This is a genomic window from Marinomonas spartinae (genome assembly GCF_016461715.1).
GTDB classification, from domain to species: domain Bacteria; phylum Pseudomonadota; class Gammaproteobacteria; order Pseudomonadales; family Marinomonadaceae; genus Marinomonas; species Marinomonas spartinae_A.
In genome coordinates this window covers 57,672-286,703 of the sequence record NZ_JAEMUI010000004.1, presented here as the reverse complement: position 1 = coordinate 286,703, position 229,032 = coordinate 57,672, and the positions used below count along the sequence as shown (strand labels likewise).

Sequence of the window (229,032 nt, the reverse complement as noted above, 5' to 3'; positions counted from 1 at the left end):
TAAGCTATGAAGAGAAAACGGTTGATTTTTATTCTGACTATTTGTTATATTCAAAATATTTAATTTTTCCTGCTTTGTTTTTAGCATCATATAGATGTTTACTAAACTCTCTTGAAGATACTCGAATATTTTATTGGGCTGCTGCAGTAGCAGTTTCTTTAAACATTGTTCTTAATATTATATTGGTTCATGGTGTTAGTATAATACCTGCAATGGGTGTTAAAGGTGCAGGTCTTGCTACATTTATTGTTAATGTAATTGGTTTTTTGATTGTTCATCTATATCTTAAAGTAAAATATGACTTAAAATTTAAACATATTAATCCCTTTTTAGCTAATATTGTGGTAGTTTTTAATATTTTAAGAAAGGGTGGTCCTGCAGGTATTCAACAAATATTAGAAGGAGGTCTTTTTACATGTGTTATGATAATGATGGGATATTTCTCTTCTAATTGGTTGGCTGCTACTTCGGTTATATTTTCAATCTTAGAGATCACATTTGTAATCAGTCTAGGTATAAGTGAAGTTGCTTCTGCAAAGCTCTCTCAATGGATATCGAGTGGAAGATTATTAGAATCAAAACTGCTTGTGAATTCCACTTTTTCACTTGTTATAATTGTCATGTTCTTGTTATCTGTTGTTTTTTATTTCTATCCTTCTATTGTAGTTTCTGTTTTTATTTCATCTAAAGAAAACGAAAATGCGTTCTCTGTAACTATGTGGATGTTATCAATTGTAGCTTTTTTTATGATATTTGATGGATTACAAGTATCTGGGATATATATCCTTAGAGGAATGCATGAGACAATTAAGTCTCTTGTTATTAGTATATTTTGTTATTGGATCGTTGGGTTGGGTAGTGGTTTGTTGTTCGCATTTATATTTGATTTAGGCCCAAAAGGAATTTTTTTCGGTTTTTGTTTAGGGTTATTAACAAGCGGTTTGTCTCTAGTTTATATGTCTTATAAATTCTTAAGAATTACTTATAGGGTTTGAAGTAGTTGGGTGTATATTTCGGAGTAATCCTGATTCCGATATAGTTCGGATACTCATTCTGTTCTTATTCGGATACCTAATTTGCTCTAAGCCTGAGGTATCCCGACCAATTTAAGCCATAAAACCATCTTCCTTGAGTAAGCGTTCATTTCACGCCGTTATTCATCCCCATCCGTACACACTCTTCGTGTTGTGTAATGGTTTTGGCGGCGTCAACGCAGCGATTATCTTGAAGCGTTACTAATCTATAGAGCAATCTATAGCGCAATTTATCGAGTAAATTCAAATAAAAAAGGCGACTCAATTTGTATGAGTCGCCTTTTTAATATCGGTGTTCTTCCTGTGTATTGGTTTTAGCCATCCATTAGTTGGCTAGGTAACCAAGTAACCAATTCTGGGAACATCATCACAATGACCAGTACCAAAAATTTGATCATGACAAACGGTGTGATGGATTTATAGATATCCAACATGGTGATACCTGGTGGTGCAATGCCCTTTAGGTAGAACAAGGCGAAGCCGTAAGGTGGTGTTTGTACCGCGATTTCAATGTTCAGGATCATTAAGATACCAAACCAAATCGGATCGTAGCCAAGCGATACAGCAATCGGTGTGAAGATGGGCGCGCACATCAAGACGATGATAAATTCATCGATGATGAAGCCTAGCAGCAACATGATGACCTGAAACATCATGATAACGACAATCGGCGGCCAGCCTAAGTCTTGTGTGAATCCTGCGACCATGCTTTGAACGCCCATTAATAGATGGAAGTTACTGAATACTGAGGCGCCAAAGATGATCCACATGGCGACGCTAACGAGCATCGCGGCTTGCATACCGGCTTTTTGCACCATACGTGGTTTAAAGCGTTTAAATAGAATCGCTAAGATGATAGCGCCGACAACACCGATGGCGCCGGATTCTGTTGGCGTCGCGATCCCTAGGATGATACTGCCCAATACGGCGACGATCAGCAGCAATGACAACAAGCCATCGCGAACGGTTAGAAGTTTCTCTTTTGGCGTCGGCGGGTTTTCTGGAACCACATCCAATGGGGCTCTGCTAGGATTCATCTTACAAGAAATCACCACGTAAGCGATCAATAGCACTATGGTGATCAGAGCCGGGATCAAGGCACCAATAAACATGCGTCCTACTGAGTTTTGTGTTGATGAGGCAAACATGATCATTGGTATGCTAGGAGGAATCAAAATTCCCAAGCCACCGCCAGCCATGATGACGCCAAGGGCTAGGCGTTTGTCATAACCTCGATCAAGCATGGGTTTTAGCGCAATACTGCCCGACGTCATGATGCCCGCGCCTATGATACCTACCATGGCTCCAATCATGGAACAGACGACGATCACACTGATGGCTAACGAACCACGAACACGGCCAATCAACATTTGGCTGGCGTTAAACATAGCATCGCCAATGCCGGAGCGCGTTAGTAGCTGCCCCATGTAGATGTACAACGGAATCGCAAGCAGGATAAAACTGAAGTGAGTGTCTTCTAGTGTCGTTGGAATGACGTTAAAGAGCGCATCGCCCCAAGTTACATAGCCAATTGCCATGGCGATACCACCAAGCGCTAGGCCAACAGGGGCGCCTAGAGCGAATGCGGCAATAACACATACAAATAAAACGCCGGTTAATACTTCGATACTCATCATCATTGGGCGTTTTCCTCTGTGTCTCGGATGTTATCTGGTAGAAATTGCTTGCCCGTAAACAGGTGGTAACACTCTTCTATCCAGTCGCTTGAAAGTTGAAGGGCGAGCAATCCACTTGCGACTGACATCATCAACCAGTAATGGTGCATATGCGGTGCCCATTCACTTTGACGACGGTAGTTAAATTCCAGCGCTTCTTCGAATTTACCAAAGCTCATTTTTAGAACTAATAAAACAAAGAAGAGGGCTAGAATGAATGAAATCATATTGAACAAACTGCGCATACGAGGTGATACTTTGTTGTACAAAATATCAACATTGATATGAGCACGTTGTTGTTGGACATAAGCGCCGCCAAGTGCAGCAATGTAGCCAAAAATAAACAGTGCGGTATCGTGAGCCCAAACGGTCGGATGGTTTAGGATGTAGCGGCAAAAGACTTCAAATGCGACAACAAATGCTAAAATTGGCATCAAATAGGATACAGATTTCCCGATGAAAGCCACCAATGCGTGGACTCCTAGGCAGTAGCGCCTGATCGCAGTCATTATCATGGTTTTATACCTGTTAGGATGTTTATACCTGTTAGGGTAGAGCGAAAAAAGCGAAGGCAACCTTGGCGGATTCATTAAGAATCACTGGCTGCCCTGCTTTGGTAAAGCGAGTTAACTTATTGGTTGCTAGCTTGATCTTTACGAAGAATATCGATCAACTCTTTGCTGTACTCATCTTGAGCCGCGTATTCGTCCATCAATTTCGCACCCGCCGCTTTCCATTCTGCTTTATCTGCTGCACTTGGCTCTGGGCTCCATTTCAAGCCTTTTGCTTCCATATCCGCAACGGCTTGAGATTCCCACAAACGAGACTTAGTCATTTGCTCTTGAGCGTGAACAGCTGTCGCAGCTTTAACAATCGCTTTTAAGTCAGCTGGAAGTTTATTCCAAGCGTTTTGGTTGACGATGATTGGCAACACTTGAGCGCCCGCTAGAGGAAGTGGGTACATGTATTTTGCCACTTCAACATGGTTACCATCGCGGTGGTCAATCATGTTAGAGCCTATAGAACCATCGATAACGCCAGTAGAAAGGCTTGTGTAGATTTCAGACCAAGCCAAAGACACTGGAGAGGCACCTAGGTTACGTAGGAATTTACCGTAAGCGCCTGGCGCACGGATTTTTAAGCCTTTGAAATCAGCAATGGAGTTAATAGGTTTTTTGGTGATGATGTAAACCGCTGGCTGAATGTAAGGGTCAAGCCAAACAAGGCCTTGCGCGCCATAGGCTTTTTTCAGAATGGGCGCCCAGCCTTTTTCGTAAAACAAAGTACTTAGATCGCCCACATCATCAGTGCCACCAGGAAGACCGATTTCCACGATACCAGCGGGTAGTTCCCCAGCGTTTAGGGATTGAAATGGTGCGCCCATGGTGATTAGGCCCGTTTTTACCGCACCAAAAATACCAGAAGAGCCGACACCTTCGCCAGAGTAAAGCACTTGCACTTTAATTCGGCCGTTAGACATAACTTCAATGTTTTTCGCCAAATCTTCGTAGACCGCACCGAAAGCAGTACCACGGCTGTATAGGTTAGCAAAACGCCAGTTGTACTCAGCGGCATGAACGGCAGTTGAAGCGATTGCTCCGACGCTAAGAGCGACGGCGAGAGAGCTTGCTACTAGGTGCTGTTTTAGTTTTTTTACGGTCTTAAGCATGAAATGACTTCCTTATTATTGGATTTTGCAAAGAAATGTGACAAAAATATAACATCTCGTCCTTATTTTGATGTTTTCAAAAACCATTAAAAGGTTAAATCGTGCCTTATCCACCTAAAGTTTTGTTTTCACCAAACAAAGTAAAACTATAAAAAATACAAATAAATCAAATAAATGGCGTTTCTTTTTATGCACTATCTTGGATAAAAACCGACTCAATATGGTGCAAAATTAGTTGAAAGATCGACTTTTAATCGATATCAATATAATGACAATAAATTGACATATATGACTAATTTTATACAGTAAGATGCGGTATCAGTTTACTGCTTTCCAGCACTTGTACAGCAAAATCAAGCAAGAAGTGTAAGCGTAACAATCATCAATGCACTCTATTAGTGCTTCCCTTCCTCTGGTAACCATCTTATTGAAAGTGGCTTTGCTATATATCACAGCCTTTGTTTTCTGACTGGTCTGAGTGTGTTTTTGTTGTCTTATTTAGTACTGCTTATTATCTGTATCCATTTGTGGTGATATTTGTCTGCTATTCGTCTTCATGCTATCCCCTTTCTATCAGGGCTTCTGGTAGACTTTGCTGTGGATTGCACTAAGAAAATAATGACTTACAAAAAGTGCGATATCGCTATCAGGGGGAGCCATGAGCACAAAGAATTATTCGTTGGGTCAGGTTGGTGACTACGAAATCAAGCAATTAAAGGTATTTAAAACCGTGGTGGATTGCGGTGGTTTTTCGGCGGCAGAAACCGCCCTTAATATTGGCCGTTCAACCATCAGTTTGCATATTTCAAATTTAGAGTCCCGTTTGAACCTAGTGCTTTGTAAGCGTGGTCGAGGCGGTTTTTCCCTAACGGAAGAAGGTGTCATTATTTACCAAATGACGGAACAATTATTGGAGTCGCTGGACGCCTTTCGTACCACAGTGAATAACCTGAATGCCAGTTTAACTGGACAGTTGCGCATTGCCTTATCGGATAAAGTGAGTTTGGATTCGCGCAGCCGCTTCCCTGAGCTGATTCGCGCTTTTTCCCAAGCGGCACCAGAAGTATTTATTACCACGAATGTGGCGTCTATGACGAATATTGAAAGGATGATTCTCAATGATGAGGCGGATGTGGGCTTTATTCCCTATCACCGCAAGTTAGATGGCTTGGACTACATCCATTTATACAGCGACAACTGCTTTGTGTATGCGGAAAAAGATCATCCGCTCGTGGCTATGTCGAAGAAAAAGCAAGAACAAGAGATAGACCATTTCCCCGCTTCCCACGCAGGCTTGAAACACCATGAACAAGCCAGCGAACAAATATCCCATGTGAAATTGGCGGCTATCAGTTATTTTTATGACAGCCGTTTAGCTTTGATTCTATCAGGTCGTTATATTGGCTTTTTGCCAGAGTTGTACGCCAAGCCATATGTGGACGCTGGGCAGATTGTCGCCGTTGCGACTCAGACACGCCACTACAACCTAGGGGTCGCCGTGACGACTAAAAAAACCGCCCAGCCTAATAAACCACGCGAGTTGTTTATGAATCAAATTCGTAGTGTCTTCGATTTGGAACAGATAGATGAAGCACCTTACTGATCAGAGATCCCGTACGAATTAATAGCATGCTTATTGGGTAGCAAGTTTATCCCATAACTACCCTATCATTTAGCTTAGCATTGTAGGTTGTGTGGCATTTATCTATTTAGCAAAACTCAACGATCCATCGATGAGGAAAACACAATGACACATTGTTCTGTGGTCTGCATTGGTGAATGCATGGTGGAACTGATGGCATCGGATCAGCCTGACCAATTAAAAAAAGGCTTCGCTGGGGACACTTTCAATACAGCTTACTATTTGAAGCATATTTTAGGTACAGATGAACGTGTTAGTTATATGACCGCTGTTGGTAAGGATGTGTTGAGTCAGGAACTTGTGCAAACCTTAGAAAACGTGGGCCTTGATACACAATACATCCGTCAGATGGATGGTTGCACTGTGGGGCTTTATTTAGTCGAAAACGATGTCCACGGGGAGCGCTATTTTACCTATTGGCGTTCACAATCGGCGGCGAAAAGCCTGTTCCAAGGGCAAGAGGGTCATCGTTTGTTAGCGTCGTTAGAATCCTTCTCAACGGTTTATCTATCGGGTATTTCGTTGGCGATCTTACCACCTAATGATCGAGCGTTGTTAATCGATACGTTGAAAGAACAGGGTCGTCAGGTGATTTTTGATCCGAATTATCGCCCCGCTTTATGGGAATCAAAACGCGACGCATTAGCAAGCTTCCAAGCCCTAGCGAAAACGGGAGCGATTGTCATGACGACCCTAGAAGACGAAGAGGCACTGCAGGACCTAAATAGCGCCGATACGGTGACGGCTTTCTGGTTAGCACAGGGAGCTGGTGATGTGATTGTCAAAATGGGGGCAAAAGGTTGTTTTATTGCGTCAGAGAAAACGCTCGTGCCTGCCTTACCAGGTATTACACCGATTGATACCACTGGGGCTGGAGATTCATTCAATGGTGGCTATATCGCAGGGCTTCTTCAGGGGGCTAGCCCTAAAGAAGCGGCTCTTAAAGCGCATACTATAGCGGCGCAAGTGATCCAGCAGCGTGGCGCGATTATTCCGTCAGATCTATTCACTGACTAAACTGCATTAGGGCCAAGGCAGAGCTTGATGGGGGTGATCCGCCGAGGGTTTTTTATTTTTTCGTTCGGTTTCTAGGAGCGTCCAATCAACAAAGGCTTCAATGCGTGCTTTTTTCGGGGAGCTTTTTGCGTAGGTGGCGTAGAACTCTATTGGTTGATTAATGGCTTTAGGAAAGGCCTCTACCAATGTCCCTTCTTGTAATTCTTCTTCTACTAAAAAGCGTGGGCATAGGAACACTCCGTGCCCTGCTTTCACTGCACTGATGCCCATGTACCAAGAGTTCACTTCGGCCCAAGGAATATTACCTGTACGTATCGGACAGATTGACTGCTCAGCAAACCACACCTTCCATTGATAGGCTGGATCATCAACTTGAATCATCCAGCATTTCAATAGGTCTGATGCATGATAAAAACCAATTCGAGCTTCTAATAAGGGCGAACAGACGGGAATTACCTCTGAAGATAATAAGCGTTGTTGAACAATGTCTTCTTTGTCGTTGGTTAGCTTGTTATCAATAATGACGTCTATTTTACCGGAGTGAATGTCTTCTCGTTCATCGGATGAAAAGAGCTTTACTGTAATTTCTTGGTGCAGATCCGAGAAACGCCATAATCTGGGCATCAACCATAAGGATACGAAACTCTGTAAACCCGATACTTCCAAAATCCCTTCTAAGGGTTCGAGTTTGACACTGTCTAAGCCTTTTTGAATATGATCAAACGCTTGAGTCAGGTGGGATGACAATTGTTGCCCTTGGCGCGTTAAGCGCATTTCCCGGCCATGACGATAAAACAAAGGTACCCCTAAATAGTCTTCCAATAAGCGAATTTGTTGGCTGACGGCGGCTTGGGATACGTGGAGTTGCTGGGCTGCCTTGGTGTAACTCAAAGTTTGACTGGCAATACAGAAATAATGTGTGGCTTTGAGATGGGAAACTCGTGTGTTCATGGGTGGCGTCCATGTGGGGTGGTCGAAAACAGCAGTATATAAGATTTTCTAATGTATATCGTAAGAATACAACGTTCGTTTTTTATGCATTTCTTTTTAATAATACAAGCCTACAGACAAGGAGAGAAGGCTATGTGGACATTATTGTTATGGTTAAACCAAAAAATAATCAAATGGTATAAAGACCAAAAGAAAAAAAGACAGGATAAGGAAATCTATCGTAAAGAGCAGAATATACAGCAGTCATCTCGTCATCTACCGGATTTTGTTAAACGAGATATGGGGTTACCTCCTTATAATTCGAATCGTCACGACCTTCCCTAAGAGCTTCTCAACTCCTATTCAAGCCGCTGCAGCGAATCCAGCGACTTGATAGGGGATGATAACTGTATCCTTTTTTCAGAGCGTTTGGCTATTTGTTCCTACCTGCTATAGATTAGAGATGACGCATGGCCGACTTATCAATCAAGATAGAGAGTTCGCTTCCCACATCAAACAGTCGTTCCGCGTGACGATTGAGTAGATCGACGGTAAGTTCAACATTATTGGCGATCAGTTGATAACGGATGATGGAGCCCAGTAATTGGTGACTTTTGACGGTGGCGGCAATTTTCTCTGAAAATCGCTCATCGTATTGTCGGTTATCCTCAAAGACATAAATCGACTCAGGGCGAATCGCGAGCGAACCTTGATAGGATTCTTTAAACAGTTGTTGCGCTTGATCCGCATCCAGCACGTTATATTGTCCCATAAAGCGGGCAGTAAAGTCGGAGCTTGGTTCGATATAGAGCTTTTCCGGTGGGTCACATTGTATGATTTTACCTTCGTTCATCAAAGCAATACGGTCCGACATGGTCAAGGCTTCTTCTTGATCGTGGGTGACGAAGACCGTTGTGAGTTTTAACTCCCTTTGAATGGCACAGATTTGCTGGCGTAAATGCTTGCGAATACGTGCATCAAGTGCCGATAGGGGCTCATCTAGTAAGAGCATTTTGGGTCGTACCACCAAGCTGCGGGCTAACGCCACCCGTTGGCGCTGACCGCCTGATAAAGAATGAGGATAACGCTCGGCAAACTCTCCTAGCTCAACCAGTGCGAGGATGTCATCGACACGCTGTTTGATTTGCTTAGTATCCAGCTTTTGAATACGCAAACCGAAGGCGACATTTTCTCTTACCGTGAGGTTGGGAAACAGCGCGTAGCTTTGGAACACCATGCCAATATCTCGTTTTTGTGGAGCAAGGTGAGTGATGTCCCGTTCGCCTAATTGTATGGTTCCGTTGTCGACTTGGGTGAGTCCTGCCAAACAGCGTAATAGTGTGGATTTACCACAGCCAGAAGGGCCTAATAGCGTGAAAAACTCGCCGTCTTGAATGGTTAAATTAATATCAGAGAAGACCGTTTTTTCAGTAAAGCGTTTTGTTAAATGGGAAATGGCAACTGAATTCATGGATGACGTCCTAACGGTTAAATCGAGTGGCTAGCAGTGTCAGTATCAAGGTGATGGAGAAATATGAAATCACCAATGCAGAAGTAAAATGGCTGCTGTTTTGCTGCATGTTGTAGAGATAGACCTGTAATGTCTCAAAATTGGCGCCAGCCAGCAGGTTAGCAAAGACAAACTCACCAATTAGGAAAGAGAAGGACAGAAATAAAGACGCCATCAAGCCTTTACGAATGTTGGGTAAAATCAATTTAAAAAAAGCTTGAGTACTGCTGGCTCCTAATAGGCGTGCGGCATCCATGAGGTCATGCACGTTTAGGGCGCGTAGGTTGTTGTTCACAGCACGATAGATAAAAGGTAGCGCAATGCCCACATAACAACCGACGAGAATCCAAGGAGTACCTGTTAACAGTAATGGGTAATCAGAATAAAGCTGCAATAAGCCAACGGATGACACCACTGGGGGGATAGCAAATGGCAGCAGGGTCAAAATGTTCAGCCCAGTATCAAGCTTAGGATAGTAGTAAAACACCACAAACACGCAAGGAACAATTAACACGGCACTGAGAATCAGCGTCCCAACGGCCAGTGTCATGGAGTGATAGAGTGCCGTGAGAAAGCGTGGATCTGTCCAAAGCTGAATGTACCATTTAAAGGTAAAACCAGAGGGCAAAATGGTGGCACCCCATTGATCGCATAAGGAATAGACCAAGGTGGCGAGCAATGGAATGAGCAACAGAAAATAGATAAAACAGGTAACCGAATAGTGATAAGCCATCGCACGTTTAGTAGACATGGTAGCTCCTTTTAACGAGCCATTGATTAACACAAGTAATAAAAATTAACAGGGACATCAAGATGACCGAAATCGCAGCGGCGAGATTGGGTTGCAGAAATAAATCCCCTGCGACCAAGTTAGCAATGCGCACCGTGACCAAATTGTAGTTGCCTGAGGTCAGAGTATAAGCCGTTGCATAGGTACCTAAGCCATTGGCTAATAAAATGATGAAGGTGCCTAATAACGCCGGGCTAAGAACTGGTAGTGCAATATGTTGCCAATAATAGCGGTGAGAAGCCCCTAATAAACTGGCTGCCTCCTCCCAATCAACTTTTAAGGCATCAAACGCGGGATAGAGTAACAACATGGCAAGCGGAATCTGAAAATAGGTATAGACGACGGACAAGCCTTGAGTACCATACAGATCAAAACTGTTTATCCATCCCCATTTGCGCAGAATCAAGGTGATTGCCCCGTTAAAGCCCAAGACAATAATGAAAGCAAACGCCAGCGGCACACCCGCGAAGTTACTGGTCATATTGGTAAAGGCAATCATGATATTGCGTATTTTTCCCTGCATATGGCGGAGCGAGGCACAGCCTATGGTCGCGATGAGCAAACCCGCCACCGCAGAAAAAATCGATACCAAAAAGCTATGGGTAAAGGCCTGCCGGTAGAATGGCGAACTCACCACTTGCTGATAATTGGCCAGTGACCAATGGCCGTCATTATTGATGAAACTGTTGATAACGACCCAAACCAAAGGGGCCAGTTGAAACAGTCCCAAGATGATGAAAAAAGGAATGAACACCAAAAACGGGCGACATAATCGATTGTTCACGGGACGTCCTTAAGCATGGTTCGGCAGTTCGGCTTGTCATGAGGTAGCTTGAGAATATCGGCGACCAAGCCACACAATTGTGTCTGTTTAGGGCTGGCAAACTTATCATGGCTAAACACCTCCCCCATTACAAACAAGGGCACTTGGCGTTCTTCCGGCAGGATACCGCCATGGCTAAAATCGTTATTCATACCATGATCGGCGGTGATGACGATCTGATAGCCCTGCTCTAACCAGCTGGGTAGCCAGTTTGACAAAATGCCATCCGTCATACGCGCTTGATTACGATATTGCTTGGAATCAAAAGCAAACTTATGGCCCGCATCGTCAATGTTCATCGGGTGGATCAGGAGTAAATCTGGATCATAAGTACGGCGCAGATACTCGGCGTCCAAAAATAAGTGATCATCTGGATAATGATCTTTGTGATAAAACATCCCGTACTGGATCGGCAGCGAAGGTGCACACGTGATGCGATCTCTTACGGGATCATAAGGGGCATTATTATAGAGTTCACTGACCCAATGATAGGCTGCGGCGGCGGTGGTTTTCCCCTGTGAACGGGCCAGATCGAATAAGCTGGTCTGATTACTAAGGCGAACCACTTGATTGTGCAGCACGCCACTTTCAACCGGTGTGGCTCCTGTTAATAGGCACTCGTAGAGGGGGCGTGAAATCCCAGGCAGCTCACAGGCAATGGTATAATGAGTGGCGATATTGGCTTCGGTCAAAGCAAGTAGGTAGCCCATGTGCTCACGGGCCACCAGATCACTTAAACCGTCCAGTACAATATATATGACGCGTCTGGACATACTAACCTCAGTGTTGGTAAATCATAACTTGGCTTTGCCACTCTTGTGGTAAACGGCTAGAGACATAGCGCCATGCTTTGAAATCACGAATAGGGTGAGCATTTTTATACTCAGAGTTAGGCAACAGCTTATTCTTCGCATCCGCTGGCAGCTTGACATCGGTACGGATGGGTCGAGCATAGCCACGGGCTAGGTTAATTTGCCCAGCATCAGAGAAGATATATTCCCGTGTTAATTTTGCCGCCCATGGGTGAGGAGCGTATTTGTTAATGATAGAAACATAGCCTGAGGTCACCGAACCATCAGAAGGAATCAACACAGTAAATTTGCTGCGATCAATTTTGTCGCGGTAATTCAAGGCGTTAAAATCCCACATGACGCCCACTTCTACTTCGCCTTTTTCCAAATTGGCAAGGCTTGGTTCACTCGGTGATAGACGACCTTGTTTTGCTAATTCTGCGAAGAATTTTAAGGCGGGTTCGATGTTTCTTTCACTGCCACCATTAGCGTAGGCACAGGCTAGGATGGCGTTATTGGCTTGTGCTGCCGAACCCACATCCCCAAGAGAAACACGGTAGTGGCCTTTTAATAGATCATGCCAGCTATGGGGAATGTTTTTGACCAGTTTGTTATTAATAATGAAGGCAATCGTACCTGTGTACCCCATTGCCCAATAACCGTCGGGATCTTTCGCCCAGTTTGGAATATCGTTCCAAGTGGTGGGCTTATAAGGCAGCAGAATGTTTTTCTGCTTGGCAATTTTGGCAAAGCCAAAACCAATGTCACCAATATCGGCCGTTGCATGGTTTTTTTCAGAGGCAAAACGCGCGATTTCTTGTGCTGAGCTCATGTCAGTATCTTGATGTTGGATACCATATTTAGTTTTTAAGTCTTGCCACGTTTCTTTCCAGTTAGCCCAGCTATCGGGCATCCCCACACTGACTACCTCGCCTTCTTGCTGGGCTTTTTTTATCAATTCGGCTGGAATGGTCGATGAGGCAAAGGTTAGTTGGCTACTGAGCACAGCAATAGCGCTGGCGGCAAACATCAGCTTTTTCATAAGCGTTTTGATCTCCAAATGGCGTAAGAGTAGTAAGGAATAGACGAACAATGTAATAAAATGTAAGTGACAGAATGAAGTCACGACGGTGAAACATTGATGACAGAGCAAAAAGTCGTGACCTATAGGGACACACTTAGTCCTAGAGATTCGCAAAAATAGATGAGCTCATTCTATTTGTGCGTTATTGATGGAGCGAGCATTATGTCGAGCATAAAAAAACGCTGCTCCGATGGCTCAGAACAGCGTTTTGAAGGGTGATCTTATGGGTTGTTAAACCAGCTCTTTAAAGCAGCGTTTGAAGATTTCCATGCCTTCGTCAATGATGCTGGTTTCAATCGTTAACGCTGGTAGGAAGCGAATCACGTTACCGCGAATACCACAAGAAAGCAGTATCAAACCGTTTTCTCCTGCTTTAGCAGAGAGTTTTTTAGCAAGCTCAGGGTAAGGCTTGTTCACATCCCCATCTTGTACGAATTCTACTGCAATCATGGCACCAACATGACGAACGTCACCGATGATTTGTGGATATTCTGCTTGCAGAGCGGTTAGATGCTCTGCAAAGTGTGCTCCGATTTGTTTTGCGCGGTCACAGAGTTTTTCTTCTTCGATTGCTTCAAATACGGCAAGACCTGCGGCACAACCCACAGGAGAACCACCGTATGTACCGCCTAGGCCGCCAGGGATCGGTGCATCCATAATGTCCGCTTTACCGACAACGGCCGCTAGCGGGAAGCCACCTGCGATGCCTTTTGCGGTAGTCATAAGGTCAGCTTCGATGCCTGCTTGTTCGTGGCAGAACATGGTACCAGTACGGGCAAAGCCTGCTTGAATTTCATCAAGGATCAGCAAAATACCGTGGTCATCACACAGCTTACGTAGTGATTGTAGGAAACTGGCTGATGCTGGGTAGAAGCCCCCTTCACCTTGTACTGGCTCGATGATAATCGCCGCCACTCGAGAAGGTTCAATATCACATGTAAAGCGCATTTGAAGGTCAGCAAGTGCTTGCTCTTCAGTAATGCCCAAATACTCATTTGGGAAAGGAATATGGTAAATATCGCTTGGGAAAGGACCAAAGCCAATTTTATATGGGTTGACCTTACCTGTTAATCCCATAGTCATATTAGTACGACCATGGAAGCCACCGTTGAACGCAATGATGCCAGGACGCCCTGTATAAGCACGAGCGATTTTCACGCAGTTCTCGACCGCTTCGGCACCAGTGGTAACGAAGATGGATTTTTTCGGTGTATTACCAGGTGCCGCAGCATTGAGTTTTTCGGCCAAGGCAACAGCGGATTCGTACGGGCTGACCATCACACAAGTGTGGGTGAAGCGTTCTAGCTGGGCTTGGACCGCAGCTTTCACTTTCGGGTGATTGTGGCCTGTGTTTACAACTGCAATACCTGCGCCGAAATCAATATGGCGTTTACCTTCTACGTCCCAGATTTCTGCGTTTAAAGCTCGGTCAACATACAAAGGGGCCATGTTGCCTTGACCACGAGCAATCGCACTTTCTTTGCGTTTTTGTAAATCTGCGTTTTTCATTTTGTCTTCACCTTTAGAGCATGCTCTACGTTATGTACATAAAGCGGTAGCGTCATCGCACCGCTTGTTCTTAATTGAGATACAAGTGAGTTGAGATAAGCCTAGTTGAGTTAAGGAATCCCTTACGCCAAGCCGCCCATGCACAAGTATTTGATTTCAACGTATTCGTCGATACCGTATTGGGACCCTTCGCGGCCACTACCGGACTCTTTAACCCCACCAAATGGCGCTACTTCCGTCGAGATAATGCCTTCGTTGATGCCAACCATGCCGTATTCCAAAGCTTCAGACACACGCCAAATACGACCGATATTTTGAGAATAGAAGTAAGATGCCAAGCCAAATGGGGTATTGTTTGCCATGGCAACGGCTTCTTCTTCGGTTTTAAATTTAAACAATGGTGCCACTGGACCAAAGATCTCATTGGAGAAGATGTCCATGTCTTCGGTTACGTCAGTTAAAATGGTGGGCTCAAAGAACTGTGTACCGATCGTGCTGGCTTTTGAACCGCCAATCAGCGTTTTTGCGCCTTTTTCAATGGCGTTACTGACTAAGGCTTCCACTTTTTCAATGGCAGCTGCGTTGATCAAAGGACCAATATTCACGCCCTCGCCAAAACCATCTCCAGTTTTAAAGCTAGCAACACGTTTGGCCAGTTTGTCGGCAAACGCCTCGTACACGCCTTCTTGCACCAATATACGGTTGGCACAAACGCAGGTTTGTCCGGCGTTACGGTATTTAGAGGCAATGGCTCCTTCTACCGCTGCATCCAGATCGGCATCGTCAAAGACAATAAAAGGCGCGTTACCTCCCAATTCCATTGAAGTACGCTTCACCGTTTGAGCGCACTGAGATAACAGCAATTTGCCAACAGGGGTTGAGCCTGTGAAAGACAATTTCCGCACCGTAGGATGGCCTGTTAAGACACCACCGATGGCTTTCGCATCTTTGCCGACCACCACATTTAATACACCAGCGGGAATACCTGCTTGATGGGCCAGCTCCGCTAGCGCCAAAGCGCACAGAGGTGTTTCGTCAGAAGGCTTAATGACAATGGTACAACCAGCCGCCAACGCTGGGCCAGCTTTACGGGTGATCATGGCGATGGGGAAGTTCCAAGGCGTAATCGCCGCGACCACACCAATGCCTTGCTTAATGGTTAAAACACGTTTGTCTTTGGCATGGGTGGGAATCACATCACCATTTAAACGACGCGCTTCATCAGCAAACCAATCAATAAAAGAGGCACCATACGCCACTTCCCCTTTTGCTTCCGCTAAGGGTTTACCCTGCTCTAAGGTCATCAGTTTAGCGAGGTCATCTTGGTTGTCTAGAATCAGTTGGTTCCAGCGACGCAATAGTGTGGCGCGTTCCTTTGCAGTAAGTGCTTGCCAACCTTTCAATGCTTTATTGGCCGCTTCTACTGCAGCATTTGTTTCATCGGCACCTAGGTCGGCAACATCGATAAGATGCTGGCCATTTGAGGGATTGGTAATTGCAAAGGTATTGCCTGATTGTGCGGCAACCCACTCGCCATTGATGTAGGAATGGCTTTTAAGCAATGAAGCTTGGGTTAACTCTACTTGCATCATGAACTCCAAATTTGGTCACATGCTGGTGGTTTTACTGAGTACTAGAACTCAATCGCATGTTTCGATAGTAGGTAAAGGCAAGAAGAGAAAAAAGGGCAAGCTATCAATTCAATGTTTGATGTGTTTCAAACAATGAGCCTATTCGAGCAAGGTGACTTAACTGACTCACTTAAAGAAAGAGGAGATGAAAAACCGAGTACTCTTATCTTCTCATTTGAAATTGATTGTCATTCTCTTTGTTATTATGATGTGAGCTACCGAAAACAGCCGTTCTAAAATCGGAAGTGGCCATAAAATAAGAGTAGCAAACATGTTGTTTCGTCGTTGCCTGTCTTTCTTTACCTTGTTAAGCATTGGTTTTGCTTTGCCTGTATGGGCTGAGCGAAGCGTACAAGACGAACGGGGGACTTTTACCATTCAAGGCACACCTAAGCGTATCGTGGTATTGGAATTTTCTTTTGTTGATGCCCTCGTCAATGTAGGGCTTTCGCCTGTGGGGATTGCGGATGATAACCACCCGGATGATTTGCTACCCCGAGTCAGGAACCATCTAAAACCTTGGGTTTCTCTTGGTATGCGCTCTCAACCCAGTTTGGAAGAAATCGCTGCATTAAAGCCGGACTTGATCATTGCCGATTCTGAACGGCATGCCTCTATTTACGACAGTCTTAGTAACATTGCTCCGACTTTATTACTAAAAAGCCGTGGGGAAAGCTACCAAGAAAACTTAGAATCAGCTGAAAAAATTGGCATAGTCGTCAATAAGCGCCAGGAAATGCAGCAAAGTCTCCGCAAGCATGAAGCGCTTATGGAGACATATCGAGAAACATTTAAAAAAATGGGTACAATTGGAACGGTGCAATTTGCCATTGCTAGCTCCCGAGGCGTATGGCTGCATGGTCCAACCTCTTATGCTGGCGGCGTACTAAAAAAACTAGGTATTACCAGTGCCATCGACGATGAAACGCGTTCTCCTTACTTACCTGCAAGCCTAGAACTGTTACTAAAAATCAATCCTGAGTGGTTGTTGGTCGGTGCTTATGGGGATCACACGGTGTTAGATGACTGGCGCAGTCAACCATTATACGCTTTGCTCAAAGCGGTGAAGCATCATCATGTTATTGCTGTTTCACCACAAATATGGTCATTGAATCGAGGCATCTTCGCCGCTGAAAGCATTGCTCAGAATTTGCAAGAGATCCTCCAAAACAACCACTAAACTCGACTAACCACTATTCGCTTAGCATGGGTATTGTGCCCTTATTTGTTCGCTTTCATTTGGGAATAATAAGGGCGCAAGTTTGTTATGGTGACGGATGATTAAAAAAGTAAAAGCTTGGCTCAGGATGCATTAAGAAAGCTTGATGAGAAATGTTCCAAGCGTAAGCACCGGCTAATGTGAAAACAACGTAATCGCCGATTTTTAACTCTTGTACAAGCTGTTGCCTAGCGAGAATGTCTTTTGGCGTACAGAGCTGCCCAACAATGCTAATCCGCTCGTTCACCAGTGAGTTATTGATAGCATGCTCTGCGTGTGTGCTGTCGGTTGCCTTCTGGTGAGGGACAACAATGAATGGGTGATCATGCCCTTGTGCGGCTGGGGTTCGAAAGTGATGAGTACCGCCCCGACATATAGCGAAGTACTCGCCTAAGTTCTTTTTAATATCAATAACTTCCATTGCATAATAACCACAAGGAGCGCTAATAAAGCGGCCACACTCAAAACGCAATGGTATGCTTTCCATTCCCTCGTGAACAATTAAGTGCTGCAGTTGCTGGCAAAAGGTAGGCCAATCAAAGTCTTTTCCTGGCTCAAGGTAGTTGATTCCCATACCACCACCTAGATTGATACCCATCGCATCCAGTTGGTAGACAGCTTGCCATTGTTTCACTTTATTAAAGTAACCTTGTATCAAGGCAATGTGACGCTCTGTCTCCAATTGATGCGACATTAAATGAAAATGGAAGCCGTTTAGACGAATGCGATCTGTGCGTTTGATAAGCGTCAGGGCATCGTTTAGATCTTCCTCGTCTAAGCCGAAAGGTGTCGGTTTGCCACCCATGGCCAATTTACTCAAGGTGATGTCGCCAATATCAATGTTCATCCGAAGATAGACTGGAGCGACCAGATCTAGAGCATTTGCGAGTGCTTCAAGCCGTTTTAGCTCCGTAATGCTTTCCACATGGATGGCATCGACATTGTGTTCAAGGGCGGTTTTCAGTTCGCTATTGAGCTTGCCAGGTCCGCCAAAGATCAAAGGCTTGTGTGTATTTTGTTGTGCTAAATGCATTAACTCGCCACCTGAGGCGGCTTCGAAGCCTGCGACAAAAGGTGCGAGTGTCGTCAGTATTTCTGGCATGGGATTCGCTTTGGCAGCGTAAAACAAAGATACATTAGGCGGCAGTGTCGCCACCATTTCTTGGATGCGTGTGCTGAGTGAGCCCAAGTCATATAAATAAGCACACAGCGGATCATCTGGCTGCTGAGTTGCGAGTCGATGGATGTGGGATTCCAGGTTAGAAGAAATAGAATAGCTCGTCATGGTGCAACACTGCCTCTTGTCTCTGCTCGTTGGTGACGCCAAGGGGAAAGAATTTGGGTGTAGTCTGATTCTCTATCCGCTTTTTTCATTAAGCGTGTAGTGAAGTTGTTCTTGCTGGGGAGGCTGCCACCCGAAATTAGGGCATTGATTTCTGGTTGCTCTCCATTGATGGTTTGCCATTTTTTTAGCTGATTGAGAAGTTCTTCCCATAACAGCATCTCAAGCGCATTGTCACCATCGGCGAGATGGAAAATGGCTTCGCTGAGGTTATTGATGAGTGTGCAATAGCCAATACGGCGCCATCCAGCCTCTCGAGAGTAATAGACAGATTGCTGTGCTCGCTCAGATAATGATGACAGTTTTTCCATGGGCCAATAATTCGGTAATAATTTAGTCCCTTCGAGGTCACGAACATAGACACAGCAAGGCAAACCTTCATCAAAACCGATCAATGTGTTCTGTAAGTGAGGCTCAAACGCTACTCCGTGTTTGAAAAAGTAGTTAAATACGCCGGGTAATAAACAGGTGGTATAGCGTTCAAACCAGAGACGAGCAATGCCTTGATAAGGCTGGTTAGCTTGCTGTGCTTTCTCCTTAATACGCTTGCTGATTTGACTGTTACCCTGTTTATCGTAGGCAAATAGAGCCGCAGCAAGGGTGGGTTCAACAATGTCGATCTCATCTGAATGGAAATTCTCGCGGTATAAAATACCAAAGGATTCTTTTGCTTGGATGACGTAGTTATCTTGTTCTGGCGACGCAAGCGAGGAGAGGTCGAGAGTGGTGGCGAAAGGTTCCACCATGACTTTAAACAGCGGATTGCAAAGCTGTTCTTTATCTCGAATGGGTTTGAGTATCTGAGTCAATTGCACGGCACTGTCTAACTCATACCAAGCATTTTTACGGATGCAATTGGTTAGCCGCACATTGATGGAAAACTTGGTAAACCAAGGAAGCTTGGGATGGTAAAGGGTTCTGACGGATGAGGTGGGAAGGAGCGTTTTACCTCCCTGCCCCAATACAATAATATGTTCACTCTCAATGGCTTGTTTAACTAATGGGTTTTTTAGCAGAGTATGCGCTTCCCAAGGATGGCATGGGTACAGAAGGTAACCATCGGCGGTATTATGACCGTGTTGATACTGTGGAGGGTAACTGTTTGTATTTTGGGATGGTTGAAGTGGCTTGAGGGCCATTAGTGGGTGCTTGTCTTTGCTAATGGTGCCTTGTGTGACAAACAAGTCCTGTCGTACTTTAAACCAAAACAATGCAACCTTTGCGCCGACTTCTGGTGAACAGGCTTGCATTTGATCCATAGGGACCCCTGTTCGACTTTTGGGTGTGGGATGAAAAGCATGTCCCCACAATAACGACTGTTCTGAATCAATAAAGGCATTGCGTGGCGGCCCCATATCGACCAAGGTTTGGTTTTCATTGGGTAAATTTGCTCCAATAAAGCGTTCAGTGATGGCTAAGCTGTTTTTTAGTTGCGCCATCAGTTCCTGATTAAAGTCGATATGCAGGGCGATACTCAAAGAATGTAGCAGCCATTGTAACGTGCTTTGCGCATTAAGCCCTTTCCAGCCACTTCCCTCGCATTTCAGCCAGGGGCGGCCGACAAATTGAGCTTTACCGATAGCACTAAGATAAGCCACTTTGATGGCCATCTCGGCACGTAGTTCTGGAAAGTGAATAACCAGAACTGGGTATGCGGAAAAACGGCGAAGGGTTAATGGCAATCTTGCTTCCTTGGCTTGCCAGGTGACCTGATGATGGGGAATAGCGTATTCTCGTAAATAACAATTTAAGATTCCCGTAATGGATTGACGCTGTACCTGTTCGTGATTTAGTGCCTGAACGGCTTTTATGGATAAGCTCATCGTGTGCTTGCTCCTTTTTCAGAAGAAGGTGAAATAGTTGTGTGTGGTGAATCTGTTTGTTTTGCCTTGACAGGCTGTGGGGATGACATTTGTAAACGAGCCTGCGATAACACTAAAGCAGCCCCGCTTGCGCTGGTGGCGAGGATGAAAATACTTGTCATTGTGTCATGAGTCGCCACATACGCCGCACTTAATCCTGCCAATACCCCACCCCACTTAGCCATGGCATCAAAAGTAGAAAAGACTTTTCCGCTGGCGTTGGGATCGAAGCTTTCAGCGAGTGCTTTATGTAGGCCTTGAAAGCAAAATATCATGGCAAGGCCAAATAGCACTCTGGCGAAGACAAATACCGTCACACTTGGAACCAAATGCAGCAAGCAAGCTAAAGACAAGGTAGCAAAGCCTAGAGTAATTGTCTGTTTTGACGCTTGCTTGAGCCGATGGGCTTGCCCTGCGATCAGTAAATACACCATATGTGGCAACGCATATAGCAAGCCGATCCATATTTGACTGGTGAAACCATGAGAATGGGCAAAGACTGAAAAATAGGGAAATGTGACGACCATCGAGAAAGCAAATAAGAACTGTAATACATACAGCGGCCATAGAGACGTTGGTTGAAGAGGAAGGTTTGTCTGTTCCTTCGCACAGCGTTTGGCTGGGATTTTAGATATGGATGACAATGACTGAGGGCTGTTGGTTATCGCCTTGGCTGTGTCATTAGGCAGCATAAGTGTTATGACCAATGCTATGAGGGGTAGCACCGTCAGATAGAGATAAGCATCTAAGGGGCGAATATACACAAGTATACCGCCCAAACTGATCGGTGCCACCACAAGGGCAAGGCGGGCGGATAATTGGGTTTTGTTGAGCGTTTTAGCCAATAATGCCCGTTCTTTAATTTGTGTTGCCAGATAACCATTGGATGCGGCCATGGCCCCACCAAAGGTTCCTTGAACCATCAGCCCAACGATAAAGGTGGTAACACTGTCTGCCATGCCACAGAGTAAAAAACCACATGCCAAGCCAAGCTGTGCTCTTAATAGAGACAGGCGTCGTCCATGTCGATCGGCAAAGTGTCCCCAAAAACGAGCGGCCAATGCTGTACACAAGGTGGGGAGGATAAAGAGTACCCCTGCCCACTCGATGCCACTATGGTCGTTTAGTGTATGGCCGCTTAGTGTTGGTAACACATAAGGTAGAAACAACGGCATGCCTAGGGCGGCCATTGCCGCAATAAAGTGACAGAATAAAACGCTATAGATCAGTCGATTGACAGACATTCTGTTCCCTTTTTGTGGACCGACTGGATTTCTGTCTTAGGATGCTCTAATGACTCCGAGAGTCGATGGTATTGTTTAAGAAAGTTAGGCGCCGTTTTACCATAGAATTTATTGATATCCGTTGCCCCTGAGGTTTGCTTAGAGAGTAAGCTACCAGAGCTAAGTAGGTATTTGGCATAGAGCGTTTCGTCTTCCAATAACAATTGTCTAGCAAACTGGCTAGGGCAACCGCTCTGCTCTAACACCTTTATCCGATGGTCAACCGATTGTTGTACGATTTGATATAAATCGGCAGTTTCAGCAAGACCAGCCTGCCCCATGGCTTCAACAATGGCGGCAATGTCCAGCTGTAAGGTAATAGTGCTGTACATCTGCCCTAAAGCGAGTTCATTGTCGACGAGAATACGTTTATCTAATAACGCATCACAGGAAACAGGCACACTGCTGGCGAAGGTTTGAAAACGCTGGGGCCAGATTCTTGCTGCATCGTTATCCTTCATTACCATGGTCATGGTGCCGTTGCGATCGAAGGCTAAAATGGCATTTTGCTGATTACTCTCCAAAGCAATGCCGTATCGTAACCAGAGAGTAAGATGAATTCGATTAAGCAACGCAACATAGTCGGTGAACCAAGCCAGACTATCGGATTGATAATATTGATCCACTAAATGCTCTAAAAATAAGCGTTTATCTGGCATGGGTGAGGCCAGTGCTGCGACCGGAACGAGTGTTTTGTCTGTCACTTCCTGAGCCGGATACTGACGAACAATATAGGTAAACAGTGCGTTGTTTCCCAAGTGCCCACCATGTTTTTCTTGGCAATGGGTATAGGTTCCAGACAGATCCGTGTCGATCTTAGCTAAATGTGTTAGCAGTGTGGCAAACCAATGGCCATCGTAAAGGGTAGATGGTTTGACTAAGCGAAGGTTTTTACTGCCCAGAGTACGCATCATAAGTGGCATTTTGATATGTACGTCTGGCATGTGATCAACGCTGACCGTTCTGACGGATAGCGTGGGTGTCACGTCCAGGAAGGTCTTAGGGGCTTTGATCACGCCATCCGGTAGGTCGCCCAAGTTAGCAAAAGTCATCGGATGCACTGGAAACAATACACAATCCTCTAACCCCGTTAGACCCACATCTGTCATACTGGGCCAGCACGCTGGGGGGTCACTGGTAAGCGTTGCTATCTGGCGATCTATGGCAAGCCAATTCAATGAAAAATGTGGAGCAAACTCCGGTGCATAGGTTTGTAGATCTTGTTCGCTAAAGCCAAACTTAGCTCGGGCACTTGGATAATAAGGGTGGTCTAAATAGGAGGCGATTTGGTCAGCTAACAGGGCCTTCTCATGCCAAGAGGACAAGCTAGCAATAGGTTGCATCAGACGGTTTTGCTGTGATTCAAAGGCTTTTTGACAAAGAACACTTTGTGACGAGGCGCAGTCCAGCTCCTGTAAATAATGCTCTAACAGGGCTTTTGAGTCTTCGTTTTGACCTTGTTTTAACCATTGAATCCAATCTTGGTAGGAATGCTTGATATTGATTGCTTCATCTGTTTGCTCTAGCCAAGCGTTACCGACATAGCGCCAAACTTGCATATAGTTCGTAGATGCAACCGGTAAATATACCTTACTTTGAGCAGTACCCATGATAAGCCATGCTTGACATTCTGTACCTTCCAGGGAGGCATTTAGCAGCTGACTTGGTAACTGATTAACCAGCTGCCCTGAAGAGACCAGCGAAAATAGATTTTCTCTTAAGCAAGTATCAATGAGCCGCTGGGTGAAATACGCATTGCTGGCGTTGGGTTTCATGCCACAGCCTCCTTTTCTAAACTGACATGAACGTTACCCAATGTTTTTTCAAGGGCTGCGGACAGAGATTGACCGGATGGAGAGTAAAGGGATAAACGTGCTAGATAGTCTTTGTTGGAATGGCTTAATGTCAGCTTCTCTCCCGCCTTTTTTAAAACTTGATAGTGTATTTGAATATCGTCTTGTTGGCGTTGGAACGATTCTGGCTGTTCTGACACTATGCCATCTTGCTCGGCCACCACATAATGAATGTGGGCAGAGCCATTAATGGTGGCGTGCTCAGGAAGCGGATGCCCTTGATGCAGCTTAAGAATGGTTTCGAACCAAGAGTATGGCGCTAAGCGGTCGAGTAAGAACTCGCGACCATCGCCAATACTGCGATAATTAATTTCGACTAAAATAGGCCCCTCATTACTAATGATAAATTCACTGTGGCAGACCCCGAAGCCAATGCCAAAAGCGGCTAGCTGGGTTAAACACTGAGCTTGATAACGCTGACTAAGTGGGCCATTCCAGGTAGCAGCGGTTTCAATAAAATGAGGTGGTTGGCTTAATGACACATCAAACCCTCCAATGGGAATCAGCTGTTTACCGTCCCCCAAGGTTTCAATAGTGATTAATGGGCCTTCAATATAGCTTTCTAACAAAATGGCGGTATTAGCATGTTTCTGCCAATACTGTTTGCAATATTGATTTAGCTCCTCTTCGTTATTACAGCGTGTCACATCCATACTGGCCACGCCTTCCTTCGGCTTGGCGACCAAGGGAAAAGTAAGATCCGCAGGCAATGCACTGTCTGTGGTGAGCAGCCAACTAGCGATACTGGGTAAGCCAAGAACACTGAGGTGCTGTCGTGTGAGATGTTTGTTTTTGGCCTTTAGACAGGTTTGCCAAGATTTTGCTGGTAAATGAAAAAACTCGGCAACAATGGCTGTTGAAGTTTGTAAGTGGTCACTATTGCTAAAAACAAGTTGTGGATTGAGACCCTGATTAACAATCGTGTCAATGATGTCGAGAGGATTAAACACATCGCACTCTAAAATTAAATCGGGGGTGAAACGGTTGTCTGTGGCTGCCAATTGCAGGTGATCAAACTTGTGATCGGTAATGAGTACTGTCATGCCATTAAGAGTATTGGCTGCTGGCACAAAACCGTGGGTAGCAGCATCGTTAACGACATGGCTGATAATTATGTTCGCTTTCATTTGAGCTGATTCCTTTCTTTTTGATGAATATCTAAAACAGGGAACTGTTTACTTTGGCTCTCTCCTACCAAGGGGCATGCTACAGAATCTTTTTGTGTTGTAAATAGTATTGATAATCATTTTCATGTAAAGTTTTTGTCTTCATTTCACCGCATCTCTATTGATGTCTTCTCTTGAATAGGGGCTAAGAGGTATCAGTTTTCGGGAATATTTCTTATTTGAAAATATTAATGATATGTGTTCTCATTCGCGTTAATTTCTTGATGACTATGGATGGAAAGTATAAATGAAGATAACCCCCTGCCTTGCGACTTCACTTGCTCTGTCTATTTCCTGCGTGCCTCTTACTGCATTTGCTCAGGATGATCCTCCTGTTGAGGATAAGAAGCCGGCTTCCTCGGCTGTTATTCCTATAACGGTTCAAGCTTATAAGGGTTATGCCCAAGAATTACCCACCTCTGGCAGTAAATCTGATGCTGAATGGTTGGATGTTCCACAATCTGTATCTGTTGTGACAGACACCGAAATGAAGGATCGTGGTGCGCTGAAGTTGGTTGATGCGCTGGATGGCATTGCTGGAGTGAACAACACTCTGGGAGAAGGAAGCCGAGATCAATTCGTGATTCGAGGCTTTGATGCCATTCGTGATATATATCGCGATGGCTTACGCGATGATGGCAACTTACAGTCGTATCGCAGCTTAGCCAATGTAGAGCGAGTTGAGGTGGTAAAAGGCCCAGCAGGTGCCCTTTATGGGCGAGGTTCGGCGGGTGGCATTATCAACTTAGTCACGAAACGCGCCAATGGGAAAGACTTTACCCATCTAAATCTAGGATATGGCAGCCATGACAAAGTGGTTGGTTCGGTTGACCGTTCTACCAAGCTTACTGATACCGTGAATGCTCGTATCAATGTGGAAGTACGTCGTGCGAACAGCTTCGTTGATAACGTGGATTTGAAAGACTACTTTATCGCTCCAACGTTTCAATTCCACCCTTCCGACGACCATACCATCAATATGGATGTGGAAATTACTCATCAAAACCTGGTTCCCTATCGAGGCATTCCTTCACGCAATGGGAAGCCTGTTGATGTGCCTCGCCATACGTTTTTTGGTAGCTCGAACGACTATCAGAAATCCGATAGCGTCCGTCTTGCGATAGACGATGAGCTTCGATTTGGGTCTGATGTGGTATGGAACAACCGCGTTGCCTATAACCGTGTAACGCTAAAACAACAAGGTACCCGACAAACCACGGCGCCCGTTAGCAGTACTAACACGGTGGCACAAACGGTAAACGATTTTGGCTACGATCCGCGTACCACTATGACCTTACAATCTGAATTGAAATGGAATGTGGGCAACCAGCAATTTTTGTTTGGTGCAGATTATAATCAAATAGACATTGACTTGAATTTACGTAGTCAAAGTCTACCCGTCAAAAGTATCGATAACCCTGTCGCCCAGAGCGTGGTAAGTCCAGGCTTTCCGGCTTTTCGCGAGAATACCACCAAAACCTTTGGTGTGTATGTGCAAGATATTATCACGCTAGGGGATTGGTCGTTCACTGGGAATGTTCGTCAAGACCATATGGCTTTGGATCAGAAAGTCATGGCAACGGATGTGTCGTCAAGCAACAGCGATGACAAAACCAGTTATCGTGTGGGGGCCGTTTATCGTATAACCAATAACCTTTCCGCGTACACCACGTTAGCCAAATCCTGGCAGTTGCCTTATGGAGGGAGCTTTTTGAACCCCAAGCTGGCGGCTCTCTTCTCCTCTAAATTAAAAGAAATCGGACTAAAAGCTTACCTGCTTGATGACGCCTTGATGTTCAATGCCGCCGTTTTCCAAATTGATCAGGAGCAACCACAAACGGATGCTAATGGTTTCATCACCAGTAAAAACCGTGAACGCCATAATGGCTTAGAGTTGGAAATGCGTGGACAGTTGACCAAACAGTTGAGTGCCACCGCCAGTTACACCTATCTCGATGCCAAAGATCTCGATACGGGTAAAAAACCAAACGATGTACCGAATCACCTGATTTCTTTAGGAACCACTTATCAACTTGATGATGCTTGGCGCTTGGGGGGTAGTGTGAAATATGTTGGTGACCGCTACGCTGGCAATAATGAGGCTGTGGCATTAGGTGATTACACCACAGTGAACGCCATGGTGTCTTATCAAATGGGTAAACACCGTGTGCAATTTAATGCCTATAACCTCTTCGATGAAAAATACTATCTAGGTTCTACGGATGGGACATCCGGCATTAATTCTATTGGCTACGGAGCTCCCGTCTCTTACATGGTCTCCTATGGCTATGACTTTTGAGTATCCACCCCATTTTTGATAGTGGCTTAGCCAAACCACAGACTCGCTATAAAAAAGGCTCCTAGATCATCTGATAGTAAGGAGCTTTCCTGATAATTTTGCTGTAAGGAAAAAAGAAAATAATGAAAACTCAACAAACTCCCCCCATACTTTTTGTTACCTGTCGTTATTCTGTGTTGGCTTGCTCCATGATGTTTGGTCTATCGGCACAAGCGGCCAGTGACACTCATGAATTGAAAACACTCCCTGTAACCGCGAGTGTGATTGGCGATTCAAAAGCATCAGACGTAAAAGAATACCCTGGCAATCGTACGGTGATAACGTCAAAACAAATGACACAAGACGCGGCCACATCTATAGATAATGCCTTGCAACAGGTACCCGGTGTAAAAATTCAAGATGAAACTGGCACAGGAGTATTACCTAATGTCTCTGTGCGAGGACTAAGTGCTAGTCGTAGTGGTCAGGCACAGTTTTTGATGGACGGTGTACCGCTTACCTTGGCACCCTACGGACATACAGGCCAATCTATCTTTCCAGCGACTTTATCGACCCTAGAGCGCATTGACGTAGTGCGTGGTGGCGCCGCAGTTCAATATGGCCCAAATAACGTTGGGGGAGTGATTAACTTGGTGACGAAGCCGATTCCCGCCACTTGGGAATCGCAAATTAGTAATCGAATTACAGCTTATGATCACAGCGATCATATGCTTAATAATTTGTATTTACGTTCAGGCGGCTGGTTATCGGATAACTTTGGAATACAGATAGAGGCAAACAGTCTTAATGGTGACAGTGAGAGAGACCACTCGGATACGGATGTTAAAAATTTCCAAATAAAAACAGATTGGTTAATCAATGATACCCAAGAGTTAAAGGCGTTTGTACAAAGATACAAAGCGGATACACAGATGCCAGGCGCCCTGTCCCCCGATGCTTATCGTCAAGATCGTACACAATCGCAGCGTCCTTATGATACCTTTGCAGGCGAAGCGACTCGTTGGCATCTGAAATTTTTGCAAGACCTAGATTGGGGGAAGGCTGCGCAATTTGAAGTGTTGGCTTTTGGTCATCATGATACGCGTAATTTTGTTTGGGGCTACAATGGAACCCCAGGGGTGAAATGGTCAGATCCCAGTCTGCCATCGACTGCCGTTCGTAACTCGCCTCGAGATTTCAAAGTATATGGCATCGAACCTAAGCTATCTATATCCTTTGGTTCGCCAGATAACGTTACCCAGAATTGGATCATAGGCATGCGTTATGTCAATGAGGACATTGACTATAAATTGCGTCAAAGGAGCTTATCTACTGGTGTGGTGACAGTACCAAGAAACTGGCACATGACCACCGATGCTGTGGCGGGCTATGCCAGTAACGAAATTGGCTTAATGAATAACCGCTTGAAAATCACCCCAGGGTTGCGTTTTGAGTCGGTGCACATGATTTACAAAGACATTGGTAAATCCGAACAACAAAGCAATCAAATTAATGAATCTTTGCCAGGGTTGACGGTGGCTTATAACCTGACCAATGATTGGGTTGCTTATACCAACACCCAAAAATCCCTACGTGCGCCACAGATCTCATCCATTCGGGGGGCGGGTAACAAAGAAGGGGAAACCGCCTGGAATTACGAATTAGGAACTCGTTACACCCACGGTCAGAACACCTTTAATGTGGCGTTATACCGCATTGATTATAAAAATCAGCTGCAATGGCAGGCGAGTGAACAAACCTTTAAAAATGTTGGGAAAACCCTACACCAAGGCGTTGAGGTTTCCGGCCGTTATGCCCCATTGTCTGTACCTGATTTAAGCTTTGGTCTAGCCTATACCTACTTGGATGCAACATATCAAGAAGGGACGCACAAAGGGAATCAATTGCCCGATGCTTCTAAAAATCAATTCTCTTGGGATGCGAGCTACAACTTGGCAGGTTATCAATCCACTGTGTCCGGTTACTACTATAGCGATGCTTTTTCGGATGAGGCGAATACCACAGATGAGGATGCCAGTGGCTCGGTTGGAAAAGTGCCGTCCTATACGGTATGGAACTTAAACGTTAGCAAAGAGGTTTACCAATCCGGTAAAACCAAACTGAATATTGATGCTGCTGTGAACAATCTATTTGATCGTGATTATTACTTCCGTGGAATTGATACAAGCCCAGTAGGCCGCTACCCTTCAGTGGGGCGCTCATATAGTTTAACCGCTAGTTTAACCTTCTAACGAAGGGTTCTCCTGACGGTTCGATAAATCGTTAATAAAAAAGCGCCGCTCATCTCACGTGAGTGGCGCTTTTGCGTATAATTAAGCTGATTTTAATGACTGTTGGCTGTGAAGGAGTTGTAAATTGGCGTCGAAAAGAGCGGTAGTGCGTCAAAGTTTGCCCGATGTCATAGTGGCGGATCTGCGTCAGCGTATTTTGTCAGGGGAGCTGGCCGAAGGGGAACTGATTCGTCAAGAACTGTTGGCAGAAGAGTACGATGTGTCCCGAATGCCCGTTCGTGAAGCGCTAAAACGTCTTGATGCCGAAGGGCTGGTGGTATTTACCAATCACCGTGGTGCCACCGTGACTCAGCATTCTCTGGAGGAAATTGCGGAAATTTTTGATGTCCGAATGATGCTGGAAGTGGATCTTTTCAGCCGTGCCATTCCTTTAATGAAAGAGGAAAACGTTGCTGAATGTGAGCGTATCCTGAAAGAAATGGAAGCGTCTTACGCATCGGGCGATATCGCCGCTTGGGGGCCATTAAACGCTGCCTTTCATGGCGCTCTCTACGCTGCCGCAGGGAGAAAACTGACCAATCAGCTATTGGAACGCGCCAGCTTACAATCCAACCGTTATGTGAGCATGCACATCGATCAATTGAACCAATCCCAACATGCCCAGCAAGATCATAGTGACTTATTAAGACTGGCTCGCCAAGGCAATGTCGAAGGCGCTATTGAAAAATTACGCTCTCATATTGCAAACACCAAACAACAAGTTTTGGCATGGATTGCCGCATCCCGTCGTTAACCCTTTTCTAACCCCCTCCCAACCCCCTTGGTAAGGGGGAGGAGCCGACAATTCCCTCCCCTTATGTCTTCGAAGGGGAGGGTTAGGGAGGGGTTATTCGTTATGTTTCACCTGCTAAAACCGACTTGCTGAAAATGGCACCAGGTCGATATCTGGCGTCTTGTTATTAATAAGAGCGGTCACGAGTTCTGCTGTCCCAGCCGATTGGGTAAGCCCTAAATGTCCGTGTCCAAAGGCGTATATTACCCGCTTTGATCGGCTTGAGTGGCTGATTACTGGCAAGCTGTCTGGCATGGAGGGGCGAAAGCCCATCCACTGTTTGCCGCCTGCGGTTTTTAAACCCGGTAAGAAAGAGGCGGCTTTGTCGAGCAAGGTATCCGCACGTTTATAATTGGGTTTTAGATTTAACCCACCCAGCTCCACGGCGCCGCCAATGCGAACGCCCTCACCTATTTTGGTCACCACAAAACCATGATTGCTAAAAGTGATATGGGTTTTTAAATCGAAGGCACCCGCTGGTAAAGTGGTGTTGTACCCTCGTTCTGTATCTAGTGGCAAACTGTCACCAATAGATTGCGCTAATTTTTTAGACCACGCCCCTGCAGCGAGTACCACCTGACTTGCTTGATAATCGGCTGCTCCGCTTTTTAACGTCACGCTACTGTCGTGTACTGCAATCGCATGAACCGTTGCAATGGCGATTTTGCCGCCACGTTTTTGGAACTCATCGGCGAGGTGCTGAGTCCATAAGGCAGGGTCACACACATTCTTCCATTCTGGTGTAAAGCCTGCGTGGGTAAATCTTGGATGGATGCCCGGTTGAATCTCAGCGATGGCCTCGGGGCGGGTTAGGAACTCAAAGACCACGCCATGTTCTTTACGTGTCTGCCAACCGGATAAACTCGCGTTGAACTCCGCTTCCCCTTCATAAAGTTGCAACTGGCCTTCACGTCGAATCATGGCTTCGCCATTCACCGCTGTAATTTGTCGCTCAAGAGCGGCCTTGGAGAGGGCCATTAAATTCGCTTGGGCGAAGAGCGACGCCTGATAACGGTCTGACCAGCTCGCTCGCCAGAATTTCAACATCCAGGGGAGAATCTTCAAGGCATAAGCAGGACGTAGCGACAATGGGCCGAGAGGATCCATCAACCACAGGGGCGCTTTTTTCATAATGCCAGGGGTGGCGAGAGGCATCACATCTGCGAAGGCAAAGGCTCCTGCGTTACCGGCAGAGGTTTCGGCAGCAATGCCTTTGCTGTCTAAGACTAAGACCTGACGACCTTGAGACTGCAGCTGAAGGGCAATACTGATGCCGATAATCCCTGCGCCAATCACAATGATGTCGTGATCTGTTGAAGACATGCTTGTCTCTCTTTTAGATGCCGTGTCGTAGTGGATCTGTCGGATTGATGATCAGCTTCGCTTCCTTGGTCACAAACGCTTGTCCGGTAATACGTGGAATAATCGCTGCAGGCATCGCTTCGTTGTTGGCGGGTTGATAGCTTAAACGATAGTGGCTGCCAATCGTGCTTTCCTGAATGATTTCTTCATTAGGGGCGAGACGATCATCGTCGGCAAGACAAGCTAAACGTGCAGAGCTTCCAGTGCCACAAGGTGAGCGGTCATAGGCATTGTCTGGGCAAAGTACAAAGTTTCGACTGTGGCCGTGCTCCGTCAATGGTGGACCGTAAAGAATAATATGATCAATGATGCCACCATCGGTACCCGTTAAGGATGATGCTTGAATGGCCTCACGAATTTTGATGGCGACGTCGGTCAAATCGCGAATGTTATCCGGTGTCACGGGAATGGGACTTTGATCGACAATAAAGAACCAATTCCCCCCGTAGGATACATCGCCATAGACGGTGCCTACTCCGTCTATCTCAAGACGAATATTTTTATAGAGACGGTGGCTAGCCACGTTTTGTACTGTAATGGTGTTAGCATCAGACAGTGTCACCTCGACGACGCCCACAGGCGTTTCTATTTTGTGCGTCCCCACGCCTATTTTTCCCATATGAGCCAGCGTTGCGGCGACGCCAATGGTGCCATGACCGCACATGCCAATAACGGCCGCCGCGTCAAAATAAATCACTCCTGCCACGCATTCTGGATCAACTGGCTCGACCAGCATTACGCCAACCATGGCTTCTTGCCCATAAGGCTCGGACACTACCCCACGATAAAATGCTTGATGTTCTGTCGCCAATATTTTCGCTCGCTCGGCTAAGGAGCCAGACCCTAAATCGGGTCCGCCAGAAATGATAACGCGGGTTGGCTCACCTTCCGTATGACTGTCGATTACTTGCATGTCTCTATTACTCCCCCTTGTTTAACCCAATCCGCAAACCAGTCCTTAAAGAGTGCATATTGCTCTTCACAGTAACGACGTTGCGCGGCATTAAGTTCATCCGTTGCGTTGAAATGTAATCGATACTCTTCTTCGCCGTTCAACACAAGTAAATATTTAAAGAACAACACCAGTTCTGGTCCTTCATCGAAACTCGCTAGGACAGAAAAGGCTTCTTCTAATTCTTGGGCGCGAACGCGGGCTTCGGCGTTGCCTTGGGCGGCAAGCTTGCATAAGTTGACGAGTAATAAGACTTCTTTTGGTAACGCCGTACCAATGCCCGTAATAGCACCGACCGCACCACATTTGACGAAACCATGGTAAACCGCTGTATCGACGCCCACCATTAGCAATACTTCATCGTCTTGGGAGGTGATGTTTTCTGCGGCGTAACGCAGGGCCTCTTTACTACCAAACTCTTTAAAGCCGACCAGATTCTTATGCTCGTCTCGCAGAGCAAAAAACAAATCCGCACGGGTTTCGAAACCATAGACAGGACTGTTATAGATAATCGCGGGAATGGACGGGGCGGCTGATAGGATCGCCTTAAAATGGTGTCTCTGGGCGGCCATCACCGAACCACGAGACAACACACGAGGAATCACCATCAACCCTGCCGCACCGACTTTTTCCGCATGGGCGGCAAGCGCCACTGCCGATTTGGTATTAATGGCGCCTGTTCCCACCACCACAGGCACTCCCGCATTCACCAAGCGCTCCACGCCTTCCATACGCTCAGCATCGGTTAGTAAAGGCCAATCGCCCATGGAGCCGCAATAGACCACCGCCGACATACCTGCCGCGATCATCTCCTTGCCCTTCTTCACCAAGGCATCGTAATCCGGTGTACGGTCTGCTTTACAAGGTGTCATTAGGGCTGGCATCACACCATTAAACACGGCTTTATTCATCGCTGTTACCTACCTGATTTCGAATGCATTAGAGATATTGTTGAGACTTTTGCACGACGACTGTGCTTGCCAATACTTTGTTAAAAACAGACTCAAAATGCTCATTTATAGCGATAAACTCCGCTTTCTTGTCTGTTTTTGCCGTGTCTTGGCGTCGCTCGTGACATCGTGCAAAGGTCTCATTGTTGTATAAATGGATATTGGATACAAAATAGGCTTGGAATGAAAAATAGTCAACGGCGGTAAAGTCAGAACGGATAAAAAAATTGTAGTAACATAGTGATTGCTTAGATCTGGAGAGGTTGATTGTCTTATTTAAATCAGTTTATGCAGCAGTGGAAAGCCCATTTAAAAAGCGAGCTTGCTTACTGTGGGTTACGCTTTATCACAACGGAAGATGGGGATGAGGTGGATGTTAAAACCAATTCCTTGGCGTATTTTCGTTGCCTACGGCTGATTTCTAACATCAATGATCATTTGGACGAGTCAAGAGACTCGCTTGCTTGGATGATGTTGGAAAAACAATTAAAAGCCAAGGCCGAGATGGCTGAACGTGGTACGTCCAGCCTTGTGGCTAAGCTGCATATCGAAGCAAGCCAAATCGAGATTCGTCTTAATTTTAGCTACGACGAAGAGCAGCATATTGTCTTGGTAAGCTGATTTCTAATTTATAATCGCTTTCTCATAAGAGGTGTTTCTCTTCGTTCGCTTTGGTAATATCAGCATGATAAAGCCCTTCCTTAACGTTTTAGTAAGATCAGAAATAGAGTTTCATGTGGATAAAAAGCTGTTTTTCAGGCCTAGTATCGAACGTTAATTGGTGATGCTTTCTATATTACTTAAGCTATTTATACCCATGTATATTGTTGAGTGTCAGGAGTTTTATACTTTTCTTAAACAACATAGTTTCTTTATACGGAGTTCATAATGATTAGAATGGCCTTACCCAACAAAGGTGTTTTGTTTCAACCTTGTATCGATCTACTTGAATCGTGTGGGTACAGTGTTAAAAAGCCTACCAAGGGATTGTTTTTCTTTGACAAAAAGAACGATATAGAATTTTATTTTCTTAGAGCAAATGATATCCCTATGTATCTAAGTAAGGGAATAATAGATATTGGTATTACCGGGAAAGATTTTCATAGTGAAAAAAAGAGTAACGCTAAAGAAATAATAGATCTACCATTTGGTCATTCAAAGCTTTGTATTGCTGCTATGCAAGAGTCAAGTATAGACAAGCGTAGTGACATATCCGGTCTTAGAGTCGCTACCTCTTTTCCCAGCATAGTGAGTGATTACTTTCAAGGTGACAATATTGAGATCGTTGAGCTGGAAGGGGCTGTTGAAATATCAATTAGCCTTGGTCTGGCTGATTGTGTGGTTGATATTGTGGAAACAGGAGCAACATTAAAATCTGCTGGGTTAAAAGTGGTGTCTGATCCTATTTTTGCTTCAAATGCCGTTCTTTATTCTGCACCTAACCCACGTGATCCGCATAATATTGATATGATTGTCAGTAGAATTCGTGGCCGACTTATAGCGTTAGATTATCAATTAGTTGAATATGATGCACCGCAAGAGATATTAGATCTAGCTTGTGAGTTAACACCAGGCTTTGAGTCTCCAACCATTAGTCCGTTGAGAAATAAAAATTGGTACTCGGTTAAATCTATGGTTAAGAAAGACGAAGTACATCAAATACTCGATAAACTGAAAAAACTAGGATGCAAAGCAATACTGCTTACCAATATAGAAATGGCTAGAATTTAATTTCTTCAAACAAGTGACTTATTTTTTATAATAATGTGGATATTTAAACTGACTTAAGGCTCTAAAGTTATCTTATGGCAGTTTAAATATCATTTTAATATAGTTATTCTGGCTATTCAGATTACATTGAATGGTCACTAAGTCGTTCTTAATCGCTTATAGACTTTTATTCGAGCTCTATCTTGAAGCAAGCGAAACTTTCCTTAATTTTAGCGATGACGAAGAGCTATATATCGTCTTTAGTAGTTAGGTTTATTTGCCCTATTTTTTAAGACAAAAGGTAATATAATCAGCTTATACAGAAAAATCGAGATAATATAAGCGAGTATGATCGTGTTGTCTAACCCCGTATTATTGAAAAAGATAGATAGCAGGTAAGAGATACCGATAAAAAGCCCTATCTCGACAATAAAATCTACCATAAATAGCATGAACTTAGTGAATGACTTGCATGAGGCCGTTGGCATGATTACGGTTTGGCATAGCTCAAAAGCTAAAAGTACAGAAATTATGGTAACTGTCGTTGATCTTTGACTACTGAAGCTACTGAAAAGAAAAATCAGAAACTTTGATATGGCAATGATTAAAATCAGCTGAATCGTTAAACCTTTAAGCCACTTTCCCCATTCGGAAGACGGTTTAGATAACAACATATGCTTTCTCCTTGTCGCTGTAAGATGGGTCATCCTTCGTTCTTTTTATATCACCTTTTTAATCCATATTTTGTATCTTTACACAAACTAAACATATGTTTATCTCTTTAAGGCTCTTATATTTTGCAAATCGGTAATGGTTCTAGCTGCCATCTTTTCCACCAGACCAACGGCTTCATGCAAGCATAAAATTATTTGTCCTTCATCGCTCTCATTTTTATTGCATAGGGCAGTATGACGACCCTGTATAGAAGTACCGAAGCAAAAACCGAAATCATCAAAAGAGTATTTGAGCTAAGCGTGCTGATAAATAGGCTTAAGAGGTAAAAGATAGCGACCACTAAGACTATCTCAATGGCTAAATCGACAAGCAGTCTCGTTAATTTTTTAGCGAACGAGTTAGATGGGGACATACCCACTCCTTTTTATATGACAAAGTGCATTCATTCGATGTTAGATTCTATACATCTCCAGCGTTAATTCTATAGCCTCTCAATGGGAGTTCGTTACGATGACCGTGGCTAAGCCAAACGCTTTTTCTTATTGGGCAAATCGGTAATGGTTCCAGTACCCACCTCTGCTGCGAGGCCAACGCTTTCATGCAAGCTTGGGTGAGCATGAATGGTGAGGGCGATGTCTTCTAAGGTGGCGCCAAATTCGATAGCGAGAGTGAGTTCCCCCAGCAATTCCCCTGCGTGGGAGCCGACAATGCCCGCGCCCAGTACTCGTTCGCTTTCTGCATCGTAAATCAGCTTGGTTTTGCCCTGGGTCACGCCAGACGCGATGGCACGACCACTGGCGCTCCAAGGAAACACGGCGCTTTTTACTTTGATGCTATCTCTTTTGGCTTGGGTTTCGGTTAGGCCAATCCAAGCGACTTCTGGAAAAGTGTAGGCAATGGATGGAATCGCCATCGGCTGAAAATCGACCTGATGGCCTGCGATCACTTCTGCTGCAGTGTGTCCTTGATGGGAGGCTTTGTGGGCCAGCATAGGACCGTGTGTCACATCCCCGATGGCATAGATATTGGGTACAGATGTTTGGCATTGTTCATTAGTCATAATAAAACCTCGCGGATCAATGTCGACACCCATCTCAGGAATACCTGCGTTTCGGCCATTGGGGGTGCGGCCAACGGCGACCAACACGGCATCCACATCAAGATGTCGTTCACCGTCTTTGTCTTGTAAAGTGATGGTCAAGGCCTCTGGGTGTGCATCGATTTTAGTTACTTGGGTTTGCGTTAAGAAGGTCATGCGATCTTTATTGGCGTTTTCAAATACACGTACCAAGTCTTTATCCGCGCCTGTCATGATCTGATCACCTAATTCCGCTATGGTAATTTGGCTACCTAGGGCTTGATACACGGTTGCCATTTCCAAGCCGATAATGCCGCCACCCATGACAAGCATGTGTTTGGGAATGCGTTTTAGTTGTAAAGCACTGGTGGCATCGAGGATTCTCGGATCATCATAGGGAATAAATGGCAAGCGAATGGCACGGGAGCCAACGGCAATAATAGCCGATTCGAACTCAATTGTTTCTGTCTCTTGATCGACTTTGCTAAGCGTTAGACTGTGGTGGGAAGCAAACTGCCCTTCCCCATGAAAAACTGCCACATTGCGGCCTTTGGCCATAATGGCGAGGTTGTTTGTTAAGGCATCAACAGTGGACTGTCTATGCTGACGAATGGCATCCAAATCAATAGTCGGCTTAACGAAGCTCACACCATGGCTGGGTTCGTCGACCATACGTATCTTGCTTGCAATGTGTAATAAGGCTTTGGAAGGAATGCAGCCGACGTTTAAGCAAACACCGCCCAAGGTGTTATGTCGTTCGACCAATGCCACAGACAACCCCAGATCTGCCGCACGAAATGCGGCGGCGTAGCCACCAGGACCACTTCCCAGTACCAATACATCGTATTTCATTATTTTCTCCTTTTCCGTTGGCTAATTTTACCTATCTATCACTAGGTAGATAAAATATAGCTTGTAGTATCATTGTTCGTCAATAAAATACCTATCAGTAGGTAGATAAACATTGTGAGAAGCAACATCATGACGACGTCCAGCAAACAACCCGCGAAAGACACCAAAACCCGTATCATGGACAGCGCAGAGCGAGCCATTGTGCAAAGCGGCTATGGTGCATTTAGCTTTCGTGATATTGCCGAAGAGATTGGTATTAAAAGTGCTAGCGTGCATTATCACTACCCGACCAAAGGGGATTTAGCCGTCGCAGTCATGACGCGCTTTACTGATGAGTTCCGTGCCCTGTTGCCGGATCCTAAATTGGCGTCCATTGATCCACGAGCCATGCTCAACGGTTTTATCGATGGCTTTAAAAAGAAGATTGTCGAGCAGCACAATATGAGTCTGTGTACTATGTTGACGGCAGATAAACATCTGTTACCAGAATCCGTTGGAGAGGCGTTGGCCGAGTTTTATGAAGTGAAGCTCAGTTGGCTGACGCAAGTCTTTGTTCGTCTTAATAATCTTGCCGATGATCAAGCTCGAGTGAAAGCTGGTCAGCTGTTGGCATCCTTGCATGGTGCGTCTGTATTAGTACAAGCGACGGGCGAGGTGGATTGGTTCGAGAAGGCGTTATCCTTGTGGAGATAAAGTGCTTTTGAAGACACACAACACTTTGCGCTGACGTGTTTTTGCTGCTAGTCCTCACTAAACACACAGACTTTATTACGGCCTGTTTGTTTGGCTTTATAAAGGGCTTTGTCTGCTTCGCTGAGCAGTTCACCTATGGTGTTGCATTTATCTTGGCAAGAGGAGACGCCAAGGGAAACTGTATAGTGTATTCGTTCGCCCTTTTGGCTTTTTATCGCCATGTGTGACAATGTCGTTCGTAATTGCTCAGCAACTTGAATAGCTTGTTTATGGTGGCTGTTGGGTAGGAAAATAGCGAACTCTTCTCCACCAATTCTTCCTAAGATTGCGTTCTTAGGAATGGCTGCTTGACTTGTTTTCGCGAGTATCTGCAGAACCTGGTCGCCTGAATCGTGTCCATAGATATCGTTGATTCTTTTAAAATGGTCGACATCCATCATTAGCAAAGCGTAGCTTTCTTTTGCTTGTTTCGCTTGTTGTAATGCGCGGGTGCTTAACTCGAAAAAAGAACGTCGGTTGGCGAGGTCGGTTAAGTAATCATTGTAAGCACGGCGCTCCAATTCCTTATGAGCACTATGATTCTCAATGGCGATGCTGGCTAAGTTGCTGGCAAAATTAATCAGTTCTAAATCATGTTGACTGGGAGTGGGGTTGAGGCTGTTGTAGATTGCAAACGTGCCTAATAAATCCCCATTAGCAGATCTGATTGGGTCGGACCAGCAAGAGCGTAAGCCTGCTTTTCGTGCCAGTTCGGTAAAGTTTTCCCAGTAAGGGTGGGTTGCGGTATCAGCCACGATCACTCTTTCATTTAGGTAGGCGGCGGTACCACAAGATCCAATATTAGGGCCAATTTTGATACCGTTAATGGCTATGTTGTAATCGTCTGGTAGGTTGGGTGCAGCCCCTAAATTTAAGGTTTGATTGGTTGCATCAAATAGCAAGATACTGCATAACGCATCCGGCATTTCTTTTTCAATTTGTTTGATAATGACGGAGAGTGTTTTGTTAAGGGCGGAGCTTTTAGCGACCATTTCGAGCATGTCACTACGGGCTTGAAGGCGCTGCTCTTTGATGTAATGTTCTGAAAGATCGTAGAAATACCAAAAGCGTTCATCTCCAAAATCAGTAAAAGAAAAACTGACGTAGCGTATGGTGCCATCTTTACAGGTTATTTTATTTTCTACATCATCAATTGATTGATCCAGTTGGCTAATAAGACGTTTCGTGGGATTGGCTTTTTGAGACCAAACAGCTAAGTTAGGAAGGTCATGAAGGGTGTAACCAAATAGTATCGTAAAGGCTCGGTTCAGAAAATTAATGCGGCCAGATAAAATATTGTAGCGACCAATGGCGATGGGAGCATGCTCTAAAAGGTCTTCTATCTGAGTAAGATGAAGCTGTTGAAGCTGCTTATTGATTGATTCCATTTGTCGTTCTCTAAAGGACATATCTGGGGCGCTTACGGGGGCGGGTCAGATGTCTTATTAACTTTTATGAGCCTATTTTCTGATAAATTCTATTGCTTATAAAGTAAGCAATATTAAGGATAGCCTATTTCTTGTCTAAGTTTTGTAACCGGAAGGAAATCTGCTTTTAAAAAAATTAAAAAAAGCCGCCTATTTGCGGATAGACGGCTTGCTGTTGGTTTATTTGACCAGGTCAAATGCTAGACGACATCAAAACGAACGCCATGTCTGTGTCGTTGAGATGCTTGAGGCTTTGCTGTAAATGTCTGTTCAGAGACTTTCGCTTCTGGCTCGCGCGGTGCCATTTTTTTCGCTGTTTGTTGGTCTTTATCTTTAGGTGGTTGTGCTTTCATGATCAATCTCCTTTTGCGGCTATTTCATCGGCTACCTTTGCCATGCAGTACTCTGCCACGGCGGCGATGGTCCATGCTGGGGTACAGGCCCCGGCCGAGCCTGGAATTAATGAGCCATCAACCACGTATAGCCCTGGTATCTCTTTTCCATCCGCGTCTCTTACTCTTCCGTACTCATCACAGGCTTTACCAAGTACACAGCCTCCCAAAGGGTGGGGGGTCATGCCAAAGGCGATATCAAACAGGCAGTTTTCTAGGTAATCATCCTGTTCTGTAATCGCATTTACCTCTTTTAACTGATTAACATGATGCTGTGTTGTGGTATTGGAGTGGAAGGCCCCACGGTAGCCTTTGAATGGGATCAGAGGCTTTTTCTGGGTTTTACCGGTACCATTATCCGCACTTGTATCTCTATTCGCTGCACTCCAAAGGCGCAGGGTATTCCAAGCGGTATTGATGGAATCCGCCATACCGCCTTCATAATATAAGCCCTCACTGGTTCCATCATTATGAAGTTGGGTACTCGGGTAGTCTAGTTGATAGCTACCGTCTGCTTGTTGTGTAAACTGCCCCGGGGCGGTATCCATACAAACGCCCATCATCAGAGTATTTTGTAAGTTAACGGATTCCTCATACCAAACAGGGTACACCGCTATTCTGGAATAAGGAGAGGCATGATGAGTTTTAATAAACTCAATACCTTTGTCTACCGTGGCATTATTATCTAGGTAGCTAAAGGTAGCATCGGCAGATCCCGGTCCACCATTGGCGGGTCGGGTGAATTCTGTGGTGCTTTGTGTGACAAATAGGTCACCATTTTGTCCCCAGAATTTACCGACATCTTTATGTAAGGTGGGTAAACCCTTTTGATTAAGATTAATAGGATTGGCTTTATTGGCAGACTCCAGCAACAATCGAGGGGTATGCATGGCGCCAGCCGAGAAAATGACGTTCTTCGCTACGTAAGAGGTTTCTGTTGTCCCCGTCAATTGACTGGTTTTTTTATCGATGTGGAATTGTTTGACATAAATTCGATAGTGTTCTTTGTCTCCGTTGTAAACGACTTGAGTCACTTCTGTTAAGCATTGGATATCAAGGTAACCTAACTCCTGCGCTTGTTTGAGGTAGTTTTGATCCAAGCTTTTTTTAATGCCTTTCATACTACCATCTGCTTGCTTAGAGAAGCTGTTCATGCCGTACCACATTTCCCCAATGATGGCCGAAGGCAGCATGTCGCCTTTGATCTCGTGCTCAACAAGGTCCCAATCGAGGGATAAGGTACTTAAGTGGGCATCCATTTGTTTAAGAGGAAAAATGTTTTTATTGATTTTAGGCGGGAGCGACTTTGTTTTTTCGATTAACGCTGGGTCATCCATTTGCGTTTTCAGATTACCTGCTTGGGCGCGAAACACTCTTGTCGATGTATAGGCCTCCGAGTTGAGGATGTCCTTTGTCATCTCTGTCGGAGTCATGACGGTTTCTACGGTATCGTAAAAACGGGCCACCTTATCAAAAGTGAGCAAAGAGTCTGCAGCCTCTGGTTTTTCTGGGTCGCGAAATGCTAAGTTAAAGGCATTGGGTGAGGGTTTTTCAAAGAAGGTGTTGTATACCTGTGATGTACCGCCCAAACCTGCTCCGACCCAGACCGTCATGTTTTTGGTTTCAATGGTTTCAACTAATCCTGGAAATACCCCCACAGGGCGTTTCGATGTTGTCCCATCGTTGAAGTTGAGTGGCAAATCGTTAAGGCTTGGGTTTTCTGGTGGGGTGCCAAAGGCTTCCACTTCGCTCATCCATGTGGATCGGCCATCGGGCTGACGGTATGTACAAAAAGGGGGTTCTGAAACAGGGGTTCCGGTTAAATCTCCCCACCAGTCCTGTCCTCGTTCTATCAGTAGAATGGGCTTGTTATTATCATTGGTTTTAGAGGCGTTTTTCTTCTTATAAGCCTCACTAATGCGCAGTGCTGACACACTACCGCCAAAGCCTGAGCCGATAATCACAGTGTCATAGGTGTTGTTTGGGTTAGTCATGTTACTTTATCTCCATATTAAGTTTGTGTTTGAGTTGTCCGTGCTCTACATGATGATGGTTTGGTGCGCGGCATTGATTTTGCCTATTTCTTCTTTTAGCTCCGGTAGTATCGCTTTATCTGAAAGAACGATTTGACTCATCAAGTTGCCAAGGTGAGTACAGTCTTCGGCGGTGTAACCTAGGCGAGTGATTTCAGCGGTACCGATGCGCATAAAGCCATCCACATGAATACCGTGTTTGGCGAGCTTATCTCGATGTGCTATGCCCTGCTCTCTCTCTAGTTTGGGAAGCACTTGATGGCAATAAGTGAGGTGTTTGAAGTTTGTGCTGCTCTGCCCACGCATTTCAAAGCCATTATCGATTAGGGCATCAGAAAACGCGCGCGAGTTTTCAACGATTTGTGCCGCGTATTGCTCCCAAGGCACTTCATCTATCACGATGCCCATACTGGCAATGCGTGCCAGATGTGGGTTACAGATCATGGTGGGGCCATTTAATGGGGTAAAGTTCGAGACCACATCGATTCTATCGTTTAGCTCATCACTATTGGTAAGAATGATGCCGCCTTGAGGGCCTGGAAAGGTTTTATGCGTAGAGCCAAAGATAAGGTCTGCGCCCTCACCTAATGGGTCCTGATACTGTCCGCCAGCCGTTAGCCCCAAGCTATGGGAGCTGTCGTACGCTAAGATGCCTCCGTAGGAATGAACCACTTCGGCGACTTCTTTGACGGGCATGGGGCGTGTGTAAATTGAGGCGCCTAGAATGACCAGTTTGGGCTGTTCTTTACTGAGTAATTCCAACGTTGCGGGCACATCGAGTTGCCAGTTCTCGTCTGAAAAAGGCAAGGGTAAAGACACTCGATGGAAGACTTCATAGTTAAACGGATAGCCGCCACCAGGGAAAAAAGGTGGCACACGGCCAACTTTATCGCCAGGGTTGGTGAGTGCGAAAACCACCGCCATCAAGCTGTTACTGCCAGAAATGGGCGATAGGTTCACATGTTTGACTTTGAATAAGCGTTGGGCTTTTGCTGTGGTTTGCGACATGATTTCTTGAGAAATCGAGGTGCCAGCATAAAAGGGGGCTGCATAGCGTGAAGCAAGATCGCTGGCCAGTACCTCGGATGCGGCGTCTGATAAACGGTTCTCGCTGACAATCATATTGATTGCTTGCTTTCGAATGTCGGTGTGACCTTTTACGAGTTCAATAATGGATTGCATCTTTCCTTTCCTTCGCTAAGTATTAAGAAAATTATCCATTTTTCTTTTTTTATTTTTCTTATTGCAATGGGATAGTTTCTGATGGTTGAGAGTAAATATGTGATGTTGAACATCACCTAAGAAAGACTAGTCGTGATTGTCAAAAATGGTATTACACGGTATTACACGAAAGGAGAAACAAGGTGGGGATTAGGATAATTGGCTGCGCCTTCCTTAGGCAGCCTGTTGTTTTTGTTCGGCAATGGCTAACGTTGCAGAGGTGATCACAAAATATTTGGGAGTAAATCGTTTGCTCTTCGATTGTATTTTTAACTGTAACCGATATCGGTATTTTCCTACTAACTGTTTTTTATTCGAGATGTTTCCAGATAAGTTAGAGATTGCCTGAACGGTCTTAGTTGGCTGGTCACGGTCTGAGACGTATTCGTCCAAGTTCACAACTTGGGCGTCTTCAAAGAGAATGCGGTGAATGGATACCGAACAGTCACCGCTTTGATTCCAAGCTTGATCCGAGCCATTCATATTCAGGGGATGAACCGACCAATTAATGGTTTGTCCTAGGGTTGCAAATGAGCATAACGCCGTCGAACCCTCTCCTTCGCTGTTTGGGTTGTTATCCATCATAAAAGCGGAGCCTTGTAGCGAATTGTTTTTGAGGGTTTTTTTAAGGTTAATAAACACCATAATGTCCAGCTCTTGTGGACTTGGTGCTTGATGTTCGTGGAAGATAGACATAACGCTTGTCCAAATGGTCTAGATTCGCCAAACGTTACAATAGTTGGGGCGTTGTGGGTATTACACGGTATTACACGAAAAAATTGGTTTGCTTTGTTAGTGTTTTGAGGGCCAGTTGAATTAGGGTAATATGGTCGACTATTTGAAGACAATTACTTCGGTTATATATGAGTATTCAAGATAAGTATGTTCACAATCCCACTTTTGAGTGGCGTTTTCTACTTCCACAATATTGGCTGACATGGATTGGTTTGCTGTTCGCCGTTTCATTAGCGTTTGTGCCGTTTCGTATACGGGATAAGCTGGCATCCAAAATGGCACACCTTCTTGTCACGCGTAAAAGCAGCTCGACCATCAAGCGGGCTAGAATCAATTTAGAGCAATGCTTTCCAGAAAAATCCCTTGCAGAACGGGAAGATATTCTGAAACGCTGCTGTGAGACGGCGTTGCAGTTTTACCTTAGCTACGCTGGCTTATTAGTGCGTAGTAAGCGCCATAATCAATCTAAAGGGTCGATGATTGGGGCCGAGCATTTGTTACCCTTGTTAGATCGTGGGGAAAAAATCATCGCGTTGGTACCGCACTGCTGGGCCATTGACTATGCCGCGGTGATGATTGCGGCGAAAGGTTATCAAGTTTCTACCATGATGAAGCCGCAGAAACAAAAGATTCTCGATTGGCTGATCCATAAACAGCGTATGCAATATGGCGGTAAAATTTACCCTCGTGAAGTGGGCATTAAGCCGTTTTTGAAATCGGTGAAGGAAGGGTATTTGGGCTATTACTTACCGGATGAAGATTTAGGCCCCCAGCATTCAGTGTTTGTGCCTTTTTTCGGGGCTCAAAAAGCCACTATGAAAGGGCTTGGCAAGTTTGCCAAATTAACAAAAGCAGTGGTGGTTCCAATGTTACCAACCTATAACTCAGAAAATGGTCAGTATGAGTTGTTCATATTGCCTGCGTTGGAAAACTTTCCCACGGGGAATGAAGAGCAAGATGCTATCGCTATGAACCAAGCCATGGAAACCTTGATCGCCGAACACCCCGAACAATATATGTGGATTTTGAACCTGCTTCGCAGCCGTCCGGATGGGTCTAAGCTGTATTAATCAGTGTGAGACCTTTGCTCGTAATGTCGAGTAAAGGTCTCTATGTGTTTCTTTTCACACTCTTCTCCTCCTTCACTCTTTTTTCCTCTTCTTTCAATGGTAAACTCCATTCACAAGTTTAAGCTTATTTACTCGGCAGCCGATTGTTCGCCTGTCAGATAATTGGCTTAGTAGGTATTAGTTGTATATGGAGCTCTCAATGTCAGACGCGTTACACCCCCCAATCAGTCATGATGACATCACTGCGGTAAAAGCGTACTTATTAGCCCTTCAAGATCGTATTTGTGAGGAGTTAGAAGCGTTTGAGCCCGAGGCGCGTTTTCGTGAAGACACCTGGGATCGCCCCAAAGGGGGTGGTGGACGCTCCCGTGCGATTGCCGGTGGCACTGTGATCGAAAAAGGCGGAGTGAACTTCTCTCACGTGATGGGAGAAAACCTGCCGCCATCCGCCACAGCAGGTCGTCCGGAACTTGCTGGTGGCAGTTTTGAAGCCATGGGTGTCTCGTTGGTCATCCATCCTAATAATCCTTTTGCTCCTACCTCCCACGCCAATGTGCGTTTGTTTGTAGTAAAAAAAGACGGTATGGAACCAGTATGGTGGTTTGGCGGTGGATTTGATCTGACCCCTTATTATGGCTTTGACGAAGACTGTATCCATTGGCATCAAACCGCTTACGATGCGCTGGCTCCCTTTGGTGAGGATTTATATCCACGGCTCAAAAAATGGTGTGATGAGTATTTCTATCTGAAGCATCGCCAAGAACCGCGCGGTATCGGTGGTCTTTTCTACGATGATTTCAATGAAGGTAGCTTTGACCATTGCTTTGGCATGATGCGTGCGGTGGGTGATGCTTATTCACAGGCTTATATGCCGATCTTAAAACGCCGCAAGGACCACGATTTCAACGAGCAACAGCGCGATTTCCAGCTGCACCGGCGTGGTCGTTATGTGGAATTCAACTTGGTATTTGACCGTGGTACACATTTTGGTTTGCAAAGCGGTGTGGGGCGAACTGAATCCATCTTGATGTCACTACCACCCGAAGTGCGTTGGACTTACTGTTATGAGGTAGAGCCGAATAGCGAAGAAGCGAAGTTAACGGATTATTATCTCACTTCAAGGGATTGGCTGACGCTATCCGAATCATCTTGTGAAAAGGAGTAGACTTATTTTGGATCAATACGCCGTTGTCGGGAATCCCATTGCTCACAGCAAATCACCCAGTATTCACGCGCATTTTGCTCAGCAAACAGGCCAACAAATGGTCTATTCGACGTTACTGGGTGACGAGGTTGATTTTGAAGCGCAGGTACGTGACTTTTTTTCCAAAGGGGGAAAAGGTCTTAATGTTACGGTGCCCTTTAAAGAACGTGCTTTTGCTATGTGCGATATTCTTAGCAAACGTGCGAAGCAAGCTGGTGCAGTGAACACGTTATTAGTGGGCAAAAATGGCGATTTGTTTGGCGATAATACTGATGGTGTGGGCATGGTGCGAGACATTACCCAAAACCACGGCCAGTCGTTAAAAGACAAACGCATCTTGCTGATTGGTGCGGGTGGCGCGGTACGTGGTGTTTTAGAGCCCTTGCTAAGCGAGCAGCCAGAATCTGTCACCATCGCCAATCGTACCGTAGAAAAAGCCCAGGCTTTAGCGGAACATTTCGACTGCTTGGCATCGTCTTTTGAGGCGCTTCAAGGCGACTTTGATGTCATTATCAACGGCACATCGGCGAGTTTATCGGGTCACTTACCGCCACTAAAAGACGAGCTGATCGGCAAGCAGACTTGGTGTTACGACATGATGTACGGCAAAGAGCGAACCATTTTTTTGCAATGGGCTTATGAGCGCGGCGCGACGGGAGCCGATGGCCTTGGCATGTTAGTCGGACAAGCCGCTGAGTCTTTCTACCTGTGGCGTCAGGTACGCCCAGAAACCGCCAGCTTGGTAGACGAAATGCGTCAGCAAATGAAAGCCGCTGACTAATCGGTGACATAAGTTGGTTAATCTGCGAAGTGATTCAGCGAGATAGGCAAAAAAGGAAAGCAGTATGAAAGCGCAATGGTTTAATTCGGTCGATCAAATTGGTGAAGCAAGATGGCAAGCGGCCATTGGTGAGACCCGTTATCCTTTTGCGCAGTTTGCTTTTCATAAAGCCTTAGAGCAAAGTCAAAGCATTGGCGACGGTACGGGGTGGTATCCTGAATATCTTCTGGTGATGAACGAGGATGACTCGCCTCTTGCCATTGCCCCGACCTATTTAAAAACGCACTCCCAAGGAGAATTTGTCTTTGATTGGTCGTGGGCGGATGCCTACCAGCGTTATGGTATGCACTACTTTCCGAAACGTATTTGGGCGGTGCCGTTTTCGCCTGTGACGGGCGTTCGATTATTCTCCCATATGGACCCAAAGGGGGATGATGCTGAGTTTGCCCATCTGTACCCTGCTCTTGCGGATGTTATGACCCAAGCGAACCAAGAACGCGGCTTTTCCAGCTGGCACCTGTTGTTTACCAAACCAGAACATGCGGATTTATTTCGTCATAATGAAGATCTGCTGCAGCGTATCTCTTGCCAGTTCCATTGGTTCAATCGGGGCTATCAAGACATGGAAGATTACTTTTCGCACTTTGCCAGTCGCAAGCGTAAAGCGGCTCGTAAAGAGCGTGACAAAGTCGCTAAACAAGGGATCACACTGACGCGAACCTTGGGCAGTGAACTAACGCCAGCGGAAATCGACTTTTTCTACCTGTGCTATCAATCTACCTACGCCAAACGTGGACAGCAAGGTTATTTGACTCGCGAATTTTTCGCACAGTTAGCTGAAACCATGGGCGAGCAGATTCTCTTAGTACAAGCCTATAAAAACGACGAGCCAATCGCCGCTTCTTGGTGTTTCTTCGATGACCATTCTTTATATGGCCGCTATTGGGGCTGTGTGGAAGAAGTGGATTGCCTGCATTTTGAAGCGTGCTACTACCAAGGCATTGAGTTTTGCTTGGAAAAAGGGTTACAGCATTTTGATCCAGGCACTCAAGGGGAACACAAAATTGCCCGTGGTTTCGAGCCAGTATTCAGTTACAGCGTCCACTACATCGCCCACGAAGGCTTCCGCGAAGCCATTGGCAACTTCTGTGAGGAAGAAGCCCAAGCTGTGCGGGAATACCATCAAGATACCCATGAAATGCTGCCGTTTAAGCAAGCCACATAATTATCGGCTTCGTGTTGTAAGGGAGTTGAGAGACAGAAACATTTAAGATGACTAATCTTCATCAAGTGCTTCGAACCGATAATGGGTTAAAAACATCACCTATCTTCCCTAGCAAAACTGGCCTATTCAGTTTTGCTCTTTAGCCTTAGTTATAGTGATCCCCAGGCAAAATAAGCTAGCGATGATTGAGACTAAATAAAATATACCGCTTACTGTACTGGTAGATGCAATAGAGAATGCATAACCAACTAATAATATACCGAGACCCATACCAGCACGTTCAATAAAATAAGATATGCTGATCAAACGATCTGTCGCTAACCCTTCGGGAGAGTGCTGTAGAATGGCGTAATAAACGGTTTCCGTTGCGGCATCAAATATACCAGCAAGAAATGAAAATAATAAAATTACCCATAGACTATTAGACCAAAATACGCCAAGGAAAAGAAGAAATGTGATTGCTAAAAAACAGATGAAAATGCTTGATTCGTCTAAATAATATAGTTTTAGTTTATTTACAGCCATTGGTGTAATAACTGATGCAAAAATTTTACCTGCGCCCCATAAAGCCATAATCCATCCGACAAGAAAGGCTGGGTTTTCTAGACTGAATTCTCTTGATAGGATTGGAAAGCCTACATTATGAGTGGATGAGCCAAATGCCTCAATAAAACGTGCTATAAAGATAACGCCAACTATCATCCAGATGTTCTTCAGCATGACCATGTCAAATTTTTCTGGTTTAGAAGAGGGTCTATCAGAAGCTGATACGTTGAGCTGATTGCTATTTATTCGTAAAGCAAAAAATATAACACCTGATAACAAAAAGGTTCCACCATCTATCAGAAATATCATTTGGACAGGCAAAAAATCATATAAAATACCTGCTAAAATACCACCTATCACCACTGCAATACCATGTATCGAGGCCAAAAGGCTATTCATTTGATGACGAAAGTTAGCACCTAGAAACTGAGGAACTTGTGTATAGAGTGAAACATGGAATGTGCCTTGAAATAGGCCCATAAAAAAAGGCAGCACAACAATAAGGGCTGGATGAGCTGGTTCTGGACTAAAAGCCAGAGCAAGCATTATTATTCCATTTGCATAGTCAGATGCTGTTTGAATGATTCGATGAGACCAAAAACGAGATAAAACAGGCGTCAAAAATGCTCCCATCACGGAGCCTGACATTTTTAAGGCGAGGATAAATCCGAGTATTATTGGGTTATCATATAATGAAAGGGCATAAACACTAATCACAATTGTATTTATAAATGCACTGATATCCGAAAGCTGTTTTGCGCCAAGCCATACCCACATTTTTAAAGGTAACTGATTTAGTTGAATCATTCGGTTATCTTTCCTTATTGTAAAACGCTTATTCGAACGAGTAACAAATTACGATATGCAAGACGAGAAATGTCTATTTGCTTAACAGGTTCTGCTTGATGATATAAAACTCGATCATTTACAACTAGTATTTCAAGAAAAAGATTCTTTAGTATGGCTATCAAACATGAACAAAAGGAAAAATTTGATGGGTTGGCCGATGACTATGACAGCTATCGGCCTCGCTATCCTCGTGTTTTATTTGAGACGTTGCTGGCGTCATTGAAGCATCGTAAAGACCTAACGCTGGTTGATGTTGGTGCGGGGACTGGGATTGCTTTGGAGTCGATGATTGAGGTGTTAGGGAGAGCACATCATTACCATGCTATCGATATCTCCTCCGACATGATTGATCATGGGAAAAGAAAGTTTCCTGATGTTAACTGGCATAAAGGTAAAGCTGAAGACGTTCTTCTTGGGCTGGAGAGTATTGACCTGATCATTGCTGCGCAATCTTTTCAGTGGATGGACCGACCAAGCCTACTGTCTGCCATTGACCGTCGACTGAAGGTGGGAGGTATTTTTGGTGTTATCCAAAATAATCGGTATTTTGAAGGAAGTGACTTTCTGGATGAGTATGAATCCCTTTTGGAGCGCATGAGTCCAGGGTATTCTCGTTACTATAGGAAATTCGACTTTTTACAAGAGATGAAAGAAAGTTTTGGGTCAAAAAGCAATGTGACTTTACATACCCATGATTGGGTTATGACGATCCCATCCAATGCATTTATTGGTATGAGCCGTTCTTCTACACAAGCGCAACGAGCAATTACTGCCCATGGTGAAGCCTTTATTAATCAGCTTACTGATCTGATCACACGATATGAAAAAGAAGGGCTATTAGAAATAGCTTATCGCAGCGAGTTATTTATGTACTCAAAATAGCATGCAGTTTTTTAACCCAATTGATTATTCTTAATGATTTAGGAATTAGTTTATCAGAGCGCGGCTTAGCCCAGAGATGCATGTCAGCGATAAAGCGTAGCCAAAGATGATACCAATTCCTCCATCGCCAAGCGCAGTTTTGGTGGGCCAAGGACTTCTAGTTCCGCTCCAAAACGCAGCAGCTCAGTACAACCGTACGGTGTGTCTCCGACTGGGAACCTAGCACGATGCCAACCCGAATCATCCACAGGTTCAATCGTTGCCTGATTCACAGCATAAGAAGAGCACACGTGTTGCATGATCTTCACACCCAACGCCGTTAAGCGCACCTCGGCGATAATCGGAAATTGGAGTGTTTCCATACGACGTAAACTATCTTGCCAAAATGCGACTAAGTTGAAGTCTTTGGGGCGTTCAAAATTTTCATCTAGTAACGTCAGCAATTCAATACGGGATACGCGATATGTCCGAATATCACGGTCTACTTTCGCGATCAAATACCACTGTCCGCCCTTTAAAACGATGCCCAGAGGTTGGAGCTGACGCTTTATTTCTCCTTTCCAACTCTGATATTGCATGACAATAAGCCGTTGCTCCAACACGGCTGTCATCAACTTTGGCAAGTAGGCAACCTTTTCATCGTCAAAAAACCAGTTCGGAGCATCCAATAAAAATCGGCTTTGTAAGCGATCCGCCTCGTGTCTTAAGTCTTCCGGCAGCGCTGCTTTTAGTTTTAATTGCGCATCGGCAAGCGTCGTGTCTAGCCCCATCTTTTGAGCTGGGCCAGATAAACCTGCCAGAAATAATATTTCTGCTTCATTGGCAGAAAGCCCGTTTAAACGAGTACGGTAACCGTGTAACAGCCGATAGCCACCTTGTACTCCTTGTTCGCTGTAAACTGGAACCCCAATTGCGCTAAGTGCTTCGATATCCCGATACACAGTACGGATCGACGTTTCACAGGCGTCGGCTAAGGCGCGAGCGGTGACCTTCTCATGGGACTGTAACATCATCAGAAGTTTCAGTATTCGGCTGGCTCGCATGAGATTCTCCTTTATAGTGCCAAGCGAATTTTATTTTGCCAGTATAAAGGAAATACCTGACATAAGATGGCAGCTTTAGTCTCTAACATAGCTCATGTAGTCACCATTACTTACAACAAATTTTGAGGCAACCGACATGAGCAACATTCTTCGCAACAACGACACTATTACTCTATACCATGCCCCACAAACCCGAAGCAGTGGCGTTTGGGTTCTACTGGAAGAATTAGGCATACCCTATGAGATGGAAGTTCTGAATTTAACTGCAGGAGAAAATCAGCAACCGGAGTTTTTGGCTATAAACCCCTTGGGTAAATTCCCCACGCTTGTCCATAAGGGGACCGTTGTGACCGAACAAGTGGCTTGTTACCTATACTTGGCTGACCTGTTTCCTGAAAAAGGATTGGCTCCCGGCTTCAGTGATCCTAAACGCGGTGCCTATTTACGCTGGATGGCCTACCAAGGCAGCAGTTTTGAACCAGCCATGGTCGATCAAGCTTTTAATCGCTCTCCCGTTGATGCACTCCACTCGTCCTACGGTAGTTTTGACAAAATGTTAAAAACAGTGTTCGATCAAATAGCTAAAGGCCCTTATTTACTGGGAGAACAGCTTTACGCTGTCGACATCCTTTGGGGTATCAGCTTGAAATGGTGTCGTATGTTTGGATTGATTACTACGAGCCCAGTCGTTGACGCTTATATTGAACGCATCATCTCACGTCCAGCCTTCATTAGCGTTGAACAACAAGATCAAGCATTGAAGCTCGCCCAAGAGTCGTTGGCGGGTAAGCGGTGAGTTGTAAACCATATACACCTCTCTCTTACTAGGGGGAGGCGTTTAGGCTTGCTGTTCCCTCCCCTTTTGTTTTTCAAGGGGAGGGTTAGGGAGGGGTTGTTAATTATGTCTCGCCGCGCTTACTTGTCGAATGCGTTCAGCAGGAAATTCGAGTTTAGGCAGTAGGTAAGCTTTTAAGTCATTTGGGTAGCCGAGTTCATCTAATGCGGCTGCCATACAATTGAGCCACATGGCTTTTTCTTTATCCGTGACGATTAAGTGTGCATGGACTTGGGGTAAACTGATTGGCCCATATTTTTTCGAAAATAACTTTTCGCCGCCCATCCAACCAGATAAAAAAGACACCAATTTGTCGATGGTTAGCTCAAGATTGCTAGGGTGCATGTCAAACAAGGGGCGAAATTCAGGGGTGTTTCCCATGATGCGATAGAAGGTTTCGACTAGGGTTTGTAGCCCAGTTAAACCACCAACCGCTTGTAAGGTTCCATCGCCTTCGCCATAAACGGGTATATTAGTCGTTGTCATTGTCGTCGGTATCTTTTCCATGAAATCACTATGAGCCTTTTGCTCGACTACTGCGTTTGCCAATACTTTGTTAAAAACAGACTCAAAATGCTTATTTATCGCGATAAACTCCGCTTGCTCATCTGTTTTTGCCGCGTCTTAGCGTCGCTCGTGACATCGTGCAAAGGTCTCTCTGTGTATAAAAATGAGCAGTGATTTTAGCAAATTTTCCATTGATTTGAGAGATAATTGTGGAAAAAAGAATCGGTTATCCCTCTATGCTAAACTTGGTCTGATCGATATTTTCTCTCAACACTGTGGATAAATACAGTATCAGTTCATAAAACAAACATTTCATAGTGTGTTTCACGCCAAATTGCGCTTTTTACTGCAAAAAAGTGCGTTAATTATGTATAACTAGGACTATTTTCCACATTTGCGATTGAAAAAGTGCGATGTGTATAGTATTGCCGTTATCCACAATATAGCGATTATCCACAAGGATCCGTTCCCAGTGCTCAAAAAATCTTTTCAACAGCTGCGTCATTCCTATCAAGTTGATGCGCTTCTTCATAAAAAAATCTGGCGAATGGCTTGGCCGCCCATGGTGTCGAATATCACTACGCCACTTCTCGGTTTGGTGGATACCGCGGTGGTGGGTCATCTAGGGAGCGCAACGCCTCTTGGTGCCGTGGCGATTGGCGGTAGTATCTTTAGCTTCCTGTTTTGGGCGTTTGGATTTTTGCGCATGGGATCCACTGGATTAACAGCGCAAGCCATGGGACAAGAGGATGATCGGCGCGTTCGAGAGCTATTATTGCAATCGGTGTTGATGGGAGTGTTTATCGGCTTAATGCTGATTCTATTTCGTGGGCCGATTATTGATCTGGCGATCGATCTAATGTCGCCCAGTGCTGATGTCGCACCATGGGCTCGATTGTATTGTGAGATACGAATTTTCAGTGCGCCTGCGGTATTAGCGGGCTATGCCTTAATTGGCTGGTTTTTCGGTGTGCAATATTCCAAAGGCCCACTTTGGATGTTATTAGCGATTAACCTTGCGAACATGATATTCGATTACATCGCGGTCTATCATATGGGCATGGCCAGTGATGGGGTCGCTTGGGGCACTTTACTGGCTCAATATCTTGGCGTGACCATTGCGATTGGTCTGGCATTTTTCCGCTTAAAAGGTTTTTCTGGTCAAGTACCGCTGAAGGCGCTTGCTAAATGGCGGTCGTATATAGCCTTGATTCAAGTAAACCGATACCTATTTGTACGGACGATTTTGCTTTTGTTAGTGATGCTCTTTTTCACCGCACAAGGGGCGCGTCAGGGAGATGATATCTTGGCGGCGAATGCGGTGTTAATGACATTTTTAATGATCATATCGAATGCGTTAGATGGTTTTGCCTTTTCTGTTGAAGCATTATGTGGTGAGTCCTATGGTCGTAAAGATAAAGCTAATTTCCAAAAAGTGATGCGTCTTTCTACCTATTGGGCCCTACTTGCGGCGTTGATATTAGTCGCTATTTTTTGGATTTTTGGCAATCAAATCATTGCTTTATTAACAAGCGTTCAAAGTGTTCGGAACGATGCGGCTCTGTACCTACCCTGGCTGATTAGCTATCCTCTGTTGGGTATTTGGTCGTTTATGTTAGACGGTGTATTTATTGGTACAACCAGCGTGAAACAGATGCAAAACACCATGATTCTTTGCGTATTAGGTGTCTTCTTTCCGGTTTGGTATCTGTCTCAAGGGCTGGGAAACCATGGTTTATGGTTAAGCCAAGCCGCTTTGTTTGTTGCTCGCGCCATCACTTTGTATTGGTGTTATCGACAAAATATAAAAAACAATGTTTGGTTTGCTGCAAGATAATTAATGGGGCGGTTGGTGTTCATTTCGACGTAATGAACGCTGAATGCGCGTTTCTTCTTTTTGCCTGTTTAGTAGATGATCTTCCACAAAGACCAAATGATCGTGTGCGGCCGCCCGGGCGGCGTTGCCATCACCCGCCATGATGGCCTCATAAAGGGTTTTGTGTTGTGCCATCACCGCTTGTCTTGCTTGAGGTTGTTTGAACAAGTTCTGCAAGTTCGCCGAGACACTTCTAGCAAGCACGGCGTATAGACTGCGTAATGTATGCAGCAACACGATATTGTGGGCGGCTTCTGCAATGATCATATGAAAGTCGGCATCAAGCTTTGCTTCAAGGGCAAAGTCTTGTGCTTGGTTAGCTTCGGCTAAGGCATGGAAGCATTGGGTTAATTTGGCTCTATCGGCCTCGGTACTTCGCGTGGCGGCATAATAAGATGATAAACCTTCCAATGCGTCGCGAAACTCCAATTGATCGTATAAAAACTCATCATGGGCACAAAGCAGGTCTTGTAATGGATCCGCAAATGAGCTGCCAATGTTGTCTGCTACGTAAGTACCGCCACCATGTCGGCTGAATAAAATTCCCCGTGCGATTAGCTTTTGAATGGCTTCTCTGAGTGATGGGCGAGATACCTCAAAGCGGGCGGCCAATTCCCGTTCTGGTGGTAATTTTTGCCCTGGCGTAAAGCTGCCTTCAAGGATCATGCTTTCCAATTGCTGCATAATGATATCGGAGATTTTTGGTGGTTTTACACGGCTGAATGAGTCGGACGTCATCTTGTTATTCCTTTTTAGCTCAAGGATGGTATGGAACACATTGTTTCTATTTAACTTTTTATAGTGGTCTGACCTATTTGTTTTTTATACATTTTGAGACTTTTTCACGACTACTGCGCTTTCTCGTCTTTTTTTGCCGCATCTTGGCGTCGCTCGTGACATCGTGCAAAGGTCTCATTGATATAGCGATGTTTATTCTCTGTGTATAAGTGAAAAAGTGGTAAAACCAATCAAAAATGTCGCTAAAATTCATAAATATCGCCAATTTAACCACTTGACAAAAGCTGGCTTGATTTCTATTGTTGCTCTATATTCACGGTCAATTGGTATGACCAATTAAAAGGGTTGTCGATGTATTTGTCCAGTCGTACTCTTTTAAAATAATAAAATGCTTTAAGTTGTTTGCTTGGTTTTCAAGGAAAACGGCTTAGCAAGACCATTCACAATGGGACGTTATATGACTTCTTCACCTGCAATGACGGATAAAAAAGCCCAATACGATGCGATCCATCAATCACTGAAAAATACGATAGATGAGTCTCGATTGATTCGAGATCCGCTTCGTACCCTTGCCTACGGAACGGATGCGAGCTTCTATCGTTTGCTTCCTCAGTTAGTGGTCCGAGTGAACAACGAAGACGAAGTTCGTTTGGTACTCAAAGAGGCGAAATCGCAGAATTTGCCAGTAACGTTTCGAGCGGCGGGCACGAGTTTGTCTGGACAGGCGGTAACCGACTCCATATTGCTTCAGTTGTCCGACCAGTGGAAAGGTCATCGCATCCTCGATCAGGGTCAGCGCATTTCACTGCAACCCGGCATTATCGGCGCACGTGCTAATCAACTACTGGCACCGTTTCAACGTAAAATTGGCCCCGATCCCGCGTCTATCAATGCTTGTATGATTGGTGGTATTGCCGCGAATAACGCCAGCGGTATGTGCTGTGGTACGGCACAAAACAGCTACCAGACGATTGAAAGTGCTAGGCTGATTTTTGCGGATGGCACCTTACTGGATACCGCCGATGAAAGTAGCCGCTTAGCCTTTGGCAATCACCATGCCGATTTATTAGATACCTTGACTCAACTGTCAAATCAAGTACGTGCTAATGATGACTTGGCTAACAAAATAAGACACAAATATCGTCTAAAGAATACAACAGGATACAGTTTAAACAGCTTGGTGGATTACCAAGACCCGTTTGATATTTTGTTGCATCTGATGATTGGCTCCGAGGGTACGTTAGGGTTTATCAGCGAAGTCACTTACCAAACGGTAGTGGATCATCCAATCAAAGCGGCAGCCATGATCTTTTTTGCCGATATGGAGGCGACTTGTCGAGCGGTCACGTCCTTAAAAAGTGCCCCTGTGTCCGCCGTTGAGTTGATCGACCGAGCAGGACTTCGGGCAGTCGAAGGCAAACCTGGTATGCCGGAGAGTCTATCTTCTCTGGAGGCGCAAGCAGCGGGCTTGTTGGTGGATGTTCGAGCCGCTACAGAAGAAGAGTTAGACGATAATTTGGCTCTGGTAAAGCAGGCGCTAAATGGGCAGGCAACCCTAAACGACATTGAGTTTACCCAAGACAAAGTCATTTACGATTCTTATTGGAAGATCCGCAAAGGCTTGTTTCCTGCCGTCGGTGCGGTACGTCCTGTTGGGACAACCGTGATTATTGAAGACGTGGCTTTTCCGGTCGAAAAACTCGCCGAAGGCGTGTTAGAACTGCAAGGCGTGTTTCAAAAGCACGGTTACAGTGAAGCAATTTTGTTTGGTCATGCGTTAGAAGGCAATTTGCATTTTGTCTTTACTCAAGGGTTCGATGACCCGAATGAAGTGAGTCGCTATGCCGCCTTGATGGATGAGGTTGCCCATTTAGTGGCAGGTAAATACAAAGGATCCTTAAAAGCAGAACACGGTACAGGGCGAAATATGGCACCTTACGTGGCATTGGAATGGGGCCAAGAGGCCTACGATATCATGTGGCAAATTAAAAATGCCTTTGATCCACAAGGTTTGCTGAATCCAGATGTCATTCTCTCCCATAATGCTAATTTGCATGTGGAAAACCTGAAGCCACTGCCTAAGGCCAATGATCTGGTTGACACCTGTATCGAATGTGGTTTCTGTGAATCGGTTTGTCCGTCGAAAGCGCTAACGCTAACGCCTCGTCAGCGTATTGTGATTTGGCGGGAAATCCAACGTTTAACCACATCAGGAACCGATCCTGAGCGTTTAGCCGCTCTGAAAAAAGAGTACGACTATCAAGGTGTCGATACTTGTGCCGCTTGTGGCCTATGTTCGATGCAATGCCCTGTTGGCATTAATACTGGGGATCTGACCCGTGAGCTGCGCCACGATCGTCACCCAGATAGTAAAGTGGGTTATTGGTTGGGTGAGCATTTTGAAGGAGTGACTCAAACCGTACGGTTAGGATTATCAACGGCCAATGTGGCCCGAAAAATCGTTGGTAATAAGGGGATGGCATCCCTAACAAATATGGCGAATAAAGTGACCGGTGGCGTGGTGCCCCATTGGCGAACCACCATGCCAAAAGGAGCGGATTCCATTCGTTCATTGTTGTCAGAAAAAATGATCCAAGATGGCAATGTCCCTGATAAAGAGTTGGTGAAACCGACAGTGGTGTATTTGCCCAGCTGTGCGACAAGAATGATGGGGGCGGATCCTACCGGGCAAGACCAGCGCTCTGTTATGGACGTTATGTTATCTGTACTTAAAAAATCCGGTTATCAGGTTATTGTACCTGACGAGGTTGAAAGTAGCTGTTGTGGGTTAGCCTTTCAAAGCAAGGGGCAGTTTGCCGTCGCGGATAAAAAGGCTAAGGATTTAAATGCAATGCTATTGAGTATTAGCGACAACGGGCGTTATCCGATTGTCTGTGATACCAGCCCTTGCCTATTACGTATGACACAAACCTTGGATCCCGTATTGGAATTGTATGAGCAGGTGGGGTTTCTCAATGAATTTGTTCTTCCAAATTTAACCATTACCCAGAAAGCGCCTCGTATTGCCTTGCATGTAACATGCAGCACAACGCGCATGGGATTGGCGGATAGCTTTGTTCAACTGGCCCATCAATTGGCCGATGAGGTAGTGATTCCTCCCGAGGTAACCTGTTGCGGCTTTGCGGGTGATAAAGGGTTTTCTCATCCGGAACTGAACGCCAGCGCCCTGAAAACCTTAGCGAAAGCGGTAGAAGGCTGCGAAGTGGGCTATTCAAACAGCCGCACCTGTGAGATTGGCTTAAGCGAACACAGTGGCATTGAGTATCAATCCATCGTCTATCTCGTTGATAAAGTGTCTGAGGCCTCGTCTGGTTTGTAGGTCTTATTTTAGTTCAACAAGGTGATAGATAGTGACGATTTGTTCTTGGGGTTAATCAAAGGAATTGTGTCGAGGCCATAATGAAGATGACATAGAAAAAAAGATGAAAAAAAGCACGGTTTGTTTACACTATATTGACACATGGCGTGGATTGTTTAAAAGGGCCTTTTTAGTCATCAAGCTGTGAGGAGAACCGTGTGAACTTTGCCAAAAAAGCATTGAAGCGGATTGTTGTTTCTAGTTTAGTGATTAGTATTGCCGCAGGCTTTATTGGTTGGAGACTAACTAATGAGTCTCTTGAGAAAGAGACAGTAAACCTTGCCTTAGAAGTATCTCAAGGAACCATATCGCATTTTAATCTTAAAGAGGCATCGCCTGAACAACTCTTAGTTCTTGCAAAACAAGTAACGGATCGCTTGTTGATTGATTGGTTTGATATCGCTGAACTTTACGATAAAAATGGTAATCGGATTGCAGAGTCTAGAACACCTTCTGGCAATAAAATTGAAAAAGTTTTGCCACCGCACGAAATCCCCAATTACCAAGAGCCTTTTTACAAAAGTAATCATATAGATTATGACATTTGGGTGTTAAGCACCTTTATTCCCTTAAAAGAACAGGGTGTCATTTGGGGGTATTTGGAAGGTGTTCGCGTTGTGCCAGATTGGCAGCGAGCTGATATCCGTAACTTTGCTCTTTTGATTGCGTTAATGGCAGCAGGTGCCGCTTGGTTGTGTGCTTTGATCATCTATCCGCTGATTTTGTTTTTGAATCGTGAAAACCAGCGTTACATCGGTCGAATCAAAGACGCTAACATCGATATGATGTTTACCATGGGCAAAGCCATTGCGCTTCGAGATTCGGATACAGGGGCTCATAATTACCGTGTGGCGTGGCTTGCAACAGAACTTGCGGAAGCCTATGGCATGGAGGCGGAATCGTTCAAATCTCTGATTCTAGGCAGTTATTTACATGACGTGGGGAAAATTGCCATTTCGGACGGTATTTTGCTGAAACCAGGTAAACTGACACCTGAAGAAATGGAAGTCATGAAAACTCATGTGCTAGAAGGCGTGAAAATGGTGGATGGCATAGCGTGGCTTAGTAATGCGAAAACCGTTATCGAAGCACACCATGAAAAATGGGATGGTAATGGTTATCCTCATAAGCTTTCGGGACAAAATATCCCCATCAGCGCCCGTATATTTTCGATTGTTGATGTGTTTGATGCCCTATGTTCTAAGCGACCTTACAAAGAACCGTTCAGTTATGACAAAGCCCTCTCTATCATCAAAGAAGGCAGTGGTTCGCATTTTGATCCAGAGTTAGTAGTTTTATTTGAATGCCATGCGCGCCGTCTTTATGACACTATAATCCATGCCGACGAAGAGACATGCCGGACACTGATGTTGGAAAAAATTGATCGATATTTTTATTTTTAAATAGTTGATAGAGTCATTGCTATTTCTCATTAACAGGTTTGTCTGTCGTTGTATATCTCACTTCTCGGCTAACCGTAAGGTGGTCGATAAAAGCAAGGAAGACAGTAGCGTTAGAGATTGATGATTAGTTCATGAATATTTGGCCTCGTCCCCCCAAAATATGACAATACCGTTGCTAAACGCTTTGCTCACTGCTAAAAAAGAAAGAGTAGGTAATTGGATCAAATGACGAATTATTGCCACGGTAAGATAAAGGCAATATATTAAGGAGCTAAAAACTGTCTAGGGAACAGGGGCCATACACTTAGTAATAATCAGATCCCCAAAAACGCAATAATACGAAGTAATAAGCATGAAACTGTTTAACCCTAGATCTTTAGAATTTCTGAATGCCATTGATAGATATGGTTCTCTTAGAAAAGCGGCCAATAAACTCAATGTTGATCCTTCTGCAATAAGCCGTTCAATCACTTTATTAGAAGATCAAGTATCCACACCTGTATGGGAAAGAAACAATGCATCAAGCATCATCACTCCAGCAGGAAAGGAACTCCTAAGTTATTACAGAACCATGCAGGCAAGCGAAGCGGCAACGTTGTCGAGAATACAAGACTATCGTGAGCTAAGAACTGGAGAAATTAATATTGCTATAGGCGAAGGCTTTATAACGGATTTAATAACAAGTTCACTACAAAGTTTTTTAGAGCAATATCCTGGCATTCAGCTTAGCGTTGAAATGGCTGGCGCCAAAGAGGCGCTTCAGCTGCTAGAAGACGACCAAATAGACTTTGCTGTCACATACGCCTCGCCTAATCATATAAACCAAGTTTGTCACATAGAGACACTCCATCCGTTGGATGTCATCGCGCCTTATGGTCACCCTTTAACAACATTAAATAGGCCAATTGAGTTTCAAGAAGTTGAAAATTGCTCGATGGCGTTAATCAATCAGTCCACGGGTATGGGAAGATTGGTCGCTCTCGCTGAAGAAACAGAAAATGTGACACTCACCCCTCGACTCAGAACAAACTCCGTTGCCGTGCTAAAACACTTTGTCAGCTCGGGAGCAGGCATTAGTTTTATGCCAAGACTAACCGTTAAGAATGAAGTCGAAACGAATCTTATTACCATTATTGAGACAAGTAATGTCATTCTTTCCCATGCTAAGTCACGGGTTATTAGCAAAAAGGGGAGAGAACTCACTGTTCCTGCTCAAGAATTGATCAATCACTTGCAATTATCGGCCTCTTTTTTAAAGAACGATGCGCCAATAGTGTTGAATAAATAGCAACACTCAATGTATTGAAACCGCAACAATGCAACTCTTATCCTATAAGTGCATAACTTATAAATACATCACAAAGGAAAAAATAATGCATTTCACACTTAAAGCTATTAAGAAGTCTTTTAAGGCTTCACTCGCTGCTGGGCTTGTTCTGAGCACCAGTACTCTCTTTGCTCAAACCATTAACCTGAGCTACAACGGTGTTCCTGATGCAAATAAAAATGCAGTGCATCTATTTGCCAGTAACCTAAAAAAGCTGGTTGAGAAAAAAACCCATGGAGATCTAGAGATCAAACTTTACCCAAATAGTATGCTGGGTGAAGAAGATGCACGAATGGAACAGGTTATGAATACGCCAAGCCTAAACATTGCATCTTTTGCGGGTATTTCCCCTTTGTTCCCTGAGATTTTTGTTAGTGCCATCCCTTTCATGTTTTCAGATTTTAAACAGGCACATAAATTCTTTGATAAGGGCCAGTACTGGAAACAGGCTAAAGCAGCATTTTATAAGAAAACGAATACCCACATTATGGCCGTCGTTGAAGAAGGTGGATTTCTAGCTTTCACAAACAACAAACGCCCTATTCATAGCCCCAAAGATTTCAAAGGGTTACGTTTCAGAGCGATGGATAAAAGCCAAGTTGCATTATATAACGCGTTTGGTGCATCAGGTACTCCTATTCCATGGACTGAAGTCTATATGGCCCTCAAAACGGGTGTTGCCGATGGGCAGATGAACCCACCTATGTATATTATCCTTGGCAGCTTATATGAGGTTCAGAAATATTTAACCTTAGCTAATATTCAATACTCAGATCAGTTCTTAGTCGCAAATGATGCCCTATTGAAAAGCTTAAGTCCGCAAGACAGAAAAGCATTAGAGGAATCTATTAAAGAAGCCACGCTAGAGAACCGAGAGAAAGTGGAAGCACAAGTAAATAATCGAATTAAGTTCCTAGCAGATCATGGCATGGAAGTTTATCGGCCTACAAAAGCGGAATTGACACAATTCAAGGAAATCGGTCAGCCATCCTATTTAGCTTGGTTGAAGGAGCAAGGTATTGATCAAAAATGGATCAATATGGCATTGAAAGACGCTAAATAATTCATATTACATCCAAACGCCGAGAGGCGTTTGGAAAGGATTGCCCGATGTTTAAAAAATCCCTTTCTGTACTGTCCAAAATCCTGATTGCTCTGTCTTGTATTTCATTGGTTTTGAATATTTTATTGCTCTTTTTTGGTGTGGTTTCTAGATATTTATTCAACGACTCACCTATGTGGACAGATGAGTTATCTCGCTACCTTATTATTGGTTCCGTTATGCTATCCATTGGAACAGTTTATCTTTCCGATGGTCATATGCGAGTGTCATTAATCAAAAAATATTTACCTAAAAAAGCTCACGCCATACTCCAGTGGTATCGATGGATCATCGTCGTTGGTGTTAGTGGTTTGTTTTCCTATATAAGTTTCAAATACGCTTTGTCTTTAACAAATTTTCAGACAATGGCGCTCGGTATTAGTAAAGTTTATCCGTACTTACTTCTGCCTATTGGCTTTCTATCGCTAAGCTTATTTTCCTTGCTCCAAGGGCCATATGTCGAGGAATTTGAAAAATGCTAATTACTATGCTCCTCGTGTTTATCGCCAATATCTTATTAGGTCTTCCGCTATTTATCAGTCTGATTACCTCGGCGCTTTCGGGCTTTTTATTTGTTGATCCGTCTCTCATACCAAGAATGCTGCCGCAGCAGTTTTTTAGTGGTATCAATTCATTTTCGTTGATGGCGATTCCACTTTTTATACTCGCTGGAAACTTAATGAATGCTGCAGGGCTAACCCCAAAACTCATTGATTTAGCCAAATCACTCGTTGGTCATTTAAGAGGAGGATTAGGTTATGTGAACATCGTATCTGGCGTCTTTTTTGCGGGCGTAAACGGTTCTGCGGTAGCGGATACCTCTGCGCTGGGCTCTTTATTGGTGCCTGCAATGAAAAAAGAAGGTTATTCGCCTTCGTATGCAGCAGGCTTAACTGCTGGCAGTTCATTAATCGGTCCGATTATTCCCCCTAGCATCTTCATGATCCTATATTCATCGGTCACAAATACGTCCGTTGGCGATTTATTTTTAGCAGGTATTATCCCGGGATTAATACTCGCCCTCGCCTTTATGGTGATGAATTTTATTTATACCAGAAAAGCAAATATTCCCAAATCGTCTACAGGCATTGATTTAAAAGTTGTTTTTCGTTGCCTCATTCAAGCAGGGCCTGCGTTATTAGCCCCCATCATTATCGTCTGTGGCATCGTTTTTGGCATTGTGACACCAACTGAGTCAGGGGTTTTGATTGTCATTTATACTTTATTGATTGGTATCGTTAATCGTACCCTTGATCTGCGCAAAATTCTCAGTGCCTTAAAGGAAACCACCCAACTTAGCAGCGCTATTTTTGTCATCATTGCGGCTTCTTCAATTGTTAGCTGGCTATTGGCTTATGCCCAAGTACCAAGCCATTTTGCAAAACTGTTAACTCCTTTCGAAGACGACCCAGTGTCAGTATTACTCTTAATCAGCCTGATTACATTTGTAACGGGAATGCTGATGGAGGAGGTCTCAGCACTCATGCTGTTGACGCCCGTGTTTGCTCCTGTTGCGCTGCATGCTGGTGTGGATCCCGTACACCTTGGGATTATTATCACAATGAACATTACAATTGCCTTGATAACGCCACCAATGGGCGCCTGTGTTTATGTCGCAGCCGCAGTAAGCAAAATAGAAATTACCGATCTCTTTAAGTCAATTTGGCCATTTGTTTGTGTCGCCGTCTTGGTTTTATTAATACTGATTTTCTTTCCATCATTGACCTTAGCTATCCCTGATTTATTTAAATGAAGAACCTTATGATTTATCCAGCAATCCCAAATGCCGGTATGCCAAATTGGAAAATGCTTTCTTCCATTCCGATTGAAGAGTGTCATGAAAAAATTGTACCTAGTAGTTTATCCAGTTTGTTTAAAACCCACCCGGTCTACTACAAGATGAAAGTTGCGCACTCTTTGCCTGAATGCTTTGTTAGATCCTCTGTCATGGATCGTTTGAATAAAGCTGCTTCTACGTTACCCGATGGCATAGATTTGGTTCTGCTGGATGGATGGAGACCCTATCCCGTTCAACAATACTTATTTGAGACTTTAACGAACCTTCTACAGAAGGCAACACCAAAACAAACCGTGGAGGAAACCTTGGAAAAAGCACGTACCATAGTATCTCCTCCAACGGATAACCCCTCCAATCCCAGTCCACACTTAACGGGAGGCTCCGTTGATGTGACCCTTTGCACCAGAGATGGCAAACTTCTTGATATGGGGACAGAGTTTGATGAAGCCAGTGATGATTCATGGACTGCTGCTCTTGAGCAGAAAGAGAACTTTCTCTATTCAAATCAAAGAGATAATCGGAGGATGTTATATTATGCGATGACGAAAGCTGGATTTACAAACTTGCCTAGCGAGTGGTGGCACTATGACTTTGGAAATCAGCTATGGGCCCTGTTCACTAATAATAAAAAAGCTTTATATGGCGCAACATCGACTACTAGCATAGAACAGATGTGGAAGAGCCAATTAACACTCTAGTGGACTCACTGATTTTTAGATATCTATATAGAATGTCAGTATATTCAGTGCTATCAATGCTAGGCCTAATATATTTATAGAAGGCCAGTGGAAACATTATCCAAAGAGCGTTCTATTTCATCCATGAGTAGCGCGCTTTTTGCGTTGGGATGTTTAAACGGTCTTAATGCATAGATAGTGTCTCGTCGTTGAAAGGGGTCATGCAAGACATGCACTAAACTGCCGTTCTGGATTGACCCATGTACTACCCAGTTTGGTAGGCAGCAAAAACCAATTCCTTCGATTGCTAGCATGAGTTGACCATGGAAATCGTCACACTTTGCGGCAATGTAGTTTCTTTCTTCGAGCTTATTCCAGCAAACGGTACTGTTCTTCGAGTATTTTTTGATTAATGGCATATTTTCTAGCTCGTCGATATGAGTGAGCCGATGTTTAGAGACAAGATCCGGACTAGCACATATATGCCAAGTTTGCTCTCCGAGTTTTTTGGAATATAACGTACTATTTGGCTGATCTCCAATTCTTATGGCTAGATCAAGACGCTCAACAATAGGATCAACTAACCGTTCTGTTAGATCAAAACTAAGCTGAATATCTTGATTATTTTGTTTCACTTTTTTTAATATGGGGATAATAACGGTTTTACAAAATGTTGGTAAACAACTGATCTTGATCTCACCAGATTCTGCATTTTCTATCTGTCGGATATCTTCAATAACACTAGAAAGATGTTTTAATATCTCTTTTGACTCTCGATATAAATGATCACCTGATTCGGTTAAGCCAATAAAATGACTGGATCGAATGAATAACTTCGCACCAATCGACTCTTCCAAGCGATCGATCTGTCTTGTGACTGTCGATACATGGACGCCAAGTTGTTGTGCCGCTTTCGAGAAACTCCCCTTCTCAACGATGGTTTTGAATAAAAAAATCTGGTCAGAACTGATTGGATAATCCATTTTGCATCCTATGCAAAGTTTCTTTGCAATAATTTATCTGGAAAAATAAAGAGTACTTCATACAATAGTTTTTTACTTTAAAGTAACGTTAATCTGAAGAAATATAGTAAATATGCTAAAGGTTTTAATAAATGAATGATAGATACTCAGCAAATCAACGTATAAAAAGACTTATTATGCTGATTACTATTCTAGGACAAGCATCGATTGCCTTGTATCTGCCTGCCTTGCCTGTTATCAGTCAAAATTTAGCTATTGATGCTTTTCAGTCAAAACTTACTGTGACGAGCTTTCTGCTTGGTTTTGCTGTGTCTCCTATGTTTTTCGGCCCTATCTCCGATTATATTGGCAGAAAACCCATTTTATTAGCATCGTTGACTTTAGCATTAATCGGTTTTTTAGGTAATAGCATAAGTAAAACCATAGACGTTTTTGTATTATGTCGTGTTCTGGAAGGCTTAGGATGCGGTGGATTATTAACGAGCGGACGTTCTATTGCTAGAGATGTTTTCTCAGGAAAAGAACTAGCAAGTGCATCATCCTATTTGTCCATGGGGTTTGCTTTAGGCTTTGGTTTAAGCCCTGTTATTGGCGGTGTGTTAGTCCATCATTTGGATTGGAAAGTTATTTTTTATGTGTTAGCTGCTTTTGATCTTATGTTGATACTAGTGTGTACCTTTTATCTTCCTGAAACCAAAAGTCGGGAAGAGTCTAATAAAAGTGGTCGAATGATGAATATATTGCATGACTATCGATCTGCATTATTTAATCATTGCTTTATGTTGAATGTATTGGGTGGATTTTGTGCCTATTGTATTATAGTGTTATATAACATAGTCACCCCCTTTCTTATTCAAGGTGGCTTTGGTTTTTCATCCAGCCAGTATGGTTATCTTGCTGTATTAATAGGTGTTCCTTATTTCATAGCTGCATCCATCAATAAAACACTGGTCATGAAAACGAGTGTCTATTTTTCCTGCTTAATTGGTGGCGGGATGATTACCTTATCTGGTTTTTTAATGTTCGCCTTAACAACGGTTTATACACCCAATATTTATGTTTTAATCATTAGCTTTATGGTGGCAACATTTGGTCAAGCTTTAATCTTTAGTAACACCATCGCGATGGCTCTACAATTGTTCCCAGCAAGGTCGGCGGGTCGAATAAGTGCATTCTTTAGTAGCTTTCAGATGCTTCTTGTCAGTATCGTCTCTGTCGGTTTTGCTATGCTGTCAGATAAAAGCGTGACTTCACTGGCTATTGTCATATTTGCATTGGGTGCCGGTGCGTTAATTTGTATTTTTGCTTCTGAAAAAGCAGGTAAAGTGAGTAAAACGGTGGTTAATTGAGCCAATAGCTCAGAGCCGTTGATATTTTGTATTATGGCCTCGATGATGGATAAAAGGACGGGCATATTATCTCTGTTAAAATAGCCATAGCCCAGTGAAATAAGGACCAAAAGGATAAAAATGAAACCGACTTTGATAAATGACAAAATGGTTGCTCGGTTGCAGCACTGCGACAATGAAGTCAATAGTGATTTTAATTCGCCTGAGGAGCTGGCTGAGATGTGTAAAAAGATCGAGAGCCAAGCTGATCCAGAGCATTCCGTTACTTTAATAAGCTTGCTTTCAAGTTATCTTGAAGCAAAGGCTATGTCACATTGGTTTCATGGGGGGGATTTGGCGACCTTTAAAAACCTTTGTTATAACATACTGAAACTGAAATACATTTCTGGGCAACCGCCATGTAATAATCCTAGGGCTCACTCCGTTATTGGAGATCGCTTATTCTATTTGTTGTCTGATCATGAACCCTTAATTTCATGGTTTAGTCAATTAATGTATGACTATAAAGTCAATCATAGTGACTCCAGTTTGGCTAATAGTTCTAGTAACTTTTCGTTGCAACTTGCTTTAGCATTGCAGGGTGATATTGATTTGCTGGGAGAGCGGGCGGAATATTTTGTGGAAAACCCACCTAAGAATTGGACAAAACGCTTTTTGGTTGATAATCAGTTCTATTTAGCTTTAGCAAAAGGTGATGAGCAAGGTATGGAGGCGGCAATAAAAGAGCTGGTTACACCTAGAAGGCTTAATTATCGAAAAGATTGGGATGAGGGGGCGTTTACGCAAGGTCTAATCGGCACATCAGCAATAATATACAGCAAGCTTGCATGGCGATATGGCTATGAGATCATTGTAGACAGTCCTTATCTTCCGAAAGAGTGGATCCCTGTAAAGCCGCTAGAGAACTATGAAGATGAGTTTGATTTCATGAAAGCATTTTCTTAAAGGATTGGGATAAAAATGAAACCGACCCTGATAAATGACAAAATGATTGCTCGCCTTCAACATTGTGATAATAAAGTCAATAGTGATTTTAATACGCCTGAGGAGCTGGCTGATATGTGCGAAAAGATCGAAAGCCAAGCTGATCCAGAGCATTCCGTTACTTTAATAAGCTTGCTTTCAAGCTATCTTAGGGCGAAGGCCATGTCACATTGGTTTCATGGGGGGGATTTAGCGACCTTTAAAAACCTTTGCTATAACTTGCTAAAACTGAAATATATTTCTGGGCAACCGCCATGTAATAACGCCAGACCACGGACGGCTACTGAGGATAGCATCTTTTATCTACTGTCAGACCACGAACCTTTGATTTCATGGTTTAGTCAATTAATGTATGACTATGAAGTTGAAGTTAATCATAAAGAGTCCAGTAAGGTTAATGGTGGAGCTTACTACTCATTGCAACTTGCTTTAGCATTACGAGGGGATCTTGATTTGCTGGGCGAGCGGGCGGAATATTTTGTGGAAAACCCGCCTAAAAATTGGGCTAAGCGTTTTTTGCTGGATAACCAGTTTTATGTGGCATTAGCAAAAGGCGATAAGCAAGGGATGGAGGCAGTGATAAGAGAGTTAGTTACACCGAGAAAAATTTATCAACGCCAATCTGCTGAAGGTGCTTATACAGAAAACTTAATCAGTTCTTTAGGATTAAGATACAGCAAGCTTGCATGGCGATATGGCTATGAGATCATCGTAGACAGTCCTTATCTTCCGAAAGAGTGGATCCCTGTGCAGCCGCTAGAGAACTATGAAGATGAGTTTGATTTCATGAAGGCATTTCCTATTTAGCTGTAGTGGAATGGGCTCGTTGTCATTGGCATTTTGCATGGCGATCGCGACGGTGTATAAAAATGACGGATATACATATTGAGACTTTTGTATGACTACTGCGCTTGCCAATACTTTGTTAACAACAGACTCAAAATGCTCATTTATAGGGATAAACTCCGCTTTTTCGTCTGTTTTTGCCGCGTCTTGGCGTCGCTCGTGATATCGTGCAAAGGTCTCATATTATCACTGTTAAAGTCGCCACCGTTCCAGTGAAATAATGAACTAAGAGGATGAGACTGGCTTTGGTTCATCAAGTGTGACTTATTATGATGATAAAGGCAGAGCATTTCGTAGAGAAGATTATGGTCAACAAAGTACTCACGGCTCATTGGGCCAGCGTGCTGATGGCAGGTCTGTAGCTCATGAGCACCAGTTTGACTACAATGATCGTGGTTACCCTATTAAGCAGAATGTTTACAGACCACTTTCTGAAAATGGAACTCCTGCTGGCCCTTGGATAGGTGAATAATGAGTGAGACTATTATTGGGTATATAAATTCAATCCCAAGAAATGAATTGATAGTTTTAGAACGTGATGTGCAGCAAGTGACACCTTTCGGGTTTAAGTTTACGGATGAGTTGAAGCTGTATAATTATCCCGAAAGTCATTTCCAGAGAAGTGATATTGTTCAGTTTTTAATATCAGATTCGAATGAATCTAACACTGCAACGATATTGCTTGAGGAAGAATATTACGATCCAAATGATGAATCGGAAAGTGACTTTCGGAAAAAATTTCCTTCGATGTTGAAGGAGAGGATTTTTGAAATCACGAAGATCATTAAATACTTAGTGCAGCAAGATTGTGTGCGAGAATTAGGCTTTTCAATTAGTTTCTGTGATGAAATAGAGCAAATAAAACATGCCTCTATTGAGTCATTTGAAAATACTGTTGTTGCGGATTGTATAAATAGTTGCCCGCCAAATACACTCTACTTGATAGACAAATAAACCAACAAAGCCCGCTCTCGCGGGCTTTTTAATGTGCGGTCTGTTGTATTACCGTCTCTAGCATCTCCATCACAAATTGCTGTTTAGCTCTTGGCAGTTGCCTGACCTGCTCGATCTGCTGTTGCAGCTTTGACGCAGGCCCTGTATTTAATGGGACACACATCTTAATAAGTCAGTACTTTCCATGCTCATAGGCTGTGTGTCCTATTAATTTAATGACAGCGGGTATGTCGGCTGCCGCCTCTGAAGCAGCCGCACCAGCGGTTGCAAAATGGCTTTATGGTACATCCGATCCGAAAAAGCTAAATGCCGACCAAAAGCAAACCATCGCCTCGATATTTGGGGCCGCCTCCTTTGCAATAGGCAGCAGGACGGGCAGTACGACCAATGCCATTGCTACCAGTCAATTGGGTGAAAATGCCGTCGCGAATAACTATTTGACGCTTAAGCAAAAAGAGACGTTCAGTAGAGCGATGAGAGTTTGTAAAAGTAATGGGAAGCAAGATAATATTTAATGGGACACACATCTTAAGAAGCCAGTATTTTCCAGGCTCATAGGCTGTGTGTCCAATCAATTCCTGTCAATGAATTGAGTCTGAAACATCAGCAAAACTTGCTCCACCACTGGCAGCAAGATATTTCCCGACATCAGGAACTGAAATCTATAGCACAAGATGTTTTGAACGGATTATAACTATGACTGAGAAAAATGCGGATACTACGGTGTACCAAAACTATCTTAAAGATCTTGGTGTACTGATAAGAGAAATGGCACTGGAAGCGAAGCAACAGTTAGTAGAGAAGGATACTGACTTCTCTACTGGCTATATGGCTTGTTTCCACAGAGTGGTGTCGTTGATGCAGCAGCAGGCAGAAGCTTTTGATATATCGCTTGAGGACATTGGATTGGATGGAATAGATGCCGACGAAGATCTTGTTTGAGTTGTTGCTTTGATGTGGTGTTCCAAACAGCTTAATAGGACACACATCACCATTCGTAATCCGCCAGGTAAAGATTTAGTGCATGAGCGTGGTCGTGAAGCTGCAAAAGGTTACGGTTACGAGCATTCCAATCTTCAGGATAGAGACCTTCACCGTTTGCAGCATAAGTATGACAACTTTGGTAGGAAAAATGCCGAGAGGCCGCCGCAATAGCGGTTGCCTCCTTTGGGTCAAAAAGTATGAAGATTAATGCAAAGCAAATAGAGTCCGTTATTGCACTAGCTGGATCTGAACGTTATAAGCACTTTGTAAAAGTTGTTGCTGATTGGGAAGAGGTTTGGGGATTGTATCAGGATGGTTGGGCATTAGCTTCAACTGATGATGGCCAAACAGTTTTCCCATTATGGCCTGCTAAAGAGTATGCGCAATTGTGCTCTGATAAAGAATGGAGCGGTTACGAGCCGGAGTCTTTTTCCTTGGAAGATTTTATGGGTGAATTGCTTCCTAATCTGAAAGACGACGGCGTGCTGCCAGGCATATTTTATACTCCTTCAGATAAAGGTGTGACGCCTGCAGTTGATCAGCTTTTGGCTGACTTAAATGAAGAATTAGAAAATTATTAATTGTTAAGCCCCGGAGTTCAGGGCTTTTCTTTATCTGCTATTTATTCCCCTTAGCCGCAGCCTGTCGCTGCAATGATTGTTTGGTCTGATGCTTGAGTATCAAGCCTTCCAAAACGCCCTGAGCTAGTAGCTTGTCCTCTTCATCAAACTGACAGATTGCCTCAAATTGCAGCCTTAGCAGCTCATCCAGCCCACGTTCCCCTTCACCAAAAATCAGTTCAGCGGCGCTTACTGTTAAAGTGGTGGCCAGCTTACGGATAATATCCAGTGTTGGCTGGGTGCTGCCGTTCTCATAGCGCTGAATCTGAGTGATGTGAGAATATAAAGTATTTAATATGGGTGTCTCGCAAAACATCCTAAAGCAGGCGCCTTTAAGCTTGGTATAAGTGGTCCAAACAAGGATATTATCCAGTTAAGTAGAGAATGGTTAGTTAAGGTGCAAGACGCGCTTCCAGAGGGTGAGGCGAAAGCCGTATTGCGTAAAGCCTTAGAAAACGGGACACCGATAAAGACGATTGTTGCGGGTGTGGATAAAAAAACGGGAGATGTGCTAATTATCCCCGTTAAAATAGCCATAGCCCCGTGAAATAAGGACCAAAAGGATAAAAATGAAACCGACTTTGATAAATGACAAAATGGTTGCTCGGTTGCAGCACTGCGACAATGAAGTCAATAGTGACTTTAATACTCCAGAAAGGTTAGAAATACGATGTAAAAAGATCGAGAGCCAGGCTAATCCAGAGCATTCTGTTGATTTAATAAGCTTGCTTTCAAGTTATCTTGAAGCAAAGGCTATGTCACATTGGTTTCATGGGGGGGATTTGGCTACCTTTAAAAACCTTTGTTATAACATACTGAAGCTGAAATACATTTGTGGGCAACCGCCATGTAATAACGCCAGCCCACGTACGGCTATTGAGGATAGCATCTTTTATCTACTATCAGACCACGAACCTTTGATTTCATGGTTTAGTCAATTAATTTATGATTATGAAGTTGAAGTTAATCATAAAGAGTCCAGTAAGGTTAATGATGGAGCTTACTACTCATTGCAACTTGCTTTAGCATTACGAGGGGATCTTGATTTGCTGGGCGAGCGGGCGGAATATTTTGTGGAAAACCCGCCTAAGAATTGGGCTAAGCGTTTTTTGCTGGATAACCAGTTTTATGTGGCACTAGCAAAAGGCGATAAGCAAGGGATGGAGGCAGTGATAAGAGAGTTAGTTACACCGAGAAAAATTTATCAACGCCAATCTGCTGAAGGTGCTTATACAGAAAATTTAATCAGTTCTTTAGGATTAAGATACAGCAAGCTCGCATGGCGATATGGCTATGAGATCATCGTAGACAGTCCTTATTTTCCGAAAGAGTGGATCCCTGTGCAGCCGCTAGAGAACTATGAAGATGAGTTTGATTTTATGAAAGCATTTCCTATTTAGCTGTAGTGGAATGGGCTCGTTGTCATTGGTATTTTGAATGGCGATCGCGACGGTGTATACAAATGACGGATATGCATATTGAGACTTTTGTACGACTAATGCGCTTGCCAATACTGTGTTAACAACAGACTTAAAATGCTCATTTATAGGGATAAACTCCGCTTTTTCGTCTGTTTTTGCCGCGTCTTGGCGTCGCTTGTGACATCGTGCAAAGGTCTCATATTATCACTGTTAAAGTCGCCACCGTTCCAGTGAAATAAGGACCAAGAGGGTGAAACTGGCTTTGATTAAAAATCAATGACGCGGGCCCTACTTCCATTCCTTCGACTATCTGGTTGACATTGAAAACGGCTGACTAAGGTGTTGGGTGAAACCAAGTTTGCTTTTCAAGGAATGACATTAACTCATCTTTAAATAACGAGGCTCTGGCTGATAAGCTGCGTCGATAAGGCCACACTAAATAAATCTCCCTATCTTGCCCACGCCATTCTGGCAATACTCGAATTAGCTCTCCCTTTTTTAGGTCAGTATTGACAATACTCATTGGAATTAACGAAATACCTGCCCCTGCCTTGGTCAGGTTGAGTGTGATGTTCATATCGTTGCTGATGTGCTGATGGTCTTTATTCAGCGCATGCCTTTCCCCTGCACTATTGATTAACGGCCAATCGGAAAACATTTGCGAGGCGATACTCGGTGCATTTTTCAACTCTTCAATAGAATGAGGCAGAGGATGCGGCATGTTGGGAGAAGCGACTAAGATGGGCTCGATGTGTCCCAGCCGCTTTTGTATCAATGAGGAGTTTGGCTGTGGTCCAGAGCGCAGGGCGATGTCTGCGCGGGTACTGATTATGTCTTGCAGAGTATTGCTTAATTCTATGTCCAGTCTGATATCTGGATACAGTTGGATAAAACCTTGCCAAAATGCGTCCAGTGGTCCACTGCCCAGATTCACCGGTGCTAAAACCTTTAAATCCCCTTGTAAGCTATTCAGGGTTTGATCAAGGTTAGAAATCCGTTGGTCTAGGGCATCAACAAACTCAGCACATTCTTGGTAGTAAGCTTCTCCTGTTGGCGTGAGTGTGAGCCCTTTTGTTGAACGATGTAATAACTCGCAGCCAAGTTTTTGTTCAAGGGCACTGATACGACGGGACACAGTGGCGATGGTCATATCAAGATGCTGTGCCGCCGCCGTGAGGCTATTTTTATTAGCGGCAGTGATAAAAATCTTTAAGTCGTCTAACATTTGCATATTTGTAAAATGGATTATTAAATTTAGCTATATATTACACATATAGATGCTTGCTAGTCTTGTTTCAAAGAAAATTTAACGATAGGAGTGTTTATATGAAGCATAGAATTATTTTTGCTGTTCTTATGTCGTTTACCTTGTCACTGATTATGTCAGCGTGGATCACTTACGTGAACATCGGCATGCATCCGGATTTTGTTCGTTTTTGGATGAATGCTTGGGCGTTAGCTTGGCCGGCCGCTGGCATCATCTCCTTTATCGCAGGGCCTTTTCTGCACAGTTTGGCGTATAAAATTGCCAACAAGATATAAAAACATAGGGGAATACATCTTGGATCAATGGGGATGCTTATAAGTCAGCCAGTGCCATAAATTCCAGATAAAACATAATGGGTTGTGTTCCCCATTGCATCCCCCAAGTTCCTACGCATTTCAGATCAATGAATCCAGAGTCATTGGTGTTTTCTCCTATAGCCTGTTTTTGAATCTCCCCAGTATTCTGTTTATATATTTTTGGCGGTTGTGACAAGCCAGTGTCGGATGATGGCTTCTTCGTCTTTGGTAAAGCCTTTTAATAAATCCGCTTCGGCTAATGCCACGGCTGTTTTGCACTTGTTTAGGAGTGTCTTGCCTGAGTCAGTGATGTCAATGACTTGAATTCGACCATGTTCTTGGTGTGGACGTCGGGTCACTAGATCTGCCTTGTCTAAATTTTTCACGATCACACTCATAGTTTGCGGTGTGAGCAGTGACAATCTTGCCAGATCTGCCCCCGAGGCACCTGGGTAGGCATCAAGCATAGTGAGTACTGAAAACTGAGGTAGGGTAATGTCATATTCCGTTAGGGCTTTTTCCATACGGATTTTATGGCTCCCATGTGCCTGTCTTAGTAAATAGCCAATATGACCTTCTATGCCACGTTTGCCTTCGCCAACGTCTGGAATGCGGCTATGAGATGGTTTCTTCTTGCTCATAATGTAAGAACTCTGATATATTTTATGATGTTCGAGTTCTTATATTAATGTTTGTGAGGGAGAAAGTGAATCATGAAAGAAGCATCCGTTTACTTTGATTATGTAAGTTATGAAAAATCTGCACCCGCTGTGGTGGTGGCGTTAAAAGCCCTTGGGAAGGCAATTGATGATTCAGGTTTAGATAAAGCGCTCACAGAGGTTGTAAAAATTCGTGTCTCACAAATGAACAACTGCGCTTTCTGCCTACAGCTGCATTTTTCTTTTGGTCGTAAAGTGGGGTTGTCTCAAGAAAAGATGGAGTCCGTATCCAAATGGCGAGAGGTTGATCTCTTTTCAGATCGAGAGCGTGCAGCGTTAGATTGGTCCGAGGCGTTAACCTTGATGGTCCAACAAAAAGTGCCTAGTACATCCTATGACGAATTAGTAAAACAATTTACCGAATCAGAAATTGCTTTTTTAACAGCGGCCATCGGTAACATAAACGCTTGGAACCGCATCGCAGGCGGGTTGAAGTTCCCAGCTTAATTGTGCAGGGCCTTTTCTGCACAGCTTGGCGTATAAAATTGCCAACAAGATATAAAAAAGCACAGGGAATATATCTCTGTGCTTTTTGAGTTGTCGTGCCTTTTTCAAAAAGAGTTAGATGGCTAAATGCGTCTGGCTGCCCTCGTTAAGCGCTAAATACACGGTATTGCGGATTTCATTGGCTAACGCGGTGGGCAGGCTTTGGCTAGGATGACGAAGCACTAAGCGTAATAAGAGATTGTCTTGGTGTTCGGCTATGCCAAGCCTTGCGATGGCGACTGGTGGCAGTGCGTGATAGGGCGTTCGTGAGATAAGTCGAATGTCTTCTAACCACTCGGCTTGTTCTTCCAGTGCTAAGCGCACTTTATCACCAATGATGTCCATATCGATATGTTGATCGACAACGAGGGAGAGGTCTCGTTCTGTTATGGGTTGTCGAGAGACTGGTTGCCAAGGTGAGAGGGTTTGCATTTGTGTTTGCACTCTGGGCTCTGGGTCACGTAATAAACGAATGTCAGGGATGCCCTTACGTAGCATAAGTACTCTATCTAATCCCAACCCCATAGCAAGGCCCGTATAGTGTTCGCTAGACCAGCCATTTCGATCAAGTAAGGCGGGATCTATGTTGCCACACTCGCCTATTTCGATAAGTTCACTCTGATCGATGTTGCCTTGTTCAATGGCATCCAGCTGCACACCGTTTTTGGTATATGGATGGGGTGAGGTGGAGATTGCCGCTTTATGGTTGGGTAATAAGGTGCCCATTAATGCGGCAATACTGTCATGCAAAATCTGTTCGTCACTGGCTTGGCTTTTCGGCAGGACAATCCAGATATCCAGTTGGTGGGGCTCGGCACTGTGCCAGCGATCAATGCAATCGCGGCGATAGACAAGGCCATGACTTAATAATCCAAGTGACTCTGGACGATAATGGCGCCAGCTGCTTAACCAGGTGGGAACGGCGCTAGAGGTTTGCGTTCGTAGCATTAAATCTTTATTGACATAACGGCTATAGCGACTGTCTCTGGAGGCGCCATCGTTGGGATAGCCAAGGGCGTCATAGTTTTCGTAAACGGGCACTATGGGGTTGGCGTTTAGCCTTTGAATGTAACAAGACCACAGGGATTGGATGGCGGTTTCGGCCTCGCTGATGAGCTGTTGCATGGCATGAATGCCTTGCTTTGGGTTGGTTAGGTCGCGTAGGGAGAGTGCCTTAAGCAGTTGTTCGTGGGTGAGATATTCGTAGGTTAAATCGTTGTTAGTAGACATGGTTATGCTCCATAAATCCAAGATAAAAAGTGAAAGTCGTCTTTTTTGGATTCCTCCGAGTCGGGACTCGGAGAGAGCTTGTCTATGAAAGGTTATTTCAAGTAGAACAAAGCCGCCGGGTCCAGTGTAGGGACTCGGAGGCGGATAAATCGATGTGGACGTGCGAGTAAATAAGTCATGATTTTGATCCTAGCAGCTTGTCTTTTACAGAACAAGACACGCTTGAAGCGATTGCCTTGTTCCTAGCTGTCATAGATAAGATCTAAACCGCGTTTGGCGCTGTTGGTTCTGAGTAATCTTCTTGTTGCAGCGGATCTTGTTCTGCTTTTCCCCACTGTCTTTCCAATGGCAGTACACCTGCCCATACTGGCCAGTCGTTATCGGCAGGGTCGTCAACGGGAGGTTCGGCGCGCATTTTGACGGAAGCTTCGTCGATTTTGATTCGAACCACGCCCGTGGCTTTGATTTCTTGCTCGTTCACTGGGCGTAGCGTTTCCCAGCGGCCAGGACTGACTTTGTCTAAGAAGAGTTTGAACTGGCGAACTTTTTCTTCTTGGTCCTCAATACGTTCTGGTACACCAAATAAGGTGACGGAACGATAATTCACCGAATGGTGCATGGCAGAACGTGCCAATACCAAACCATCCAATAGACTGACGTTAATGCAAACTTTTTCAGGCTCGTCGATTGGTCCTTTGACATTGCGTGCTTTGGAATGGGCGTGCCAGTAGAAATAATCACCTTCTCGCCAATGGCTGGTGGGCGTAACGAAGGCTTGACCGTCTTTAGTTTGTCCTACATGACACATTAACGCCGCATCGATAATGTCCAGGGCTAGGTCTTTATCGTAGGAGGCGCGGTTTGGGCCGCGCTTTACTCTGCTTAATGACGTTTCTGTGAGTGACTGGCTCATGAATTCTCTCCTTGTATCTTGCTAGATGGCTAGCTATAACAAGACTTTAGAGAAATCTGGCTTTAATAAAAATAGCCAGAATGAAGATAAATAAGCAGGCCAGATTATGAAGCACGCGGTAGCCAGTTTGCGCTTCTCTTTAAGTGAAGATACGCCCTATTACCAACAATTGATTGAGCAAATCCAGCAAGGCATTGCATCTGGGCAATTATCTGTAAACGATAAATTGCCTTCGTCGCGGGCCTTGGCATTGTCCTTGGGCGTATCTCGGAGTACGACGTCCAGAGCCTATGAACAGCTCATTGCCGAAGGGATTCTCGTGAGTGAGCAAAAGCGTGGTGTATTTGTTGCGGCGACGATTAATAGCATAGCAGCACAATCGGTCAAAGCTACGTCGCCCATTGAATTAGATAAGATGACCAATGAGGAAAAGACTGTCGAACAAGCGTGGCTAGCCTTTGACTCTGGGGCGGATGTGTCTGTCTTTCCGAGTAAAGAGTGGGCCGCTAGTATGCGCCGCAGCTGGTTAAAACCGGATTGGAAGGTATTAAATGGTGATTATGAATCTGGTTTTCCGGCGCTGAAAGAGGCGATCAGGGACTACCTTTATCAAGTTCGGGGTTTGCAATGTAATTCTGAGCAAGTGTTCTTGACAGCGGGTAATCGCGATGCTTTGTTACAGCTGCAACATGTTTTCGTCAATGTTGCGAAAAAAGCCAAATGGTGGGTTGAAGATCCCACTTATTTGCCGATAATCGAGACACTTTCACAACAAGGAAACGTTGGTCTTCTGCCCATGGACGATGACGGCACCCGTTTGCAACCTGCAGACGATTCTAGCTTCTCTCCAAATAATGTCGCAGTACTGACACCCGGCCGACAGTATCCTTTAGGTATAACAATGAGCTCGCCAAGACGGCAAGAGTGGATTCAGCGTTTACAAGACTCCTCTTCTTCTTGGTGGCTAGTAGAAGATGATTATGACAATGAGTTTGTCTATCAGGGGCGAAGTAATGTACCGCTCATGCAAACCGCGAGTTTACATGGAGCAGCAAAGGAGCGTTTGTTTTTTATTGGTAGCTTTTCCAAAGTGCTTTTTCGTGGCTTGCGCTTGGGCTTTATTATCGCTCCCTTGAAACATGTCAAACAATTGGCAAGGAGCCAGAAGCTGTTGGGTTCTTCCGTGTCTTTGCCCATACAACCTGCGGTAGCGGATTTTATGATTCAGGGGAGCTTTGGTCGACATATGAATCGCATGCGTCGTTACTATCGCTTAAAGCGAGATGCCTTGCTGGCACTGTTGGAAGCGTGTCTTGTCCCATGGTTTGTTTGGCAACGGCCGAGTGGTGGCATGCATATTTTGCTTGAATTGGCACCGTGTTGGTTTGAAGAGCCGCATGGCCTTGTCGAACCGATAGACGAAGACAGCGTTAAGGGCCTGAAACAACCGTTGTGGGATAAAGTCATCGCGACGAGGATGAAAGAGCAAGGTTTTCTGTTGTCTACCTTGTCAAATTACTTTGCTAGAAAGCCTAGTCGACAAGGGTTTGTTCTTGGGTTTAGCAGCACACCAGAAGACGTTATGCGCGTTTTGGTGCAAGCATTGGCTGAGGTGTGTAGAGAAATCTGCCCTAAAAGATAGGCACATTAGAGTGTAAATAAAATGTGGATTTGTGTTTTATAAAAAGGATTTTTGAAAAAAAATCGTGAAGAAAGTGGCCTCAAACGCTACACTGGGGTTTGTGTCGAGGGTATTTTTTGTTATATTCCGCCCAACAAATACAAATACAAGTGTCAGCTGATGGTTTACATTGTTTATACAGCGGCCTATTTATGGATTTATAGCAATTGTTTGGAAAAAAAAGTGAACAAATGTAGCACCCTATTCTCTAAAAAAGAGTCTCTTACTAAGCAAATGGCCGTTCATTTGTTGGGGACTTTTACGTGCTCTTTTTTTACGTTTTATTTAGTGTCTGATGCTTCCATTTCATCGTATCTCATTGTTCCTCCAACCCAAATTTTAGAAACGTTGCTGGCTGCCAGCAGCGCTTCTGTTCTCGTTATATTGGTTGGATACTTGTTGACATTAACAAGTATCAACTTTGCTCGTTGTCAAATGACCACCTTATTGGACTGTTCTCCTGTTCGATTCATTGTGAATGATCCGCAGGAAGCTAGGTGTAGAGCTATCTCTTTCAGATTTAGGTGATCCAGTAACACGATTACCTCGTTAATAAGAACTAACGAGGTAATGGTGTTTTAGTGCTGTCCGCAGTGCTCGGAACATCTTTGCTGAAATGCCGGTAATGTACCGGTTTTTTCGTTCTGCTTCTTGATGGGCAAGTTGCAGTGTTGTGAACCTCAGGGTTAGAGGATGATTCTCTTGTTAACTCGTATCCTAAGTAAAATCGCTTTGGCGATAACAGTGGCGTTACTCGCTGGTTGTCAGGGTGGCGTGCTTGATCCTAAAGGGCAAGTCGGTATTGAAGAGAAGCAACTTATTATTGTTGCGACTGTTCTTATGCTGCTTGTTGTAATCCCTGTGATCTTTATGACACTTTATTTCGCTTGGAAATATCGTGAAGGTCGCAATGAGATTTACGAACCAAAATGGTCGCACTCTACAAAAATTGAAACTATTGTTTGGGCAGTTCCAATCGTTATCATCATCATTCTTGGTGTGATTACGTGGAAATCTACTCATGCATTAGATCCTTATAAGCCGTTGAAGTCGGATAAAGAGCATATCAATGTTCAAGTGGTTTCTTTGAACTGGAAATGGTTGTTCATCTATCCCGATCTTGGCATTGCAACTGTTAACGAAGTGGCTTTCCCCGCTGACGTTCCCGTTGCTTTCAATATTTCTTCTGATGGCATCATGAACTCTTTCTTCATTCCTCAATTGGGTAGCCAAATCTACGCAATGGCGGGCATGGTGACGAAAGTTCACTTGATCGCCAATGAGCCTGGCACATTTAAAGGTTTTTCATCCAACTTTAGTGGGCCTGGGTTTACAGGTATGAAGTTCAAGGCGATTGCGACGCCAAACGAAGCGGACTTTGATAAATGGGTTGCCAAAGTAAAAGCATCGGGTAATGCGTTAACGTCTGCCTCTTTTGCTGAACTTGCTAAAGACTCTGAAAATCACCCTGTTGAGTACTTCGGTACTGTTAAACCCGGTCTTTTCAACGATATTGTGATGAAGTTTATGAAAGACTATGGCCGTGTAGAGATTCTTAAGGGCGGTCCATTCGATTCTAAGATGATGCAGGAAATGGATAAGTTGAATCAAAACGGTTCAATGGGTCACGATTCTATGTCTATGGATCACGGCAGCGTGGATCATAATAAGATGAAGATGGGTCAAGAATCATCTGACAAGATGAATACGGAGGCTGACAAATAATGTCTATTCTAGGCAAATTATCTTTACATTCCATACCATACGATGTGCCTATTCTTGTGGGCACATTCTGCGGCGTTGTCGTATTAGCTTCTATTGTTATTGGCTTAATTACGTACTACAAAAAATGGGGTGTTCTGTGGAACGATTGGTTTACATCAATCGACCATAAACGATTAGGCATCATGTATATTGTGCTGGCTTTGGTCATGCTGTTACGTGGCTTCGCCGATGCGATGATGATGCGTTTACAGTTGGCTTTCGCAACCGATGGCGGCACAGGCTACTTACCACCGCACCACTACGATCAGATCTTTACGGCTCACGGCGTTATCATGATCATCTTTATGGCGATGCCATTTATGATTGGTTTGATGAACATTGTTTTGCCGTTACAGATTGGTGCGCGAGATGTTGCCTTCCCATTCATGAATAACCTGAGTTTCTGGTTAACAGTGGGTGGTGCTATCCTGATTAACATTTCTTTGTTTATCGGGGAGTTCGCAAAAACAGGTTGGGTAGCCTATCCACCATTGGCGGGCTTGAAGTTCAGTCCGGACGTGGGGGTCGATTACTATATCTGGGCCTTGCAGATATCCGGTATAGGGACAACTTTAACCGCAGTTAACTTCTTAGCAACTGTGTTCAAAATGCGTGCCCCTGGCATGAAGTTGATGGACATGCCAATCTTTACTTGGACTTGTACTTGGGCAAACATCCTGATTGCGTTGTCTTTCCCAATTTTGACCGCTGTATTGGCCATGTTGACACTTGACCGTTACCTAGACTTCCACTTCTTTACGATTGCTGGTGGTGGTAACTCAATGATGTATATCAACCTGTTCTGGGCTTGGGGTCACCCTGAAGTGTACATTCTTGTACTGCCTGCGTTTGGTATCTTCTCTGAAGTCGTATCAACCTTTACGGGTAAACGTCTGTTTGGCTACAAATCTATGGTTTGGGCGACTGCATCGATTTCCGTTTTAGGTTTCATCGTATGGTTGCACCACTTCTTTACCATGGGGTCAAGCGCCAACGTTAACGCCTTCTTTGGTGTTGCGACAATGATCATTGCCATCCCAACAGGTGTTAAGTTGTTTAACTGGCTGTTTACTATGTATCGTGGTCGTCTTCGCATCACAGTGCCGGTTATGTGGACACTTGGTTTTATGGTGACCTTCACCATCGGTGGTATGACAGGTGTATTGCTTGCTGTTCCTGGTGCAGACTACGTATTGCATAACAGCTTATTCTTGATTGCCCACTTCCATAACACCATCATTGGTGGTGCGGTCTTTGGCTACTTGGCTGGTTTTGCGTTCTGGTTCCCGAAAGCAATGGGTTTCCATCTTAATGTTAAGTTGGGTAAAGCGGCTTTCTGGTGTTGGTTGATTGGTTTCTTCTTAGCCTTTATGCCTCTTTACGTATTGGGCTTCTTGGGAATGACACGTCGTCTAAACCATACCAATAACCCACAGTGGGATATGTGGTTATACATCGCTCTGATTGGTGCATTTGTCATCATGGCAGGTATTGCTTGTCAGTTGCTACAGTTGTACGTGAGCTTCCGTGACCGCAAACAGAACCTAGATACAACGGGTGACCCATGGAATGGTCATACTCTTGAGTGGTCGACTGCGTCTCCACCGCAAGTATACAACTTTGCTGAGATCCCAACGGTTTACGATATTGATGCGTTTACCGATATGAAGGAAAAAGGCACAGCGTATGTTCGTAAAGACAGCTATGCACCAATCCATATGCCTAAGAATACGAAGGCTGGTATGGCGATTGCGGGCAGTGTGACCATCATGGGCTTTGCTCTTATCTGGCACATTTGGTGGTTAGCGGCTTTGGGTCTATTGGGAGGATTTATTTCTCTTGTCGCTCGTGCTTATACCTCTGATGTGGATTATTACATTCAGCCTGATGAGGTCTTGCGTACTGAGACGGCACATTTAGACAGTAACAACGTGGCTAAGGGGTAATCATGAGTACGACACATATGAATGCACATGTCGCTCACGATGAGCATCACGATCATCACCCAGCACCACATAATGTGTTTGGTTTTTGGTTGTACTTAATGACGGACTGTTTGTTGTTCGCATCCGTCTTTGCCACTTATGCTGTGCTCTTTATGAACACAGCGGGTGGTGTATCGAGTAAAGATATTTTTGAGTTGGACTTTGTCCTCGTCGAAACCGCAGCGCTGCTTATTTCAAGTATCACTTACGGTTTCGCGATGGTGTGCGCTCATAACCGCAATAGAGCTGGTACCTTGCTATGGTTGTTCGTGACCTTTGCATTTGGTGCTGTGTTCATTTGCATGGAATTGTATGAGTTCCACCATCTGATTGAGGCAGGAAATGGCCCTCAAAGAAGTGCGTTTCTGACTGCCTTCTTTACCCTTGTGGGTACTCACGGCTTGCACGTGACAGCGGGCTTGATCTGGATGGCTATTTTGATAGTTGAGCTTTTGAAGTCAGGTTTTGGTAGCCGTACGGTTACTCGCCTAAGCTGCTTAAGCTTATTCTGGCACTTCCTAGATGTTGTCTGGATTTGTGTTTTTACCTTCGTTTACCTGATGGGAGCAGTATAAATGAGTAATCATTCTTCTGATTCGCATTCAACCAGCGGTCACGGTAGTGTTAAGTCTTATCTGATTGGTTTTGTACTGTCTGTTATTCTGACAGGCGTTCCATTCTGGATGGTGATGACCCATACTTTTGCGAATGGGCCAACTTATATCACTATCATAATCTTAGCTGTTATTCAGATTTTGGTTCATATGAAGTACTTCTTACATTTGAACTTTTCTGAAGAAGGTAAGTGGGACACATACGCAATTATGTTTGCTGCGGTAATTATCATAATGGTGGTGGGATTATCCACATGGCTAATGTACGCCGCCAATGCGATGATGATGTAAGTGAACGTGATGAGTATGCGGACTTCTTTCATTATAAGTGATGCGCGTCCGGTGGGAGTTCATAAAGATGTTTAAGCGTTATCTTCAGGTGACTAAGCCTGGCATCATTATGGGCAACCTCATCTCTGTTGCGGGGGGCTTCTTTTTAGCCTCTCGTGGCGAGATTGACTGGACTCTGATGCTCGCGACAGTGATTGGATTATCGCTGGTGGTGGCTTCTGGCTGCGCTATGAACAACTACATTGACCGAGACATTGATGCCAAAATGCAGCGTACACGTAATCGTGTTACTGTTACGGGTGAAATGTCTGGTAAAGCGGCTTTCTTCCATTCATTGGTGATTGGCATAATCGGCTTTGGCTTATTGGCTTACTTTACCAATTGGGTGGCTGTGTTTTTTGCCGGTTTTGGCTACTTTGTGTATGTCGTTCTGTACACCATGTATTTCAAACGCAATTCTGTCTATGGCACGTTTATTGGTAGCTTATCCGGTGCGGTTCCGCCAGTGGTTGGCTATTGTGCTGCCTCAGGTCAGTTTGATGCCGGTGCAGCCATTTTGTTAGCGATGTTTTCTATTTGGCAAATGCCGCATTCTTATGCCATTGCTATTTTTCGCTACAAAGACTATGCGGCTGCGAATATTCCGGTGTTGCCCGTTGCTGAAGGTATTTCCAAAGCGAAGCGACACATTGTGCTGCACATTGCAGCCTTTGCTATTGTTTCTGCTTTATTACCTTTAACTGGCTACGTTGGTATCGGTTTTATGGTGGTGGCGCTTGCGACTAGTTTGTGGTGGCTTGGTATGGCGCTTAAGGGTTATCGCAAGGATATTGATATTAATGGATGGGCACGTCAGGTGTTTTTCTTTTCCATTTTTACGGTAACGGCTTTAAGTATCACAATGTCAGTGGACTTTAGAACTTTGCCAACTGACTTTTTGGTTTTTGCGTCAGCGCACTAATGTGTTTCGAAAACGGGCTTAGGCCCGTTTTTATTATTCTATTCCAGCTCGTTTCCTGCCTTCCTTTTTCTTTTGTTTCTAATGAATCTTGTGTTTTTGAACCGTATGTTTAAGACTTGTTGAGGTAGTGTCTTCTTGTATCGAACTGAGTATTTGGTTTTCAAAACAAAGGATTTTGTGATGAAGTGGCCTTTTGTGTCCTTTTTGACTGTATTGCTATCTGTCTTCTCTGGCGCCGCGAATGCACTAAGTTGCCAAGCGCTAGTATTAAATTTGCCTCAAGGGGTGAGTGCCAAGGCCGATATGCATTTTCCTGATGCTCAGGTGCGTTATCCCTATTGTCTTGTTCAAGGGTCGCTTCCTAAGCGTTTAGGCATTGACGGAAAGCGCTACCAAATCAAGTTTGAAATACGTTTACCACGTTTTTGGCAAGGGCGCCTTGCCTACCAGTTTAATGGCGGTAATGATGGTGTGGTTAGGCCAGCCCTCGGTAATATGACAGGACAAGTCACGGCTCAGTATGCGGTGAATCAAGGCTTTGCGGTCATTTCCAGTAATGGGGGGCATAATCTGGATAAAGGGGACTCATCGAGCTTAATCGGCAGTGCTATGTTTGGATTCGATCCCCAAGCACGTCGTGATTTTGGCTACGATGCGGTTCGTAAGCTCTATCCCATTGCTCGCTTAATGACGGAGCGATATTACAACTCGCCTATCCGTTACAGTTATGGCATTGGTGCCTCCAATGGTGGTCGTGTGGCGATGGTCGCCGCTACGCGCTTTCCGAACTTTTTTGATGGTCTCTTAGTTGGCTATCCTGGGATCAATATGCCCAAAGCCGCCCTTCAGCATGCTTGGGATATACAGTCTCTTCATGCAGTTAATGCGGATCTTGGCAAGGCATTGACCCCTCGGGACATATCGTTGTTTGTACGAGGGCTATTGAGGCGCTGTGATGGTTTGGATGGTCTTCGAGATCATTTAATTTTTGCCTCTAACGCCTGCCAACGCCAGTTTGAACCCACTTCATTGGTGTGTAAAAGTGAGTTTGATCGTGATTGTCTCCCGGTGGAAAAAGTCTCTGCGATTATCCGTATGTTTCAGGGGCCCCATAATAGTAAAAATGAAGCTCTTTACTCCAGCTGGGTTTACGATACAGGGATGCTGTCCAGCAACTGGCGCACTTGGAAAATAGAAAGTACGGTAGATAATTGGTCTCGTAAGCCGATTATTGATGTTCTGGGGGCGGCTTCTTTAGCGACGATTTTTATGACACCCCCCGTCAAAGTTAAGAGTAACCCGTTTTCTCTTGAGCAATTTTTATTGGATTTTGACTTTGATAAAGATGCACCAAAAATTTTCGCAACCAATCAACGGTTTCCCGAGTCTGCCATGACCGTTATGACGCCGCCGGATGTGATGGATCCTAAGTTGACGGTATTTCGTCAGCATGGTGGTAAAATGATTATTTTCCATGGTAATAGTGATCCGGTGTTTTCGGTGAGAGATACCATGAGATGGTATGATTACCTCAATTTTAATCTAGCGGGTAAAGCGGATCAGTTTGTGCGTTTTTATCGTGTACCTGGCATGTCTCATGGAGAAGGTGGCCCGACGTTGGATCGATTTGATCTGTTAAGGCCATTAGTGAACTGGGTAGAAAGTCAGCAACGCCCTAATACTATTGTTGCGGCGACACACCTTCCCAACCCAGAGTTACCCGAGAGCATGGTTGGCATTACTCGACCTCTGTGCCCTTACCCGTCCTATGCGGTCTATCAGCAAGGGCCCTATCCTTTGGCTAGTTCGTTTGCTTGTGGCGTGGATGCGTTTTCTTATTAACGTCCACCACCAACATCGATAAAGCCGCCTGTGGTATAGCTGGATTTGTTGCTCAGCAACCACACAATCGCTTCCGCCACCTCTTCTGGCTGACCCCCTCGCTGTAGGGGCAAGTTTGGGCCGATTCGATCCACACGGCCCGCTTCGCCACCGTCAGCATGCATATCCGTATAAATAAGGCCTGGCCTCACAACATTGACTCGGATGCCATCGCTGGCGACTTCTAGAGCAAACCCGCGTGAGAAAGAATCAACCGCGCCTTTGCTTGCCGCATAGTCCACGTATTCGTTAGGTGAACCATACACGGAAGCCAGCGATGACACATTGACTATGCTGCCACCTTGTCCGCCTTTGCTGCGCGCCATGTCTTGGAAAGCCTCTTGACAGCATTGCATGGTGCCAAAGACATTGGTCTGAAAAATACGCTGCCAACGTTCTGGGGTTGTGTTGACAAAAGAGGTTTGTTGATCCAATACGCCGGCGCTGTTGACCAATCCTTGAATCGTCCCCCATTTTTTCCGAATCAATGAGAACATTTCTTTTACTTGCGAGGTTTGGCTGATATCGGCTTGTACACAGTGGGCTTTCCCTCCAGTCGCGACAATCGACTGCTGAATGGCGTTCGCGGCACTTTCATCATAGCGATAGTTGATAATGACTTCATAGCCTTGCTGGGCCGCCAAGATCGCGGTTGCGGCACCAATGCCTCGGCTACCGCCTGTAATCAATAACATGGGCTGACTCATGAAATGTCCTTATGGTTGGTTCATCGGCCTACGACATTAGCAACTTTCGTTTTTGGTGGGTAGCGTTTTAGCTCCCAACAATGTGGTGAAAACCGAATCTATTAAGGAATCATTGCGTACTTTAAAAAAGCATCATTGAATATAATAAGCTATGTATATAATAATCAAAGCATACTGAATTGGGGGTGGGGAATATGGCGGATAAAAACCTAGGTAACAGTATCGGTTTCTTAATGACAGATGTATTGCGTTTGATGCGTCGTGAGTACAACAAAAACTCAAGTGTCATGACGCTGATGCAGGCGAAAACATTGCTTTCTGTTTCTCGTTATCCAGGGATTCGACAAGTTACTTTAGCGGAACACTTAGAAATTCAGCCGATTTCCTTGGCTCGTTTAATTGATCAATTAGCCAAAGCAGGCTTGGTGGAAAGACGCGCGGATTCTGCTGACCGTCGGGCTTATTGCCTGTATGTGACCGACGCGGCTGCCGAGCAATTGACGCACATAAACCAAGCGATTGGGGAAGTGAGAGTGAAAGCTTTTGATGGGTTAACCGTCCATGAAATAGATCAGTTACAAGGTCTTTTAGAGAAAATACACCGCAATTTGCAAGACGATTCATCCGACAGTGTTTCTTAATGCTAACCGCTTCCTGATTCAACCAAAGCGACAAGATCGACTCTTTTTGGAGAGCTAAATAACATGAGTGAACAAGATAATAAACCAATCGAGACAAAGCAATCTGCCAATCGAGGAAAGCGTCGCCTCTTGCTAATAGGTGTCCCTCTTTTGATCGTTTTGGTGTCGGCAGTGGTATATATGCTAGGTGGGCGTGATGTAGAAACGGATGATGCTTATGTGCAAGCGGATATGACGGCCATTACGAACCAAGTGTCTGGACTTATCAAAACGGTGGATGTGAAAGAAAACCAAGCCGTAAATAAAGGGCAATTACTGTATAGCATTGATGCGAGACCTTACCAACTGGCAGTGGATAAAGCCAAAAGCCAATTGGACTTAGTTCGTAATAACTTACTCGCGCAGCAAGCCGATTATCAGCAGGAATTGGTCAAACTCGAATTAGCAAAAACACAATTGGCTTTTAATCAACGTGAGGAAGTGCGCCAAGAAAATGTGTTTAAAAAGCATTTCATTTCAGACTCAGATTACGATAAAGCGCAAGAAGCGGTACGTGTCAGTGCCTTGAATGTGGCTGAGTTGAAAAACAATATTAAAGAATTGAAAGCGGATCTGGGTGGCAATCCAGACATGCCCGTTGAAGATCAGGCCAACTATAAAATCTATCAATCTGCGCTTGATCAAGCCGAGTTGAATTTAAGTTATGTCAAAGTCGTTGCGCCAAGCAGTGGTATTGTTGCGCACCTGCCTCTCGTGGGGGAATACACCGATACTGGGGCGACTCGAATGATGTTGGTGTCAGACCATAAGCGTATCGTAGCGAACTTCACAGAGAAACAGTTAACCTATGTGAAACCTGGGCAAAGCGTCGATGTTTCGGTGGATACCTACCCAGGAGTGGTGTGGAAAGGCACCGTAGAAAGCATTAGTCCAGCTACCGGCTCTCGGTTTTCTGTATTACCTGCACAAAATGCCACGGGAAACTGGGTAAAAGTTGCGCAGCGCTTGGCCGTTCGAATCAGTATTCAAGATCAACCTGGCATGCCGGTACTGCGTGATGGTATGAGTGCTGAGGTGACCATTGATACGAACCACCACCGCAGTTTATTTGGCATCCAACTGTAAGGTGTGTCTATGACAAATAATCAGGCCTCAGCCAGTCAAAGCGGTTTTCAGATGACCACCGATACTCTGATGATCACTTTCTCTGTGATGTTAGCGACCATTATGCAGGCACTGGATACAACGATTGCCAACGTTGCTTTGCCGCATATGAAAGGATCCATGGGGACGACTCAGGATCAAATTTCTTGGGTGCTGACCTCTTATATTGTAGCGGCAGCTATTTGTATGCCCTTGACGGGGTTTGTGGCGTCACGAATTGGTCGTAAACGCCTGTTCATGGCCTCGGTGGTTGGTTTTACCATTTCTTCTATCCTATGTGGGGCCGCACAGTCGCTCGATCAGATTGTTTTGTTCCGCCTGTTACAAGGGGTGTTTGGTGCCAGCCTAGTGCCTTTGTCCCAGTCCGTCCTATTGGATACCTACCCCAGAGAAAAACATGGCTCTGCCATGGCGATGTGGGGTGTGGGGGTCATGGTAGGTCCGATTTTGGGGCCTTATCTGGGAGGGCTTCTGACACAATATTACAGTTGGCGTTGGGTGTTCTACATCAATGTTCCATTTGGCATTATTGCTTGGTTTGGGATCGCCCGGTATGTGAAAGAAACCGAAATTGATCTGTCCCGTAAGTTTGATTTATTTGGTTTTGCGTTGTTGGGGACTTGTATTGGGGCGTTGCAGCTGATGCTGGATCGGGGACAGTCTCAGAACTGGTTTAATAGTCCAGAAATTATCATTGAGTGTATGCTCGCGGTGATCACTGGCTACATGTTCATTGTACATGCGTTTACTCATAGTCACCCCTTCGTTGATCCGGAGATGTTTCGAGATCGAAACTTCACGGTAGGCATGATTTTTATCTTTATCGTGGGGGTGATTTTACTCACGTCCATGTCACTTTTACCACCCTTTATGCAGGATCTCATGGACTATCCTGTGGTTTCAGTCGGCACGATTTTAGCCCCTCGTGGTTTTGGTACCATGGCGGCCATGTTAGTGGTGGGGAGGTTGTCGGGTAAGGTGGATCCACGCTATATGATCTCCCTTGGTTTAGTGCTGGTTATTATCTCTTTGTGGCAAATGACGCAGTTTACGGCCGATGTTACCGCGTTCACGATTATTTATAGCGGAATCATACAAGGAACAGGATTAGGCTTTTTGTTTGTTCCGTTGTCTACTGTTTCTTTTGCAACATTGAATCCGAAATTCCGTAATGAAGGGACAGCGATGTTCAGCCTGTTACGTAATATAGGTAGTAGTATTGGTATTTCGGTTGTGACTACTTATCTGGCACAGCGTGTGCAAATTAACCATTCTGCGTTTGCTGACTATATGACGCCTTTTAACCTAAACTTAGGTGTGGTGCAACAAGAGGGTATGTGGAATACGCATACGATTCAGGGTTTGGCATCTCTTAATCAAATGGTGAATACACAAGCGACGACCTTGGCTTATTTGCAAGACTTTCGATTTGTGATGTGGGTCGCGATTTGTGCTTTGCCTTTGGTTTTTTTCATCAAGGGTGCGGACAAAAAAGCCAAGTAAAAGAAAGGTTATTTGTCGAAAAAGGCGCTATGGAGGTCTCCATTAGCGCCTGCTGAGTTTTTAAATGATGATTTAGCAAGTTAGAGTACTGAATTCACAAAGTTTTTCAGCTCGTCGGTTTGCGGATTGGCAAAGACCTCTTTCGCTGGGCCTTCTTCCCAGACTTTACCTTGGTGCATAAAGACAACACGATCGCCCACATCTCGAGCAAAGTTCATTTCGTGGGTCACCAGCACCAGTGTCATGCCTTCTTTGGCAAGTTGTTCGAGTACTTTTAGCACATCGCCAACCAGCTCCGGATCAAGTGCCGAGGTGATTTCATCACACAATAACACTTTCGGATTCATGGCTAAGGCACGGGCGATGGCGACGCGTTGCTGTTGTCCGCCAGAAAGCTTTTCTGGGAAACTGTCAAACTTATCCGCTAAGCCGACTTTTTCGAGCATGGCTTTGGCGGTTTCCTGCGCCTCTTGCTTGCTCTTTTTAAGAACGATGGTAGGCGCTAACATGATGTTTTCGCCGACCGTTAAATGAGGGAAAAGATTAAAGCTTTGGAAAATCATCCCGACGCTACGAGCCAATATTCTGACTTGAATCTCTTCTGTCGTCACCTCTTTGCCATCAACTGTGATGCCGCCTTTTTGGTATTTTTCTAAGCCGTTCATACAGCGTAATAAGGTACTTTTCCCTGATCCACTACGGCCTATGATGGAGATCACTTCACCCGCTTTAATATTGAGGTTAATGCCTTTTAAAACGTGCAGATCGCCGTAGTATTTGTGTACTTCATGAATATTAACGAGAGACATTGAATTTCTTCTCCAAAATTTTACTGGTCAGCGATAAGGGATAACACAGTGCAAAGTAAATGAGGGCGACAAAGGCAAAGACTTTGAATGGTTCAAAGGTGGCATTATTGAGCATTGTGCCGGCTTTGGTGAGCTCCACAAAACCAATGACTGAGGCCAAGGCCGTGCCTTTGACAACCTGTACGGAAAAGCCGATAGAGGGGGCTAGGGCGACTTTAAACGCTTGTGGCAATACCACATAGCGCAGGGTTTGTAGAAAGCTCAGCCCCAAACAACGGGAGGCTTCCCATTGGCCTTTTGGTAAGGTGTCGATACAACCACGCCAAATTTCTACCAAGAAAGCACTGGTGAACAAGGTCAAAGAGAGGACGGCGGCGTTCCACGCTGAAATATTCAGCCCCACTAAAGACAAACCGAAGAAGCAAAGGAACATCTGCATTAATAGCGGCGTACCTTGAAATACTTCCACATAAAATTTGATCAGGCCTGTCAGCACTGGATTCTTGGTCAAACGGGCGGCTGTCAAGCATAAGGCAACACTGATACCACCGACAAACGCGGCCAGCGACAACAGAACTGTCCATTGAGTGGCAATTAATAAGTTACGAATAATGTCGTAGTTAGAAAACTCAATCATCTTTCAGCTCGATAAGAGAACAATCTCTTTCCAATGAGGTTAAAGGCTTTACGCATGAGAATGGCTAAAAACAAATACAAGAGAGCGGTGACCAGATAACTTTCAAAGCTGCGAAAGTTACGGGATTGCACAAAATTCGCAGCATAGGTCAGATCCTGTACTGAAATTTGAGACAGTACCGCTGAGCCTAGCATGACAATAATGCATTGGCTGGTAAGGGCCGGATAGATCTTTTCGATTGCAGGAATGATGACAACGCGAAACAGGGTTTGTTTAAAACTTAGGCCAAGTACCTTACCTGCTTCCCACTGTCCTTTGGGTGTGGAAGCAAGACCTGCACGTATGATTTCGGTGCTGTAGGCGGCAAGGTTCACCACCATCGCAATGATGCCCGCTTCCCAGGCAGAGAGTTTTAAGCCAATACTCGGTAAGCCGAAAAAGATAAAAAACAGTTGGACGATAAAGGGCGTATTACGAATGAGTTCTACGTAAACATTGACGATGCGTGACAGCCAGGTTGCACCGTATTGGCGAGCCACCGCAAATGTGGCCCCCAATACCAAGCCCAAAACGGTCGCCAGCAGACTGATTTCTACGGTCGTTATTAAGCCATGTATAAACACATGGCTATAGGGTAAAAGAGCGGCAAAATCTAACATGGAGGTTATTCACCAAAGCCTTTTGGTAACGGGGCTTTTAACCATTTAAGAGATATTTTGTTGAGGGTGCCATCTTTTAGCGCTTTGCTGATCAGTTCATTCACTTTGGCTTTGAGTTCTGGCTCGTTCTTCATCATACCGATGTAGCAAGGCGAGTTTTTCAATACAAACTTACTAACGGGGGCATGGCTAGGATCGCGTTTGGCAATATTGGCGGCGACAAGGTTGCCTGTTGCGATAAGATTGACCTGCCCAGATAAGTAAGCCGATAGAGTGGTATTATTGTCTTCAAAGCGCTGTATTGTGGTGCTTTTAGGCGCAATTTTGGTGAGTTCCAGATCTTCTATTGCGCCACGGGTCACCCCGACGGTTTTATTCGCAAGGTCAGCCGCGTCATGAACTGGGATGTCTTTTTCGCCAAATACCCCTAGGAAGAATGGTGCATAAGCTTTGGAAAAATCGATGGCTTTTTCGCGTTCTGGGTTTTTCCCGAGACTGGAAATGACTAGGTCTACTTTATGGGTTTGAAGATAAGGAATGCGATTGGCACTGGTTACTGGCACCAGTTGCAGTTTCACGTCCAACTGTTTGGCAATGTAGTTGGCCATGTCAATGTCAATGCCTTGCGGTTGCATATCGAGTCCGACAGAACCAAAGGGGGGAAAGTCTTGAGGGACGGCAATACGGATCAGGTGGCGTTGCTGAATATCTTGTAAGGTATTCGCCTGAGCGGCGGCGATAGAACCTAAAGACGCTGCGATAATAAACAGTTTGCCGAAAAAAGATTTCATGCTCATGGGGGCTCCTTTATTTGGGGGCTATGGTGTTAAGCGCAAGATTGCAACAGGTGTGCCATTGTGAAATTTATATTTCACACTATTTATAAGATAATGTATTCACAGACATATTTTACAAAACTTAACCGAGTGGTTATTTTTTTATGAGCAATGGTCTGGGGCATTATCGAAGGATATTGGATTAAGTTGGTGCAAACTGATGGTCTATTATGGTGCGTTGTGTCTTGTCTCAATGTCTTGTGTCAATTCTAAAGGTCGTCTGGTGCGTCTATCCCTAGTACTTCTATCGCTCGCAAGCTATTATGCTTGCCCATATAACGTATCAAGGCGGCGATCTTAGGAGGTGAGGATGAATTCACATAATCGACATTTTATTTTAGGTTATGGCAGTCTAATCAACAGTCAAAGTCGTGCTAAAACTGGGGAAACAGGCCAAGTTTGGCCCGTGAAATTACAGGGTTTTGAACGCCATTGGTCTGTCATGTCTGCCGAGTTTGGTATGAGTTCTGTGGCGGTGATTCAGTCGCCAACACAGGCCTGTAACGGTGTGTTAGTGGAAGTGCCTGTTGATCAACTGCCGCTATTTGATGAACGTGAGAGTGGCTATGAGCGCGCCCAAATTTCATTATCTCAATTAACCGCTTATCAAGATGATCCGCTTCCTGATGGCACCTATTGGGTCTATCACACTGCCGATGTGGTTGCTCCTCACTCTGACTGCCCCATTGCTTTAAGTTATGTCGATGTGATTTTATCGGGCTGCTTGGAACATGGTGATGCTTTTGTACAAGATTTCTTAGCGCAAACTAAGGGCTGGAATGCCCCATTATTGAATGATCGACAAACTCCACGCTATCCCCGCGTTCAGCGAGATCTCTCTACAGAGCGCTTGAATCGTTTATTAGCACCTGTCACCACCCTTTCTACCAAAGAGTTATCTGTAACCTATGAACCTTAATTCCACGAGTCAATTATTGGCGCGCAATGAATCAGAATTGACTGGCAAAGTATTGTTTGCCAATCCAGAAGACACTTATGCACGAGAGTTGGGCAACCTAGCCGATGTGTATGCGTGGAGCCAATCCAAAGCACAGTATGATGCGCTCATACAAGTGGGGTTTGACGAGAGTAAAGTGTTGTTTAGCGAGCAATGGGATGCGCATTTAGGCAGTGATTTTGATCATGTCATTATTTATCAACCCAAGGCAAAAGAGCTTCTGACCTATCTTTTAGCGGTGACATTGCCACATTTAAAAGAAGGCGGACAAGTCTGGTTAGTGGGTGACAATAAAAGTGGTGTGAAATCCGCGACCAAATATCTAGAAGCGGGTTTAGACGACGTTGGTAAGGTGGACAGTGCGAAGCACTGTTTGTTGTATCACGGTTATAAACGCCGTTCAGCCGAACCTTTTTTCTTGGAGAAATGGGTGACCACTTGGTCGCTGGAAGTAGCTGGACAGTCGCTGGTGTTATGCAGCTTACCCGGTGTTTTTGGGCATAAAAAACTCGATAAAGGGACAGAACTATTACTAGAGCAGCTGAGTCAACACCGTTTTATGAGTGATGTGGAAAATGCCCGTTTGCTCGATTTCGGTTGCGGTGATGGCATTATTGCCCTTTGGCTTTACTACAAAACGGGCGCGCATATTACGGCGTTGGATGACAGTGCTTTGGCAATTAAGGCAACGCAGTTGACGTTTGCTGCTAATCAGGCAAGTCAGGCAGTGACGGTGATTGCATCCAATGGCCTGAAAGAAGTGAAAGGTCGTTTTAACTATGTGATTACCAATCCGCCTTTTCATTCAGGTATTAATACGGACTACAGCATTGCTGAGCACTTCTTTATGGGCGTGAAAGATCACCTGACACTCAATGGGGAGTTGTTTGTGGTGGCTAATGATTTCTTACGCTACCCGCCCTTGTTAGATGCGGCATTAGGTTCCCATAGTCGCCTTTTACGAGATAAAGGTTTTGCTATTTATCACGGACGTCAACCGAAGAAAAAGTAACTTAAAACGTCCCTATAGCGTTACTTAGTGTAACGCTATAATGCTTTTTCCCCTTCATTTACCGAGATTATTTGTTGATCATAAAACGGTACGCCTAAAGCATCCAAATCCTTCACCATATCCGCAACACGATTACTTAATTTGGGGCTTAGCAGCAATGCCTCAATTGTAGGCATGACGGCCTCCGTCTGGTTTTGCGACCATAGTGGCGACCAGAAAAATCGCAACCCTTACCACAATTTATCAACAACACATTCTACTTTAGGCTTTCTCTTGCCACCCCATCGCTTCCATTAAAAAGCACTGTCCAGTCCTAACGCTGTTTCACCATTTTATGATGTTAAATGCGTGCTTTGTGTGGCTTGTCTTAGGTTGTTTTCACATGGGTAAAGCGGTACGGACTTATTGTCTACTTTGGGTCAATTTCACCCAGATTGACTCGAAATTGTGCATTTAAAACGGCACAGAATTCTGACTGATTCTCTGTTTTATCGTCAAATTGTTGTTTTGCATAACAAAATTGAAAGGTGGCATGAAAAATGGATTAAAACAAATGTGTGCATTTATCACATATTTCAAATTGCACGTATTTTTGCATGTTGCAGTGTTTTCCGTTTTGGCATGAAAAAGCCAAATCGTAGGTGATTTGCCCATGTATCGTCCCCTTTATTGAAATGGCTGTGGTGACTGATGGGTTATCAGGAATGAATCGAAATTCCTGTTTGAGAAGATTAAACAAATAATAGGAAAAATTATGACTGATTACTCTATTAACAAGAATGCGGCGGTTGCTTCAAAAATGTCGACTTTAATGGATGAAAAAACGGCTGTACTAACGGGCCCCGCTCATTTAATGCTAAAGCGGCTTAGAGAAAAAGAATTCAGTGCCACAGAGCTATTAGAGTGGCATTTTAACCGCGTCGATCAATTAAACGACCAACTTAATATTATTGTTGATCAGGATAGAGAACGAGCGATGGCCGCAGCGCGACGAGTGGACCGCCTGCGGGCCCTAGATAAGCCAATTGGGGTTCTAGCGGGGCTTCCGATGACCATAAAGGACTCATTTGAAGTCGTCGGTATGAAAGCAACCTGCGGTTTACCACATCTTGCCAACCATCGTCCAAAGAAGGATGCGATTCTGGTGAAGCGTATCCGTGATGCGGGGGCCTCTATTTTTGGTAAAACCAATTTACCTGCTGGGTGTGGAGATCACCAAAGCTATAACGATATTTATGGCGTAACCAATAACCCATGGAATATCAAACATACTGTAGGGGGGTCTTCTGGTGGCTCTGCGGCATCACTAGCGGCGGGTTTTACGGCATTGGAACTTGGTAGTGATATTGGTGGCTCTATTCGTTGTCCATCGCATTTTTGTGGGGTATTTGGTCATAAGCCTACTTATGGTGTGTTGCCAGTAGTTGGGCATATTCCACCGGGACCATTTTCGACTTCACCATCCCCACTGAGTGTCATGGGGCCTTTGGCACGTGATGCCTCGGATTTACGTTTGTTATTTGGTGTGCTGTGTGGGCTACACGAGTCCGATGATTCGGCTGTTTCCCATCTTCCGCCACAACGTTATCAAACCTTACGCGAATATAAAGTAGGGGTTTGGTTAGATGCATTTCCGCTTGATGAAGGCTATGCCAAAGCCATTTTGCAATTTGTAGAAGATCTTCGCCAAGAGGGCGTTAATGTGGATATCGGTGTTCATCCAGACATTGATCCTCAAGATATCCATGATACCTATTTAAAAACGCTGTTTGGGGTAATCGGTAGCCGCATGGAAAAGGATGTGAAAGAGGCGTTCTTAGCGCAAGCCCAGTCTTTCGAAGGCAAGCAATTTGCGAAAGAATTGTATGAATATACCAAACATCCTGCCCATGAAAGTGAATCCGTCAACCAATCTCGCGCAGAAAATAGTGAAAAATGGAAGCACTTCTTCCAGCAATATGACGTACTGATCTGCCCTGTTACCTCAACGGTTGCTTTCGAGCATCAATTGGAAGGCCATGGCCCTAGTGCTCAGATTGGTCGTGTATTGACCATCAGCGGTCAACAAGCCCCCTATCTCTATAACTTGTCGTGGCCAGGTTTGGCGACTTTAGCCAATTTGCCAGCGACAGCCATGCCGACAGGATATTTGGTTAATGGTTTGCCTGCTGGGGTACAAATCATTGGTGATCTCTATCAGGATCATACTACCTTGGCGTTTGCGGAAATGGCTGCCAGACAGCTTAATCCGTTCTCTTGCCCACCACTGTCATTAGATAAATCTGTTGCTTAGGAGTAAATATAATGGGAAATGTATCCATAACGAAAGAATGTGATGTTGTCGTGGTCGGAGCCGGGCTGTCGGGTCTGCAAACTGCCACCCTTTTAAAAGAACAAGGATTGTCTGTACTTGTATTAGAAGCTCGTGATCGTGTGGGTGGCCGTTTGTTAAGCCATACTTTGAAAAATGGGGCTCGAGTGGATCTTGGTGGTCAATGGCTTGGAGCAACCCACCATCGAGCCCATAAAATTGTCAAATCATTAGGTGAAGAGTTATTTCCGACTTACAACAAAGGAAAGAACGTTTTCATGATGACGGGAGAAAAACAAGTAAGAGACAGTTTTTTCCCTGAGATGGACGACGATATTGCAGAAGAAATTGAACGCGCTATGGCTCGTTTAAATGAGCTGGCTTTTGAAATCGATACGACGAAGCCATGGGCAAAAGAAGAGCATCGTGCATACGATAAAATCACATACGCCGATTGGATTCGTCAGAATACGACATCTGATATAGCTAGGAATGCTATGACGTTCATTGCCATGTCGATCTTTTCGGCAGAAGCCCATGAACTGTCAATGTTGCATGTCTTGTTCTATGTTGCGTCAGGCGAAGGCGTTGATACCCTAATTAGCACTGAAGATGGGGCGCAAGAATTGCGTTTTACCAATGGGGCACAACAGTTACCAATCGGCTTGGCGAAACGTCTTGGTGACGATGTGCTACTGAACCAGCCTGTTACTTGTATTGAACATTTTAATCATCACGTGGTGGTGTCTACCCATTCCCTTCAAGTGAACGCTAAACGCGTTGTTGTGGCTTTGCCACCAGCGTTGGCGGGTCGTTTGTCTTATAAACCCGCCCTTCCAGGCATTCGTGATCAATTAACACAACGCACTGCCATGGGGGCCGTCATCAAAGTGATCGTCACATTTGATAAGCCTTTCTGGCGTGACGAAGAGCTTAGTGGTTTGGCATCGTCGACCACTTTGCCATTGAGTTTGACCTATGACAACTCACCGCAAGATGGCAGCTGTGGCATTTTGGTTGGCTTTATGGAAGCGGATGAAGGTCGTTACTGGGGAACCAAAACAGCCCAAGAGCGCGAGCAAAAAGTCATCGAATGTTTACGCGACTATTTTGGTTCACAAGTCGATCGTTACACTGAATATAAAGAACTAGATTGGGCGCAAGAAGAGTACTCACGGGGGGCTTATGGCGGTTACTTGCCACCAGGTGCCTGGAGCATTTTTGGCGAAGCGGTTAGTCAACCAATTAATAGTATCCACTTTGCAGGGACTGAAACCGCTTCGCAATGGGCTGGTTATATGGAAGGGGCACTGCAATCGGCAGAGCGTGTTGCGCAAGAGATTCTTGACGTTTTAAACGTGAAGCATCGCCATCAAGCTGTGAACTAGGAGATGACTAAAGGTTCACCCTTTTTGGGTCAATTCCACCCAATATAGTCCAACATTGGGCGTTCCAGCGAGGGAATAACATCGTGCCAAAGAGGATGTTTAATAAATAAACTGTTGTTTTAAATAACAATAATATTTGTTTTATATAACCGTGATGAAAATGGCATGAAATGTGGATTAAAAAACTTAACTGTGTGCACATATCACATAGCGTAAATTGCACATATTTTTCGGAGGTAGTTAATGGCTAGTAAATATCTCACTCTCAGATTGGATGAATTAAATTCTCGAGCGAAAGAAGTGGGGAGCATGCGCCATGAATCTCAGTTGGGCCTCACTTTGCGTGAGGTTCGGTTGATTATTCTGATCGCCGATGAGACGGGCATTAATATTAATAGCTTGGTCGAAAACTCCTTTTTAGAACGGACTATCGTTTCTAGAACCGTCACAAAATTGTGTCAATCGGGTTTAGTGAACAGAGTCGTGAACGACAAAGATGCTCGCCAAACTCAGCTCTTTTTAACGCCAGAAGGTGTCACGACAGCACAAAAAGCCAAAAAACTCTCTAATGAAGGGGTCGCGAGCATGCTTGCCACATTAACCCCCCATGAAAGGGAGATCTTTGAGTTATCTCTTGAAAAGGTATTGGCGAAAGTTCTGGCGGATCTTGAGGCGGAAAAAAAGAAACAAAAACAGTCCCAGAACGTGTGTTAGTTCTCAACGTTTAGCAATGCAGTATCCAAAACAATAAAAAGAAGCCTTGCCACGACCCTGGGCCTCGGCTTCAAAAAATAAAAACCATAATAAATCAAGGTACCGATCATGAACGAAACAGTATTAGAAGTAACAGCGAAACAAGGCATCAAGCAATCTGATGACGTACAATCACTGAAAAGATCACTGGGCTTGAAAGAGTTAGTGGCCTACGGTTTAGCCTTTATTGCCCCCGTTGCACCACTGACCACCTTTGGTTTTGTGTGGAATGTCTCGGGCGGCTTTATTGCCCTTGCGTATGTGGTGGCCACTATTTGCATGTATTTTACGGCTAGAAGCTATGTCACCATGTCGGAGCAAGTTCAATCCGCCGGTTCTATATACAGCTATGTCCGATTTGGCTTGGGCAATTTTGCGGGGTTTATCGGTGGTTGGATGATTTTATTGGACTACTTATTGATTCCCGCCTTGGTATTTGTACTGATGTCATTCAGTACTCATATTTTAGTGCCATCGATTAGTCGTGAAAACTGGATCTTAATCTTAGTGGGGACGTCGTTTCTTATTAACTGGTTTGGTGTCAATGTTACAGCGAAAGCCAGTTTGTACGCGGTTATTGCGCAGTTTTTAATGGTAGGTGGCGTAGTTGCTTTGGCGATTTTTGCCTTACAGGATGGTAAAGGTACCGGCGCAGTGACTTTAGAGCCCCTCTATAACAGCGTGGATTTTAGCTGGCACTATGTGTTAGCGGGTGCTTCTATTTGTGTTTTGTCCTTTTTAGGGTTTGATGCCATCACCACATTAGGAGAAGAAACTCGAACGAAAGATGCGAAGCAAATTGGCCGTGCCATTATGATTGTTCTCGCTCTGTGTGGCGTGGTATTTACGGTGACGACCTTGGTAATTGGTAACCTGATGAAGGGCATTGAGTACTCGAATCCTGCTACCGCTATTTTTGAAATTTTAGCCATTCAAGTGGGCCCTTGGGCGTCGACGACTTTGGCGTGGTTGCTAGCCATTATTGTGGGCTTTTCTAATACGTTGCCAATGCAATCTAGTGTTGCGCGCGTGTTGTTTGCTATGGGACGTGATCGTCAATTGCCGCATTTTTTGTCTAAATTACACCCCAAATTTCAAACCCCTTATATGGCAATGATGGTGGCAACGGTAATCACCCTTGCAACCGCATTGATTATGAAAGATAACCTCGACATCTTAGCCTCTCTGGTTAATTTCGGTGCCTTATCCGGCTTTTTATTACTGCATGTGGCGGTGTTTGTTCGCTTTGGGCTGAATAATCCCGATCGTAAGTGGTTTGTCCATATTATTGTGCCTATTGTGGGGGCGGCGATTGTGCTTGCGGTGTTCTCTGGGATGGATCGTTTTGCGATGATCTTGGGAGGTACTTGGTTAACGGCAGGCATTATTTATGGCTTAGTGAATCGACAAAAAACCAAAATCGCCATGGAGGTGTAGTCCTCATCAAAAAAGAACAGGTCTGATGACCTGTTCTTTTTCGTATCTGTTTGACGCTTTTTGACTATCTAATTAAGGAAGGTTGTGTGATTAGGTTAGTTCGAAGACTTTTATGTCGACAGTGTCTGCCGCTGGATAGGTAACCGAACCGGTAAAAATGCTGTCGTTTAACCAGAATAGAGGCCCTTCTGGTGCGGAAAAAACGGGAGTACAGCGGCAGTAATACTCACTTTCTGGAATGGGCCAAATGCCTTGCTCAACCATTTCTTGACCTTTTGGGGTGTTACGAATTAGCCCCGTATTTTGGATGTTAATCACTTGACCCGCTTCGGTTTGTAGGGAATAGATGGCATTCAGTATTCCTACTTTGTCGGCCCGCTCACGAAAAAAATCAGCGCCATTGGGTAACACCACTCCTTTTATCTTCGATTGATCGTCACAAATTGCGTAGAACTCACCACCTATGATGGGATAGTTCATACGGATACCGTCTGGTGTTTTTCCCAGTTCGATGGGTGGGGTAATTTTCGCTACGATGTGTACCCTAAGCGTCAGTTGGTGAGCTGATGTTGGCATAATGATGTCCTTGCGATTCATTTTTAGAATGTGTTTTTGTTTTATTGTTAAACTATTTTTATTCTAATTGCTATTGAATGCAACAAGAAGGAGCAGTCTGTGTGTTTTTCTCTGACTGATAAAATTCTTTTAGGTCATAAATCATGAAATTTAAACGACACTATGACACTGTGCGCTAATATAAGCGTATGATTTTCACTAGGGATTGCTGCATCGTTGTTGGGTCTGATGGGAGTCTATTGTGTTATCGAGTTTGCCAAAGTGGGTAGAGTACGGGGCGTTTTTATTGGCGATGGTTGCGGGGTTTGTCAATGCCGTGGCCTTGTTAGGATTTGAACATCAAGCGGTCTCACATGTGTCTGGGACGGCGACATTAGTGGGCAGCCAGATTGTGAATGACACAGGAGAATTACTCCGCTTAGTGGGTATCCTGTTGAGTTTTTTATTGGGGTCAGCTATTTCCGGTTTTATGCTAACCAGCTCATCGCTAAAGCTGGGGCGTTTCTATGATGTGTTGTTGATTCTAGAGGCCTGTCTTTTACTGGTTTCCATGTACTTTTTAATGCATGGTAATGATATCGGGCCATTCTTTGCTTCGACCGCCTGTGGTTTACAAAATGCTCTGGCGACGACCTACAGTGGTGCGGTGGTGAGAACGACCCATCTGACCGGGATTTTTACGGATTTAGGGATTATGCTCGGCAGTGCTTTTCGCGGCAAACAGGTCGATAAGCGTAAAGCTTGGCTTCTTGTGACCATCGTAACGGGTTTTATTTCTGGTGGTTCTTTTGGCACCTTGGTATTTGACTCATACCGTTTTAAAGCATTGGCGATCCCTGCCACACTGTGCTTTTTATTAGCCATTGTGTATCGAGTATATCGTCGACGCTTGATTAAAGTGGAGGCGAGTTAAATATATTTAGCCTTATCACATTAAAACCGTGGTGTATAAAAAGATCGATCGGGCAAAGTGTTCTATAGTGAAAGCACAATAATTGGAATAAAAAAATAATCAGGAGCAGATCATGACGCAGCATTTGGTACTGAGTTTTATAGGCGATGATAAGCCTGGTATGGTGGAGAGTTTGTCGGATGTGATTCGTCGCCATCATGGTAATTGGCTGGAAAGTCGTATGGCTCATTTGGCGGATAAGTTTGCGGGTATTTTGACGTTAACGGTTCCCACGGATCAGCAGGAGGCGCTCATTCAAGCCTTGCGAGCCTTTGATCAAAAGGGCGTCAGTGTGACGGTAGAAAAAGCCAATGTCCCTGCCAGTAGTGGGCAGATCTTGTATTTGTCCGTAGTGGGTAACGATAAACCGGGCATTGTTCAGGAAGTTTCACAAGTGCTGCACGCGTTGATGGTCAATGTCAAAGAGCTGCATACTTCCTGCGAACCTGCGCCAATGAGCTCTGACATGCTGTTTAAGGCGGATCTTGTATTGCGAGTGCCGGATGGTTTGCAGCAATCTGATATTGAAGCGGCTTTGGAACGTATAGGCAGTGACCTAATGATCGAGTTGGATTCGACCCCTATTTAACTTGGGTGGCTCTGTGTAAGGAAACATTAGGGATAACCATCTTACACGCCATGTTCGCTATTCTTTTGTCGCGTTAAACTTGTTAATTTAACGCGACAACGTCAAGGAATGAAACGCTGACCTCTTTTTCTTCTCCGGTGGGAAGCTCTTCTCTATAGCCAGCGCTTTTCTTTATCGCATATCGATTATCTCTGCTAGGAGGCGATGATTGAGCAAAACCTTTCGATCTCTATCGAACCCGAATTATCGCTTGTGGTTCACTGGCGCGGTTATTTCCAATATTGGAACTTGGTTGCAACGTACCGCTCAAGACTGGATTGTGATCTCTGAATTGTCTGATAAAAATGCTTCCGCCGTTGGGCTGGTGGTCTTTTTACAGTTTGCACCGCAAATTCTGCTGTTGCCGATTACTGGTTGGACAGTCGATAAATTCAACCGTCGAAAAATTCTCATGGTGACGCAAGTATTAATGGCGATATTAGCCTTGGTCCTTGGACTGTTGATATTGAGTAATACGGTGGCGCTGTGGCAAGTGTGCGTCTGTGCCTTTTTATTGGGCTGCGTGGCGGCATTTGATGCGCCCGCTCGGCAATCCTTTGTGTCTGATATTGTCAACGAAAAAGAATTGTCTAACGCGGTATCCTTGAATTCCTTGTCCTTTAATACGGCGCGCTTGATTGGACCGGCGATTGCGGGGGTGTTGATTTCATGGATTGGCGCGGGATGGGTGTTTTTGCTTAATGCCGTATCCTTTATTCCCATGTTAACCTCCTTGTATCGTTTGCGCTCGCGTTTGTCAGAAAAAGAAAATGTCGTTAAGGTCGATGTCGGGGGAGCAGGGTTTGCATCGAACTTTTTCGATGGTTTTCGCTATGTCGCCAAAAGCAGAAAAATGACCACTGTGGCCTTGATGACGTTTCTGATCTGTTCATTTGGTATGAACTTCGCTGTGTACTTGTCTTCTATGACGGTACATGTATTTAAAGGCCACTCAGATCAATATGGTTTTTTGATTTCAACTATGGCCATCGGCTCCATGACGGGGGCGATTATCACCGCGCGACGAATACAGCCGACGATGCTGTTTATCACTATTGCCGCCTCGGGGGTGGCGATAAGCAGTATTGTGGCGGCGTATTGCACGAGTTTCTATGGCTTTTGTGTGGCGTTAGTCTTTTTGGGGTTGAGTTTACAAGCTTTTAATACTTCGTCTAATACGCTAATGCAATTGTCAACGGAACGTCACTATCGGGGGCGAGTGATGGCGATTGTTATTGCCACGGCCTTGGGAAGCACGGCACTGGGTGGCCCTGTCGTGGGAGCGGTGGCCGATTGGCTGGGGCCTCGCTGGGGGGTTGGTATCGGTGGCTTGTCGGCTTTAATCGCGGTTGCGCTAGGGGTTCGTTATCTACGAGAAAAGGCAACTTCGTGATATTTTGAGCCGTTGGTTGCAGTCAACTCTATAGAAAAAGCCTGAGCAGCAGGTTGCTCAGGCTTTTTATTAGGTTATATCTTAACCATAAAGGTGCCTTTTGGCACAACTGGTAGGTATTTTTTATAGAAGTTTATATAATCCTGCTGTGGATTTAAGTCGCTAAACAGCTTGGGATAGAGCGCTTTGGCGTAGAATTCAAACATGGGGCCGTCTAAAATGGTACGACAAGCACCATGGTAAGCACCATACATACGGTTATTTTTGACCGCTGATATGGTTGACCACCCCGTACGATTTTTAAAGCCCGCTAAACGTTCTTGGGCCACTTTTTTAGAAATCCCCTGTCCCATCAGCATGCCATCACTTTTTCCTACTTCGTATCCTGTTATCACGATGACGTCAGGGTTAGAGGCAATGATTTGTTCTGGGTTCATTTTTCCCCACCATTCCACATAAGGGGCGGCGATATTATCTCCCCCAGCAATGGTACTAATGGCTCCCCACATGTTTTTACCAAAAGTATAACCAATATCATTGACCCCAGAGGCGCCAAACTCCGTGTAGACTTTTGGCTTCGGTAAATTGGCTTTGGCGAGTCGATTCTCAATCATATGGATGGTATGAGCGTATTGGTTGGCGATTTCTTCGGCACGCTTCTGTTGACCTGTTATCACCCCAATGATTTTGGTGCTTAACACATGACGTTTTAAGGTTTCGGCGTTGTAGTCCACCACCACGACAGGAATGCCAGCATTTTCCAAGCGTTTTACATCATCACCAAGTGCTTTGTATTGCCAAGCTGCCAGCATAATAAGATCTGGGTTTAGGCTGATGACCTTTTCTACCGAGAAAGTCTTAGTATCCACTCGGCCAATAGCTGGGATCTTGGCCAATGAAGGGCGGTGTTTGACATACATGTCCCAGTTTGCTTTGCGGGCTTCCCAAATGTATCTTGACATACCAACCACATGGTCATAAGCAGCTTCGGTACCGATGGCCATATAATCTTCAGGGTAAAATCCTACAATGACGCGTTTTGCTGGCGCATCAAAGGTGACGTGTCGTCCTAAAACGTCGGTAATGGTAGTGGTCTGAGCGACGCTGAGGGTTGAGAACAACAGCGCTGCAGTACAGAGTAGTTTTTTAAGCATGAATAGTATCCTTAAGAAATCATCAACACATTTTTTAACTTACGAATAAGGGCGGCTTTAGAAAAGGCCGTAAAAACACAAGAATCACTTGTGCGAATATTACGTTCAATTACAATACATATGCAAATCATTATCATTGCTTTTTCTAATTATATTGCGAATAGCTCTTTAATGATTTTGTAGAAACGCGATAATAGGCGGCTCAATTTGTGTTATTGAGAAGCAAGTAAGCGAAGAACAAGGCGTTTTAGCGATGGTTTTCCTAACGAAAAGGTGTATTGCCTTAGGTCACGACGGTGTTATCCAAGGTTCACGGGCAATACAGGATAAAAATACATGATAGATTCAAATATAGTTCATAGTGCCCTTAAGGCTCAGCGAAGCTATGAACGACGACGGTTTTTGATAATCAGTTTACTGGCCCTGCTATTGGTATTGTCTTTTGTTTTCGATATTGCCACCGGCCCATCCATGATCAGTGTGCTGGATGTCACCCATGCCTTGGCGCACCTGTTTGGTTTCCCCGTTGAGGTAGCGAATACGACACAAATTATTGTGTCCAGCCTGCGCTTACCCATGGCCGTTATGGCCGTGGTCGTAGGGGGCTCATTAGGGGTAGGTGGGGCTGAGATGCAAACCTTGCTAAATAACCCAATGGCCAGCCCTTACACCTTAGGGATGGCGGCGGCATCGGGCTTTGGGGCGGCTTTGATGTTGTATTTAGGTTCCCTTGGTTTGGAATCGAATGTGGCGGTGCCCATCGGTGCCTTCGTATGTTGTATGTTATCTGCAAGTTTGTTGTTTGGACTGGCAATGATGCGTCATATTACCTCGGGCCAGCTGATTCTTGCGGGGATTGCCCTGCTCTTCTTATTTCAATCACTACTCTCGTTGGTACAATTTGTGTCTTCGCCAGAGTTGAGTCAGCAAATTTTGTTTTGGTTGTTTGGTAGTTTAACCAAATCCAGTTGGACGAATGTGAGTATTACCGCTGGCATGATCACTCTGTGTCTGATCATTTTGATAAAAGACTCGTGGAAGCTGACGGCCTTACGTTTAGGGGAAGAGAGGGCAAAAAGCTTAGGGGTTGACGTGACACGCCTACGACTAAAAACGCTGGTGCTTGTCGCCATTATGACGGCTACTGTCACCAGTTTTGTTGGTATCATTGGTTTTATCGGCATTGTCGCGCCCAATATTGCCCGTATGTTGGTGGGGGAAGATCAACGTTACTTTTTGCCTTTATCCTTTCTTGTGGGGGCGTTTTTATTATCCAGTGCGTCGGTATTGTCCAAAGTGATTGTACCTGGGGCGCTGTTTCCTATTGGTATTGTGACGGCCATTATCGGGGTGCCGTTTTTCTTCTGGTTGATCATGAGTAAGAGACGCTAAATATGTTAGAAGTTCGTCATTTACATCTCGCCTTTGATGATTTGGTGCTAGCGGATGATATGAGCTTTACCCTTAAGGCCGGGCAAACTCATGTGATCATTGGCCCGAACGGCACAGGTAAGAGCTCGTTGCTGAAAGCCTTATTTGGCGATTTAGCGCCTCAGCAAGGACGTATTTTCTTTCAGGATCAAGAAATAGACCGCAAACATCTTGGTGAGTGGCGCCAACATTTTGGCTATATGCCCCAAGACATTCGCCTTGATGTGGGCCTGAGTGTATTAGAAGTGGTGCTGCTTGGTCAGCTTGATGCTTTATCCTTAAAACTTGGCGATAGCTTGCTAGAAGAAGCGCTTGGTGCCTTGCATCAAATTGGGCTTGTACATCTTGCCAATCGTGATGTGCGGACATTAAGTGGTGGACAATGCCAGATGGTGCTGTTTGCTCAGGCTCTTATGCGTCAGCCGAAAATTCTTATGCTGGACGAACCCGTCAGTGCGTTGGATCTGCATTTCCAGCAAGTCATGCTGGATCATTTAGATTCACAAACCAAAGCGAAAGACTGGGTTTCAGTGATGGTCCTACACGATTTGAATTTGGCTGCACAGTATGCCGATAACTTGTTGGTATTAAAGGGCGGTAAGCTGGTGGCTCATGGCTCGCCTAAAGAAGTATTGACACCAGAGTTAGTGGAAACAGTGTATGGTGTGAAAGCCGATGTCATTCTGGATAGTGCGGGTGTCCCATTTATTCGAACACAACGCAATGGACACGAAGCACCTTTAGCGGCGGTGGTGTAAACTCTACCGTCCATTCCTTATTTTACCCTCTTCTTACCTAAGAGTATCCCAATAGATTATTCATGAATACCTCGGACTTTCTTAATGACTGGCGTCGCTTGTCGGCTGCCAGTCGCGTGTTGATCCTTAACAGCTTTACCTTCAACCTAGGTTTTTACATGCTGTTGCCCTATCTCGCGGATCATCTGCAGCGGTCATTGGGGCTGAGCCCTTGGTATGTCGGTTTGGTCATTGGCCTGCGTGTACTGAGCCAACAGGGCTTGTTCCTGATTGGGGGAACACTGGGGGATTACTTAGGTTATAAACGCTTAATCCTGTTAGGCTGCTTGATTCGGGTATTGGGCTTTGCTCTATTGGGGCTCGCACAAAATTTACCGTTGTTGTTACTGGGCGCTTTTTTCACAGGCTTTGCAGGGGCGCTATTTACCCCTTCTAGCAGCGCGTATTTGGCTTATCAGGCCACCGATCAAGTGCAACGAAATCGTATTTTTGCTATGCAAAACTGGGCGCGGGAAGGTGGGGTACTGCTTGGCCCTTTGGTCGGTGTTTCCTTTATGGCCGTCAGCTTTATGTGGGTTGGCTTAATCTCGGCGATTTTGTTTCTGGGGTTATTTTTTATTCAGTGGCGCTTTTTGCCTGAGCTAAGTGAACAAGTGAAACGTTCTTCTGCGGATCAGCGTTTCTGGCAACAATGGTCTAGCATGATGAAAAATAAGCGTTTTATGGGTTTTATCCTCTGCGCTTGTGCGTTTCATTTGTTTTTCCAACAGTTGTATTTGTCGTTACCGAATGAAGTATCAAGCCGTGGCCTTGGCCCTTATGTGATTACTTGGGTATTTATGACCACGTCAATTTTAGGCATTACGTTGCAAATGCCGATCAGTTATTGGGTCTCTCGTACCATTGGTAGTGCTAAAGCAATGGGATTAGGTTTGTTTATTATGGGCGGATCATTTCTGTGCTTTTTAATCGATGTGACCGGTTGGCCTTGGCTCAACTTTATTGCTTACGGCGTCATATTCAGTTTGGGATCCATGCTGTTGTTACCCCTATTAGGCGCGTATGTTCCGCTCTTTTGTGATAAATCGGAGCTTGGGAGTTACTACGGACTCTATTCCTGTGTGGGGGGGGTGGCCGCCTTTTTGGGGAACGTTGCTATTGGCTGGTTGTTATCATTGGATGGATTTAGTCATCAATGGATCTGGTTAGGCTTGGCACTGCTCGGTATTGTCTCAGGGATGGGCATGTATCGGCAGGTTTGTGGCCTATCGACGAAAGTAACCGCATAACGCCAATGCCTATCACCTTTGTAGAGGCGGAAAAGAAGCCTAAGTGCTTTTTTGGTACATGACACTTAGGCTAATATTCACGGAGCATTCAGCAATGAAAGTATTATTTAGTTGGTGTCCAATGAGAAATTTTCTTGAAGAAGGTAAGGGCTTCTTTTTCCGCTTCAATCATTTTTTCTTGTGGGAAATAGCTTAGTTTTACAATGACCGTTTTGGTGTCTGGATCGACGAATATAAACTGACCTTGTAACCCAATGGCTGAGTAGGCCTTGCAGTTTGGCATGGTCCACCATTGGTAGCCATAACCACCGCTTTGTGGGTCTTCAGGCAAGGCTGGGCAAGTGGATAGATCGACATACTTTTCGCTGATAATGCGATGACCATTAAATTCGCCTTTGTTGAGCATTAGCTGACCAATTCGTGCCCAGTCGCGAAGTGTGGCGTTAAAACCAGCACCTGTGAACTCGCGGCCAATGCCTGGCGGTCCATCCATGATGAAGAAGCCATTTTGTTCCATGCCCATGGGCTCCCACATTTTTCGAGCCATATAAGAAGAGAGATTTTCGCCCTTTAATACCTTTTCGAGTAAAACACCTAATACGGCAGTATCAATGGTTTTGTACTCAGATACTGTACCTGGTGTATGTTTGCGTTCTAAGGTCTTGGCGGTGTCTGCAAAGCGGGCGACATTTTTGACTAGGGCTAATATATGGTTTTTGGCGGCTATACCTGGATGAATAAAATCGTAACGTTCTTCGTAATCTACTCCGGAAGTCATTTCCAACACTTGGCGAATAGTAACGCCTTCATAGGCACCCGTTGCTAGTTCAGGCAGGTAGTGGGTAATCAGCTCGTCTAAGGATTCGATACGACCTTCTTCATAAGCAATCCCAACTAAAATAGACACTAATGATTTGGTCATAGACCATCCCATGTGACGAATATTTGGTTGCATATGGTTAAGATAGTTTTCGTAAACGATTTTGCCGTCTTTCATGACTAACATGGCGTTGGTATAGGTGCGATCTAGAAAGTCGTTTGTTGTGTAGTTTTTACCTTCAAACGAATAGGTCAAGTCCATGTCGGCGTCTTCGCGGGGCAAGATCGATACGGGACCAGAGTGCCCGACTTGGCGTGTGGTAAATAGTGTGTCCATAGAACGAAAGGTGAGCGTGTTTACATCGCCATCTAGCATGGCCCAGCGTAGATTTTGGATCGCGACAGGGACGTCAGAAACCGGTCCGACCTTGGCGACTAAAGGGTTTACCTGATTAGGGTTTACCTCACTGGTCGAGATGGAATCGGATGGTAGTGTGCTGGGTGATGTATCATCGATAGGCATGTTTTTGATGGTTTTATTTGCCAACATAGAGAGCTCTCCTGATAGAAGTTGTTCTTATATGGAGACCGTTATTTTCTGAGAATAACGACTGTTTTCAATAAGACGGTATTCTCTATCATCTGAATTGTGCGGATAAATGTCATCTCCCATATGGGAGATCTTTTCGGCTTCTTGAGGGTTGTCTTATTTAATGATTGAACGGTAGGTCGCTTGGAAATGGCTTGAAATGTTAGAAATAGCGTGAGGTACTGGCAGAAACGGATGACCAAAGGCGTTGTACCAGCTCGGATTGCCGATTAATGCGCATTTTTGAGAAAATGCTTTTTAGCTGAATACGAGCCGTACCTACTGAGACACCACGACGTTCAGCATAATCGTTTAATGAATGTCCCTCAGCAAGGGCAATGGCCAACAGAGACTCTGTGGGGGTTAGGCCAAAGAGCGTTTGAATTTCATTTTGCTGTAAGCTCGTTGAGTCTTTGCCTTTTAAAAACATAATGACATTATTTTTAGACACCATGTTCAAATCCACACACAAGGAAGGACTTTGGTCGACAGGGGAAAGCAACACTTCGATTGACTGCTCGCTATTCTTGCCTAACACCGCAATGCGTCTAATGCCTCGAGAAGAGGAAGAAACAGTCCGTTGGAAGTGCGTTTTGAACTCTTGTAAGTCTTGTGATTGTCTAAATACCAACTTTTGGTTGATGAGTGATAGATCGCTCGATTGGTCAATAAGCTGGTGGGCGCAAGTGTTACACCAAGATATGTTAGCCTCATTGTCTAAGAGTAACACCCCAGTGCGTAATTGATTCATCGCACTGGTCATATGGCTATGAAGATGCAACGTAGCATTCATTTTTTCGGTTAACGAAACGGCTTGTTTTATATGGGGGGCGAGCCGCATGAGCAAGGCTTGAATATCGGGTGAAAAGCCCCTGTCTTCTCCCACTAAATGATGAGCGATTAAGCAGATATAAGCACTAGACTCTCCCTGAATGTCTAACATAATGGCCTTGCCTAGTCCTGCATTCGAGAGTTGGTGTTGAAAGCGTTGAAAACGAGGGCTATGAGGTGAAAAGTAATCATCATCGCAGATCACCTGAATCGGACTTTGTAGCGGAATCTCGTGACGTGGGTTGTCGCTATTATTCACCCATTTATCATGGAGTTCTGCATGTTGTAGGGAAAAGGCATCGCGAACACTCCACTTGAGGGTAAAAGTATTATTGGTCTCACGACGATAGACTTGTAGTGCGACGCTGGAGGCGTTTAATATCCTTTTTAATTGATTTAACACGCTAACCCATTGCTGAGGCGCATCTACACAGCCATAGATATCGGAGATGAGATCATTCTCTTGCAACATACTTATTTTTTTCTCTCCTAGATGACTAGGTCATGTAATCAACTCATTCATTATCAAGGGGCTAAAGTGTTCTTATTTTTATAGTAATATAGACTTTAGCCTCGAGGAAGTACAAAAGACTGTCCCGCAAAGAAAGTAGAGTGATGAGCTGAAGAGAGAGGCTGACGTTACAATGCTTCAATATTATCCAAGCACCATTTAGCGTGGGCTAAAACGGCGTGTTTTTGCTCTTTCGTTTGCTTATCCCAGTGACCATAAAGCATGCCGATACGTGGATTGGTGGCGATCCTTGAGCGATGTTTGATCATAAAATGCCAGTAAAGGCTATTGAGTGGACAGGCCTTTTCACCGACTTTCTCTTTGACTTTATAGTGGCAGTCACCGCAGTAATCGCTCATTTTCTGAATGTAATGACCACTGGCAGCGTAAGGTTTGGAGGCTATCCAGCCTCCGTCAGCAAACTGGCTCATCCCCCGAGTGTTTGGCAGCTCGACCCATTCTAGAGCATCGACATAAATGCCCAAATACCACTCATCCACTTGATCTGGCTGAATGCCAGTTAATAAACAGAAGTTTCCTGTCACCATAAGCCGCTGAATATGATGAGCATAAGCATAGTGGAGCGATTGGCCAATGGCACTAGCAAGGCAGTGCATCTTAGTGTGTCCATGCCAAAAATAACTAGGGAGATCTCGCTCGGCATCCAATACATTCTGCCGCTGGTAAGCGGGCATATTAATCCAATACATACCCCGCATATACTCTCGCCACCCCAGTATTTGCCGGACAAAGCCCTCAATTTGAGCAATATCGATGGCATCATTATGTTGATAGTGAGTAATCGCCGCTTTGATAACGTGTTTTGGACTAATCAACTTACTGTTGAGAGCAAAGGATAAACGCGAATGGTATAAGCTCCAACTATGGGGACTTTTATGAGTCATTGCATCTTGGAAACGACCAAAGTTGGGTAATAAATGCTCACAAAAGAATGTCAGCAAGCTTAGCGCATCTTGACTGGTCACGGGCCAAGCTAAGCTGGCTTGTGCGGTACCAAGGGAGACAATGCCATGACGTTCTATGCGCTCAAGTAAATGCGTTACATCGTGCTGAAAACACAAAGGAACAGGAATATTATCAAGGTCGCTTTCTTTGAGTTTATTGCGATTATGACTGTCGTAGTTCCATTTCCCCCCTTCTGGCTGGCCTTCTCCTGCCATCAGGACATTAAAACGTTGGCGCATTCTACGATAAAAATGCTCCATTCGAACTGGATGATTGGCTTGAAAATAATGGGGAATCTCATTGAATGGCAATAGGAAATGCTCACTATCGACCATGTGTACGGAAGGGACCGACTGTTGGGTGATAAGGGTTTGATATTGCTTGAATACACGATATTCATCCGGGCGCTGCAATTCAATATGCTGCACTTTGTGCTGGCTCGCCAGTGTCAGGATGACCTCATCAAGCGTTTGTCCTTGCGTGTCATCCAACGTGAGATAACATACTTGATGACCATGGTCTTTTAAAGCCTCTGAAAAACGTTCCATAGCGAGAAAAAAGGCGCACAATTTTTGGATATGGTGTGTCACGTAAGTCGCTTCTGGGTGCAGTTCTGCGATCAGATAAAGCACGTCCTGGTCTCTTTTTTGAAACCAAGAATGGGCCGCGTTTAATTGATCGCCAAGAATAACGCGCAGTGTATGGTAAGAATGGTTTGTATGCATGGCTACAGGCGCTAAGACATTCTACGATAAATGGGCCAGTCGGCCGCATCGACGGAATCTAATAGTTCATCAAAACGGTGACCTTGCCATTTGTTTATAAAATGATGGTTTGGATCGTATTGCTCGGTTTGTTTTGCTAAATTAAAGTGACGTCCGCCCCTTGGATCAGCACCAACTCCTGCAATGTATTGCCAATTTCCCCAGTTTGCCCCAACGCTATAATCAATCAATTGTTCTTCAAAATAAGCGGCACCGTAGCGCCAATCGACACCTAACTCATTGATTAGGCAACTGGCGGCCAGTTGCCGGCCACGATTGCTGATATAGCCCGTTTGATTAAGTTGTTTCATGCAAGCATTAACCAGTGGGTAAGGGGTGTTGCCCTGACACCATTTACGGAATCGTTCCGCATAATAACTGCCGTGAGTCTGTTTGCCAGATAGGCCGCCTGGTAAAAACAGCTGCTTGCCATAACAGGTTGCATACCAATGGAAATATTCACGCCACAGCAACTCGAAATAAATCCAGTAGGTCGACTCGTTCGCCCCATGATCCCGTTCATATGCATCGATACTGGCCTTAATTTGATGAGGGGATAAACTACCTTGCGCTAACCAAGGGGAGAACTTAGTGGAGTTTTCCCAGCCATCCAACGAATTACGCACTTCTTTATAGTGGCTTGGTAGTGTTGTCGAAAAATAGTCGCTTAGCTGACTCACGGCGGCGTATTCTCCCCCGGTAAATGCTCCACTACTTTCGACGTGCTCAATTTGCCAAGGGCGAATTAACGGCATATCAAAATGGGGAACCGGAGGAAGCGCTCTTGGTGTTGGAAGCGGAGGAGAGACCACGACCTCTTCGACCAAGTGGCGAAACTGTGTGAAGGTGTCTGGTAATTTTGATCCGGCAAAAGGGAGTTGTGAGGGTGAAAATAAACTTAAACCATGATCGATATGAGAACGGACATCAGGGTAGAGTTTCGCAATACGATTGAGAGACTGTTGCTCATCCCAACCACCATGGTGGTTACGATATAAATGGGAGATAGGTACTGTGTCAAATAGTAGGCCCAAGCTGGTGACGGCATCCATGGTGCTGACAAACAAAGTTTGTCCGATAGCACCTAATTTTATAGCCAGATCATTGAGGCCTTGCACTAAAAAGCCTCGACGAATGGCTGACATACCTTGTGTCGAATAACGGCTAGGGCGACGTTGATGGGGCTCATCGCAATACAAACAGACGAGATAGTCCATTTCTTGCGCGGCTTTCCACAACATGCTTTGATCCGAACAACGTAAATCATCCCCAAACCAAACTACGCCTACTTTCATCGTACGCTCCTGCTTCGTTGTCTTACTGCACAAGTTTAGTACGTTTTAACCAATAATTCAGATTGCTCTGCCTATTCAAAATACCTAGTGTGTGCAAAAAATAGATTATTTTTTATTGGTGAGCAAAAACCATAGTGAAAATGCGGTTATAATAGGCGGCATTATTTCTGTTAACGTCAAAGGTTGTGATAAAACGATGAGTCTTCCTAATTGCCCACAATGTAATTCTTCTTACGTCTATGAAGATCAAGCCATGCTGATTTGTCCAGAGTGCGCCCACGAATGGAACCCGAATGAAGAGGTTGTGGATGAGGACGCGCTTATTATCAAAGATGCGGGTGGCAATCTGCTACAAGAAGGTGACAAAGTGACCTTGGCAAAAGATCTAAAAGTAAAAGGCTCGTCTCAAGTGCTTAAAATCGGCACCAAAGCGACCATCAAACGTCTAGTCGACGGTGACCATGACATCGACTGTAAGTTGGATGGCGGTGGTGACATGATGCTGAAATCTCAGTTTGTGAAAAAGATGTCTTAAGGCTTCTTTATCATCACAAAAAAACCGCCTTAGCGACCTTCGCTAAGGCGGTTTTTTTGTCCTTTGATTCGCTAAGCATCAACTTTTTAGAGCGAATTTTTTGTTTTCCTTATTGCGCAATTTGCAGCGTTTAGGGAAATGAATATAACCAATCAAGGTTCCGACGAGGATGAATACCAGCGCAATGGTTAAGCCGCTGGTCCAGTGCTCACCAAATAGAGGGACAGCCAGTACGCTGGCAAACACTGGCACCAATGCCATCAAACTGCCCATCTTAGTGGCACCGATGATATGTACGGCACGACCATAAAAAATCATCTGCACTACCGTCGCCATAATCCCTTGGTAAAACGCCTGGATACCGAGCATTTGCCAAGAGGCATCGCCTAAATGGTGTGGTAAGAAAAACACATACACGGGCGTAAATAGTATGGTCGTCACCGTAATAATGCCCAGTGTCGCGTGCCAAGGGGCAAACTTCCAACGGCGTAGCAATACCGTGAAAATACCCCAAAAAACACAGGCAATCACAAAGCTAATATCGCCTAGCCAATAGGGTGCGCCTGACAGCATGGTCTCTATTAATAGGGCGAGAATCCCTAAACTGCTTACTAGGATACCGATCCAAGACGCTGCTGAGTGGCGTTCATTTGCTAAGAAATAGGCGAATACTGCAATCATAATCGGCATTAAACCGGGTAAAAGTAACGCCGCATGTGTCGCCGGTGCATGCTGAAAACCATTATAAACGAACAAGGCATAGCCTAAACCGCCAATACTGCCCAGAACAAACATACGCCATTGCAAAATGGTCTTACGGTGCTGCCAGATAAAAGGCGAAAACAAAATGAAGGCCGTGCCAAAACGCACTATCATCATATCGGGCAGCGCCAATGAACCGAGTGCTCCAGCTTTAGAAACCAAAATAAAACCTGTCCAAATTGCCACCGCTGCTAGTGCATACGCTAGCCCTTTGATTGGCAAGGAGGAGGTCTCCATTGTCGAATTTTGCATAATATACCCTCTTTCCTTTAAGTTTTAGACAGTATAAAGTGATGGGGTATTCATTAATAATGAATAATTAAGAACAAGTCATTCACTAAAAATGAAAGAGTTGCTAAATGGATATTTCAGATCTTTTGGTTTTCAAAGCGGTGGTCGAACACAAAGGCGTTACTCGTGCAGCACAAGCGCTTCATCGGGTGCCGTCCAATGTCACTGCACGGCTAAAAAAATTGGAAAGCGAACTGAATGTAGAGCTGTTTTTGCGAGAGAATAACCGACTTTCCGTCACGTCAGCTGGTTTGAGATTATTGGACTACGCCGATAAAATTTTACAACTACAAAAAAGTGCCATTGCGGAATTAACCCAAGCGGAACCGTCTGGATTATTACGTTTGGGATCCATGGAAAGCAGTGCCGCATCACGTTTGCCTCGCATTTTAACCTACTATCACGATGCCTACCCAGCGGTGCAAATTGAGCTGATGACCGCCGCTTCCATGCCTTTAATTGAGCGTGTGTTAGAAGGGACGTTGGATGTGGTGATGAGCTCTGATCCGCCGGACGATCCCCGATTATCCTGTACTTATTGCTTTGAAGAAGAGTTGGTATTGATCATGCCTGCCGCTTGGGGGGAACTGGAAACCTTACCGGAGGCTCTCACCATGGTGGGCTATAACAAAGGCTGCTCTTATCGTGATCGTTTAGAGAAGTGGCTAAAGCGTCATGAGCGGACCTGCGAGCGCATTATCGAGATTCCCAGCTACTACACCATGATCAGCTGTGTGATTGCCGGAATGGGTATTGGCATGGTACCGCGTTCACTGCTAGCGCTACACCAAACCGAAGGTTTAACCTACCGCACCGTCGAACCAGATATTGCCAATGCCCCCACCTATCTAGTGTCCCGCAAAGACAGCCCTTCCAGCGCAATCAGTGCGTTTGTGGAGTGTACTCAGCAAATCTTTGAAGAGCATTAAGCTTTATTCTTAAGTAATGATATATGACCTAATAGCTATGCCGTATTCATGGGGAGCATCTACTAATCTACTATCTGTAAAACAAAATAAGTAGAAGCCGGATAATAAGCAAGTGGTTTGGAAAGCCGTATCGCTCCTCATACTCTTTGTGTAATGCCGTGTAATACCTTTTTGCTTGATGTTTCTATATAACTCTTTCTGGATTATGGCCTAGTGAATGGCATGTAAAATATTCTGGAGAGTGTGACAATGTGTACTGACTTTACAATAAGTGCGAAAGATGGCGCTTTCATCAATGGGCGAACCATGGAGTTTGCCGAAGATTTGCGGTCAAATATTTTTTTTAGGAAAGCGGGTTATCGATTTTTAAACGACAATAGACCTAGTCGAGCGCAATTTATTTGGACTGGCAAATACAGTTATGTGGGCGTCAATGCGTTAGGTTTAGACTGTGTATCTGACGGTATCAATACCGAGGGGCTGTCTGGGGGGGCCTTGTGGTTGCCTGAAAGCGAGTACCCCAAAAGTACCAACCCTGCCAATACCATTAGTAATCTTGATTTTTTGCAGTGGGTGCTAAGTAGTTTTTCCAACTGCAACGAAGTGGTGTTAGCGATGGGAAAAATAGTGGATGAAGAGAGTCCGCTAAACACTTTTTTTGAATACAGAGACTCCATTTACTTCCAGCCTCAAGTGCAAGTTACTCCGATTAGCTACCAAGAATTGGATAGAAGTGGGCCTTCAGGTATTTACCCTATTCATTTCCCTCTTCACGACAAAACGGGCCATAGTATTGTCATTGAATTCATCGATGGAAAAGTTCGTATATACAATAACCCAGTACATACCTGCACTAACTCACCAGAATTTCCTTTTCATATGAGTAATCTACGCAACTATGTGAATCTTCAACGAGAGAATGTCAAAAGCGCGACGTTGCAGGGCTATGATTTTACATCAACGGGCAATGGGTCTGGCTTAAAAGGGCTTCCAGGTGATCCAACACCACCGAGCCGATTTATTAAGACGGCTTTTACGTCGGGTTTTGTGAACCAAGGGAAAGATTCGAATGAAGCACTGAATATAGGGTTTCATATTATGAATACTGTGGACATTCCTAAAGGCCTAGTGGTTGAGCCTCAAAATGAAGGGGCTGGAGAAGATTATACTCAGTGGGTGGTTAGCAAAGACTTAACCAATGGCGTGTTCTGTATTCGTTTTTATGAATCGCCACAAGTGACCGCGATCGCGTTAAACGACGTGGACTGGGATGAGAAAGATGGTAAATGCTATCGTCCTGAAGCGGTCAGCCCTTACGATATCAAGTTAACTGAGGTAAGCCGATAGAGATTACTCTCAAATGGCGCGAGGAGTAGGACAAAATAATGGTTTTGTTCTACTGCGTGCCATTGGTTCGAAACGTCATCTTGTTTGCTTGTAGCATGTTATCCGTTGCTGTTCGCTCTGCTTGGGGAGGTTTTTCTTACGATCAGTTGCACGGGGATTCTCTCTAGCTGCTGTGCTTTGGTTGCGTCGCGTCCTCTGGCTTCTAAGCACGAGAGTGCTCTTAGTGCGGTCTCCTTGATGTTTTGGGAAATGGTGGTTAATTGATAACTGTATTGAGCCGTAAGGGGCGTATCGTCAAAACCAATTAAGTGGAAGTCATGGGGAGCGTCTAGACCCTGTTCGCGCATGCCATCTAAATAACCACAGGCCAGCTGTGCGTTGGCACAAAAGAGGCCGTCGATGGTTTGCCCTGATTGAAAGATTCTGTGGGCCGCGATTCGTCCACCTTGGTAGCCCTCTTCAGGAGCCTCGATAGAGAGTAAACGAAGCGCTTCGTTTTGCTGTAAACGTCGATCGTCAATGGTCTGACGAAAGGCATTACCTCGACTCACGCCGGACCAAGTAGAGTGTTTATAGTTCAGCCAGCCAATGGTCTGACAACCAGAGCGAATCAGTTGATCGGCCGCTAGCGTGGCTCCCATGGTGTTATCCGAACAAACAAAATCGACTTCAAGGAGATCCATATGACGGTTAATGCCCACCACGGGAATATTATGCTGAACGCATTCTTTGATTAAATTAACAGGGGGTTGGCCGGATGTGACGATGACGCCAGACACCCGAAACTGTGTAAATCGACGAATGGTTTCGGTTAAATCTTGCTGGCTTGTTACCTCAGTGACTAAGGCTTGATAGCCTTGCTGTTGAATTTCCGTTAACAGGCCTTCCAATAGGCTGCTACGGAAGGGATCGCTTAAATGGGCCACGACGACGCCGATTAACTGGCTGCGCTTACGGTTCAGGCCTTGGGCAAGAAAGTTAACTTGGTAGCCTAATTCTTCGGCGGCCTTTTGTACTTTTTCTCGTGTTGCTTGTGACACACTGCCATTGTTCGTTAATGTACGGGAGACTGCTGCTCTAGAAACGCCGGCTTTGTTGGCAACGTCTTGTGCCGTGACGGTTTGATGTTTTTTCTCGGACATGATGATCCTTTCAGGGCTGTATGAGTGAATAAAATCAAGGCATTGCTAGCCAGTAAACGGGATGCGTTACTCTAGGTTAAATCGAATGTTTGCCCATCCTGACTCAGAAATAACCGTGGCTCGTTGGTGATGCTCTGGCGAATCTGGGGTAATGCTTCGTCAAAGCAGTGGTACAGGCCCAACTTTTTTAGATTGGATCGTGCTAATAAGCGTAAACAATCCGGTAAATCCCCATGGGATGCCTCTTTTGGCAATGAATAAAAAGCCGCACATTCTTGAAACGCCAAATCTGTATTGAGCATTAATGCTTCACTCTCAGGGGTAGGTCGACCATCTCCGCTGTAGAAAAAGTGTCGATCATCGATGCTTAAGCGAATGGCTCGATTCGCCATTTCGTGTTGCGTCAGGGCGGTTTTTATCGACCAATGACGCCACTGGAAGTCTTCTTCAATCTCGTGCCAACGGATCTCAAAACAAACATGGCGCTCCGGCCAGACTGCGAGCGCGACTAGGGATTCCAACGGCTCCTGTTGTTCTTTTTGACAATAAATATCGAGTGCTTGTGTACGCTGCATACTTTTCCACTGATTGATTAGGGCCGCCAAACCAGAGCAATGATCAGGGTGGATATGAGTGAAATAAATGGCTTGAATGGCATTTATATCAGTATGGCGTTGCCACAGGGCCCTTGGCACCGTTGGTCCACAGTCGATAAGCCATTGGTTTTTATGCTTATCCTCAATCCGCACGGAAGAGGTATTATGGATTTTGGAAAAGGCACTACCGCAACCGATTACGTCGATTTTCATTTCTGCTCACCATACTGTCTTTTTAACTTAATTAAAATGTCACAAAGTTCCGACAAAGTAGGCATCAATAATGTCGCTTAGAGATTGCATTTTTTTTACAAAGCAGTGAACACGTGTTCATTCTTTTAAAGCGACCACGTATTGGCACACTTTGGAGTGAAGTATGACGCGTTTGCATATCGATAACCTGCAAGTTGGCTACGGTAATAAGCGGATATTAAACAACATCAGCTTGACGGTAGAGCAAGGCGAGATGATGGCGCTACTTGGTCCATCAGGTTGCGGTAAGACGACATTGTTAAACGCATTGTGTGGCTTTTTGCCAATAAAACAGGGCGATATTTTTGTAGGACAACGGACGATCAGTCACTTACCTGCGGAAAAACGCAATATCACCATGGTGTTTCAGAGCTATGCACTTTGGCCGCATATGACCGTGGCACAAAATATCGGGTATGGCTTAAAGGTACAAAAGATCAAACAGAAAGAGATCCAAACACGGGTCAAAGCGTTACTCGATATTGTCAAATTAACGGGCTTAGAAGAAGAGAAAGTGACGGCACTCTCCGGTGGACAACGTCAGCGAGTGGCGCTCGCCCGAGCATTAGCGATTCGTCCTGATGTGCTGGTATTGGACGAGCCTCTATCCAATCTGGATGCCAAAGTCAGGCTGGCGGTTCGCCATGAAATCAAAGCCTTACAAAAACAACTAGGCTTTACTTCGCTGATTGTCACCCATGACCAAGAAGAAGCCTTAGTGATGGCAGATCGAGTCGCCATTTTGAACCAAGGTAATATTGAGCAAGTGGGGACGCCTGAAGCGATTTACCATGCCCCTGCTAGCGCCTTTGTGGCGGATTTTATGGGGGCGGACAATCATCTGACTTGGCCCATTCATCCATCAATGGTGGGGGATTCATTGGCGATTACTCTTACTCACACTGACGTATCCCAACAGAGACAGTGCCAAATCTACTTTCGCAGCGAGGATGTATCGCTGTCCCCTCGTCTCACCGATGATGACAAAATAAGCGGGCTAATGATCCTAGGGGAAGTCATGCACAGTGCGTTTTTAGGTCATGACTACCGAATTAGTGTGCGTTGCGGAGCGCACACTTTTCAGGCGAATTACCAAGATAATTTGCCGGAAGCTACCTCCGTCAGACTACATGTTCCAGCTCATGCGCTGCATATCTTCGATCATCCAAGCGAAGCAAGCAACGCGCCACTCTCTAACGCCGTATCAGTCTAATCCATGAGGGATAATCATGTTTACTAGAACTAGAATTGCCGTGTTGGCCGCCATCGGTCTTACTTCAGTGATCAGTGCCGCCCACGGAGAAACCGTATTGAATGTTGCCTCTGCTGGTAGCCAAAATATGGTGGATTATGTCAAAACTTATCTAGCGCCAAAATTCGAGGCGACGCACCCGGGTGTGACAATCAACGTCATTGGTACAGGCCCTGGTGATGCAGGATCACAGAAAATATATGAAAAACTGTCGGCTCAAAAAGACAGTAACCAGCCAACATGGGACATCGATGTCGCCGTTGTCCATCAAAAAATGGGTGGCGAAATGGTCAAAGATGACCTGCTTGCGAAGTATCGTTCACAGATCGACACTGGCAAATTAGTGTCTCGTGACAGTGCTAAAAATGCCCTAGGAACAAACGTTAATGGCTATGTTATGCCCATGTTTCACAGCCAAACAGCCATTGCCTACAACAGTGATTTTGTGAAGCACCCGCCGACCTCTTACAACCAGTTGGTAACCTGGACGCAACAGCATCCAAAGGAATTTGGTTATAACGGCATTAAAAATGGTATGTCAGGGGTGAGTTTTGTGACAGGTTGGATTTACGCCTACGGTACCAATGCCAAAACCTTATCGAGCGAACCTTACAATAAGGCGAATGAGGCCAATTGGAAGAGTGCGTTTGCAAAGCTTAAAGCGTTCAACAAAAACGTTACCTTCACGCCGGGCAATGCTGGGACGTTAGATATGCTCAATCGCGGAGAGATTTTCATGGGCCCCGTTTGGGTCGATATGTTCTATAGCTGGAAAGCACAAGGCAAAATTCCCCCTTCGATGAAGCTGAGCTTGATTGCCCCCGGTATGCCTGGTCAACCTATGTATTATGTAATTCCCAAAAAAGCGGCTCATCCCGAATTGGCTCGTCAATTTATTGAACTGGCGACCAGCCCAGAAGTGCAAGCACAGGGCATTGTGAAGCGCTTTAATTGGTACCCAGGGATTGATGCGAAATACGTGAAAAGTAAGCTGGATAAGGCGACTTGGGACAAATTGTTTGCCGAAATTACCCCCGAAGATTTATCGAAATATGGCAAAAGTTTCCCTATTGCCCAGTATTTTGATGACATCAAAGAGGGTTATGAGCGCCAAGTGTCAAATTAATACGGTTAGCATGACGAACATAGCAAGCGAGCAAGATGTGACTCGCTTGCTATTGATTTGAACTCCATCGATTGAGAGACACAGGTTATATCTTATGCAACAAAAAGAAGCGCAGAAACTTTGGCTCATTGCCCCCGCTGCTCTCATGGTGAGTCTTTTCTTCTTATACCCTTTGTGCTTTTCGCTTTATTCTGCAGTGACTCTAGATGGAGCGCTAACTTTAAGCCACTTGGATAAGGCGTTCGAGCTGTACTCAAAGGACATGCTGTTTACCGTCATTATTGTGCTGGTGTCCGTGATGTTATTGGCTATTTTATCGATTAGCATTGCGGCATTGATTACCCTGTCGCCCTTTCGTTCGGTGGTGGGCATATTGGGGTTTTTATACCGACTGCCTTTGTTTATTCCTTTTATTGTGGCCGCGCAAATGATGCGTACCTTTTTGGCCAAAAATGGCTTAATGAATAACGCGTTTGTGGCCTCAGGATTGATGACGCCCATGGATACCATCTCTTTTTTGGGCTGGAGTGGCATTATTATCACCTTTGTGTGGAAGCAGTTGGCCTTTTCGACATTATTAATTTCTGGTGCCATGGCAGCGTTAGATGACGCGCAAATTCGAGCGGCACGTAATTTGGGGGCATCACGGTTGCGTATTTTATTTGGCATCATTTTACCGCAAATCGCCCCTTCTCTTGGAGTGGCGCTGGTCTTATCGACAGTTACCATGATGTCTGTTTTGTCAGTGCCCATGATGATTGGTACGGGTACACCAACCATGATCAGCGCGGATATGGCCTTCCGAGTGGACTCTTACGGAGACTATCATGTGGCGAATGCCTTGGGCTTGGTGTCTTACCTGATTTGTGCGGGGCTGGCCTGGTTTTATCTACGTCAAAGTCTAAAAGACAAAGGAGCCGCAGCATGATGGTGGCGCAAAGTGTCTCTAATAACATAGTGTTAAAGCGGTTAAAACGTCTGCCGTTTGCAAGTAGCTTTTGGCTACAAATGCTGTTTATTCTGATTTTTTCTTTGTTATTGTTTGGCCCTATTATCAACTTATTGATTTGGACCGTCACCGAGGTCTGGTACTTCCCTCATGCCCTACCGACTCAATGGGGATTGAAATATTGGCATCAGGTCTTTAACCCTTACAGCGATGTGTCTGGCTCCTTGTTAACCAGTCTGCTGATTGCCGTATTGACCGTTGGGGTGTGTTTATTGGTGTCTGTTCCGGCGGGTTATGCCTTATCGAAGCGCAGCATGCCGTTGCGTGTTTTTTGGATGTTGTTATTTTTGATCCCTCAGGCCTTCCCGAACTTAACCGTGTACATGAACATTGCCCGTCTTTTCTATGGCTTTGGTTTAAATGGCACGTTATTGGGCGTGGTATTGGTTCACAGTGTTCACGGCTTAATGTTTTCCGTTTGGATCAGTGTGGCGGCGTTTTCAGCAACAGATCCCTTGTTGGAGCGGGCCTCACGTAACTTGGGCGCAGGATCGTTTTATACGTTTTTTCATATCGTGCTGCCTCAAGCGGCACCGGGGATTATGGCGAGTTGTATTTTTGTGTTCTTAGAGTCGTTGGACGAGTTTACCGGCACTTTCTTTGTTGGTGCGCCGGACATCACGACGCTGCCACTTCTTCTCTACAGTGCAAGTATGGAAGGTAACTATCAAATTGCCTCGATTACTGCTCTGATTCTGCTGGTACCCTCTATTTTATTCATGGTGGTGATCCACAAATTTATGAAACCTGAGATGCTAGCGAAACTGGGCAAATAAAATTTCAGGTCGCCTAAAGCGAGGCTTTAGAAGGTGCGCACCATAATAGCCTTATCGACCCCTTTGTCCTGTATTGTGTGTAATACTGCAAATTCGTGCTTTAAATATAGGGCCGTATTGTGTTGTTCGCATTGCAGGTAAAGAGAAGGAATCCCCTGCGTTTTCGCATGAGCAAACGCGTGGGCTAAAATAACGGACGAGTAGCCCTTACCTCGTTCCGCTGGTGGAACATATACCCCTCCAAGCCAGTGTTGGTAGTCTGGGTAGCCAGAATGCTCGTGAAACTTTAATTCTGCCACAGCGAGCAGAGTCTCTTTATCATGCAGCACAAACGTAAGAGGAAACGCTTGCCGGCTTTGCGCCATGGTGGTGACTTTGTTCTCAACATCGACAACGGACTTGCCAGGTGGCATCAAATGCCCCCATTCACTGAAATACCACTGAGCAATAGTGGGAATAAAGTGTTTTTGATCGGCTAAAAATGAGACTTTCATCGGTTGTTCTTACTTTTAAATTAGCTCTAATTTGAGCTTTTTACCTAACGCTTTCGCGGCATTATCCAAGGTATGCAGCGTGACGGAAGTATTGTTTGGGTCAAGAAGCCTCTCCAATCCAGAACGGCTTGTTTTCATTAACTTTGCCATCTTTGTTTTGGATAAATGCTCGTGCTCAATTTTTTGCTGAATCTGCCATGCCACGACTCGTTTTATAGCGATTGCATTGGTTTCAGCCAGTATGCCTTCCTCTTCTAAGAAATCATCAAAGGAAGATCCGATGTGTTTGTTAGCCATTTTCAGCCTCACGTTTTCGTTTTTTAGCTAAATCTAGTTCAGATTTGGGTGTCTTTTGGGATTTCTTCATAAAGCCATTCAGTAAAATCAATTCGTTGTTTCTAAAGAAAAATAATACCCTAGCAATACGTCCGCCTTCTAAGTTAGTGCGTACTTCCCACAGCCCATCACCCATGGAGCGGCATATAGGCATATCGACAGGCCAACCATATTCTGCTGTTTTTATATCTTGTCCTATAGCGCTTCTATCTTCTTTTGTAAGAGATAATAGCCATTCCCGATAGGTTCGCTTCCCGACACCGCTTGGAAGAAGCGAACAGACACTTTCTTGTGTTTTATATTATTCATGATTGAGTTGTACCATAAATGGTACGGATTTGTATGGTTGTGTTTTACGTGGTGGCTTAGATGGAAGAAATTCAGCTTGGAGCCTGAACGCGCTAGCGCTATTGTTAGGTCTAGTAACTATATGAAACCCTTTTGTTTTTTTGTTGATGAAGCGAACTTATCGTCTATGACTAGAGAAAAGTACATTCTATTAGATCGTCAATTTTCAATTGTTTCAGAGGATCAAGAAGATCAAGAAGATCAAGAAGATCAAGAAGATCAAGAAGATCAAGAAAATAATGAATTGCTTTTTTCTTTAGGTCATTCAGCGCTAAAAACTTGGGCTGATTTAGAGAGTGAGTATCGCTGTGTCATTTTAGCTGAAGCGGGCGCTGGCAAGACGGAAGAATTACGTAATAGATCTAAAGCGTTATCGGAACAAGGCAGACTATCTTTTTTTATTCGTATTGAGGATATCGAGCAAGATTTTTATGACGCCTTTGAGGTTGGAACAGAAGATGAATTTAACGCTTGGCTAGAATCGATAGAAGAAGCTTGGTTCTTTTTGGATTCGGTCGATGAAGCAAGGTTAGAAACCCCGAGGGCTCTTGAATTAGCGTTAAAGCAATTATCTAAAGGCATCAAAAAAGGTGCTCATAGAGCGCATCTTTATGTTTCCAGCCGTCCTTACTCTTGGCGACCAGAAGCTGATCGAGAGTTGCTGAATAGATATTTATTTTTAGCTGCAAAGAAACAGGAGGATGACTGTACAGAAGATAATCTCACTCAACCTCAAAGTGCTTTGACTGTATACGGAATGAGGCCTTTAGATGAGGAAAGAATTCGCTGTTTCTGTGAAAAAAGGTCAGTGAATGACATCGATGAACTCTTAAGGGAAATTGATAGAGCGAGTATTTGGAGTTTGGCTCAACGGCCTCTTGATTTAGATAGTATTTTATCCAAATGGAGAAAGGATAAAAAACTTGGTAGCCGTCTAGATCTACTAGAACACAGTATAAATGAGCAGTTGAGCGATGAACATAATATAGATAGAGCACAACGTCAGCCGTTAAACTTAGAGCAAGCTCATAAGGGTGCACAGCGTTTGGCTGCCGCTGTCGTCATGAGCGGCCAATCAAATATTAACATTCCAGATGCCTTGCCCGAAAAGTTGGGAATAGATGCAAAAGCTGTACTTTCTGATTGGCATCCGAATGATGTGAATGCCCTTTTGGAGCGAGGTATTTTCAGCGACGTCATATACGGAGCGGTTCGTTTTCGGCATCGTGATATCAGGGAGCTACTCGCAGCCAAATGGTTTGCTTACCTGATGGCTACTGGCAACAGTCGTTTGTCTATAGGGCGTTTATTTATTGGCGAAAAATATGGCGAGACAATCATTAGGCCAAGGCTACGATCTATCTTGCCTTGGTTAATCTTGTGGGATGGCGACATTAGAAATGCCGCTTTACGTATTGCCCCTGAAGTTGCTATTGAAGGCGGTGACCCATCCAAACTTCCTTTACCCGAAAGAAAAACCATTCTTAAAAATATAGTTCAACGTATTTTACAAGATGAAAACAATAGTACAGGAGGCGATAACAGCGCAATTGCAAGAATTGCTGATTCAGCTCTGATGACAGAGACTATGTCTTTGATTAATCAATACAGAGAAAATGATAATGTCATTTTCTTTTTAGCTAGACTAGTCTGGCAAGGAAAAATGACCGATTGCGTTGCACCTTTGTTGGAAATATCTCTTGACCCTATCCGAGGGATTTACGCTCGACTTACCTCTGTCCGAGCTGTCATGACTTGCGGTACTAATGAGCAAATACAATCTTTATGGCAAGGTCTCAACCACAGTGAGGACATGATTCCACGTCGCTTATTGGCAGAACTAATCGAAGAGGCTGAGCCAACCAGTGAGAATATTCAGAACATTCTTCTCTCGCTTGGCAGATTGCAATCGTCTCCGAATGAACGTTTTGAAGCGAGCGGATTGCGAAGAGCCTGCCATCAATTTATTGACCGCATTCCAATTGTTGAGAACGCTCTTATTTTTCAGGAGTTTATTATTGGTTTGCTTGATTATTTAAACACTCCGCCGTATGTCGAGAAAAAAGAGTGTAGAGTCTCACAAGATAATTCATGGCTTCTTGGTATTGCCGTTCATCTTGTAGAGAGATTAATAGAAATTAGGCACCCATTTTCACTTGATGACAAAAGTATATCTGTTCTTATGATGCTACCTCTTTATCATTCTTGGGGTGGCGAGCGCTTTGATGATTATGAAAGTAACTTAACCGAACTGATACCGTGTTGGAGTGAGTTGAATGATCGGCTTTATTGGGCTTGTGTTGAACAGGAAAAAATACGGCTACTGTTCGACCCTAAAAGTGAGCCTTTGACTTCAGATTGGCCTATTTCTTGGCAAGGGCATTTTTGGGCATTTGATACAATTGAGAGTTTCCAAAGACTGCTTTCATTCATACGTTCTCGAGAATTAGAGAATGATCGATCTATTGCGCTAAGTACCGCCTTTCGCTTTTACAGCAGACACGACAAGCCATCGGATATGCTAGCGAAGCTAAAAGCAAGCGTAGAGCATAGTGCCATTTTGACTAATAAGTTAGATATGTTGATTGATCCTCCGATATCAGATCGGGAGAAAAAATACGGAGAGGAGAATGAGAAACGTAGGCTAAAATTCGACGCCAAAAAGGAACAGGAAAAAACGTCTCGTGATGCTTGGATAGCTGATTTGAAAATCAACTTTCATCGATTAATAGTGCCTAATAACACAGGAAAAATCACTAATGAACATTGTTGGCTGATGGATGAAATATCGGGAAGTTCTATGCAGGCAAGTCTAAGTGAAGGCTCTGAATGGAGACTGCTTATTTCTGATTTTGGTGAAAATGTCGCCCATGCTTATCGTGATGCAGTGATGATGCTCTGGAGAAATTATCGGCCAACTCTGCAATCTGAAAATGGCATAAGATCAAATGACACCCTTTATTGCCCAATATCTCTCGCTTTATCTGGCTTAGAGATTGAGGCCGCTGAACATCCAGAATTCCCTCACCACTTAAGTGCAAAAGAAATACAGCATGCATTGCGCTATATCACATGGGAGCTAAATGGTTTTCCTAGTTGGCTTGAGCGCATGTATAAGGCTTTTCCTACGCTGGTTACTAAAGCTGTTAACCAAGAGCTTATTTGGGAGCTAGAAAACGCAGAGCTAGATTTACATTACCGTATATTGAGTTCACTTGTTTTCGGCGCACCTTGGTTACATGAGGATATTGCTACTCCCCTTTTAGAGTGGTTAGAAGTCAACCCAAATAAACTAAATCCGAAGAATCGAAAAGATTGTATCCATCTTCTAGTTTCTGGGAATAGTGATGCGACACGTCTTGTAAATATTGCAAAACAAGAAATAGATCAAAGTAACGATTTAGACAATATTGCTTGCTGGTACGCGCTTTTTATCGATTGTGACCCAGCTAATGGCATTTCTCAGCTTGAACAATGGTTAGAAGGGATTGATCATGAGCTAGTCAGTCGAGCGGCTCAGATTTTTGTTACAGCCCTTGTTGGTGAAAGCTATAGATCATTCAGTGTGCCTAACGTAGGTTACTTCAAGACGCCAGAGTATTTGAAAAAGCTCTATGTCCTCATGCATAAACATATTCCTTCCAAAGAGGATATAAACCGTGCCGACGGCGGAGTATATTCTCCAGAGTTGAGAGATGATGCACAAAGCGCTCGGAGTGCATTGTTTTCCCTTCTATGTAATATGACTGGTTTTGCTAGTTATGCATCTATCAAACAACTGATTGAAGAACACCCCGAGCCTGAGTATCGAAAATGGATGGCTCAACAAGCATATAAAAGAGCAATGGTGGATGGTGATTTAGAGCTCTGGACGGTAGAACAGTTTGGTCAGTTCGGTAAAAATCGGACAATAGCACCTTCAACACATCACCAACTTTTTGATCATACGGTTAACCGACTAAACGATTTAAAAAATTGGTTAGAACGTGGTAATGACAGCCCATGGCGAACTTGGAAAAGAACCGAGGGCGAAACAGAAATGCGAACTCTAATCGCTGGCTGGCTCAACCAAAACAGTCATGGTCAATACACAACGACCCAAGAGTCTGAACTTGCAAATGGCCAGCGCACGGATATTTGGCTTCATAATACAAATATTCAATCTCCTGTTCCTGTTGAGCTAAAGCTATTAGATAAATCTTGGTCTGGACCAGATTTATGTGAGCGCTTACGAAACCAGCTCGCGGGCGATTATCTCCGAGAGGAAGGTGCTGGGTGTGGAGTCTTTCTATTAGTTGCGCAAGATATAGAACCAACAAAGCAATGGCGTATTGACGGTAAATTAGTCAATTTGAGCGAGCTTTCAGGAGCGCTTAAAACCTATTGGATGAGTATCGCTGAAAACTATCCCGGAGTTCAGGAGTTAGAAATAATCGTTATTGATTTGTTGGAACGGGAGCGGTTTAGTGATTCATGAGTGTTTTCCACTTCTGAAATCGCTTTATCTAAGCGCGCTGCATTTTTCGGGGTTGCCATTAAGTGAATTGTTTCTTGATGAGCATGACAGTCCTCAAGGCTAATCAATACAGCAGATTTGCCATTTTTTCGCTCAATGATAACAGGTTCCTGGTTGATCACTTTATCAAGCACCTTTTCAAGATTGGTTGCTAATTCGTCTTCGTTTATTGTCTTCATACTTTGATCGCGTCAATTTTATAGGTGTTGATGTAGCCTATTTATTTCTATGGATAAGCGCAATTCAAAAAGCCAAAAAACCGACTCTCAGTGTTATCTGATGTCGGTTTTGATTGTTAGGGCCGTTATTTTAAGGCTGAGCTACTTCTCTTTGTCGCAGGTTGAAACGCCAAACGGGATATAAGCTGGGCAAATTTTAAAGATGCCTGTGCCAATGAGAACTACACCGATCAAGCCCCACCATGAATGAAAATAGACGCCTAGTGCAAGAACAATGGCGCCTGCTATGATTCTAGCTATTCGATCTGTCTTACCTACGTTACATTTCATCGCTTTCTCCTGTTAGGTTTATTATGAATCGTGCTACGAAAACAAATAAAACAAACACCTGTGCAATCCCTTTGGTTTCACCATACGCCCTATGCTGGCGGTAAGCTAAAGCTTTAGAGGTTAATTGATTATTATTTGATCTATGTTATGGAGATCGACGGATCTAAAGGGGTTAACGATAAAAATGACCTCACGTTTAATATCGGAGGTCTCACTAGAGCTGGTTAGAAGACATGTTAAGTGCGTTGAAAGTGCCCAAGCCATGATTTGGTTCTCTATTCTGCCTGCGAACTCTGCTTAATGGCTTTGACTAGAACCGATGTATCCATACGGCCAAGGCCTTGTTGCTGAAGTTTGGCATAGTGTTGATCTACTTCATGGGTCATTGTTAGATCAAGCGAGTGTTGCTTGGCTTCATCAAGGGCTATCCCTAAGTCTTTACGCATCCAATCAATCGCGAAACCAAAATCAAATTCATCTTTTGCCATGGTTTCTAAGCGGTTGGCCATTTGCCATGAGCCTGCTGCACCATGTTGTAAGGTGTTGACGACTTGAGGGATGTCTAGATTGGAGGCTTCGGCGAGCATGAGCGCTTCGCTTAGACCTTGAAGGACACCTGCAATGCAAATCTGATTGACCATTTTGCAGCGTTGTCCTTGACCTGCAACCCCCATAAGTTGTATTTGTTTTGCATAGGCATTCATCGCGGTGCTGGCTCTGTCAAAGGTTTGCTGATCGCCACCACACATAATGGTTAATTGGCCATTTTCGGCCCCCGCTTGGCCGCCAGATACCGGGGCATCGATAAAGTGGAGGCCATGAGTTTGGCATGCGAGGTTGAGCTCTTCGGCTAATAAGGCCGAGGTGGTGGTGTGATCGATCAAAATCGCATCCTGTTTCATGCCAGCTAAGGCACCGTCTTCTCCGTACACCACGCTACGCACATCGTCATCGTTGCCGACACAAACGCACACAATATCGGCGTTTTTTGCGGCTTGAGCTGGAGTGTCTGCTGCGCTGCCTGAATACTCATTTACCCATTTTTGCGCTTTCGCCGCTGAGCGGTTATAGACAGTGACGGCGTGTCCTGCTTTTGCTAAATGACCTGCCATTGGGTAACCCATAACGCCTAGACCAAGAAAGGTGATGGTTAACTGATCCATGATTGCATCCTTTTTGTTTTTGAGTGAGTGGCTTGATCATATTTTATCTAAATGACATATGTCAATTATAAAGTTTGATTAACATTGACGCATATATCTCGATGGTAATTATAAAGGCCTTGCATTACACTCCTAGAAACGTTCAAAAAAGGGTTGCTAGGTGTCGGAATCGAAATATCGCGAGATTGCTCGTGAGATTGAAAAGTTGATTGAGATAGGTCATTACGAGGAAGGTTCTAAGCTACCTACCCACAGAGCGTTAGCCTCTGAGTATGAGACAACGGCGGTGACGATTGCGAAAGCTTACAAGCTGTTAGCGGAACAAGGTCATATAGAATCCTTTGTTGGGCGGGGAAGCTTTGTTAAAAATACCTCCTATCTAAAACAGGCCATTCATTCGGGTCAGGCAGAAAATGAATGGAATTTTTCGATTCTTCAGCCGTGTTTTAGCCGTCATCTTGATGCGCTTTATCGTCAATTCGGACAATGTGCCAGTGAGCCATTTACTCCTTCTTTATTCGGTTATATTGAAGACACTGGCAGTTTGGCACATAAAGAAAGTGGCATGAAATGGATGCAGCATTATGGTCTACAAGTGAGATCGCCAGAGCAGGTATTGCTGACAAATGGCGCTCAACATGCTCTCTCGACGCTTATCGAACTTTACTCTAAGCCGGGGGATTATGTTGCGGTAGAGGAACTGACCTATCCGGGAATACTGTCGATTATTCAAGCGCTGGGCAGAAAACCGATAGGCGTTGAGATGGATGAATTTGGGATGCTCCCAAACCGTTTGCATGAAATTTGTCTTAGTGATAAACCAAGTCTGGTGATTGTCGTTCCTTCCCATCAAAATCCGACAGCCAGTACGATGCCAATTGAGCGCCGTAAAGACATTGCGAGTGTGATTCAAAAACACTCAGTTTGGTTATTAGAGGACGATTTATATTGTTTTCTAAACGCCGATGTCATGGCTCCTATTAGTAATTTTGTGCCAGAGAAGAGCTTTTATATCACCAGCCTGTCTAAGGCGATCAGTCCAGGTTTACGCTGTGGATTTGTGAAGGCACCGCAGAGCCAGTTAAATCGATTAGCGTCGTATATCCGCACTATGATTTGGCATATTTCCCCGATTAGCTTTGAAGTTGCCAGTCGCTTAATACAGTCCGGTTCCGCATTCGAATTAGCGGAAAGACAAAAAAAGATTGCAGCGCATAGGCAACAATTAGCGAAATCCATCTTGCAGGGTGAGACATTATCTTCCCAAGATGCGAGTTACCATATCTGGCTAATGTTGCCAGATGGTTGGGAGGCTGACGAGTTTACCGCTACTGCAAAAGAACGTGGCATGACGGTTAGTGAAGGCCATTTTTTCCATTATGATGATCAGCCTATTCCGGCGGTGCGTCTTTCTCTTATGGCCATTTCAGAAGATCAGCATCTGATAGTCGGGTTACAGGCATTAAAGTCTCTGTTAGACCAACGGCGATCGTCTTAAAACTTCATAAGAGATGGTGATATCACATAAAAAAAATCGGTCTTGCTTTCACAAGGCCGATTAAAAATGCAACAAAACAGCATCCGGGAGGGGATTGGTGCTGGTTGCGTTTTTACCCCTTTCTAGGATGGCAAGAGGTAAAACTGGCGGACTAAACTAAGTCAACTGAATGAATCGAGTCGCTTAGTCTTCGTCCCATGTTTCATTTCTAAGGTTAATTACGGATTAAGTAATCAAACGCGCCAAGGGCCGCTGTGGCACCAGATCCCATTGAAATGATGATCTGTTTGTATGGCGCAGTGGTTACATCACCCGCTGCAAACACGCCAGGCATAGAGGTTTCACCATGCGCGTTGACAACAATTTCTCCTCGGTTGGTCAGTTCTAACGTGTCTCTTAGGAACTCGCTATTCGGTACCAAGCCGATTTGTACAAAGATGCCTGCAACATCTACCAGATGAGATTCATCAGTACGGCGGTCGGTGTATTTCAAGCCGATAACCCGTTGACCATCGCCAAGTACTTCGGTGGTCATGGCATTTTTGATGATGGTAACGTTTGGCAGGGATTCTGCTTTTTTCACCAAGACATCGTCGGCGCGTAAGGTGTCGCTAAATTCCAAAACGGTAACGTGTTTGGTGATACCCGCTAGGTCAATGGCTGCTTCGATACCAGAGTTACCCCCACCGATAACGGCGGTATTTTTGCCTTTGAACAATGGGCCGTCACAGTGTGGGCAGTAGGCGACGCCTTTATTGCGGTATTCTTGTTCACCTGGTACGTTCATTTCACGCCAGCGAGCACCGGTTGCGAGTACGATGGTTTTACTCTTGAGTACCGCACCGTTTTCGAGTTCTACTTCAATAAAGTCTTTCTTCTCAATGCGAACCGCTTTTTGCGTTTTGATCAAATCCACATCGTAATCAAGAACGTGTTGCTCTAAGTTGGCGACAAGTTTTGGTCCTTCGGTTTCTTTGACCGAAATAAAGTTTTCGATGGCCATGGTGTCACCCACTTGCCCACCAAAGCGTTCTGCCACTACGCCAGTACGAATACCTTTACGAGCAGAGTAAATGGCAGCGGATGCTCCAGCAGGGCCACCACCAACCACTAGCATGTCGTAGGGGGCTTTTTCAGCCAACGCGGCGGCTTGCTTCTCACTGGCACCTGTATCTACTTTATTCAATATTTCGGCTAATGACATACGGCCTTGGCCAAATAATTCACCGTTTAGGTAAACCGATGGTACGGCCATGATTTCGCGTTCGTTGACTTCGTCTTGGAACAGGGCGCCGTCGATCATAGTGGTCGTGATGTTCGGGTTTAACACTGCCATTAAGTTCATGGCTTGCACGACTTCAGGACAGTTTTGACAAGTCAATGAAATATAGATTTCGAAATTCAGTTGACTGGTTAAACCTTTCGCTTGCTCAAGAAGCGTTTTATCCGCTTTAGAAGGATGGCCGCCAGCTTGTAACAATGCTAAGACAAGAGACGTGAACTCGTGCCCCATTGGGATGCCTGCAAAGCGTACCCGTGGTGTTTCGCCTTTAGGGGCAATGGCCATTTGTGGCGCACGACCTTGTGGATTTTCGTCGACGATTAGGTCGATTTTGTCGTTTAACTCGCTGATTTCACGAGCTAAATTTAATAATTCTTCAGCTTTTTTAGAGCCATTGATGGACACAGTAATCTCAATAGGATTAATAATGTTCTGAAGATAAGTGTCCAGTTGTTGCTTAAGATTTGAATCTAACATGATTTAGTAATCCGTCTATTCTGAGTGTTTTACTGTGTAGTACTAGGTAATACTGAAAGTACGCTGTTCGCTTGATGCTCTAAGCGAAGTAAGAGGAGACTGCCCCTCCCAGAGGGGACTCGAAGGAGCAGTCTGAATCCAGTTAGCTTAGATTTTGCCAACTAGATCCAAAGAAGGAGCAAGAGTTTCTTCACCTTCTTTCCATTTCGCTGGACATACTTCACCTGGGTGAGCGGCAACATATTGAGCCGCTTTTACTTTGCGAAGTAGGTCTTGTGCATCACGGCCGATACCTTCAGCAGTGATTTCCATTGCTTGGATCGTACCTTCAGGATCGATCAGGAAGGTTGCACGGTCAGCAAGACCTTGTCCTTCACGCATCACACCAAAGTTGTTTGTGATGTTGCCTGTTTGGTCACCAACCATGTAGTACTGGATTTTGCCGATGGTGTCAGAGCTGTCGTGCCACGCTTTGTGAGTGAAGTGAGTGTCTGTAGAGACAGAGAATACTTCTACGCCACGAGCTTGAAGTTCTGCATAGTTATCAGCAACATCGCCAAGTTCTGTTGGGCAAACAAAAGTAAAGTCAGCTGGGTAGAAGAAGAATACAGCCCATTTGCCTAGTACGTCTTTTTCAGAAATTTCTACGAATTCGCCATTTTTGAAAGCAGTTGCATTGAATGGTTTGATTTGAGTATTGATCATTTTGTATTGCTCCTAGTTAAATCGTTTTTGTGTTACCAACGGGGTTTATAATAGGAGACTTATTCAAATTATTAAAATTGTTATTTTTTAGATCTTTGATTAGGAAAAACTATTGGTGGGTGATGTGTTTTGTCATCCATCTTGTGATGGTGTCTTTTGCATTCTTGTTCGCCTCCTTGTCTTGCTAAAGGAAGGGGCGCTAAGAGGAAGTGCGATTTTTTTGCCGCACAATGGCTTTGATAATGCGTTGCAACTCGTCATCCAGTGCGCTTAACGCAGTGCTGTAATCTCCTGCTTTAATAGCTTTTTCCAACTCGGCGGCGCGATGCATGAGCTCTGTCATACCGATGTTTCCTGCATTACCCTTGAGGGTATGGGCCAGACGAGGGGCTTCTTCTGGATCATCGGAATGGATCGCCTGATGGAATTGATCGACAAAATTCTGCTGTCTGTCCTGGAAGCGAAATAGTAGACGCCATAGGAAGGCCTCATCATTTTGTGTGATGCTAAGCGCGACATTTAGATCAATGCCCTCTAAATCGTGGAGGTCGGGTTTTTCCTCTGTGCTTGGCTGTGTTTGCTTGTTGGCTGGCGCTTCGCTGAGAGTAGTTGATTGCTCTGTGCTGAGTGTGGTTGGCTGCTCTTCGTCGCCATTTTTAGGCATTTTCTGTTTCACTCTTGGTATAATCCATTTCCTGAGTGTATAGAACATGTTATCGACTTGAATGGGTTTCGATATATGGTCGTTCATACCGGATTCTAAGACTTTTTCTTTGTCGCCGGTGAGCGCGTTTGCTGTCATGGAGATAATGGGTAAGTTTTGGTATTCAGGCATTTGTCGAATCAGTCTCGTGGCTGTATAGCCATCCATAACGGGCATTTGGCAGTCCATCAAAATGCCGTCATAGTCGTTGTTTTGGAGTTTGTCTATCGCTTCTTGTCCATTGCTTGCCGTGTCAACGGTTAGGCCATTTTGAGTGAGTAGCTCCATGGCAATCTCACTATTAAAAGCGTTATCTTCGACGAGCAGGATATGCGCGCCGATTAATGAAGAGCGATGTTGACTGGTGTGCATGGATTGAGGCTGGATGGGACGTTGCTCTAGGTCTAACGCTTGCTGTAGGGCTTCAAACAAGGTGGATGGTGTAACGGGTTTAGTTAGGTAGCCACTGATATTGACGTCTTGACTGGCGTTTCTGGCTTCTTCCAGTCCATAGGCGGTAACAATCAGAATTTTTGGCGAGTGAGCGCTGGGGCCCGCGTAGTCTTGTAAGGCACGACACGCTTCAATACCATCCATCTCTGGCATCTTCCAATCCATTAGAATCACGGTAAATGGGGCGTTTTCGGGGGCTTCTTTGATCAAGGTAAGCGCTTCTTTTCCTGATTTTGCCACGCTTGAGCTTAGGCCAAAACTGGTTGCAAGGTTTTGCAATATGTCTCGTGCCGTTTCGTTATCATCGACAATGAGTATTTTATGTTGGTTTGGTAATTGATACTCGGGTGAAAGCGTCATACCCAGGTCAAAAGGGAGTGTGAAATGAAATTGGCTGCCCACATTCGGGGTACTTTCAACCCAAATATCCCCTTTCATAAACTGTACTAGCTGTTTACAAATGGCCAACCCAAGGCCAGTTCCACCAAATCGTCGGGTGGTGGAACTGTCTGCTTGTGAGAAGGATTGAAACAGTCGTTGACACTGCTCTGGCGTCATACCAATTCCGGTATCTTTGACACTGAAATGAAGAATGACTTGGTTTTTATTTTGCTTAAACAGTGCGATATCGATAATGATTTCCCCTTTTTCGGTGAACTTAATCGCATTATTCCCCAAGTTTAATAAAATTTGCCGTAACCGTGTTGGGTCCCCGACTAAGTCTGATGGCAGCTCAGGCGGTATGTTGAAAAGCAGCTCCACAGCTTTTTCTTCTGCTTTCAAAGACAAGATATTAGCCACATCTTTGAAGACATTCTCTAGGTTAAAGGGCGTTTCTTCGATTTCTAATTTACCGGCTTCTATTTTAGAGAAGTCGAGAATGTCATTAATAATCCCCAGCAGCGATTCTGCTGAGGTACTGACTTTTTCGATATAGTTACGCTGTTTGTCGTTTAAATCGGTGAGCAAGGCCAGGTGAGACATACCGATAATGGCATTCATCGGGGTACGTATTTCGTGGCTCATATTGGCTAAAAAATCGCTCTTCGCTAGGCTAGCTTTTTCTGCTATGTTTTTTGCCACTTCTAGTTCTTTGGTACGGTTCTGTACTTCGCTTTCTAATTCTTCTTGGTGAGCTTTAAGCATGTCTTCTGCGGCTTTTCGTTGGCTGATGTCGTGCCAGCTACAAAGCACAGCAGGGGCATTGGAGAGAACGATAGCGGCCATGATGACTTCCGCATCGATGGTATTGCCTTCTTTATCTTGGAAAGTCCACTCGAAGCGATGGAAGCCTTCGTCTTGTACCATATTAATGAGGTGTTCAAGCTTGCCATTTGACGCAGCGCCGTCGTGCTGAAATTGTGGGCTGAGATCTTCTATCGGCATGTTTTTTAGGTCATCTATTGTCGCGTATTTCAGTTGGTGGCAAGCGGCTTGGTTTGATTCAACGACTTTACGTTCACTGAGTATCCATACTGGGTCTGGAGACAGTTCAAACATGGATCGAAAGCGATGTTCGCTTTCGGCGAGCGTGGCGAACTGTTTTGACATGCGTCTGGAAATTAAAATGGAAATAATCAGCAGCAACACAATGCTGAATAGTGCCCCTTTAAACATGGTATCTGCGAGGGCTTTTAAACGTTGTTGCACGGCGTGGTTGACGAGTTTCGATTGCGTCTGAACTTCAGACCCGATTTCATCCAAGTAGTGGGGTAAGGTGTGAAACGCTTGATTATATTGACTTGTTAGCACTTTGCGCTGGGCCTCTAATTGCAAGGCCTGATAGCGTTTGAGGTATAGGCTGGTGCCATTGGAAATAATAATATTACGCTTTTTGATGACTTGGTAACTGTTTCCAAACAGCGTTTTGAAAAGATCCTCCTGCAACTTTGATGTTTGCTGGTAATAAATGGGGTAGTTCTCTTTGAGCCACATATTGAGCTGAGATAGGTGATTCAAAGCGGGAAGTATTTGATTATTTTTGATGTCATCCAACGTATACAGATTCGAATCATGTATTAATTGATTGATGACCAGTCGTAGTTCGGCAATCCTCGCTTGAGCCATATATAAACCGCTGCTCAAGGTTTCCTTATGATGTTCCATATAGTCGATGGCCGCTTGCGTTTTTGCTTCCCCTGTCGCGTGGTTGTATTTGTATATATACGTCGCTTCCGTCAAACGGCTTTGTCCATATATCTGGCGGAATAGCAATCCTAAGTTATGCAGGTCAGTCTCTATGTGCTCCTGTAAGTGAAGCTGTTGATAGTCGTCTACAAAAGCAGTTTCTTTGATTTTCCATGTTTGTATATCAAAGGTGATGCTTTGAATTTTCTGTGTGACTTCATCAATTTTGGTTAATACATTAACGAGTTGGGGGTTGTCTTTTGCAACGTTATTTAAAATATCCAACGCTCGGTTAATGCGATTTAATGTAGTCGCGTTGGGAGCTTGATAGGGTTGATCACTATCCAGCATTTTATTTAAAACGGTTTGTTGCTGCGGGAACAGTTCGCGTAACTCTGTTGTGGCAAAGAGCAGATTCTCTTGTATGGTGGTGATTTTTCGTTGGCTTGCCCGTAATTCTTTAACACTATTCGATAAAACGACAGCGGCTAATAAGGTTGTCACAAGGGCAACACTGGCAAGCAGCCAAACTAAAAAGTTAACACCACTTTTTCTCGAGAGAAAGTCACTTTTCATGATGAGGTCCTGCTGACAAGAGTTGGCCCATGTCCGTGAATTCAATGGGAATATATTGCCCGTTTTTTAGGTAAGTAAGCCAAACGCTGTGGCTAGCTTGGTGATGGGTTGTGTCTAATCGCAGCGGACTGCCTAGTCCTAAATCAAATTCCCCAAGACTTTCTAGTGCGTCGATGAGGTTATATTGATTGATATAAGGTTCTTTTTCCAAGGCCTTAATCAGAATACGAGTGCTGATATAGGACTCGAACATCAGAGCCGAAGGGGTAACGGTGTCTTGTTGGTTTTTGGGCAACGTGGCTAAAAAGGTTTTTTTGTCTGCTAAAAACTCTTGAACAATCGGTAAATCAGTTTGTTCCAACGGCGGGACAACGCGAGTTATGAAGACTCGCGCATCGACATCTTTGAGTGAATTAGCAAAGGTGCTTGTGCCAACAAAAGAGATGCCGATAAACACGGGGTCTAAGCCATAGTGTCGGACTAGGCGGACAAATTTTGCAGCGGGTTTGCCACTGGCAATAAGAAAAATATATTTTGGCGTTGGTGTGACCATCAGTAAGTCAGCAACTGCATTTTCCACCAAGGTGGCATCACGGTCATAACTGACTTTTAGATATTGTGGATTGGCCTCATGAAGGTGTTGTTGTAATAAATGATCAAGCCAATTGGCGCCACCGTATCCAATGGTGTTGTCTTGTGAGAAAAGGACTAAATCGTGTGATGAGAACGGGGCGACAGCCATTAATTCATTGAAAACACGTATGACTTCTTCTTCATAGCTGCTGCGATAATTAATGATATAGCGAAAGCTTGGGTCTTCAGCGGGTGGCCTTAAAAAATCGGAACCACTAATAGGCGCGTATAAAGGGAGTTTCTCTTGTAGGGCAATCTTGGCGCTCACGACGGCAGTGGGGGTGCCAACATTATTGATCATCCCGATGATATGCTCCTTTTCAATCATCTCGCGAATATTTTTGGCTGTTTTTTTGGGTTCATAGGCGTCGTCTTTGTAGCTAATATTGAGAGGGATGTGATACTGATTTTGGTAACGCTGCAGTCCTATGCTGATGCCTGTTTTGACTTCTTGTCCCATGCTGCCATTAAGCCCTGAGAACGGCATGCTGGAGCCCAGTGTCGGGTCCGCGACGGCGGGAGGCATCACACACACAAACGCACTCATAATTAGCCAAAAGGGGGCCTTTTGGAAGAGCAGAACAAAGATGCCCTGTCCTCTAATATTGTTCATTTGTCGGGCCCTTTTTACGGTAATACTCTAACAAACCAATCAACTCTCCTCGTTCGTTATAGAGTGGAACCTTACTGATGATTCGAATGCCTGAATGGCCTTTTGGAAACATAAATGGCTCTTCCATATCGATTTGTTTATAGCCTGTGTTTAGCACGGACGTATTATCAGCGTTATATAGCTTTTGCTGTTCAATTGGAATGAAACTTTCGCCTTTTGTGCCGATGATCGAGGACTCTTCCTCAATCCCCATGTCCGCTAAATAAGCGGAGTTGGCACCGCGTATGATTAAATCTGGATCGCGCCAAGCAATACGATAAGGCAAGGCATTCATTATGCTTTTTAACATTTGGGTATCTTTTTGGTGTTGCGATAATTCGGCCGCTTCTTTATCACTGGTGCTTTGTTTCAGCTGTTGGTAATCCGTGCGTATTTTTTGGATAAGGGTCTGATTGGCCTGATTTTCTTTCATTGCATGATGACCAATCTTCCACACACGATACGCTTGATAAACCAATTCGTCGTATTCGTCTTTGGCTGAGGTACTATTTAATTGGCTTTTAAAGGGGGAATCGTGCGTGATGTTTTCTTCTATGATCTTGTCAAAGGTGCGGGTGAGGTGTTGAATGCGTTTTGTTGTGAGTAGATGGCATACAATGATAAGACAACTGGCGATGGCCACACTGATGCTTAGATAGAACGCCAAATAATGCAAGAGAAGCTTGCTGTCTGTTTGAGATATTGGGCTTAGATCAGTATAGAGCGTTAATACCCCCAATTTAGGCAGATTCTTGACGTCGTTGTAGAATAGCGTTTTCGATACGGATGAGTCTTCCATATCAAGCGGTTTGGTACCGAAACGCAATTCACCACCGTCTTCTGTTGTAAGCACCGCAATAGACACACTATCAAACTGTGACAGGGCTTTCATTTGCTTATTGGCAAGTTGTGTGTCCATGTTCCACAAACTTTCGGTGAGCATGGGAGAGAAGAGTTCGATGGCTTTATGGAGATTGGCAAAGGCGTTTTGTCGAGATTTGGCTTGCTCCAGTTTGCATTCCCCCAGCGCCATGACAACAGAAAACACCAGACAAATAATCGCGCTCCAACCAACCAGTCGAAGGGTAATGAGTTTCCCCCATTTTGCTTTTGTCTGTGTTGCTGATGTTGTTTTCATAGGCCTTCTGTATTATCACGCAAGCAAGAATAAGTGCTCCGCTGGTTGTCTGTTCACATATCGCTTTCTTTCAGTCTAGTAATCTCTGGGAGAAATGCATGAGTATTTTGATGACAATATGACGTCAAGCGCCAATAAAGAAAATGGGCAGGCTACCAACGCTCGTTTCCCCTCGTATTAGGTAGAAAGCGCGTTGTCACCTGCGTGTCGAATGGTCAGTGATGGGGTGAAAAGAGCCGCTTGATATGATCGAGTTGCTGAAGACGATCGGTTGTGGCTTGCTGGATTGACGTGCTTGCAAAGTGCACCAAATCTCCTGGTTTACGTTGTGCTAGTAGGTCGCCTCCGGCGCGAGTAACACAGCCTATTTTGGGATAACCGCCAATGGTTTGTCGGTCATTGAGCAGGACAATAGGTTGACCATCTTGTGGAATTTGAATCGCACCGTAGGCAATGCCTTCTGAGGTAATTCCACGGATGTCTTTGCCAATCGGCGTGCCTTCCATACGATAACCCATGCGATCACAGTGACTTGAGACGCGGTAACGGCTTGAAAAGAAAGTCTCATGATCGGTAGTAGAAAAATCCGCTGATTGATAACTCAAAATAACGGGGATGTCCTGCTGACTATAATCGGGAATATGGTGACGCGGCACGCGCATTTGTCGATGTTCGTTGCTGCTTTCATAAGCAATGGAATCGCCTACTTCTAGCTTCGCACCGTTACCATGGAGGCCGCCAAGGTGCTCTCGCACTACCGTCGAAGTACTGCCTAGGGTGGGTTGACAAAGAAAGCCGCCTTTTACCGACAAATAAGCACGCAGTCCCCAAACGGGTTGATGAAAGCTTAAAACATCCCCTTGTTTGATCGCATAGGTTTGCCAAGGCAAAATGGATTGCCCGTTTAGGGTGGCACCAAGATTCGCTCCAGTTAGGGCGATACTGGTTGGTGCTTGGGCTTCTAGCGAGAATAAGCCAAAGGTTATTTCAATTTGCGAGGCGTTTTCATCATTATTGAGTAACGCATTGCCCCAGCGAAATGCCATTTCGTCCATCGGTCCGCCTGTGGTTAACCCCGCCGCTTGATAGCCAAAACGGCCTAAGTCTTGAATCAATGCCAGCATGACGCTTTTTTTAACATTAAAAGCCATCTAACTCGCCTCCTTGCGCTAGAAACGCTTCTCGTGAAATCGCTTCGAAGCGGACCGAGTCTCCGGTAGCGATGAGGCCTAAATGTTCACTGCTCCAATCCACGAGTTCCATTGGCGTGCGACCGATGATTTGCCAGCCACCAGGGGTCACACTTGGATAAACGGCCGTTTGGTTTTCGGCAATGGCGACACTGCCTTTGGGCACTTGGTGTCTGGGAGTGCGTTTGCGTGGAATATGAAGTTCATCAGGCGTGCTGCCTAAAAAGGAGAAACCGGGTGTAAAACCAATGGTATAGGCTCGATAGAGGGTTGCGCTGTGACGCTGAATCACCTCTTCTGGTGTCATCTGGCAATGCTTGGCGACCTCTTGGAGGTCGGGGCCGACTTCATTTCCGTAATACACAGGGATCACGACGGTCTTGCGTTGATCCAAGGGGAGCGCTGCTTGCTCCGTTGACGCGTTAAGGATATTTTCGATTTCGCCTATCAGTTTGTGTGGTTGTTCTGCCTGTGTTTTGAGGGTTAGCAAAATCGTTGTATAAGATGGGATCAAATCCTGTATATCATGGAGGCGTTTTAACTGTCGTGTTGTCCAGAGGATTTGATCCGCCGTCTGTTCATTGATGTGATTTCCAAAACGCAATAAATAGGCTTCTTCGTTCACCTGTTCAATTGTGGGTTTAGGGGACGTCATGCATGGCTCGCTTAGGCTTTGTTTAGCTTGCTATTGTAGTCGCTTTGGTTAGAGCGGTTAAACTCGTCCACAATGGTACGTAACTTGGTGACGGCTTCCACGGCATGAACGCCATCACCATGAACGCAAATTGTGTCAGCATAAATAGCTAAGGTTTTTCCTGATCCTGAAGTCACCGTACCAGATTCACATAATTGTTTCACTTGCGCTTCGATCAAATCGAAACTGGCGTGCACAGCGTTTGGTTCTTTGCGAGGTGTGAGTCGTCCTTCATCGGTATAGAGTCGATCGGCAAAGGCTTCAAACCAAACGGTGAGACCATACCGTTTTGCCATGGCTTTGATCTGTGGCGCTTCTGGTACTGCACCGACCATTAAGGGCAGAGTGGCATCCAGTTCACTTACAGCTGCCATTACGGTTTCCAATATGGTGTCGTCTGCCATCATTTGGTTGTACATAGCGCCGTGAGGTTTCACATAATCTACCTGAGTGTTTTGGCTCTCACAAATCGCCTTTAAGGCGCCGATTTGATACTGAATAAGTGCTTTTAATTCAGTTGGCAAAATGTCCATATTGCGGCGACCAAAGCCAACCAAGTCGGGGTAGCCTGGGTGGGCACCGATAATAACGTTATGCTGTTTTGCCAAGGCCACGGTTTTTGACATAGTGAGAGGATCGGACGCATGAAAGCCACAGGCGACATTCGCCTGATCAATATGAGGCATTATCTGATCGTCCAAGCCCATTTTCCAAGAGCCAAAGGCTTCACCCATATCGCAATTTAATTTCATGTTAAATACCTCTTATCCTTTCGTCATTGTCGTTGGTAGATAAGTCACAATCCCAGGTAGCCAAGTGATCAGTACAATCGCTAATCCAATCAGTAAAAAGAACGGCAATGCAGCTTTCGCCACATAAAGTATATTTTTGCCCGTCAATGATTGGATGACAAATAAATTAAAGCCAACAGGTGGCGTAATTTGCGACATTTCTACGACCAACACAATAAAAATTCCAAACCAGAGTAGGTCTATCCCTGCCGCTTTGACCATAGGAAGCACTACTGCGACCGTGAGCACCACAACGGAAATACCATCTAAGAAACAGCCTAAAATAACAAAAAAGACGGTTAAATAGAGGATTAATACCATTGGTGATAACTGTAGGGAGGCAATCCATTGTGCCAGCGCAGTGGGAATGCCTAAAAAGCCCATGGCTACGGTAAGAAAATGCGCACCAATTAATATAAAGCCAATCATGCATGCACTTTTCACGGCACCGAGCAGGCTATCCATAAAGCTTTGACGGGAGAGGGACCCTGTTATAGCGGCCAGAGCTAATGCACCGGTGACACCAATGGCTGCGGCTTCGGTTGGCGTGGTGATACCTCCGTAAATGGAGCCTAGAACAAAACCGATTAAGCCTAGCACTGGCAGTAGCTTACGTAAGTTCTTTAAGCGGGCTGACCAGCTCGTATCTTGATCCGATGAACTGGGTAATTCACTTTTATGAATCTGTCCCCAAATCATGGTAAAGCCCATAAACAGACACACCAATAGAAGTCCTGGTAAGGCGCCAGCAATAAATAGTCTAGCGATAGATACCTGCGCAGCCACCCCATAGACGATCAAAATAATTGACGGCGGAATCAACAACCCTAGGGTGCCAGAGCCCGCTAGTGTGCCTATGGCCATGCGGTCACTGTAGCCTTGTTTGCGAAGTTCTGGCAGGGTCATACGGCCTATTGTGGCGGCAGTTGCCGCCGAGGATCCGGATACCGCCGCAAAAATACCACAACTTAAGATATTCACGTGCAGTAATTTACCAGGCACCTTACCTAGCCACGGAGCTAAGCCTTCGAATAAATCTTCGGACAAGCGGGTTCTAAAGAGTATTTCCCCCATCCAGATGAACAGAGGAAGCGCTGTTAGTGACCAAGAGGTCGCTGCGCCCCAACTGCCTGTTGAGAATAACATACCTATTTGATAATTCTCAGAGAGAATGAGGCCAATGCTGGCAATCGCAATTAATGTAAAAGATACCCATACACCAAGAGACAAAAGGAGAACCATAGCAACCGCTAAAATGATGGAAATCCACGTCATATCCATTAGATTTCCTCCAAGGCTAAGGTGTCTTCGTGTTGGCTGTACGTGGGCGTTTTGCCTCGTAATGCCATGATCCATGCATCTAAGACGGCCAAATTCAGGGCCACCATGCCCACTGCTACTGGTGTTTGGGGAATCCATAACGGGACAGGAATATAGCCGTAGGAAACGTCGCCATAACTATAGGACTCGTACACCATAGAAATACAGGAGTAAGAGAAAAAGCACAGCAAAGCGAGAGACAAGGTAAGAATAACCGCTTCTTGTATTTTTCGGGGGAAAGGTGAAAAGCGCTGTATGACTAGGGTAACGCGAATGTGCCCTCCTTCTTTAAAGGTATATGCCAGCCCTAAAAACGTCGATGCGGCGAGAGCATAGCCAGCAAAGTCGCCAGCAGAAGGGACAATGAATCCAAATAGGCGACCAATTATTTGTGCCAGTAACAGTAATGTGATGGCGACAATGCCCAAGCCTGAAAGCAGGCCTGAGCACTGGTAGCATTTCTCTTTTATAGTATTCATAATACTTACTTCACGGTAGCTGTGACGTCCTTGATATCAGAGTGGCCGAACAGGTGGCGTACATGCCTCATGCGCTGTTCGGCGAATCGCTTCTTATTGGGCGAGTTCTTTTTTATAGCGGGCAAGGATTGGGCCAATTTCTTTCGGATCACTCGCTTCCCATTCTTTGGTCATGATCTTTCCGATGGCCTTGAGCTGAGACTCAAGCTTTGCTGATGGCTTGGCAATGTTCATGCCGTGCTTTGCTAATGTGGCGGTGTCTTTTTGGGCGCGTATGGCCACCTGTTTCCATCCTTCTTCCTCGGCGCGCTTAGCGGCCTCTAAGACGATTTTTTGGGTGGCTTTGTCAAGATGACGAAACGCTCGTTTATTGACGATCACAATGTCTTTCGGAATCCAGGCGTTTATCTCTGTGTAATTATGGACATAATCCCATGCCTGGCTGTCCACTCCAGTGGAAGGTGAGGTCACCATCGCTTGAATGATGCCAGTACTAAACGCTTGTGGAATGTCTGGTACTTGAATAGTGGTGGGGACAGTGCCCATTAAATCTGCAAGACGGGAAGTGGATGGGCTGTAGGCTCGCATTTTTTCCCCTTTAATATCGGCAAGAGAAGATACCGGATTTTTGGTATAGAGGTTTTGTGCAGGCCAAGGCACAGCGTACAGTAACTTCATTCCTTGCTTATTAAGAGCTTTTACGACCTCTGGCTTGGCGGCCTTCCAGAGCAGTTTAGCTTGTCTGAAAGTAGTGGCTAAAAATGGAATATTGTCGTGTTTAAAAACAGGATTTTGGTTGCCCAAAATACCCAAAAAGATCTCGCCTATCTGCACTTGTCCGGTTTGGACGGAGCGAGGGATTTCCGTATGCTTCACCAAAGAGCCGCCGGAATGGACAATAATATCCAGTTTACCGTCGGTTTTCGTTTTGATTTCTTTGGCAAATTCGTAGTCAATTTGTGTCGGTAAATAGCCGTCACCGTAAGGTGTTGGCATATGCCATTTTTCAGCCAAGCAAGCGGTAGACATTAAGCCACCTATGAGTAATACACTAGTAAGTTTCAACATTGTTCCGTCCTATGTATTTGCTTTTGTTGTGGTTTATGGTTTTTTTGTGCCCTTTGAAATAAGGGATAATGTACAAAGTGACATCCTTCCTTATTTCAAATACATGCCATCCAGCGTTAAATGATGGCGAGATCCATATCCAATAGATCTGTGATAAGCATTTTGCCTGGTGCGTGTGTTATACAAATGGGGGGCTGTGCGTTTTTTATGGCTACTTGCGGGGTCACACCGCAGGCCCAAAATACGGGCACCTCGCCTTCTTTTATACTCACCGCGTCGCCAAAGTCAGGCTGTGCCAAATTGTCGATACCGATATCGCTTGGCGTACCAAAGTGCAAAGGGGCACCGTGTGCTTTGGGAAATCGTGAGGTGATCTGAATGGCTCGAATGGCATCTTTTGGCGTATAAGGTCGCATCGTGACGACCGTATTACCAAAAAAACGTCCTGCTGGAACCGTTGCTATATTGGTTTCATACATGGACACATTGACCTGCTCTTCTACATTACGTGGAGTTAGCCCTGCTTGAGATAGTGCGCTTTCGAAGGAAAAAGAGCAGCCTAAGATAAAGGTGACAAAGTCGTCTTGCCAGAGGTCGGCAATGTCCGTGCAATTATCTACTTTTTCACCGTGACGATAGATGCAATATTCAGGAATGTCGTAGCGTAAGTCGATATCGCTTCCCAACTCGGGCAAACGAAAATCGCCTACTTCTGATACGCCAATTAATGGACAAGATGTCGGGTTTTTCTGACAATATAGGAGAAACTCATTTGCCCAATCCGCAGGTAAAATGACCACGTTACCTTGCATTGCCCCTGTTGCTAATCCGCTGGTTGGACCTTTGTGCTGCGCACTACGGATGGCTCTTCTTAGCTCATGAGTTTGTTTTAATAAAAGTAGCGTGCTCTGTCTCATTGCGTAGAGTCCTTAACTGTGCCTTGATTGGCGTCCTTGTTAGATTAGAGCGTCTTTCAAGATAAAGTCTAATCTTGTTTTTTTAGGTTATTTGATCAATTTTTTTTATCAAGCGTCGATAACTCGTACTTTTTAGCAGTGTTGACGGCAACATTGGTCACCATCTCGGCAAGAGGATTAAACGGATCATCAGAATACGAGGCCGTAAATCTAAGCTGACTGGGGGCCCACATGGTTCTGAGTTTTCTTAAGTTACCTTCCTCTAAATGTTTGACAATCATCACATCCGGCATGGTAGAAATTCCCACCGCATCGATAGCTAGACTCAGGCAAGCCGCTAGGGAGGTGGAAGAGAATAAGTTCACAGGCGGGCCTTCAAGCTCTCGGAATTTTTGCGTGATTTCGGCGTATGGCTTAGTGGATCGAGCGTAGGTAATAATCGGCCAGGGGAGCAATTCTTCTAAATATAACAGGCGATCGGGTAAATTAAGCTTAGGGCTGGCAACCCAGGACAATGCGTAAGTGCACAGTTCGTGGTTCACAATACTGGGCTCGGAAATGGGGCCCATTAACAAGGCCAAATCGAGTGTTCTATCTTTTATTCCTATCGCCAGAGAACTGGTGATATCAACGGTTAGCTCCACATTGAGTTTGGGCATATCATTATGCAATTGGGCGAGAAAGTCCGGTAACCACGTATTGACGATGGTTTCTGATACCCCTAAACGTAATATACCTGAATAAGTGTCGGATATTTTGGCTTGCTTTCTGAGTTGTTCTGTTTGATAAAGAATTTTTTCAACATAAGGGAGCAACTCTTGGCCTTTTGCAGTCAAAATAATCGGGCTTGATCCCCCTTCTCTTTCAAACAGTTTAATGTTTAATTCTTCTTCGAGTGCTGCGATACGGGCAGATATAGCGGGTTGCGTTGTATGTAGTATTTCTGCCGCTTTGCGAAAATTTCCCAAGGTGGCGACCCAGACAAAGGTTTCTAAACGTTTGTGGTTCAACGTATTACTCCTCGTGAGAAATGAAGGCGCAGCTTAATAAAATAACGCCTTGCTAATAATATAGTGGAAAAGCGTATAAAGACTCATAATGATCCGCAATATTTTTGTCAAAGGCACCACTGAGTCGTTGGTGGCGTTCAAGGCTTAGGGTATGCTGTTTGCTTCTTAGAATAGGTAACAAAATGAATAGAGTGCTTTCTTTCTTACTAAAGGGGCTGGTGGCGGTTTTACCCCTTGGCCTGACGGTTTATCTGATTTACTGGTTATTGGCGACAGGAGAATCCTTAGCCAAGCCCGTTGTCCTTTGGCTGTTGCCTCACAGTATCTACTTTCCGGGTTTGGGGTTAGCGTTCTCGCTTGGCATGCTGATTTTAGTGGGCTTTCTAGTCAATCTTTACGGCATCCGTTATTTGGTTACATTGAGTCAGAATATTTTTGAGCGCATTCCTTTGGTGAAGTCCATTTATGGTGCGTTTAAAGACATGATGATGGTGTTCAATCTGTCTGAAAAGAAAGAGATGAAAAGCGTGGTGTCGTTGGAATGGAATGGCGCGCAAGTCATCGGGTTTATCACGGGGGAAAAAACCGGAGAGCGTTTGTTTGGAGACCAAAATCTAATTGGGGTGTATGTGCCCTTGAGCTATCAAATCGGCGGCATTACGTTATACATTTCAAGAGACCGTTTAACCGAGCTGGATATCGGCGTGGAAGAAGCCATGCGTCTGGCCCTCACGGCGGGCATCCAAGCTGATACTCGTAACAAAGACAGCAAAAGCTGAGCCATACGGCGTTCACACCGCATGTTGTGATTGAGGATCCTTCATCATGTACGCCTTTCAAATGGTTATTCCAGTTTCTTTTTAAAGCGCAAGGACGCCACGATCAGTCCGCCAATCGCAAATAAGCCGAGCCAAAGAGCATCTTTTCCTAACAGGACAATATTGGCATCGCGTAGGACGATGGCGCGAATCATGCGCATAAAATGCGTGACAGGCAGGGCCTCCGCAATCCATTGGGCAGGCACTGGCATGGCATCATAAGGAAACATAAAGCCAGATAACAAAATCGATGGCAGTAAGATAAAGATGGTCAATTGCATGGCTTGTAACTGTGTTTTGACGATCGTGGAAATCACTAAGCCAAGGGTTAAACTGGCAAAAATAAAGAGAATGGCCCCACTTAGTAACGACAATAATCCGCCTTGTATCGGTACAGAAAAGACCCAATGACCCATGGATAAAATAATGGCGACTTGGACCAGCCCAACGAGAATATACGGGGCAATCTTGCCAATCATTAGCTCCATGGGGCTCACTGGCGTGGTAATCAAAAACTCCATGTTGCCCTGTTCGTGCTCGCGAACAATGGCCGCTGAGGTGAAGAGAATCATCGTCATGGTCAGAATCACCGCCACTAACCCCGGCACAATATTCACCACCGTCCGTTGTTCTGGGTTGTAATACTGCACGACCGCAAAGCTGGCGGTTGGTCTGACAGTATTATGATCCGCGATCTCATTGAGTGGCATGTCCCTCAGGGCGCGAATGGTTGAAGCAATAACCGTATCCGATCCGTCGACGATCCATTGCCCAACGGGGCGAGTCAGTGGGGAGTCTGTTTGTTTGGCATCATATCTGGGATGACCAAACAGTCGGCGAGTCATATCCGGGGGCAAATAGAGAAAGGCTTTAATGTCCCCCCTTGTTAGAGCGGTTTCAGCGTCCTTGATGGATCGGTAGCGAGCGACAAAATTGACCGATTGAGTGGCGGTTACTGCCTGCTCAAGGGCGCGACTTTCTGCCGTTTGGCTAAGGTCTACCAAGCCTACGGGAATATGTCTGGCGTCGGTATTGATGGCGTAACCGAACAACATCAGCTGCACCAGTGGGATCATCACGATCATACCGAACGTCATTCTATCTCGTGACAGCTGTTTTAGCTCTTTGATAAATACCGCCAATATTCTAACCCACATGACGACCTCCTGTGCTAGTGACAAACACATCTTCAAGGCTGGGGCGAGTCAGGGCGATCTCTCTGTCAGCGCTAAACTGTTGGATAAAAGCCAGAGGGTCTGTCACGTCTTTTTTGACCAATATTCGTAAATTGGAGCCGATTTGCGCGGCAGAGAGGATTTGTTTCTGCTCTGTAAGGCGCTGTTTTAACTGACGTAATTGATCCCCTCTGATTTCTACAACCGCTGCCGGCATGGTGTCCATGAGCATTTGCGGTGAACCATCTGCGCGTTTGTGGCCTTGCTCCATAATCGCGAGGGCGTGGCAGCGTTCGGCCTCATCCATATAATGGGTGGACACCAAAATAGTGGTACCAGTGGAAGATAAATCGAACAAACGCTCCCAGAATTCGCGACGGTTTTCAGGGTCAACGGCTGACGTGGGCTCATCGAGAAACAATAATTCGGGGGAATGTAAGGTAGCACAAGCTAATGCCAACCGCTGCTTCTGCCCACCACTCATGGAGCCGGCAAACTGTTTGGCTTGTTGTTCAAGGTCGTAAAGGGAAAGGAGCTCTTCAATACGGGCTTTTTTGCGTCGCCCTGAAAAGCCATAGATGGCGCCCACAAAGTTGAGGTTCTCTCGCACGGTGAGATTATCGTACAAGGAAAATTTTTGCGTCATGTAACCAATACGGTTTTTAAGTGACTCTTCATGACCAGCCAACGGTGCCCCTAAGATGCTCACTTCGCCTTCGCTGGGGACAAGTAGGCCAGTTAATAAGCGAATCGTGGTGGATTTACCGCAGCCATTGGGGCCTAAAAAGCCATAGATGCAGCCCTTAGGAATTGCTAAATCCAATTGGTTGACGGCAATGCTGTTTCCAAAGCGTTTGGTAAGCCCTTTGCTTTCTATGGCGTAGGTCATCTCAGGTGGCTGACTGGGTGTCGCGTGGTTCATGGCAAATGCACCTCCACTCCTAGCCCAGTTGGGAGCGCCTTGGCATGCTCAAGATCAATATCAGTAAGGTACATCAAACGGGCTCTGTCCCGTTCGTTCAATGCATAGAAGGGTGTGTAGGCCGGTTGCGAGCGGATATTACGTACGACGCCTTGTATGGGCTTGTCGATGCCATCGGCGAAGACGGCAATTCTATCGCCTACATGAATCTGGGTGCGCACTGTCGCAGGTAAATAGATTCGGGCATAAGGGTGGCCAGTTTTGATCAGGTTCACCAGCTGAGTCCCCGCGATGACATAATCACCTGTGTGCCAAGGTAAGGTGTCGATCACGCCATTGCTTGGGGCTGTGATGGTTAATTTATCCCGTGCTCTTTCTTGCCAGACTAATGCCGCTTGGGCGGCTTTTACCTGATCTTGGGCTTGTGAGATATCTTCTTTTCGCGCGCCATTTTTTAATTCTAGCCATTGATCATAAGCCTTTTTTGTCTCCGCCGTGGTTCGGTCTCTGTTGGCTTTGGCGCTATCCAAGGCGGCTTTGCCGATGACCTTGGTTTTATACAGTTTGGCGTTACGTTGATAGGTCAGTTCTGCTTCTCTACTGGCCGCTTGTGCGGATTGCAATGTGGCAAAAGCGGCGTTTAATTGTTCGGGTCTGGTTCCTGCGATGAGTTTGTTAAGGGCGGCGTTGGCCTGTGCCAGCTCGGCTTGACGTTGACGAACCAATGCATCGGCCTGACGAGTATCTAATTGCAGTAGACGATCGCCTTTATGTACCACTTGGCCTTCGTGGACATCGACCGAGGTGATTTGTTCGGAGGCGGTTGCCGACAAGCGAATTTGGTCTCGCTCAACGGTTCCCATGGCTCGCGGCCCCTCGTCTGATTGGCAGGCGCTAACGCTAACAAGCAGGATCAACGATAGAGCAATGGTGAGTAGCGGTTTCATGGCTCCCTCCGGTCATTGTTGTCATTAGGGGATTGGTTGGAAAAGGTGAAAAGCCCTTCTTCGAGGAGAGTCTGGTTGTGTTCCGCTAGGGCCATTAGCCAGTCTTCGTTGACTTCCACACCCAGTTTGTTCTGGATGTATTTAGGGGCGAGTATGGGGAACACCATCAGGCTAATAAAACTCAGACGAATCCAATCGGGATTAAGATTGGGGTTAATTTGGTTATGTTGGGTAAATGCTTTGATCCAGTTTTCTGAACGCTTAATGATGTTGTCCACTGAGGCGGATAAAATAGCAAAGGCTTCAGGGCTGTCTTGTTGATTAAGAACCTGTTGAATAAGCTTTGGCAACATAGGCGTCGCAGCAATCATTCGATAATAGGCCTGCATTAAACGCAGCGGATTGAGAGGGACTTGAGGATCAATGGTGGTTTGAAACTGGGCGATAACGGGAGCTAGTGTTTCTTGTACCGTGGCCTCAAAAAGACCTGCCTTTGAGCCAAAATAGTAGCGAATCATGGCGGCATCGACTCCGGCGACTTGGGCGATTTTTCGTATCGATACCTTTTCAAAGCCTTCTTGGGCAAAGCTCTGTCTTGCCGCGTCGATCAAGCTTTGACGCGCCGACTCTTGATCCGTCTCAATGCGTTTAGGACGACCTTTTCGCGTTGCCATATAAGGCTCCTTTATTAATTCATCCATTGATGAATATAAGCCATTTCAGCGTCAGACGTTATGCACATAATTCCTCATATCTTGACCTAGTGAGGAATTTAGACAGAAAAAAGCCCACTTATGTGGGCCAAAATGGTAACCAGTGTTCGGTTGGGTATTACTTTTTCTTTGGCAAGCTCCACGGAAACAGCCAAGCTTGAATCCAGTGCACGGATTTAAACAACAGCAGACTGATGGCTGAGAGAAAGACTAACCCCGCGAAGGCTTGAGGGATTTTAAAGAACGAAGTCGAAAACTGAATGAAATACCCTAATCCTTGTTCGGCCGCGACAAATTCGGCCACCACCGCTCCAATGATGGCCAAGGTGATAGAGACTCGCAAACCGCTAAAAATATGCGGAATGGCATAAGGAATGCGAATTTGCCAAGTCTCACGATAACGGGGGGCTCGTAATGATTGGCTGAGTTCGATCAGTTCTTGCGGTGTTTCCAACATGCCAGTTGTGGTGGAAACCACCAGAGGGAAAAAGGTAATCAAACAGGTAATTAGGACGCGAGACGCATCACCTGTCCCCATTAGGACGATAATCAAGGGGGCAACGGCCACTACAGGGGTGGACTGAATGACCACCAGAACAGGGTAAATGGTACGGTTAAGCAACTCTGAGCGGATTAAGGCAATGGATAAAGGAATACTGATCAGAATGGAGACAATAAAGCCCAATAGCGCAACGCGCAGCGTGGCCCATAGGTGGACCATCCAGCGGGAGAAGCTGACATTAAAAAACGCATTTATGATGGATGAAGGCGACGGCAGAATATAAGTGGGGACATGGCCCAATCGGCAGATGGACTCCCAGAGGATCAAAAGGCTGATGAAAAAAAGCCAAGGGGCAAAGCGATAGCCCTGCTTTTTAAACCACTGTTTCACTCCGCTGGCCGTTGTCTTTGAGTTATGGGACTGTTGCGGCGCATGAAGAGCCGCTTTAGGCGCGGGAGTGTGGTTCATAAATATGTCCTCGAATGGTCTCGGTAAGTTCGCAGAAACGCGTAGAGTTCATGTCTTTTGCGGTGCGTGGTCTGGGTAGGTTAACGTCGATCAGGTCCAAGACCGTGCCAGGTCGCTTGCTCATCACCAATATACGGTCAGCGAGTAATACTGCTTCGCTAATAGAATGGGTAATAAACAGCACGGTTTTGGGGTGATCACGCCAAATGTCTAGTAGATCAAAGCCAATCTGTTCCCTTGTTAAGGCATCAAGGGCAGAAAAGGGTTCATCCATTAGTAGAATATCCGGGTTTAGTAATAGGGCGCGTACGATACCAACACGTTGTTGCATACCACCTGAAAGTTCATCAGGCATTTTGTCTGCGAAGCTGGCTAACCCGGTCATGGTGAGTAATTCATCGGCACGCTTTTTATCCTCAAGGCTCACATGACCATATTTGTGTTTCAGTGGGAACAACACGTTTTTTTTGACCGTAAGCCAGGGGAGTAAATTGGGTTTTTGGAACACAATACCCACGTCATCCCTTGGTTCGGTGACGGGTTTATTAAAGACGGAAACCTCACCATGACTGGGAATCAGTAAGCCTGCCACCATGCGCAGTAGCGTCGATTTACCGCAGCCAGATGGGCCAACCACAGCGACAAATTCATGACGATAAATATCGAGGTTGATATGTTGCACAGCCATTGGGCCGTCAGGAGTCGGATCGTAGCAGTGGCCTACGTCTTCCATTCTGACATAGGCGTTTGGTGTCGTCTCTTTTTGAGTCGCTTGGTCGTCGTTATGTGCGACGTTCTCAATAGAAGGGGTTGAAAAAGCATTCATCACGTTCACTGTTATCTTCCTTAAACTCGCCCAAAAAATCGTTTTTGCTGAGAAACGCTATGCTAAGCCGTTTTAATTTGGCGTTGGCATAAACGCTTTATTTACTATTTTTTCAGGATTAAGGGAGTCTGGTGATAAGTCGTTGGCTTTGGCGACGTATTGCCATGTAGTGGTAAGGCGTTTTGCGGTTAACACACCAAATCCATCGCTTTGCGATATCTTGTTGTAGACCAAATCATAAATAGAATGGATTTGCGCGGCAGCAATCTTAGGGTCGACCTCAGGCACGATATCATGTAGATCCTCCCCTGCTTTTTCAGGATGTGCATAGGTATATACAACCGCTTTTTCAAAGGCTTTGATAAAACGCTTAGCTACTTCAGGACGTTCTGACAAAAAGCGATCTGAGGCGATAATAGAGGAACTATAAAGAGACAATCCGCCTTCTGACCAAGGTAGTACGGTAATGGTTTTTCCTGCTTGGGCTGCTTGTGCTTTATACAGAGCGGTATTGGTCACCCAGGCAATAATTGCTTGGGTATTTCCCGTCATTAACATTGGCCCCAATGCACCAGGGTCGGCTTTAATGAGAGTAATATCCTTGTCCGATAGGCCATTTTGTTTGAGTACTAGTGGTAAAAAGGCATTAGAGGAGGTAAAAGGCGAAGTGGCTACTTTCTTACCTGCCAGATCTTTAATGTTGTGGATACCGCTGTTTGATAACACAAAAAAGGCATGAGGAGCTTGGGTGAAGTAGGCGGCTACTGCACTCACCGGCACATCATCTTGTGCTTTGGCAGCCATGAGTGCACCAATGTCGGCCATGCCAATATCAGCCTGCCCTGTGGCTATTTTGGTAATGGCATCGGTTGAGCCTCGTCCTGTGGCGACTTTAACATCTAAATTTTCTGCGCGAAAAAAACCTTCTTGAATACCGACATAGACAGGCGCTTTGTCGCCACCAGGGAGCCAATCTAATTGAAAAGTAACATGGTCTGCCGCCATGGCGGCAGTACAACTTCCTATTGCGATAGCAATAATTGATGAACGAACAAAATTCAACATGCGTTTTTCTCCATTAGATTGTGTTGGCGCTGAGAGTGATCCTATTTATATTTTTAAGACTGAGATAAATGTTTCATATTTGTATCTTTGGTAACAAATGTATTAGCAACAACTGTGCCGAGGCGATATTTTGTGATGAAAAAAATAATGGTTTGAAAAATAAGAGATTTTAAGGATTAAGTAGGTTGCTTAAGACACAAAATAGTGGTCGTGACGCTCCGTAGGGGTCGTGTTCTACTTGTTGGTAGCAAACATGTTCCATTTTTGTGCACTTGATTTGTTGAAATTTACTGGGAAGCATTGGTGCGGGTGCCGTTTTTCTTTATCATGCCCGTTTTTAGTCGGGTCTTGAAAAGGGTGATGCACGTGCAAACACAAAAAACCGTTATGATCATTGGCGCTGGCCCTGCAGGCTTGATGGCGGCGGAGTACATTTGTGCGCAGGGTCATCAGGTTCACGTCTATGATGCCAAACCCAGTGCCTGCCGTAAGTTTTTGCTGGCGGGGGTGGGAGGCATGAACATTACCCATTCCGAGGCTTATCTTGAATTTATCCAGCGTTATTATGATAAAGCGGATTGGATGGACAAATCGCTACGCCATTTTGATAGTGGTGCACTGCGTGATTGGATCCATGGCTTAGGAATCGAGACTTTTATCGGCTCCTCTGGTCGTGTCTTTCCGACGGATATGAAGGCTGCCCCTTTATTGCGCCATTGGTTAAAACGTTTACGAGACAGCGGTGTAACGTTTCATATGCGCCATAAAATGACTCAGGTATCAGCGCACTCGGCGAGCTTTGACTACTCTGGTGAAACGGTGACGGCGCATGCAGATGCCATTGTCTTAGCGTTGGGTGGGGCGAGTTGGCCTAAGCTTGGCTCAGACGGTGCTTGGTGGGGCGTATTAGATCAAGCCAATATTGGGCTTGCCCCCTTACAAAGTGCCAACTGTGGCTTCCATAGCCATTGGAGTGAGCATCTTCAGCGCAAGTGGGCAGGTCAGCCATTAAAGGATGTGTCGTTTCAGGTGACATTGGAGAACGGTGATATCGTCCGTCGTAAGGGCGAGTGTATTGTGACGCACGACGGTATGGAAGGCAGTCTTATTTATGCCTTTTCCAAATACCTACGGGATAGAATCAATCGAGACGGTAAGGCGTTATTAACGATCGACCTACTACCGTTACAAGACGACGCTCAGGTCATCACAAAACTCCAACACACCAAACCGAAGGAATCTTTCAGTAAGTATTTAAAGCGCACTGTCGGCATTAGCGGTGTGAAGGCCGCCTTGCTCTATGAAACTTTCACCAAGACAGAGTTTCAAACGCCAGACACGCTGGCGCGTTGTTTGAAACGCCTTCCTGTATGGTTTGACAGAGTGAAACCGATTGACGAAGCCATTTCCTCTGCTGGTGGGGTGTGTGAGCAGAGCGTGAACGATGACCTGATGTTGCTCAACATGCCTGGTGTGTTTTGTGCGGGCGAAATGTTGGATTGGGAAGCGCCCACGGGCGGTTATCTTTTAACGGGGTGTTTTGCGACTGGACGATTAGCTGGACGAGGCGTGTGTGACTGGTTAGCGGCTCAAAAGTGACTGGCACGCTAGTTAGCTCATTATTCTCTGTTACTGATCATGAAAAAACGCCCAATGTTGCCATTGGGCGTTCTCCCGTCGCGCGTTCTATCTCTCTGCTTACTTGTTAGGTCACATCGCCGTTGCTTGCACATGTCACCCCATCATCTATAAGGGCATTAAGAAAAAACGTGTTCATTCGACAGTGGTGCTTAGTAGCTTGTGTTACTAGAACTGGAAGAGTCACTTGAAGTGACGGGCTTCACTGGTGCACCAAAGGTGTACTGAACACCGACAGAAGTCACGTTATTAAGATGACCTGCGTCTACGTCTTTAACCAGACGGAAGTCCGCACGAACTGCCAAGTCTTTATTGATCGCATATTTTACACCGCCACCTGCGTTGAGATCGACATTGTCATAGTCGGTGTATTTACCGTATTTAGTACTGCCAATACCCGCAGCCACATACGGTGTTAAATTCACGCTTTGCAGTGTCGGTAGGTTGTAGATACCGTCGAGACGGTATTGATCAACTGCTTGGTGAGTCCCACCACCACTGGGTTTTTGGTTTGAGCGTAAGAAAACGGCTTCGACACCAAATGGGTTATCAAATTGGTAACCTAGTCCAAGAGAGTAGGAGGCATTGTCTTTAAGGTGTAAATCAGAATCTGTATGCATATAGCCAACACTTGGTGTGACAGTGAAGCCTTCTTGTGGGTGCGCGTAAGCCATTGTAGATAAAGAAGAGGCAAGAATGATACTGCCAAAAATAGTACGTTTGTTAAGTGCAATAGACATGTTTTTCTCCTTAATGAACAAGATGTTGTTCGGTTCTGTTGACTACAATACTGGATTTTTTCTGGCTGAAAACCCCTGCCTAAATAAGCAAAAAAAGGGAAGTCAACTAAGCTTGTGCAATCATGACGTTAGATTGACTGATTCGATAGAAAATAGTTGATTTCATTAGGAAAAAATGAATTTTTTTTGGGCAATTCGATCAGTAAAGGTGAAAACTATTACATTTTTTTTTCACTTAAAATTTGCCCTAAAATATTGTGATTGGACTAAGGCGATTAAGGATACTCTGTGTGGAAAGTTTGATGTCATTACGCACTTTTAAGCACTTTTCTTCAAATAAAAAAAGCCCAATAGAAAGTCTATTGGGCCCTAAAGGAATGCAATTTAACCGTCACCATCCAGAGGATAGATCGGGTAGAACATGAAAGCTTATTGCGCTGAGTCAACTACGACAGCAATGACTCGACGGTTTTGCTCACGATGTGCTGGCGTATCATTTGGTACCACAGGCTGCGCTTCACCATAACCAACGGTCTCCATACGGTTTTGTGGGATGTTAAAGGTGCTGTTTAATACCTGTGCCACGGCAAGGGCACGGTCTTCAGACAGTTTTACGTTGTAAACAGGGTTACCTGTGTTATCAGTGTAACCTTTAATAAGGACGCTTGTGTTTGGATTAGCTTGCATATAAGTCGCTATTTTCTGTAGTTTTGGGTATACGCTTTGCGGTACTGCTACAGAATTTGTTGGAAACTTAATTTCGACTTGTTCTGGTTTAGCAGCGACTGCCTTGGTCGCAGTATTGGCTTGGTCAGTGGCAGTGGCTGCTGCAGCGGCCGCTGTTGTGGTGTTAGCCGTACTCGTTGTTGAGTCATCTACTGTGCTTTGTTTGACTGGTTGGTCATTCGTTGCCGCTGCAGCAGGTTGGTTATCGGTTGAAGCGGTCGCTGCTGGCTGATCAGAGCTGGCGGTTGCTGCAACATTTGGTTGTGATGGCGCTGGCTGAGTATCCGAAGAGGTTTGTTCCATGGTTGCAGTCGTCGTTGTGGGCTCAGAATACGCGGAATCACTATCCGATGTATTGCTCATTGTGGACGCGTGAGCGGGGCCACCGAAGGTATACTGAACACCTAAAGAGGTGACATTATCCAGTTTATTGTCATTGGTGTCTTCGATGACTCGGAAATCACCACGCAATGCTAGATTTTGTGCTAGGGCATATTTGACACCGCCACCAAAGTTAACTTGAGTATGAGTGGTATCGATTCCCTTATTATACTTTACTGCACCAATACCAGCGGCTAAGTAAGGGGTTAGTTTTGTGGTACTAAATTGTTCAATATTATAGATACCATCCAAACGATATTGGTTTACGTCGACTTTATTACCATTTTTTTTGGTATTGGCATTGAGATAATTGAACTCAACTCCCCAAGGATTATTAAACTGATAACCTAGCCCTAATGAGTAAGCGGTATTATCATCAATGTGTGTATCGTTATTAAAATGATAATGACCAATGCTGGGTGTGACAGTAAAGCCCTGTTGTGGTTGTGCAGCAAAAGCCATGGTAGATAAAGATGATGCTGCAATGATGCCACTGAACAGAGTGCGTTTACTAAATAGTATAGACATAATGTTATCTCCTGATTAACCTTGATTGATTAGAGAGTATTAGAATTCGTTTTCTTTCGAGTTTTTCTTTCAATCTGTTTGTGCAATTTGTTTCTGTTTGTTGTTGATCTGCTATCTACATTAGGCTTGTTTTGAGTGTCTGAAAAGCCCCCCTAAATTGCACAAAAAACCAGCACCACACACGCTGTATCGCAATCATGACAGGGGCTTTACTGAATAGGCACTTCCCTAACACTGATCTTGTAAAACCCGTGGAAGAAAATGGGTGGAAAGTGATAAGTCATGACAAGAGATTTTCAATTGAAAAGTGAAAATAATTAATTGTGACACAATTTAGAACTGTAAAACGCCATTCTTGTCGTCTACTAAATGGTTAAACAGGATTCTTTATTTGAGATTAAGGAAGATTTATTTCTATGATAGTGCTCACTAAGAATTAAATGTGGACGTGAGGTTTTTTTAAAATGGTTCGTGCCCAGCGCTTAATTTCACTTATCGATTTGTTACGGCGTCATCGTTATCCGGTGACAGGTAAACATCTTGCTGAAACATTAGGTGTTAGTCTGCGTACTCTGTATCGAGATATTGCCACCTTACAATCGCAAGGAGCTAATATTGAGGGCGAAGCTGGCATGGGATATGTGCTGCGCGCAGGGTTTTTATTACCTCCTTTGATGTTTACAGAAGAAGAGATTGAAGCGCTGGTGTTAGGCGCTCGCTGGGTTGCTGAAAGAACGGACTCTCAATTAAGCGAGGGGGCGAAAAGTGCGCTCAATAAAATTGCGGCCGTTTTACCGATTGAATTAAAAAATATCCTAGACGATACCTCGCTATTAATCGGTCCGAGTAAAGAGTCACTAATGGACACTGTCAATATGGCGGATATTCGTCGAGCGATCCGAGATGAACGTATTCTGTCTATTGTCTACCGCGACCTAAAAGACAACCAATCCGAGCGGCGTGTTTGGCCCTTTGCACTGGGGTATTTTGATGAAGTTCGTGTGCTGGTGGCTTGGTGTGAACTACGACAAGCGATTCGTCATTTTCGAACAGACCGAATTCTTGCTTGTCAGTTAGAGGAAAACCGCTACAAAACGCCGCGTCATGTGCTGTTGAAAAATTGGCGCGCGACTTTGAACGCTTCCTAATTCATCGATTTAAACATTTCTGCTGACAGTTTCTGACACACGCTCCTTTTATTCTTTAGGACATCGGGCAGTAACCCGATGACGTGACGGGGCGAGGTCGCTCTAGATCGCGCATATCACCATTGATAAAGGGGAGAATTAACATGGAGCTTTCTAATTTTAGTATTTTGTATGTAGACAATGTGTCTCGCAGCGTGGATTTTTATCGCCCACTGTTAGAGCGAGAGCCCGTTGAAATGAGCGATGGCTTTGCGCTTTTTGTCAGTGATGCGGGGAATAAATTTGGCCTATGGGCGACGTCAGAGGTGCAGCCTACGGTAGAGGCGGCACAGGGGGGGGCGATGGAAGTGGCTTTTATGGTACCGGATGTCACTGCATTACAGGCTCAGTACTCCAAGTGGCACGCCCTTGGGGTGAATATCCTTCAAGCACCGACAGAGATGGATTTTGGTCTCACGTTTACCATTACGGATCTTGATGGGCATCGACTACGTGTTTTTTGCTATGAGAAAACCGAATAACGTATTGGTTTATGAGGGAGGTGATGGCCTCGGCGGATGAAGTCCGTCGAGGCGTTGCAAAGCGTTTGAGATAAATGGCTTGAGACAAATAACCAAACGAATGGTTTGAGTGTTCAAATTTTTAGAAGGCAATGCTAAAAATTTGCTTGTTGATTGACACGAGTACGAGACCTAGACTCTTCCTATCTGATAAGCGCCCTCATATGATTAATGTTAAGCGATTAATATCGAGTTGGCGCATCATTACTTAATAGAAAGTTTTATGAGGTGTCACAGTATGTTACCAACTTATTTTATCTCCCATGGCGGCGGCCCTTGGCCTTATATCCCAGACATGCGAGCCATGTTCATCAATCTTGAAACGTCATTGGTAAATATGACAAAGCAGTTGCCCGAAAAGCCAAAAGCGATATTGATGATTTCCGGACATTGGGAGCGACAAACCTTTGGTGTGCAATCCAACCCAGCACCAGGCATGGAATACGACTATTACGGTTTCCCTGCTCATACCTATGAAGTGAAATATCAAGCGCCTGGTGCGCCAGACGTTGCCGTTCGTGTCGCTGAACTCATAAAAGGGGCTGGTTTTCCGGTGGATTTGGATGATAAAAAAGGTTTCGATCATGGTGCGTTTGCTCCCATGGCGGTGATGTATCCTGAAGCGGATATGCCACTCATTCAGCTTTCTCTCAAATCGAACTTAGATCCTGAAGAACATTTGGCTTTGGGTCGTGCATTAGCGCCTCTGCGCGAAGAGGGCATTTTAATTGTCGGCAGTGGCTTGAGTTTTCATAACCTTGGATTAAGAGGCCCGCAAGCTATTAAACCATCCAATGCTTTTGATGCCTGGTTACAGGAAACCTTGTTGAACTCTGAACCAACAGAGCGTAGTGCAAGAGTAGTTGATTGGGACAAAGCACCGTACGCAAGGATTTGTCATCCAAGAGAAGATCATTTGATTCCCTTGATGGTCGCCCTTGGCGCTGCTGAAAAGGGCGAAGCAAGCTGCGTTTATCACGATGAAGGGATCTTTGGGGGCTGGACGGCCTCTAGCTTTCGGTTTGATTAACCGACTTTAGGCGGTCGCGTAGTAAACTTTTAATGATTTCTAATCGCTTTTTAAACGCAGAAAGAGGGACCTATCAGATCCCTCTTTATTACTAAGTTAAATAAAATGGCTTTAATGCTTGTTAATGGAAAGAATGGGAGCCGTGAGCGAAGGCTATCTTACCTGTGCCATCACCGACACCAATCCGCACATTTTGCATCATGCCTTGGTCTTCATGATCAAGAATATGACAATGCAGAACGAAATCGCCAATATATCGCTCGTATTTGGTTCTAAAGACCACTTTATAGCCTTGTTTAACAAAGATGGTGTCTTTCCAAAGTCCTTTTAGTCCTGGGTATTGTTTGTCATTGGCGACCATACAATGGCTGGTGTCTTGCTTTTCTTTTTTATCCTCTTCACAACTCTCTTTTGTCGGAAACCTTGCGCCATTTTTTTCATAGTAAACATCTTCACTATCTAAGGCGCTTACATCTTTGCCTTCAGGTGTGTAGATGGCTGTAATTTGAAAGGGGTTAACATGAATATGGAAAGGATGCCCTGCAAGATTGGATCCTAGTTGCCATTCGTCTTGTGAACCTAAGATCAGGTTCCTGTCCATTCGGTTCGGGTCGTAAGGTTGTGGGTCAAAATCAGATGAGCTGGGCAATTGATTAGCAACTTGAAAGAAGGTTTTTTTATTCGGATAGTTCGTCGATTGTATGTTAAAACCTAGCGCTTGTTTGCCAAAGTCTTTTTCCGGTAGGCCAATGAGGTCTTTGTGAGGAATAAAGGCGTTTAGTTTGAGTCCGTCCTTGATCTCCGCGATGACACTTGCCTGAGCTGGGAGGGCTATATTCTTTTCTGCCGAGTCAATGAGTTGTTGCTCGATGCTTTGGGGAGCCTTGTTAGAAGAGCCTACTTGGATGATACCCAGCAATTGAGGAGTCGGTGCATAGTTGTTGATGGCCCCAGTTGCTGTACTAGAAGAGGTATCCAACATACACCAGTCGCCTTGTTCTGGATACTGCACGAGCAAATCCCAGCGGTAGCCAGGTTGAAAAGTGGCTTGAGAAGTGGAAATGGCTTGTTTCATGGTAAGGCCATCGGAGGCAACCAGTTTGTATTCCAGTCTTTCCCCTTGGCATTGATCGTTTAAGAAGTCTTTTGTACCTAATCTGGCCTCTTTGCCTATTTCACCCGGTTTACCAATGCGTTTACGAAACTCTAGGCTAATGGTGTCGCGGACTCCTGCGTGGATCATTCGCCATCTTTCCACATCACCGACATTTACATTGCTGATCGTCGGTAGTATCTGGCCATTGAGACTGGTATAGCGTCCTGATGTTGGCCATGAGCCTGGGGCGAATTGTTGTTTGTAATCCTTAATAACCCCTGTTTGACCTTCGCTACAGAGCCATTGTCCATCATCATTGGTAATAATTTCTCCGTTTTCATCAAAACAGGCATAAGCGATTTGTTGCATCACCATGGTATGTTCTTTAAAAGGTTTGAGCAGTAGATCAAGGTCACCTGTTTTAACGATTTTATTGTCTTTTACTACGGGTTGACGATCCCCGCGAATAATTAACGCTCCTACCATGCCACTTGAGACCTGTAAGGCGGTAGAGCCATGAAGGTGCGGGTGATACCAGAATGTTCCTGCTGGATGATCTGGTGGTACGTTGTATTCATATTGGAAAGTCAGCCCTGGATTAAGCTTCAATAATACATTGTCACTATTACCGGACGGACTTATCCATAAACCATGAGTGTGAAGGTTTGTGCCATTAAAACAATGGGGAGTGTTGACATCTTTAGGGTGCGTATTGCAGCTTGGGTCATCCTCTAGATCGTTATGCAGGGTGACCCGTGCGGTTTGCCCTGGCACCATGCGTATGCTTGGTGCTACATAAGGAGCGTTGGGATCGGAGTCTTTAGATTTGTAGCCTCGCAGTTCAACGACATCATATGAATCTGTTGAAGGGTTATAGAGCTTATTTTTAATCTCATCGACATAAAGGTCGAAAGTGACTTCATTATTGGATAAGCCCTTTTTAATCTCTAGTTGAGTTGGATCCAAATAACGCCGCTGCTCTAGAGTTAAACGACTTGGATCAGCTTGAACGTTCGACGTTATATTTAAACACGTTATTGCGGAAAGCATTAATATTGTGCGTTTCATATTCATCTACAATGTCCTTATAGTTTGCTTTATTTTTACATTAAACTGAACTTAAGGAGATAGTATAGACGCTGAATAGAATTGGCTATTACACTGGGTTACGCTAAAAATACGTGAATCTAGATTGATTAAGCCAGAGTCACGTAGGGTGCTGGGACGTGAAAGAATTAAACGGGCTTGCCAGCTTCACCCGCTTCGACGATATCGGTTTCGATAACAGAGTCTTCTAGCCATGACTTCATTGCTGGATGCGCTAACATGGTTTGTTGATAGTCGCGAGCAGCAGCATCCGATAGCTCAATACCATAAGTCTTAAAGCGGAAGATAACGGGAGCGAAGAAGGCATCAGCCAAGCTGAATTCGCCAAATAAATAGGGGCCATTTGGGGTATGTTGTCTCAACTCCGTCCAAACACGATCGAGTGTGTCCACCTCTTTTTTGGCTTGATCGCTTAGTTCAACGCGACGTTTTGCCCGGCAGTTCATGGGCATTTCGTTGCGAATACCAAAAAAGCCTGAATGCATGTCTGCGACAATAGAGCGAGCCCGTGCGCGAAGGTGTTTATCGGCGGGCCAGCCTTTTCCATCTAAGTAGGTTTCGTTGATGTACTCACAAATGGCGAGTGAATCCCATATGCTCAAATCACCATCCAACAAAACTGGCACCTTGCCAATCGGTGTATATTGGGCAAGTTCTTTGTAGAAAGCCTCAGTAGATAAAGAAAGTTTGATTTCCTCAAATGGAATATTGAATGCTTTTAGTGCCATCCAGCCTCGCAATGACCAAGACGAATAGTTTTTATTGGCGATGATAAGTTTCATGGGGGGAGCTTCCTTTTTGCTGTGTCTTTTGTCTTATAAAGGCATTGTTACCCATTTTGATGAAAAAAACAGTTTATTATGAAATAGCATATGACTCATGTTTTGATTATTTGGCGTATAAGTGAATAGAGGTCTAGTACTCACTCTTAGACAGTGAGCATCGCTTTAGATTGAAAGAAACGATTTGTGCAAAAGTCCTAGGTTTACCTTCGGAGAATTCTAAAAGATAGGCTAGACTTACTTGTTCTTTGAGTTTCTCAAGCGAAATGCTGCTATTTTTGTTCGATTCTGGCAGCTTACTGAGCAAAAACGTCGCCGACCATTCCTTGATGTATCAAAAAAAACTCTGTCACATTCGACAGCTTCGCATACACCAAACCTGTGATAATGTTGCTCCCCTACCATTCTGGCTAGCCCCTCGGCACAAATGGCGGTCCACATAGCGATTAACCCTGCATCCAGTGGGTGGTGGTGTAAGTGCCAATGACCATTTTCATCACATTCAAGTGAAGGCGTTGCTGGGCATTCACTCATAAGAGCGTTTAGCTTTTGTGCGCTTGTTGAAACCTCCCCTTTCCCAAGAAGTACTATGATTTCTCGTAGAACTTTGGCCAGACTGACGAATTCTTCAACGTGATTTTCTTCAAGCCTTTGAAGACTTCCAGGATCTTCGCTGAGGATATCGGTAAGGGTAGAGAAATCAACTTTCCCTTTAAATTCATTGCCTTGAAGCTTGCCAGGCAGTAGCTGATTTACGAATGATAGGCTGATTCTAATCCCTGTAAACTCATAGCTGTCTATGTCCACATTCATGGCCCTCGCATGTGGTGTAACTGTTAAAATGAGATTTATAGGTTTTAATTTTTTCTGTAACTGTTATATTTATTTTTAACAGTTACTCAAGTGAGAAAACTATGAAACCTGTGAGCAAGCTGAAGGCTTTAGTGATATTGATCCTGAGCGTTGCGATTGTACCGATAGTGGATACGATCGCCAAGCTACTCACAAGTACATTAACTCCAAGCTTCCTAGTATGTTCGAGATATCTAGTGAGTTTTCTTATCGCTCTATTGGTCTTTCAAGCCCCAGCTCGGGCATATATCAGTTTTTGTGGAGCAAAATTTCTTCATGTTAGCCGCTCCGCTATTTTGATGCTGTCGATGATATGCTTTTTTTGGTCTATTTCTCGAATTCCAATTGCTATTGCTCTTGGCGGATATTTTACTGGTCCTATTATTGCGACGTTACTCTCCTGTCTATTTTTAAAAGAACCTTTCAGCCTAAGAAATGTTGTTTCTATCGGTTTTTGTTTTATGGGGATAATGTTGATAATAAATCCAGAAAACCTAGATGTTCACTCTGTTTTTCTGTCCATTATAAGTGGATTTTTATATGGTATTTATATCGTGTTAACTCGATCATCATCTATTTTAGTAAGAGAAGAGGATAATTTATTGATCCAGAATTTTTTTGGATTTTTATTAAGTTTTCCTTTGATTTTTAAAGATTATTTTCCTATTCATCAAATCTCATTAGGTGGGTTGTTTTTCATTTTTTTAATAGGGTTCTTGTCTTTCTTATCTCATGCTTTTTCTTTGATCTCATTTAAGGTCTTAGATGTAAAAAGCGCAGCACCATTTCTCTACTTTGAAATAGTTTTTTCAGCTATTCTTGGGCTGATTGTATTTGATGACTTTCCAAGTCTATATTCATGGATAGGAATATTGCTAATTATATTGGGAGGCATTTATAATCTTAAAACCGAGAAGGAGGTTATAAAATCAAAATGGGTGGATAACTAGAAAACGATGTTGAATATCTGAGAAATCAGAGGAGACGATAGATTAGAGAGAGTACAGCCTGTCAAGTACAGGCTGATTATTCTCTACATGGATGAATATAGCTCAATTAGAAAGGATCGACTAGATATGTATCAAATCTTATTCCAGTCATATTCTCTTGGGAAAAAAGAGATCTAAAGCTATCTGTAGCGAAGAGGGTGTGTGTGCCAAAAAGTTTGGATTTAAAGACCTGTTTATCTTTAAGGTCACTGTTTTCAAAGGCTAATGATTTGAAGCCTATTGGGTAGCCATCCTCATAAGATCGAATGCATTGAGTTTCATCTTCACTTACAAATGTAAGGCAATTGTAGATGTATAGCTGATTACCTTCTGCAAGTAAGGGTAAAAACTCTCCAAATGGTTCGAGAGTATTGGCAAACACGTCATAGGCTTTTTGAGTAAAAATAAGATAGCTTCCCCAATAGGATATAGCTGGTAAAGGCTTATTTTTCCATTCCTCTGCTATATTGCATTTGACACTTTTCCAGCGTGACTTTAGTGACTCATTTGTTCTTGGTTGACTTCGTACTAGAGTTAAATCTTCATCTCCAATAATGTCGGCAAATGCAAACATATCAAGATCAATTACCTCAAAACTGTCTTCAGGGTATTTTATTCTATAAACGGACATAGGTATTACTTCTCTTTTGTCTCTGATTGGGATGAAAAATATTAAGCTTTGGTTAGCAAGTCAATTCGAGGCTATTTAATGGTTCACTTTCTAACGCAAGCTAATCACTTTCCAGCCACGTTCGGTGGCGATTTTTTCTAGGGTCGGATCGGGGTCGACTGCGATGGGAAAATGCGCTTTTTCTAGCAGTGGTAGATCGTTGTGAGAGTCGCTGTAGAAGTAGATGTTGTCCATGGTGTGGCCATTGTCTTTGGCCCATTGTTCGGCACGGATGACTTTTCCTTCGCGAAAAGTTGGGGTACCAACGAGCGCCCCTGTGATACGTCCATCTTGATATTCGAGATCAACACCAAGGCTGTGTTTAACACCAAGGTAAGCGGCAATAGGGGCGACCAAATGGGACCCCGTGGCGGAGATAATGATAAGTTCGTCACCGTTTTGTTGATGTTGGGCTAACAGGTCGAAAGCTTTAGGAAGCGCCATCGTTTTCACGACGTCTTGAATAAACTGATGGATTAATGTGGCCCGTTGTTCCGCGTCTAGAATAAACAAAGGCGATAAGGTGTAACGCATGTAGTCTTCAAGGTTTAGGGTGCCAGCATCGTACTCAGCCATGTAAGCAAGATTAACGGTTAGGAAGTCATCGGGTGTCGGCAGGTCGCTCGCGGTGATGTATTCCGCAAAGGCTTGGGCGGTATCGCCTGCGACTAAGGTATTATCAAGATCGAAAAAGGCCAGTGCCATGGTGGTTCCTTAAATATTTCAAAACGATGAGAATGAAAACGCAGTTAAAAAGAAAGACATGACAATTGAATGTCAGTCCGCAAAATAAGGGCATCTTATCTTTACCCTAAGGCGACGGCAATTAAGCCGATAACGGTGATGGTTACACCGATTACTTTAGGCGCGCGTAGGGATTCCCCAAAGCTGATCACCGCAAATAATACGCCCAGTGGAATGCTCAATTGTCGCAAGGCAACCACGTAGCTGACGTTACTAACAAAAGCCATACTCAAAATGACTAATGAATAAGTGCCTAACATGAGAGCGCCTGTTAGTAAGCCGATACGCCATTGTGTCATACACATTCTGCCAAATGTCTGCCGTTGTTTTGGGGTGAATAGGACAAACCAGATCATCCATATTACCGAAAAGGCAGCTTGTAAGGTGACATACAAAAGTGACACCTGCCAAGGACTGGCTAGCGGTATGCCTGCTGCATCGGTTAAGGCGCGCATTAAAGCCGTGGCACGATCATCCACTAGGGAGTAGCCTGCTGTGGCGAACGCCGCCAGTAACGCAAATACAGTGGTGCGATTTTGATAATTGCGGAGTCTAAAATCGCTGAAGCTGGGTAATGGAATGAATAAACAGCCAACCACGATCATCACAATGCCCACAACTGCTTGGATAGAAAGAGTGTCTTGCTGACCCAGAAAGAGACTTGAGATGGCGACAATGATCAAAGGTGAAGAGCGAGCAAGAGGATAAGCAATGGACATATCCCCTGAACGATAGGCTTCCGCTAGCCCCCATAAATACAGTGAGTGAAAAAAGCCTGTGGCGAACAGCAACAAGAGAATGTCGTGATGAAAGGCGCAAATTAATGGCCACTGCCAAATAATAACAGGGGAAAATACTAGCGCCCCAGCGATCATGGTTAACAGAAAAAAGCCGAGAGTGGGGCTGGTTTTTTTGCCAAAGAAATTCCATCCTGCGTGCATAAAAGCGGACAACAAAACCAACATGATAGCGGTGAGCGTCATTCCTGTTTTCCTTGTTGATGAGGGCAGCCCGAGATATCAAGTCTGTCCATAAACACGTTATCTGTGACTGACAAGATAACGCGTTTTTTGTAATGGTGTCTCTTATATCGCGCCTTAATAACACCGAGAAGACTTATTTTTTTGTTTGCTAGCGTCTTGGGTCTCTAGGGGCTATTTTTACAAAAGAGTGCATTTTTGTCTCGATTTATACAGGTTAGTAGCGGAGATCTAGGGTAGCTTAATAGGGATTTTTGAGGGTGATCAAGGAGAAGTGAAATACATGGAACAGTTACTGCAGTTGCTTAACGACTTGGAAGAGATATCCTTACAAGATATTTCTCAGGTGCCAGATTCACAACAGCATATCTTAGTAGAACGAATTGAAGCGTTACAGGATGAGTTACGTCTTTTAATGGAGACGGAGTAACTTAACTTAGCCTATCTTCACTGTTAAGCATCTGGATACACCGACTCTTGGCACGGGGACATCTTAGTTGTTACTGTGCCTTTGCATCTTCCTTAATGACATTCGTATTAGAAGTGTCATCCAACATGGGTATAATCATAGTTTATTGAAAGGTGATGATTTGATTGGGTCTTTTTTGATCTTTTTTCACCGCTTCGCTTGATTAATGAGTGACGACCTAGGACGTCATCAGTATGATGCACAGCATCTTTCTAATCAGACGTCGCTGGTCGAACGGATAATGCAACGCCGTCATAAAATACTCATTTTCCGTCTTTATACTTTGCAGATAAATGCACTGAATAATACGGCTTGACTGAAATAAGGTATCGATTATACCGAGGTAAACGTATGCTAAGATTTTTTAAAATCAACAACGGCTTGATTCAAGAAATTCCTAAAGAAGATGATAATTTTGCCACGTTACAACAAGAAGCAGACTGGATTGACGCGGCGGAACCGGATGATGATGAACGTTTACAGCTGCAAGCTATCTTAAGTACGGATTTACCCGAATCGGACGATGTTGAAGAGATTGAGGCATCCGCTCGCTGTTTTGTTGATCAGGCGGGAATTCACGTTCACTCTTTGTTTTTAAATCAAACGGAAGGGCGTCATAAAACCTCGACGGTTGCTTGTATTTTACAAAATGATCGCCTGATTACGATTCGCGAAAGCGAAGTCGCCGATTTCCGGTTACTGCGCATGCGGGCTCGTCGTGGGCAGATTGCGGTGGATTCTCCTGCACAATTATTGGTCACGCTCTTCGAAAATAAAGTAGAGAACCATGCCGATACACTGGAAGATCTGCATCGCCAATTAGAAGGGGTCAGCCATCTTGTTTTGGAAGAGAACGAAAGTGAATTGGACAGTATCATTGAAAAGCTGGCTAGATTAGAGGACAGTAACGGGAAAATTCGTTTGTGTTTGATGGATACCCAACGTGATATATCCTTCTTGTTACGTCATCTCCGTAATCGCCATGAATACTCAGAAACCTTGCGTGAGATCATGCGAGACGTGGAGACCTTGATGTCTCATACGACCTTTTTGTTCGATAAAATTAACTTCTTGATGAACTCGACACAAGGCTTCATCAACATTGAACAGAACAAGATCATCAAAATTTTCTCCATCGCATCGGTTGTGTTCTTACCTCCTACCTTGGTCGCGAGTATCTACGGGATGAACTTCCATGTTATGCCTGAATTAAACTGGACCTATGGGTATCCGGCGGCGTTAGGTTTGATGGTGTGTTCAGGCTTTGCGCCTTATTGGTACTTTAAACACCGTGGTTGGTTGTAATGCCTAACACGGACTTAAAAAGCCCCAATGAATGCTCTTCATTGGGGCTTTTTAATGCTGGCGTGTTAAGCCTTGGAATGGGTTGGCGTGATGCCTTTTTGTTTTGCGAAGGAGTAAAAGCCAATCGATACAATAAAGGTCGCGGGGGCGGCAAATGAAGCAATGGCAGAATGCATAATCAGAATACCGACCACAGTGCTGAGTAACCAGGCAATCAAACCGACGAGATTCAAATGGTTGTTTTCAGTCATCATGTCATTGTGACTCTTAAATAAAATATGTGCTAAGGCCACGCCAACCCAAGCGACGACGAACACGCCTTGATAAGCGAGCGCTTGCAAAATGTAAGAAAAGACATTGGATAACATCAAGACGAACACCACCGCACCAACAACAAGAGACCACACCAATTTAGGGGCTTTGATGCGTAAGATGTTATCGAAAAAGGCCTGCATATTCACAGTGGCTAGATAATAGTTCGCGGTGTTAATACGGGTTTGCGTCACCCACACAAACAATAGCCCCCAAATTCCCAAAAGCTTAATGATAGATAGCACCACAGATACCTCGCTTAAGGCGGCATCTTGTGGAATGCTGGCAATCAGGTAGATACCCACGATACCGTTGACTAAAAAGGTGATCAGATAAAAAGGCATGCCGAAGTTATAACGAGCATGGTAAGTGCTGTCTTTTGGCTTACCAAAGCGTGCGTAATCAAAGGTGAATAACATTAATACCCAAACGCCCATGTAATAGGTGAAGCAGTTCCACCAGCCAAATGGTGTTGCGTTTGCTGACCCTAAGTTGATCCAGTTAGCCTGATAGCCATATTCGCTAATGGAGACCACCACCGCAGCGATCAACCCTATGATATAAAAGGGTAAGAGGACGCCATTGAATTTATCTAGCCACTTCTGCACACTGCCGAAAATCAACAAGACGCTGTAAACCACAACGATTAAGGCGGCCCATTTGTAATCTAACCATGGGAACATCTTGTTCATGGCAACGGCGATAACAGAGCCTTCAAATACCGCATAATAGATCGCGGTAGAGAAGAAAATAAGCGTGGCAAGGGAGGCGCCAGCAGAGCCAAATAGTCGCCGTGAGAACAAGGCCACGGATAAACCTTCTTTGATCGCGTAACGACTGATAATACCATTGATGATGCCGTAGCTGATGACAGACAGCACCATACCTATGATGGCGTTTTTCGCACCATAGCTCATGGCTAAGGACGCTCCAACCACAATATAAAATATCGCGCTGCAGACCGCCCACCATGCCATAGTAAGAGAAAATGCCCCCATTCTGGCGCCTTCTGGCACGGGGAGGTTGGAGGCATCTTGAGTCGATTCTTGCTGAACTAAACTGGCCATTTTGTGTTCCTCATTGTGAGTATTATGATTTTTTGTGTTGTTTTCTGTTTTTTTGGCTCAAGCGCTCCCGTGACACTGAGCGATTGTCAGCATCATGGGAGAAAAGCCGGTTTGGGAAGAAGACGCAGAATCACTCTGTTTGATTATTAGAAGGTGAGTGATCCGCGCTGCTTTATTGTTATTGCTCGTTTAAGCCGCTATCTGTTTAAACGGTTTATATTTTTAAGTAATGGCGCACCTTATCGAGTTGTTGCTGTTTTAACTGACGGGCTTCTAACGCCTCAGCCATGTTGACTGGAACAAAGTGCGTTTTGTAATTGGGTTGCATCTGGCCGATTAGATCCATGTCTGCACTGATGACCGTACCTATGGTGGCATAACCACCGCCGGAAACGGCGTCCCGATGTAACACAATGGGCTCTTTGCCTGCTGGTATTTGAATGGAGCCAATGGGGTAACAGGCATCGACAATATTGGAAGGATCGGAACCCGCGCCAAAAGGTTGCTGACGAGGCTTGAACTCCATCGCCCGTCCACCTTTGAAACGATAGCCAATGCGATCGGCTTCGCTGCCAACCGTCCAAGTGTCTTCAAAAAAGCGTTCTACGGCATCATCTGTTAAGCGATGAATATACATGCCTGTTATCATGCGTAAGGGCATTTCCTTCTCAATTGGGGGAATGCATTCTGTGGGAAGATGTTGGCCTTCTTTTGCGGCTTTTTTCGGCTTGCCAATCGGCAACTCATCCCCAGCTTCTAGCCGACGACCTTGATAACCTCCCAAGGCACCAAGGGTGTAAGTTGCGCGACTTCCAAGGGTCATAGGTACATCAATGCCCCCTGCCACGGCTAGGTAAGCTCGTGCGCCAGCGGTTGGATAAGCAAAGCTCAATGTTTGTCCTGCTTTGATCAAAAATGAGGTATTTAATGGCATGACGGCGCCATCGACTTTGGGGGACATACGAGCCCCACACACGGCGACGATGGTATCCTGTTGGAAAAGCAGCTCTGGGCCGAGCAAGGCACATTCCAGTACGGCATCCCCTTCATCGTTATTGACCAATAAATTCGCGAGTGTCATAGAGTATTGATCCATCGCGCCAGAAGGGGGTATGCCTAGATGATAGTAACCTTCGCGACCTTTATCTTGAATGGCGGTGGCCAGGCCAGGTTTGATGACATTAATCGACATAAAGCACCTCCATCATGGTTTTTTTGTACTGTTCAGGATCAGCCTGATAATCTTTTAAATCAAAGGTAAAGGCTTGAGTTTTTGGCGCAAAGGTGCCGTTTTCGACCTCCTCTAGAATCCTGTCGTATTCCGCTCTGTCTATGGGTTTAAACTGAACAATGTCACCCGTACGGAAAAATACCATGGAGTCTTTTAAATAGGATAAGGTTTGCTGTGGGTCGTAAATGGGCGCCGGTGTCACGCCGAACATTTGATAGCCACCGGCTCCGCGAACGGAATAAATACAGCCAAAACAGCCACCGTGGCCAAGGGTTTGTTTTGGCGTATCGGTTCGTGGACTTAAATATTTGGGGACTTCAAGTTGCTTCGCCTGTTCGACCATTTGAAACATAAAGGGGAGTCCTGCGACAAATCCCACCATAGACACAAACCAAGGCGAGCCGCAGTGGGCATCGATAAAGGCTTGTACGTCTTTAAGACCATTGATGCGTGCTGCATACTCTAGATCGGTCGAATTAGGATCTTGATGGCGATCACGGAAGCGCATGAGGGTTTCATGGGTCCAAGGATCGTTATAAAGCACGGGGATTTCCACAATACGGGTGTCTAAGCGTTGTTTGCTTTGATTTTGCGCCATACTTTCTAAGGCTTTTACTTTAGCAAGCAAGATGTCTGGATGAATCACATCCGGATTAAATCGTACTTGGAAGGACGCATTGGCAAGACAGACATCTAAAATGCCGTCAATGCGTTGTGCTTCAATGGCTTGCACCATGCCCAGACTTTTGAAAAAAGCCGCTAACGACATGGATTCAGATATCTCGGCAAACAGTTGTTCATCACCGCCAAAGGTATATCTAATGGGTTGTGAGAGCATCGTCCTTCTCCTTTTCAATCAGTTTATGAAGGTTTTCTGGCAACCACACTTCCAGTGTGCCGGTATCAAAGTCCGCTGCTTTTATGGCGGGATCTTGCAGTAATGCTTTATGCAACGGCATGGTGGTGAGTACGCCTTCTATTTGCGTCTCATTGAGTGCGGTTATCGCCCGTTCAAAGGCTTGTTGACGTGTTTGCCCGTGAATAATGATCTTAGCTAACAACGAATCGTAATACGGTGGGATGAGGTAGCCATCGAACAGATGAGTGTCGATACGAATACCTTCACCAAGCGGCCATTGCAAATACGTTAGGCGACCAGGACTTGGGAAAAAGCCTTTTGCCGGGTTTTCTGCGTTGATTCGCATTTCAATGGCTGAACCGTTGATTGTTATGTCATCCTGTTGAATAGACAAGGGTTCACCGAGGGCGACTTTAATCATCCATTGCACTAAATCGACCCCTGTAATGGCTTCGGTGACAGGATGCTCCACTTGAATGCGCGTGTTCATTTCAATGAAGAAAAACGCTTCGGTTGCATCATCGTAGAGAAACTCTAAGGTGCCCGCCCCCTTATAATGGAGTGCTTGCGCCAGCTTGGCGGCCTTTTGGCACAGTTGCTCACGGATGGTTGCCGATAAAGCGGGTGAAGGTGCCTCTTCAAATACTTTCTGACGTCGACGTTGTAAGGAGCATTCCCGTTCATATAAGTGAATGGCATGCTCACCATCGCCCAGTATTTGCACTTCAATATGGCGTGCTTTTTCAATAAAGCGTTCTAAATAGACGGCACCAGAACCAAAGGCGGCTTTGGCCTCGCTTTGTGCGATGATGAATTCTTTTGCCAGTTCGTTGGCATCACGAGCAATTCGAATACCGCGACCACCGCCACCCGCAGAGGCTTTGATAAGCAGAGGGAAACCGACGGTTTGCGCTGCGGCAATGGCGTCTTCTAATGAGTCTATTTCGCCATCAGAACCGGGAACGACCGGGACGCCAGCCGCTTGGGCCGTGGTGCGTGCGCAGGCTTTATCACCCATTTGGCGAATGGTATTGGCATCAGGGCCAACGAAAATTAAGCCAGCGTCCACCACCGCTTGAGCGAAATCGGCATTTTCAGATAAAAAGCCATACCCTGGGTGAATGGCCGTGGCATTCATTTGTTTGGCCGCTTCAAGAATAAGCTCTGCCCTTAAATAACTCTGGTCAGCTCGGGCAGGACCGATGACCATGACTTCGTCCGCTAACATGGCGGGTAAGGATAATTTATCGGCTTCGCTGCAAACGGCAAGGGTTCGGATACCTAACGCTTGCGCCGCGTGAATAATTCTCACGGCGATTTCGCCACGATTAGCAATCAGCAGTCTGTGATCAGAAAAGTTCATGGGACACATCACTCCTGGATTTCAATAATGGCAACGACTTGACCTGGCTCAACGGGCTCAGAATCGTCCACGCAGAAGCGGATTAAGGTACCTTGGGCGTCGGCAGTGAGATCAGAAAATTGTTTCATTACCTCGATTAGTCCTATCACCGTTGTATTTTCTACCTGATCCCCTTCGTTAACAAAGGCTTCAGACTCCGGTGATGGGCGTCGATAGAAGACGCCAGGGAGGGGGGAGATAATGTCTAGGGTAGCCATGTTTTGTTCCTCTTGAATGATTATATTGTTCTTTTATAAGAATCTTTTCTGCTTTAAAAATGCGTCAAAAGCCTGCTATTTCAAATGCTTAACCTCGCTATGATTGGCTTGGTGAGCGAATGTCTATCTCCGCTTCGTGCAAGGCTTTATAAGTCGCTTCCACCAGCGCTAGGGCACCGGGGGTATCACTGTGAATACAAATTGAGTCGAATTCGATTGGGATGTCTTCGCCTTCTACCGTGCGGACTTTGCCTTCTTGGCAGGCTCGGAGAACTTTTTGGGCTACCTGTTCTGGGTCCAACGCGCCAACGCGACGGGTGAAGACAATGGAACCAGAAAGGTCGTAGTCACGATCTGCATAAAATTCACAGATCACAGGATGACCTACCCGTTTGGCTACCTTATGAACATTCGAACCATGCATCGCATACAACATTAGCTCTGGTGACAACGCGTGCAGTTTTTCTACCAAAAGTTCCGCGATCTCGTCATTGCTAGCCACGTGCATGTAAAGCGCTCCATGGGGTTTGACATGTTGCAAGGTAAGACCGTGCAATTTCGCAATTTCACGCAATGCGCCAACTTGATAGAGGATGTCGTTCACCAACTCGTCTGCTGAGGCGATCATATGACGTCGGCCAAAGCCCACTAGATCCCGAAAGCCAGGATGGGCGCCAATGGATACACCATGCTGTGCTGCCATTTTGACGGTCTGAGCCATCGTGGTTGGGTCACCTGCATGAAATCCGGTGGCGATGTTAGCGGAGCTGATTAATGGCATGATGTGTTCATCAACACCATCGCCAATGGTCCAAGGGCCAAAGCCTTCTCCCATATCCGAATTGAGGTCTACTAATCTCATCAAACTGTCCTTTCTGTTTTTATGTTCAATCACTATATAAATGAAACGTGGTGTTTAAAAAGATCTATTTTTTGATAGGGTAGTATCTAAAAAACAGATATAAGGTGGGTGGACGATGGCGCTAACGATCAGACAGTTAAGATATTTTGTGGCCACTGCTGAAATTGGTCAGGTTTCCCAGGCGGCTATTCATCTTAATATTTCTCAGTCGGCAGTCACGACTGCGATTCGCGATTTGGAAGATTTATTAGGGGTAGAACTCTTTTTACGCAGTACGCAAGGTGTCAGCCTGACGGATCGAGGGCGACATTTTTTAAATCACGCCTATCAAGTCTTACGCAGTGTCGATGAAGCGCTAAATCTACCTCATACCGATGATGATGCCGAAGGGAAAGTGCGCCTTGCCGCCAGTTACACCGTACAAGGGTATTTTTTGCCTTACCATTTGCAGCGTTTGTCCCAGTGGTATCCGAATATCGCCATGGAGTTGTTTGAGTATGAGCGGGTGAATATCGAAGCTCGTCTTGCGGATGATTCTATCGATATGGCGGTGGTGCTAACGGATAACTTGACTCACCCAGACATCAAATCAGAGCGCTTATTTGTTTCTGAAAGGCGGCTTTGGATGCCCAGTAATCACCCATTTAGCCGCAAAACGGATTTGGTCCTGGAAGATATTGTCAAAGAGCCTTTTATCATGCTCACCGTAGACGAAGCCGATCAAAGTGCCATGCGTTACTGGAAACGCAAACAACTTGAGCCCAATATTATTTTGCGCACCTCTTCCGTTGAGTCAGTTAGGAGCATGGTTGCTAATGGGCTAGGTGTGGCGATTTTATCGGATTTGGTGTATCGCCCTTGGTCCTTGGAAGGTCGGCGTATCGAAACGCGTTTGCTGGATGATGCTGTGTTCCCCATGAGTGTGGGTCTTGCTTGGCGTCGGGATAAAGTGTTTACGCCGGCAATGAGTGCCATTCGCGACTACTTCAAACAAGGCTTTTTAATGCCGCAACAAAATCTATCGAAGCGCTCCTAAATCGTCGAAGGTGTCATAAAAGAGCGTCACAACAAGTCGTCAATTTTGTCAGTTTATTGTTCTGCGTGTCTATATAAACAAAAGAAATGCTATAAAAAAGGAAGAGTGTTATTCGCCGTTTTTTTAAAGAGGCTTTTTGTCAGTGAAGCGGATACATTTGCTAAAGCACGGTTGTGCCATATCTGTATACAGTGGTTGTACTGCCACAGAGTACCCGCGACCACTGAGTAAACAAGTGAGTAGAGAGACATATGTTGAGATTCCATCGAGTGACGACGACGTTAGGCTTGGTTTTGATGTTTGCATGGGGAAGCTTGCCGGCAATGGCGAGTGTGAAAACATCAGAATACCAGATTCATGATGTGGTGCATTTGCATAAAGATAAAACCTATTCGGATGTGACGACGTTTGATCGCACGGTACTTAGGGCGACCGACATTGATAATGCCGGACAGTTTTCGACTACCTTTGACCCCCATAATCAGACCTATAAACTGTTGAGTGCTTGGGTTCTTCAACCGGATGGACAGAAAATCGATGTGCCAGCCAGCAGTGTATTAATCCGGCCTAGTGCCGCCGCGCAAGATGCGCCAGGCTTTGTCTCCACCAAGACGGCGACCATATTGTTTCCGCAAGTAAAAATTGGCTCTAAAGTGCACGCAGAGGTGAAGATCACGACCTTTAAAGCCTATAAACTGGGTTATAGTGATGCGTTTTCGGCGGGAATTTTCCACAATGGTGATGTCTATGTGACGTTATATGCCCCTGCTTCTCTGCCCTTGAGTGTTGGCGCCCAGAATGGTTTTCAGTATACCAATAAGATCGAAGGAGACCGTCGGGTAATCACGGGCCAATATCATATGCGTGGTGCTTCTCCTTCATTGTACGAAAATCATATGCCTAACCCATTGGATCTTAGCCCCCTGTTGAGTGTATCGACCATCACCAGTTACCTTGAGTTAGCAAAGGACTATTATCATTTATCGGCTAACAAAGCGGATGTAACCCCCGAAATCCAAGCGTTGGCGAATCACATTACCCAAGGTAAACAGGGCAAAGCGGCGGCACGTGCATTATACGACTGGGTGACGAAAAACATTCGCTATGTGGCGATGTATTTAACCGCCAATTCGAGTTGGATTCCTCATAGTGCCAATCAAGTGCTGGAGAATGGTTATGGCGATTGCAAAGACCATGTGGTGTTATTGCAGGCTTTATTGACCGCAAAAGGCATTAAGTCGGATCCCGCGATCATCAATTGGAGTAACCGTAATGTGGATTGGCCCGCACCTTCTGTGGAAGCCTTTAACCACATGATTATCTATTTGCCAGAATTTCACTTATACGCTAACCCGACTGATCAAAGCGCCTCATTTGGGGTGTTGGATTATGGCTTAAGCAATAAACAAGTCCTGTTAGTGGGTAAGCATCCAAAGCTGACTCGTACGCCGAAAGTAATCCCTAGAGAGGCGCGTTTTGTCACCAACGGCGACATTAAAATTAGTCGTGATGGCACCATTAAGGGCAAAGCGTACGTTAGCATGTCGCCTATATTGGCCTCTTATTTGCGCTATCAGTTGTCGAATAAAGAGAACCGACAAGATGCGCTGAAGCAGGCATTATCCTTGTTGCCCCACTATGGGTTTGGACATATTAAAACAACGGATCCTCATAATTTGGATGTGCCTTTTAGCTTTTCGATGGATTGGATCTCGCGCAAAGCCTTGCATGTGGGAACGCGGGCATTTGTCTTGCCAGATATGCCAAATTTTGCCCCACAAGATCCGCCACAGCAATATTTGCGGGAAGATGCGGTACGTCGTTATCCTGTGATGTTACAGCCTAAAGACTTGCATTGGCACTTTACTCTCACGCCACCTAAGGGTTATCGCTTTGACGATTTGCCACCAAATGTGAATGTACGTAATTCTGTTGGCGATTATGTGGCGAGCTATCATTTGAAAGGCCATAGTATGGTAGTGGATCGTGAACTGATTTTAAAAGTCCGACAGGTACCTGCGAAACACTATGACTCAGTTGAAAGTATTATGAGAGCTATGATTGATGATGAGCAATCGATAGTGAGCCTCAATAAACAGTAATGATTTAGGACTAGTCTAAGTACATTGAAGGGCGTAATTGGGAGATTGCTGTATGAAGCGTGTGCTGGCTTTTTGTGTTGATAAGTATTTCAGACTATGGATTCGTAATGAACCCATATTAGATAAATCGCAACTGTTCCCACAGGGTCAGGCATTTGAAGACAACTGGCAACAGATTAGGCATGAAGTGGGACACTATCTAGAGTCAAAATGGCAGCAGGTACCGGAGTTTAGCCAAGTGGATGCCCATCAATACGACATTGCCAATACCGACTCACACAAGTGGAAAACCGCCATTGTCAAAATGTATGGTGTGTACATGAATGAGTCCATCAGTCCGACCTTGGTGCGTTTGGTGCGCGAGAACGACCTGCTTATTAGTAGTGCGTTGATTTCTTGTATGGAAGCGGGAAAAGATGTGCCTATTCACAAAGGACCGAATAAAGGCGTGATGCGCTATCACTTGCCTTTGTTTGTGGCCCCCGGCGAGTGTTTTCTTACTATTGATGGCCAGCGTGTGGACTTAACCGAAGGTACAGGCTTGCTGTGGGACGATGCTTTCCCTCATGGTGCGTCTAATTTCACCCCATCGACTCGGGTGGTGTTATTACTGGATGTGAAACGTCGTTTGCCTTGGCATTTGAATTGGTTGTACGAGCGGATTTTAGCTGCATTAAGGCAGACTGAAGAGTTTAAAGAGGCGGTTCGAAAAGCGCAGATCCAGTAATGGATAGGCGTTTTTTGATGCGCTCGGTCAGTGCTTTTGCATGTCTCTATTTATAAGTCACTATTTGTTATGAGTCACTATTTGTTATGAGTCACTATTTGCCCGTCGATAGCGGCAAGTACACATTATTGAGAATGAGAAACACCTATAAGAGTAAGAGTGAAAGGAGTACAAATGAAACAATCACATATAGTGGCGTGTTTGCTGCTAAGTTGCATGTCACTCACTGCAGAGGCTGCTTCTAATACTGACTCTATACTGGATGACAATTCGTCTAACTTCCCCATCTCTCGACTGGATTACATTGGGGAATACATTATTCCAAATGATACAAAATTTGATCATGTCTTAGTCGGTGGTTTGTCAGGGATTGATTACAGTGCGGATCGCAAACAATGGTTGATGATCAGCGATGACAGAGCCAGTAAAGGGCCAGCACGTGCGTATTTGGGGAGTATGTCGGTTACCAAAGATAAAGTCGGCCCGATGACCTTAACCAAGATGATTTCCCTTTATCAGCCTGATGACACCCTTTATCCGAGTAAGGAAACCTATGAAAAAGATCATAAGGGAATGGTGCCGGATTTTGAGTCTATTCGTTTTAATCCCTTCACAACGGGTTTTCGTTATACCAGTGAAGGGGATCGTGCTCTAGGGATGAGCCCTTTTATCCGCGATGCGTTTATGGATGGTCATTACTTTGATGATTTACCCATTCCACAAGCCTACCGCTATGACCCGAACAATAACCAAGTGGGCTTTCGCGATAATTTTGCTCTAGAAGGCAGTAGCTTTACTCCCAATGGAAAAATGTACTTTGCCGCAATGGAAGCTCCTTTAAAGCAAGATGGCGCATTGCCTTCTTTGACGAAAGGCGCGTATTCCCGAGTAATTCGTTATGATGAGTTAGGGGATGTTATCGGTGAGTACGTATACCCGATTGATCCACTGCCAGCGAAGCCAGGAGCAGGTAAACACGCCGACAATGGCGTGTCAGAAATTTTGGCGTTGAACAGTCAACAGTTATTAGTTGTGGAGCGTGCAGGCATTCAGGATGCCGCAGGGCACTATCATGATTATATTCGTATCTATCAGGCGGATATTGATAACGCGACTAACGTTATTGGGGTGCAAACCTTGGTACCAGGACAATATCTGCCGATGAAAAAACACTTGTTGCTGAATTTGAATGATGACAAGCGTCTACCGAAACTCGATAACATCGAAGGTATCACATGGGGGCCCAAATTAGCGAATGGTCAACGAACACTGGTTCTTATATCCGATAATAATTTCAATGCATCGGAAGTGACGCAATTATTAGCTTTTAAAGTGGTGTATAAAAAGGATTAAAACAGACGATCTTTTTCCTAGGAAAGTCACTTAGTGATTGAAGGATAATAGTCAAAAAAACATAAGAATCATTTACAAAGTGTATATAAATAGGCCTAGCGTCATGGTTTTTGCGGGTAATAGTAAGTTATCTGTAAGCTGGCGCTAGGTCACATTTATGACATGATACTGTCATTTATCCACTCTAGTCTCACCCCCAAGTAAGCATTTCTACTTACTCTAGTACATATAATCCATCAATGCCTATCAGAGGGTCGTCCAATGAGTTTGCTCAAACCATCGCTGTTAAGTGCGTGTACTGCACTCGCTCTGCCTTTGTGTTTATCTACTGTGGCCCATGCGTCCAGTATGTCTCATCATACAAAAACACCGATTAAACACGTTGTCGTGATTTTCCAAGAAAACGTGTCTTTTGATCACTACTTTGGTACTTACCCCCATGCGACCAACCCAAAAGGGGAGCCCGCTTTCCATGCTAAAGCCAACACGCCTGCGGTGAACACCTTAACGGAACAGTTGCTGACACATAATCCTAACGCGCTTAATCCATTCTTGCTGCCACGCAACCAAGAGCCATTTGACCAAGACCACGGTTATGAAGCGGAACAAGATGCTTACAACGGTGGTTTGATGAACCAGTTTTATGAAAAAACCGGGGACAAATATTCCAAAGTTGGTCAGCGTCAGGTGATGGGATATTACGATGGTAATAGCGTGACAGCGTTGTGGAATTATGCGCAACACTTTGCGATGAGCGATAACTCTTACGGCACCATCTTTGGTCCATCCAGCCCAGGGGCATTAAACCTAGCAGCGGGTCGCACAGGTCCTGTGATCGAGAAGGCGACGCCCGGTGTAGAAGGGGGCAATCTCGTGAGCGATGATAACCCTCGCCTAGACGATTGTGCTTATAAAGATGCCGCCGATGCGAAAAAATTTGAGACGAACTTAAATGCGGTGGATCCTCACAGACGCGTGGTATTGACGGGGAAAAATATTGGTGATTTGTTAAATAAGAAACACGTCACTTGGGGCTGGTTCGAAGGCGGTTTTGATCCAACCAGTTACCAAAATGGCTTTGCTGTGTGTGGCGCGAAAAGTACCAATGAATTCGGTGGTGTGAAAGGGGATTACATTCCTCACCATGAACCGTTCCAATACTTTCAATCCACAGCTAACCCTCACCACTTACCACCTTCAAGCATTGCAATGGTGGGTAAAACGGATCAAGCGAACCACCAGTACAGCTTGAAAACTTTCTGGAAAGCGGCGGATTCAGGTCATCTTCCAGCGGTGGCTTTCTTGAAAGCGAAGGGCATTGAAGACGGTCATGCTGGTTACTCAAACCCATTAGATGAGCAGCGTTTCTTGGTTAAGACGATTAACCGTCTTGAAAAACTGCCTACTTGGAAAGACACCTTAATCGTGATTGCTTATGACGATTCCGATGGTTACTACGACCATGTCATGCCGCCAAAAAACCACTTTGCTAATGTAACAGGCCGCCATGGTTATGGTCCGCGCTTACCTTTATTGGTGATCTCTCCTTACGCCAAACAAAACTTTGTTGATCATAGTGTGACGGATCAAAGTTCGATTATGCGCTTTATCGAAGACAACTGGAGACTGGGCCGAGCAGGTCATTCTATGGACGCTCATTCGGGCACCTTGGATCACATGTTGTACTTTGGTCATGGTCACAGAGCCCACGCTCTGATGCTTAACCCTAAAACAGGTGAAGTAGTTTCTTCTTAAAATAAGCATTGTCTCAAGGAGGAGTTGAACGGACGAAACGAGTCATACACTCGTTTCGTTTTTTTGTTGATAAGACGATTTAACGGTTTTACTGGGTTAAATTGTGAGGGTGACCATGAGGATGACTCAAAAAGCGCGTCTAGGGCGTTGGCTAGACAAAGGCCTAGTTCGGCTTGGCCGTCGCAGTCTTTACTGGCAAGTGTTTATGCTGATTGGGCTAGTTTGTTTGCTTGTCCTCCCCTTGTTTGGAGCCGTTCCCCAATATCACTGGCAAACACCCTGGAATAATGGTCAGCTTTTTAGTGAATGGGTGTTGTGGGCGATATGGTATCCGGGCACGTTATTGTCGGTATTGCTGGTGGGGCGTTTGTGGTGTGGCATCTTGTGTCCACTGGGCGCCATGAGTGAGTGGTTCAGCCATATTGGTGCCCGCTTTCCCATCCCTCGTTTTATCAAGCATCCAATGACGACCGCCATGAGCTTTATTTGGGTAACGATTTGGGCGCAAACCTTAGATGTTCGCGACGATTTACGAGCCGCTCTGTTGCTGTTTGCGCTTATTTTTGCGCTGGCAGTCGGATGCGGCTTGTTATTTGGCAGTGAACACAAACAAGGTCGGCGTGTTTGGTGTCGCCACTTGTGCCCTATTGGTTCCATTCTTGGGGTATTTTCCCGCTTAGGAGTGGTCAATCTGGTTCGTAAACATGCAAAGGATCAGACTTCTCGCATTAGCGAAGGGTATCGTGATAACGGCTTATGCCCAACCAGTATTGATCTGGCGACCAAACAAACCGCCCGTCACTGTATTAAGTGTGCTCGATGTGTGAACCCGGAGTCTAAAGGCGGCTTGACCGTTCAGATACGCCAGCTTGGTACAGAAATCATTGAGATTGATCGTCACGCCCCTTGCTTGTCTGAACTTTGGTTTATTTGGCTTGCGCCAGGGTTGGCGGTGGCCGGATTTGTATGGGCTCAGACCCCGCTGTATGTGTCTTTTCGACAAGCTCTGGGCCAATTTGCCCTATCTCAGCACTGGTATGGCTGGTTGCAAGCTGGGCCTAGCTGGTTAATGAATCAAAATGCGGCCTTGAATCAGCATTACCTGTGGCTCGACTTCTTTTCGATCAGCGGATTCATGTTGGGCTTTGCGCTTTTATTGGCAGTGCCTTTGCTATTGTGCTCTTGGCTGGCCAGTTATGCTTTTCATGCTAACCAGATTCGCCGGAGCCAGCGCATGGCGGCCTTTGGCTATCAGTTTGCGCCGATGGCGATGCTATGCATTTTGCTCGGTCTAGGCAGTACGTTATTCGCCACTCTAAAACAGGCGGTTGGCAATAATGTGATGCTTTTGGAGCTGGGTTTGTTGGTTATGGCGCTGCTGTTCAATGGGGTGAGCGCATGGCGCTGGACAGCGGCGCAGAATGTGAGTTTGGCGCGTCGAATACTATTAAACGGTTTGCTCTTGATCGGGTGTGCATTACTGTCTGTTGCCACCCTTTGGAGTATTTTTCCAACTTTACTGTTTCATTAAATGGATCAGATTATGCGATATAGTGTGTTTTGTGGGTTATTGAGTGTGTGTCTGATAAGTGTCACGGCACAGGCTGAAGAGGTGGTGAATACGACGCTGGCTTCAATGGATAAAGATGGAATGAATCTTTCCAGTGGCGTGCGTTTAGAAGGCAAGAAACTGGTTTTGTGGAGCCGTTCTAAGGCCAATGCATATAATCCCAATGGGTATATTACCAACGATTTTATCCCTTTTTGTAAGGTGACGTTTGAGGTGAAGAAGGTGGGAACCTCTTGGCACCAATCTTTCATTGCGCCGATGCGTCTCACACAAACCGGCCCTGAGTATGGTCAAGCCACTGTACTGGATGGGGCGGGTCAATATCAGTGGACGGTGCATTATCAATCCCCTAGGGCAAATGGCTTTTATCGTCATATCGATAAAGCAACCGGTGTAGCGCCTTGGTGGAAACCATTTGATTTAACTTACTCCTTCTCTCTGGATTCACAGGGTAAGATACATAAAGGAGCAACGTCATGATGCGATATTGTTTGCTGGCTTTGTGCCTTTGTTTAAGTGTGCGAGTGTGGGCATTGGATGTGGTCTTCGGCCCCGATGTCGGTATCAATGGTATGAAAGTGGGAGCCAGCTATATCCAAGGGATTATCATGTCGCCGAAAATGGCGGGTTCTCCCAAGCACGCCGACATACACTTGGAAACCGATGTACATGCTCTACCAGGTAATCCACAGGGTTTTCCGGCAACAGATTGGATTCCTGGGCTAAAGATTCATTTTATTCTGACTAAAGCCAATAGTAACTGGCATTATGAAGCGGATTATTTGCCCATGGTGGCGCAAGGTGGCACCCATTATGGCCGTAATATAAAGCTGGATGGACCTGGGCACTACTTTGTGACAAACGAATACTCCCCACCACCAGCTAATGGGTTGTTCCTCGCTAAGAACGCAGGGCCCGGCGTGTTTCCTTGGTGGAAACCGTTTGTACGTCATTATCAATTCGACTTTTTTGGAACAGGAAAAAACGGTGGCTATTAGACATATTTTCTCCTTATCAATCGGTTTATTGAGTGCCATCGCACACAGTGCACCGATTCAACAGGTGCCAACTACCCCAGTGAAACATGTGGTTGTGGTAATGCTTCAAGATGAAAGTTTTGATCGCTATTTTGGACGCTATCCCATTGCGGAAAACAAACCAGGTGAAGTGGCGTTTCATGCAAAGGCGGATACGCCAAAAGTGGCGGGTTTTACGAAACAAGTTATGACGCAGAACCCTAACTTGACCAACCCTTTTCGCTTAGCACCTGCGGAGCCAACCTGTGATTTAGGATATGGGCCTTTGGCGCAAAAAGCCTCTTACAATCATGGTCAAAACAACATGTTTGTTTGGTTGGACAGCGAAGCGCCAAGTAACAGTATCAATGATGATGGTTGTTTCCCGCAATCTGTTATGGGCTATTACGATGGTAATACGGTTCACGCCTTGTGGGAGTATGCTCAGCACTACGCCTTAGCCGATCATTTTTTTGCCAGTGATTATTCCTCGACGGCTTCGGGTCTGATTAATGAAATCGCCGGAGGAACCAAAGGCGTCTTACCGAAAAGAGTGCCAGGTGTGGACTACCATGATGATCTGATCGGTAATAATTACCCTCTCTATGATGATGGCAGCTCAGGGCGAGGTTTAGTGCATTTGACACGGGCCAACATTGGCGACTTGCTGAATCAACATAAGGTGAGCTGGGGGGCGTTTGTGGGAGGCTTTGCACCAACGTCTCATGTGTCAGGCCGTGCAGTGATGGCTTCTCGTTCTTTGAATCAGCAAGGTTCTATTGAGCCAGACTACATACCAAGCAATGAACCCTTTCAATATTTCAAATCAACGTCCAATCCTCATCATTTGCCGCCGTTATCCGATAAGACTATTGGTTTGAGTGACCAAGCAAATCATCAATATGACTTGTCTTTATTTTGGAAGGCAATTCGCAACCAGCAGTTACCATCAGTGAGTTTTGTCATCCCCAAAACGGGTCAAAATGGTCATGTGGGCAGCTCGTCGCCTTTGGATGAACAAACCTTCCTACAAACCCTCATGAGCCGATTACAGAAGAGCCCTCAATGGGCAAATACGGCGGTGATGTTGGTTTGGAATAATTCAGATGGTTGGTATGATCATATTACGCCACCGAAGGCACCCAAAGGTATGATCGGCTTGGGTTACGGGCCACGCTTACCCTTTTTAATTGTGTCTCCTTTGGCAAAACATAACTATGTGGAGCATAAGATGTTGGATCAAGGGTCGGTGCTGCGCTTTATTGAAGACAACTGGCAACTAGGGCGTCTTGGCAAGCACACGGCCGACTATTATGCTCACTCGCTTGATGATATGTTCGCTTTCCATCAGCAAAAGACAACGTCTTAGGCAGAAGGCAGCAAAACAAAAACTTTTGAAAAGCAGGGCGCAAACCTTTGGTGTGCGCCCTTTTATATGGCATTACTTGATGGGGCTTACTTTGTCACTTTACAGGCTGGATAAGCTTTCTTTGTTTTGAATGTCAGTGATGTCCATAGGTTGGGCAATACAAGGCCAAAGATCACTACAACCATGCCAATCACTTGCAACAATGTGACAGGTTGACCAAATAGGAACGACACCAGGACGGCAAACACGGGGACAAAGTTGAAAAATAATGAAGCCTTCGCTGAGCCTAACTGCTTCACGCCGTTGATCCATAATAGATAGCCCGCTACTGTGGCGAATATGCCAATGTACATGACCCCATAAAAAACACTGCTGGAACTGTGAATGACTTCATGCCATGGGTGGATATTGGGAGAAAAAAGACAAACCAAACCAATGACACTGGCGCCAGAGATCATACCAACCAGAGTATAAGGGATTAACGGCATCCATTTGCTGATCCCTTGCGTGAGAAACGTATATAAACTCCAGGCTAACATACCGCAAAAAATCAATTTATCCCCATAGTTGATCTGTAGGCCAAGCAGGAGCGACAAATGACCATTGGTGATGACTAACAGTACCCCCAATAAGCTGATGGCAAGGCTAATAAATTGGCCCATACTAGGGATGGTTCGATGGAACAAGGAGGCAATAAGCGACGTAAAGAGTGGGCTTAACGCCATGATTAGAGCGCCATCGGTGGAAGAGGTATAGGTTAGCCCCGAAAATAACGCCAAGTTTAACCCTCCAACACCGATGATGCTGACAATGACAACGTAGAGCCATTGTTGAGTGGCCAAATGTTTCGGCCAAGCAATCCGTGCGACCTTGACATAAATGAGAAGACAAAGGGCTGCGATGACAAAACGCCATAGCACCATGGAGTAGGCATGGACTTCTGTCAGAATGTGTTTACCGACAGGAAAACTGCTTCCCCAAAAAAAAGTACAGAGAATAAGCAGTAAAACGGCTCTAGTATATGAAGGTAGTGTCATGATCTTTCTCTAGTAAAATGAGGGAATACTCGTTAGTGTATAGATTCTAAAATTGAAAACCATAAGTAAAATAAAGAACTAATATTCCAAAAATGAAACTTAATTATTCGCTCGACGATCTACGATGTTTTTGTGCGGTTGCCCAATACGGCAGCTTTAAAGCCGCCGCCCTTGCGTTAGACATACCACTTTCTACGTTAAGCCGTCGTATCTCTAAATTAGAGCAGGATCTGTCGATACGTTTGCTGAACCGAGATGCCCATAAAGTGACCTTGACGCAGACAGGGCAGAAGTATTTTGCACGTTCCCATGGTTTATTTGAGTCGTTGGTTGAGGTGGCGAGCGATCTTCACAAGGACAAGCATGAAGCCAGAGGGCGAATCCGTATTGCCGGTCCTATAAATGTGATGGCTGAGCTATTAAGTGACCAGATCAGTGGTTTTATGCAGGATTACCCAGATATCCAGTTGGAGATGAAGCTATCTAATTATTTGATTGATATCGAAGCAGAAGGGATTGATGTTGCCTTTCGTGTTGGCGACGTTAATGAGGATAATTGGATTGCCAAATCGCTGACAGACATCCAATTTATCGTCTGTGCAAGCCCCTCGTTGGATACGTCGAAAATAACCAAACCCGCTCAGCTCGCCGATTATCCGATTGTCTTATGCTACCCAATGAGGCAGTGGGAATTGGTATGTAAAAAGAACCATGCCCATTACAACTTTGCGCCAGGGAGTAATGTACGTTTCGAAACCGATGACTTGCGGGCTTTGTTCCCAGTGGTTCAATCAGGGTTAGGAATTGGTTATATACCTGACTACAGTGCTAAGCCAATGATCAAATCAGGGCTTCTGGTGCAATTATTACCGAATTGGGGCAGTCAACCCAGACGCCTAAGCATGCTCTATCGAGATAGAAAGAACATGCCTTTAAGGGTTCGATTATTTATTAATTACATGGCTGCCGCCTTCAGCGAGTCCGCTTTAGGCTGACAGAATTCCTAAAGCGAGTGTGAGCCAGGCAAAGGTGTTTTAAAAAGAGTAGAGCAAGGTCACAGAGGTTTCCGTATCCGTATGTTCTTTGCCGGTGGGCACGGTAGATGAGTATTCCGCACTGTAAGATAGCTTCATCGCCAAATCGTTACGAATATTGGCTTGCAGTGAAGAGACAGATTTCGATATAGAGGAGCCATCTTTTGTACCAATACTGGAATCCAATGTCTGGATGAACACCGCGCTCGCCGATAGCTGCTTTTGTCCTGTTAAGGCAAAGCGAATAATGGGTGTCTGAGCCGCGCCAATGTCAGTTGTGGTGGCCCCTTCGGCTAATTTATTGTAACGATAACCCACACCCGCGGAGGCTTCTAGATAGGAGCCATCTTGTGTTTGCCAAAAACGATCGCCATAACCGGTTGCAACATTGCTTTGGAAGTCGTACCCAGAAAATAAGTCCTTTTTGTAATCTCCCCGAATGTACCAAAACTCTGAATCATTAAATTTGTAGTTACCCTCGATTGAACCATTATAATTTTCCGCCGTTTTCTGATCATCTGAGCGGGTATACTGAGAGGCTAATGAGTAATTGTTACGCCAATGAAGCAGGTCCTGAGTGGCATTGATTTTTGTATTAAAGTTTGTGCTGTTGGTATTCCCTGAGTCCATCAGAAAACCAAGTTCCACACTGGTTTTCCAAGGCTCTGTTTTAGGGGGAGCGCTTGATGTGTTGTCCGTATCGGCCGCAAAAACCAAGGGAGCGCTGAGCAAAGCGAGAGTTAAAAGTGAGTGTTTTAAAGGCATAGATCTGTCCCTAATAGTCTACTTATGTCTTAAAAAGAGTATAAAAAAGTAATGGATGTTTCCGTGTTGGTATGCGCTTTGTCGACTGGGACTTGCGAATCATAGGTCACACGATAAGACATCTTCATTGCGATATCGCTGATGATATCGGTTTGTAATGAGGTAACGGATTCGATTTCATTGCTGCCATATTCCATATCAATTTGTGTACTCAGATTTTGTTTGAATGTGGTGGTGTCCGAGACATACTTTTCCAGCTTGGCCGAAAAATTAGTCGTCAAACCATTATCAAAGTCGCTGCTGTTTGCTTGCGGCTGTATCAGTTGTTCACGTTGATAGCCGATCCCCGCCGACGCTTCGAAATAAGAGCCGTCTGCGCCTTGCCATAGCCGATTTCCATAGCCCGTCGAGACACTACTTTTATAGCGATAACCAGAAAAACGGTCTTTTTCGGCTTCTCCTTTTACAAATAAGAATTCATTATTAGTAAACTTATAATCGCTTTGTATGGAGCCTCGGTACTGTTCTGCTGTGGTCGAATCGTTGGCCGTTGCGTAGTTAGACTGGAAAATATAAGTGTTTCGCCAATACGTGAGGTTTTGGACAAGGTTAAGCTTGCCATTGAAGCCACTGATATTGCTATTTCCGGTCGTTTTTCTTACCCCAAACTCGACTGAGCCTTGCCATAATCCCGTTTCATTAGACGAATAATCACCGTCATCTTGTGCATTGACGTTGGGCACCGCAAGCAAGACTAGAGTCAACAAACTGCATGTTATTTTTGGATAAAACTTTTTCATTGTCGCCGAGTCCTAACACACGATTTGTTTCACAGCAGTGACTCTGTCTCCTTTAATTAATAATCTAACGGTTAAACTAACGCTAACATATATCCAGCGGTGATTTGGTTATCTAAACGAAAACTTACGTCTTTTACTCAAGTTTTCATATTCGCCTTTTAAACTAGTTTAAAACTTGACGTTGTTGACAAGAGAAAACACTTTTTTGTCTATTTATATAACCTTTTATATAATTAGAATGAGAGGGTTGCATAAATTATAGTCAATAAAATACTAATGTTGAGAAGTGTTGAGTGAGTGATGGGTTTTTTGCTTAAATGGATCTCATCCGGAATTAAAACAACAGCTTAGGTATTTTCAGAGAATGAAAAAACAGGAAAATACTGGCTGAAAAATACCTTGAAAATCATAATTTTTCGGATCGAAATCTCTTTATACTTTCACTATGGAGTTAGAAACATCGATCTGAAAGGCGCTTCGCCAATTAGTAAGGTGCTTTACGATGATAACATTCATGTTATTAATAATTACCTCTTGGAGTTCATACTTTTTTTCACAGAGGCAGGGGAAACAAATTAAAAACCAATGACAACCCCCACCACCTTATGGAAGCCGATTATTACCAATGAGAGTTTGGTCTGGGCCTTTGCCACCGAGATCGTTTTGGGGATCTTTGGTGGCCCGTATCAAACGTTTATTAAGTTAACGGCAGATTAAACTCTGGCGGTGGCTAATTGGAAATCTGGTTTTATCTCGGTAATTTTCTTCACCAAAATATTCAACAAAACTCCATACATAGGCACGAATAGCCCTAAACTAATAATGAGTTTGAAGCCGTAATCCGCTAGCGCTATTTCAGGCCAATGTTGCGCCATAAAGGCATCTGGACTCATGTAAAAAGCGATGCCAAAGAAGGCAAGAGTATCTAAACCATTACCAAAGAGTGTCGATGCCGTTGGTGCAATCCACCATTGTTTCATTTGGCGTAAACGATTAAAGACCTGTACATCGAGTATTTGCCCAAGCAAATAAGCCATTAAACTGGCGATAGCAATGCGGGCAACAAACCAACTTAAAGTGGTGAGGGAGGTCAAGCCTTGAAATTGACCTTGGGCAAACAAAACCGATAGCACATAGGAAATGATCAGGGACGGAATCATTACTAAAAATATTGTTTTGCGTGCTAAAGGTGCCCCTAAAATACGTACCGTTAAGTCTGTCGCCAAGAAAATAAATGGAAAGGTAAACGCCCCCCAGGTGGTATGGATCCCCCAAATAGTGAAGGGGATTTGAACCAAGTAATTACTCGATGCAATGATAAGTATATGAAATGCTACTAAGTAGCGCAGTGCTTTGGTTTGTTGTGCTGCTGTGAAAGTGCTCATATCAGACCTTTTTTTTAAATTCGTTTAGCGTCAGTTTGGGGTGAGGGAACCCAAATCAAATGTGTCCTATTACCTATTACAGGTTAGGTGGACAGTATTATATTTTCTATGTGCCGCGTCACATAGAAGCATGTGACGCGGGGGCGAGATTATACATTAAACATCTGGTTAAAAAAGAGGCAATGAGATTTTTTTGTTAATGTTAACGCCATTTAATAATAACGCAGAGAAAGTGAAACGAATGGCTTTTCACTTGATATCGACAGGTTTATCGTTATCCATACCATTGGAGATAACCTCTAATGGAAGATAAGGAGACAGTCATGACAAGTAAAAAAATATTAATGATTACTGGTGATTTCACAGAAGATTATGAAACCATGGTGCCGTTTCAGACCCTACAGGCTGTAGGTCATACTGTGCATGCTGTATGTCCAGATAAAAAAAGTGGCGAGACGGTAAAGACTGCCATTCACGATTTTGAAGGGGATCAAACCTACACCGAAAAACCGGGGCACCATTTTGCTTTGAATGCTGATTTCGATGCTATTCAAGTGGAAAGCTACGACGCGTTGGTCATTCCTGGCGGTCGAGCACCGGAATATTTACGGCTAAATCCAGCGGTGTTGGACATGGTTCGTCACTTCTTCACTGCCAATAAGCCCGTTGCTGCCGTTTGTCATGGTGCGCAAATTTTGAGTGCTGCGGGAGTATTGAAAGACAAAAAATGTTCAGCTTATCCAGCCTGTCGCCCCGAAGTTGAGCAAGCAGGTGGTGAATACGCCGATATTCCCGTGGATCAAGCGGTCACCAGTGGCAATCTTGTCACGGCACCTGCGTGGCCTGCTCATCCGGCTTGGTTGGCGCAATTTATGGCGTTATTGAACTAGTTTGCTAGAGCGAATGAACTATTGTTATTAAAGATAAATGGGAAGCTGAGATTGGCTTCCCATTTTTGTTTTGACTGCTTGCAAAGAGCTTGAGAAAAATCATTTCGTCATAAATCGGTAGCCTTGGCGGGAGATGACATTATGGTAAATCCAGCCAAAGAGAATAATCAGTAAGCATCCAGACAGCACTGGTGTGAGCAAAAATCCCCAAGGCGCATGGATCGATAAGACTAACAACGGATTGGCTCCGGCTGGTGGATGCAATGTATTGGTTAACATCATCAAAGACACGCCGAGCCCAACACTGACCGCCATACTCATGGGCGTCACGCCCCAAAAATGCAGTGCGATTAAACCAATCAGGGTTGTTATAAGATAACCACCGATAATGTTTTTAGGTTGAGCTAACGGGCTTTTCGGCAGCGCGAATAAAATCACCATAGTCGCTCCAAATGGTGCCATGATACCAAGGTAGTTTGGCATCAACTGAGCGCCTGTGGAAATCGTTAGGATACACAACATAGCGCCTATTCCCGCAAGCCCAATGGTGAATAGACGAGTCTGATAAAAACGTTTCAAAAAAATAGTCGGCATGCTGTCGCTCACTGTTTATCTAGGTTTAAAGGTAGACCGATTTGTCTCTTTTTAGAATAGACAGATTGGTCTACTTGTGTCAATATGGTCATCAATAAAAAGTAATTTCTATAAATGGTCTCTAAAAAGTAGCTTTCTAGAAGCGGAGCATGGCATGTCGAAACCCGATTTATTGATACACACCGCGTTCGAGCTTTTTTATAAACATGGCATTCACGCGGTGGGGATTAATCGCATTCTGTCGGAAACCGGTGTAGCGAAAAAAACCCTCTATCATCATTTTTCAAGTAAAGACGCATTGGTAGAAGCGGTATTGGTCTATCGAGATCAGATTTTCACTGATTGGCTCACATCACGAATGATGCAAGCTGGGGAAGGTAATGCTGCTATTTTGGCCTTGTTTGATGCGTTAGATGATTGGTTTCACGATAAAGTGGCCGAGCTATTGCCTTTTAAGGGCTGTTTTTTTGTCAAAGCTAATGGGGAGTTTTCGGATCATGCCGTCAACACGATTTGCCAAAAGCATAAGCAAAATCTGACGACTTTTATTCAAGCCAATGTGCCTAGACGGTCTGCAGAATTGGCACAAAGTATCAGTTTGTTAAAAGAAGGGGCGATTGCTCAGGCCTATGTAGCAGGTGACCTTGAGGCGGCTAAGAGGGCAAAACTAATGGCTGCTTCCCTCTTAGCCTAATTGGATAATCTGTACCCATTGAGTCGAAGAAGCGACTAGTTATCGTCTTGATCTGACCGGTTCATGCGAGCAAGTCGAGCTTGTTCTTCGGCAAAAGCTTCTTTGATCTCTAACAACACTGAGTCCACATCCGCTTCACTTTCAGGCTCAACAAAGAGTCCTGTTAGCTCAGTATCGGGTGTTAATTTGCCCTCCTCGTAAATGGCCCAAATTTCTTTTGCGTATTGAGTTTCTAGCAGTTCGGGGGCAAACATTGCGTAATAGTTACGCATATTGTTAACATCCCGTTCTAGCATCCATTCGGCATGATTGTTTGCCACAGCGTCAACGGCTTGCGGCAGATCAATAATCACAGGACCATCCTCATCAACCAGAACATTGAATTCAGATAAATCGCCATGGACCAAACCTGCGCATAACATTCTGACAATATCGCGAATGATGACCTGAAAATCTTCTCTGGCCTGCTCTGCCGACATGGTTACGTCATTAAGGCGCGGAGCGACACCTCCGTCTTCGTCGGTAATGAGCTCCATTAGCAACACACCATCAAAGCAACCATAAGGCTGAGGGACTCGCACGCCTGCTTCTGCCAACTTGTAGAGAGCATCTACTTCGGCATTGTGCCAGAGGCTTTCCTGTTCTTCTCGGCCATATTTAGAACCTTTTTCCATGGCGCGAGCACGTCGAGTATTGCGCACCTTTCGCCCTTCACGATATTGCACTGCTTGTTTAAAACTGCGCTTACCTGCGTCTTTATAGACCTTTGCACAGCGAATATCTGAGCCACAGCGAACCACATACACGGTTGCCTCTTTGCCGCTCATTAATTGACTCAGTACTTCGTCAATCAAACCATCTTCAATAAGTGGTTGGATTCTTTTCGGGATTTTCATGCTGCTCCTTATGCAGGGATTAGCGTAGAGAAGAAATAACAGAAACGAAACATCGTTCTAAACACTTCGTTTAGCATATTCCTTTTTAATCAATTCTTCGATGGTATCATTGATTTTAAGGCCTTTTTCTTTCGCAATCACGTCAAGTTGTTGTTTTGTGCTCAACGTCATACTAATACTATAAGGTTTTTTTCCATTAGTTTTTTCGCGAAATTTCTTTTGGCTCCAGGCTTTTTTCATTTTATCGACCAGTAAGGCCTTTCTATCAGGGTTATCGGCTAAGTCAAAGGTGGCAATAATCGCCATATACAATTGCTGATCGTCGATAGGTTCCCATGCTTTTTTTAATGGGCGTTGAGTAATATTTTCAAGGTATTTCCATGCCCATTTCCATTGAAGGAGATTCTCTTCTTCGAGCCAGTCGACAACGCTCTTATCCAGCAAGACGGTTTGCCATTGCTCTCTTAAAAGACCAATTAAGGCTTGTTGTTGTTCGGGCTCCGCCTCGGAGTAGTGAAAAGCCGCCATGATATCAGCGAAGCGTTCGGAGTGCGTGTTGCGTTCGGTTTTAAAAGGGTAGGGAGACAGTAGCGTAAAGTGGGCTTCTTCCTCTTCATTAAGAAAGACAAGAGTGCTGGGGGCTGACTCTGTTTGACGTTTTAAAAAATGCCACATCCATATCATCATGCGGTCATTTCTTTTGTCCACCCATTTGAAGTCACCGGATGACACTTGGGTCGCTTCAAAAGCGGCCTGCATTTGATAGATCACATCTTTAGGAGCACGATTTTTACGGATCAATAATTGAATTTCTTCATTGATCCTTTCCATGCGCTCTTCTTTCGAGCTTGCTCGCAAGTTTCGTAACGAGACACTTTTAGCATGGCTCGTCAAATACTGAATATAAAACTCACACTCTCGGTCCGATGCCGCTTCAAGCGACCCTGTGTTATCTCCAATCAACATCATCTTAAATTTCCCGTTAAAATGCACATTATTGGTGCGAAACTACTGCGTAGTATTTTATGTAAATTTAACGTGTATTTTCGTAGTTTGTCCATAAATTGTTAGTTTATTGTCAGTAATAATTTACATTTTTTTCTAATGTTATTTTTGTTCGAAAATGGCTTTTTCTTAAAAAACCTTACAAAACAAATGAATAAGAATTTTTTGTTGTTTTAGGCATTGATATTCAACTTTTCGGAATAGTTGTGATTGGTTGGTGAGGTAATTGGTAAATAACCACGCAGTTAGATAACGTTGGACAGAGGGAAGGAACAAGTCGTTGGGTAATAGAATTTGCAAATTGCTTATCTCTATATTTGTTTTCTTAAGTTGGGGTGGTTTTTGCATTAGAATCTGCTCACCAAGAAGTACTCTTTGAGAGGCTTCATTTATTTATTTTCTGAAAAGGTCTGTGCTGTGCAACTCACTTCAAAATTACCTTCTGTGGGGACGACGATTTTTACGACAATGTCTGCTCTTGCAGCGGAAAAAGGCGCCATTAATCTCTCGCAAGGCTTTCCCGACTTTAAGCCTGACGCTCGATTACTTGAGGCAGCCTCGAATGCGCTACTTAACGGTAGCAATCAGTATTCACCCATGACAGGTTTACTAGATCTACGCGAGGCGATTGCTCAGTTGATTCATCGTCATTATCAGCGCACGGTGGATCCACTGGACGACATTACTGTTACCAGCGGTGCCTCAGAAGCCATTTTCGATGCCATTGCCGCCCTAGTACAGGTGGGTGATGAGGTGATTTTGTTTGATCCTGCTTATGATTTGTATGAGCCTGCTATCACATTAGCCGGTGGCTTGTGTCGTCGAGCCGTTTTAACCGCACCGGATTTTCACCCCGACTGGCAAGCGGTGGGGGAATTGATAACAGACAAGACTCGTATGGTGTTGATCAATACGCCCCATAATCCAACAGGGAGTTGCTGGCGAGATGAGGATCTAGAGTCGCTTTGGCAAATTATCAAAGACCAGAATATTATGGTTTTATCAGATGAGGTGTACGAGTTTATCCACTTTATCGAAAGTGCTGTGAGTGTTCATAAGCACGAGGGGCTACGCCAACGCAGTCTTGTCGTCTCGTCTTTTGGCAAAAGCTTTCATCTCACTGGCTGGAAAGTAGGATACGTCGTCGCACCAAAAGCGCTCAGTACAGAGCTGCGCAAAGTTCACCAGTATGTGACATTTTGCACGACTACCCCTCTGCAGAAAGCCCTAAGTGATTACCTTATTCAGGCGCCAGAAGCCTGCGACGCATTAGCGGCTTTTTATCGCGATAAGCGTGACCTGTTGAGGAATGGGTTAAAAGACAGCCGCTTTACCTTATTACCTTGTGAAGGCACGTATTTTCAATTATTGGATTACAGCGCCATCAGTGATGAAGACGATGTGGCCTTTTGCAAGCGATTGATCGATGAAGTAGGAGTGGCCGCGATTCCCGTTAGCGTGTTTTACCAAACACCACCGGTTGGTCAACGCTTAATTCGTCTGTGTTTTGCCAAAGAGGACATCACCTTGAAAGATGCGACGGAGCGCTTGAGTCGCATTTGATGTTTTTCTGCTCGGTTATGGGGTTTAATTTATTTTCTGATTTTGAGATAAGGAAAAAGACATGGTTCGATCTACCTGGCAATCCACTCGACGGCATGCAATGGTGATGATGTCCCTATTGGCATTAGCCAATATCGCGGCATGGGGCTGGGCATTTTATGTTTTTCATGGGCATGTGGCATTAATGGGCACTGCTTTGTTGGCTTGGACCTACGGCCTGCGCCATGCGGTGGATGCGGATCATATTGCGGCCATCGATAACGTGACCCGTAAACTGATGCAGCAAGAAAAAAAGCCCATTGCCGTGGGGGCGTTTTTTTCCTTGGGCCACTCGACGATTGTGATATTCGCCTCGTTAGCCATTGCTCTGGCCACCAGCCACTTAATGGAAAAAGGTGAATGGTTTCAGCATGTGGGCGGTTTGATTGGTACCAGTGTCTCGGCCTTATTTTTGCTGGCATTGGCGTTAGTGAATTTGTACATTTTGCGTGATGTCTATCGACGTTTTCATGGGATTAAACAGGGTCATCTTCATGCCACCAAAAGCGACGACTTAATGGTCTCTGGTGGTTTAATGAGTCGCTTGTATCGTCGTTTATTTGGTTTGATTGAGCAAAGCTGGCAGATGTATTTCGTTGGTTTCTTATTTGGTCTTGGGTTTGATACGGCAACCGAAGTCGGCTTATTGGGAATTTCGGCAGCAGGGTCATCCAGTGGCTTGTCAGCCTGGTCGATCATGGTCTTCCCTGCTCTATTTACTGTGGCAATGGCCTTTGTTGACTCTCTGGATAATTTGCTGATGGTGAAAGCCTATGGTTGGGCCTTCGAAAAACCATTACGTAAGCTCTATTACAATATGACGATTACCGCGACCTCGGTGGTGGTGGCCTTGTTTATAGGTGGCTTAGAAGCCCTTGGTTTGATCGGCGATCAGCTGAATTTAAGTGGTGCCTTCTGGAATGGCATCGAGGCCATCAATGATAATTTAGGAGACGCGGGCTTTGCGGTTATCGCGATTATGTTAGTGTGCTGGCTGGTTTCTTTAGTGAATTATCGTCTGCGTGGCTACGATAAAGTGGATTTTGCCGCGAAATCCTAACGACGACGCGGCTTGGCTTTTTTATTTTTCTTCAGATCGATACCTAGGGCTTTGGCTCTTAATTCTTTTTTGGAAGGCTCACGTCGCTTTTGGGTGTGGGCCGGTTTGTTTAAATCCGGCTCAAAGCCTGGGAACCACTGGGGCACAAAATGCTCTCCGACCAGCTTTTCGATGTCGGTGAGTAAATAGTTTTCTTTTTCTGATACCAGAGAAATAGCTAAGCCTGTTAATCCCGCTCGTCCCGTTCTGCCAATACGGTGGATGTAATCTTCGGCATTGTAAGGCAATTCGTGGTTCACTACATATTGAAGCTGTTCAATATCCAAGCCACGAGCCGCCACATCAGTGGCCACCAATGCGCGCACTTTTCCTTCTTTAAATTCTGCCAAGATGCGATCACGTGCCCCTTGGGATTTATCTCCATGAATGGATTGGGTGGCGATGCCATCTTTGCCCATTTCTTTCGCCAGTTCATCCGCTCCTTGTTTTGTGCGGGTGAAGATCAGTACCTGTTGCCAGTTTTTGGAACCAATTAGGTAAGATAAAAGCGCGCTTTTACGATCATTATCCACCGCATAGATGGTTTGTTCCACTTGGGTTGCCGTGGTGTTGCGGCTGTTTACTTCGATCAACTCTGGTGCCTTTAATAAGGTTTTGCTAAGCGCAAAAATTTCGTCATTGAAGGTGGCGGAAAAGAAGAGTGTTTGACGTTCACTGGGAAGCTTTTTCAAAATCCGTTGAATGTCGATGATAAAACCCATGTCCAGCATACGGTCGGCTTCATCTAATACCAGAGTATGCAGTCCGCTTAAGTCGATCAGATTTTTCATGATCAACTCCAGCAAACGCCCTGGTGTGGCCACCAGCACATCACAACCCTGACGTAATGCATCAAGCTGTGGGTTGATACTGGCACCGCCATAAGCGACCACGGCTTTTACGGGTAAACCTTGGCTGTAATTGACAAAACTGGCATGGACTTGCTGCGCTAACTCACGAGTAGGCGTAAGCGTTAACACCCGAATAACCGTTGAATCGGTCGGGTCTGACAATTTTTGCGTCAATAAACGGTGTAGCAATGGTAAGGCAAACGCGGCCGTTTTTCCTGTGCCCGTTTGCGCGCCAGCCATAACATCCCGTTCAGCAAGAATCGCCGGAATGGCCGCAGTTTGGATCGGTGTGGGGGCCTCGTAACCCAGTTCACTAACTCGGTTAACAATATCTTGGTGAAGTCCTAGCGACGCAAAGCTCATGTGGAGGTCTCTTTTCCTACAAGGGGTGTTATTAAGGGAATGGCTATTAAGGGAGTTGCATAGGGTGCAGTGTAGCATTATCGCAAGATATTGGCTTGTATTGAGATAAGTATTGCCGAGTCGGCTATAGCTCATAAACAAGAGCCATAGCCGATGGAGATCTATTTAGCTGCTAAGCCTAAGTGAGTTGAGGTATTGTCTTGTGGTAATGCGTTTTCTTTCATATTGAGTAGGATCTGATCAGTCAATTTATAACCCAATAAAAAGATGACTAGTCCAATCGCTGCGCCAATGGCATTGCCGAGATTGAGCACGTCCCACATGCCTTGGGTAACTTCTGGGGGTTGTTTAACGACGACGCCTGCGGTGGATTGCACAAAGCCCACCATGGCTAAATAGCCCATGGCCATGGCACCACCTAAAGCCGTAGACGCTTTATTGGCAAAGGTTTGTGTTGCAAAGGCGACGGCTTCAAGGCGTTGTCCTGATTGCAAATGGCTGTATTCGATGCAATCGGCAATAAAAATACTGGGCATAATTAGAATCACGCCTAGGGCGATGGCTTTGATCATGGTGAGTGCTACGAAGAACTCAATGTGTTCATAGCCGACGAACCAAGTGATGATTGATAACACCGCCATCGCCACCGCCGCCCATGCAAAGGTAGCGATTTTCCCTATCTTTCGAATGCCAAAGGGGACAAGCGGAGAGGCCAGCATCGCGGGTCCTATCATCGCAAATAGAAATAAGCTGGACAGGGTGGCGTCGTTAAACACATCACGGGCAACGTATGGCATTAAGGTAAACGCAAAATTGGAACCAGAGATAAACACAAAAGCGAGAATAAACAGCAACAAATATCGGTTTTTCGCTACAGCACTGACGATTTGTTTGAGTGTCGGTATTTGTTGCTCGACCACATGGCGCTCTTTCACTGTGCGAATGGTTAGCATCAGCACCATGGCGAGTAGGCACATGATGACGGCGGCCATCGTCCATTTCCCACCCAATTTATCGACTAAGAGTGGCGCGCCGACCATGGCTATCACCATGCCGACAAAGCCACCAAAGCGAACAAAGGAATAGATGACGTTGCGTTCTTCTTTGTTCTTTGTCATCACAGAGCCCAGTGCGTAAGAGGGGGCGTCTGAAATGGTATATAGCATGCCCCAACCCACGTAGGTGACGAAAGCGTAGGTAATTCGCATCCACATTGGCAATTGAGCGATCTCGTCACCGAAGGCAAAAATAAGCACCGTCGCTAATGGCACCGCCCATGCAATGGCATTGATCCAGGGCTTAAACTTTCCTCCTTTAAAACGGCTACGCTCCACCAGCACTGAGAGCATGGGGTCATTGATGGTGTCCCATACCCTGGCAATTAGGAAAATGATGCCAACCACACCTGCGGATAAACCTAAGACAGAGGTGTAGTAAATGCTGATGAAAATGGTTACGAACATAAAAATAATGTTCTGCCCGGTAAAAAACGTGTAGTAGCTGAGCCGTTCTTTACGGCCGGTTTCATACCTATCCTGAGACATGATGCTTTCCTCGTTATTGTTCTTATTCACAAGTCTTTATGACAATGTTGATCAAGGTTCTCTTGGGTTGATCGCTTGCCATCCGTGGTTACAGTTTTTTGTTACTTTTAAGTTACGTTCCGCTCTGATTATTGAGAGAACTGACTAGGTTAAGAATCTCTTGTTCGCTATAGTGGGCCGCATTAAAAATAGGTAGATTGCGCAGTGGCATATCATTAACCATGGCAGCAGCCATCAAACGATCGGCTTCAGCCGCCGAGTCGTTTTTATCTCCGCCCATCATATTGGTAAACGTATCGATCATGGTTTCGAAGTAAGGTTTGCCTAAGGTCGTTTCAGCAATGTCCCCCAAGGTGGAATTCAGGGTATAGGGGATGAGAGGGGTTGCTGTGGGAATGTCATAACCAAGCAATGCACTGAACGCCACATCGTGGAAGTCTCGTTTAGCGGGCTCAAAGTAGGTCGATAACGCCTCATTGGTGGTTTGGCGAGGTATGCCCGTGTCCAAGGTGAGGGTAACTGTTTGGCGAATATCTGCGACGGAGGCACCAATCTGAATCAGATACTCACCACTTTCTGCCACCCAAGTCGCGTTTTCTGTATGCCAATAAGCGAAAGCTCGATAATCCAATACCAGTTCAATCTCTTTGCTTTCTCCGGCTTCGAGAAACACCTTACTAAAAGCTTTGAGCTCTTTTGCTGGACGAGGCTGGGAAGGCGAGGTCTGACCAATGTAACACTGCACAACTTCTGCTCCTGCGCGCTTGCCTGTGTTGGTAATGGTCACCACGAGTGTGAGGGTGTCATTTTCACCTAAAGAAATGGTTTGAGCGTCGACTTTCATCTGCAGGTTGCTGTAGTCGAAGGTGGTGTAGGATAAACCATGACCAAATGGGAACAGTACAGGCGTATTGCTGGTATCAAAGTAACGGTAACCTACCCAAATGGCTTCACGATATTGCACCTGCTTGGAGGTGCCTGGAAAGTAAGGCTGGCTTGGCACATCGTCTAAATGGGCTGGGAAGGTTTCGGCTAATTTGCCACTTGGGTTGACGTTACCCGATAGGACCTTAGCAACAGCGGAGGCACCCGCTTGTCCACCTAAATAGGCCTCTAGAATCGCGGCTGTTTGGTTGGCGAAAGGCAGTAAAACTGGCGCGCCATTTTGTAGGATGACCACGGTTTTCGCTAATTGCTCACCGAGGGCGTGGATGAGATCCAGCTGAACTTGTGGCAGATTGAGATGCTGACGGTCAAAGCCTTCAGATTCGTATTTAGGTGTTAACCCCGCAAATAATAAAACCACATCCGCTTGCTCGGCAAGGGCTACGGCTTTGCTGATTTCATTGGCGTCATGCACATCGTTTAGGTGATAGCCTAGGGTATAGCTGACATTCTCGGCACCAAACTGCTTTTTGATTTCGTCCAGAGGCTGTTCTAATGTGAACGGATTGATCTTAGAGCTGCCAGCGCCTTGGTAACGGGTGTTATTTGCCAACGCCCCAATGACGGCGATTTTTTTCCCCGCTGTGACAGGCAATAAACCGTCATTTTTTAACAGTACACAGGTTTCTTGAGCGATGGTGCTGGCCAGTTGGTGGTGATCTTGTAAATCCACCTGAACTGGGTCACTTTGCAAGGCATCACGAGATTTTATGATTAATTCTAAAACTCGGCCAACGGAGCGATCCAATGCTTCCATGGATAAGTTTCCGCTGTTAACGGCGGCAATGATCTTTTGCGTATTTAACTGACCAGAGCTGGGCATTTCTAGGTGTTGACCATTTTTAATGCCTTCCACTCTATCGTTATTGGCCCCCCAGTCGGTGACAACAATGCCTTCAAAGCCCCACTCATTGACCAATATATCGTCGAGCAATTGCTTGTGTTCAGCGGCGTAGGTGCCATTGACCTTGTTGTAGGAGCACATAATGCTCCAAGGCTGAGTGTTTTTGACGGCTTTTTCGAAGGCTGGTAGATAGATTTCGCGAAGTGTGCGCTGATCGACGACGGCATCGACCGTCATGCGGCAATGCTCGTGATTATTGACCGCAAAATGTTTGAGGCTGGTGCCGACTTCCTGACTCTGTACACCCTTGATCCAAGCGCTGGAAAGTTCGCCTGCGAGGAAAGGGTCTTCTGAGAAGTATTCGAAGTTACGCCCCCCTAGCGGATTGCGTTTTATATTGGTGCCAGGGCCGAGTAGTACCGAGACGTTTTCGGTACGGCACTCTTTACCTAAGGCAACCCCCATTTGCTCAATTAACGGGAGGTTCCAAGACGCCGCTAGCCCTGAAGCCGTTGGAAAACAGGTCGCTTTAACGGCGGCGTTTAAGCCGACATGATCGCCTTTTCCTGCTTGTTTGCGTAGGCCATGTGGGCCATCCGTCACCATAATAGAAGGCAGATTTAACCGCTCAACACCATGTAAATGCCAGAAGTCTTTTCCTGTGCATAAAGTGGCTTTTTCTTCCAAGGTCAATTCGGCTAAGAGTTCTGTTATTTTTATGTCACTCATCGTATCTATCCTTATTTAGCTTGATTTTTAGGGGGTAGGCACTGGCCTCATACCATCCAGTAACAGTTGAATGAGCACAGGGGTTAGCAAGGGGATCGTGTCATTATCGGCTTCCATTAGGGCATCGTGACGTAGCAACATGCGACGGAAGAAAGTGGGTATGGCGTTTAATAGGGTGATGGCTAATTGATTGGCTGGAATATCCACGCGAATAGAGCCTTCTTTTTGGCCCAATAACACGATATTGGTAAGACGGTGGTTGATGGTATTGGGTAAGCGTTGTGCGAGTTTCGCTCGAAACTCTGAAGGGATGCGTGAGCCTGCGTAGTAGCCATCAAATTCGGCGATAAAACGGTCATCGTCCTGGTATTGAATGTCGCAGTAGGCTTTCATCAAGACCTGAAGCCCATCAAGTATACTGGCATAGTGCCTCGCCTCGATTTGATCCATGATTTTGTCGTAAACGACCGCTTTACGTTTCAGCACCACGACCAAAATGGCGAAACCTAAATCGTATTTATCTTGGTAATAGCGATAGAGCGTATTACGGCTCATACCAATGGCACTGGCGATGTCCTTCATTTGTGTATCAGCAAAGCCGTTGGCAATAAAAAGTGCTTCTGCGACATGGATGATTTTGTCCCGAGTTTCCTCGGTTTGATGAACCATTCTAGCGATCATAGAAAATGTTACACGTGTTATATTTATTTTTTCAAATGTAAGGGGCTACTCCAAACGAGTCAAGTGTTAAATAAAATAGAAAAGTGACTCTCCGAAAAAGATCGCTTAATTCAAAGAGTCACAGACTAATGCTCGCAATGCATTAACGGCGCTTTGTGGCGTGGTTAATACGAGAAGGGTGAGTTGTTTGCGGAGACTTGGGGCGGCTTTCGCTAGAGAAAATTGACCTAATACCAGCACGTCGATATCGGGCAGTTGGGAGCAAGCTTCCACCGCTAGGCGGTTGTGGGTGTTTGCATCGCCATTTTTTAGCGCTGCTAGCGCGCCTTCGACGAGTATTGGATAAATGCTGATGACTTTGCCTTGTTCTGCGGCCATGGCTTCCAATTCAGCTTGTAAGGCGGGTAATGACGGCCCAAAGGTCACCATTAAGCCGATACGACTGCCCATGGCAATGGCCTCGGTAAAAGCCGATTCATTGGGACGTAATACGGGAATGGATAACTGACCTTTCACCGCATCGATGGCTGGGCCAAAGGCTGAGCAAGTAAATAAAATGGCATCTGTTGTATCGGCTTTGCCAGTGGTTCGAGCGGCGTAGTCTGCCAGTTCACTAAAACGTTTCATCATGTCGTCATCAAGCGTTCCCGCCTCCGCTAAATCTATGGCAAGGGAAGTATCGAGTAGGTCAAAACAAAAGGCTTCCGGCCACTCTTTAGCAAAGATCTCACGGGCTGGCGCAATGGATTCTTCTAGGGCGTGAATTAAAGCAATACGAGGCTGAGTGGTCACAATGTTCCCTTCAATGTTGCACATGAAACACCAATACCGCATTGGGGTATTGGTGCTGAGGATTATTTTTTATCCATGAGGTCGTCGTTTTCAATGACCCGTAAGGTCATTAAATCACTGTCTTTGGTGATGACTAAGCTGGGGTCGACTCGGATACAGCTGCCCGCATAGTGTCCTGCCACGGAGAAAGTACAGACTTGCGAACGGTAACCTTCGATATCCGGCAGCTTCCATAGGGCCTGAAAGATTTGATCTTGATGGGAGAAACGCCCTTCGGTTTCTTCCATCAAGGTATCGCTTCCATCGTATAAGCTGATGTTAAAACCACAGCGTCCAGCAATCGGTTTGCTCACATAACCATGATTTTTTAACGAATCGCTTAAGTCAAAAGACGCTTCCAATAGATAGGGATGGTTAGGAAATAGCGTCCATAGCACAGGTAAAATGGCTTTATTACTTGGAATCAGTGTCCAAAGTGGCTCGTAGACCATCACATCCTTACGCAATAATACATCCACTAAACGGGGCGCTGCGCTGCGGGGAATATCCGTTTGGTAATCACGCAGGCGTTGTTCATCGTCGTCGCACTCGGTACGAATTTGATCCAGTGCGGTTTCCCATGCCCAGGTTTTCCATACCCAGCGGATTTTGGTGCCATCTTGGTCGACCACATCACCGTCTTCATCCCAGCGTAAACTGCCGACGCCTTTGATGACTTTGCACGTCAGTCCGGCTTTCTCCATGACGTTTTTCATAAAGAGGGCGTGGTAGTTCTCTTCTAAGTCTGTATCTTGCATGATGTGAATCACGCCTTTTACCGAACTGTTTTTCCACGCTTCTAATAATTCATCTACCAGTTCTGTTGCTGAGCTTTCACCGTCTTGGCAACCATAATGTTTGGCCCATTTTTCTTGAATAATGCCTGCTTCCATATAACAAGAAGCAGAGTCACAGTTGTACTCGTAAACTTTGATGCCTTTTTCTGACAAACTAAAATCAAAGCGACCGGTAATCATTTGGTTGCGACGGTTGTCCCAAGACTGGTGTATTTTGGGCCATAATGCCGGTGGAATATTGAAGCTAGACAGTAGCTCGTCGTTTTGTAAAACATAATCCGTGGCGTGCATAAATAAGGCGTGTAGCTCATTCGTCGCGCGTTTCAATTCACGTTCAGCGGCTTCGCTCATCACCATGTATTTGTGATCGTCTTCCTTGCGTGAAGCGAGTTTATGGCCTTTCATCATCGCTACATAGGCTTCTTCGCTTGGGTTGGCAATATTCAACCAGGCACGTTTTTCTTGGCCTGTTTTTTTAACGTGACGTAATTGCAAATTGAACAGTGCAGGATCGATTGGCTGAATGTGCTCGGCGTAGGTGTCGTCGTCGGTTTGCATGACCCAGCCAAGAATCGAAGCATCACCGTAGGAGCAACGTAGCCAATAGCCACCGTCGTCACTAATACGGGCTTCCAGTTCACGGGAATAGTCTTGGCCTTCGGGCCAAACTCGATGTCCCACGTTTTGCTCGACGACGTAAAGGCGATCCGCTAATACCTTGGTGACAATCGCCACGTGCCCCGTGATTTCAAACTCACCCCCTTCATTCCAAATGAGCAAGGCCCCTTCCTCTGGGTGGCGTAAAGAACCATTGCGAAACGATTTCAACGGCAAGCGGCTTTCATCAGCAATTAGGCGCACTGAGTTGAGACGAAAAATATCGTAGGCCATGGCCACATCGTCAAAAATATAGCCCTTATTGAGATACAGCCACCGGCGAGCAAACTCTACACACTGCCACTTGTAGCCCATAAAAATACCATCCACATAACTGCGATAGGCGTGTCGGTTGGGCAGTTCTGTTTCATCGGCGGAGTCGTAATCGGATGAGTAAATGGGCACGTTGCCAGGGGCCATGCCTAACAAGGTACCAAACGGGGCCACGGGTCTACTGGAGTCTGTTGTCATTGCGGTGAAATCCCTCACACGGAAAAGCGCTGAATAGGGGCGAAAAAAGACGACCATAAGGTCGTCACGATGCTCGCAATATAGACCTAGATAAGCATCGCAGCAAGCGACTTTTTGTTGATATTCTATGCAGTAAAGGTGCTGTTTTTTTACACGTTACAAGGGCGATTTTAAGACGCGGGCAAAACGCTCTTTGATTAACTCCAGCATGGCCCGTCCTGCAAAAGACAACACCGCTTCCTTACGCCAAATGATGGAAAGTTGCCAGCGTAAGTCTTTATTATCCAAAGGTTTAATAATCGTTCCTGGGGTGAGATGGCGTTCGGCAATCAGTTCAGGCAATAGCATCACGCCCGTTCCAGCCGCGACCAGAGCAAGGCCGAAATCCGGCTGACTGACGTAGGTTACTTCCGTTGGTTCGAACCCCGCACTAAGACAGGCTTGGTGAATCAATTTATTGAGTATGAAAGAGGCCTCAAAGGTGACTAAAGCACTGCCAGCTAAGTCGCGCAAATCCACGGTGGTTTGTTGTGCTAATGGGTGACCATTGGGTAACACAATCCTTAGTGGATCATCATGGATAGTGAGCCAAGCAAAGGTCTCATCGTCAGGAATCAAGCTGGTGGCCAGTTCAATATCGCCATTTCTTAATGCGGCTTCTTGTTCTGCCCCGCCTCGCTCTAATAGTTCTATTTCGATTTGTGGATGTCGGGCGCGAAATTTGGCGATGATGGGGGCCAGAAGCTCGGCACTGCCCAGTGGCGATAGGCCGATTTTTAGATGGCCTCGCTCCAAACGTTTGAGTGCTTTCAGCTCTTGAATCATTTTTTGGCGGCCCTCAAGCAAGCTCTGGGCGTGTTGATAGACCACCTTCCCTGCTGGTGTGAGGCGGATGGCAGTACCGCGTTTGCCTCGTTCTAATAAGGTCGCGCTGAGTTCTTCTTCTAATTGCTGTATGGCTTTACTCAATGCCGGTTGGGAGATATGTACCTGATCGGCAGCTTTGCCAAAACTTCCGCCATCGACAATGGCAACCAGATAACGCAATACTCTAAGGTCCAATGTGTTATGCCTTTGCTAATGCTCTAAGAAAGTTTATTTATACATTACTTAACTATTAGTTATCAATTAGATATTTAACATTCATTATAACTATGTTTTTAGCAGGCTTATACTCCATGCTTCTTCGATGCTTTATAGGTGCAAACCAGAGATATCATGCGAACGCTACCTAGTTCTTTTTTTCATTCTATGTTTCTGAAAAAACATGTGTTTTTTTATTGTTTAATGCAATTGATGGCATTGTGTGGCTTGTTATGGCTATGCAATCAAGTGGTTGCGTTCTTGCATTGGCACATTCCCGGCAGTGTGCTGGGGTTAGGTATTTTAGTGTTGTTACTGTTAACCCATGTTGTGCCGGAGCGAGCCATACAAGCGGGTTCTTCTTGGCTCTTGGGTGAGCTGCTGCTGTTTTTTATCCCACCTGTGGTGTCGATTTTGAAATATCAGGTGTTTATTCGTGACGATGGCTGGATGATTGCTGGTACCGTTGTATTGGGCACTCTATCGGCTTTGATTGTAACCGCTTGGGTAGTGGATCGGGTGTATACCCTTGAAAAAGGCATAAATGACCGACGTCTCGCTCGAGCCAGTCATCGGGAAAATGGCAAGAATAGCATAGGGGCGCAAAATCATGTCTGATACGCTGTTAGCCTGTCTCAGTTTTGCCGCCACTATTGGTTTTTATTATTTGACGAAATGGGCGTATCGCCGCAAAAAGGTATTTTTCCTTGCGCCAATTTTATTGGCACCGTTGGCGATTATCGGTTTTGTGCTTTTAGTGGGCATTCCATTAGACGATTACTTTTTGTACACCCATTTTCTGGTGATGATGTTAGGGCCTGCGACGATTGCCTTTGCGGTACCGATTTATCAACAAAGGTCGATTATTAAACGCTATCCCTTAACGCTACTCATTGGGGTGATCACCGGATTAATGATGGGCATGTTATCCTCTTGGGCGCTTGTGCATATTTTTCCTATGCCACCTGAGTTGGCAAACAGCATGTTGTCACGTTCTGTGTCGACCCCCTTTGCTATGCAAGCCACGGTGAGTTTTGGTGGTATACCGGACCTTACGGCCATGTTGGTATTAATGACGGGCATTGTGGGGATGGTGATCTGTGAGCCCGTGTTTCGCTATATTGGCATTCGTACCACGTTAGCAAAAGGCATTGCCTTGGGGGCGGCATCCCACGGGGCGGGGACGGCCAAAGCTCGCGAGATTGGCAGTGAGGAAGGCGTGATTGCCAGTTTAACGATGATTTTTGCCGGGATCGCGATGGTGATAGGAGCGCCACTATTTGCTTTAGTTATTTAGTGCTTTTTACGGATGTGGTAGTTCATCATCTACATCCGTGTAGATCATTGATTTATTGATTTATTGATTTATTGATTTATTGATTAAAGATCAAATTGGTTAATACATTGGCCACTTTCTCTGGTGCCTCTATCTGTGGAGTATGTCCACATTCCTCAATAATTAATAAGGACGACTTGGGGGTGATGGATTGAGCGTTTTTGCTATGTTCAATGGATACGACCATGTCATGAGTACCATGCACAAAAAGCACTGGCACGGGACAGGTTTTCAGCATGGAGAGTGTTTTTTGGTACAAAGCGGGGCGCTGACCCGAAAAGTTTGTCATGAATCTTAGAGTGCTTAAAAATGCTTTGTTCGCACCAGGGCGCATCACATTGCGGGTGATGACCGCTTCTATTTTTGGTCGTTGTTTTTCTGGCTCATAAAAAATCGACTGAATTTGTTGATTGACGGCTTGCTTACCCGGTTTATTCATCAACTCTCCCAATAGGGGAAGTGACATCAAACGAAAGGGAAAAGGTGACTCTTTCCCTAGTGACGCGGCATTAAGCAGAGCCATTTTATTAACACGATCTGGATGAAGGTTCATCATATGGATACTGATGGCACCGCCGAGGGAGTTACCTCCTAAAGTGATCGGCTGGTCAATGTTTAGCGCGTCTACAAAATGCCAAGCAGTTTGCGCAAAGTCTTCAACACCATAAGGCTGGTTTCCGAAATCCGATAAGCCGTGTCCAGGAAGATCCCAAGTAATGACACGAAGTTGATTGTCTTTTGCCAATAGGGCATAGGGTTCCTGCCAGGTTTCTAAGGAGGCACCGATACCGTGTGTTAGCAGTAGGATTGGCCCTTCTCCCCCCGTGTCCTGATAACGAATATTGCAGCCATTGACTGAGATGAACTGGTCTTGTGACAAAATATTATCCTCCGATTATTGTTATTATCTGCGATCATTTTCAAAAGTAAAAATGTTGCTTGTTCGAGCAAGCATAAGACGTGCCTGCTTTAGATAATCTCTGATGATAATATAAAAAGTCTATTTAACGTTTTGATTTTAAATGGAAAAATTAAATGTCTTTCCATTTGAAGAGTAGGCTTTGATTAATATAAGTCCCGCTTATTTTAATCATATAATCAAGCTGTCTCGCTTAAACTGGCACCGGATGATGATTTCATTATATGACATTAGATTTTAATGAGTTGGGGGTGCCAGTATTTGCGCTAACAATGGTACCTGACGCTTAGTGTTTTATGGCAACCCAACGGGCCTCTTTATAAGATAACTCTGCCGCATCGCATAATTGATTAACCTGATAAGCGGCACGAAAATCCGGCCAGAGTGGGGCATCCGTTAAGATACCTTCTATTAGGTCGCGGATTTCTACTGCTTTCATATCGTTATAGCCCAAACCGTGACCAGCTGAGACGCAAAAATTCACATAATCAGGATGCCCTGGACCCGTTAGGATACGCCGGAAACCTTGTCGGTTTTTGGCATCGTCAGCGGTGTATAGCTGCAATTCTGATAAACGTTCTTGATCGTAAATCAAGGTGCCTTTGGTCCCAGTGACCTCAAACCACAAACTATTTTTACGGCCCCAAGCAATACGTGAGGACTCCAATGTGCCAATGGCGCCGTTGGCAAAGCGCACCATCATGTGTACTTGATCGTCGTTTTCAACCTTTCCCATCCCGTGAGTCTCTCCCATCAAGGGGCGCTGTGTGTGCACGGTTTGTAAGTCTGCACAGACTTGAGTGATGGGGGCGACCAGATAATGGGCCATATTAATAATGTGCGAGCCCATATCACCTAAGGTGCGAGCCCATATCACCTAAGGTGCCAGAACCGGAAAACTCTCGTTTTAAGCGCCAAGAGAAAGCACTATTGGCGTCGGCAAGATAATCTTCGTTGAAGGTGCCACGGAAATGCACAACATCGCCAATCTCCCCCTGTTGGATAATTTCTTTGGCGAGCTGTACGGTTGGGTTCTTGATATAGTTGAAGCCTACTAGCGTTTTAATACCTGCTGCCTCTGCAGACTGCGTCATAATTAATGCGTCTTCAGCGTTTAGTGCCAAAGGCTTTTCTGAATAAACGTGTTTGCCTGAGGCAATGGCCGCAAGCGCCATGTCTTTATGAAGATGATTGGGAGCGCAAATATCCACGACATCAATATTTGGGTCGTTTACTAGTTCGCGCCAATCGCCAGTTGAACGGGCAAAACCAAACTCTTTGGCTTTTTGTTCAGCTAATGTCGTGTCCACCTCGGCAATCATGTCACAGACTATTTCGCCACTTAATGGAAAAACCGCTGCGGCTGTTTTAAATGCGATGGCGTGGGCTTTTCCCATATAGCCAGTACCAATTAGACCTATTCTAACTTGTCTCATGCCTCACCTTTTTTATTATTTTTAACTTATTTCATGATGGTGTTTTGTAAAAAGGATTTATTTCGCTCGTTATTCTCTTTAATTGACATAATATAGAAGGAAATGACTGGTGCCGTACATGACTGGAATGAAGAAGGATTTGTCTAAAATCACTTTTACTAATTTAAAAGAAGTCTATTTCGGGCTGACAAAATACCCTAAATCGGGCACACATGGGCCGCGTGTTCAGCGTGGTATCCAGCTCTTTCATCTACTGAGTGGTCAGGTTACCATGACGATTGATGAGAAAAGCCTCCTTTTGCATCCTGGTGATTTTGCTTTGCTACTGCCCGGCCGACATGAATTTCACCAATTTAGCGAGCGAGAAGAGAGTACTCATACTTGGTGTCAGTTGGATTTTGTCATGCGACCCGATGAACTGGCAGTGCAACTTGGCGATATGCGGCCCGTAGTGGAAGCCAATTATGATATTCAGTCTTATATGGATTTAGGGCTAGCACTGACCCGTACACCGACACTGGCGACTCAGCCCGCTTTGTTAGATCTTGGCCAATCGTTATTACGTTACTATTTGGCCTATGCTAAGACCTATACGAATGCCAATGAAGACAGGCATCCTATTCCTAAAGCGGTGCGCATCGCTTGCGATTATATGAGTCGTCATTTTGATCAGCCGCTTTATTTAGATAAGATAGCCAAGATAAGCCATGTTTCGACGAACCACCTAATCGTATTGTTTAAAAAACATCTACAAATTACACCAAGTCGTTACTTGTGGAAGTTACGATGTCAGCATGCGTCGGCTTTGCTGCGGGAAACCAACATTCCTATTAGCCTCGTCTCAGAACAAACAGGCTTTGTTTCAGCGTTTCATTTTTCGCGTTTGTTCAAGCAAGAATATGGCGTCTCTCCAACAGGGTATCGCCATGAACTGAGTCATCGGGATAGTTAAATTATGCAAATATCGAAGTATTTCGATATGACGGATTGAATTCCCGTTTTCTTTCCCTATCTTATAAATATATTCGAATTAACTTTGAAACTTTGTATAGGAGTTTATTGTGTCAACGACCGAGAAAAACCTCTTTAGTCCCGTCACATTGGGCGATGTTGCACTGCCAAACCGCTTTATCATGGCTCCGCTGACTCGTACCCGCGCACCGCACCATCTACCGAATGCCTTGATGGCTGAGTATTACTCCCAGCGCGCCAGCGCAGGCTTGTTAATCACCGAATGTACCATGGTGACAGAAGGCAGCTCGGCGTTTGGTGATGACCCCGGTATTTATTCCCAAGAACAAATAGAGGGTTGGAAGCTGACAACGGATGCTGTGCATAAAAAAGGCGGACGTATTTTCATGCAGATCTGGCATGCGGGTCGTGCTGCACACCCATTGCTTAACGGCGGCAAAGAGGCGGTTTCCTCTAGTGCTCTTGCTATTGATGGTGAAACTCATACACCTGAAGGTAAAAAACCTTACACCGTGCCTCATTCGCTTACCGTGACTGAAATCAAAGCGATCGTGAATGACTTCCGTCAAGGGGCAATCAATGCCAAAGCGGCGGGGTTTGATGGTGTGGAAATCCACGGTGCGAATGGCTATTTGATAGACCAATTCCTGCGTGAAAGTGCCAACCAGCGTACCGACGAATACGGCGGTTCTTTGGAAAACCGTGCTCGCTTTTTGATGGAAGTACTTGAAGCGGTCACCGAGGTCATGGGCAGTGGTCGAGTGGGTGTACGCCTATCGCCATTAAACAGTTTCAATAGTATGAAAGAAGAAGATCCTGTCGCTTGGATTCGTTTCTTATGTGAGCAGCTAAACCGTTTTAATTTGGCTTATGTTCACGTGATGCGCGCTGATTTCTTTGGCGCACAATCGGCGGATGTGTTGAGTGTGGCTCGTGAGGCTTATCAAGGCCATTTAATGGTCAACATGGCTTATGATGCAGAAGAAGCCAACCAAGTGATTGCCAGTGGTCAAGCCGATAGCGTGGCGTTTGGTAAAGCCTTTATTGCCAACCCAGATTATGTGGAGCGTGTGAAAGCGGGGGCGGATTTAAACGAACCTAACCCAGATACTTTCTACACCTCTGGTAAAGAAGGTTACACAGACTACCCCTTTATGACAGCGTAGCGATTAGTACTTTGCCATAGACAAAAAAGCCAAGGCAGTTAACGCTGCCTTGGCTTTTTTTGTTCGCTAAAACCTTAGGGTCGTCACCTAGTGCTTACACACCCACTGAGAACATTCCCTCCAAATCGTGTTTGGAATAGGCACGAAATGCCAGCATAGTTTCGGTTTTCAAAATGAAGTCGATCTGTGCAAGATGCTGAGTGACTAATTCGGAGAGTTGGTCATTGTGCTGAACTCGTGCAATGGCAGCAATATCATAAGAACCACTGACTGAATAGACTTCGCTCAGTCCGTCGATCGCCGCCAATTCCTCAGCCACTTGGTTGATGTGCTTTTTGTCGACGGACAGTAAAATAATCGCAGTAACCATAGGTGTTTCCTCTTTAAACTTTTAGAGTACGCATGTGTTCAAGTAACGACATCATAGCAAATAGTGTGTGAATTAAAGCACCTTAAGTTGTGATTTACAAAGGAACAAAGCGGCCACTTCGATGAGGGGAAAGTCAGGTTAGAGTTTTGTCTTAGCAGAAGTGAAAACGGCATGGTGACACCATGCCGTGGAACAACCGTTAGACGCTTACTTAGTTGAAGCGGCTGACAATGTTTGCAACACGCTCGCCGTAAAGACGTGCTGTTTCTAAATCGCCTTCAGGAATGGCATCTGCAGCGGCATCTGATGGAGACTGAATGAGCGCGCCAACAGAACCGCCGAGGTTGTTTGTATCGTTACGTGTTGCAGAAAGTGTATTCGCAGGTGGAAGGCCTAAACTTACCCAAATACCGCCGTGTTGAGAGGCCAGCGTTTGTAGATAAATCAGGGTGACTTGTTTGTCACCGTTTAAACTACCACTGTTAGTGAAAGCACCAAATACTTTGTCCTTCCAAGCTTGAGTAAACCAGGCTTTAGAGGTGGCATCTGCAAATTTTTTGAATTGCCAAGGTACACCGCCCATGTAAGTTGGTGCGCCAAAAATAATGGCATCTGCGGCGTTTAACGTCTCCCAATCGGCTTCGGTGATGTCACCATTGTCATCAATTTGAATGCTCTGTGCATTCGCGCCTTTAGTAACATACTCAGCAATTCGTTTTGTATGTCCGTATCCAGAGAAGAAAACCACGACTGTTTTTTTCATTACTCACTCCAATATTTTTAGATCGATTAATACGAAGAGACCTTTGCACAATGGCCGTGTGAAAGTTTCTCACGGCAAGGTTTCATTTAGATAACGTCTCGTTTTGTGTTTGCAAAATTGATAGTATATATTAGAAACTAACTTAACAAGAAGTAACCAGAGAGTGACTAGGTTACCTGAGGGAAACCACCATGAAACAAAATGCATCGCCTGTCGCCTATAATATTTATTCCAAAGACTGTCCTGCACGGGCTTTTTTTGACCGGTTGGCTGATCATTGGACGCTGTTGATTATTGGATTGCTTAAAAAAGAAGCGTTTCGTTTTAATCAAATTAAACGAGAAGTAGAGGGCATTTCACAGAAGGTGTTATCGCAAAAACTCAAACAATTAGAGCGCGATGGTTTGATTACCCGTACTGCCTTCCCTACGGTTCCGGTGACTGTGGAATACCGTTTAACGGACCTAGGGCACAGCTTCATGCAAACGATTGAGCACCTTGGCTGTTGGGCAGAACAAAATATAGAGCAGGTGAAGCAAGCTCAGAAAAATTACGACAGTATTAATGCATAGAGACCATTAATGTTAATGGATACTGTTTGTGCTTGGTTTGACATTGAGTTCCGCTTCAAAGCCCTGCTTTCGCCCCGTTGCTGGTGACCTGAGATGTAAGGATATTCCTGCTCCTGTTGCAATGGCGTCGACGATAGCGAGCCCTAACCCCGAACCCGCTGCGGTTGTATTAGAGCGTACAAACCGATTACGTAAGCGCGCCATATCTTGAGGGGGGACAAGGTTACCGTCATTCACCACTCGCAACGTCCCATCGTGGGACAAAGAGACCTCTATTGGCTGGTCGGCTTGGCCGTGTTTAAGGGCATTCTCAATAAGGTTTCTGACTAAAATGGCAAACGCATCAGGATCCAAATGTGATGATACCGCTCTGTTGGGTAGGGTCAGATGAAGGCGGTCTGGTGTTTGACGACTGAAGTCACCCGCGATCATTGCCAAAATCGGTATTAGGTCATGGGGTTGCTCAGACAACGCACCGCCCCCTTCTGCTTTAGCCAGTTCGAGCAATTTTTCAGATTGTTTTGATAGACTGTGTAATGAGGCTTCGACATCCGAAATCTGTTGCTTCAGTTGCACATCGTCAATGACGGCTTTAACGCGTTGCACTTTGGCAAGAGCGGTTGCCAAAGGCGTGCGTAATTCATGGGCGCTGTTGGCGGTAAAACTGCGTTCAGCGTCCAAGGTTCTACGCAGCCGTTCAAGCAGCCGATTCACCGCAATGGCGATAGGTGAAAACTCGGCAGGCAGTCGATATGTACCGACAGGAGATAAATCGCCAGCGCCGCGTTTTTCAATGGCATGTTGAAAGTCGGTAACTTTACGAAGCGACAGGCGAATGATGAGTAAGATGCCTAGAAAACTGATTGGCGCAAGAATTAGCAGGGGGAACAGCAGCGCAACGATAGCTTCTTTCAGGTCTTCATCTCGATAAGCGAGTGACTCAGCGACTTCGATGAATACGCGATGATTGAGGGCAGTGGTGGTATAGACTCGATGGGTGGCGGTGTCAGAAAACCCCAATAAAGGATAGCGGTTAAAAAGCTGTGGATCAGCATCTTTTGAGCGTAGAAGGATATGGCCATGACGATCAAGCACTCTGTATCGCAAGTATTTATCGTTGTTTTGCAAGATCGGAATATGGGAGTTGTTTACCCCCAAGGTTCGTTTTTGGATATCCGCTGTGATCAAAGGTAAGATATGCTGAGTAGACCGCTTGAGGGCTTTATCAAAGGCCTCTTTCATTTCTTTTTGTACGACCAGACCCGAGGCTATCGCACTTAATAACCATAGAATGGAGACGCCTAGTGTTAGGCCTATGCCGAGGTTTCTTTTTAAACTGCGTGTATTATTCATTGGTTTCTAGGCGATAGCCCATGTTTCTTACGGTGACAATTGCCTCGCGCCCTAGCTTTTTACGTAGGCGACTAATGTACACCTCAATGGTATTGCTTTCGATTTCTGCACCAAATTGATAGAGACGATCCTCCAGTTGTGAGCGCGATAACAAGGTGCCTGGTCGCTGAAAAAAGCCTTCCAGTACGGCCCATTCCCGTGCTGTTAACTCAACGTTTTGTCCTTTCGACTTTAGGCGATGTTCGTTCAAGTCGACTTCTAAATGGCCTATTTTTACCAATGGATTTGGATTGCCCCGATAACGTCGAGCAACGGCGCTGACTCGAGCGGATAATTCGGACAAATCAAACGGTTTGATCAAATAATCATCGGCCCCGGCATTAAGCCCTTCAATACGATCAGACACCTGATCGCGTGCTGTTAGGATGATAACAGGCGTTGAGCTACCTGCTTTTCTAAGCTTTTTTAAAAAGCTGAAACCATTACCGTCGGGTAACATGAGATCGAGCAAAATCAGATCATAAGTTGTGTTAAGAATACTGGTTTCGGCAAAGCGCAAGGAGGTCACCCAATCAATCGCGTGCCCATCTTCATGAATCTGATCCCGAACAGCTTCCCCAAGTCCGGTTGTATCTTCTACCAAGAGTACTCGCACGTTTTACCTCTTATTCTATTGATCACGGCGTTATCGCCCATTGCTCTGACCGTCATTAATCGACGTTCATGCTAGCCAGTGGGGGGTGAAAAAAAAGTCTTTTTTTCTCTCTGTTTCTTGTTCAGGTCAGTGTCAGGTAAAGGTTATAGAGTTCGTCCAACGGTTTATTAGGACGGATATTATGAGAAAGTACATTTTTTTGGCGTTAAGCCTGATCACTGCGTTCACCCTATCAATGTCAGCACAGGCACGAGAGGTAACCTTTACCACACATCTTGCTAGATACGATGGTAGTGGTGCGTATTTAGCGATTTATCTGGCGGATGCTCATGGCCGATACCGTAAAACAATCTGGGTGGCCGGGCGAAATGCCCGCTACTATTTTGAGCTGCCTGGTTGGGCTCGCGGTAGTCGTTTAAGACCTTCTGAATACGATGGTATGACAGGCGCTAGTGTTACCAGTGGTCGTACGTTGGTTGTGACCAAAAATATCCCTGATAACTTAATTAATAAGGGCTATCGGATCGTCATCGACAGTGCGGTGGAAAATGGTAACAGCAATCGTGCCGATGTCTCCACCCCATTGACAACGGCCGGATCCGGCAAAACGGTGATGGGGAGTGTGTATGTTCTTTCGTTTCGTTATGACCTTAAGTAAAACGATGAGGTAATAATAATGTTACGTAAATTACACGGTTTGCCCAGTTTATTTATGGCCTTGTTTTTAATCACCATAGCAACGACCGGGGCCATGCTTTCCTTAATGCCCGCTATTCATAGAGTCCATGCTGTGGTGCCGGATAAAGGGGAAGTGAGTGTTGCTGCCATGGCGCAACGGATTGTTCAGCATCATCCAAACGTTGAAAAGATTGATCGAAAGTTGTCTGGTGAAGTGGTTGTTTATTATAAAACGGCGAACCACCAGCCTAAGGCGGATTTAGTGAACCCGTTGACAGGGCAGAGTATAGGCCCCTACCAACCTTCTGCTTTTATGGATTGGGTTGAGGACATGCACCGCTCCTTTTTACTGCATGATACTGGGCGAAAGCTGGCCGGCGGGGTAGCACTGGTTATGGTGTTGATATGCCTGTCAGGTGTCTTTTTATTGGTGCGTCGGCTCGGTGGCTGGAAGGCCCTTATCAAACCGATTAAAGGTAACGGTGTGAAGCGTATTCACTCGGAACTGGCTCGGTTCGCTGTGCTGGGGTTATTGCTTTCCTCGTTGACAGGGAGTTATATGTCAGCCATGCGTTTTGGCTTTGTTAAGGATCATACTTTTATTCCCCCTTCCTTTCCGTCCAGTGTGTCAGGTGGCCAACCTGCTCCCGTAGGCTCACTGATTGCGTTAAAAAATATTGATTTAACCTCCTTACATGAACTGGTGTTTCCCTATCCAGGTGATCTCCAAGATTTTTATACATTGACGACAGAACAAGGGTCCGGCTTTGTGGACCAGTCGACGGGCACTCTACTGAACTTTACCCGTTTGCCGCCGATGGGGGTATTTCAACAATGGATCATCCGCTTACATACAGGGCAAGGAATTTGGTGGCTTGGTCTTATTCTCGGGGCGAGTGCATTGACCGTTCCGGTCTTGTCCTATACCGGTGTGTTGGCTTGGTGGAGAAAGCGTCGGGTGAAGAAAGGGGACCTGGTGAATACGCCTAGCAAAGAAGCCGACACCATTCTTTTGGTTGGCACGGAGGGTCAAACGACATGGGGGTTTGCGCAAGATTTGCAGCGCCAATTAATTCGGGCTGGACGGCATGTTCACTGTGCGCAAATGAACCAGTTGGTTGAGGACTATCCTCAGGCCGATACGCTTTTTATTTTGACCTCGACTTATGGCAATGGGGACGCTCCGACGACGGCACAGCAATTTATGAACAAGTTAACAAGCTTTAAAAGCAATGCTTCGCTCCGGTTTGCGGTATTGGGTTTTGGGGATCGACAGTTTCCCAACTTTTGTCAGTTTGCTTTGGATGTCACCACTGCCTTAGAGCAGAAAGGCCTTACGCCTCTGTGTCATACCGAGTTAATTAATCGAAGTTCTGCTGAGCAATTTAGGGAATGGGGCAAAACGGTTGCCAATTTGACGGGGTGGCCTCTGGCGTTGTCTTATCATCCGCAGCCTACCGTCACACAAACGCTGGCATTGGTTGGGCGTGAAGATTATGGGGTCAATGGTCATGCGGCCACTAGTATCTTACGTTTTCGTGCGGCGGGAACTCATTCTTTACCTTTTTTCGAGGCGGGTGATTTACTGGGAGTGATGCCACCACAGGAGGCGACCGCGCGATTTTATTCCTTAGCGTCTTCGACAAAGGATGATGTGTTGGAGATTTGCGTTCGCAAGCAACCTAATGGTGTCTGTTCCAGTTATTTACATGACTTACAGTTAGGTGATTGTATTGAGGGATTCATTCGTCATAACCCAGAGTTTCGCCCTGCTGTTGGCCGTCATCCGGTGATACTGATCGGCGCTGGGGCAGGTATTGGCCCATTAACTGGGTTTATTCGGCAAAATACTCAGCGCCATCCGATGTTTCTTTACTGGGGCGGGCGTAATCAAAAAGTGGATTTTCTTTATCAGCCAGACTTGACTCGATACCTTGATGACCAGCGTTTGACGGGGTTACAGACTGCTTTTTCACAGGGAGAAGATCAAACAACAGAAAAAGCTTATGTACAGGATAAACTTTTACAGGATCAGGCAACCGTCCGACAATTACTAGAGCAAGGTGCGCAAATTCTCGTGTGCGGTGGTCGAGGCATGGCAAATGGCGTGACTCAAGCACTTAACGACATATTAGAGCCACTGCAAACGAACGTTGACGTGCTGAAAGCACAAGGGCGTTATTTGGAGGATGTGTATTAACGAGACTTTGACAAACTACTAGCAATGAAACGTTAAGGGTTCCCTTTAGCCTGAGTCATAGCCAGTATGCTTGGGCTAATAACGAAGAATCACCATTGGCTTAGAGTAGGCCTTCTCTGGCCATAAAAAAATGGACTATAAAAATGGCCAGAGAGCTTGCACTGTCTGGCCATGTGGCTAAAAAGATTAATGAATCTTAAAGAAGCCCATCATTTGTTTAAGCTGCTCAGCTTGGACCGTCATCTGCTCGCTGGTGCTTGCGAGTTGTTCACTACCATCGGTATTTTGACGTGTGATGTTATCCAGCTGCTGCATGGATTGATTAATACGTTCCACTCCTTGGGTTTGTTCCATACTCACGTTCGCGATGGATTGAATTAATTCCGATGTTTGATGAATTTGCGGTACGACTTCTTTTAATAAGTTACCCGCTTGCTCACTGATTCGCACACTATTGTGAGTGATATCACTGATTTCTTGTGCTGCCGATTGACTTTTCGCCGCTAAGGCGCGCACTTCGTCGGCAACGACGGCAAATCCTCGACCTTGTTCCCCTGCGCGAGCCGCCTCAATCGCCGCATTCAGTGCCAGTAAGTTAGTTTGTTCTGCAATGTCTTCGATGATGCTGATCTTATCGGCAATGTTTTTCATCACACTCACGGTCTCATCCACTGCTTCACCGCCTTGCACTGCTTTCTGACTGGCATTTAGCGCGATTTCGTTGGTTGACGTGGCGTTTTGGGAGTTTTGGCTGATGCTGGTGGAGATGCTCTCAATGGCTACCGTTGTATTTTCTAAATTATCCGCCATAGACGACGCACTGCTCGATAGGTTTTGCGCGGTAATGCTTACTTGAGCACTGGCCGCGGCCATCTGATCCGTGGCGTTTTGGGTTTCTACTATGATGTCTTTAATTTGATCGATCATGCCGTTGGTACTGCTTTTGATCGCCGAGAAATTTCCAATGTAGTCCTTGGTAATCCGTATCCGTAGGTCACCTTCTGCCAAGCGAGACATTTTCTCTGTAAGATCCATGACTATCTCTTGAATCGTGTCTGCCATGGTTTTCATGCTGGCTTTTAAGCTGGTGCTATCACTGTCATTCAGCTCAATGATAATGTCTGTGTTGCCTTGGGCAATTTGATTGGCAATTTCTGCTACTTCTTTAGGTTCGCCGCCAAGTGATTTCATGATATTTCGCAATATCTTAATCCCCACAATGAAGACCACCACAATAACAATCACCGCAATAGATGCTTGTACTATCACGGCTTGCCAGATGGTAGTAACCGCTTTTTGTGCGCCGGCGTCGCCTAACTTTTGGTTGTAAGCGATGTGCTTGTTCAGTGCTTGGGTGAGTTTCTCTGCTTCCGGTGCAGTATAGAGCAAGACTTTTGTTGCTGCAGATTGCATGTTTTTGCGTGATAGGTTGATCGCTTTTTCGCGTTTCGCATTGTAGACCTCAAACGCTTTGATTTCATTGTTGAGAAGCGTGGCGTCTTCTTTATCACTAATAAGCGGTTTATAGCTATCAAACGCTTTGTAAACTTCCGCCACTTGGGCTTTTAGCTGATCGTCCACTTTTTTCTTTTGTCTTTCGTCGTTCCGTAATACATGCACATAGGATAAGCGGCGTACTTCGCTGATGGCACGACTGATGTTAAGCATCACTTGAATTGAGGGAACGGTTTTTACATTAACATGGTTAGAAGCTTCGTAAATATTTTTAGTTTGAAATAATCCTAATCCCACTAATACGATTAAGCCAATCACTGCACTGGAGATCAGAACAATTAATTGACGTCGGACACTCATATGCTTGAGTCCCATATATCCCCCTTAATAAAGCTTTTATAGTTTTTATAGTTTTTTTATGATTTTTATTTTTATGGTTTTTTAATTATAGATAGTGATGGAGAAATATCCCTTGTTTTGTGTGATAAGCGCTTTGGTTGCGCCTATTTTTTATTTGAGAATCTGGCACTAAGATATTGATATAAATAGAAAATTTATGTTTTTACGCATTTTTTTTGCTTCTGTTCAGAATGCTTTATTGCTAGAACTGACAATACAAAAGCGTTATTTAGAGGATGTGTATTCGTCGGAAAACTGCTTTCACTGACAAAAAGCGGTTATTTTCCTGTTTATACAAATCCGTTTTCTGCTCCTGATTAAAGAGTAGAAAACGGATTCCTCTTTTTTATTAATGCGATCTAGGTGAATAGGGTTTAGTGTACAAACTATTAGGTTGGCATGCCTTCAAAAGCGGGAACCTTATCCAAACCTTCGTCCCAATTGCCTTTGCTGCCCGTAAAAAGATGCGCTTGAGCCGTGATATCGACATCCGTATCCAAGCAACCTGCAGGCACAACGACTAGGTTGCGAGCTTTGGCATCTGTGGGGACATTAGAACCACAAACAGAACAAAAAGTACGGGCAAAGTGGGTGCCTTCCAAATGATAGTAGCTCAGCTTATCTTCACCGCTTAACCACTTTATGGTCGCATTTGGAGCAAAGAGGTTGGCGCAATGGGCTGAACCTGAGGTTTTACGGCAGCGGCTACAATGGCATAAGAAGAATTTTTTAAATTCACCGTCTACCTCAAATTTCACCGCACCACATAGACAAGATCCTGTGTGAAGATGTCCCATAGTATTGCTCTCCAAAGATGATTTTTTTTATGTTTTTCTGTAAATGCTATCTTGCCATGGTTTTTGGTTGCAAATAAAGCGAATAAGAAAGTTTCCTGTGACGGTTTAGAATTGAGTGGCCACCGTGACGTCTGGTGGATTGATCGTATCCATACTGGTCAGCGCGTAAATCGACTCTTCTAAGCTGATGGTTCTTCCCAGCAGTTTCTCTGGACTGAGTTTTCCTGACTTGATCATCGTCAGCATAGCGTCGTAGTGAAACGCCCTGTTGGCGACGTTTAAAATGCTCAGAGGAAGAGGGCATTAACTGAAAGCCTCAACGCGGTTGCCAGTATAAATTTGGTATAACAAAAAGGCAGGAGTGTGCTATTTAATACTGATGAATGAGAAAGCTGCCGAAAGGAGAGTAAATTGACAAACCATTACGACCACTTGATCCATATTCGCGATCATGCCGACGTTGCTTTATATGAGCTAATTCCCGATGTTGTGTGGATTTTTGACCTAGATAAACATGGTTGGTGGTGGGGCAACTCCGCGGCGCTTAAATTTTGGGGGTTAAATACGCTTGAAGACTTGATAAATAAAGACTTGTCTGGTGATACCCAAGGCGCAAAGGATCGCACTGCACAAACCTTTGAGCTGGCCTCTAAG

215 protein-coding genes (1 of these 215 cut by a window edge) are annotated in these 229,032 nt (G+C 45.0%); 100 read left to right on the top strand and 115 right to left on the bottom strand.

Annotation, left to right across the window (positions count from 1 at the left end):
• The coding region (locus JHD45_RS06630) for an MATE family efflux transporter (RefSeq protein WP_199475716.1) at positions 1-995 on the top strand (995 nt) is incomplete at its 5' end.
• 353 nt (positions 996-1,348) lie between these two features.
• On the opposite strand, the gene JHD45_RS06625 is transcribed toward JHD45_RS06630, so the two are convergent.
• The 3 genes from JHD45_RS06625 to JHD45_RS06615 form a co-directional block, all read right to left on the bottom strand.
• Entirely contained in the window at positions 1,349-2,671 is a 1,323-nt protein-coding gene (locus tag JHD45_RS06625) for a TRAP transporter large permease (RefSeq protein WP_199475732.1), read from the bottom strand.
• A complete protein-coding gene (locus tag JHD45_RS06620) occupies positions 2,671-3,225 on the bottom strand; it encodes a TRAP transporter small permease subunit (RefSeq protein ID WP_199475715.1) in 555 nt (184 codons plus the stop codon). Before JHD45_RS06620 ends, JHD45_RS06625 begins: the two co-directional genes overlap by 1 nt.
• 116 nt (positions 3,226-3,341) lie before the next feature.
• The gene (locus JHD45_RS06615) at positions 3,342-4,379 is read right to left on the bottom strand and encodes a TRAP transporter substrate-binding protein (protein ID WP_199475714.1); all 1,038 of its coding nucleotides are present in this window, start codon (positions 4,377-4,379) and stop codon (positions 3,342-3,344) included.
• Between the two features lie 658 nt (positions 4,380-5,037).
• On the opposite strand from JHD45_RS06615, the gene JHD45_RS06610 reads away from it, so the two are divergent.
• Both JHD45_RS06610 and JHD45_RS06605 read left to right on the top strand, forming a co-directional pair.
• Positions 5,038-5,982, top strand: coding sequence for a LysR family transcriptional regulator (locus JHD45_RS06610; RefSeq protein ID WP_199475713.1), 945 nt, complete (start codon positions 5,038-5,040; stop codon positions 5,980-5,982).
• A 144-nt stretch (positions 5,983-6,126) separates the two neighbouring features.
• Positions 6,127-7,038: a sugar kinase gene (locus tag JHD45_RS06605; RefSeq protein ID WP_199475712.1), complete on the top strand. Its 912-nt coding sequence runs from the start codon at positions 6,127-6,129 to the stop codon at positions 7,036-7,038.
• A 6-nt stretch (positions 7,039-7,044) separates the two neighbouring features.
• On the opposite strand, the gene JHD45_RS06600 is transcribed toward JHD45_RS06605, so the two are convergent.
• A complete protein-coding gene (locus JHD45_RS06600) occupies positions 7,045-7,989 on the bottom strand; it encodes a LysR substrate-binding domain-containing protein (protein WP_199475711.1) in 945 nt (314 codons plus the stop codon).
• A 132-nt stretch (positions 7,990-8,121) separates the two neighbouring features.
• Here JHD45_RS06600 and JHD45_RS06595 point away from each other — a divergent pair, with 132 nt between their 5' ends.
• Positions 8,122-8,313 carry a hypothetical protein gene (locus JHD45_RS06595; RefSeq protein ID WP_199475710.1) on the top strand — a complete coding sequence of 64 codons (192 nt, stop codon included), beginning with the start codon at positions 8,122-8,124 and terminating at the stop codon, positions 8,311-8,313.
• A 112-nt stretch (positions 8,314-8,425) separates the two neighbouring features.
• On the opposite strand, the gene JHD45_RS06590 is transcribed toward JHD45_RS06595, so the two are convergent.
• The 7 genes from JHD45_RS06590 to JHD45_RS06560 form a co-directional block, all read right to left on the bottom strand.
• On the bottom strand, positions 8,426-9,439 hold the full coding sequence (locus tag JHD45_RS06590) for an ABC transporter ATP-binding protein (protein WP_199475709.1): 1,014 nt from the start codon (positions 9,437-9,439) through the stop codon (positions 8,426-8,428).
• Between the two features lie 10 nt (positions 9,440-9,449).
• Positions 9,450-10,229, bottom strand: coding sequence for an ABC transporter permease (locus tag JHD45_RS06585; RefSeq protein WP_067011880.1), 780 nt, complete (start codon positions 10,227-10,229; stop codon positions 9,450-9,452).
• On the bottom strand, positions 10,219-11,052 hold the full coding sequence (locus tag JHD45_RS06580; RefSeq protein ID WP_199475708.1) for an ABC transporter permease: 834 nt from the start codon (positions 11,050-11,052) through the stop codon (positions 10,219-10,221). The genes JHD45_RS06585 and JHD45_RS06580 overlap by 11 nt, the downstream gene beginning before the upstream one ends.
• Positions 11,049-11,864, bottom strand: a complete 816-nt coding sequence (locus tag JHD45_RS06575; protein WP_199475707.1) for an alkaline phosphatase family protein — start codon at positions 11,862-11,864, stop codon at positions 11,049-11,051. The genes JHD45_RS06580 and JHD45_RS06575 overlap by 4 nt, the downstream gene beginning before the upstream one ends.
• Before the next feature lie 7 nt (positions 11,865-11,871).
• Positions 11,872-12,924: an ABC transporter substrate-binding protein gene (locus JHD45_RS06570; protein ID WP_199475706.1), complete on the bottom strand. Its 1,053-nt coding sequence runs from the start codon at positions 12,922-12,924 to the stop codon at positions 11,872-11,874.
• A 273-nt stretch (positions 12,925-13,197) separates the two neighbouring features.
• Positions 13,198-14,475, bottom strand: a complete 1,278-nt coding sequence (gabT, locus tag JHD45_RS06565; RefSeq protein ID WP_199475705.1) for a 4-aminobutyrate--2-oxoglutarate transaminase — start codon at positions 14,473-14,475, stop codon at positions 13,198-13,200.
• Between the two features lie 122 nt (positions 14,476-14,597).
• Positions 14,598-16,064, bottom strand: a complete 1,467-nt coding sequence (locus JHD45_RS06560) for an NAD-dependent succinate-semialdehyde dehydrogenase (RefSeq protein ID WP_199475731.1) — start codon at positions 16,062-16,064, stop codon at positions 14,598-14,600.
• Between the two features lie 313 nt (positions 16,065-16,377).
• Between JHD45_RS06560 and JHD45_RS06555 the strand changes: the two genes are divergently transcribed.
• Complete coding sequence (locus tag JHD45_RS06555) at positions 16,378-17,286, top strand: Fe(3+) dicitrate ABC transporter substrate-binding protein (protein WP_199475704.1); 909 nt, start codon at positions 16,378-16,380, stop codon at positions 17,284-17,286.
• A gap of 85 nt (positions 17,287-17,371) precedes the next feature.
• On the opposite strand, the gene JHD45_RS06550 is transcribed toward JHD45_RS06555, so the two are convergent.
• The 5 genes from JHD45_RS06550 to JHD45_RS06530 are packed head-to-tail and all read right to left on the bottom strand — an operon-like array spanning position 17,372 to position 24,792.
• Positions 17,372-18,610, bottom strand: coding sequence for a type III PLP-dependent enzyme (locus JHD45_RS06550; RefSeq protein WP_199475703.1), 1,239 nt, complete (start codon positions 18,608-18,610; stop codon positions 17,372-17,374).
• Positions 18,607-20,490, bottom strand: coding sequence for an IucA/IucC family protein (locus JHD45_RS06545; protein WP_199475702.1), 1,884 nt, complete (start codon positions 20,488-20,490; stop codon positions 18,607-18,609). The genes JHD45_RS06550 and JHD45_RS06545 overlap by 4 nt, the downstream gene beginning before the upstream one ends.
• Positions 20,487-21,773, bottom strand: a complete 1,287-nt coding sequence (locus tag JHD45_RS06540) for an MFS transporter (RefSeq protein ID WP_199475701.1) — start codon at positions 21,771-21,773, stop codon at positions 20,487-20,489. Before JHD45_RS06540 ends, JHD45_RS06545 begins: the two co-directional genes overlap by 4 nt.
• Positions 21,755-23,587 carry an IucA/IucC family protein gene (locus tag JHD45_RS06535; RefSeq protein ID WP_199475700.1) on the bottom strand — a complete coding sequence of 611 codons (1,833 nt, stop codon included), beginning with the start codon at positions 23,585-23,587 and terminating at the stop codon, positions 21,755-21,757. The genes JHD45_RS06540 and JHD45_RS06535 overlap by 19 nt, the downstream gene beginning before the upstream one ends.
• The gene (locus JHD45_RS06530; protein WP_199475699.1) at positions 23,584-24,792 is read right to left on the bottom strand and encodes an ATP-grasp domain-containing protein; all 1,209 of its coding nucleotides are present in this window, start codon (positions 24,790-24,792) and stop codon (positions 23,584-23,586) included. The genes JHD45_RS06535 and JHD45_RS06530 overlap by 4 nt, the downstream gene beginning before the upstream one ends.
• Before the next feature lie 286 nt (positions 24,793-25,078).
• Here JHD45_RS06530 and JHD45_RS06525 point away from each other — a divergent pair, with 286 nt between their 5' ends.
• The 3 genes from JHD45_RS06525 to JHD45_RS06515 all read left to right on the top strand — a co-directional run bounded on the left by JHD45_RS06525 (position 25,079) and on the right by JHD45_RS06515 (position 30,154).
• Positions 25,079-27,130 carry a TonB-dependent receptor gene (locus JHD45_RS06525; protein ID WP_199475698.1) on the top strand — a complete coding sequence of 684 codons (2,052 nt, stop codon included), beginning with the start codon at positions 25,079-25,081 and terminating at the stop codon, positions 27,128-27,130.
• A 122-nt stretch (positions 27,131-27,252) separates the two neighbouring features.
• Positions 27,253-29,361: a TonB-dependent receptor family protein gene (locus tag JHD45_RS06520; RefSeq protein ID WP_199475697.1), complete on the top strand. Its 2,109-nt coding sequence runs from the start codon at positions 27,253-27,255 to the stop codon at positions 29,359-29,361.
• Positions 29,362-29,485: 124 nt separating this feature from the next.
• Complete coding sequence (locus JHD45_RS06515) at positions 29,486-30,154, top strand: GntR family transcriptional regulator (protein ID WP_199475696.1); 669 nt, start codon at positions 29,486-29,488, stop codon at positions 30,152-30,154.
• A 114-nt stretch (positions 30,155-30,268) separates the two neighbouring features.
• Here the strand turns inward: JHD45_RS06515 and JHD45_RS06510 are convergent, their stop codons facing one another.
• From JHD45_RS06510 to JHD45_RS06500, 3 genes are read right to left on the bottom strand one after another with little or no spacing between them, the layout of a single operon-like run.
• A complete protein-coding gene (locus JHD45_RS06510; protein WP_199475695.1) occupies positions 30,269-31,516 on the bottom strand; it encodes an NAD(P)/FAD-dependent oxidoreductase in 1,248 nt (415 codons plus the stop codon).
• A gap of 13 nt (positions 31,517-31,529) precedes the next feature.
• Positions 31,530-32,468 carry a proline racemase family protein gene (locus JHD45_RS06505; protein WP_199475694.1) on the bottom strand — a complete coding sequence of 313 codons (939 nt, stop codon included), beginning with the start codon at positions 32,466-32,468 and terminating at the stop codon, positions 31,530-31,532.
• The gene (locus JHD45_RS06500; RefSeq protein ID WP_199475693.1) at positions 32,459-33,418 is read right to left on the bottom strand and encodes a dihydrodipicolinate synthase family protein; all 960 of its coding nucleotides are present in this window, start codon (positions 33,416-33,418) and stop codon (positions 32,459-32,461) included. Before JHD45_RS06500 ends, JHD45_RS06505 begins: the two co-directional genes overlap by 10 nt.
• Before the next feature lie 306 nt (positions 33,419-33,724).
• On the opposite strand from JHD45_RS06500, the gene JHD45_RS06495 reads away from it, so the two are divergent.
• Together JHD45_RS06495 and hisG are read left to right on the top strand one after the other, a co-directional pair.
• Entirely contained in the window at positions 33,725-34,078 is a 354-nt protein-coding gene (locus JHD45_RS06495) for a hypothetical protein (RefSeq protein WP_233407625.1), read from the top strand.
• A 267-nt stretch (positions 34,079-34,345) separates the two neighbouring features.
• The gene (hisG, locus tag JHD45_RS06490) at positions 34,346-35,188 is read left to right on the top strand and encodes an ATP phosphoribosyltransferase (RefSeq protein ID WP_199475692.1); all 843 of its coding nucleotides are present in this window, start codon (positions 34,346-34,348) and stop codon (positions 35,186-35,188) included.
• Between the two features lie 1,174 nt (positions 35,189-36,362).
• Here the strand turns inward: hisG and lpdA are convergent.
• A complete protein-coding gene (lpdA, locus tag JHD45_RS06485) occupies positions 36,363-37,772 on the bottom strand; it encodes a dihydrolipoyl dehydrogenase (protein ID WP_199475691.1) in 1,410 nt (469 codons plus the stop codon).
• A 129-nt stretch (positions 37,773-37,901) separates the two neighbouring features.
• Between lpdA and JHD45_RS06480 the strand changes: the two genes are divergently transcribed.
• Complete coding sequence (locus JHD45_RS06480) at positions 37,902-38,465, top strand: TetR/AcrR family transcriptional regulator (protein WP_199475690.1); 564 nt, start codon at positions 37,902-37,904, stop codon at positions 38,463-38,465.
• A gap of 47 nt (positions 38,466-38,512) precedes the next feature.
• Here the strand turns inward: JHD45_RS06480 and JHD45_RS06475 are convergent, their stop codons facing one another.
• The 5 genes from JHD45_RS06475 to JHD45_RS06455 form a co-directional block, all read right to left on the bottom strand.
• On the bottom strand, positions 38,513-39,892 hold the full coding sequence (locus JHD45_RS06475; protein WP_199475689.1) for a diguanylate cyclase: 1,380 nt from the start codon (positions 39,890-39,892) through the stop codon (positions 38,513-38,515).
• A gap of 239 nt (positions 39,893-40,131) precedes the next feature.
• On the bottom strand, positions 40,132-40,284 hold the full coding sequence (locus tag JHD45_RS06470; protein WP_199475688.1) for a hypothetical protein: 153 nt from the start codon (positions 40,282-40,284) through the stop codon (positions 40,132-40,134).
• A 2-nt stretch (positions 40,285-40,286) separates the two neighbouring features.
• Positions 40,287-42,317, bottom strand: coding sequence for a GMC family oxidoreductase N-terminal domain-containing protein (locus JHD45_RS22210; protein ID WP_233407624.1), 2,031 nt, complete (start codon positions 42,315-42,317; stop codon positions 40,287-40,289).
• Between the two features lie 45 nt (positions 42,318-42,362).
• Entirely contained in the window at positions 42,363-43,538 is a 1,176-nt protein-coding gene (locus JHD45_RS06460; protein ID WP_199475687.1) for an aminotransferase class I/II-fold pyridoxal phosphate-dependent enzyme, read from the bottom strand.
• 213 nt (positions 43,539-43,751) lie between these two features.
• Positions 43,752-44,273 carry a hypothetical protein gene (locus tag JHD45_RS06455; protein ID WP_199475686.1) on the bottom strand — a complete coding sequence of 174 codons (522 nt, stop codon included), beginning with the start codon at positions 44,271-44,273 and terminating at the stop codon, positions 43,752-43,754.
• Between the two features lie 167 nt (positions 44,274-44,440).
• On the opposite strand from JHD45_RS06455, the gene lpxM reads away from it, so the two are divergent.
• The 4 genes from lpxM to JHD45_RS06435 all read left to right on the top strand — a co-directional run bounded on the left by lpxM (position 44,441) and on the right by JHD45_RS06435 (position 48,592).
• Positions 44,441-45,382 (top strand): lauroyl-Kdo(2)-lipid IV(A) myristoyltransferase, encoded by a 942-nt coding sequence (gene lpxM / locus JHD45_RS06450; protein ID WP_199475685.1) that lies wholly within the window; start codon positions 44,441-44,443, stop codon positions 45,380-45,382.
• Between the two features lie 199 nt (positions 45,383-45,581).
• The gene (gene hemF / locus JHD45_RS06445; RefSeq protein WP_199475684.1) at positions 45,582-46,547 is read left to right on the top strand and encodes an oxygen-dependent coproporphyrinogen oxidase; all 966 of its coding nucleotides are present in this window, start codon (positions 45,582-45,584) and stop codon (positions 46,545-46,547) included.
• A gap of 7 nt (positions 46,548-46,554) precedes the next feature.
• Positions 46,555-47,367, top strand: coding sequence for a shikimate dehydrogenase (gene aroE / locus JHD45_RS06440; RefSeq protein ID WP_199475683.1), 813 nt, complete (start codon positions 46,555-46,557; stop codon positions 47,365-47,367).
• 64 nt (positions 47,368-47,431) lie between these two features.
• Positions 47,432-48,592, top strand: coding sequence for a GNAT family N-acetyltransferase (locus JHD45_RS06435; protein WP_199475682.1), 1,161 nt, complete (start codon positions 47,432-47,434; stop codon positions 48,590-48,592).
• A gap of 126 nt (positions 48,593-48,718) precedes the next feature.
• On the opposite strand, the gene JHD45_RS06430 is transcribed toward JHD45_RS06435, so the two are convergent.
• Complete coding sequence (locus JHD45_RS06430; protein ID WP_199475681.1) at positions 48,719-49,945, bottom strand: MFS transporter; 1,227 nt, start codon at positions 49,943-49,945, stop codon at positions 48,719-48,721.
• 14 nt (positions 49,946-49,959) lie between these two features.
• Positions 49,960-50,109, bottom strand: a complete 150-nt coding sequence (locus JHD45_RS22575; RefSeq protein ID WP_199475680.1) for a 2OG-Fe dioxygenase family protein — start codon at positions 50,107-50,109, stop codon at positions 49,960-49,962.
• On the opposite strand from JHD45_RS22575, the gene JHD45_RS06420 reads away from it, so the two are divergent.
• Positions 50,099-50,869, top strand: coding sequence for a class I SAM-dependent methyltransferase (locus JHD45_RS06420; RefSeq protein WP_199475679.1), 771 nt, complete (start codon positions 50,099-50,101; stop codon positions 50,867-50,869). The two genes, JHD45_RS22575 and JHD45_RS06420, sit on opposite strands and share 11 nt — an antisense overlap.
• Positions 50,870-50,952: 83 nt before the next feature.
• Here JHD45_RS06420 and JHD45_RS06415 read toward each other — a convergent pair whose 3' ends face one another.
• A complete protein-coding gene (locus tag JHD45_RS06415; RefSeq protein WP_199475678.1) occupies positions 50,953-51,912 on the bottom strand; it encodes a helix-turn-helix transcriptional regulator in 960 nt (319 codons plus the stop codon).
• A 136-nt stretch (positions 51,913-52,048) separates the two neighbouring features.
• Here JHD45_RS06415 and JHD45_RS06410 point away from each other — a divergent pair, with 136 nt between their 5' ends.
• Positions 52,049-52,708, top strand: a complete 660-nt coding sequence (locus JHD45_RS06410; protein ID WP_199475677.1) for a glutathione S-transferase family protein — start codon at positions 52,049-52,051, stop codon at positions 52,706-52,708.
• 99 nt (positions 52,709-52,807) lie between these two features.
• On the opposite strand, the gene JHD45_RS06405 is transcribed toward JHD45_RS06410, so the two are convergent.
• The gene (locus JHD45_RS06405) at positions 52,808-53,233 is read right to left on the bottom strand and encodes a group II truncated hemoglobin (RefSeq protein WP_199475676.1); all 426 of its coding nucleotides are present in this window, start codon (positions 53,231-53,233) and stop codon (positions 52,808-52,810) included.
• 568 nt (positions 53,234-53,801) lie between these two features.
• Between JHD45_RS06405 and JHD45_RS06400 the strand changes: the two genes are divergently transcribed.
• Positions 53,802-55,091 (top strand): MATE family efflux transporter, encoded by a 1,290-nt coding sequence (locus tag JHD45_RS06400; RefSeq protein WP_199475728.1) that lies wholly within the window; start codon positions 53,802-53,804, stop codon positions 55,089-55,091.
• On the opposite strand, the gene JHD45_RS06395 is transcribed toward JHD45_RS06400, so the two are convergent.
• The gene (locus JHD45_RS06395; protein ID WP_199475675.1) at positions 55,092-55,868 is read right to left on the bottom strand and encodes an FCD domain-containing protein; all 777 of its coding nucleotides are present in this window, start codon (positions 55,866-55,868) and stop codon (positions 55,092-55,094) included. It lies immediately after the preceding gene.
• 457 nt (positions 55,869-56,325) lie between these two features.
• On the opposite strand from JHD45_RS06395, the gene JHD45_RS06390 reads away from it, so the two are divergent.
• The 7 genes from JHD45_RS06390 to JHD45_RS06360 all read left to right on the top strand — a co-directional run bounded on the left by JHD45_RS06390 (position 56,326) and on the right by JHD45_RS06360 (position 65,575).
• Positions 56,326-59,208 (top strand): FAD-binding and (Fe-S)-binding domain-containing protein, encoded by a 2,883-nt coding sequence (locus JHD45_RS06390; protein ID WP_199475674.1) that lies wholly within the window; start codon positions 56,326-56,328, stop codon positions 59,206-59,208.
• Positions 59,209-59,405: 197 nt separating this feature from the next.
• Positions 59,406-60,650 (top strand): HD-GYP domain-containing protein, encoded by a 1,245-nt coding sequence (locus JHD45_RS22505; protein ID WP_199475673.1) that lies wholly within the window; start codon positions 59,406-59,408, stop codon positions 60,648-60,650.
• Between the two features lie 352 nt (positions 60,651-61,002).
• On the top strand, positions 61,003-61,938 hold the full coding sequence (locus JHD45_RS06380; RefSeq protein WP_199475672.1) for a LysR family transcriptional regulator: 936 nt from the start codon (positions 61,003-61,005) through the stop codon (positions 61,936-61,938).
• An 85-nt stretch (positions 61,939-62,023) separates the two neighbouring features.
• A complete protein-coding gene (dctP, locus tag JHD45_RS06375; RefSeq protein WP_199475727.1) occupies positions 62,024-63,040 on the top strand; it encodes a TRAP transporter substrate-binding protein DctP in 1,017 nt (338 codons plus the stop codon).
• A 47-nt stretch (positions 63,041-63,087) separates the two neighbouring features.
• The gene (locus tag JHD45_RS06370) at positions 63,088-63,561 is read left to right on the top strand and encodes a TRAP transporter small permease (RefSeq protein ID WP_199475671.1); all 474 of its coding nucleotides are present in this window, start codon (positions 63,088-63,090) and stop codon (positions 63,559-63,561) included.
• Positions 63,555-64,832: a TRAP transporter large permease gene (locus tag JHD45_RS06365; RefSeq protein ID WP_199475670.1), complete on the top strand. Its 1,278-nt coding sequence runs from the start codon at positions 63,555-63,557 to the stop codon at positions 64,830-64,832. The genes JHD45_RS06370 and JHD45_RS06365 overlap by 7 nt, the downstream gene beginning before the upstream one ends.
• Positions 64,833-64,840: 8 nt before the next feature.
• Positions 64,841-65,575, top strand: coding sequence for a M15 family metallopeptidase (locus JHD45_RS06360; RefSeq protein ID WP_233407622.1), 735 nt, complete (start codon positions 64,841-64,843; stop codon positions 65,573-65,575).
• A gap of 74 nt (positions 65,576-65,649) precedes the next feature.
• On the opposite strand, the gene JHD45_RS06355 is transcribed toward JHD45_RS06360, so the two are convergent.
• Positions 65,650-66,537, bottom strand: coding sequence for a LysR family transcriptional regulator (locus tag JHD45_RS06355; RefSeq protein WP_199475668.1), 888 nt, complete (start codon positions 66,535-66,537; stop codon positions 65,650-65,652).
• 176 nt (positions 66,538-66,713) lie between these two features.
• On the opposite strand from JHD45_RS06355, the gene JHD45_RS06350 reads away from it, so the two are divergent.
• From JHD45_RS06350 to JHD45_RS06310, 9 genes are all read left to right on the top strand, one after another.
• Positions 66,714-67,886: an MFS transporter gene (locus tag JHD45_RS06350; RefSeq protein ID WP_199475667.1), complete on the top strand. Its 1,173-nt coding sequence runs from the start codon at positions 66,714-66,716 to the stop codon at positions 67,884-67,886.
• Between the two features lie 120 nt (positions 67,887-68,006).
• Positions 68,007-68,831 (top strand): Imm49 family immunity protein, encoded by an 825-nt coding sequence (locus JHD45_RS06345; RefSeq protein ID WP_199475666.1) that lies wholly within the window; start codon positions 68,007-68,009, stop codon positions 68,829-68,831.
• 15 nt (positions 68,832-68,846) lie between these two features.
• A complete protein-coding gene (locus JHD45_RS06340; protein ID WP_199475665.1) occupies positions 68,847-69,677 on the top strand; it encodes an Imm49 family immunity protein in 831 nt (276 codons plus the stop codon).
• A gap of 298 nt (positions 69,678-69,975) precedes the next feature.
• A complete protein-coding gene (locus JHD45_RS06335; RefSeq protein ID WP_199475664.1) occupies positions 69,976-70,188 on the top strand; it encodes a hypothetical protein in 213 nt (70 codons plus the stop codon).
• On the top strand, positions 70,188-70,670 hold the full coding sequence (locus tag JHD45_RS06330) for a hypothetical protein (RefSeq protein ID WP_199475663.1): 483 nt from the start codon (positions 70,188-70,190) through the stop codon (positions 70,668-70,670). The genes JHD45_RS06335 and JHD45_RS06330 overlap by 1 nt, the downstream gene beginning before the upstream one ends.
• A 227-nt stretch (positions 70,671-70,897) precedes the next feature.
• A complete protein-coding gene (locus JHD45_RS06325; RefSeq protein ID WP_199475662.1) occupies positions 70,898-71,185 on the top strand; it encodes a VENN motif pre-toxin domain-containing protein in 288 nt (95 codons plus the stop codon).
• 181 nt (positions 71,186-71,366) lie between these two features.
• Positions 71,367-71,612 (top strand): hypothetical protein, encoded by a 246-nt coding sequence (locus JHD45_RS06320; protein WP_199475661.1) that lies wholly within the window; start codon positions 71,367-71,369, stop codon positions 71,610-71,612.
• A 12-nt stretch (positions 71,613-71,624) separates the two neighbouring features.
• Complete coding sequence (locus JHD45_RS06315; protein ID WP_199475660.1) at positions 71,625-71,825, top strand: polymorphic toxin type 8 domain-containing protein; 201 nt, start codon at positions 71,625-71,627, stop codon at positions 71,823-71,825.
• Positions 71,826-71,851: 26 nt separating this feature from the next.
• Positions 71,852-72,235, top strand: a complete 384-nt coding sequence (locus JHD45_RS06310; RefSeq protein WP_199475659.1) for a DUF2750 domain-containing protein — start codon at positions 71,852-71,854, stop codon at positions 72,233-72,235.
• 37 nt (positions 72,236-72,272) lie between these two features.
• Here the strand turns inward: JHD45_RS06310 and JHD45_RS06305 are convergent, their stop codons facing one another.
• Positions 72,273-72,590 (bottom strand): helix-turn-helix domain-containing protein, encoded by a 318-nt coding sequence (locus JHD45_RS06305; protein WP_199475658.1) that lies wholly within the window; start codon positions 72,588-72,590, stop codon positions 72,273-72,275.
• Positions 72,591-72,671: 81 nt separating this feature from the next.
• Between JHD45_RS06305 and JHD45_RS06300 the strand changes: the two genes are divergently transcribed.
• Positions 72,672-72,821 carry a hypothetical protein gene (locus JHD45_RS06300; RefSeq protein ID WP_199475657.1) on the top strand — a complete coding sequence of 50 codons (150 nt, stop codon included), beginning with the start codon at positions 72,672-72,674 and terminating at the stop codon, positions 72,819-72,821.
• A gap of 22 nt (positions 72,822-72,843) precedes the next feature.
• Complete coding sequence (locus JHD45_RS06295) at positions 72,844-73,674, top strand: Imm49 family immunity protein (RefSeq protein WP_199475656.1); 831 nt, start codon at positions 72,844-72,846, stop codon at positions 73,672-73,674.
• Between the two features lie 355 nt (positions 73,675-74,029).
• On the opposite strand, the gene JHD45_RS06290 is transcribed toward JHD45_RS06295, so the two are convergent.
• Positions 74,030-74,920, bottom strand: a complete 891-nt coding sequence (locus JHD45_RS06290) for a LysR family transcriptional regulator (protein WP_199475655.1) — start codon at positions 74,918-74,920, stop codon at positions 74,030-74,032.
• A gap of 101 nt (positions 74,921-75,021) precedes the next feature.
• On the opposite strand from JHD45_RS06290, the gene JHD45_RS06285 reads away from it, so the two are divergent.
• Positions 75,022-75,237 (top strand): DUF2798 domain-containing protein, encoded by a 216-nt coding sequence (locus tag JHD45_RS06285; RefSeq protein ID WP_199475654.1) that lies wholly within the window; start codon positions 75,022-75,024, stop codon positions 75,235-75,237.
• A 191-nt stretch (positions 75,238-75,428) separates the two neighbouring features.
• On the opposite strand, the gene JHD45_RS06280 is transcribed toward JHD45_RS06285, so the two are convergent.
• Positions 75,429-75,899, bottom strand: coding sequence for a MarR family winged helix-turn-helix transcriptional regulator (locus tag JHD45_RS06280; protein WP_199475653.1), 471 nt, complete (start codon positions 75,897-75,899; stop codon positions 75,429-75,431).
• A 72-nt stretch (positions 75,900-75,971) separates the two neighbouring features.
• On the opposite strand from JHD45_RS06280, the gene JHD45_RS06275 reads away from it, so the two are divergent.
• On the top strand, positions 75,972-76,424 hold the full coding sequence (locus JHD45_RS06275; protein ID WP_199475652.1) for a carboxymuconolactone decarboxylase family protein: 453 nt from the start codon (positions 75,972-75,974) through the stop codon (positions 76,422-76,424).
• A gap of 114 nt (positions 76,425-76,538) precedes the next feature.
• On the opposite strand, the gene JHD45_RS06270 is transcribed toward JHD45_RS06275, so the two are convergent.
• Complete coding sequence (locus JHD45_RS06270; RefSeq protein ID WP_199475651.1) at positions 76,539-77,693, bottom strand: hypothetical protein; 1,155 nt, start codon at positions 77,691-77,693, stop codon at positions 76,539-76,541.
• Positions 77,694-77,955: 262 nt separating this feature from the next.
• The gene (locus JHD45_RS06265; protein WP_199475650.1) at positions 77,956-78,606 is read right to left on the bottom strand and encodes a pyridoxamine 5'-phosphate oxidase family protein; all 651 of its coding nucleotides are present in this window, start codon (positions 78,604-78,606) and stop codon (positions 77,956-77,958) included.
• Positions 78,607-78,712: 106 nt separating this feature from the next.
• On the opposite strand from JHD45_RS06265, the gene JHD45_RS06260 reads away from it, so the two are divergent.
• From JHD45_RS06260 to JHD45_RS06230, 7 genes are all read left to right on the top strand, one after another.
• A complete protein-coding gene (locus JHD45_RS06260) occupies positions 78,713-80,248 on the top strand; it encodes a PLP-dependent aminotransferase family protein (RefSeq protein WP_199475649.1) in 1,536 nt (511 codons plus the stop codon).
• Positions 80,249-80,980: 732 nt separating this feature from the next.
• Entirely contained in the window at positions 80,981-82,012 is a 1,032-nt protein-coding gene (cyoA, locus tag JHD45_RS06255; RefSeq protein WP_199475648.1) for a ubiquinol oxidase subunit II, read from the top strand.
• Positions 82,012-83,997, top strand: coding sequence for a cytochrome o ubiquinol oxidase subunit I (gene cyoB, locus JHD45_RS06250; protein WP_233407620.1), 1,986 nt, complete (start codon positions 82,012-82,014; stop codon positions 83,995-83,997). Before cyoA ends, cyoB begins: the two co-directional genes overlap by 1 nt.
• Before the next feature lie 2 nt (positions 83,998-83,999).
• Positions 84,000-84,611 carry a cytochrome o ubiquinol oxidase subunit III gene (gene cyoC / locus JHD45_RS06245; RefSeq protein ID WP_199475647.1) on the top strand — a complete coding sequence of 204 codons (612 nt, stop codon included), beginning with the start codon at positions 84,000-84,002 and terminating at the stop codon, positions 84,609-84,611.
• The gene (gene cyoD, locus JHD45_RS06240; RefSeq protein ID WP_199475646.1) at positions 84,612-84,941 is read left to right on the top strand and encodes a cytochrome o ubiquinol oxidase subunit IV; all 330 of its coding nucleotides are present in this window, start codon (positions 84,612-84,614) and stop codon (positions 84,939-84,941) included. It begins immediately after the preceding gene.
• A 67-nt stretch (positions 84,942-85,008) separates the two neighbouring features.
• On the top strand, positions 85,009-85,902 hold the full coding sequence (cyoE, locus tag JHD45_RS06235) for a heme o synthase (RefSeq protein WP_199475645.1): 894 nt from the start codon (positions 85,009-85,011) through the stop codon (positions 85,900-85,902).
• A 180-nt stretch (positions 85,903-86,082) separates the two neighbouring features.
• Complete coding sequence (locus JHD45_RS06230; RefSeq protein WP_199475644.1) at positions 86,083-87,744, top strand: tannase/feruloyl esterase family alpha/beta hydrolase; 1,662 nt, start codon at positions 86,083-86,085, stop codon at positions 87,742-87,744.
• Here the strand turns inward: JHD45_RS06230 and JHD45_RS06225 are convergent.
• A complete protein-coding gene (locus JHD45_RS06225; RefSeq protein ID WP_199475643.1) occupies positions 87,741-88,490 on the bottom strand; it encodes an SDR family oxidoreductase in 750 nt (249 codons plus the stop codon). The two genes, JHD45_RS06230 and JHD45_RS06225, sit on opposite strands and share 4 nt — an antisense overlap.
• A gap of 194 nt (positions 88,491-88,684) precedes the next feature.
• Between JHD45_RS06225 and JHD45_RS06220 the strand changes: the two genes are divergently transcribed.
• The 3 genes from JHD45_RS06220 to JHD45_RS06210 all read left to right on the top strand — a co-directional run bounded on the left by JHD45_RS06220 (position 88,685) and on the right by JHD45_RS06210 (position 91,798).
• Positions 88,685-89,131 carry a MarR family winged helix-turn-helix transcriptional regulator gene (locus JHD45_RS06220; protein WP_199475642.1) on the top strand — a complete coding sequence of 149 codons (447 nt, stop codon included), beginning with the start codon at positions 88,685-88,687 and terminating at the stop codon, positions 89,129-89,131.
• 63 nt (positions 89,132-89,194) lie between these two features.
• On the top strand, positions 89,195-90,256 hold the full coding sequence (locus tag JHD45_RS06215) for an HlyD family secretion protein (protein ID WP_199475641.1): 1,062 nt from the start codon (positions 89,195-89,197) through the stop codon (positions 90,254-90,256).
• Positions 90,257-90,265: 9 nt separating this feature from the next.
• Entirely contained in the window at positions 90,266-91,798 is a 1,533-nt protein-coding gene (locus tag JHD45_RS06210; RefSeq protein ID WP_199475640.1) for a DHA2 family efflux MFS transporter permease subunit, read from the top strand.
• A gap of 80 nt (positions 91,799-91,878) precedes the next feature.
• Here the strand turns inward: JHD45_RS06210 and JHD45_RS06205 are convergent, their stop codons facing one another.
• From JHD45_RS06205 to JHD45_RS06190, 4 genes are read right to left on the bottom strand one after another with little or no spacing between them, the layout of a single operon-like run.
• A complete protein-coding gene (locus JHD45_RS06205; RefSeq protein WP_199475639.1) occupies positions 91,879-92,607 on the bottom strand; it encodes an amino acid ABC transporter ATP-binding protein in 729 nt (242 codons plus the stop codon).
• On the bottom strand, positions 92,594-93,244 hold the full coding sequence (locus JHD45_RS06200) for an amino acid ABC transporter permease (RefSeq protein WP_199475638.1): 651 nt from the start codon (positions 93,242-93,244) through the stop codon (positions 92,594-92,596). Before JHD45_RS06200 ends, JHD45_RS06205 begins: the two co-directional genes overlap by 14 nt.
• A complete protein-coding gene (locus JHD45_RS06195; RefSeq protein WP_199475637.1) occupies positions 93,241-93,903 on the bottom strand; it encodes an amino acid ABC transporter permease in 663 nt (220 codons plus the stop codon). The genes JHD45_RS06200 and JHD45_RS06195 overlap by 4 nt, the downstream gene beginning before the upstream one ends.
• Positions 93,904-93,908: 5 nt before the next feature.
• Positions 93,909-94,694: a transporter substrate-binding domain-containing protein gene (locus JHD45_RS06190; protein WP_233407647.1), complete on the bottom strand. Its 786-nt coding sequence runs from the start codon at positions 94,692-94,694 to the stop codon at positions 93,909-93,911.
• A 355-nt stretch (positions 94,695-95,049) separates the two neighbouring features.
• Between JHD45_RS06190 and JHD45_RS06185 the strand changes: the two genes are divergently transcribed.
• Both JHD45_RS06185 and JHD45_RS06180 read left to right on the top strand, forming a co-directional pair.
• The gene (locus JHD45_RS06185) at positions 95,050-95,658 is read left to right on the top strand and encodes a gamma-glutamylcyclotransferase family protein (protein ID WP_199475635.1); all 609 of its coding nucleotides are present in this window, start codon (positions 95,050-95,052) and stop codon (positions 95,656-95,658) included.
• A complete protein-coding gene (locus tag JHD45_RS06180) occupies positions 95,648-96,709 on the top strand; it encodes a class I SAM-dependent methyltransferase (protein WP_199475634.1) in 1,062 nt (353 codons plus the stop codon). The genes JHD45_RS06185 and JHD45_RS06180 overlap by 11 nt, the downstream gene beginning before the upstream one ends.
• A 35-nt stretch (positions 96,710-96,744) precedes the next feature.
• On the opposite strand, the gene JHD45_RS06175 is transcribed toward JHD45_RS06180, so the two are convergent.
• Positions 96,745-96,885 (bottom strand): hypothetical protein, encoded by a 141-nt coding sequence (locus JHD45_RS06175; protein ID WP_199475633.1) that lies wholly within the window; start codon positions 96,883-96,885, stop codon positions 96,745-96,747.
• Positions 96,886-97,463: 578 nt separating this feature from the next.
• Here JHD45_RS06175 and JHD45_RS06170 point away from each other — a divergent pair.
• The 4 genes from JHD45_RS06170 to JHD45_RS06155 all read left to right on the top strand — a co-directional run bounded on the left by JHD45_RS06170 (position 97,464) and on the right by JHD45_RS06155 (position 102,598).
• Positions 97,464-99,002 carry an amidase family protein gene (locus JHD45_RS06170; RefSeq protein WP_199475632.1) on the top strand — a complete coding sequence of 513 codons (1,539 nt, stop codon included), beginning with the start codon at positions 97,464-97,466 and terminating at the stop codon, positions 99,000-99,002.
• An 11-nt stretch (positions 99,003-99,013) separates the two neighbouring features.
• On the top strand, positions 99,014-100,408 hold the full coding sequence (locus JHD45_RS06165; protein ID WP_199475631.1) for a flavin monoamine oxidase family protein: 1,395 nt from the start codon (positions 99,014-99,016) through the stop codon (positions 100,406-100,408).
• A gap of 243 nt (positions 100,409-100,651) precedes the next feature.
• On the top strand, positions 100,652-101,122 hold the full coding sequence (locus tag JHD45_RS06160) for a MarR family winged helix-turn-helix transcriptional regulator (RefSeq protein ID WP_199475630.1): 471 nt from the start codon (positions 100,652-100,654) through the stop codon (positions 101,120-101,122).
• A gap of 108 nt (positions 101,123-101,230) precedes the next feature.
• Positions 101,231-102,598 (top strand): APC family permease, encoded by a 1,368-nt coding sequence (locus tag JHD45_RS06155; RefSeq protein WP_199475629.1) that lies wholly within the window; start codon positions 101,231-101,233, stop codon positions 102,596-102,598.
• 90 nt (positions 102,599-102,688) lie between these two features.
• Here the strand turns inward: JHD45_RS06155 and JHD45_RS06150 are convergent, their stop codons facing one another.
• Positions 102,689-103,174: a DUF3237 domain-containing protein gene (locus tag JHD45_RS06150; RefSeq protein WP_199475628.1), complete on the bottom strand. Its 486-nt coding sequence runs from the start codon at positions 103,172-103,174 to the stop codon at positions 102,689-102,691.
• 241 nt (positions 103,175-103,415) lie between these two features.
• Here JHD45_RS06150 and JHD45_RS06145 point away from each other — a divergent pair, with 241 nt between their 5' ends.
• From JHD45_RS06145 to JHD45_RS06135, 3 genes are all read left to right on the top strand, one after another.
• Entirely contained in the window at positions 103,416-104,087 is a 672-nt protein-coding gene (locus tag JHD45_RS06145) for a YoaK family protein (RefSeq protein WP_199475627.1), read from the top strand.
• Positions 104,088-104,199: 112 nt separating this feature from the next.
• Entirely contained in the window at positions 104,200-104,715 is a 516-nt protein-coding gene (locus JHD45_RS06140) for a glycine cleavage system protein R (RefSeq protein WP_199475626.1), read from the top strand.
• 208 nt (positions 104,716-104,923) lie between these two features.
• Positions 104,924-106,147 (top strand): MFS transporter, encoded by a 1,224-nt coding sequence (locus tag JHD45_RS06135; RefSeq protein WP_199475625.1) that lies wholly within the window; start codon positions 104,924-104,926, stop codon positions 106,145-106,147.
• Between the two features lie 74 nt (positions 106,148-106,221).
• On the opposite strand, the gene JHD45_RS06130 is transcribed toward JHD45_RS06135, so the two are convergent.
• Entirely contained in the window at positions 106,222-107,301 is a 1,080-nt protein-coding gene (locus tag JHD45_RS06130) for an ABC transporter substrate-binding protein (RefSeq protein ID WP_199475624.1), read from the bottom strand.
• 336 nt (positions 107,302-107,637) lie between these two features.
• On the opposite strand from JHD45_RS06130, the gene JHD45_RS06125 reads away from it, so the two are divergent.
• From JHD45_RS06125 to JHD45_RS06115, 3 genes are all read left to right on the top strand, one after another.
• Complete coding sequence (locus JHD45_RS06125) at positions 107,638-108,693, top strand: FecCD family ABC transporter permease (protein WP_199475623.1); 1,056 nt, start codon at positions 107,638-107,640, stop codon at positions 108,691-108,693.
• Positions 108,694-108,695: 2 nt separating this feature from the next.
• Positions 108,696-109,490: an ABC transporter ATP-binding protein gene (locus JHD45_RS06120; RefSeq protein ID WP_199475622.1), complete on the top strand. Its 795-nt coding sequence runs from the start codon at positions 108,696-108,698 to the stop codon at positions 109,488-109,490.
• Positions 109,491-109,552: 62 nt separating this feature from the next.
• On the top strand, positions 109,553-110,779 hold the full coding sequence (locus JHD45_RS06115) for an MFS transporter (protein ID WP_199475621.1): 1,227 nt from the start codon (positions 109,553-109,555) through the stop codon (positions 110,777-110,779).
• A 103-nt stretch (positions 110,780-110,882) separates the two neighbouring features.
• Here JHD45_RS06115 and JHD45_RS06110 read toward each other — a convergent pair whose 3' ends face one another.
• From JHD45_RS06110 to JHD45_RS06095, 4 genes are all read right to left on the bottom strand, one after another.
• Positions 110,883-112,148 (bottom strand): serine hydrolase domain-containing protein, encoded by a 1,266-nt coding sequence (locus JHD45_RS06110; protein ID WP_199475620.1) that lies wholly within the window; start codon positions 112,146-112,148, stop codon positions 110,883-110,885.
• 202 nt (positions 112,149-112,350) lie between these two features.
• On the bottom strand, positions 112,351-113,490 hold the full coding sequence (locus tag JHD45_RS06105) for a hypothetical protein (RefSeq protein ID WP_199475619.1): 1,140 nt from the start codon (positions 113,488-113,490) through the stop codon (positions 112,351-112,353).
• 167 nt (positions 113,491-113,657) lie between these two features.
• Positions 113,658-115,220, bottom strand: coding sequence for a cryptochrome/photolyase family protein (locus JHD45_RS06100; RefSeq protein ID WP_199475618.1), 1,563 nt, complete (start codon positions 115,218-115,220; stop codon positions 113,658-113,660).
• 11 nt (positions 115,221-115,231) lie between these two features.
• Positions 115,232-116,554: a DASH family cryptochrome gene (locus JHD45_RS06095; RefSeq protein WP_199475617.1), complete on the bottom strand. Its 1,323-nt coding sequence runs from the start codon at positions 116,552-116,554 to the stop codon at positions 115,232-115,234.
• 196 nt (positions 116,555-116,750) lie between these two features.
• On the opposite strand from JHD45_RS06095, the gene JHD45_RS06090 reads away from it, so the two are divergent.
• Entirely contained in the window at positions 116,751-117,089 is a 339-nt protein-coding gene (locus JHD45_RS06090) for a zinc ribbon domain-containing protein YjdM (protein WP_199475616.1), read from the top strand.
• A 78-nt stretch (positions 117,090-117,167) separates the two neighbouring features.
• On the opposite strand, the gene JHD45_RS06085 is transcribed toward JHD45_RS06090, so the two are convergent.
• Entirely contained in the window at positions 117,168-118,103 is a 936-nt protein-coding gene (locus JHD45_RS06085) for a DMT family transporter (RefSeq protein WP_233407618.1), read from the bottom strand.
• 107 nt (positions 118,104-118,210) lie between these two features.
• Between JHD45_RS06085 and JHD45_RS06080 the strand changes: the two genes are divergently transcribed.
• Together JHD45_RS06080 and JHD45_RS06075 are read left to right on the top strand one after the other, a co-directional pair.
• On the top strand, positions 118,211-119,071 hold the full coding sequence (locus JHD45_RS06080; RefSeq protein WP_199475615.1) for a LysR substrate-binding domain-containing protein: 861 nt from the start codon (positions 118,211-118,213) through the stop codon (positions 119,069-119,071).
• Between the two features lie 249 nt (positions 119,072-119,320).
• Positions 119,321-120,418: a linear amide C-N hydrolase gene (locus JHD45_RS06075; protein WP_199475614.1), complete on the top strand. Its 1,098-nt coding sequence runs from the start codon at positions 119,321-119,323 to the stop codon at positions 120,416-120,418.
• Between the two features lie 98 nt (positions 120,419-120,516).
• On the opposite strand, the gene JHD45_RS06070 is transcribed toward JHD45_RS06075, so the two are convergent.
• Together JHD45_RS06070 and JHD45_RS06065 are read right to left on the bottom strand one after the other, a co-directional pair.
• Positions 120,517-121,560: a LacI family DNA-binding transcriptional regulator gene (locus tag JHD45_RS06070; protein WP_233407616.1), complete on the bottom strand. Its 1,044-nt coding sequence runs from the start codon at positions 121,558-121,560 to the stop codon at positions 120,517-120,519.
• Positions 121,561-121,631: 71 nt separating this feature from the next.
• Positions 121,632-122,369 (bottom strand): MBL fold metallo-hydrolase, encoded by a 738-nt coding sequence (locus JHD45_RS06065; protein ID WP_199475613.1) that lies wholly within the window; start codon positions 122,367-122,369, stop codon positions 121,632-121,634.
• Between the two features lie 163 nt (positions 122,370-122,532).
• On the opposite strand from JHD45_RS06065, the gene JHD45_RS06060 reads away from it, so the two are divergent.
• From JHD45_RS06060 to JHD45_RS06045, 4 genes are all read left to right on the top strand, one after another.
• A complete protein-coding gene (locus JHD45_RS06060; protein WP_199475612.1) occupies positions 122,533-123,621 on the top strand; it encodes an ABC transporter ATP-binding protein in 1,089 nt (362 codons plus the stop codon).
• A 16-nt stretch (positions 123,622-123,637) separates the two neighbouring features.
• Positions 123,638-124,786 carry an extracellular solute-binding protein gene (locus JHD45_RS06055; protein ID WP_199475611.1) on the top strand — a complete coding sequence of 383 codons (1,149 nt, stop codon included), beginning with the start codon at positions 123,638-123,640 and terminating at the stop codon, positions 124,784-124,786.
• Positions 124,787-124,880: 94 nt separating this feature from the next.
• A complete protein-coding gene (locus tag JHD45_RS06050; RefSeq protein WP_067345057.1) occupies positions 124,881-125,714 on the top strand; it encodes an ABC transporter permease in 834 nt (277 codons plus the stop codon).
• Entirely contained in the window at positions 125,711-126,571 is an 861-nt protein-coding gene (locus tag JHD45_RS06045; RefSeq protein ID WP_233407614.1) for an ABC transporter permease, read from the top strand. Before JHD45_RS06050 ends, JHD45_RS06045 begins: the two co-directional genes overlap by 4 nt.
• 26 nt (positions 126,572-126,597) lie before the next feature.
• On the opposite strand, the gene JHD45_RS06040 is transcribed toward JHD45_RS06045, so the two are convergent.
• Genes JHD45_RS06040 through JHD45_RS22200 form a run of 3 tightly spaced genes read right to left on the bottom strand, consistent with a single transcriptional unit; the run spans position 126,598 to position 127,588 of the window.
• The gene (locus JHD45_RS06040) at positions 126,598-127,065 is read right to left on the bottom strand and encodes a GNAT family N-acetyltransferase (RefSeq protein ID WP_199475610.1); all 468 of its coding nucleotides are present in this window, start codon (positions 127,063-127,065) and stop codon (positions 126,598-126,600) included.
• Between the two features lie 15 nt (positions 127,066-127,080).
• A complete protein-coding gene (locus tag JHD45_RS06035) occupies positions 127,081-127,362 on the bottom strand; it encodes a helix-turn-helix domain-containing protein (protein WP_199475609.1) in 282 nt (93 codons plus the stop codon).
• Positions 127,355-127,588: a type II toxin-antitoxin system RelE/ParE family toxin gene (locus tag JHD45_RS22200; RefSeq protein WP_325097264.1), complete on the bottom strand. Its 234-nt coding sequence runs from the start codon at positions 127,586-127,588 to the stop codon at positions 127,355-127,357. The genes JHD45_RS06035 and JHD45_RS22200 overlap by 8 nt, the downstream gene beginning before the upstream one ends.
• Before the next feature lie 198 nt (positions 127,589-127,786).
• Here JHD45_RS22200 and JHD45_RS06025 point away from each other — a divergent pair, with 198 nt between their 5' ends.
• Entirely contained in the window at positions 127,787-132,226 is a 4,440-nt protein-coding gene (locus JHD45_RS06025; RefSeq protein WP_199475608.1) for an NACHT domain-containing protein, read from the top strand.
• On the opposite strand, the gene JHD45_RS06020 is transcribed toward JHD45_RS06025, so the two are convergent.
• From JHD45_RS06020 to JHD45_RS06010, 3 genes are all read right to left on the bottom strand, one after another.
• Complete coding sequence (locus tag JHD45_RS06020) at positions 132,166-132,444, bottom strand: type II toxin-antitoxin system Phd/YefM family antitoxin (RefSeq protein WP_199475607.1); 279 nt, start codon at positions 132,442-132,444, stop codon at positions 132,166-132,168. The genes JHD45_RS06025 and JHD45_RS06020 overlap by 61 nt on opposite strands.
• A gap of 141 nt (positions 132,445-132,585) precedes the next feature.
• Positions 132,586-132,774: a YgaP family membrane protein gene (locus tag JHD45_RS06015; RefSeq protein WP_067012056.1), complete on the bottom strand. Its 189-nt coding sequence runs from the start codon at positions 132,772-132,774 to the stop codon at positions 132,586-132,588.
• Positions 132,775-133,049: 275 nt separating this feature from the next.
• The gene (locus JHD45_RS06010; protein WP_199475606.1) at positions 133,050-133,937 is read right to left on the bottom strand and encodes an NAD(P)-dependent oxidoreductase; all 888 of its coding nucleotides are present in this window, start codon (positions 133,935-133,937) and stop codon (positions 133,050-133,052) included.
• A 160-nt stretch (positions 133,938-134,097) separates the two neighbouring features.
• Here JHD45_RS06010 and JHD45_RS06005 point away from each other — a divergent pair, with 160 nt between their 5' ends.
• Positions 134,098-135,435, top strand: coding sequence for a PLP-dependent aminotransferase family protein (locus JHD45_RS06005; protein ID WP_199475605.1), 1,338 nt, complete (start codon positions 134,098-134,100; stop codon positions 135,433-135,435).
• Between the two features lie 214 nt (positions 135,436-135,649).
• Here the strand turns inward: JHD45_RS06005 and ahpF are convergent, their stop codons facing one another.
• From ahpF to JHD45_RS05940, 13 genes are all read right to left on the bottom strand, one after another.
• Positions 135,650-137,194, bottom strand: coding sequence for an alkyl hydroperoxide reductase subunit F (ahpF, locus tag JHD45_RS06000; RefSeq protein WP_199475604.1), 1,545 nt, complete (start codon positions 137,192-137,194; stop codon positions 135,650-135,652).
• A gap of 147 nt (positions 137,195-137,341) precedes the next feature.
• Entirely contained in the window at positions 137,342-137,899 is a 558-nt protein-coding gene (ahpC, locus tag JHD45_RS05995) for an alkyl hydroperoxide reductase subunit C (RefSeq protein WP_199475603.1), read from the bottom strand.
• Positions 137,900-138,098: 199 nt separating this feature from the next.
• Positions 138,099-141,758, bottom strand: a complete 3,660-nt coding sequence (locus JHD45_RS05990) for a response regulator (RefSeq protein WP_199475602.1) — start codon at positions 141,756-141,758, stop codon at positions 138,099-138,101.
• Positions 141,748-143,004, bottom strand: a complete 1,257-nt coding sequence (locus JHD45_RS05985) for an ABC transporter substrate-binding protein (RefSeq protein ID WP_199475601.1) — start codon at positions 143,002-143,004, stop codon at positions 141,748-141,750. Before JHD45_RS05985 ends, JHD45_RS05990 begins: the two co-directional genes overlap by 11 nt.
• A complete protein-coding gene (locus tag JHD45_RS05980; RefSeq protein WP_199475600.1) occupies positions 142,991-144,181 on the bottom strand; it encodes a PAS domain-containing protein in 1,191 nt (396 codons plus the stop codon). Before JHD45_RS05980 ends, JHD45_RS05985 begins: the two co-directional genes overlap by 14 nt.
• Before the next feature lie 215 nt (positions 144,182-144,396).
• On the bottom strand, positions 144,397-145,332 hold the full coding sequence (locus tag JHD45_RS05975) for a biotin-dependent carboxyltransferase family protein (protein ID WP_199475599.1): 936 nt from the start codon (positions 145,330-145,332) through the stop codon (positions 144,397-144,399).
• Complete coding sequence (pxpB, locus tag JHD45_RS05970) at positions 145,322-146,026, bottom strand: 5-oxoprolinase subunit PxpB (RefSeq protein ID WP_199475598.1); 705 nt, start codon at positions 146,024-146,026, stop codon at positions 145,322-145,324. Before pxpB ends, JHD45_RS05975 begins: the two co-directional genes overlap by 11 nt.
• 11 nt (positions 146,027-146,037) lie before the next feature.
• Positions 146,038-146,817: a 5-oxoprolinase subunit PxpA gene (locus JHD45_RS05965; RefSeq protein ID WP_199475597.1), complete on the bottom strand. Its 780-nt coding sequence runs from the start codon at positions 146,815-146,817 to the stop codon at positions 146,038-146,040.
• A gap of 12 nt (positions 146,818-146,829) precedes the next feature.
• A complete protein-coding gene (locus JHD45_RS05960) occupies positions 146,830-148,137 on the bottom strand; it encodes a TRAP transporter large permease (protein WP_199475596.1) in 1,308 nt (435 codons plus the stop codon).
• Complete coding sequence (locus JHD45_RS05955) at positions 148,137-148,655, bottom strand: TRAP transporter small permease (protein ID WP_199475595.1); 519 nt, start codon at positions 148,653-148,655, stop codon at positions 148,137-148,139. The genes JHD45_RS05960 and JHD45_RS05955 overlap by 1 nt, the downstream gene beginning before the upstream one ends.
• Before the next feature lie 93 nt (positions 148,656-148,748).
• Positions 148,749-149,723, bottom strand: a complete 975-nt coding sequence (locus tag JHD45_RS05950; protein ID WP_199475594.1) for a TRAP transporter substrate-binding protein — start codon at positions 149,721-149,723, stop codon at positions 148,749-148,751.
• A 116-nt stretch (positions 149,724-149,839) separates the two neighbouring features.
• A complete protein-coding gene (locus tag JHD45_RS05945; protein WP_199475593.1) occupies positions 149,840-150,640 on the bottom strand; it encodes a putative hydro-lyase in 801 nt (266 codons plus the stop codon).
• A gap of 95 nt (positions 150,641-150,735) precedes the next feature.
• A complete protein-coding gene (locus JHD45_RS05940; RefSeq protein WP_199475592.1) occupies positions 150,736-151,650 on the bottom strand; it encodes a LysR family transcriptional regulator in 915 nt (304 codons plus the stop codon).
• A gap of 182 nt (positions 151,651-151,832) precedes the next feature.
• Here JHD45_RS05940 and JHD45_RS05935 point away from each other — a divergent pair, with 182 nt between their 5' ends.
• The gene (locus JHD45_RS05935) at positions 151,833-152,429 is read left to right on the top strand and encodes a DUF502 domain-containing protein (RefSeq protein ID WP_199475591.1); all 597 of its coding nucleotides are present in this window, start codon (positions 151,833-151,835) and stop codon (positions 152,427-152,429) included.
• Between the two features lie 65 nt (positions 152,430-152,494).
• Here JHD45_RS05935 and JHD45_RS05930 read toward each other — a convergent pair whose 3' ends face one another.
• The 7 genes from JHD45_RS05930 to JHD45_RS05900 all read right to left on the bottom strand — a co-directional run bounded on the left by JHD45_RS05930 (position 152,495) and on the right by JHD45_RS05900 (position 159,086).
• A complete protein-coding gene (locus tag JHD45_RS05930; RefSeq protein ID WP_199475590.1) occupies positions 152,495-153,625 on the bottom strand; it encodes an ABC transporter permease in 1,131 nt (376 codons plus the stop codon).
• The gene (locus JHD45_RS05925; RefSeq protein WP_199475589.1) at positions 153,615-154,565 is read right to left on the bottom strand and encodes an ABC transporter ATP-binding protein; all 951 of its coding nucleotides are present in this window, start codon (positions 154,563-154,565) and stop codon (positions 153,615-153,617) included. The genes JHD45_RS05930 and JHD45_RS05925 overlap by 11 nt, the downstream gene beginning before the upstream one ends.
• Positions 154,562-155,512 carry an HlyD family secretion protein gene (locus tag JHD45_RS05920; RefSeq protein WP_199475588.1) on the bottom strand — a complete coding sequence of 317 codons (951 nt, stop codon included), beginning with the start codon at positions 155,510-155,512 and terminating at the stop codon, positions 154,562-154,564. Before JHD45_RS05920 ends, JHD45_RS05925 begins: the two co-directional genes overlap by 4 nt.
• Positions 155,509-156,186, bottom strand: coding sequence for a TetR/AcrR family transcriptional regulator (locus JHD45_RS05915; protein ID WP_199475587.1), 678 nt, complete (start codon positions 156,184-156,186; stop codon positions 155,509-155,511). The genes JHD45_RS05920 and JHD45_RS05915 overlap by 4 nt, the downstream gene beginning before the upstream one ends.
• A 157-nt stretch (positions 156,187-156,343) precedes the next feature.
• Positions 156,344-157,195, bottom strand: coding sequence for an ABC transporter permease (locus JHD45_RS05910; RefSeq protein ID WP_199475586.1), 852 nt, complete (start codon positions 157,193-157,195; stop codon positions 156,344-156,346).
• Positions 157,173-158,021, bottom strand: coding sequence for an ABC transporter ATP-binding protein (locus JHD45_RS05905; protein WP_199475722.1), 849 nt, complete (start codon positions 158,019-158,021; stop codon positions 157,173-157,175). Before JHD45_RS05905 ends, JHD45_RS05910 begins: the two co-directional genes overlap by 23 nt.
• Before the next feature lie 72 nt (positions 158,022-158,093).
• Positions 158,094-159,086, bottom strand: a complete 993-nt coding sequence (locus JHD45_RS05900) for an ABC transporter substrate-binding protein (protein ID WP_199475585.1) — start codon at positions 159,084-159,086, stop codon at positions 158,094-158,096.
• Between the two features lie 366 nt (positions 159,087-159,452).
• Between JHD45_RS05900 and JHD45_RS05895 the strand changes: the two genes are divergently transcribed.
• On the top strand, positions 159,453-160,685 hold the full coding sequence (locus JHD45_RS05895; protein ID WP_325097262.1) for a TIGR03862 family flavoprotein: 1,233 nt from the start codon (positions 159,453-159,455) through the stop codon (positions 160,683-160,685).
• 191 nt (positions 160,686-160,876) lie between these two features.
• On the opposite strand, the gene JHD45_RS05890 is transcribed toward JHD45_RS05895, so the two are convergent.
• Together JHD45_RS05890 and JHD45_RS05885 are read right to left on the bottom strand one after the other, a co-directional pair.
• Complete coding sequence (locus JHD45_RS05890) at positions 160,877-161,464, bottom strand: porin family protein (protein WP_199475583.1); 588 nt, start codon at positions 161,462-161,464, stop codon at positions 160,877-160,879.
• 429 nt (positions 161,465-161,893) lie between these two features.
• Complete coding sequence (locus JHD45_RS05885; RefSeq protein WP_199475582.1) at positions 161,894-163,099, bottom strand: OmpA family protein; 1,206 nt, start codon at positions 163,097-163,099, stop codon at positions 161,894-161,896.
• A gap of 464 nt (positions 163,100-163,563) precedes the next feature.
• Here JHD45_RS05885 and JHD45_RS05880 point away from each other — a divergent pair, with 464 nt between their 5' ends.
• From JHD45_RS05880 to JHD45_RS05870, 3 genes are all read left to right on the top strand, one after another.
• Entirely contained in the window at positions 163,564-164,247 is a 684-nt protein-coding gene (locus tag JHD45_RS05880; protein WP_199475581.1) for a helix-turn-helix transcriptional regulator, read from the top strand.
• A 143-nt stretch (positions 164,248-164,390) separates the two neighbouring features.
• A complete protein-coding gene (locus JHD45_RS05875) occupies positions 164,391-164,768 on the top strand; it encodes a VOC family protein (protein WP_199475580.1) in 378 nt (125 codons plus the stop codon).
• Between the two features lie 277 nt (positions 164,769-165,045).
• Positions 165,046-165,837 (top strand): DODA-type extradiol aromatic ring-opening family dioxygenase, encoded by a 792-nt coding sequence (locus tag JHD45_RS05870; RefSeq protein ID WP_199475579.1) that lies wholly within the window; start codon positions 165,046-165,048, stop codon positions 165,835-165,837.
• 121 nt (positions 165,838-165,958) lie between these two features.
• On the opposite strand, the gene JHD45_RS05865 is transcribed toward JHD45_RS05870, so the two are convergent.
• From JHD45_RS05865 to JHD45_RS05855, 3 genes are all read right to left on the bottom strand, one after another.
• Positions 165,959-168,007, bottom strand: a complete 2,049-nt coding sequence (locus JHD45_RS05865) for a multicopper oxidase family protein (RefSeq protein ID WP_199475578.1) — start codon at positions 168,005-168,007, stop codon at positions 165,959-165,961.
• Between the two features lie 161 nt (positions 168,008-168,168).
• Positions 168,169-168,822: a glutathione S-transferase family protein gene (locus tag JHD45_RS05860; RefSeq protein ID WP_199475577.1), complete on the bottom strand. Its 654-nt coding sequence runs from the start codon at positions 168,820-168,822 to the stop codon at positions 168,169-168,171.
• Between the two features lie 237 nt (positions 168,823-169,059).
• Positions 169,060-169,635 carry a CGNR zinc finger domain-containing protein gene (locus tag JHD45_RS05855; RefSeq protein ID WP_233407612.1) on the bottom strand — a complete coding sequence of 192 codons (576 nt, stop codon included), beginning with the start codon at positions 169,633-169,635 and terminating at the stop codon, positions 169,060-169,062.
• 101 nt (positions 169,636-169,736) lie between these two features.
• Between JHD45_RS05855 and JHD45_RS05850 the strand changes: the two genes are divergently transcribed.
• On the top strand, positions 169,737-170,624 hold the full coding sequence (locus tag JHD45_RS05850) for a DMT family transporter (RefSeq protein WP_199475575.1): 888 nt from the start codon (positions 169,737-169,739) through the stop codon (positions 170,622-170,624).
• A gap of 106 nt (positions 170,625-170,730) precedes the next feature.
• On the opposite strand, the gene JHD45_RS05845 is transcribed toward JHD45_RS05850, so the two are convergent.
• The 3 genes from JHD45_RS05845 to JHD45_RS05835 form a co-directional block, all read right to left on the bottom strand.
• Positions 170,731-171,294 (bottom strand): hypothetical protein, encoded by a 564-nt coding sequence (locus tag JHD45_RS05845; RefSeq protein ID WP_199475574.1) that lies wholly within the window; start codon positions 171,292-171,294, stop codon positions 170,731-170,733.
• A gap of 90 nt (positions 171,295-171,384) precedes the next feature.
• Complete coding sequence (locus JHD45_RS05840; RefSeq protein WP_199475573.1) at positions 171,385-172,038, bottom strand: HAD family hydrolase; 654 nt, start codon at positions 172,036-172,038, stop codon at positions 171,385-171,387.
• 101 nt (positions 172,039-172,139) lie between these two features.
• On the bottom strand, positions 172,140-173,060 hold the full coding sequence (locus tag JHD45_RS05835) for an EamA family transporter (RefSeq protein WP_199475572.1): 921 nt from the start codon (positions 173,058-173,060) through the stop codon (positions 172,140-172,142).
• 280 nt (positions 173,061-173,340) lie between these two features.
• Here JHD45_RS05835 and JHD45_RS05830 point away from each other — a divergent pair, with 280 nt between their 5' ends.
• Positions 173,341-173,487 (top strand): hypothetical protein, encoded by a 147-nt coding sequence (locus JHD45_RS05830; protein ID WP_199475571.1) that lies wholly within the window; start codon positions 173,341-173,343, stop codon positions 173,485-173,487.
• Positions 173,488-173,877: 390 nt separating this feature from the next.
• Entirely contained in the window at positions 173,878-174,831 is a 954-nt protein-coding gene (corA, locus tag JHD45_RS05825) for a magnesium/cobalt transporter CorA (RefSeq protein ID WP_199475570.1), read from the top strand.
• A gap of 65 nt (positions 174,832-174,896) precedes the next feature.
• On the opposite strand, the gene JHD45_RS05820 is transcribed toward corA, so the two are convergent.
• The 6 genes from JHD45_RS05820 to JHD45_RS05795 all read right to left on the bottom strand — a co-directional run bounded on the left by JHD45_RS05820 (position 174,897) and on the right by JHD45_RS05795 (position 180,782).
• A complete protein-coding gene (locus tag JHD45_RS05820) occupies positions 174,897-176,210 on the bottom strand; it encodes a purine-cytosine permease family protein (protein ID WP_199475569.1) in 1,314 nt (437 codons plus the stop codon).
• 214 nt (positions 176,211-176,424) lie between these two features.
• Entirely contained in the window at positions 176,425-177,402 is a 978-nt protein-coding gene (locus JHD45_RS05815; RefSeq protein ID WP_199475568.1) for a biotin-dependent carboxyltransferase family protein, read from the bottom strand.
• Entirely contained in the window at positions 177,392-178,279 is an 888-nt protein-coding gene (locus tag JHD45_RS05810; RefSeq protein ID WP_199475567.1) for a 5-oxoprolinase subunit B family protein, read from the bottom strand. The genes JHD45_RS05815 and JHD45_RS05810 overlap by 11 nt, the downstream gene beginning before the upstream one ends.
• Entirely contained in the window at positions 178,260-179,663 is a 1,404-nt protein-coding gene (locus JHD45_RS05805; RefSeq protein WP_199475566.1) for an acetyl-CoA carboxylase biotin carboxylase subunit, read from the bottom strand. The genes JHD45_RS05810 and JHD45_RS05805 overlap by 20 nt, the downstream gene beginning before the upstream one ends.
• Positions 179,664-179,671: 8 nt before the next feature.
• Positions 179,672-179,920, bottom strand: a complete 249-nt coding sequence (locus JHD45_RS05800) for an acetyl-CoA carboxylase (protein ID WP_199475565.1) — start codon at positions 179,918-179,920, stop codon at positions 179,672-179,674.
• 97 nt (positions 179,921-180,017) lie between these two features.
• A complete protein-coding gene (locus tag JHD45_RS05795; protein ID WP_233407610.1) occupies positions 180,018-180,782 on the bottom strand; it encodes a 5-oxoprolinase subunit PxpA in 765 nt (254 codons plus the stop codon).
• Between the two features lie 115 nt (positions 180,783-180,897).
• Between JHD45_RS05795 and JHD45_RS05790 the strand changes: the two genes are divergently transcribed.
• The 9 genes from JHD45_RS05790 to JHD45_RS05750 all read left to right on the top strand — a co-directional run bounded on the left by JHD45_RS05790 (position 180,898) and on the right by JHD45_RS05750 (position 191,710).
• Positions 180,898-181,818, top strand: coding sequence for a LysR family transcriptional regulator (locus tag JHD45_RS05790; RefSeq protein WP_199475563.1), 921 nt, complete (start codon positions 180,898-180,900; stop codon positions 181,816-181,818).
• A gap of 251 nt (positions 181,819-182,069) precedes the next feature.
• Complete coding sequence (locus tag JHD45_RS05785) at positions 182,070-183,920, top strand: DUF3857 domain-containing transglutaminase family protein (protein WP_199475562.1); 1,851 nt, start codon at positions 182,070-182,072, stop codon at positions 183,918-183,920.
• A gap of 52 nt (positions 183,921-183,972) precedes the next feature.
• Positions 183,973-184,647, top strand: a complete 675-nt coding sequence (locus JHD45_RS05780; protein ID WP_199475561.1) for an aspartyl/asparaginyl beta-hydroxylase domain-containing protein — start codon at positions 183,973-183,975, stop codon at positions 184,645-184,647.
• A 174-nt stretch (positions 184,648-184,821) separates the two neighbouring features.
• Positions 184,822-186,000 carry an esterase-like activity of phytase family protein gene (locus tag JHD45_RS05775; RefSeq protein ID WP_199475560.1) on the top strand — a complete coding sequence of 393 codons (1,179 nt, stop codon included), beginning with the start codon at positions 184,822-184,824 and terminating at the stop codon, positions 185,998-186,000.
• 261 nt (positions 186,001-186,261) lie between these two features.
• On the top strand, positions 186,262-187,755 hold the full coding sequence (locus JHD45_RS05770; RefSeq protein ID WP_199475559.1) for an alkaline phosphatase family protein: 1,494 nt from the start codon (positions 186,262-186,264) through the stop codon (positions 187,753-187,755).
• Between the two features lie 121 nt (positions 187,756-187,876).
• Positions 187,877-189,286 (top strand): 4Fe-4S binding protein, encoded by a 1,410-nt coding sequence (locus JHD45_RS05765; RefSeq protein ID WP_199475558.1) that lies wholly within the window; start codon positions 187,877-187,879, stop codon positions 189,284-189,286.
• 12 nt (positions 189,287-189,298) lie between these two features.
• Positions 189,299-189,805: an iron transporter gene (locus tag JHD45_RS05760; RefSeq protein ID WP_199475557.1), complete on the top strand. Its 507-nt coding sequence runs from the start codon at positions 189,299-189,301 to the stop codon at positions 189,803-189,805.
• Positions 189,802-190,323 (top strand): iron transporter, encoded by a 522-nt coding sequence (locus JHD45_RS05755; RefSeq protein WP_199475556.1) that lies wholly within the window; start codon positions 189,802-189,804, stop codon positions 190,321-190,323. Before JHD45_RS05760 ends, JHD45_RS05755 begins: the two co-directional genes overlap by 4 nt.
• Positions 190,313-191,710, top strand: coding sequence for an alkaline phosphatase family protein (locus tag JHD45_RS05750; protein ID WP_199475555.1), 1,398 nt, complete (start codon positions 190,313-190,315; stop codon positions 191,708-191,710). The genes JHD45_RS05755 and JHD45_RS05750 overlap by 11 nt, the downstream gene beginning before the upstream one ends.
• Positions 191,711-191,796: 86 nt before the next feature.
• Here the strand turns inward: JHD45_RS05750 and JHD45_RS05745 are convergent, their stop codons facing one another.
• Positions 191,797-192,747 carry a DMT family transporter gene (locus JHD45_RS05745; RefSeq protein WP_199475554.1) on the bottom strand — a complete coding sequence of 317 codons (951 nt, stop codon included), beginning with the start codon at positions 192,745-192,747 and terminating at the stop codon, positions 191,797-191,799.
• A gap of 92 nt (positions 192,748-192,839) precedes the next feature.
• Between JHD45_RS05745 and JHD45_RS05740 the strand changes: the two genes are divergently transcribed.
• The gene (locus tag JHD45_RS05740) at positions 192,840-193,742 is read left to right on the top strand and encodes a LysR family transcriptional regulator (protein ID WP_199475553.1); all 903 of its coding nucleotides are present in this window, start codon (positions 192,840-192,842) and stop codon (positions 193,740-193,742) included.
• A 39-nt stretch (positions 193,743-193,781) separates the two neighbouring features.
• On the opposite strand, the gene JHD45_RS05735 is transcribed toward JHD45_RS05740, so the two are convergent.
• Together JHD45_RS05735 and JHD45_RS05730 are read right to left on the bottom strand one after the other, a co-directional pair.
• Entirely contained in the window at positions 193,782-194,546 is a 765-nt protein-coding gene (locus JHD45_RS05735) for a DUF481 domain-containing protein (RefSeq protein WP_199475552.1), read from the bottom strand.
• A gap of 29 nt (positions 194,547-194,575) precedes the next feature.
• On the bottom strand, positions 194,576-195,346 hold the full coding sequence (locus JHD45_RS05730) for a DUF481 domain-containing protein (protein WP_199475551.1): 771 nt from the start codon (positions 195,344-195,346) through the stop codon (positions 194,576-194,578).
• A 585-nt stretch (positions 195,347-195,931) separates the two neighbouring features.
• Here JHD45_RS05730 and JHD45_RS22415 point away from each other — a divergent pair.
• Complete coding sequence (locus JHD45_RS22415; protein WP_267905951.1) at positions 195,932-196,063, top strand: hypothetical protein; 132 nt, start codon at positions 195,932-195,934, stop codon at positions 196,061-196,063.
• Here JHD45_RS22415 and JHD45_RS05725 read toward each other — a convergent pair.
• Positions 196,060-196,731 carry a 7-cyano-7-deazaguanine/7-aminomethyl-7-deazaguanine transporter gene (locus tag JHD45_RS05725; protein ID WP_199475550.1) on the bottom strand — a complete coding sequence of 224 codons (672 nt, stop codon included), beginning with the start codon at positions 196,729-196,731 and terminating at the stop codon, positions 196,060-196,062. The genes JHD45_RS22415 and JHD45_RS05725 overlap by 4 nt on opposite strands.
• A 323-nt stretch (positions 196,732-197,054) precedes the next feature.
• Here JHD45_RS05725 and JHD45_RS05720 point away from each other — a divergent pair, with 323 nt between their 5' ends.
• Positions 197,055-197,621 (top strand): DJ-1/PfpI family protein, encoded by a 567-nt coding sequence (locus tag JHD45_RS05720; protein WP_199475549.1) that lies wholly within the window; start codon positions 197,055-197,057, stop codon positions 197,619-197,621.
• 99 nt (positions 197,622-197,720) lie between these two features.
• Here the strand turns inward: JHD45_RS05720 and JHD45_RS05715 are convergent, their stop codons facing one another.
• Positions 197,721-198,215, bottom strand: coding sequence for an HPP family protein (locus tag JHD45_RS05715; RefSeq protein ID WP_199475548.1), 495 nt, complete (start codon positions 198,213-198,215; stop codon positions 197,721-197,723).
• A gap of 154 nt (positions 198,216-198,369) precedes the next feature.
• On the opposite strand from JHD45_RS05715, the gene JHD45_RS05710 reads away from it, so the two are divergent.
• Positions 198,370-198,909 carry a TetR/AcrR family transcriptional regulator gene (locus JHD45_RS05710; RefSeq protein ID WP_199475547.1) on the top strand — a complete coding sequence of 180 codons (540 nt, stop codon included), beginning with the start codon at positions 198,370-198,372 and terminating at the stop codon, positions 198,907-198,909.
• A gap of 35 nt (positions 198,910-198,944) precedes the next feature.
• On the opposite strand, the gene JHD45_RS05705 is transcribed toward JHD45_RS05710, so the two are convergent.
• Both JHD45_RS05705 and JHD45_RS05700 read right to left on the bottom strand, forming a co-directional pair.
• Positions 198,945-199,805 carry a PA4780 family RIO1-like protein kinase gene (locus tag JHD45_RS05705; protein WP_199475546.1) on the bottom strand — a complete coding sequence of 287 codons (861 nt, stop codon included), beginning with the start codon at positions 199,803-199,805 and terminating at the stop codon, positions 198,945-198,947.
• 57 nt (positions 199,806-199,862) lie between these two features.
• A complete protein-coding gene (locus JHD45_RS05700; RefSeq protein ID WP_233407609.1) occupies positions 199,863-200,774 on the bottom strand; it encodes a hypothetical protein in 912 nt (303 codons plus the stop codon).
• A 453-nt stretch (positions 200,775-201,227) separates the two neighbouring features.
• On the opposite strand from JHD45_RS05700, the gene JHD45_RS05695 reads away from it, so the two are divergent.
• Positions 201,228-202,373: a methionine aminotransferase gene (locus tag JHD45_RS05695; protein ID WP_199475545.1), complete on the top strand. Its 1,146-nt coding sequence runs from the start codon at positions 201,228-201,230 to the stop codon at positions 202,371-202,373.
• Between the two features lie 61 nt (positions 202,374-202,434).
• Positions 202,435-203,472, top strand: a complete 1,038-nt coding sequence (locus JHD45_RS05690; RefSeq protein WP_199475544.1) for a HoxN/HupN/NixA family nickel/cobalt transporter — start codon at positions 202,435-202,437, stop codon at positions 203,470-203,472.
• On the opposite strand, the gene JHD45_RS05685 is transcribed toward JHD45_RS05690, so the two are convergent.
• The 7 genes from JHD45_RS05685 to JHD45_RS05655 all read right to left on the bottom strand — a co-directional run bounded on the left by JHD45_RS05685 (position 203,469) and on the right by JHD45_RS05655 (position 213,286).
• Entirely contained in the window at positions 203,469-204,725 is a 1,257-nt protein-coding gene (locus tag JHD45_RS05685) for a DEAD/DEAH box helicase (protein ID WP_199475543.1), read from the bottom strand. The two genes, JHD45_RS05690 and JHD45_RS05685, sit on opposite strands and share 4 nt — an antisense overlap.
• A 161-nt stretch (positions 204,726-204,886) precedes the next feature.
• Positions 204,887-206,269: an MFS transporter gene (locus tag JHD45_RS05680; RefSeq protein ID WP_199475542.1), complete on the bottom strand. Its 1,383-nt coding sequence runs from the start codon at positions 206,267-206,269 to the stop codon at positions 204,887-204,889.
• A 112-nt stretch (positions 206,270-206,381) separates the two neighbouring features.
• On the bottom strand, positions 206,382-208,787 hold the full coding sequence (locus tag JHD45_RS05675; RefSeq protein ID WP_199475541.1) for a glycoside hydrolase family 3 C-terminal domain-containing protein: 2,406 nt from the start codon (positions 208,785-208,787) through the stop codon (positions 206,382-206,384).
• A gap of 27 nt (positions 208,788-208,814) precedes the next feature.
• On the bottom strand, positions 208,815-209,456 hold the full coding sequence (locus tag JHD45_RS05670) for a TetR/AcrR family transcriptional regulator (RefSeq protein ID WP_233407607.1): 642 nt from the start codon (positions 209,454-209,456) through the stop codon (positions 208,815-208,817).
• 117 nt (positions 209,457-209,573) lie between these two features.
• On the bottom strand, positions 209,574-210,260 hold the full coding sequence (locus JHD45_RS05665; protein ID WP_325097260.1) for an aspartate/glutamate racemase family protein: 687 nt from the start codon (positions 210,258-210,260) through the stop codon (positions 209,574-209,576).
• Positions 210,261-210,322: 62 nt separating this feature from the next.
• Positions 210,323-212,224, bottom strand: coding sequence for a bifunctional glutathionylspermidine amidase/synthase (gss, locus tag JHD45_RS05660; protein WP_199475538.1), 1,902 nt, complete (start codon positions 212,222-212,224; stop codon positions 210,323-210,325).
• Between the two features lie 156 nt (positions 212,225-212,380).
• Positions 212,381-213,286, bottom strand: coding sequence for a LysR family transcriptional regulator (locus JHD45_RS05655; RefSeq protein ID WP_199475537.1), 906 nt, complete (start codon positions 213,284-213,286; stop codon positions 212,381-212,383).
• Between the two features lie 156 nt (positions 213,287-213,442).
• Between JHD45_RS05655 and JHD45_RS05650 the strand changes: the two genes are divergently transcribed.
• Both JHD45_RS05650 and JHD45_RS05645 read left to right on the top strand, forming a co-directional pair.
• Complete coding sequence (locus JHD45_RS05650; protein ID WP_199475536.1) at positions 213,443-213,925, top strand: CidA/LrgA family protein; 483 nt, start codon at positions 213,443-213,445, stop codon at positions 213,923-213,925.
• A complete protein-coding gene (locus tag JHD45_RS05645; RefSeq protein WP_199475535.1) occupies positions 213,918-214,604 on the top strand; it encodes an LrgB family protein in 687 nt (228 codons plus the stop codon). The genes JHD45_RS05650 and JHD45_RS05645 overlap by 8 nt, the downstream gene beginning before the upstream one ends.
• A 76-nt stretch (positions 214,605-214,680) precedes the next feature.
• Here JHD45_RS05645 and JHD45_RS05640 read toward each other — a convergent pair whose 3' ends face one another.
• The 3 genes from JHD45_RS05640 to JHD45_RS22405 form a co-directional block, all read right to left on the bottom strand.
• Positions 214,681-215,523 carry an alpha/beta fold hydrolase gene (locus JHD45_RS05640; protein ID WP_199475534.1) on the bottom strand — a complete coding sequence of 281 codons (843 nt, stop codon included), beginning with the start codon at positions 215,521-215,523 and terminating at the stop codon, positions 214,681-214,683.
• A 325-nt stretch (positions 215,524-215,848) separates the two neighbouring features.
• Positions 215,849-216,412, bottom strand: coding sequence for a Gfo/Idh/MocA family protein (locus JHD45_RS22410; RefSeq protein WP_267905950.1), 564 nt, complete (start codon positions 216,410-216,412; stop codon positions 215,849-215,851).
• Position 216,413: 1 nt separating this feature from the next.
• Positions 216,414-216,998, bottom strand: a complete 585-nt coding sequence (locus JHD45_RS22405) for a Gfo/Idh/MocA family protein (protein WP_267905949.1) — start codon at positions 216,996-216,998, stop codon at positions 216,414-216,416.
• Between the two features lie 118 nt (positions 216,999-217,116).
• Between JHD45_RS22405 and JHD45_RS05630 the strand changes: the two genes are divergently transcribed.
• Both JHD45_RS05630 and JHD45_RS05625 read left to right on the top strand, forming a co-directional pair.
• The gene (locus JHD45_RS05630) at positions 217,117-217,950 is read left to right on the top strand and encodes an AraC family transcriptional regulator (protein WP_233407635.1); all 834 of its coding nucleotides are present in this window, start codon (positions 217,117-217,119) and stop codon (positions 217,948-217,950) included.
• Between the two features lie 109 nt (positions 217,951-218,059).
• The gene (locus JHD45_RS05625) at positions 218,060-219,136 is read left to right on the top strand and encodes an alkene reductase (RefSeq protein ID WP_199475532.1); all 1,077 of its coding nucleotides are present in this window, start codon (positions 218,060-218,062) and stop codon (positions 219,134-219,136) included.
• A gap of 94 nt (positions 219,137-219,230) precedes the next feature.
• On the opposite strand, the gene JHD45_RS05620 is transcribed toward JHD45_RS05625, so the two are convergent.
• Together JHD45_RS05620 and JHD45_RS05615 are read right to left on the bottom strand one after the other, a co-directional pair.
• The gene (locus tag JHD45_RS05620; RefSeq protein WP_199475531.1) at positions 219,231-219,506 is read right to left on the bottom strand and encodes an Lrp/AsnC family transcriptional regulator; all 276 of its coding nucleotides are present in this window, start codon (positions 219,504-219,506) and stop codon (positions 219,231-219,233) included.
• Positions 219,507-219,717: 211 nt separating this feature from the next.
• The gene (locus tag JHD45_RS05615; protein ID WP_199475530.1) at positions 219,718-220,269 is read right to left on the bottom strand and encodes a flavodoxin family protein; all 552 of its coding nucleotides are present in this window, start codon (positions 220,267-220,269) and stop codon (positions 219,718-219,720) included.
• 191 nt (positions 220,270-220,460) lie between these two features.
• Here JHD45_RS05615 and JHD45_RS05610 point away from each other — a divergent pair, with 191 nt between their 5' ends.
• Positions 220,461-220,841: a winged helix-turn-helix transcriptional regulator gene (locus tag JHD45_RS05610; RefSeq protein ID WP_199475529.1), complete on the top strand. Its 381-nt coding sequence runs from the start codon at positions 220,461-220,463 to the stop codon at positions 220,839-220,841.
• Between the two features lie 12 nt (positions 220,842-220,853).
• Here JHD45_RS05610 and JHD45_RS05605 read toward each other — a convergent pair whose 3' ends face one another.
• Together JHD45_RS05605 and JHD45_RS05600 are read right to left on the bottom strand one after the other, a co-directional pair.
• Positions 220,854-222,194, bottom strand: coding sequence for an ATP-binding protein (locus JHD45_RS05605; protein ID WP_199475528.1), 1,341 nt, complete (start codon positions 222,192-222,194; stop codon positions 220,854-220,856).
• On the bottom strand, positions 222,187-222,849 hold the full coding sequence (locus JHD45_RS05600; protein ID WP_199475527.1) for a response regulator transcription factor: 663 nt from the start codon (positions 222,847-222,849) through the stop codon (positions 222,187-222,189). Before JHD45_RS05600 ends, JHD45_RS05605 begins: the two co-directional genes overlap by 8 nt.
• 181 nt (positions 222,850-223,030) lie before the next feature.
• Between JHD45_RS05600 and JHD45_RS05595 the strand changes: the two genes are divergently transcribed.
• A complete protein-coding gene (locus JHD45_RS05595; protein ID WP_067012179.1) occupies positions 223,031-223,507 on the top strand; it encodes a DUF2271 domain-containing protein in 477 nt (158 codons plus the stop codon).
• Positions 223,508-223,525: 18 nt separating this feature from the next.
• The gene (locus JHD45_RS05590) at positions 223,526-225,727 is read left to right on the top strand and encodes a PepSY domain-containing protein (RefSeq protein WP_199475526.1); all 2,202 of its coding nucleotides are present in this window, start codon (positions 223,526-223,528) and stop codon (positions 225,725-225,727) included.
• 186 nt (positions 225,728-225,913) lie between these two features.
• On the opposite strand, the gene JHD45_RS05585 is transcribed toward JHD45_RS05590, so the two are convergent.
• The 3 genes from JHD45_RS05585 to JHD45_RS05575 form a co-directional block, all read right to left on the bottom strand.
• Positions 225,914-227,557, bottom strand: coding sequence for a methyl-accepting chemotaxis protein (locus JHD45_RS05585; RefSeq protein WP_199475525.1), 1,644 nt, complete (start codon positions 227,555-227,557; stop codon positions 225,914-225,916).
• Between the two features lie 413 nt (positions 227,558-227,970).
• Positions 227,971-228,378: a GFA family protein gene (locus JHD45_RS05580; RefSeq protein WP_199475524.1), complete on the bottom strand. Its 408-nt coding sequence runs from the start codon at positions 228,376-228,378 to the stop codon at positions 227,971-227,973.
• Between the two features lie 105 nt (positions 228,379-228,483).
• Positions 228,484-228,624 carry a hypothetical protein gene (locus JHD45_RS05575; RefSeq protein WP_199475523.1) on the bottom strand — a complete coding sequence of 47 codons (141 nt, stop codon included), beginning with the start codon at positions 228,622-228,624 and terminating at the stop codon, positions 228,484-228,486.
• A 165-nt stretch (positions 228,625-228,789) separates the two neighbouring features.
• On the opposite strand from JHD45_RS05575, the gene JHD45_RS05570 reads away from it, so the two are divergent.
• On the top strand, positions 228,790-229,032 hold the 5' portion of the coding sequence (locus JHD45_RS05570) for a GGDEF domain-containing protein (RefSeq protein ID WP_199475522.1). It continues 1,047 nt past the right edge of the window; 243 of the gene's 1,290 nt are visible here — the first part of the coding sequence; the start codon lies at positions 228,790-228,792; the stop codon falls past the right edge of the window.

Coding starts and splice junctions, on each gene's coding strand:
- JHD45_RS06570 (WP_199475706.1), bottom strand. CDS start 12,924: ATGAAAAAGCTGATGTTTGCCGCCAGCGCTATTGCTGTGCTCAGTAGC.
- JHD45_RS06355 (WP_199475668.1), bottom strand. CDS start 66,537: ATGGATTATCCAATCAGTTCTGACCAGATTTTTTTATTCAAAACCATC.
- JHD45_RS05875 (WP_199475580.1), top strand. CDS start 164,391: ATGGAGCTTTCTAATTTTAGTATTTTGTATGTAGACAATGTGTCTCGC.
- JHD45_RS05770 (WP_199475559.1), top strand. CDS start 186,262: ATGAGTTTGCTCAAACCATCGCTGTTAAGTGCGTGTACTGCACTCGCT.
- JHD45_RS06395 (WP_199475675.1), bottom strand. CDS start 55,868: ATGACGTCCGACTCATTCAGCCGTGTAAAACCACCAAAAATCTCCGAT.
- JHD45_RS06195 (WP_199475637.1), bottom strand. CDS start 93,903: ATGTTAGATTTTGCCGCTCTTTTACCCTATAGCCATGTGTTTATACAT.
- JHD45_RS06470 (WP_199475688.1), bottom strand. CDS start 40,284: ATGAAAGCACAACCACCTAAAGATAAAGACCAACAAACAGCGAAAAAA.
- JHD45_RS05830 (WP_199475571.1), top strand. CDS start 173,341: ATGGAACAGTTACTGCAGTTGCTTAACGACTTGGAAGAGATATCCTTA.
- JHD45_RS06180 (WP_199475634.1), top strand. CDS start 95,648: ATGAACCTTAATTCCACGAGTCAATTATTGGCGCGCAATGAATCAGAA.
- JHD45_RS05725 (WP_199475550.1), bottom strand. CDS start 196,731: ATGAGCACTTTCACAGCAGCACAACAAACCAAAGCACTGCGCTACTTA.
- JHD45_RS06460 (WP_199475687.1), bottom strand. CDS start 43,538: ATGCAATCCATTATTGAACTCGTAAAAGGTCACACCGACATTCGAAAG.
- cyoA (WP_199475648.1), top strand. CDS start 80,981: ATGATTCTCTTGTTAACTCGTATCCTAAGTAAAATCGCTTTGGCGATA.
- JHD45_RS06060 (WP_199475612.1), top strand. CDS start 122,533: ATGACGCGTTTGCATATCGATAACCTGCAAGTTGGCTACGGTAATAAG.
- gabT (WP_199475705.1), bottom strand. CDS start 14,475: ATGAAAAACGCAGATTTACAAAAACGCAAAGAAAGTGCGATTGCTCGT.
- JHD45_RS05645 (WP_199475535.1), top strand. CDS start 213,918: ATGTCTGATACGCTGTTAGCCTGTCTCAGTTTTGCCGCCACTATTGGT.
- JHD45_RS06505 (WP_199475694.1), bottom strand. CDS start 32,468: ATGCAAGTAATCGACAGTCATACGGAAGGTGAGCCAACCCGCGTTATC.
- JHD45_RS22410 (WP_267905950.1), bottom strand. CDS start 216,412: ATGGGCTCGCACATTATTAATATGGCCCATTATCTGGTCGCCCCCATC.
- JHD45_RS06310 (WP_199475659.1), top strand. CDS start 71,852: ATGAAGATTAATGCAAAGCAAATAGAGTCCGTTATTGCACTAGCTGGA.
- JHD45_RS06225 (WP_199475643.1), bottom strand. CDS start 88,490: ATGAGTCAGCCCATGTTATTGATTACAGGCGGTAGCCGAGGCATTGGT.
- JHD45_RS06205 (WP_199475639.1), bottom strand. CDS start 92,607: ATGTCTCTCGTTAATATTCATGAAGTACACAAATACTACGGCGATCTG.
- JHD45_RS05765 (WP_199475558.1), top strand. CDS start 187,877: ATGACTCAAAAAGCGCGTCTAGGGCGTTGGCTAGACAAAGGCCTAGTT.
- JHD45_RS05935 (WP_199475591.1), top strand. CDS start 151,833: ATGAATAGAGTGCTTTCTTTCTTACTAAAGGGGCTGGTGGCGGTTTTA.
- JHD45_RS06080 (WP_199475615.1), top strand. CDS start 118,211: ATGGATATTTCAGATCTTTTGGTTTTCAAAGCGGTGGTCGAACACAAA.
- JHD45_RS05680 (WP_199475542.1), bottom strand. CDS start 206,269: ATGTCTCAGGATAGGTATGAAACCGGCCGTAAAGAACGGCTCAGCTAC.
- cyoC (WP_199475647.1), top strand. CDS start 84,000: ATGAGTACGACACATATGAATGCACATGTCGCTCACGATGAGCATCAC.
- JHD45_RS05615 (WP_199475530.1), bottom strand. CDS start 220,269: ATGAAAAAAACAGTCGTGGTTTTCTTCTCTGGATACGGACATACAAAA.
- JHD45_RS05590 (WP_199475526.1), top strand. CDS start 223,526: ATGTTACGTAAATTACACGGTTTGCCCAGTTTATTTATGGCCTTGTTT.
- JHD45_RS06480 (WP_199475690.1), top strand. CDS start 37,902: ATGACGACGTCCAGCAAACAACCCGCGAAAGACACCAAAACCCGTATC.
- JHD45_RS06615 (WP_199475714.1), bottom strand. CDS start 4,379: ATGCTTAAGACCGTAAAAAAACTAAAACAGCACCTAGTAGCAAGCTCT.
- JHD45_RS05980 (WP_199475600.1), bottom strand. CDS start 144,181: ATGAAAACAACATCAGCAACACAGACAAAAGCAAAATGGGGGAAACTC.
- JHD45_RS06175 (WP_199475633.1), bottom strand. CDS start 96,885: ATGCCTACAATTGAGGCATTGCTGCTAAGCCCCAAATTAAGTAATCGT.
- JHD45_RS06420 (WP_199475679.1), top strand. CDS start 50,099: ATGGCTATCAAACATGAACAAAAGGAAAAATTTGATGGGTTGGCCGAT.
- JHD45_RS06165 (WP_199475631.1), top strand. CDS start 99,014: ATGGGAAATGTATCCATAACGAAAGAATGTGATGTTGTCGTGGTCGGA.
- JHD45_RS06190 (WP_233407647.1), bottom strand. CDS start 94,694: ATGAAATCTTTTTTCGGCAAACTGTTTATTATCGCAGCGTCTTTAGGT.
- JHD45_RS06035 (WP_199475609.1), bottom strand. CDS start 127,362: ATGGCTAACAAACACATCGGATCTTCCTTTGATGATTTCTTAGAAGAG.
- JHD45_RS05865 (WP_199475578.1), bottom strand. CDS start 168,007: ATGAATATGAAACGCACAATATTAATGCTTTCCGCAATAACGTGTTTA.
- JHD45_RS06295 (WP_199475656.1), top strand. CDS start 72,844: ATGAAACCGACTTTGATAAATGACAAAATGGTTGCTCGGTTGCAGCAC.
- JHD45_RS06275 (WP_199475652.1), top strand. CDS start 75,972: ATGAAAGAAGCATCCGTTTACTTTGATTATGTAAGTTATGAAAAATCT.
- ahpF (WP_199475604.1), bottom strand. CDS start 137,194: ATGTTAGATTCAAATCTTAAGCAACAACTGGACACTTATCTTCAGAAC.
- JHD45_RS05620 (WP_199475531.1), bottom strand. CDS start 219,506: ATGGTTACTGCGATTATTTTACTGTCCGTCGACAAAAAGCACATCAAC.
- JHD45_RS06625 (WP_199475732.1), bottom strand. CDS start 2,671: ATGATGAGTATCGAAGTATTAACCGGCGTTTTATTTGTATGTGTTATT.
- JHD45_RS06220 (WP_199475642.1), top strand. CDS start 88,685: ATGGCGGATAAAAACCTAGGTAACAGTATCGGTTTCTTAATGACAGAT.
- JHD45_RS06390 (WP_199475674.1), top strand. CDS start 56,326: ATGACTTCTTCACCTGCAATGACGGATAAAAAAGCCCAATACGATGCG.
- JHD45_RS05675 (WP_199475541.1), bottom strand. CDS start 208,787: ATGAGTGACATAAAAATAACAGAACTCTTAGCCGAATTGACCTTGGAA.
- JHD45_RS05585 (WP_199475525.1), bottom strand. CDS start 227,557: ATGGGACTCAAGCATATGAGTGTCCGACGTCAATTAATTGTTCTGATC.
- JHD45_RS05700 (WP_233407609.1), bottom strand. CDS start 200,774: ATGATGTTGATTGGAGATAACACAGGGTCGCTTGAAGCGGCATCGGAC.
- JHD45_RS06090 (WP_199475616.1), top strand. CDS start 116,751: ATGAGTCTTCCTAATTGCCCACAATGTAATTCTTCTTACGTCTATGAA.
- JHD45_RS06200 (WP_199475638.1), bottom strand. CDS start 93,244: ATGATTGAGTTTTCTAACTACGACATTATTCGTAACTTATTAATTGCC.
- JHD45_RS05840 (WP_199475573.1), bottom strand. CDS start 172,038: ATGGCACTGGCCTTTTTCGATCTTGATAATACCTTAGTCGCAGGCGAT.
- dctP (WP_199475727.1), top strand. CDS start 62,024: ATGCATTTCACACTTAAAGCTATTAAGAAGTCTTTTAAGGCTTCACTC.
- JHD45_RS05820 (WP_199475569.1), bottom strand. CDS start 176,210: ATGGCCAGTTTAGTTCAGCAAGAATCGACTCAAGATGCCTCCAACCTC.
- JHD45_RS05730 (WP_199475551.1), bottom strand. CDS start 195,346: ATGAAAAAGTTTTATCCAAAAATAACATGCAGTTTGTTGACTCTAGTC.
- JHD45_RS06550 (WP_199475703.1), bottom strand. CDS start 18,610: ATGACGAGCTATTCTATTTCTTCTAACCTGGAATCCCACATCCATCGA.
- JHD45_RS06535 (WP_199475700.1), bottom strand. CDS start 23,587: ATGAAACCCAACGCCAGCAATGCGTATTTCACCCAGCGGCTCATTGAT.
- JHD45_RS06070 (WP_233407616.1), bottom strand. CDS start 121,560: ATGTCCGAGAAAAAACATCAAACCGTCACGGCACAAGACGTTGCCAAC.
- JHD45_RS06540 (WP_199475701.1), bottom strand. CDS start 21,773: ATGTCTGTCAATCGACTGATCTATAGCGTTTTATTCTGTCACTTTATT.
- JHD45_RS05605 (WP_199475528.1), bottom strand. CDS start 222,194: ATGAATAATACACGCAGTTTAAAAAGAAACCTCGGCATAGGCCTAACA.
- lpxM (WP_199475685.1), top strand. CDS start 44,441: ATGAGTATTCAAGATAAGTATGTTCACAATCCCACTTTTGAGTGGCGT.
- JHD45_RS06020 (WP_199475607.1), bottom strand. CDS start 132,444: ATGAAGACAATAAACGAAGACGAATTAGCAACCAATCTTGAAAAGGTG.
- JHD45_RS05715 (WP_199475548.1), bottom strand. CDS start 198,215: ATGCCGACTATTTTTTTGAAACGTTTTTATCAGACTCGTCTATTCACC.
- JHD45_RS05880 (WP_199475581.1), top strand. CDS start 163,564: ATGGTTCGTGCCCAGCGCTTAATTTCACTTATCGATTTGTTACGGCGT.
- JHD45_RS06410 (WP_199475677.1), top strand. CDS start 52,049: ATGAGCAACATTCTTCGCAACAACGACACTATTACTCTATACCATGCC.
- JHD45_RS06365 (WP_199475670.1), top strand. CDS start 63,555: ATGCTAATTACTATGCTCCTCGTGTTTATCGCCAATATCTTATTAGGT.
- JHD45_RS06155 (WP_199475629.1), top strand. CDS start 101,231: ATGAACGAAACAGTATTAGAAGTAACAGCGAAACAAGGCATCAAGCAA.
- JHD45_RS05915 (WP_199475587.1), bottom strand. CDS start 156,186: ATGGCAACGCGAAAAGGTCGTCCTAAACGCATTGAGACGGATCAAGAG.
- JHD45_RS05815 (WP_199475568.1), bottom strand. CDS start 177,402: ATGTCGATTAATGTCATCAAACCTGGCCTGGCCACCGCCATTCAAGAT.
- JHD45_RS05595 (WP_067012179.1), top strand. CDS start 223,031: ATGAGAAAGTACATTTTTTTGGCGTTAAGCCTGATCACTGCGTTCACC.
- JHD45_RS05720 (WP_199475549.1), top strand. CDS start 197,055: ATGACAAGTAAAAAAATATTAATGATTACTGGTGATTTCACAGAAGAT.
- JHD45_RS06605 (WP_199475712.1), top strand. CDS start 6,127: ATGACACATTGTTCTGTGGTCTGCATTGGTGAATGCATGGTGGAACTG.
- JHD45_RS06405 (WP_199475676.1), bottom strand. CDS start 53,233: ATGACAACGACTAATATACCCGTTTATGGCGAAGGCGATGGAACCTTA.
- JHD45_RS05975 (WP_199475599.1), bottom strand. CDS start 145,332: ATGGCTTTTAATGTTAAAAAAAGCGTCATGCTGGCATTGATTCAAGAC.
- JHD45_RS05785 (WP_199475562.1), top strand. CDS start 182,070: ATGTTGAGATTCCATCGAGTGACGACGACGTTAGGCTTGGTTTTGATG.
- JHD45_RS05985 (WP_199475601.1), bottom strand. CDS start 143,004: ATGAACAATATTAGAGGACAGGGCATCTTTGTTCTGCTCTTCCAAAAG.
- JHD45_RS06075 (WP_199475614.1), top strand. CDS start 119,321: ATGTGTACTGACTTTACAATAAGTGCGAAAGATGGCGCTTTCATCAAT.
- JHD45_RS06430 (WP_199475681.1), bottom strand. CDS start 49,945: ATGATTCAACTAAATCAGTTACCTTTAAAAATGTGGGTATGGCTTGGC.
- JHD45_RS22415 (WP_267905951.1), top strand. CDS start 195,932: ATGACAACCCCCACCACCTTATGGAAGCCGATTATTACCAATGAGAGT.
- JHD45_RS06305 (WP_199475658.1), bottom strand. CDS start 72,590: ATGTTTTGCGAGACACCCATATTAAATACTTTATATTCTCACATCACT.
- JHD45_RS05860 (WP_199475577.1), bottom strand. CDS start 168,822: ATGAAACTTATCATCGCCAATAAAAACTATTCGTCTTGGTCATTGCGA.
- JHD45_RS06105 (WP_199475619.1), bottom strand. CDS start 113,490: ATGTTGCAAGAGAATGATCTCATCTCCGATATCTATGGCTGTGTAGAT.
- JHD45_RS06600 (WP_199475711.1), bottom strand. CDS start 7,989: ATGAACACACGAGTTTCCCATCTCAAAGCCACACATTATTTCTGTATT.
- JHD45_RS05810 (WP_199475567.1), bottom strand. CDS start 178,279: ATGCTCTCACAACCCATTAGATATACCTTTGGCGGTGATGAACAACTG.
- JHD45_RS05930 (WP_199475590.1), bottom strand. CDS start 153,625: ATGTGGGTTAGAATATTGGCGGTATTTATCAAAGAGCTAAAACAGCTG.
- cyoE (WP_199475645.1), top strand. CDS start 85,009: ATGTTTAAGCGTTATCTTCAGGTGACTAAGCCTGGCATCATTATGGGC.
- JHD45_RS05955 (WP_199475595.1), bottom strand. CDS start 148,655: ATGAATACTATAAAAGAGAAATGCTACCAGTGCTCAGGCCTGCTTTCA.
- JHD45_RS05610 (WP_199475529.1), top strand. CDS start 220,461: ATGAAACAAAATGCATCGCCTGTCGCCTATAATATTTATTCCAAAGAC.
- JHD45_RS06530 (WP_199475699.1), bottom strand. CDS start 24,792: ATGAAAGCGAACATAATTATCAGCCATGTCGTTAACGATGCTGCTACC.
- hemF (WP_199475684.1), top strand. CDS start 45,582: ATGTCAGACGCGTTACACCCCCCAATCAGTCATGATGACATCACTGCG.
- JHD45_RS06610 (WP_199475713.1), top strand. CDS start 5,038: ATGAGCACAAAGAATTATTCGTTGGGTCAGGTTGGTGACTACGAAATC.
- JHD45_RS22405 (WP_267905949.1), bottom strand. CDS start 216,998: ATGAGACAAGTTAGAATAGGTCTAATTGGTACTGGCTATATGGGAAAA.
- JHD45_RS05900 (WP_199475585.1), bottom strand. CDS start 159,086: ATGTTGAATTTTGTTCGTTCATCAATTATTGCTATCGCAATAGGAAGT.
- JHD45_RS06315 (WP_199475660.1), top strand. CDS start 71,625: ATGTGGTGTTCCAAACAGCTTAATAGGACACACATCACCATTCGTAAT.
- JHD45_RS05890 (WP_199475583.1), bottom strand. CDS start 161,464: ATGTCTATTGCACTTAACAAACGTACTATTTTTGGCAGTATCATTCTT.
- JHD45_RS06360 (WP_233407622.1), top strand. CDS start 64,841: ATGATTTATCCAGCAATCCCAAATGCCGGTATGCCAAATTGGAAAATG.
- JHD45_RS05690 (WP_199475544.1), top strand. CDS start 202,435: ATGGTTCGATCTACCTGGCAATCCACTCGACGGCATGCAATGGTGATG.
- JHD45_RS05650 (WP_199475536.1), top strand. CDS start 213,443: ATGCGAACGCTACCTAGTTCTTTTTTTCATTCTATGTTTCTGAAAAAA.
- JHD45_RS05795 (WP_233407610.1), bottom strand. CDS start 180,782: ATGAGATTAGTAGACCTCAATTCGGATATGGGAGAAGGCTTTGGCCCT.
- JHD45_RS06215 (WP_199475641.1), top strand. CDS start 89,195: ATGAGTGAACAAGATAATAAACCAATCGAGACAAAGCAATCTGCCAAT.
- JHD45_RS06620 (WP_199475715.1), bottom strand. CDS start 3,225: ATGATAATGACTGCGATCAGGCGCTACTGCCTAGGAGTCCACGCATTG.
- JHD45_RS05735 (WP_199475552.1), bottom strand. CDS start 194,546: ATGCCTTTAAAACACTCACTTTTAACTCTCGCTTTGCTCAGCGCTCCC.
- JHD45_RS05755 (WP_199475556.1), top strand. CDS start 189,802: ATGATGCGATATTGTTTGCTGGCTTTGTGCCTTTGTTTAAGTGTGCGA.
- JHD45_RS05905 (WP_199475722.1), bottom strand. CDS start 158,021: ATGAATGCTTTTTCAACCCCTTCTATTGAGAACGTCGCACATAACGAC.
- JHD45_RS06095 (WP_199475617.1), bottom strand. CDS start 116,554: ATGAAAGTAGGCGTAGTTTGGTTTGGGGATGATTTACGTTGTTCGGAT.
- JHD45_RS05950 (WP_199475594.1), bottom strand. CDS start 149,723: ATGTTGAAACTTACTAGTGTATTACTCATAGGTGGCTTAATGTCTACC.
- JHD45_RS06160 (WP_199475630.1), top strand. CDS start 100,652: ATGGCTAGTAAATATCTCACTCTCAGATTGGATGAATTAAATTCTCGA.
- JHD45_RS06325 (WP_199475662.1), top strand. CDS start 70,898: ATGTCGGCTGCCGCCTCTGAAGCAGCCGCACCAGCGGTTGCAAAATGG.
- JHD45_RS05745 (WP_199475554.1), bottom strand. CDS start 192,747: ATGACACTACCTTCATATACTAGAGCCGTTTTACTGCTTATTCTCTGT.
- JHD45_RS06040 (WP_199475610.1), bottom strand. CDS start 127,065: ATGAAAGTCTCATTTTTAGCCGATCAAAAACACTTTATTCCCACTATT.
- JHD45_RS06475 (WP_199475689.1), bottom strand. CDS start 39,892: ATGGAATCAATCAATAAGCAGCTTCAACAGCTTCATCTTACTCAGATA.
- JHD45_RS05575 (WP_199475523.1), bottom strand. CDS start 228,624: ATGCTGACGATGATCAAGTCAGGAAAACTCAGTCCAGAGAAACTGCTG.
- corA (WP_199475570.1), top strand. CDS start 173,878: ATGCTAAGATTTTTTAAAATCAACAACGGCTTGATTCAAGAAATTCCT.
- JHD45_RS06510 (WP_199475695.1), bottom strand. CDS start 31,516: ATGTCTTCAACAGATCACGACATCATTGTGATTGGCGCAGGGATTATC.
- lpdA (WP_199475691.1), bottom strand. CDS start 37,772: ATGAAATACGATGTATTGGTACTGGGAAGTGGTCCTGGTGGCTACGCC.
- JHD45_RS05850 (WP_199475575.1), top strand. CDS start 169,737: ATGAAACCTGTGAGCAAGCTGAAGGCTTTAGTGATATTGATCCTGAGC.
- JHD45_RS05945 (WP_199475593.1), bottom strand. CDS start 150,640: ATGAGACAGAGCACGCTACTTTTATTAAAACAAACTCATGAGCTAAGA.
- JHD45_RS06280 (WP_199475653.1), bottom strand. CDS start 75,899: ATGAGCAAGAAGAAACCATCTCATAGCCGCATTCCAGACGTTGGCGAA.
- JHD45_RS05990 (WP_199475602.1), bottom strand. CDS start 141,758: ATGAAAAGTGACTTTCTCTCGAGAAAAAGTGGTGTTAACTTTTTAGTT.
- JHD45_RS06500 (WP_199475693.1), bottom strand. CDS start 33,418: ATGAATAAAGCCGTGTTTAATGGTGTGATGCCAGCCCTAATGACACCT.
- JHD45_RS06320 (WP_199475661.1), top strand. CDS start 71,367: ATGACTGAGAAAAATGCGGATACTACGGTGTACCAAAACTATCTTAAA.
- JHD45_RS06015 (WP_067012056.1), bottom strand. CDS start 132,774: ATGAAATGTAACGTAGGTAAGACAGATCGAATAGCTAGAATCATAGCA.
- JHD45_RS06400 (WP_199475728.1), top strand. CDS start 53,802: ATGGCTTGGCCGCCCATGGTGTCGAATATCACTACGCCACTTCTCGGT.
- hisG (WP_199475692.1), top strand. CDS start 34,346: ATGATTAGAATGGCCTTACCCAACAAAGGTGTTTTGTTTCAACCTTGT.
- JHD45_RS05925 (WP_199475589.1), bottom strand. CDS start 154,565: ATGAACCACGCGACACCCAGTCAGCCACCTGAGATGACCTACGCCATA.
- JHD45_RS06130 (WP_199475624.1), bottom strand. CDS start 107,301: ATGCTTAAAAAACTACTCTGTACTGCAGCGCTGTTGTTCTCAACCCTC.
- JHD45_RS06555 (WP_199475704.1), top strand. CDS start 16,378: ATGTTGTTTCGTCGTTGCCTGTCTTTCTTTACCTTGTTAAGCATTGGT.
- cyoD (WP_199475646.1), top strand. CDS start 84,612: ATGAGTAATCATTCTTCTGATTCGCATTCAACCAGCGGTCACGGTAGT.
- JHD45_RS06170 (WP_199475632.1), top strand. CDS start 97,464: ATGACTGATTACTCTATTAACAAGAATGCGGCGGTTGCTTCAAAAATG.
- JHD45_RS06140 (WP_199475626.1), top strand. CDS start 104,200: ATGACGCAGCATTTGGTACTGAGTTTTATAGGCGATGATAAGCCTGGT.
- JHD45_RS05960 (WP_199475596.1), bottom strand. CDS start 148,137: ATGGATATGACGTGGATTTCCATCATTTTAGCGGTTGCTATGGTTCTC.
- JHD45_RS05760 (WP_199475557.1), top strand. CDS start 189,299: ATGCGATATAGTGTGTTTTGTGGGTTATTGAGTGTGTGTCTGATAAGT.
- JHD45_RS05685 (WP_199475543.1), bottom strand. CDS start 204,725: ATGAGCTTTGCGTCGCTAGGACTTCACCAAGATATTGTTAACCGAGTT.
- JHD45_RS06150 (WP_199475628.1), bottom strand. CDS start 103,174: ATGCCAACATCAGCTCACCAACTGACGCTTAGGGTACACATCGTAGCG.
- JHD45_RS06010 (WP_199475606.1), bottom strand. CDS start 133,937: ATGGATCAGTTAACCATCACCTTTCTTGGTCTAGGCGTTATGGGTTAC.
- JHD45_RS22210 (WP_233407624.1), bottom strand. CDS start 42,317: ATGACTAACCCAAACAACACCTATGACACTGTGATTATCGGCTCAGGC.
- JHD45_RS05920 (WP_199475588.1), bottom strand. CDS start 155,512: ATGAAACCGCTACTCACCATTGCTCTATCGTTGATCCTGCTTGTTAGC.
- JHD45_RS05705 (WP_199475546.1), bottom strand. CDS start 199,805: ATGAAAATCCCGAAAAGAATCCAACCACTTATTGAAGATGGTTTGATT.
- JHD45_RS06525 (WP_199475698.1), top strand. CDS start 25,079: ATGAAGATAACCCCCTGCCTTGCGACTTCACTTGCTCTGTCTATTTCC.
- JHD45_RS06585 (WP_067011880.1), bottom strand. CDS start 10,229: ATGTCTACTAAACGTGCGATGGCTTATCACTATTCGGTTACCTGTTTT.
- JHD45_RS06270 (WP_199475651.1), bottom strand. CDS start 77,693: ATGTCTACTAACAACGATTTAACCTACGAATATCTCACCCACGAACAA.
- JHD45_RS06260 (WP_199475649.1), top strand. CDS start 78,713: ATGAAGCACGCGGTAGCCAGTTTGCGCTTCTCTTTAAGTGAAGATACG.
- JHD45_RS05710 (WP_199475547.1), top strand. CDS start 198,370: ATGTCGAAACCCGATTTATTGATACACACCGCGTTCGAGCTTTTTTAT.
- JHD45_RS06545 (WP_199475702.1), bottom strand. CDS start 20,490: ATGAGCTTATCCATAAAAGCCGTTCAGGCACTAAATCACGAACAGGTA.
- JHD45_RS06370 (WP_199475671.1), top strand. CDS start 63,088: ATGTTTAAAAAATCCCTTTCTGTACTGTCCAAAATCCTGATTGCTCTG.
- JHD45_RS05775 (WP_199475560.1), top strand. CDS start 184,822: ATGAAACAATCACATATAGTGGCGTGTTTGCTGCTAAGTTGCATGTCA.
- JHD45_RS06185 (WP_199475635.1), top strand. CDS start 95,050: ATGAATTCACATAATCGACATTTTATTTTAGGTTATGGCAGTCTAATC.
- JHD45_RS06590 (WP_199475709.1), bottom strand. CDS start 9,439: ATGAATTCAGTTGCCATTTCCCATTTAACAAAACGCTTTACTGAAAAA.
- JHD45_RS05845 (WP_199475574.1), bottom strand. CDS start 171,294: ATGTCCGTTTATAGAATAAAATACCCTGAAGACAGTTTTGAGGTAATT.
- JHD45_RS06050 (WP_067345057.1), top strand. CDS start 124,881: ATGCAACAAAAAGAAGCGCAGAAACTTTGGCTCATTGCCCCCGCTGCT.
- JHD45_RS06330 (WP_199475663.1), top strand. CDS start 70,188: ATGAGTGAGACTATTATTGGGTATATAAATTCAATCCCAAGAAATGAA.
- JHD45_RS05800 (WP_199475565.1), bottom strand. CDS start 179,920: ATGGCTACCCTAGACATTATCTCCCCCCTCCCTGGCGTCTTCTATCGA.
- JHD45_RS06455 (WP_199475686.1), bottom strand. CDS start 44,273: ATGTCTATCTTCCACGAACATCAAGCACCAAGTCCACAAGAGCTGGAC.
- JHD45_RS05910 (WP_199475586.1), bottom strand. CDS start 157,195: ATGAACCACACTCCCGCGCCTAAAGCGGCTCTTCATGCGCCGCAACAG.
- JHD45_RS05870 (WP_199475579.1), top strand. CDS start 165,046: ATGTTACCAACTTATTTTATCTCCCATGGCGGCGGCCCTTGGCCTTAT.
- JHD45_RS05630 (WP_233407635.1), top strand. CDS start 217,117: ATGACTGGAATGAAGAAGGATTTGTCTAAAATCACTTTTACTAATTTA.
- JHD45_RS06085 (WP_233407618.1), bottom strand. CDS start 118,103: ATGCAAAATTCGACAATGGAGACCTCCTCCTTGCCAATCAAAGGGCTA.
- ahpC (WP_199475603.1), bottom strand. CDS start 137,899: ATGATCAATACTCAAATCAAACCATTCAATGCAACTGCTTTCAAAAAT.
- JHD45_RS06055 (WP_199475611.1), top strand. CDS start 123,638: ATGTTTACTAGAACTAGAATTGCCGTGTTGGCCGCCATCGGTCTTACT.
- cyoB (WP_233407620.1), top strand. CDS start 82,012: ATGTCTATTCTAGGCAAATTATCTTTACATTCCATACCATACGATGTG.
- JHD45_RS06595 (WP_199475710.1), top strand. CDS start 8,122: ATGTGGACATTATTGTTATGGTTAAACCAAAAAATAATCAAATGGTAT.
- JHD45_RS05740 (WP_199475553.1), top strand. CDS start 192,840: ATGAAACTTAATTATTCGCTCGACGATCTACGATGTTTTTGTGCGGTT.
- JHD45_RS06290 (WP_199475655.1), bottom strand. CDS start 74,920: ATGTTAGACGACTTAAAGATTTTTATCACTGCCGCTAATAAAAATAGC.
- JHD45_RS06340 (WP_199475665.1), top strand. CDS start 68,847: ATGAAACCGACCCTGATAAATGACAAAATGATTGCTCGCCTTCAACAT.
- JHD45_RS05885 (WP_199475582.1), bottom strand. CDS start 163,099: ATGTCTATACTATTTAGTAAACGCACTCTGTTCAGTGGCATCATTGCA.
- JHD45_RS05835 (WP_199475572.1), bottom strand. CDS start 173,060: ATGACGCTCACCGCTATCATGTTGGTTTTGTTGTCCGCTTTTATGCAC.
- JHD45_RS06350 (WP_199475667.1), top strand. CDS start 66,714: ATGCTGATTACTATTCTAGGACAAGCATCGATTGCCTTGTATCTGCCT.
- JHD45_RS05965 (WP_199475597.1), bottom strand. CDS start 146,817: ATGAAATTAAATTGCGATATGGGTGAAGCCTTTGGCTCTTGGAAAATG.
- JHD45_RS05855 (WP_233407612.1), bottom strand. CDS start 169,635: ATGAATGTGGACATAGACAGCTATGAGTTTACAGGGATTAGAATCAGC.
- JHD45_RS05780 (WP_199475561.1), top strand. CDS start 183,973: ATGAAGCGTGTGCTGGCTTTTTGTGTTGATAAGTATTTCAGACTATGG.
- JHD45_RS06285 (WP_199475654.1), top strand. CDS start 75,022: ATGAAGCATAGAATTATTTTTGCTGTTCTTATGTCGTTTACCTTGTCA.
- JHD45_RS05670 (WP_233407607.1), bottom strand. CDS start 209,456: ATGGTTCATCAAACCGAGGAAACTCGGGACAAAATCATCCATGTCGCA.
- JHD45_RS05805 (WP_199475566.1), bottom strand. CDS start 179,663: ATGAACTTTTCTGATCACAGACTGCTGATTGCTAATCGTGGCGAAATC.
- JHD45_RS05580 (WP_199475524.1), bottom strand. CDS start 228,378: ATGGGACATCTTCACACAGGATCTTGTCTATGTGGTGCGGTGAAATTT.
- JHD45_RS06110 (WP_199475620.1), bottom strand. CDS start 112,148: ATGTTGGCAAATAAAACCATCAAAAACATGCCTATCGATGATACATCA.
- gss (WP_199475538.1), bottom strand. CDS start 212,224: ATGACAACAGACTCCAGTAGACCCGTGGCCCCGTTTGGTACCTTGTTA.
- JHD45_RS06415 (WP_199475678.1), bottom strand. CDS start 51,912: ATGCGAGCCAGCCGAATACTGAAACTTCTGATGATGTTACAGTCCCAT.
- JHD45_RS06345 (WP_199475666.1), top strand. CDS start 68,007: ATGAAACCGACTTTGATAAATGACAAAATGGTTGCTCGGTTGCAGCAC.
- JHD45_RS06560 (WP_199475731.1), bottom strand. CDS start 16,064: ATGCAAGTAGAGTTAACCCAAGCTTCATTGCTTAAAAGCCATTCCTAC.
- JHD45_RS06100 (WP_199475618.1), bottom strand. CDS start 115,220: ATGCATACAAACCATTCTTACCATACACTGCGCGTTATTCTTGGCGAT.
- JHD45_RS06265 (WP_199475650.1), bottom strand. CDS start 78,606: ATGAGCCAGTCACTCACAGAAACGTCATTAAGCAGAGTAAAGCGCGGC.
- JHD45_RS06120 (WP_199475622.1), top strand. CDS start 108,696: ATGTTAGAAGTTCGTCATTTACATCTCGCCTTTGATGATTTGGTGCTA.
- JHD45_RS06435 (WP_199475682.1), top strand. CDS start 47,432: ATGAAAGCGCAATGGTTTAATTCGGTCGATCAAATTGGTGAAGCAAGA.
- JHD45_RS06045 (WP_233407614.1), top strand. CDS start 125,711: ATGATGGTGGCGCAAAGTGTCTCTAATAACATAGTGTTAAAGCGGTTA.
- JHD45_RS06210 (WP_199475640.1), top strand. CDS start 90,266: ATGACAAATAATCAGGCCTCAGCCAGTCAAAGCGGTTTTCAGATGACC.
- JHD45_RS05790 (WP_199475563.1), top strand. CDS start 180,898: ATGGCGCTAACGATCAGACAGTTAAGATATTTTGTGGCCACTGCTGAA.
- JHD45_RS06230 (WP_199475644.1), top strand. CDS start 86,083: ATGAAGTGGCCTTTTGTGTCCTTTTTGACTGTATTGCTATCTGTCTTC.
- JHD45_RS06125 (WP_199475623.1), top strand. CDS start 107,638: ATGATAGATTCAAATATAGTTCATAGTGCCCTTAAGGCTCAGCGAAGC.
- JHD45_RS06575 (WP_199475707.1), bottom strand. CDS start 11,864: ATGTCCAGACGCGTCATATATATTGTACTGGACGGTTTAAGTGATCTG.
- JHD45_RS06115 (WP_199475621.1), top strand. CDS start 109,553: ATGAATACCTCGGACTTTCTTAATGACTGGCGTCGCTTGTCGGCTGCC.
- JHD45_RS06380 (WP_199475672.1), top strand. CDS start 61,003: ATGAAACTGTTTAACCCTAGATCTTTAGAATTTCTGAATGCCATTGAT.
- JHD45_RS06065 (WP_199475613.1), bottom strand. CDS start 122,369: ATGAAAATCGACGTAATCGGTTGCGGTAGTGCCTTTTCCAAAATCCAT.
- pxpB (WP_199475598.1), bottom strand. CDS start 146,026: ATGACGTCCCCTAAACCCACAATTGAACAGGTGAACGAAGAAGCCTAT.
- JHD45_RS06520 (WP_199475697.1), top strand. CDS start 27,253: ATGAAAACTCAACAAACTCCCCCCATACTTTTTGTTACCTGTCGTTAT.